This is a genomic window from Rathayibacter sp. VKM Ac-2801 (assembly GCF_009834245.1).
Classification (GTDB): domain Bacteria; phylum Actinomycetota; class Actinomycetes; order Actinomycetales; family Microbacteriaceae; genus Rathayibacter.
In genome coordinates, this window is the sequence record NZ_CP047183.1 from 2,934,932 (window position 1) to 3,159,776 (window position 224,845).

A 224,845-nucleotide genomic window follows, 5' to 3' on the forward strand; every position below is an offset into this window, starting at 1 on the left:
GGCATGGGCTACGTCGGCGGCATCGTCCTGCTGCTGATCGTGTACTTCGGCTTCATCTCGCCCGAGGTCGGGCTCTTCGGGGTGACGGGGGACGACGGCCTCGACGTGCGCGTCTCGATCCTGGTCGCCGGCGTGTGGTTCGCCGTCTTCGCCCTGCCGGTGCTGGTCGCGGTGCCGGAGACGCCGGCGCAGGCGAGCCGGGCGGAGCGGGTGGGAGTGATCGCCTCCTACCGCGCGCTCTTCGCGCAGGTCGCCGCCCTCTGGCGCGAGAGCCGCAGCACCGTGGCCTTCCTCATCGCCAGCGCGGTGTTCCGCGACGGGCTCACCGGGGTCTTCACCTTCGGCGGCGTGCTGGCGCAGGGCACCTTCGGCTTCGACGCCGGCGAGGTGATCCTGTTCGCCATCGCCGCGAACGTCGTGGCCGGAGTGGCGACCATCTCGGTCGGCGCTCTCGACGACCGCATCGGCCCCAAGGCCGTGATCGTCGCCTCGCTCATCGGACTGGTCGTCTGCGGCACGGCCGTCTTCGTCCTGCACGACGGGGGGAGCACGGTGTTCTGGATCTTCGGCCTGCTGCTGTGCCTGTTCGTCGGCCCGGCGCAGTCGGCGAGCCGCAGCTACCTCGCACGCCTCATCCCGGAGGGACGCGAGGGCGAGATCTTCGGCCTCTACGCGACGACCGGGCGGGCCGCCTCGTTCCTCGCTCCCGCCGCCTTCGCGGCCGCCGTCTCGATCGCCGCGGCCGTCTCGGGCAGCGGCGAGGCGAACGTGCAGTACTGGGGCATCCTCGGCCTCGTCCTCGTCCTCGCCGTCGGGCTGGTGCTGCTCCTGCCGGTGCGCCGCCCGCCGGCGACCGCCCCCGTCGACGCCTGAGCGCCCGCCCCTGCGACGGCCTTCGCCCCTCCCGCGAGATGCCACCTCTGACGCTCGCGCGCGGCGTGTCGCCCTCGTCAGTGGCGTCTCGCGAGCCGACCGGGCCTCGCAGGGCGGCGCGACTTCGCGAGATGCCACTTGGGTACGCGACACGCCGTCGAAGGCGTACCGAAGTGGCATCTCGCGGCGGAGAGGCCGCGGATCAGGCCGTGGCGATCCAGAACACGATCAGCAGGAGCGTGACGAGGAAGCCGGTCAGGAAGTTCACCGCGAGGAAGCGCTTCCAGCCCGCGTTCGCCCGCTCCGCCTCGGCGTCCTCCAGCGACCGGTACGGCCAGATGCTCACCGCGTACGGCACCGCCAGGATCGCCGCGAGGGTCCCCGGCCAGGGCAGCAGGAGCAGGAGCAGGCCGCTCGCGACGTAGGCGGCGATGGCGAAGCGCGTGGTCGCCTTCGCCCCGATCACGGTCGCGATCGAGCCGATGCCGCCCGCCCGGTCGGCGAGGATGTCCTGCACGGCGCCGAAGGCGTGGCTCGCGATCCCCCAGAGGAAGAACGCCACGAGCAGCGCCACCAGCGGGCCGGTGACCACGGTGCCCGCGAGGGCGATCCCGTAGACGGCGGGGCTGACGAAGTGGGTGGCCGAGGTCAGCGAGTCGACGAACGGACGCTCCTTGAAGCGGAGCCCCGGCGCGCTGTAGGCGATCACGGCGAAGACGCTGATCGCGAGGACCAGCCACGAGACCGGGGACCCGAGCAGCACGAGCGCCACCAGGAACGGCACGTTCGTGGCCACCGCCGCGATCAGAGTGGCGCGGTGCTCGCTGCGGTCGAGCACGGCCCCCTCGACGCCGCCCTTGCGGGGGTTCCGCAGGTCGGACTCGTAGTCGAAGACGTCGTTGATCCCGTACATCGCGAGGTTGTACGGGATGAGGAAGTAGATCGTGCCGAGCACGAAGGCGAGGTCGATCTCGCGGGTGGTCAGCAGGTACGCCGCCGCGAACGGGTAGGCGGTGTTGACCCAGCTCAGCGGGCGGCTCGAGACGAACAGCGCGCGCAGCCGGTTCACGGCTCGCTCCGACGTCGCGCGGGCAGGAGCACCCAGAGCGCCGGGAGGGCGAGGGCCGCGGCGATCGCGTAGGCGAAGTCCTCGATCGGAGCGACGCCGATCCGGATCCCCGAGATCAGGTCGTCGTCGTAGGCGACCAGCAGGCCCACTCCGATCATGATGTTGTCGAAGACGGCGGTCGTCACGAGCAGCACGGCGAGCGTCCCGAGGACGGCGGGCAGACGCAGGACGCGCCGGCGCAGCGCGAGCAGCAGCAGCACCAGCACCACCGCGAGGAACACGGCGTTGAGGAGGAGGTAGGTCACGCGCGCGCCTCCCCCCGCCGGGCGACCCGCTGCGAGAGGAAGCCGTGCACGTCCATCGTCAGGTAGCAGAGCAGGGTGAGGAAGAGGACCTCCTCGACCGGCAGCTCCGGCGCGAGCTGCAGACCGGTCATGTAAGAGGTCTCGCCGCGGAAGAAGACGCCCAGGCCGATCCCCACGAGGTCCCAGATCAGGAAGAACGCGACTCCCACGGGCAGCACGATCGAGGCGCGGCGCGCGTCCGCCCAGAAGAACAGCCGGAAGCGGCGATCGAGCACGACCATCCCGGTGATCGAGACGAGGAGCGCGAGCAGGTAGAGGATCCCCACGCCTACTCCCCCACGGCGACGGGCGCGACCGGGGCCGACGGTGCCTCCCGCACGGGCAGAGGCTCGGTCGACACGTCGCCGCGCACGCGCTTGAGCATGACCTCGGCGCTGATGATGCACATGGGGAGGCCGATGCCGGGGATCGTGGAGCTGCCGGCGAAGAGCAGTCCGTCGACGTGCCTGCTGACGTTCCCGGCGCGGAAGAAGGCGCTCTGCGAGAGGACGTGGGCCGGTCCGAGCATCGAGCCGCGCCAGGCGCCGAGATCGCTCTCGAAGTCGGCCGGGCCGATGGTGCGGCGGACGACGATGCGCTCGGCCAGGTCGGTCGCGCCGGTCCAGGTCGCGATCTGCGCGATGGCCTGGTCGGCGATGGCCTCGACCCGCGCGTCGCCTGCGCCGTCCACTCCCCCGTGGCCGATCGAGGTGTCGGCCGGGATCGGCACGAGCACGAACAGGTTCTCGTGCCCCTCCGGTGCCACGCTCGCGTCGGTCGCGCTCGGGCGGCAGACGTAGATCGACGCGGGATCGGGGACGGTGGGGTGCTCGCCGAAGATCTTGTCGAAGTTGTCGCGCCAGTCCTTCGTGAAGAGCAGGGTGTGGTGCTCGAGCTCGGGCAGCTCCCCGCGGACGCCCAGGAGGACGAGGACGGCGCTCGGGCCGGGCTCCCGCTTCTCCCAGTAGGCGGGCGGGTAGGTCCGCAGCTCCTCGGGGAGGAGCGACTGCTCGGTGGTGTAGAGGTCGGAGGCGTTGACGACCAGGTCGGCGGGGATCCGCTCCGTGCCGTCGGGGCCCGTGAACTCGACTCCGACGACCTCGGCGCCGCGGCGCCCGCCGCGGGGCGAGCGCGAGGTGAGGATCCGCGTCGCGGGCGAGGACGTGCGGACGGTGACGCCCGCCTCCTCGGCGACGTCCGCGACCGCCTCGATCAGCTTCGTGAATCCGCCCATCGGGTACAGCACGCCGTCGGCGAGGTCGAGGTGGCTCATCAGGTGGTACATGCTCGGCGCGGCGAACGGCGAGGAGCCGAGGAAGACGGCCGGGTAGCCGAGGATCTGGCGCAGCCGGTTGTCGGTGACCGCCGTCGCCGCGAACGTGTCGAGCGGCGTGAGCAGCAGGCGGCCGAGCCTCCCGGTGCGGCTGAGCACGTCGCGGCGCAGCAGCGGGAGGAAGGAGGAGAAGCTCGTGTAGAGGAAGCGGCGCTTGGCCATCTCGTAGGTGTCGCGCGCGGAGTCGAGGTACGCGCGCATCCGCTCGCCCGCTCCGGGCTCGATGCTCTCGAAGAGCGCGAGGTTGGACTCGAGGTCGGCGAGCACGTCGATCGGCTCGTCGACGCCCTCGCTGTAGACCCGGTAGCCGGGGTCGAGCGTGACGAGGTCCAGACGCTCCTCGGCGCTGGTGCCCATCAGGCGGAAGAAGTGGTCGAACACCTCGGGCATCAGGTACCAGGAGGGACCGGTGTCGAAGCGGAAGCCCTCGTGCTCCCACGAGCCGGCGCGGCCACCGACGGCCTCGCGCGCCTCCAGGAGGGTCACGTCGTAGCCGTCGCGCGCGAGCAGCGCGGCGGAGGCGAGCCCGCCGATCCCGCCGCCGATGACGACGGCGCGGTGCGGGCCGGTCCTCGAGCGGGTCGCGCGGACGGGGCCGGGGCCCAGGCGCGGGCCGAGCGTCGAGACGGCCGCCTTCGCGGCGAGAGCCGCCTTGGTGGCCGTGGGCACGCTGACGCGGGCGCGGAGGAGCTCCTCGGCGGGCGTCGCGCGGATCCGGTCGGCCAGGGCGGCGAAGAGGGAGTGGGCGAGCACGACCGCGCGCCGGCTCGAGCGCGGGAGCTCGGGCACGATGGTGGCGGCCTGGGCGAGGTCGTCGTCGAGGTCGGCGAGCAGCGAGGCCTTGTCGCCTTCGGAGAACGCGCGCGGGTCGACTCCGGGGAAGTAGCTGCGGCCGAGTCCGTCGACGTCGGCGGCGAGATCGCGGAGGAAGTTGACCTTCTGGAACGCGGCGCCCAGGCGGCGGGCCCCGGCTACGAGGCGCTCGCGGGCGGCCTCGGAGACGAGCCCCGCGTCCGGCGCCGCGAGGAACACGTGCAGGCACATCAGCCCGACGACCTCGGCCGAGCCGTAGACGTAGGCCTCGAAGGACTCGGGGGTGTGCTCGGTCTCGCGGAGGTCGGCGCGCATCGACGCGAAGAACGGCCGTGTGAGCTCGGTGCCGAATCCCGTCGCCCGCGCAGTCCGGGCGAAGGCGTGGATCACGAGGTTGGAGCTGTAGCCGGAGGCGAGCGCGCGCTCGGTCTCGGCCTCGAAGGCCTCGAGGGACTCCTCCACCGCGGCCCGGTCGAGACGGGCCTCCTCGGCGACGCCGTCGACGATCTCGTCCGCGACGCGCACGAGGGCGTAGACGTCCTCCACCCGCTCGCGGACGCCCGGGGCGAGCAGGCGCGTGGCCAGCCCGAAGGAGGTGGAGTAGCGGCGGATCACCTGCGCGGACGACTCGTGCGCGACGCGGTCGTACAGTTCGCTCTGGCGGCTCATCGTGCCACCGTACGGGGGCTCGGCCGGGCGGAGCGCATCGTCGCGCGCATCCGCGCGTGGCGGACGGCGCTCATCGGGTGCGGCCGACCACGCTGGCCACGAGCGGGCGGACCTCGTTGCGGAACGCCTCCGACACCGCAGGGGTCTCCAGAGCCGCCCAGGCGCGGTCGGCGAACTGGTTCGCGAGCCCCTCGGCGTAGCTGCGGGCGCCGCACTCCTCGAGGATGCCGCGCACCTTCTCCGCGGTCTCGGGCGCGAGGTGCTCGTCGCCGATCAGCGCCTCGATGTCGGGCCAGCAGTCCGTGCCGGCCGCGTGGGCGATGAGGACGGTGCGCTTGCCTTCGCGGAGGTCGCCCAGCGTGGTCTTGCCGGTCTGCCCCTCCGAGCCGAAGACGCCGAGCAGGTCGTCGACGATCTGGTAGGCGATGCCGATCCAGCGGCCGAACTCGCCGAGCGCGTCCACCGCGGCGTCCGAGGCCCCGGCGAGGATCGCTCCGGCCTGCAGCGGCGCCTCGAACGAGTAGACGGCCGTCTTGAGGCGCTCCATCTCGAGCACCTCGTCGACCGAGGGCATGCCCGGCATGAGCGAGAAGTCCACATCGGCCAGCTCGCCGGCGGCGGAGGCGAAGACGGCCTCGTCGAGCAGGGTGAGCAGGCGGGCCCGCACGCCGTCGGAGGCGCCGACGCCCTCGACGAGGCGGTGGGCGCCGGTGAGGGCGAGGTCTCCGGCGATCACGGCCACCGAGGTGCCGCGGTGCTCGGCGATCGGGATGGAGAGGCCCGCGGTCGTGGCCTCGTCGCGGTAGCTGCCCGAGACGTTCGGGCCGCCGCGGCGCACGAAGTCGCGGTCGATCACGTCGTCGTGCACGATCAGCGCGGTGTGCAGCAGCTCGAACGCCGCACCGAGATGGGCGGCGGCCTCCGGATCCTGGCCGCCGTGGGCCTCGTACGCCGAGATCACCATCAGCGGGCGGAAGCGCTTGCCGCCGCGGGTGTTGGCCTCCAGCGTCTGCCAGAGGGTCAGGTAGCGGGGTCCGAGACGCACCGCCCGGGACCTCGCCAACGAGAAGAACCTGTCCAGGACGGCATCGACGTGCTCCTGCCTCAACCGGGACAGAACCACGGGGTCGCGCGTATCCACGGGGGAAGGCTAACAAAGGGGAGAACCAGGACGATAAGCCGGCTGATGTGTTGCGGCATGCTTGACTTGCCGGTATGACTTCGCCAGGCGCCGCCGTGCAGACGGACCAGATCGAGCAGGTGGTCCTCCTCGACGAGGCCGGTAACGCCGTGGGGGTCGCCGACAAGGCGACCGTGCACGACACGGACACTCCCCTGCACCTCGCGTTCTCCTGCCACGTCTTCTCCCCGGACGGCGCGCTGCTGGTGACCCGCCGAGCGCTGGAGAAGCGCACGTGGCCGGGCGTCTGGACCAACTCCTTCTGCGGGCACCCCGCACCGGGCGAGCGGATCGAGGACGCCGTCGTCCGCCGGGCCGAGCGCGAGCTCGGCGCCCGGCTGGCCACGCTGGAAGTCGCCCTGCCGGACTTCCGCTACCGCGCGGTCGACGCGTCCGGCGTCGTCGAGAACGAGATCTGCCCCGTCTACACGGCGACGCTCATCAGCCGCGACGCCCTCGATCCGCGCCTCGACGAGGTCATGGACTACGAGTGGGTCGACGCCGAGGCGACCCTCGCCGCCGTCCGCTCGACCCCGTGGGCGTTCTCCCCCTGGCTCGTGCTCCAGCTCCCCCGCCTGCTGGGCTGAGCGCCTGATCCCTCGCCGCGAGATGCCGCTTCGGTACGCGTTCTCCGGCGTGTCGCGTACCCGAGTGGTATCTCGCGGAGGGCGTCAGTCGGTGTAGACGTCCGTGCGGTGGAAGTTGAGCGCCGAGCGCGACGCGGTCGGACCGCGCTGGCCCTGGTACCGCGAGCTGTACTCCGCCGAGCCGTAGGGCTTCTCGGCGGGCGAGCTGAGGCGGAAGAAGCACATCTGGCCGATCTTCATCCCCGGCCAGAGCGTGATGGGCAGCGTCGCGACGTTGCTGAGCTCGAGGGTGACGTGGCCGGTGAAGCCCGGATCGATGAACCCGGCGGTCGAGTGGGTCAGCAGCCCGAGCCGTCCGAGCGAGCTCTTGCCCTCGAGGCGCGCGGCGATGTCGTCCGGCAGGGACACCTCCTCGTAGGTCGAGCCGAGCACGAACTCGCCCGGGTGGAGGATGAACGGCTCGCCCTGCGGCGTCTCGACCAGGCGCGTCAGCTCGGGCTGGTCCTCGGCCGGATCGATGTACGGGTAGCGGTGGTTGTCGAACAGCCGGAAGAAGCGGTCGAGGCGCACATCGACCGACGACGGCTGCAGCATCGACGGGTCGTGCGGCGAGAGCCCCACGCGGCCGGAGGCGAGTTCGAGCGAGATGTCGCGGTCGGAGAGGAGCACGCTGCGATCCTAGGGCGTGGCGCGAGCCCGGGGCGTGGGCCGGTCGCGGGCCTTGCTACGATGTCCTGGTGCGCCCGAGCGGCGCCGCGCGAGTGTAGTTCAATGGTAGAACTTCTGCTTCCCAAGCAGATGGCGCGGGTTCGATTCCCGTCACTCGCTCTCCTCCCCCCACTCGACGGGGCCCTCCGCCCGGCGCGAGCGGCTCCTCCTCCGGCGCTGCAGCGACGTCCGTCAGCCCAGCAGCGGCAGCCGCCCGACGATCCTGTCGATCCGGTTCCTCGGCCCCACCAGGCTGACCGCGAGGTACTGCAGCTCGTCGGAGCGACTGGCCAGCACGGCCTCCCGGTACTCGTCGTACACGCGGGTGGCCTGCGCCGAGGCGGGCATGTCGGCGACGAACGTCCCCTCGTGCGCCTCGGCCTTCGCCCGGATCGCGAGCAGGGTCGCCGCGTCGGCGGCGAGGACCGTGCATCCGGCCCACGGCAGACCGGGATGCAGCGATCCGGAGGCGTCGGCGGGGCTCGGTCCGAGCAGTCCCGCGACGTGCGCGGCCGTCGCGGCGCCCACGCAGATCGCGGCGTTCACGGCGCGGCCTGCCGGGAGGGACTCGTCGACGACGACCACCCACTTGAGGCGGGCGGAGCGGGTGGGGGCGGCGGTGTCGATCTCGTCGAGGTGGAACCCGACGGCGTCGGGGGCGGGGATGGTCATACTGCTCCTCGGTTCGTGCGAAGTGACGTCACGAACAGTAGGCAGCAGGAGCAGCCTCCGGCAGGATCTCCGTATGAACGACCAGCAGAACGGCCCAGGAGCGGCACTCGACGAACTCGACATCCGGATCCTGCAGGTCCTGCAGTCGGAGGCACGGATCACGAACCGGGACCTCGCAGCCGCGGTGCACGTCTCACCGACCACCGCTCTCGACCGCACGAGGAGCCTCCGGCGCCGCGGCGTCATCACCGGCGCGACGCTCACCCTCGACTTCGCGGCCCTCGGGCGCGGCGTGCAGGCGGTGATCGCGGTCCGCATCCGCCCGCCCTCGCGCGAGATCATCGAGGCGTTCCGCGACTGGGTCGCCGGCCTCGACGAGACGGTCGGCGTGTTCGTCACCTCCGGCTCCGAGGACTTCATCATCCACGTCGCCGTCCGCGACAACCAGGACCTCTACGCCTTCGTCATCGACGAGCTGACCCAGCGGCGCGAGGTCGCGGACGTGCGCACCTCGGTGGTCTACGAGCACCTGCGCGAGCAGGTGGTCCTGCCGCTGGAGCCGCACGGCCGCGCGGAGCGGTGAGGCGCCCGAGCGGCGGATCCGACGCGACACGCCGGGCGGATCCGCGGCAGCGCGCGGGATCGGTGGATGCAGAGGGCAGGGTGGAGGGGTGACAGAGCTCGTCCAGATCCCGTCGCCGGGCGTCGCCCTCGAGTACGGGCACCCCGGCCGGCCCGTGGTGGTCGTGCTGCACGACGTGTTCGGGCGCCTGCCGTGGCTCGAGCCGTTCGCCGAGGCCGTGGCGAAGCACGGCTACCACGTGCTCGTGCCGGACCTCTACGACGGCTGGGCCACGCTCGCCCCGGAGGACGCGCGGGACCTCGCCGCGATGGCCGCGCAGGACCGCACCCTCGCCGCCGTCGCCGAGGCGGTCGGCACCGGAGTCGCGGCCGGGGCCCCGCACAGCGCCGTCATCGGGTTCGGCTTCGGCGGCCGCCTCGGGCTGCTCGCCGCGGGCACCGGGCTCGTGGACGCGAGGGTCGCGTACTACGCCACCCTCGGTGCGGAGGAGCACGTGCTGGTCCCGTGCCCCACCCTCCTGCACTACGCGCAGAGCGACGAGTGGCCCGCGGGCGACGACCCGGAGTCGTTCGTCGGACGGCTGAAGGAGTCGGGGACGCCGGTCACGGCGCACACCTACCCGCACACGCAGCGGCACTTCGCGAACGGCAACCTGCGCGACGCGGTCAGCCCCGCCTCCGCGGCGCTCGCCTACGCGCGGACGCTCTCGTTCCTCAATCCGCAGCTCATCGACACCTGAGCACTCAGCCCTGCACGTCGTGCAGGTGGTGCTGGACGTCGTGCAGGTAGTAGCGGGCGATCGTGTCGACCGTGAACGCCGCGCCGTCGCTGCGGCGGCCTCGGCGCTGCCACTGGGCGCCGGCGACGGAGTCGAACACCTCGGCGATGCGCTCGGCCGCCTCGACCAGCTCTCGGCCGACCTGCACGGGGTCCTGCTGGTCGTAGCGCTCCTCCACGGCGGTGACGTCCTGGTCCCAGTTGGGGTAGAGCGGGTCGTCGCCGGCGAGCATCAGCTGCACGCGGGTGCGGTAGATCCGGTGCACGTCGCGCACGTGCGCGGCGTACTCGAGCGGCGACCAGGTCTCGTCGTCGGGCCGGCCCGCCGCGTCGTCGCGGTCGAGCACGTAGGGCCAGGCGGCGGCGTTCTCGCGGATGAGCTCGGCGACCTCGTCGGCGTCGACGAGCGAGGCGTCGAAACCGCACTCGAGGCAGGGGCGCTCGAGGACCCAGGTCCAGTCCTTGGTGTCGGGAGTGATCGGCATGGCACCAGAGTAGGGCGCCGCCGGATCAGCAGCGCGTCGGGGTCCCCTGCACGGCGCCGCGCTCGCCGTCGGCCGTCCACGGGAGCTGGGGCAGGCCCTCCGCTCCCGCCGCGGCGCCCTGCTCGACCGCGATCGCGGCCAGGGTGCGGGCGACGGTCGCGGCGAAGTCCCCGCCGGGCGTCGAGCTGTTGATCGAGACGGCCACGGTCAGGCCCGAGACCGGGTCGGAGTAGGCCGCGGTGACGAAGCCGGGCGCGAGGCCCGAGAAGCCGCGGAGGGGTCCCGCCTCGTGCCCGCCGAGGCCGGCGCGGAGGTAGTCGGCGCGGCCCTGGCCCTGGACGACCGGGTCCTGCCACATCGCGTCGCCTGCGGGATCGGCCGCGAGGCCCGTCGCCAGCCGCCGGAGGTCCTCCAGATCGGTGAGCGCTCCGCCCGCGGCGCCGAGGGCGGACGGGGACGCGGCGGTGACGTCGAGCCGCACGTCGCAGCGCTTCTCCCCGGTCGCCGGGTCCAGCGCGACCGCGTAGCCGCGGGGGGACGGAGCGGGCAGGTCGACCTCGGAGGCGCCGGGCAGCTCCGTGCTGCGCAGCCCGTACCGCGGCACCACGTACTGGTCGTAGAGCTCCCCGATGCTCCGACCGGTCACCTGCGCGGCGACGATGCCGGCGAGCAGCGGACCGGTCGCGGAGTCGGACCACGCCGCTCCGGGCTCGGCCGAGGCGCCGCGCACCTGGGCCGCGGCGAGCAGCTCGAGCGTCGGCCACTGCCGCGGGGGGTTCTGGAGCACGGTCGGCCAGAGGGCCGAGCGGAAGTCGGCCAGGCCGGAGGTGTGCGCGCAGAGCTCCCGCAGGGTGAGACCGTCGATGCCGGGCAGCGAGCGCAGCGTCTCGCCGACGTCGGCGTCGAGGTCGACCCGGCCGGAGTCGGCGAGGGCGAGGACCACGTCGCAGGTCATCGCCTCGGTGCCGCCGGTGCCGAGCCGCAGGTGCGCGTCGGTGGTGAGGGCGGTGGTGCGCTCGTCCGACTCCCAGCCGACCGCGCCCTCCCAGCTGCCTCCCCAGGGAGACCAGACTCCGGCGACCGCTCCTGTCGCGCCTGCGACGCCGACCGTCTCGTCGAGGAACCCCGACAGAGCGGAGGCGAGCTCCTCCGATGCGGCCTGCGCGGGCGCCTCTGCCACGCGCGAGGCGGTGGCGGGCGTGCAGCCGGCCAGTGCGAGCACGAGGACCGGGACGGCGAGCAGTCCCGTCCGCGTCGGTCTGCGAGATCCCATGCCGTGCGACTCCCCCGTCGTCTGCGAACGGCACCACTGTACGGGGGCGTCGTCGGGCCCGAGAGGGCCGCTGTCGGCCCGATCGCGATTCGTGTCCTGACCGTGACCGGCGGAGTCCACCGGGTTCCCAAACCGGCAGGCGCCGGGTTACGAAGAGAGGGAGTACAGCGCAGAGGCGCTGCTCGAAGGAGGTAGGAGACCATGCGCAGATCCCCCAATCGACTGCTGGCGACTCTCTTCGGAGCCGTCTACGTCGTCGTCGGGCTCCTCGGCTTCGTCGTCACCGGCGGCGTGCAGTTCCTCTCGACCGACGGCGGTCTCCTGCTCGGGATCTTCGAGGTGAACCCGCTGCACAACATCGCCCACCTGCTCATCGGAGGCGCGCTGCTGATCGCGGGCCTCTCGACCGCGGCCGCGGCGAAGACCGTCAACACGACCGTCGGAGCGGTGTACCTGCTGCTCGGCATCGTGGGCTTCTTCCTTGTCGACACCGCCCTGAACGTGCTGGCGCTGAACACCGCCGACCACTTCCTGCACCTCGCCAGCGCGCTGGTGCTGCTGGGAGTCGGACTCGGTACCGAGAAGACGGCGAGGACGCGCACCGCCGCGACCGCCTGACCCGGGCGGCACCCGCCGCCCCCCTCTACTCCGTCCGCCGTGGGCCCGCCGTTTTCCGCGGCGGACGGACTGAACGGCCCCGGACGACACGATGCGGTGTGTCGATCCGGGGCCTCCTTCTTCCCCGATCCAGCGAAGGAGCCGCCATGACCACCGTGGCCCGCTGCAACGCCGCTTTCGCCGGACTCGGCGCCGGACTCGTCCACGTCTCGCTCGCCGCCGGCGGTGAGGGCGTGCAGGCCCCGGTGGTCGGGGTCCTCGGCGCCGTCGAGATCCTCTGGGCGGTCCTCGTCCTGGCGCGTGGCCGGATCGTCGTGCCGCGCACCGCGCTGGTCGTCGCGGTCGCCTCTCTGGCGGCTTTCGCGCTCGCTCTGGCCCTCGGCGCACTCGCCGAACCCCTTCCCGCGCTGGCCGCCGCGGTCCTCCAGCTGATCGCGGTCGCCGTGGTGGCCGTCTCGCTCCGCTCTCCGCGCGCCGAGGAGAAGGCCGTCTCGCCGTCGCGAGCTCTCGTCGGACTCCTGGCCGGCGCCCTCACCGTCTCGGCCCTCGCCACCCCCGCCCTGGCCGCCTCCTCGGGCGGGTCGGGCGACATGGGCGGGATGATGCACTCGGTCGTCGACGGCGGACACGGGCACTGACGCCCTCTGGTCCCGGCGACTCCGCTCGGCTAAGGTAAGGCAGACCTAAGTAGCGAGGGAGGCCACCGTGTCGAACGTGATCCCGTTCTCCGAGGCCCTGCGCCTGCGCATCGGGCAGTCCGGCGCGGACGACGAGGGCGCCGCGTTCATGACCTCGCTGATGACCGGCTCCGGGAGCCGCGACGACTACATCGCCCTCATCTCGCAGCACTACTTCGTCTACGAGGCCCTCGAGGCCGTGGCGGAGGACATGGCCGGCGATCCGGTCGCGGAGCCCTTCCTCTCGGCCAAGCTCACCCGGCTCCCCGCGATCGCGGAGGACCTGCGCTTCCTCGTCGGCGAGGACTGGCGCGAGCGCATCGACCCGCTGCCCTCGACCATCGCCTACGTCGACCGGATCCGCACCGTGGCCGCGGGCTGGAGCGGCGGCTTCGTCGCCCACCACTACACGCGCTACCTAGGGGACCTCTCCGGCTGCGCGATCGTCCGCACGCTGCTGCAGCGGCGGTTCGGCTTCGAGACCAACGGTGTCGGCTTCTTCCTCTTCGGCGAGATCGCCGCTCCCTCGGCCTTCCGCGCCACCTATCGCGAGCAGCTCGACGCCGCGGGCTGGGACGAGGAGGAGCGCGAGCGGGTCATCGCGGAGGTCGCGGAGGCGTACCGGCTGACGACGGAGCTGTTCCGCGATCTCGCCCGGACGTGCGCGGCGGCCTGAGGCCCCTGCTCCGACGTCCTCTGCGGGGCGTCAGTCCGCCGACGCCTCCGCGACGGCGGCCGGCTCCGCCCGCCGCTCGGACATGAACCGCAGCACGTCCTTGTCGACGATGATGTCGCTCGGCCGGAGCGGACGCGTCAGGTAGAGCCCCTCGAGGCTCGTGATGCGGCTGAGCGCCACGTAGGTCTGCCCGGGCGCGAACGCGCGCTGGCCGAGGTCGACCACGGCCGAGTCGTAGGTCTTGCCCTGCGACTTGTGGATCGTGACCGCCCACGCCAGCCGCAGCGGGAACTGCGCGAACTCGGCGACGATCTCGCGGGTCAGCTTCTTCGTCGCGGCGGAGTAGGAGTAGCGGTAGCGCTCCCAGGTCGCGGGCTCGACCTCGTGGACCTCGCCGTCGACCTCGACCCACACCGTCCCCGCGACCTTCGTCACCCGGCCGATCGTGCCGTTGACCCAGCGCTGCTCCGAGTCGTTGCGCAGGAACATCACGTGCGCGCCGATCTTGAGCTCGAGGTTCTGGTCCGCCGGGTAGGCGCGCCCGCCGAAGTCGCCGCTGATCTCGGCCGAGGCGGTCTTCAGCGGGCCCTTCAGCCGCGCCAGCGCCGCCTGGTTGATCCGGTTGACGGTGTCGTTGCGGGTCGCGAGCGTGATCGCGTCGTCGGCCGGAGGCGTCCGCGCGCCCGCCGCGTTCAGCACGTCGGCGATCTCCTTCGTGACCATGCCGAAGCGGACCGCGTTGAGCATCCACTTGAAGCGCTCGTCGCTCTGCCGGTGGATCCGGCCGAGCTCGACGATCCGCAGCGGCGCCTCCTGCCAGACGAGGGCGTCGAAGAACCACAGCGAGCGGTAGCGGTCGGCGAAGTAGGCGCGCTCCTCCGGATCGCCGGGGACGGGTGCGAGCTGGAACGGGTCGCCGAAGAGGACGACCTGCACGCCCCCGAACGGCTCGGAGCGCCGCTGCCGCGCCTGCCGGAGGCTGCGGTCGATCCCGTCGAGCAGGTCGGCGTTGACCATCGAGATCTCGTCGATGACGAGGGTGTCGATGGTGTTGAGGAGCTTTCGCAGCTCGGGCGGCTGGTCGAGGTCCGAATCGGCGATGACGCCGATCGGCAGCCGGAACAGCGAGTGGATGGTCTGGCCGCCGACGTTCAGCGCCGCGACACCGGTGGGGGCGCAGATGACGATCTGCTTGTCGGTGTTCCAGCTGAGGTGGTTGAGCAGAGTGGACTTGCCCGTGCCCGCGCGACCCGTGACGAACAGGTGCTCGCGGGTGTTCTCGATGAGGTCGAAGACCCGCTGCTGCTCGTCGGAGAGGGTCGGCTGAGTCACCGCTCCACTGTACCCAGCGGAGACCGGCGCCCCGCCTCCTCGCCCGTCTCGGCCGGCGGGAGCGGCGGGGACGGCAGCCTGGGGAGGAGGCGGGCGGCCGGCTTACACGTCGCGGACGCGGGTGACCAGGAGGGCGGGGACGAGGGCCGCGGCGGCCCAGGCCAGCGAGGCCAGGACGGCGGTGCCGACGCCGACGCCGGTGCCGGACTCGTCCGGCAGGCGGGAGAGCGTCGTCCCCAGGCTCGAGAGCAGGTAGCGGGACGCGTCGGTGATCCACTGCGCATCGAGGAGGGCTCCGGCCAGCGAGACGACGATCGGGAGTACGAAGAGGACTCCGACGGCCGTGCCGATCGCCGCGGCGGAGCTGCGCAGCAGCGCACCCAGCCCGACGGAGAAGGCTCCGAGGACCGCGAGGTGGAACGCGCCGCCCACCAGCGCGCCGAGGACCTCGCCGTCGACCACCGGTGCCGCTCCCTTGCCCGCCAGCTGCACGGCGATCAGGGCGAACGACCCACCGGTGGTGATCAGGCCGAGCACGAAGGCGGCGAGGGCCACCGTCCCCGTGCGGGCGAGCAGCGAGGGGAGGCGCCGCGGGACGGCGGTGTAGGTCGACCGGATCATCCCGGTCGTGTACTCCCCTCCGATCGAGAGGGCTCCGAGGACGGCGACGACGAGTCCGACCAGCTGCAGATGGACCGTGGCGGCGGTTGCCGCGAGCTGGGTCGCCCCCTCGACGGACTCGACACCGTCGAGGGTCCCTCCGAGGATCGCGGCGAGACCGAGGGCGAGGAGGACCGAGACCCAGAGGGACCACCAGGTGGACCGGACGGTCGCCAGCTTGAGCGCCTCCGAGGCGACGACTCCCCCGGCTCGGAGCCGGGCGCCGTCGAGAGCGGAGGGACGGGGGGCGGTGCTCTGAGCGGTCATCGGACGGCTCCTTCCGTGGCGGGGGCCGTCGCGGTGGCGTACTCGACGGCGTCCGCCGTCATCGCCGTGTAGGCGTCCTCGAGCGATCGGGTCAGCGGGGTGAGGGCGTGCAGGACGATGCCGCCGCGCAGCGACAGCTCGCCGATCGCGGGGGCGTCGAGGCCCTCCACGTCGAGGCCGCCCTCGGTGCGGGTCACTCGGGCGCCGCCTCCGACGAGCAGCTCGGCCAGGCGGTCGGCCTCGGGGCTCGCGACGCGCACCCTGGGGCGCGCCTCCGCGAGGAAGTCGGCGAGAGGGGCGTCGGCGAGGACGCGGCCCCGGCCGAGGACGATGATGTGGTCGGCCGTCTGCGCCATCTCGCTCATCAGGTGCGACGACAGCAGGACGCACCGGCCGTCAGCGGCCCGGCTCCGGACGAAGTCGCGCACCCAGCGCACGCCCTCGGGGTCGAGCCCGTTCACCGGCTCGTCGAGCAGCAGCGTCTGCGGGTCGCCCAGCAGTGCGGTCGCGATGCCGACACGCTGGCCCATCCCGAGCGAGAAGCCGCCGACGCGCTTGCGGGCGACGCTCTGGAGCCCGACGAGCTCGATCACCTCCTCGACACGGGCCCGCGGGATGCGGTGAGTGGCGGCGATGACGCGGAGGTGGTCGCGCACGGATCTCCCCCGGTGCGCCGCCTTCGCGTCGAGCAGCGCCCCCACCTCTCGCAGCGGCGCGGCGTGCTCGGCGTAGGGCCTGCCGTTCACGCGGACGGAGCCCGACGTCGGCCGGTCCAGCCCGACGATCATCCGCATGGTCGTCGACTTGCCGGCGCCGTTCGGACCAAGGAAGCCCGTCACCCGGCCCGGTTCGACGGTGAAGTCGATCCCGTCGACGGCGGTCTTCGCGCCGAACCTCTTGGTCAGTCCTCGTGCCTCGATCATGAGGCCCCCTCTCTCGTCCGAGCCGCCCGGCACGGCCTCGGAGGAGGGCCCGGCCGAGCGGCGCGGCCAGTCTAGGAACGGGAGCGTCGTCGCCGTCGGCCGTGGCGCGAGATGCGGGGGTGCGCCCACCCGTATCGGGGGGATGACCCCCGTCGCACGGGCGCGGAGCGGTCAGCCGCGCTTCTGGAGGGCGGCCAGGCGATCGTTGTAGGCGGTGAGCTCGGCCTCGCCGGTGCGGTCGGCCTGGCGGTCGCGGCGCTTGGTCTCGCGGGCGTCGGAGCGGCTCCACATCATCGCGACCACGATCGCGAGCGCGAGGGTGGGGATCTCGCCGATGCTCCACGCGATGCCGCCGGCCGCCTGCTGATCGGCGAGCGCGGAGGTGCCCCAGCCCATCGCCCCGTACCAGTCGGCGAGGAGCAGCCCCTCCCCCGTCATCAGCGCGAGCCCGAAGAAGGCGTGGAACGCCATCGTGCCCAGCAGCAGCAGGAGGCGCATCGCGTAGGGCACGCGGTGCACGCTCGGGTCCACTCCGATCAGGACGCTGACGAAGAGGTACCCGGTGATGAGGAAGTGGACGATCATCCACTCGTGACCGATGTGGTCCGTGGTGGCCCAGCGGAACAGCGGGGAGTAGTAGAAGCCCCAGAGCGACCCGACGAACAGCAGCGCGGCGACGATCGGGTGCGAGATCGCGGTGGCGAAGCGGGAGTGCACGGCGAGCAGCACCCACTCGCGGGCACCGCGGGAGCCGTCGGTGCGGCGGGTGGCGGCGCGGGCGATCAGCGTGACCGGTGCCGCCGGGACGAGCAGCAGCGGCACCGCCATGGTGAGGACCATGTGCGAGAGCATGTGGGCGCTGAACAGGTACTTCTCGTACGCGTTCACCCCGCCGTTCGTTATGTAGGCCAGGAGGAGCATGCCCGCGATCCAGAGGATCGTCCGGTGCAGGGGCCAGCGGTCGCCGCGGCGGTGCAGTCGCACCACTCCGGCGATGTAGAACGCGATGGCGAAGGAGCAGACCAGGAGCCAGACCAGGTCGATGTTCCACAGCGTGAAGAAGTTCATCGCGCTCGCGGGCGGCGGCAGGGGCTCGCCCGTCAGCAGCTGGGCCGGAGTCGGATCCGTGAGCTGGCTCGCGGCGATCTGGTCGACCGGGGTCGCGGTGCGCGCGAGCGCCGCGGCGACTCCGGAGGCGATCCCCATGAAGGCGATCTCGGCACCGACGAGCCACCAGAAGCTGCGGCCGCCGACGCCGCCCGCCTTCCGCATCCGCTCGATGAGGTAGCGGCGTTGGAGCACGCCGAACAGGCCCAGCGCGACCAGCGCCGCGACCTTGACCAGCACGAGGATCCCGTAGCCGGTGAGCAGGTTGTCGAGGGTGGCGAGCCGGAGCTCGGCGCTGACGTAGCCGGAGGCCGCGACTACGACGAAGCTCACGAGCGCGAGGCTGGAGTAGCGCTCGATCACGGGCAGCAGACGGGAGCCGCCGAGCAGCGGCCGCAGGGCGATGACGGTGATGAGGCCGCCCAGCCAGATCGCCGCGAAGACGAGGTGCAGGCCCAGCGCCGTGACGGCGGCGTCGTGGCCGCTCGCTCCCGCCGCGTGCCCCTGCTGCGCCATCGGGAGCAGTGTGAGGAGGGCCAGGCCCGTGACGAAGACGAGCGCGGTCTGGTTGCGGACGGCGAAGCAGAGGACCGTGACGACGGCCGCGAGCAGGGTCGTGATGAGCCAGGCCTGGCCGACCTCGATGCTGCCGATGAAGTAGCTGAGCTTCGTGCCGAAGTCGCGGTCGAGGCTCAGGGGCGTCTGCGTGACGTTGAGGAAGGTGAGGAAGCCGGTCACCGCGCTGGCCGCGGCGAAGAAGGCGGCGCTGGCGGCGGCGACGTCGAGGGCGATCGAGAACTCGGTGCGCGGCTCGGGCACGGCCTCGGAGGGCGCGGTGCGCGCGGGGGCGACCGCGGTGCGCGTCGATCCGGCGCGGGACGAGGACTGGCCGGCGCGGGAGGAGGACTGGGCGCCACGCGAGGAGGCGTGCGCGGTCGAGGCGCGGGAGGATGACCGGGCGTCGCGGGCGGCGGCGGCGCGGGGGCTCAGTGCGAACAGCGTCAGCACGAGGGAGCCGATCATGCCCGCGGCGCCGAGATTGACGGCGAGCTTGGCGATCGGGAGGCCGTAGCGGACCACGGGGCCCGGGTCGTTCAGCAGCGGAGCCGCAGCTCCCCCGCCGAAGGCCAGGGCCGCGAGGAGGGCGACGAGCGCGGCGGCGACGAGCACGAGCGCAGGGCCGACGATCCGGACGGTTCGATTCACTGCTCCAGCCTACGTTCCGCGGCTGATCGGCAGCCGCGTCCGCGGACGACGACGGCCCCGGCGCAGTGCCGGGGCCGTGTCGGAGGGCGCGACTACTTCGCGGCGGCCTTGAGCTTGGTGCCCGCGGAGACCTTGACCGAGTGGCCGGCGGCGATCTGGATGGTCTCGCCGGTCTGCGGGTTGCGGCCGGTGCGCGCGGCGCGGGAGGTGCGCTCGACGGCGATCCAGCCGGGGATGGTGACCTTCACGTCGTTCGACACGGAGTCGGCGAGGGTGGTGAAGAGCGAGTCGAGGACGCCGTTGACGGCGGCCTGGCTCTGGCCGGAGTCGGCGGCGATCTTCGCGACGAGCTCGGTGCGGTTGAGCGACTTGTCAGCCATGGAGTGTCCTCCCAGGACGTTCTCGCTGTCGGAACAGCTGGTTTCAATGGATCGTCCTCGGCCGGGGACGGACGTCCTCAACCGGTCGGACCGTCGGTAACCTACCAGCCCTGCCCCGGATCTCCGGCGATTCCGGCCCCGAGACGCCCGGAACGACGCCGATCGCGCCCGTCGGTCCTCCACAGGAGGTGCTCGGCGCCCTTCGTCCACCGATCCGCCGATCGCCTCTCCGCGGGGTCCGCCGCCTGACGAGGATCGGCTCATGACGACGACGGCACTCCTCCCTCCGCCCGCTCCGGCCGACCCGGCCCACCCCTGGCCGTCCCGGCGGCACCCTCCCGCCCGCCGGCCGCGCGAGCCCGGGCTCGCGGCGCTGGCGCTGGGCCTGCTCGCGCTCGCGTCCTCCGTGCATCCGCTCTGGGCCCTCCCCGCGGTCGCCGTGGCGGCCTCTGCGGTGATCGCGTCCGTGCGGGCGCTGAGGTGGACGGGCGAGCGGAGGAGCGCGGTGGTCGGGCTCGCCTGCGCGGCTCTCGCGCTGCTCGTCTGCTCCGTCACGGCACCCGCCGCCGTGCGGGCGGGCCTCGCCGCGCTGGCCTGGATCGCCGCCCTGCGGCCCGGCCCATGAGCGGGCGCGGCTCCGCCCCAGCCCGCCTCGCTACAGTGACGGCGGCCCGCGCCCGAGCGGGCCGGGAGGGCGGCCACGATGGCTCAGACGGACGGTTGGATCTCGACGGCGATCTGGTGGCACGTCTACCCGCTCGGCTTCACGGGCGCCGAGGCGAGCGCCTCGGAGGGTCCGGGTCCCGACGACGAGCCGCGCCACCGCCTCCGTGCCCTGCTGCCCTGGCTGGACGACCTGCTGGCACTGGGCTGCAACGGGCTGCTGCTCGGGCCGGTCTTCGCCTCCTCCACGCACGGCTACGACACGGTCGACCACTTCCGGGTCGATCCCCGCCTCGGCGACGAGGCCGACCTCGACGCGCTGATCGCCGCGTGCCGCGAGCGCGGGATCCGGGTGCTGCTCGACGGTGTCTTCAACCACGTGGGACGCGAGCACCCCTGGTGGCGTGCCGCGGTCGCGGCCGGCGAGGGCTCCCCCGAGGCGGCGCGCTTCTCCCGCAGCGAGCGGTCGCAGGAGGTCGACGGCCTCCGCGTCGACGTGTTCGAGGGGCACGACGCCCTGGTCGAGCTCGACAACGGGAACCCCGAGGTCGCGGAGCACGTGTCCTCCGTGCTCGCGCACTGGCTCGAGCGGGGCATCGACGGCTGGCGGCTCGACGCGGCGTACGCGGTCGCGCCGGCAGCCTGGCACGCGGCGATCGACCCGGTGCGGCAGCGCTTCCCCGACGCGTGGTTCGTCGGAGAGGTCATCCACGGCGACTACTCCGGCTACGTGCGGGAGTCGGGGCTCGACTCGGTCACGCAGTACGAGCTCTGGAAGGCCGTCCGCAACTCCCTCGAGGAGGCGAACCTCTTCGAGCTGGCCTGGTCCCTGAAGCGCCACGACGACTTCGTCCGCGAGTTCCTGCCCCTGACCTTCGTCGGCAACCACGACGTGACCCGGGTCGCCAGCGCCATCAGCGACGAGCGCCACCACGGCCACGCCACGGCGATCCTCGGCTTCGTCGCCGGCGTGCCGAGCATCTACTCCGGCGACGAGCGGGGTCTGCGCGGCGTCAAGGAGGAGCGGATCGGCGGAGACGACGCGATCCGCCCCGAGTTCCCGGCCGATCCCGCCGAGTGGCCGGGCGGGGAGGCCTACCGGGCCCACCAGGAGGTCATCGCGTTCCGCCGCCGGAACCCGTGGCTTGTCGGTGCGAGCACCCGCACCGTCGACCTCTCCAACACCGCCGTGCTGCTCGTGGCGGAGGGTCCGGAGGGACGCACCGCGCGGCTCGCACTGAACCTCGGCGACGAGACGGCGACCGTCGGCGGCGTCCAGATCGCTCCCCACTCCTGGTCGCTGCACGACTGACCCGGCGCGCAGGCGGCCCGGCAGTGCGCGACGGGGCGTCGACCTCCCGGGGCCGGTCCTCTACGCTCGGGCGCATGCCCAGACCAGCACGGGGACCCTCCGACGGGCGAGCCGACCCGATCGACGGCGGCGGGATGCCGGCGTCCGGCCTCGAGCAGGCGTTCGCCGCCCCCGTCGACCCGGAGAGCGACCCCGGACCGGGCGAGAGGAGCGGCCTCTCGAGCCGCATCGCCCAGGAGCTGCTCGAGGACGGCTTCGGCCTCGACGCGAGCGCCGAGGAGCCCCCGTCCCGCGCCGTCGAGATCGACGATCCCGCCCGCGCCGTCGGCGACGATCCCGCCCATCCCGTGCACGGCTCGATGTCCGGGGAGTTCGAGCGGCGCTGAGCCCGGTCGGCCGCCGTCGGCCGGCCGACGTCACCCCTGCGGCACCGTGCCGCCCGCCGCCGGAGCCGGGTCCGGACCGCCCGCCTGCAGCTCAGCGAGGAATCCGGGCCGCAGCACGCGCGCCTCGATCGACGCGGCTCCCGAGGTCCAGCCGTCGCCGAGCGGACGCTCGGGCGTGAGCAGCACGTGGCCCGGAGTCCCCGCTCGACCGAGGACGGCGGCGACACGGCCCTCCGGATCGTAGAGGGCGTGGTCGACGAGCGGCCCGTAGACGGCGTGCACCGCGAAGTCCTCGCGGCGGCCGAGGAGGACGGGCAGCAGCTCCTCACCGGGGCGGAGGCCGTGGGGCCACCAGCGGAAGCGCTCGACGAGCTCGTGGCAGGAGGCGCACGAGGGCGAGAAGAAGACGAGGTGCGTCGCCGGGCGGGACAGCTCCTCGAGCGTCAGGAGCTCGCCGGCCACCGTGACGAACGCGAGGTCGGCGGCCGGGACCTCGCCCTCGGGCGCGGGCCCCGGCGCGGGCCCCCGGTCGGCCCCGGAGAGGCGGGCTGCCGCCCGGACGCGAGCGGCCGTCGACGCCGCACGGTGGTCGCGCACCAGCACGAGCGAGACCGCGGCGAGAGCGGCGGCGAGGACGGACGCCGCCGCCGAGGCCCCGCCGCCGCCGAGCAGCGCGGCCGGAGCGAGCCCGCCGAGCGCCCCGGCGACCGCCAGTGCGAGCAGCACCGCGTTCCTCGCGACGGTGCGTCCGGTCATCCGCGCCGAGCCCAGGCCGCCGAAGCACTCGCAGTCGACGTCCTCCGTCGCGCGGACCGCGCGGACGGCGACGACGAGGAACACGGCGTCGAGGAGCGCCACCGGCACGAGGGCGGCACGGTGCAGCGGAGCCGGCGCCAGCACCACCGCGGCGCCCAGCGCGATCTCGACGACGGGGAAGGCGGCCGCGAACCAGCCGCGGCGCCGGAGGAGGAGCGGGACCCCGAGAGCCTCGAGGCTCGTCCGGAACCGCTCCGTGCGGCCCAGCTTGAGGGCACCGCTGACGACGAGCACCGCGCCCGCGCACCACGCGGCGATCGCAAGAAGCGCCTCCACCATCCGTCGCCTCCTCGCTCGGCATCGACCCGCGCGACGCTACCGGCGCGGACGGGCCTCCCGCGGCCGAGGCGGGGAACGGGGCGGAGACGGCGCGATCGGGCGCGTTCCGCCCGCCCGACGAGCCGCTGCGGACGCATCCGGCGCCCCGATCCGTCCGGGCGCGGCGCGCACGAGCTCCCTCCCGGTCCCGGACACCCGCTCCGCCGTACACTGCGAGAGGATCGGAGGGGTCATGCGGGGACGGCGAGCGCGCGACGAGCGGAACGGCACGGCCGCGACCCCGCCTGCGGACGCCGCTCCCCCGTCGGCGGTCCCGGCTCCGGCCCCCTCCGACTCGCCGGACGACGCCTCGGGCGACGTCTCGACCTCGATGCGGATCGCCGCCGCCTGGTCGTGGCGCTTCCTCGCCGTCGCCGGGCTCCTCTACCTCCTCGTGCGCCTCGTCTCGCTGCTGCCCGTGATCGTCGTGCCGGTGCTGATCGCGCTGCTGCTCACCGCGCTCCTCACCCCGCTGAGGAACCGGCTCGAGCGCCTGCGGCTGCCCCGCCCGCTCGCCGTCCTGGTCTCGATCGTCCTGCTGCTCCTCCTGCTGACCGGCCTGGTCGGGCTGGTGGTCGTGCAGTCCCGCTCCGGCTTCAGCGGAGTGGGGCAGCGCGCCCTCGACGCGGTCGACAGCGTCGAGGGGTGGCTGCGCAGCCCGCCGCTGTCGTTCTCGGACGTGCAGCTCTCGGACTGGGCGCAGCGCGCGGTCGACTGGGCCGACGCGCAGGCGTCGACCCTCGCGTCGGGGGCCCTCGCCGTCGGCTCCCAGGTCGCCGAGGTCTTCGCCGGGACCCTGCTCACGCTGTTCTCGCTGATCTTCCTGCTCCTCGACGGCCGCCGGATCTGGCGCTGGTTCCTCCGTCTCCTCCCCCGCCGCGCCCGCCCCGCGATGGAGCGCGGCGGCGCCGCCGGCTGGCGGACCCTCAGCCAGTTCGTGATCGCGCAGCTCGGCGTCGCCGGGATCAACGCCGTCGGCATCGGCATCGGCGCGCTCGCGCTGCAGCTGCCGCTCGTCGTGCCGATCGCGATCGTGGTGTTCCTCGGCTCGTTCGTCCCGATGCTCGGCGCGATCGTGACGGGCGCGCTCGCTGCGGTGGTGGCGCTGCTGTTCAGCGGGCCGGTCGCCGCGCTGGTGATGGTCGGCGTCGTGATCCTGGTGCACCTGCTCGAGGGGCACGTGCTGCAGCCGCTCATCCTCGGGACCGCGGTGAAGGTGCATCCGCTCGCCGTGGTCCTCGGGGTCGCGACCGGGCTCGAGGTGGCCGGGCTCGCCGGAGCGCTGTTCGCGGTGCCGACCATCGCGACGCTGAACGCGGCGGTCACCGCCATGCGGGCGCGCGCGCCCGGCGCGGAGTGAGCGCGTTCGATCCGGCCGCCCGACCCGGATCGACGGTGCTGCCCGCCCTCGCCTGCCCGGTCTGCGGCGGCGCGCTCGCCCCCGACCAGCTCCCCCGCCCCTCCTCGCTGCGCTGCCCTCTCGGGCACAGTGCCGACCTCGCGCGCCAGGGCTACGCCTCGCTGCTGCGCGGCAGGCACGCGACCTCGGGCGACACCGCGGCGATGGTGCAGGCCCGCGCCGACCTGCTCGGCTCCGGCCACTACCGGGTGATCCAGGAGGCGGTCGCCGCGGCCGTCCCCGACGGCGCGCGGCTCGTGGTCGACCTGGGCTGCGGCACCGGGGCGTACCTCGCGGCCGTGCTCGAGGCGCATCCGGCGGCGGACGGGCTGGGGCTGGACCTCTCCGCGCCGGCCGCCCGCCGCGCCGCCCGCGCGCATCCCCGGGCGGCGATCGCGACCGCCGACCTCTGGCAGCCCCTCCCGCTGGCCGACTCCTCCGCCGACGCGCTGCTCACCGTCTTCGCGCCGCGGAACGCCCCGGAGATGCGGCGGGTGCTCCGTCCGGGCGGCGTCGCCGTCGTCGTCACTCCCCGCGAGAGGCACCTGCACGAGATCCGCGAGCGGTTCGGGATGCTGGGCATCGACGCCGGCAAGGCGGAGCGGCTCGACGAGCAGCTGGCGGAGTTCGCGCTCCAGGGGCGCACCGAGCTGGACACGACGGTGCTGATGAGCGTCGACGAGCTCCGCGCCGAGGTGCTGATGGGGCCGAGCGCGCATCACGTGGATCCCGAGGCGCTGGACGCGCGGCTCGCGGCGGTGGAGGGGACGACCGCGGTGACGGTCGCCGTCACCGTGTCGCGCTTCGTGCGCGCGGAGTAGCGGCGGGCGCGCTGCCGGAAGCGCGTCAGTACGTCTCGCGCAGGCGCTCCTGGTCGACCACCGCTTCGCGGTCCGCGAGGCGGCGCAGGCCCGCGAGGGGCTGGGCCATCCGGTGGTTGCCGCGGAGGACGGGCTCGGCCCGGTCGAGGAAGGCCCAGTACCCGGCCGTCACCGGGCAGGCGTTCTCGCCGAGGCGCACCTTCGGGTCGAAGCGGCAGCCGCCGCAGTAGTCGGACATCCGGTTGATGTAGGCGCCACCCGAGGCGTACGGCTTCGTCGCGACGACGCCGCCGTCGGCGTGCTGGGACATCCCGATCACGTTCGCCGGCATCACCCACTCCGTGCCGTCGACGAAGACGTCCACGAACCAGTCGTTGAGCTCGGCCGGGTCCCACCCCCGCTGCAGTCCCCAGTTGCCGAGAACCATCAGGCGCTGGATGTGGTGGGCCCAGCCGTGCCGGTGCACGTCGTCGAGCGTCTCGTGCAGGCAGTTCGCCTCGATGCCGCTCGGGTCGAGGGCCAGCAGCTCGGCGGGCAGCGGAGTGGAGGCGCCGAGCGCACGGCTGCGGTTCCGGTACTCCGGGCCGAGGTGCCAGAACAGGTTCCACACGTAGTCGCGCCAGCCGAGGATCTGGCGGACGAAGCCCTCCGTCGCCGCGATCGGCGCGCCCCCGGCGGCGTACTCGGCCTCGGCCGCCTCGACGACCGTCCGCGGATCGAGAACGCCGAGGTTCATCGGGGCGCTGAGCAGCGAGTGCGCCATCGTCCAGTCGCCCGAGAGCATCGCGTCCTCGTAGGTCCCGAAGTCGCCCAGGCGCGACGACACGAAGTCGGCGAGCGCCGCCTCGGCCTCGGCGGGCGTCGCGGCGAAGCGGCGCGGACCGTCGGCGCCGACCAGGCGGACCGCTCCCTCGGCCTCCCAGCGCGCGAGGTCGGCGCGCACCTCCTCGTCGATGTCGTCCTCCTCCGGCCACCACGGGTCGGGGAGGCCGAGCCGGGAGGCGCCCTTGGGCGGCGGCTGGCGGTTGTCGTGGTCGTAGTTCCAGCGGCCGCCCTCGGGCTGGTCGCCGCGCATCAGCACGCCCGTGCGCTCGCGGCTCCACCGGTAGAAGTCCTCCAGCAGCAGGCGCTTGCCGGAGCGGGAGAGCGCCCACTCGCGGAAGTCCTCCTCGGCCGTGATGAAGCCGCGGCTGGGCAGGACGCTCATGCCGAGCCTGCGGGCGAGGCGGCGGCCGCCGCGGGACGGCGGGTCGATCACCTCGAGGTCGTCGCGCCCGGCGAGGGCCTCGCCGAAGGTCTCGGAGCGGACGTACTCGGCGCGGTCTCCGAGCTCGCGGGCGCGATGACGGAGCGCCGACAGCAGCAGCTGGGCCTTGGCGCGATGCATCGGGCGGCGCCCGAACGCCGATCGGGCCTCGACCAGCAGCATCGGACCGCCGTCGTCGAAGGCCGGGCCGAGCTGGCCGATGACGCTCCAGCGGGTGCGAGGGGGTCTGCTCATCCTCGGAGGCTAGGCGGAAGGATCCGGCGCCGGTAGGAGTTGCGCGGCACGGATGTGCAGCCGCCACGTCTTGCACCACCGCCCCCGATGCAGAAGTCTCGGAGCGAGCGCGGCCGATCCGACCGCGCACCGACGCGACGAAGCGAGGAGGCCGCCATGGCCCACCACGACCACGACAACGAGCACCACGAGGGTCACGAGCACCACGACCACCACGAGGGTCACGACGAGCACACCGCCGGCCACGGCCGCCACGTCGCCGAGGGCACGAGCACCGAGGACACCGAGGGCGGCGAGTACACCTCGACCGAGGGTGTCTCGCACACCTCCGGCGAGGCCGAGGGCAGCTACGTCGACACCTCGGTCAACGAGCAGGCCACCGCCGACAAGGGCAGCTACGTCGACACCAGCGCCGCGGGCACCTCCGCCGAGGGCGAGGGCGAGTACACCGACCGCGACGAGTGACCAGCGCTTGCGCGGGGACGCCGCGCGTTCCGCCGGGACACCGCGCTCCAGCCGGTGTCCCGGCGGGGAGCCGGCGCCTCGGCGCGACGCGGCGGTCCGGCAGCGCTTCAGGCGGGCTTCAGCGGGGCCGCGGCTAGCCTGGGCTCGCGCGGGCCCCCGCGCGCCGAGCCCGGGGAGACCGCCATCCGCATCCTGGTCGTCGACGACGAGATCAACCTGCTCCGCGCCCTCGAGACGGGCCTGGAGGCCGAGGGCTTCGCCGTGGACACCGCCACCACCGGCACCGACGCCCTCTGGTACGCGCAGGAGGCCGACTACGCCGCCATCGTCCTCGACCTGATGCTCCCGGACGTCAGCGGCTTCCGCGTCTGCGAGCGCCTGCGCGCCGCCGAGGACTGGACCCCGATCCTGATGCTCACCGCGAAGGACGGCGACCTCGACCAGGTCGAGGCCCTCGACACCGGAGCCGACGACTACCTCACCAAGCCGTTCTCGTTCCCGGTGCTCGTCGCGCGGCTGCGCGCCCTCATCCGCCGCGGAGCCGCCGAGCGGCCGACGGTGCGCGTCGTCGGCGACCTCGTGCTCGATCCGGCCTCTCGGAGGGTCGAGCGGGGCGGCGTCGCGGTCCCGCTGACCGCGCGCGAGTTCAGCGTCCTCGAGTACTTCGTCTCGCGGGCGGGCGAGGTCGTCTCCAAGCGGGACGTCCTCGGAGCCGTCTGGGACTTCGACTACGACGGCGACCCGAACATCGTCGAGGTCTACGTCCGCACCCTGCGCAACAAGATCGACCGGCCCTTCGGCCGGGACACCCTCCGCACGCAGCGCGGGGCGGGCTACACGCTGGTGGCCGGGTGAGCCGCTGGAGCCTGCGAACCCGCATCACCGCGGCCGCGACCGCCGTGGTGGCCGCCGCCGCGCTCCTCGGGAGCGTGCTGTTCGTGCTGGTGCTCTCCTCCGTGCTCGCCGCGAGCGCCGCTTCGGCGGCCGACGCCGAGGCGGAGCAGGTCGCGGCGCTGGTCGAGCAGGGCGGCCCGGAGGCGGTACGCGGCTCGGAGGGACTGGTCCAGCTCGTGGTGGGCGGGCGGGTCGCCGCTGCGGGCGAGGACGCGGAGGACCTTCCTCCGCTCGCGCTGGCCGAGAGCGACGACCCGGTCACGGTCGCTGTGGACGACGAGGGTCCGGTGATGGTCGCCGCCCGCGAGCTCGACGACGACTCCCTCGTGGTGGTGGGCGTGCCCGACGAGGGCCGCGAGGAGGCGGTGTCCACGACGGTCGGGCTGCTCGCGGTCGCCGTCCCGCTGCTCATCGCGCTGGTGGCGGTGGTGTGCGCCCTCGTCGTCGGCCGGGCGCTGCGCCCCGTGGAGCGGATGCGCGCGGAGGCCGAGGCGGTCACCTCCTCCGCCCTGGACCGCCGGATCGCCGCCCCCGGCTCCGGCGACGAGGTCGACCGGCTGGCGCGCACCCTCAACCGGATGCTCGATCGGCTGCAGAGCGGCCAGGAGCGGCAGCGGCGCTTCGTCTCGGACGCCTCGCACGAGCTGCGCTCCCCGGTCGCAGCGCTGCGCCAGACCGCGGAGGTGGCGCTCGCGCATCCGGACCGGCTCGACTCCGCCCGCCTGGCGAGGACCGTCGCGGAGGAGTCGGTGCGGCTCGGCGGCCTGATCGAGGGGCTGCTGCTGCTCGCCAGGGCGGACGAGGCGCGCCTGACCCTGGCGGCGGCCCCGGTGGACCTCGACGACCTCGCCCTCGGCGAGGTGCGGCGCCTGCGCGACTCCGGAGCCCGGGTCGACGCGAGCGGGATCTCGCCCGTGCAGGCGGTGGCCGACGAGGCCCTGCTCTCGCGGGCGCTGCGGAACCTGGTCGACAACGCGATGCGGCACCGCTCCTCGCAGCTGGCGCTCTCGACCCGGATCGACGGCGCGGAGGCGGTGCTCGCGGTGGACGACGACGGGCCGGGGATCCCGGCGGCGGAGCGCGAGCGGGTGCTCGAGCGCTTCGTCCGCCTCGACGAGGGCCGGGCGCGCGACGCCGGGGGATCGGGGCTCGGCCTGGCGATCGTCGCCGGGATCGCCCGGGCGCACGGCGGACGGGTCGTCGTCGGCGACTCGGCGCTGGGCGGCGCCCGGGTCGAGGTGCGGGTGCCGCTCGTCCGCTGAGCGCGCTTCAGGCTGGCTTCAGCGCCCGACCGCGAGAGTGCTGGAGGCGTCGACGAGCGGCGCCGGGACGGAGGCCATCGTGCAGAAGAAGACGAGGATCATCGCCGGGATCGCCGGAGCGGTCGTGCTGATCGGAGCCGGGACGGGCATCGCCTACGCCGCGACCGACGGCTTCGAGGGATCCGACTCCCTCACCGGCAGCGACCTGGACCGCGCGAGCGAGGCCGCCCTCGCCGAGATCGGCGGCGGGAGCGTCACCTCGGCCGAGCGCGACGACGACGGCGCGACCGGCTACGAGCTGGATCTGACCGACCGCGACGGCCTCGAGTACGAGGTGCGCCTCGACGACTCCTTCGCCGTCGTGTCCGTGGACCCCGACGACCGCGCTCTCCGGGCCGGCTCCGGCGACGACGGCGCCCCCGCTGGCGACCCGACCGCAGCCGCCGTGGACCCCGACGACCTCACCGGCGACGACCTCGCCCGCGCGAGCGAGGCCGCGCTGGGCGCGGTCGGCTCGGGGACCGTCACCGAGGCCGAGCGCAGCGACGACGCCGACCACGCCTTCGAGGTGGAGGTCACCCGCGAGGACGGCACGGACGTGGACGTCGAGCTCGACGCCGCGTTCGCCGTGCTCTCGACGCAGGAGTAGCGCTCTAGCGGCCGCCGGGGCCCTTCGCGGCGCCGGGTACGGCACCGCTGCCCGCGGGGGCGCCGACTCCGGTCGCCGCACCGCGAGCGCCGGGACCGCTGCCGCCCGCGTTCCCGTTGCCGTTGCCGTTGCCGTTGCCGTTGCCGTTGCCGTTGCCGTTGCCGTTGCCGTTGCCGTTGCCGGGAGCGTTCCCGCTGTTTCCGGGCGCGTCGCCGCTGTTCCCTGGAGCGTTCCCGCTGTTCCCCGGAGCGTCGTCGCCGGGAGCGGCCGGGGTCTCCTCCGCGGGCTCCTCCGGCTCGGTCGGCGTCTCCTCCGGCTCCGACTCCTCGGGCGAGGGGGCGGGGTCGTCCTCGGTCTCGACCGGGCCGGGAGTGTCCTCCGGCTCCTCCTCGACCGGGGTCGTCTCCTCGGGGGCCGGGGCGGTCGTCTCGGCAGGCTCCGGCTCCGAGGCTCCCGCGATCAGGGCCTCGAGGTCGCCGCGGACGACGTCGACCTGCGCCTGCACCGTCGCCGCGCGGTCGGAGCTGACGGAGCCCTCGGCGAGCGCGGCGTCGAGCGCCGACTGCAGCGAGGCGAGCTCGGTGAGGGCGCCCTGGTAGTCGTCGGCCGAGGCCTTCTCGGCGACGGCCACCACCGCGTCGTCGAGGGTCTGGGCCGTGCCGTCGTCGATGCCCTGCGGCGCGGAGGAGCATCCGCTCAGCAGCAGGACCGAGGCGAGCACGGCGCCGGCGGCGCGCAGTCGGAGGCCCCTCACGAGCGGATGCTCTCGCGCAGCTGCCGGAGGTGGTCGCCCAGCTCGCCGTCCACCTGCGGCAGAGGCGACTGCGGACCGTCGATCAGGATGATCGCGAGCCCGACGGCGACCGCGACCAGCGCCAGCACCAGCACGATGAGCCACGGGCTCGGGCCGCGGCGCTGCGGAGCGGCGGCCGCGGGGCGGAGCGGAGCCGTGCGCGGAGCCGGAGCGGTCTGCGGCGCCGGAGCCCTCTGCGGCGCCGGTGCGATCCGCTCGGTCGCGGTGAAGCGCTGCGTCGGAGCGAGCGCCTCCGTGGCCGGGTACGCGTCGGCCGCGAGCCGACGGGTCGGATCGAGCGCCTCCGTCCGGGTGATCGGCTCGGTCTCGGCGAGAGGCTCCGGCGACATCACCCGGGTGGCGGGGACGTCGGGGACGACGATGGCCGCCGGCGGGGAGTCGCGCCGCGGATCGATCAGGCGGCGCGCCGACTCCGCCACCTGCAGGGCGGCGGGGCGCTCTCCGGGCTCCCGTCGCGTCATCGCGGTCAGGAGCGAGGTCCAGCCGCTGCCGAGCGACTCCGAGACCTCGGGATCGCGGAGGAGGCGGGCGAGCGTGACCTCGATCGCCGAGCCCGTGAACGGGCGGCGGCCGGTCAGCGACTCCAGGAGCACCAGGCCGAGGGAGTAGATGTCGCTCGCCGAGGTGACGGGGTCGCCGTGCGCCTGCTCGGGGCTGAGGTAGGCCGCGGTGCCGATGAGGGTGCCGGGCGCGGTGATCCGCGTCGCGTCGATGAGGGAGGCGATGCCGAAGTCGGCCAGCTTCGGGCGGAACTCGCGGCTGGTCAGCGGGCTCGGGACGAGCAGCACGTTCGACGGCTTCACATCGCGGTGCACGACTCCGGCCGCGTGGACCGTGTGCAGCGCCTCGCCGAGGTCGCCCGCCATCGAGGCGACGTCGTTCGGCGCGACCGGGCCCTCGGCGAGCCGCTCGGACAGGCTCGGGCCCTCGGCGAGCTCCATCACCATGTAGGCCTGGCCGTTGGTGTCGTCGCCGCCGTCGTGCGCGTCGTAGAGGGTGACGAGGGCGGGGTGGTTGAGGGCCGCGAGCAGCCGGATCTCGGACGCCTTGCGCTGCAGGTCCTGCGCGTCGTCGATGCCGGGGGCGAACATCTTCAGCGCGACGGAGCGGCCGAGGACGCCGTCGCGCGCCCGGTAGACCGTGGCCATGCCGCCCCGGCCGATGAGCTCCTCGATCGTGTACCGGCCGTCGACCGTCGTCCCGACGATGCGGGTGTCGCCTGTCCGGTGGGATGCCACGGGTCCTCCTCGCGGTCGGCGGCGGGTGTGCCGCGCCCCCCGGTGCGACCGTCGACCCAGGGTAGTACGTCGACCCTGCACGCCGCCCTCCCCCGGCCGGGCTGTCAAGCGGGTGCCCCCGCGCGCGCCCCGACGTAGCGTCGGAGGTCCCGACGAAAGGCGACGACATGGACCAGGACCGCACGGAGCAGGACGACCAGGGCTCGACCATCGGCAAGCCGGACGGGGCGGCGCCCGCCACCTCCTCCGAGAGCGAGACCATCGAGAAGGACATCTCGGAGTCGCCGGGCAGCGAGCGCGAGACCGAGGCCAAGCAGGACTCGGACCCGGCGGAGAGCCGCACCGAGGTCTCCGGCTCGGCCGAGGTGAAGGCCGTGCCCGGCACGGGCGGCCCGGACGACGTGGGCGACGTCGAGGTCGACCCCGACGAGGTCTCGCTGAACGGCAAGCCGTTCCCGGGTCACGCCGGTACGAAGTAGGACGCCGGGAGGGGCGGGGCCGCGGCTCCGCCCCTCCCGTGCTCCCACCCGGAGGACGGAGCGGACGTGCTGCGGATCGCCGTGCGCCCGGCCGGCAGGAGACGTCAGCCGACGAGTGGCGCCAGCAGGCCCGGGTCGCGGCGGTCGACGGTGCGGGAGTTGTTGACGCGGCGGTCGACCGGGTGGGCCGTGACGGTCGAGGCCATCGCGACGGACGCCCGGTCGAGAGTGGCGAGCATCTCCTCGGCGGAGGCGAGCGGGGCCGGGTCGAGCCAGGCGTCGCGCACGTCGGGGGTGAGGAACACCGGCATCCGGTCGTGCACCTCGCCGGAGGCGTCGCGCGCCTCGCGGGTGATGATCGTGAAGGAGACGCGCCAGTCGTCGCCCTCCTTGCGGGCCGTGTAGAGGCCGGCCGCGGCGAGGATCGGCTCCTCGCCCTGCAGGAACCAGGGCTGCTTGCCGTCGGCGCGGGTCTCCCACTCGTAGTACCCGCGCATCGGGACGATCGCGCGCTGCTTGGCGAACGCCCCGCGGAACAGGCCGTTCGTCGCGACCGACTCGAGGCGCGCATTGATCGGCGAGGGTCCCTTCCCCTTCGCCCAGGACGGGGTGAAGCCCCAGGACGCGAGCTCCAGCTCGCGCTCCCGCTCGCTGGCGTGGAGCCGCTCGCGGACGATCGGCGCGATGTCGGTCGGAGCGACGCTGTAGTCGGGCGCCCAGTCCTCGGCGCGTCCGCCCGCGGCGACGAACTCGCGGATCAGCTCATCGGTCTCGGAGTCCATCGCGAAGCGGCCGCACATGCGGGACAGGCTACGCCGCACCTCCGACGCCGCGCGAGGCGCCCGGTCGGACCACCCGGGACTTCGCGGACCAGAAGCGCATCAGCGCGCCGGCGAGGATCGAGCCCAGAGCGCCCGCGGCGAGGTCGCCGAGCGTGTCCTCGTAGCCGACGAAGATCGAGGAGTCGATGAAGCGGTGCCCCGCCCACTCGCCCCACTCCCACAGCACGCCCGCGGTCGTCCCGAAGCAGGCGCAGAGCACGACCGCCGGGAGCAGCGGCCCGCGATCGCCCGCGACGGTCGGCACGACTCCGGCCCGCGCGGCGACGATGTAGGCCACCACGGCGATCAGCCCGTTGAGCACGCAGTGCACGACCAGGTCCCACTGCGGCCAGGCCTCGTAGAGACCGAGGACGCTGCTCCAGGACGCCACGAGCAGCGCGAGCCCGAAGAGGGCGTCGAGCGCCGGCCGGATGCCGAGGAAGCGCGGCAGCACCAGGCCGATCGCCGCGAGCGCGAGCACCGCCACGTCGACCAGGTCCCAGCCGATCGCGGCCGCCACGATGCTCGCGGCCCCGATCGCGCGGATGCCGTCGGCCGTCCACTCTCCGCGGGTGCGCGGGGGCTCGAGGAAGGTCTCGACGAGGGCGGAGCCGCTCACGGGTTCGTGAAGCGCAGCACGGCCTGGACCGGCTCGTGGTCGGAGGGCGCCGCTCCCCCGTAGCGGACGGCGTTGATCCCCGCGGCGACGACCTCGAACGCGCCCTCGCTGACGAGCAGCCAGTCGATCCGCTTGCCCGGCGCGGGCGGGCGGTAGTTCGAGAAGGTGCTCCAGGAGCGGGTGAGGTGCTTCCCGGCGGTCTCCCACGCGTCGACGAGGCACCCGTCGTCGAGGATCGTCCGGTAGGGGACGGTGTCGACGTCGGTGTTGGTGTCGCCCATCACGATCGCGGGGCGTCCGAGCTCGAGCACACGGCGGGCGATCAGCTCGGCGGAGCGCTGGCGCGAGCGCCGCGAGATGTGGTCGAAGTGGGTCGAGATCACGGTGAGCTCGCGGCTGGTCGCGTGATCGGTCAGCTCCGCGATCACGGCGGTGCGCGGGATGCGGTTGCCCCAGCTGCGAGAGCCGGCGACATCCGGGGTGTCCGACAGGGCGATCTGAGTCCAGTGCCGGACGGCGTAGCGGCTGCGGTCGACGAAGAGCATCACGCGCTCGCCGCCTCGGTCCGCGTCCCGGCCGAAGCCCATCGCCTCGAAGGAGGAGCCCAGCGCCTCGTGCACGGCGGCCGACTGGTCCGGCAGCGCCTCCTGCACGGCGAGGATCGAGGGGCGCTCCTGCTCCAGCACCCGCTGGACGAGCGGGCGTCGGCGCTCCCACTGGTCGACGGCGCGGGAGGTGAGGCGCGGCATCCGGCGGCGGATGTTGTAGGTCATCGCGTGGAGCTCGGGCGCCTCGGTCGGGCCGATCAGAGGCGTCGCGTCGGTCATCACTCCACCCTACGGGGGCGGATCGAGGTGACACGGAGGCTTGCGGTGACCGCTCCCGGCCGCTCTACTTCGGACATGCCCCTCTCCCAGGACCTCGCCGCTCTCGCCGACGAGCGCTTCGTCTCGCTCACCACGTTCCGGAAGTCCGGGGAGGCCGTCTCGACCCCGGTCTGGATCGCCCGCGACGGCGACGAGCTGATCGTCACCACTCCCCGCCGCAGCGGCAAGGTGAAGCGCCTCCGCAACGACGCGCGGGTGACCCTCGTCCCGTGCGACCGCCGCGGCCGCGTCTCCGACTACGCGGTGCCGATCGAGGCCGCGGCCCGGATCGACGCCGACACCGGGGAGGTCGAGCGCCTGGGGCGCGTGTTCCTGGCGAAGTACCGGCTCGAGTACCGGCTGTTCCTCCTGATCGAGGGCCTGGCGACCCGCGCCGACCGCACCCGCGTGATGCTCCGCGTCACCGACCGCTGACCCCGCAGCGCCCTACACCCCCGGAGGCCGCCGCCGGAAGGCCTGGGGTCCGCCCGACCCCGGGTCTACCGTGGGGCGATCGCCGGTGCCCCTGCGCGCTTCCCGCGCGCGCTCCGGCGGCAGTCAGAAGGAGCACGCAATGAGCATCGGAGCAGGGATCTTCCTCCTCGTCGTCGGCGCGGTCCTCGCCTTCGCCGTGGACGTGCAGGTGTCCGGGATCGACCTGAAGCTGGTCGGCTACATCCTCATGGCGGCCGGAGCGGTCGGCCTGATCCTCGGGCTGGTCCTGCTGACGCGCCGCCGCCAGGCCGTCTCGACCACGCGCTCGGCCGTCGATCCGGCCAGCGGCGAGCAGGTCACCCGCCGCTCGAGCGAGAGCGACGGCCCGCTGATCTGATCGGCGGAACGACGAAGGGCGGGACCTCGCGGTCCCGCCCTTCGTCGTTCGCGGCCCTACTTCGCGGGCTCGTCCGGCTCCCCGCCGGAGACGGTGTCGGTGTCGCCGCCGCCGGAGGAGGTGTCCGTCCCGGTGCCGTCCGGGAGGTCCTCGGTCTTCTCGAAGTCGTCACCCGTGGTGCTGTCGGTGCTCATGGCGCTCTCCCTTCGCGTCGGCGACCTGCCGACCCTCCCACTCTGCTCCGCCCGCGCCTCGCGGGGCAGGGGGTAGCGGAGGCGGAGGCCGGCGTGGAAGGCGCCTACTCCTCGACGACGATCGTGGTGATGACCGGGTTGCGGCGGTGGCGGCGGGTCAGCCAGCGGCCGAGGGTGCGCGTGATCAGCGCCTCCATGGCCTCGAGCTCGACCGGCTTGCCCGCGGCCTGCAGGACCGCGTCGTCGATCGCCTTGCTCGCGTTTGCCTTCCAGCCCGGCTCCTCGACGAAGCCGCGGGTGAAGAACTCGACAGGCTCGCCGAGCGTGCCGCGGTCGAGGTCGGCGATGGCGAGGACCGTGATGGCCCCCTCCTCGGCGAGGACGATGCGGTCGTTCATCGCGTCCTCGGTGGCGACGCCCATCGTGGTGCCGTCGACCAGGATCTGGTCGGCCGGGATGCGCCCGCTGATGCGGGAGCGGCCCTTCACCAGGTCGATCGAGACGCCGTCCTCGATGACGAAGACGTCCTTCTCGTCGATCCCGGTGCGGGTCGCTATGGCCGCGTTCGCGGTGAGGTGGCGCCACTCGCCGTGCACGGGGAGCACCGCGGTGGGGCGGAGGATGTTGTAGCAGTAGGCGAGCTCGCCCGCGCTGGCGTGGCCCGAGACGTGCACCTTGGCGTTGCCCTTGTGCACGACCGTCGCACCCCAGCGGGTGAAGGCGTTGATGATCCGGTAGATCGCGTTCTCGTTGCCGGGGATCAGCGAGCTGGCCAGCAGCACGGTGTCGCCGGGTCCGATGTCGATGATGTGGTCCTTGTTGGCCATGCGCGAGAGCGCGGCCATCGGCTCGCCCTGCGAGCCGGTGCAGATCATCACGATCTCGGTCGCGGGGAGCTTCTCGAGCACCTTCATGTCGACGACGAGGCCGGCCGGGATCTTGAGGTAGCCCAGATCGGCGGCGATGCCCATGTTGCGGACCATCGAGCGGCCGACGAAGGCGACCTTGCGGCCGTGGCGCTGCGCGGCGTCGAGGACCTGCTGGATGCGGTGCACGTGGCTCGCGAAGCTGGACACGACGATGCGGCGCGGCGCGGTGCGGAACACCTGGTCGATCGCGGGGGCGAGGTCGCCCTCCGAGATCGCGAAGCCGGGGACGTCGGCGTTGGTGGAGTCGACCAGGAACAGGTCGACGCCCTCGTCGCCGAGGCGCGCGAAACCGGGGAGGTCGGTGGTGCGCCCGTCGAGCGGGAACTGGTCCATCTTGAAGTCGCCCGTGTGCAGCACGAGGCCGGCCTCGGTGCGGATCGCGACGGCGAGCCCGTCCGGGATGGAGTGGTTCACGGCGAGGAACTCGAGGTCGAAGACGCCGGCGTCGATGCGGTCGCCCTCCTTCACCGGGCGCGTGCGCGGGGTGATGCGGTGCTCCTGCAGCTTCGCGCTGATCAGCGCGAGGGTGAAGGTCGAGGCGATGATCGGGATGTCGCCGCGCTCCTTGAGGAGGTAGGGCACACCGCCGATGTGGTCCTCGTGGCCGTGGGTCAGGACGATGGCCTCGATGTCCTTCAGGCGCGAGCGGATCGCGGCGAAGTCGGGGAGGATCACGTCGATGCCGGGCTGGTTCTCCTCGGGGAAGAGGACGCCGCAGTCGACGATGAGCAGCTTGCCCTTGTGCTCGAAGACGGTCATGTTGCGGCCGATCTCGCCGAGGCCGCCGAGCGGGGTGATCCGCATGCCGCCCTTCTCGAGGGGCTTGGGCTTGGGGAGCTCGAGGTGGTGGCGGGCGGGCTTGGCGGTTCTGGCGTTTCTCATGCGGTTCTTCCGGGAGGGAGTGGCTGGACGCGGGCGCGCGGCGCAGGGTCCGACCGCGCGCCCGGTCGGGCCGCGGTGATGTGTCGCTCCGGCGCTGTGAGCGCTGTCGGGAGCGGGTGGAGGTGTGCGGGACGGGGCCGGGCGGGGCCGCTCTCAGCGGGCGGAGCCGTCCGTGCGGCGCGCTCTCGCGCACCGACCGTCCCGTCCATTCTGCCAGCGTTCCCCGGGTCGCGGGTCCAGGAGGCGGGATCCGGCCCTCGCAGGCGCTCAGGCGCGCGCGTCCTCCGGGGCCCAGGCAGCCTCCTCCGCCGCGCGGAGCACGCGCAGGGTGTTGCGTCCGGCCAGGTCGAGCACCTCCGCGTCGCTCCAGCCGCGGTCGGCCAGCTCGGCGAGCAGGCGCGGGTAGCCCGAGACGTCGCCGAGCCCCTCGGGCAGGTCCGCGACGCCGTCGAAGTCGCTGCCGAGGCCGACGTGCCGGGATCCGACGGCCTCGCGGGCGGCGTCGACGTGGTCGGCGACCTGCGCGACGGTGACGAGCGGCGCCGGGTGCGCGCGGCGCCACTGCTCGAAGGCGGCGAGCGCGAGGGGCTCGGCCACCGGGAACGCGGCCCGGTTGGCGCGGGCGGCGTCCTCGGGCGCCTCGGCGGGGCGGGGGGCGCGGGGCCAGGGCATCGACGTGGTGATCCCGAGCTCGGCGCGGGCGGCGTCGGCCTCGGCCGACCAGTCGGCGAAGGCGCGCGAGACGAACTGCGCGACGAAGGCGATCTGCAGCACTCCTCCGTTCGCGGCGAGCGCCGCGAGAGCCCGGGCGGAGACGTTGCGCGGGTGCGCGGCGACGTCCGCGACTCCGGAGTGGGAATAGAGGACGGGAGCGGAGGAGGCGGCCAGCGCGGCGAGCTGGGTGCGCTCGGAGGTGTGCGAGAGGTCGACGACCACGCCGAGCCGGTTCAGCTCGCGGACGACGGCCACCCCGTCGGCCGTCAGCCCGCCCTCGACCGGGGTGCCGGTGGCGGCCTCCGCCCAGTCGAGCGAGCTGTTGTGCGTGAGCGTCATCATCCGGACGCCCAGCCGGGCGAGCATCCGGAGCACGCCGAGGGAGGAGGCGACGGAGTGGCCGCCCTCGATCCCGAGGAAGGAGGCGATCCGGCCGGAGGCGACCGCCTGCTCCGCCTCCCGCACGGTGGTCACGATGCGGAGGTCGCCCGGGTGGGCGGCGGCGAACCGGTACGCGGCGTCGATCTGCTCCAGCGTCGCGGCGACCGCGTCGCCCTCGCTCTGCAGCGCCGAGACGAAGACCGACCAGACCTGCGCCGAGACGCCTCCCGCGCGCAGCCGCGGCAAGTCGGTGTGGAACTCCGGGCGGGGCCGGTCGAAGCCCTCGACGCGGTACCCCTCGTAGCGCCGCAGCCCGCAGAGCAGGTCGTTGTGCGTGTCGAGCAGCACCTCTCCCTCGAGGAGCCGGCGGAGGCGCTCGGCGCTCACGCGTCGCCGTCGGTCGGGATCGGCCCGACGCCGCGCCAGCGGGAGAACACCAGGGTCGTGTAGGTGTCGGCGACCACCGGGTCGGAGGTGACGCAGTCGAGGACGAAGTCGCTCAGCTCGTCGGGGCTCGCGGCGACCACCTCGATCAGGTAGTCGTCCTCGCCCGCCACCAGCCACAGGTTCACCACCTGGGGCAACTTCGACATCGCCTCGGCGAAGCGGGCGTTCTCGGCACGCGAGTGCTCGCGCAGCTGCACGCGGAGGATCGCGCGGATGCCCTTGCCGAGCAGGCGGGCGTCGACCTCGGCGTGGAAGCCCGAGATGACTCCGCTCTCGATCAGCGCCCGCACCCGGGCCAGGGAGGAGGAGGGTGCGAGGCCGATCCGGTCGGCCAGCTCCTTGTTCGGGATGCGCCCGTCCTGCACCAGGACGTTGATGATCGCGCGGTCGACCTCGTCGAGCCGGACCGGCCTAATTATGTTCGGCAACGGAGACGCCTTTCGCCGGTGTGAGCCGCTTCTGTGCGGCGAGGGTGGGAATCGCTGTACAGAATACAGACCATTTGCCTCAAAGGGCATCGACGTGCAGACTTTCTGCGAGATCACCGAATGTCTGCGCCAGTCCCCTCGATGACGCCGCACCCTCCCGACTCCCCCGAGTCTCCCGATGCACCACACACGAAGGGGTACCTCCTCCCATGAAACGGCTCCCGAAGCTCCTGATGGCGGCGGTCGCGATGACCGCGGCCGTCGGCCTGCTGTCCGCCTGCGGCACCGACTCGACGTCGTCGAGCCAGGCCGGCACGTCCTCCCACGTCCTCACCGTCGGCAAGCTGCTCCCCCTGCAGGCCGTCGATCCTCACAAGGTGAACGACGGCATGTCGAACGAGGTGCTCACCGCCGTCTTCGACGGCCTCTACACGCTCGACGCCGACGGCCAGATCGATCCGCTGATGGCGGAGAGCGTCGAGAAGTCCGACGACGGCCTGACCTACACCTTCACGATCCGCGACGCGTCGTGGAGCAACGGCACGCCGGTCACCGCGCAGGACTTCGAGTACTCGTGGAAGCGCCTGGTGAACCCGGCCACCGCGGCTCCGAACAGCAACGAGGCGGTCGCCGCCGGCATCAAGAACGCGAACGAGATCGTCAACGAGGGGATGGACTACACCCAGCTCGGCGTCACGGCGCTGGACGACAAGACCCTGCAGGTGCAGCTCGCCGCGGACGTGCCCTACTTCCAGGCGCTGCTGGTGCGGCCCGCGTTCCTCCCGGTGAACCAGGCCTACCTCGAGAGCGTGGGCGACACCTACGGCCAGACCCCCGAGACGACGATCTACAACGGTCCCTTCGTCTGGGACTCGTGGGACTTCGCGAACAACTTCTCGGTCGCCAAGAACGCCGACTACTGGAACGCCTCCGGCATCGACCTGGACGCGATCAAGTGGCAGGTGGTCAAGGACTCGCAGACCGCGGCGCTCCTCCAGGAGAGCGGCGACCTCGACTTCACCGAGATCTCGGGAAGCCTGATCGACCGCTACACCGACTCCCCCGAGCTGACCACGGCGCTCGAGGTGCACATGTGGTACTTCTACCCCAACCTCCAGAACCCGGCGCTCGCGAACGAGGACGTCCGGACCGCGCTCGCCACCTCCTTCGACAAGGAGGCGCTCGCCGACGAGGTCCTGAAGAACGGCGCGCAGCCGGCCGACTACTTCGTCGGGCAGAACCTCGCGGTCGGACCCGACGGGAAGCAGTTCCGCGACACCGGCGGCAGCTACCTCGCCTACGACCTCGACGCGGCGCAGGCCGCCTGGACGAAGGGCCTCGCCGCCCTGGGCACGGACTCCGTGAGCCTCAAGCTCTCGTACTGGGACGACGAGGCCTCGATCGCGCAGGCCGAGTACGTCGCCTCGCAGTGGGAGGCCAACCTGCCCGGCCTGAGCATCGAGCTCACCAGCCAGCCCAAGGCGACGGCGAACGAGCAGGCCACGGCCGGCGACTTCGACCTCTACCTCTTCCGCTGGGGTCCCGACTACAAGGACCCGATGGCGTTCCTGGAGCTGCTGTCCTCCACCTCCGCCCGCGACTTCGGAGGCTATGCGAACCCGGAGTACGACTCGATCATCGCCGCGGCCCGGACCGCCGACATGCTCTCCCAGCCGGAGGCGCGCTGGCAGAGCCTGCACGACGCCGAGGACATCCTGATGGGCGACGTGGCGGTGATCCCGACCGTGCAGAACGGCATCGCGATGCTGATCAACCCGGCCGTGCAGGGCATGGAGGTCCGCAACGTGAGCCTGACCTGGAACTACCGCCTCGTCACGAAGGACGACTGATGCGGACCACCCCCCGAGAGGAGACGGCACGATGACCGCGACGAGGACCCTGCGCGAGCTGATGGAGTCCGGGAGCGTCCTGGCCCCCTGCGTCTTCGACTGCTCCTCCGCCCGTGCGGTCGAGCTGGCCGGCTTCGAGGCGATGCTGCTGAGCGGATCGGAGGTGTCGATGTCGATGAAGGGCATCCCCGACCTCGGGCTGCTCTCCCTGGAGGAGCTCCTCTGGGCGGTGGAGCGGATCGTCGACATGTCGCCGCTGCCGCTCGCCGTCGACATCGAGGACGGCTTCGGAGCCAGCCCCCTGCAGGTCTACGAGACCTGCAGGCGGGTGGCCAAGGCCGGCGCGATGGCGGTGCTGATGGAGGACGAGTTCGAGCCCGGCTACGCCCGGGACGTCTCGGCCGACAACATGATCCCCCGCGAGGAGTACTACGCGAAGGTGCGGGCCGCCGTCCGCGCCGTCGAGGGCACCGACTGCATGGTCATCGCGCGCAGCAACTACGGCAGCGCGGACCTGGAGGAGGGCATCCAGCGGATGATCGACTGCGTCGCCCTCGGAGCGCACGCGACGGTCGTGGTCAACGTCACGACCCTCGCGGACGCCGCCGAGGTGGCCCGCCGGGTGCCGGGGCTGAAGATGTTCGCCGACATCAACGCCAAGCGCGGCCTCGAGCAGATGTCGTTCGCGCAGCTGGCGGAGCTGGGCTTCCAGCTGGTCACGATGCACTTCACGATGAAGGCGTCCATGGCCGGGATGATCGAGGCCGGCCGGGCGAACCTCGCCGAGATGGGCAACACCTACTCGAACGAGCTGATGCCGGAGGAGTACCCGGGCCACAGCGGCATGGCGTTCTTCGCCGCGCAGGAGCTGCTCGACCTCGAGTCGGAGTTCTCGGGCCGCGTCCAGTCGTTCAACGACCCGCGGACCGTGCACGCGGCCCCGGCCGCCTGAGCGACCGCACCACCGGAGGGCCGTCCGCCCGCGCCTCGAGCGCGGCGGGCGGCCCTCGCGTCGTGCGCGGGGCGCGGGGAGCGCGGCGCCGAACATCGTTCGGCCGAGAGCACCCTGTGCCGCACGCCGCCGAATCCGCTTCGGCAGCAGCGGCGCTTAGGCGTCTCTGTTCGGTCGACTTGCCGCTCGTCCGCGTTCTATGCAGACTTGAGCCACTACCACCGAACGACCGAGGCTCCGAAGCCGGATCAACGAAAGAGACTCACTCCCATGACTGAACTGGCACAGACGAGCGGAACCGCCACGATCGGCTCCTCTCAGCCCGACTTCGTCGAGATCGACGGCTTCACGCTCACGATCGAGGACATCGCCCTCGTCGCCCGCGGGCTCTCGGACGGCACGTTCCCCGAGGTCGTCCTCAGCGACGAGGCCCGTCGGGTCACGAACGAGGCGCGCGCCTACGTCGACGAGCACTTCCTCGCCCCCGACGCCCCCGCCATCTACGGCATCAACACCGGGCTCGGCCGGCTGATGGACGTCCGCGTCCCCGCCGAGGACCAGGCCCGCTTCCAGCGCCTGGTCATCAACTCCCACTCGGCCGGAGTCGGCGAGCCGCTCCCCCTCGACGAGACCCGCGCGCTCCTGCTGCTGCGCACCAACGCGATCGCCAAGGGCATGTCGGGCGTGCGGATCGAGTGCATCGACCGCCTCATCGCGATGCTCAACGCCGACGTCCTCCCGGTCATCCCGGGCCAGGGCTCGGTCGGCGCCTCGGGCGACCTCGCCCCGCTCGCGCACATGGTCAGCGTGATGGTCGGCCACGAGAAGGCCGAGGCCTACCACCGCGGCGTGCGGATGCCCGCCGTCGAGGCCCTCACGGCGGCCGGGCTCGCCACGGAGTTCGAGCTCAAGCCCAAGGACGTCCTCGCCCTGATCAACGGCTCGACCATCTCGCTCGCCACCGCCTGCCTCGCCCTCCACGACGCGTGGAGCCTCACCCGCCAGGCGGACGTGGCCCTCTCGCTCTCGCTCGAGGCGATCCGCGGCGAGCTCGACGCGTTCGACGAGCGCATCCACCTCGCCCGCAACGCCCCCGGCCAGGTCGACGTCGCCGCGAACGTCCGCGCCCTCACCGCGGGCAGCGAGCGCACCGTCGAGGAGGCGCGCCGCCTCCGCCTCCCGGACGAGCAGCGCGTCGGCGGCGTCTACAAGCCGCGCGTGCAGGACGCCTACTCGCTCCGCTGCGCGCCGCAGGTGCACGGCACGACCCGCGAGTCGCTCTTGTTCGCGCAGACCCTGCTGGTGCGCGAGGCCAACGCCGCGACCGACAACCCCCTCGTACTCTCCGATGGGAAGGGCGGCTACGACGTCCTCTCCGGCGGCAACTTCCACGGCGAGCCGATCGGAGTCGCGGCCGACCTCATCGCGATCGCGGTCGCCGAGATCGGCGCCATCTCGGAGCGCCGCTCGTTCCGCCTCACCGACCCCAACCTCAGCTACGGCCTGCCGCTCAACCTCGTCGGCGGCCAGCTCGGCCTCAACACCGGCTTCTCGATCGTGCACTGCGCGGCGGCGGCCATCGCCTCCGAGAACAAGGTTCTCTGCTTCCCCTCCGTCGTCGACTCGATCCCGACCAAGGCGAACCAGGAGGACCACGTCTCGATGTGCACCTTCTCCTCGCGGAAGGCGCGCAGCATCATCCACAACACGCAGGTGATCCTCGGAGTGGAGTTCATCCTCGCCACCCAGGGCATCGACCTCGCGTCGCCGCACCTGGAGGACCGGGCTCTCGGCGAGGGCAGCACGGCCGCCTACGAGGCGGTCCGCTCGATCGTCCCGATGACCCGCGAGGACATCTACCAGTCGGAGCAGATGATCAACGCGCAGGCGATGGTCGTGCTCGGCACCGTCCTCACCGCCGTCGAGGCGCGCATCGGAGCCGTGCGGTGACCGCGGGCGGGACGGTCGTCCACGGCCGCGTCGTCACGCCGGGCGCCGTGATCGAGGACGGGGCGGTGGTCGTCGAGGACGGCCGCATCGCCGCCGTGCTCGACGGACGCGAGGCGGCCCGGGCCCTCGCGGAGGCCTCGGTCGTGATCGGCGGCGCGGGGATGCTCGTCCTGCCCGGCGCGGTCGACGCGCACGTCCACGCCTTCTCGGAGCCGGCCGAGACGTTCACCGGCGCGACCTCGGCCGCCGCGGCGGGCGGGGTGACCACGATCCTCGACATGCCCTACGACGCGGGCAGCCCGGTGAACACGGCCGCCGCTGTCGTCGCCAAGCGCGAGCGCCTCGAGCGCGAGGCCGTCGTCGACGTCGCCCTGCACGGCACGGTCCGCCCCGGGGACGGCGCGCGGGACGTGGCCGGGATGATCGACGAGGGCGTCTGCGGCTTCAAGGTCTCGCTGTTCGAGACCGACCCGATCCGCTTCCCCCGCATCCCCTCCGACCAGCTGCTCGAGGCCTTCGCGATCATGGCCGAGCGCGGCGTCCGCGTCGGCGTGCACGCGGAGGACGGCGAGATCATCGGCGCGCTCGTCGCGGCGGCGAGGGCCGCGGGCCGCACCGCCCCCCTCGACCACGTCCGCAGCCGCCCGCCCGTGTCCGAGACCTCCTCGGTGGCGCTCGGACTCGAGCTCGCCTCGGCGGCCGGCGTGCCGTTCCACATCTTCCACGCGAGCCTCCCCGGCACCGTCGAGCTCGTGACGGCGAGCGCCGCCCGCGGCCTCGACACGACGCTGGAGACCTGCCCGCACTACCTCGTCCTCACGGAGGACGACATGGAGCGCCTCGGCGCCCTCGGCAAGATCAATCCGCCGTTGCGCACAGCCGAGCACGCCCGCGGGATGTGGGAGGCGCTCGCCGACGGCCGCATCGGCCTGGTGACCTCCGACCACGCGCCATGGCCGCTGGCGAAGAAGAGCGCCGACGTGATCTTCGACAACGCTTCGGGTGCGCCCGGCGTGCAGACCCTGCTGCCGATCGTGATCGGCGCCGGCTACCTCGGCGGCCGCCTCTCGCTGCTGCGCGCCGCCGAGGTCCTCGCGACGAACCCCGCCCGCGCGTTCGGCCTCGGGCACCGCAAGGGCGCGATCGAGGCGGGCCTGGACGCGGACTTCGCCGTCGTCGACCCGTCCGGCACCACCGTGATCGACGACACCCCGATGCTCTCGACCGCCACCTGGAGCCCCTACGCGGGGATGTCCTTCCCCGGCCGCCTCGAGACCACCGTCGTCCGCGGCACCCCCGTCTTCAGCCGGGCCGAGGGCCTGCTCGCGGAACCGGGCGACGGACGCTTCGTCGCGAGGGCCGCCTGATGGGCGAGCAGTCCCTCCGCGCCTTCGTCGACGCGCTGCCCGCCGAGGAGCTCGTCACCGTCGAGCGCACCGTCGACGCCCGCTTCGAGCTGGCCGGCGTGCTCGCGCTCCTGGACCGCGGCCCGGCCGTGCGCCTGACCGCGGTCGCCGGCTCGGCCCACCCGGTCGTCGGCAACGTGCTCTCCAGCCGCGAGCGGATCGCCCGCGCCGTCGGCTGCCGGGTCGACGAGCTGCTCGACCGGCTCACCGCCGCGGTCGCCGACCGCACCCCGGTGCGCGTGGTCGAGGACGCTCCGGTGCAGGCCGTGCGCCTGCCCGCCGCGTCCGTGTGGGAGGAGGTCGTCGCTCCGGTCTGGTTCGAGAAGGACTCCGGCGGCTACCTCACCGCCGGGCTCATCGTGGCGTTCGACCCGGTGACCGGGCACCGCAACGCCTCCTACGCGCGGATCAAGCCGCTCGACGCGACCACCGGCTTCGTCGGGATCGCACCGAACCACCACCTCACCGCGCTCTCGCGCTCGGCCGCGGCCGTCGGCGGCCTCCCGGTCGCCGTGGTCCTCGGCGCGCACCCGGCCGTGCAGCTCGCCGCCTGCTGCTACCTCGCCCTGGGCGACGACGAGCTGGAGCACGCCGCCCACCTGCTCGGCGAGGAGGTGCGGGTCGCGCGGGCCACGACGAGCGACGTGCTCGTCCCCGCGGACGCCGAGATCGTGATCGAGGGGATCCTCCACGCCGACCGGCCGGTGCACGAGGGCCTCGTGAACGAGTACCACGGCATGTACGAGGACTACGGCGACGGGATCACCCTCGAGGTCACCGCCGTGACCCGCCGCGAGTCCCCCGAGGTCCAGGTGATCCTGCCCGGCCTCTCCTCGGAGCACAGCTACATCGCGGCGCTGCCCATCGCCGCCGGCATCAGGCACGCGCTGCGGAACGTCGGCTGCGACATCGTCGACGTGGCTGTCACGCACTCCGGCGGCGGTCGGGTCGACGTGGTGGTCTCGATCGCGAACGGCCGCCCGGGCACCGCCAAGCGCGTGATGTTCGGCGCGTTCGCGGCCGTCAGCATGGTCAAGCAGGTCACCGTCGTCGACTCCGACGTGGACGCCTGGGACCCGGAGCACGTGCACTGGGCCCGGACGAGCCGGATGCGCTGGGACCGCGACCTGATGCTGGTCGACGGGGTCGCCACCGACCGCAACGTGCCGATGCAGGTCGGCGGCACCGTGACGAAGGTCGGGATGGACGCGACCCGCAAGGAGGGCGACCGCGCCCTCGGCGCCGAGCTGGCCGTCCCGCCCGCCGACGTCCTCCGCCGCGTGCGCGACGCCCTCGTCGCCGACGGGATCGCCCTCCGCCCCGCCGTCGTCGTGCACGGCTCCCTGGCCGACGACCGGGAGGACCCGCGATGACCCCCGACGTGCGCTTCCCCGACACCGACCGGCTGGCCCTCGACCTCGACGAGATCGCCGGCCTCGTCGACTCCTCGCGCCCCGGCTGGAGCCGCGTGGCGATGACGGAGGTCGACACCGACTCCCGCCATTGGGTCGCCGAGCGGATGCGCTCCGCGGGCCTGGAGGTCCGGATCGACGGGATCGGCAACGTGATCGGCACCCTCGCCGGCACGGGAGCCGCCCGCCGCGCGATCGTGATCGGCTCGCACACCGACACGGTGGACGGCGGCGGGCGCTACGACGGCATCGTCGGCGTGCTGGGCGCGATCGAGGTGGCGCGCCTGCTGCAGGAGTCGGGGATCCGGCTCCACCACGACCTGCGCGTCGTCGACTTCTACAACGAGGAGGCCAACCGCTTCGAGCTCTCCTGCCTGGGCAGCCGCGCGCTGGCCGGCTCCCTCACGGGCGAGCACCTCTCGGCGACCGACGACACCGGGCGCACCCTCGGCGCCGCCCTCGAGGCCGCCGGCTGGTCCGACCCGCTCTCGGGCACCCGCTGGAGCCCCGACGAGGTGCTCGGCTTCCTCGAGCTGCACATCGAGCAGGGACCGGTCCTCGAGCGCGAGGGGCTGCCGCTGGGAGTCGTCACCTCGATCGCGGGCATCTCGCGGTTCCGCACCCTCTTCTCGGGCCGCCGCGACCACGCGGGCACCATGCCGATGGCGCTGCGGCACGACGCCGGCTGCGCCGCGGCCGGAGTGGTCCTCGCGGTCGAGCGCATCGCCTCCCGGGCCGCGGAGGCGGTCGGCACCGTCGGCTCCGTCACCTTCACCCCGGAGGCGACCAGCGTCGTCACCGAGAGCGCCCTGGTCACCGCGGAGTTCCGCAGCCCCGACCCCGGCTGGTTCACCCTCGCCCGCGAGCAGATCGCCGAGGCGGCGGCCTCCGAGGCGGCGGCGCGCGGCCTCGGCCACGAGGTGACCTGGCTGCCCTGGGAGCGCCCGACGGCCATCGACCCCCGCCTCGCGGACGGCATCGGCCGCTCCATCGAGCGCCTCGGCCACCCCGCCGCCCGCCTCTACAGCGGAGCCGGGCACGACGGGGTGCAGATGGCGAGACTGGGACCCATCGGCATGATCTTCATCCCCTCGCAGGACGGCCGCAGCCACTGCCCGGAGGAGTACACCGGGATCACGGACATCGCGGTGGGCGTGCACGCGCTCGCGCAGTCCGTCCTCACCCTCGACAAGGAAGGCCTCGCATGAACCGCACCCGCCAGGAGCCCCCCGGCCGCGTGATCGTCGCCATCACCGGCGCCTCCGGAGTCGGCATCGGGGTCCGCATCCTCGAGCTGCTGCGGATGGATCCGGGGCTGCGCAGCGACGTCATCGTCTCGAAGGCGGGCGCGATGACGCTCGACCAGGAGTGCGGCCTCACCCAGAAGCAGGTGGAGGCGCTCGCCGACACGGCGCACCGGCCCGCGCACATCGGCGCCTCCATCGCGTCGGGGTCCACGCCCGCCACGGCGATGGTGATCGCTCCCTGCACGATCAAGACCCTGAGCGGCATCGCGTACGGCCTCGCCGACAACCTGATCACGCGGGCGGCCGACGTCTGCCTCAAGGAGGGCGTGCCGACGCTCCTGATGGTGCGGGAGTCGCCGCTGCACCGCGGCCACCTCGCCGCGATGGACGCGGTGGCCCGCTCGGGCGGCATCATCGCCCCGCCGGTCCCCGCCTTCTACACGCGGCCCGCCTCGGTGGAGGAGATCATCGACTCCCTCGCCCGCCGCGCCCTGGTGCGCGTGGGGCTGACCCAGTTCCACGCCCGCTCCTGGGCCGGCATCCCCGAGGACGGCGAGCGCGCCGTGCTCGCCGAGGGGTCGAGCCGGTGACGAAGTACGTCGCCACCCGGCTGCTCACCTCGGTCTTCACGATCGTCGCGATCGCGATCGTGATGTTCGCGCTGCTGCAGCTGCTCCCGGGCTCGCCCTTCAACAGCGAGAAGCTCGACGCGGTGCAGAAGGCGCTCCTCACGCAGAAGTACGGGCTCGACGAGCCGGTGCTCCTGCGGCTGGGCACCTACCTGGTGAACCTCGCCCGCGGCGACTTCGGCATCTCGTACAACCTCATCCCGGACTTCCCCGTCTCGGAGATGCTCGGCAGCCGCCTGCCCGTCACGATCCGCATCGGCCTCCAGGCCCTCGTCCTCGGCGTGGTGCTGGGCCTGCTGATCGGCATCGTCTCGGCGATCCGGCCGCGCGGCTGGTTCGACAACCTCTCGACGTTCGTCTCGGTGATCGCGTTCAGCGTCCCCTCGTTCGTGATCGCGCTGCTGCTGGTCTACTTCGTCGGCTTCGAGTGGAAGCTGCTGCCGATCCGGTACTCCGAGTCGGACCCCTTCACCTCGAGCGTCCTGCCGACGATCTCGCTCGCCGCCTACGTGATGGCGGTGACCGCCCGCTACGCCCGCTCCGAGATGCTCGACTGCCTCGAGAGCGACTACATCCTCCTGGCGAAGGCGAAGGGCATCGGCCCGTCCAAGGTGATCGGCCGCCACGCGCTGCGCAACACCCTGGTCTCGATCATCACGGTGCTCTCGCCGCTGCTGATCGGGCTGATCACCGGCTCCGTCGTCATCGAGCAGATCTTCGGAGCGCCGGGCCTGGGCCAGCTGCTGCTCACGGCGATCCAGAACGTCGACTACAACATCGTCATCGCGATCAGCCTCGTCTACAGCATCATCTACATCCTCGTGATGCTGCTCGTCGACGTGCTCTACGGACTGATCGACCCCCGCATCCGACTGGCAGGACAGGCAGCATGAGCGACCGCGTCTCCCCCACGGCCGGCCTCGACGCCGGCGTCCCGCCCGAGGGGCTGCGCCTGGTCTCGCCGGGCAACCGGCCCGCCGACCCGCCGACCACCTCGACCCGCATCATCCGCGGCGGCGGCCGCGACATCGCCCGGCGCTTCCGCGGCAACTGGCCGGCGATGGTCGGCCTGGTGCTGCTGGTGGTCATCGTCGTGCTGAGCCTGGTGGTCCCCTTCTTCCCCGCGGCCGGAGGAGGAGCGGACGTCGGCTCGCGCTTCCTCCCGCCGCGCGTGCCGCTGCTCGAGGGCCTCGGGATCCTCGACGGCACCCGCGACGGCCGGGACGCGTACGCCGCGGCGGGCCTGCCGCCCGGCACCTACTTCCTCTTCGGCACCGACGAGCTGGGCCGCGACGTGTGGTCGCGGGTCTGGAGCGGCACCCGCGTCTCGCTCCTGATCGCCGTGATCGCCTTCGCGATCGACGTGGTCATCGGCATGACCTACGGCCTGGTCTCGGGCTACTTCGGCGGTCGCACCGACTCGGCGATGCAGCGCGTGGTCGAGGTGCTCTCCGGCATCCCGCAGCTGGTGATCGTGACGCTCTTCGTGGTCGCCGTCGGGCCGGGCATCGGCGCGATCGTCTTCGGCCTGCTGCTGAGCAACTGGCTCGCGATGAGCCGCGTCAGCCGCGCGCAGGCGCTGCGCCAGAAGACCGAGGAGTACGTGCTCGCCTCGCGCACCCTCGGAGCGCGGGACAGCCGGATCGTGTTCGTCGAGATCCTCCCGAACATCATCGGCCCGATCGTGACGATGAGCATGTTCTCGATCCCGTCGGCGATCTTCACCGAGTCGTACCTGTCGTTCGTGGGTCTGGGCGTCCAGGCGCCGATGGCCTCGCTCGGCTCGCTCGTCAGCGTCGGCTACAAGTCGTTCCTCTCCTACCCGTTCCTCGTGATCGTCCCCGTGGTCGTCCTGGGCCTGCTCATGGTGGCGTTCACGCTCGTCGCCGACGGGCTGAAAGAGGCCACCGATCCGCGACTGTCCCACTCGAGAGGCCACTGACATGACCGAGAGCAGCACGGGCACGACCCGTCAGGACACCGCCGGACCGGCGCGCGGCAGGGTCCTCCTGTCGGTGCGCGATCTGGCGATCTCGTTCGACAACGAGGGCGGCAGCGTCGAGGCGATCCGCGGACTGGGCTTCGACCTGCACGAGGGCGAGGTGGTCGCGATCGTCGGCGAGTCCGGCAGCGGCAAGTCGGTCACGGCGCGGGCGGTCCTCGGCCTGATGGCCCGCAACCAGCGGATCACCGCGGGCAGCATCGAGTTCTCGCACCGGAGCGACGACGGCACGGTGACCACGAAGGACATCGCGGCGATGCCCGAGTCGGCGATCCGCCGCGAGATCTGCGGGCGCCGCATCGCGATGGTGTTCCAGGACGCCCTGACCTGCCTCGACCCGACGATGTCGGTCGGCAAGCAGGTGATGGAGGGCATCCAGGAGCACTTCGGGCTCGGCCGCCGCGAGGCGCGCGCCCGGGCCGTCGAGCTGCTCGGCGAGGTCGGCATCGACGATCCGGAGCGGCGGTTCAAGCAGTACCCCCACCAGCTCTCCGGAGGCATGTGCCAGCGGGTGAACATCGCCATCGCGCTGTCCTGCAACCCGGACGTGCTGATCTGCGACGAGCCGACGACCGCGCTCGACGTGACGATCCAGCTGCGGATCCTCGAGCTGCTGAAGCGCCTGCAGGCGGACCGCGGGCTCTCGGTGATCTTCATCACCCACGACCTCGGCGTCGTCGCGACCGTCGCCGACCACGTCAGCGTGATGTACGCCGGGCGGATCATCGAGCAGGGCACCGCCGAGCAGGTCTTCTACGACCCGCGGCACCCCTACACCTGGGGCCTGCTCTCGGCGATGCCGGACCTGACCACCGACTCCCCCGAGCTGTTCGCCATCCCCGGCAGCCCGGCGAGCCTGGTGAACCGCGCCCCGGGCGACCCCTTCGCTCCGCGGAACCCCTTCGCGCTCGAGATCGACTTCGTCGAGGAGCCGCCGCTCTTCGACGTCGGCGGCGGGCACCGCGTCGCCTCGTGGCTCTGCCACCCCTCCGCTCCCCCGGTCGAGATGCCGGCGCCGCTGCGCTCGAAGATCGACGCCATGCTCGCCCCCAGTGAAGGACCGACCCCGTGACCGCACTCGCTCCGACGCCCGACTCCGCCCCCGCCCTGCTCTCGGTGCGCGGCCTCACCCAGGTGTTCCGGCTGGGCCGGCGGCACCACGTGACCGCGATCGGCGGCGTCGACTTCGAGATCCGGCGCGGCGAGACCTTCGGGCTGGTCGGCGAGTCCGGCAGCGGCAAGTCCACGATCGGCCGCTCGATCATCCGGCTGATCGACCCGACCGACGGCCAGGTCGTGCTCGCGGGCCGCACGATCAGCGGCCGGCTCGACGCCGCTCAGCGCGACCACCTGCGCTCCAGCATCCAGATGATCTTCCAGAACCCGATGTCGAGCCTCAATCCGCGCAAGACCGTCTTCGACATCGTCGCGCAGGGACTCACCACCCAGCGCCGGTACTCCTCGGCGGCCGAGCGCGACGAGAAGGTCCACTCGATCCTCGAGAAGGTCGGCCTCGACCGCTCCCACGCCGACCGCTACCCGCACCAGTTCTCGGGCGGCCAGCGGCAGCGCATCGGCATCGCCCGCGCGCTCGTGATGCAGCCCGACCTCGTGATCGCGGACGAGTGCGTCTCGGCGCTCGACGTCTCGATCCAGGCGCAGGTCGTGAACCTGATGCGCGCGCTCCAGGAGGAGCTCGGCACCGCCTACCTCTTCATCGCCCACGACCTCGCGATGGTCAAGTACATCTCGGACCGGATCGGCGTCATGCACAAGGGCCACCTGGTCGAGACGGGCACGACCGCCGAGATCTTCTCCGGACCGGTGCACCCGTACACCCGCTCGCTGCTGCGCGCCGTGCTCTCGGCCGATCCGCGCGCAATGCGCCGCCGCGCCCCCTCCGAGCCGTACGACCCGGTCGCGCTCGGGATCGACTACTCGGCCGGGAGCGTCCACGAGCTCTCGCCGACCCACCGCGTCCTGGCGACCCCGGAGGAGCTGGCGGCCTGGCGCGCGTGACGCGGGCCGTTGATGGCTTCACCGCGCTTCATCCGATCTGGATGAAGTGCAGTGAGACTCCTCACGAGCTCTGAACCGGGGCGCCCGCGATCAGGGGCGCCCGGTGTCAGGACTCGTCGGCCTCGAAGCGCAGGGGCCGGTCGGCCACCGGCAGCCCGGAGGCGCGCACGGCGGCCTCGATCGCTGCGCGCCCGCCGCCGGGCGCGGTGATCCGCAGGCCGTCCTCGGTCGCCCAGTAGGCGGTGATGCCGTGCTGCTCGACGAGGGTCGCGAGCAGCGCACCGGTCCGCTCCTGCTCGCCGGGGCCGACGGTGATCGCCGCCCACGGGCCGGAGATCTCGACCGGAGCAGCCCGGTCCGCGCCGGCAGCGTCCCGCAGGTCCTCCGCCGCCCGGACGATCGGGAGCAGCGCGGGCAGCCCGCCGGAGACGTCCTCGAAGGAGTCGAGGGCGAAGGCTCCCTCGCGGAGCGACGCGTGCAGCTCCAGGCCGCGGCCGAGGCCGTCGATCCGCTCGAGCAGAGCCGACGCGTCGACAGCGGGAGCGGGGCACGCGCCGGTCGGCTTCTCCGCGCCCCCGAAGGAGAGGGCGTTCCCGCCTGCGGACGTCGCCCGGAACGACCACAGCACCGGATCCGCGTACCCGGTCGCGCAGGCGGTGGCGAGGGCGTCGGCGAGCGCCGGCTCCTCGACCGCGACGCCGACCCACGAGGTCGGCGGGCCGAACGCCGGCGCCTCGACCCAGCGCTCGGCGCCGTCGAGGGAGACTCCGGGCACCGCGGCGACCTCGCTCGTCAGGCGGTCGAACTCGGCGTCGGGCCGCGCGAACTGCGTCTCGTCGATCGTCCAGACGAGGAGCATCAGCCCGCCGGCGGCGAGAGCCGCGGCGAGGACACCGGCGACGGGGAGGAGGAGGCGTCGGGACACGCCTCCATCCTCGCTCCCCTCCTCCGCCCCGTCAGGTGGACATCGGGCGAACGGACGGTGCGACGCCGACGCTCGTCGGACCGCCCGCACCCCGCGAGACGCGTCCGGCTGCTCCCCCTCCGGCACAAGGCCCAGCGCGCGGGCCGCCGTCTCCGCTTGACTGGGGGCGACGCGCCGACCCTCGGCGCACCCGGGAGGCGACATGGCGAACCACCGTTTCGAGCTGCGGTCCGGCCGCGGGATGGGCGTCTCGGCGGCGGGCGATCCCGTCGCCGACCGGCTGGTGGTGTTCTGCCACCCCACTCCCGGAGCGGGCGGCTTCGACCCGGATCCGATCGTGACCGGTCCGTGGGGCCTGCACCTGCTGATCCTCGACCGCCCCGGCTACGGCGCCTCGGACCCGGTCGACGCCGCTCACAGCCGCGTCGAGGACCGCGCGGACGACCTCGCCGAGTACCTGCGCCGCTCCGAGCGCACCGCCCGCATGGTCGAGGGCGCCCGCTTCGGCAGCGTCGGCGTGGTCGGCTGGGGCTCCGGCGGCGTCTTCGCGCTCTCGCTCGCGGCCCGGCACCCCGACCTCGTCGACCGCCTCGCTCTGGTCGGCACGCCCGCACCCCCGCAGGCCGGAGTGATCGTGCACCCCACCGGCGCCTGGGAGCGGCGCGAGACCCTCCGCGGAGAGGACGCCGGCACGATCGCGGCCGCCCTCCCGCAGACGCAGCCCGGCCTGGACGCGCTCGGGATCGACTCGGACGATCCGGTGCTGGCCACCCACGGCGGACTGCGCAACCGGCTGGAGCGGATGCTCGCCGAGGGCTGGCGGCAGGGCCCGAGCGGCGCTGCGACCGATCTCGCGGCGCTCCGAGACGGCTCCTGGGCCGACGACCTCGACCGGGTGACGGCCGAGACGCTCCTGGTCCACGGCGACGCGGATCCGGTGGCGAGCGCCGAGGACGGCCGCTGGTACCGCAGCCGCCTCGCCCAGGCGCGCACCGTCGCCGTCGACGGCGCCGGCCGACTGGCGCTAGTGCGCGAGTGGCGCCGGATCCTCGACCACGTCGCTCCTCTCGAGCGCGGCGCCGAGGGCCGATGAGCCGCCTCGGCGCCGGCCCGCTCGTGCTCGTGTCGGCGATGGCGGTCTCGGGAGTCGTCCACCTGGTGCATCCGCGGACCTTCGACGCGGTGGTCCCGCGCGGGATGCCCGGCTCGGCGCGGGGCTGGGTGCTGGTCTCGGGAGTGGCGGAGCTGGCCTGCGCCGCCGCGACGCTGCATCCGCGGACCCGCGCAGCCGGCGGTCTCGCCTCCGCCGCCCTGATGGCCGCCGTCCTCCCCGGCAACGTGCAGATGGCGCGCGACGCCCGTCGACCGCGGACCCGGGCGATCACGCTGCTGCGCCTCCCGCTCCAGATCCCGCTCGTGCTCTGGGGGGTCCAGGCGGCGCGCGGCCGCTGACGCAACCCCGCGCAGGCGCGGATCGCCCGCTGCTACCGTCCAGGCATGACCGACCAGAGCGCGGACGACCGCCACGACCAGCTGACCAGCGCCCCGAAGGCGACGGAGGCCGACGCGGCCCCCCGCATCGACGTCTCGACCACCGAGGCGGGCGACACCCGCATCGACATCCGCGAGGACGCCGCCGTGCGACCGGGTCGGGTCGACGAGAACGGCGACGAGCTCGACGAGAGCCGTGACGATGCCTGAGCGCCGCCGTGCCGCCCTCGTCTACAACCCCGTCAAGGTCGACCTGGAGTCCGTGAAGGCCGCCGTGAAGCGCGCCGAGGAGGCCGCCGGCTGGGAGGAGACGCTCTGGTACGAGACCTCCGTCGAGGACCCCGGGGCGGGCCAGACGAAGAAGGCCCTCGAGGAGGGCGCCGACATGGTGATCGCCGCCGGTGGCGACGGAACGGTCCGCGTCGTGGCGGAGGCCCTCCGCGGCTCCGACGCGTCGCTCGCGCTGCTGCCCTCCGGCACCGGCAACCTGCTCGCCCGGAACCTGAACCTCACGCTCGACGACATCGACAACTCCCTGACCGTCGCGTTCTCCGGACAGGACCGCGCGATCGATGTCGGGATGATCGACATCGAGACCTCGACGGGCCGCGACCGCCACGCCTACGTCGTGATGGCGGGCCTCGGGATCGACGCGAAGATGCTCGCCAACACCGACGACGACCTCAAGAAGCGCGCCGGCTGGCTCGCCTACGTGGACGCGCTGCGGAAGGCCCTGCTCGACAAGAACCAGCTCGAGTTCCGCTACCGCCTCGACGGCTCGAAGACCCGCAAGGTGCGCGCGCACACGATCATCGTGGGCAACTGCGGCGCCCTGCCGGCGAACATCCTCCTGCTGCCGGACGCGGCCGTCGACGACGGCGAGTTCGACATCGTGCTGCTGCGCCCCGAGGGCTTCTTCGGCTGGGTGCAGATCATCTTCAAGGTGGTGTGGGAGAACGGCGTGCTCCGCCGCAGCGGCGCCGTCGGCAAGAAGCTGATGGGCCTGACCAAGGAGGTGTCGGCCCTGCGGTACGTGAAGGGCCGCGACCTCACGGTCCGCCTCGAGCACGCGCAGGAGATCGAGCTCGACGGCGACCCCTTCGGCTCGACCTCGGCGTTCCGCACGTGGATCGAGCCCGGCGGGCTGACGGTCCGCGTCCCGGCCTAGCGCGGCGGCGACCGGGCGGATCCGCCCGGTCCGCCTCCCGCCGGGAGAGAGGATCGTCGTCCCTCCCGGCGGAGGCGTCTGCTCCGAGCAGGGCGGTGCAGTGCGGCTTCGGGTACCGCACCCCATGCGCCTGCATGAACACGGCGACTGTAGTGCGGAATCCGTCGCCGTCGCAACGATCCGCGCGGCTTCGGCCGCTCGAGTGGGTAGTTCCACCGTGCGATGCTCCGTGGTCACGACGGATTCCGCAGGTCGTCCGCACCGACGGGACGGAATCGCTCGTCCGTCGGCCGACGGTGCTTCTGCTCGGCACGGCGCTGACACGCGCACGAAACGCCCGCCCGCTACCGTGCGGACATGACATTCCGTGCGTCAGCCGCGCTCTGCGCGCTCGTGGCCTCCTCCCTCCTCCTCGCACCCGCCGCCGTCGCCTCCCCCGCCGCCCGCGCGGGCGCGGTCGACGGGGGCACCAGCGCCGGTGATCCGTACTTCCCCGGTCTCGGCAGCAGCGGCTTCGACGCCCTCACCTACAGCCTCGTGCTGAAGTACGACCCGGCGACCCGGGCCCTCGGCGGCCGGGCCGTGGTGACGCTCGCGCCCCGGCAGGACCTGCGCTCGCTCTCCTTCGACCTGACCGGCCTCACCGTGTCGAAGGTCACCGTCAACGCCGGGGGCGCCCGGTTCTCGCAGTCGGGTGACGAGCTGACCGTCACGCCCGCCCGGACCCTCCGGAAGGGCCTGCCCGCGCTGGTGAGCATCGACTACGCCGGGACCACCGGGAACCCCGTCGACGGCACCGGGGCCCCCTTCGGCTGGTGGTCGACGGACGACGGCGCGCTGGTCGCCAGCGAGCCGGACGGCGCCTCGACCTGGTACCCCGTCAACGACTCGCCCGCCGACAAAGCCCGCTACACCTTCAGCATCACGGTCCCGGAGGGTCGGACGGTGGTCGCGAACGGCCTGCCGGTCGGCTCCCCCACCACGTCGAAGGGGTGGACGACCTCGCGCTGGGTCGAGACCAGCCCGATGGCGAGCTACCTCGCCATGGTGAACATCGGCGACTACGACCTGGTCCGCTCCACCCAGGGCGGAGTGACGACGATCGACGCGATCGACCGCGACATCACCGGCGACACCCGCGTCCGCACCGAGGCGGCCCTCGCGCAGCAGGGCGCGATCATCGACTACTTCTCCTCGGTCTTCGGGCCGTACCCGTTCCGCTCGGCCGGAGCCGTGGTCGACGACGAGCGGATCGGCTACGCCCTCGAGACCCAGGGACGCTCGTTCTACTCCGGCGGCGCGGACGAGTCGACCGTCGCGCACGAGACCGCGCACCAGTGGTACGGCGACAGCGTCACTCCGGAGACCTGGTCCGACATCTGGCTGAACGAGGGCTTCGCGACCTACGCCGAGTGGCTCTGGGAGGAGCACACCGGCGGTGCGAGCGTCACCGAGTCCGCCGCCCGGGTCGCCGCCGCTCCCGCCGACGACCCGTTCTGGTCGACCGCCGTCGCCGACCCCGGAGCCGCGGGCCTCTTCGACGCGCCCGTCTACGACCGCGGCGGCCTGACGCTCGTCGCTCTCCGCGACCGGATCGGCGCGGACGCGTTCGGCGTGCTGCTGAAGCGCTGGGCCTCGGAGAACCGGTACTCGAACGCGACGACGGCGGACTTCCAGGCCCTCGCCGAGAAGGTCTCCGGCACAGACCTCGCCGACTTCTTCGACACCTGGCTGCGCACGCCGGAGAAGCCCGCCGGTCTCTGACCCCCGGATCGCCGCGGCGCGGCCGGGGTGTCAAGGAGGGACGGGAGGCCCGCCCGAGCCGATACCGTCCCTGCATGGGCTTCTTCGACCGCAACGACTCCTCGACCAGCGCCGCCGCGCCGCAGCCGAGCGCACCCGATCCGCAGCGGCGGGTCTGGAGCGACGGCCTCGGCCGGTTCGCCACCCGCTGCCTCCAGGTGGTCATCGTCCTCCTGCTGGCCTCGGTGCTCGTCTTCGCGATGACGCAGCTCACGCTGGTGCTCATCCCCGTGATGATCGCGCTCATCCTCGCCGCGGCGATCCATCCGGTGCTGGCGTGGATGCGGCGCAAGGGCGTGCCGTCGATCCTCGCGACCTGGCTGGCTCTGATCGGGCTGCTGGCGATCCTGGGCGCGGTCGCCTGGCTGATCACGGTCGCCGTGCGCAACCAGTGGGACGAGCTGGTGAGCAGCGCCTCCGACGGCATCACCTCGCTCCAGGACTACGTGCAGCACCTGCCGTTCCAGATCACCGACCAGCAGATCGAGGACGCCCGCCAGTCGGTCGTCGACTTCCTCACCTCCAGCTCGTTCGGCAGCGGCGCGCTTGCGGGCGTGTCCGCGGCGGCGAACTTCATCACCGGCCTCGTGCTGATGATCGTCGTGCTCTTCTTCTTCATGAAGGACGGCCCGAAGATCTGGGAGTTCCTCCTGCGCCCGTTCACCGGCTCGGGTTACGAGCGCGCCAAGCGCGTCGGGCACAAGACGGTGGACGTGCTGGGCGGCTACGTCCGCGGCACAGCGACCATCGCGGCTGTCGACGCGATCGGCATCGGAGTCGCCCTGGCGATCATCCAGGTGCCGCTGGCGATCCCGCTGGCCGTCATCGTCTTCCTCACCGCCTTCATCCCGATCGTCGGAGCGACGGCCGCCGGCATCCTCGCCGCGCTCGTCGCCCTGGTCGCCAACGGCCCGGTCGCCGCGCTGGTCGTGATCCTGGTCGTCATCGGGGTCAACCAGCTCGAGGGCAACTTCCTCCAGCCGGTCGTGATGGCGCGCTCGCTGAAGCTGCACCCGCTGATCGTCCTCATCGCCCTGACCGTGGGCACCGTCCTCGCCGGCATCGTCGGCGCCGTGCTGGCCGTGCCGATCGCGGCGGTCGTCTGGGGCATCGTCTCGATCTGGAACGGGCCCTCCGACCCCGCCGAGCCCGCGCGGCAGAAGCGCGCCGAGACCGTCTAGGCCGTCCGGGATCGTCGAGTGCGCGCCTAGCGCTCGACGATCCCATCGCGCAGCGCCTGGCGGCGGAGCGAGATCTTCGTGCCGACGGCCAGCCCCTCCGCCCGGTACTTGCCCCGGGCGCTGCGCAGCGAGCTCCTCGCGGCGTCCTGGGTGATGCCGAGGAGCGTGGCGACCTGCTTCAGCGGCATCCCGTCGACGAAGAGGCGGACGATCTCCCGCTCCCGGTGCGTCAGGGTGCCCGGGCGGTCGGCCCCCAGCAGCTCGCGGGTCTGCGCCGTCAGGAAGCGCTCGTCGCGCGCCGCCGCGCGGATCGCCGCGAGGATCGTCTCGGTCCGCTCGCTCTTGACCACGTAGCCGCGCGCCCCGGCCTCGAGCGCACGGGTGATCGTGCCCGGCTCGGAGTGGGTGCTGATGACGACCGTGGCGGCGCCGGCGGCCGCGATGATCCGGATCTTCATCACCAGGTCGAGCTCGTCGCCGAGGTCGATGTCCAGCAGCACCACGTCGGTCGGGAAGGCCGGGTGCGCCAGCAGGTCCGTCCAGGTGCCGGCGGTCGCCGCCACGCGGATGTCCGGGCCCGAGCGGCGGATCCACTCGGCCAGCGCCGCCAGCAGGATCGGGTGGTCGTCGAGGATGGCCAGCGTGATCGCCGGCTCGTCGCTCATGTCGTCGTCCTCCTCCGGGGCCGGTGCGCGACGAGGATCCTCGTCGCGCCGTGATCGGTCGTCGTGCGGTGCTCGCCGAGCTCGCTTAGGATGCCCCAGACCGAGCGGTCGAGGTCGCGCGCGCGGATGCCCGCGGCGACCAGGGTGAGCTCCACCCCGCCGCCGGAGCCCGGCTCCAGGCGGACCGCGAGCGGCGTCCGCCCCGCGGGGGCGGTGATCAGCCAGAGCACCGAGAGCAGCCGTGAGCGGTCGAGCGGGAGCAGCAGCGCCGCGGCTCCGCTCGGATCGTCGACCGCGACGGCGGAGGACAGCGGTGCCGACTCCTCCACCGCGATCCTCAGCCAGGTGCGGTCGTGGCTGCGGGCGAGCGCCTCGCGGAGCTCGTCCCCGAGCACCCGCGCCCGCTCGCCCAGCTCCTCGTCCAGCGGCGCCGGCGTCCGGACCCGCTCGAGGAGCTCCTCGATGCGGGCGTCCACCTGCGTGAACTCGTCGTCCGCGGCAGGGACGGTGCTGTCGGCCAGGCTGCGGTCGAGCGTGCGCCGGACGTACTGGTCGAGCGAGGTGAGCACGACGACGCACACGGCGGCCGGTGCGGTGGCGAGGAGGACGTTGCTGACCGCGAGGGCAGCGCCTCCGTCGCCGAGGAGCGCCTGGCCGACGAGGCCGAGCGCCGTGAGCCCGACCAGGACCACCAGGGCGAGGAACGAGCGCGAGAGCGGCTGGAAGGTGATCAGCGCGATCACGCCCGCGCCCACTCCCACGCAGACCGACGGGTAGTACATCGGTGCGGGCGTCGGCAGGGCGTGGTCGGCGAACTCGAGCAGCAGCGCGGCCACGTCCACGGCGAGGACGCCCGCGAAGGCCCGGCGCGGCAGCTCGCCGTGGCGGCGGAGGGCGATCGCGACCCCCACCGCGCTCGCGGCGATCACGAGCAGCCAGGAGAGTCCGCTCAGCCAGGTCGCGGACCGCGCGTCGAGGGACCAGAGGTACGAGATCACCCCGCGGATGCCGAGCAGCACCGCCATGGTGAGGAAGCCCCGTCCGAGGTAGCTCCCGCTCAGGCGGTTCGGCCGGGTGAGGCGCTCGCGGATGCTCCACAGCGCCCCCGGGCTCCGATCGGCCGCACGGACCAGCTCGAGGAGCGTCCCCTCCTCCTGCTGCCGCGACCCGCTCACAGCGGCACGCTCAGCAGCACGGTCGCGCCGGATCCGGGAGCCGAGAAGACCCGGACCGCGCCGCCCACCGCCTCGACCCGGCCGACGACCGACTCCGCGAGGCCGAGGCGGCCGGCCGGCACCGCGGCCGGGTCGAAGCCGCGCCCCTCGTCCGAGACGACGACGCGGAGCGAGCCCGCCTTTTCCGCCACGCTCACGTGTGCCAGCGCCGCTCCGGAGTGGCGCCGCACGTTCTCGAGGCACTCCCCGGTCGCGCGCACCAGGGCGTCGAGCACCTCCGCGCGGATCCGAGGCTGCGCTCCGCCGTGCCAGCGCACCTCCACGCCGACCGTCGCCGAGCGCCGCCCGAGCGCGAGGAGCGGCTCCGGCACCCCGACATCCTCGTACGGCTCCGGCCCCGGCTCCTCCCCCGTCTCCAGGCCGCGCAGGAGCGCCAGATCGGCGGCCGCCCGGTCGCGCAGCACGCGAGCGGGCACTCCCTCCCCCCGGTGCGCCACCAGCGTCAGCGTCGCCAGGATCGTGTCGTGCATCAGCCGCGCGTCGGCGCGGTGCCGGGACTCGCTCTCGCTCGAGCGGCGCTCGGCGTCGTGGGCCCTCCGGAGGCGGGCGGTGCCGACGTGCGCACGCGCGACGCTGCCCGCGAGCCAGCGGGCGGCGGTCAGCAGCAGCGCCCAGCAGACGAGGACCGAGATCAGGACGAAGGGAGCGCGCCCGGACGCGCCCGTCGCCGTCGCGCCGAGGGCGAGGACCGGGAGCAGGGCGAGGACCGCGGCCCACGGCAGGCCCCGCCAGGAGCCGACGGCGAGCATCGCGCACGGCAGCGCCATCGAGGCGAGCATCGTGATCCCGCCCAGGACCGCACGGAGAGAGGCGTCGACGGCCGGCGAGAGGAACGCGACCAGCGCCGCGACGTCGAGCGCGGACCCCAGGATCACGGCCCTCGTCCCGGTCGCGACCGATCGGCCGGGCGCGAGCTGCACGAGCGTCGAGACGACCAGCAGCGCGAGGCTCGGCAGCACCGTCGTCAGCTGCGCGGGCGGCAGGGCGAGCAGGTGCAGCGCGGAGGCGGCGGTCAGCACTCCGCCCGCCCGCCGGGCGCAGAGCACGCCGACCTCGCGCTGCTCGCGCAGCAGCACCGCGGCGTCGGCGGGCCGGGGAGGCAGGGGCACGATGACCTCGGGAGGACGGGCTCCGGTCTCGTTCCGGGGCGACGGTGGCGGGCGGCGGTGGCGGGGATCGGCGCGTTCCGAGTCGTATCGTGGCACACCGCGACCCGCCCGGACAGCGGTTCCGGCCGCCCCGCGCATGCGGATCGGCACGCCGCGTGACGCGGGCGGTCGCGCTCGGGGCCCGTGATCCCGTAGAGTCGAGACATCTCCTGGGCGATCGCCCGAATTCCACGGCTGAGAAGTCGCACGACGACGAAGAGACTCAGCCCCTGATAGAGACCGCACCGACCGAGAGCATCGTCCTCGGTCGTCCGGTTCGAACGCCCGCCTCGCACGCGGGTACCGCCCTTCACAGGACGCCGCGGAAGCCGCGCCGTTCCTCGTTCGACCCCCGCTCCACCGGCTCGCCCGGTGCGCGGGACGTTCTCCCCCGCAGAGCCGCCCTCCCCCGGAGGCGCGAGCTCAGCCCCTAGACGACCCGGACGACTCCGGCAGACGCGTGTTTCACCCGCGGAGGCCGAGTCGAGCGGGTACCGCACACTCGTGCGGACTCTGACGACGCCGGCCCCGGTCGGCGTCATTAACACATAAGGAAAAGAAATGCCTACTGGCACCGTTAAGTGGTTCAACTCCGAAAAGGGCTTCGGCTTCATCGCTCCCGACGACGGAGGCGCCGACGTGTTCGCGCACTTCTCCGCCATCGCGAAGCAGGGCTACCGCGAGCTCGTCGAGAACCAGCACGTCGAGTACGACGTCGAGCAGGGCCGCAAGGGCCCGCAGGCCGCGAACATCCGCGGCGTCGGCGAGTAATCTCCGACTTCCGACGCCCCGTCGACCAGGATCCCCGGATCCGGTCGGCGGGGCGTCCGTCGTTGTCGGGGCGCTCCCGCTGTCGGTCGTCGGGGGCGGACGCCGTGTCGCCCCTCCGGCTCGCAGGATCGGTATCCTCTCCCTGGCGGCTCCCGAGCTCACGGAGCCCGCGACGCCACCCGGGACTCCGGCGCGTCGGCACGACTTCACGGCGGAGACAATGGGACGACTGATCTACGGACCGCAATCACTCGAGATCGACTTCGAGGACCGGCTCCTCGCGCACCTCAAGGTCGCGATGTTCACCAAGATGCGGCGGAACGAGTCGTTCAGCCTCTCCTGGAGCGAGCCGGAGTCGTCCGGCTACGGCCGCAGCTCCGTCTGGGTGCATCCGGCGACCCCGCTGCACTTCCGGTTCCACGGCGGCAAGCGTCCGTCGTTGAACCGGCTGTGGATCGAGCAGTTCATCGCGAGCGCGAACAACACCGGCGAGATGACCGTCGCGCCGGAGCCGGCCGGGGGCTCCTGAGCCGCGACGCCGCTCAGACCACGAGCGGCCGGGCCGTGTGCACGAGCTCCTCGTGCGGCAGAGCTCGGAGGCGCTCGGCGATCTCGGCGCGGGAGTCCGCGTCGACCGAGGCCCGGGCGTGCTCCTGCGGCCGCAGCGGGGTGAGGGTGACCAGGTCGGCGTGACCGGTCGCCAGGTCGAGCCGCTCGGGCAGGCCCGGGCTGCGCAGGCCCAGGAGGACGCCGACGGTGCCCTGCTCGTCGGTCCAGGCGGACGGCGCCGCGACGTTCGCGAGCCGCGCCGTGTCGAGGGAGCTGCGGCAGCACACGCCCTGGAGGGCGGCCCGTCGGGCGGCCTCGTACAGCAGGCGGAAGTGCCAGTGGTTCCAGAGCTCGGCGGTGGGGACGCCGCGGACGGCGGACGTCTCGAGGCACAGCTCGAGACCGAGACCGGTGCCGGGATGCGCGAGCCGGTCGAAGGGATCGCTCAACCCGTCGGTCGCGAGCACCACGGAGGCGCCGCGGTCGACGCGGAGGAACGCCCGGTGGTCGGTGGGCCAGCGCGCGCCGCCGCGGACCCCGGGGTCCTCGGTCGAGACGACGACGGTGCGGTCGAGCGCGCCGATGCCGCGCCAGGCGTCGGCCCGGTCCTCCGCCACCGCCTCGGCCAGTGCCCGTCTCTCGTCCTCGGTCCACTGGACCTCACGAGTGCGATTCAGGAACAACGACATGGGACTCCCCGTCCGCGCGACCGGCGTGCCGCGCTCCCGGAACGCTACGGCGCCCACCCCGGCTCCTCCTCCGAGCGACCGGAGTACTAGCTGTACGTGTTTCCGCGGCGGTCCCCGCCCGCCGCGGCGCGGTCGGCTTTCGCAGACGGCCGAACAGATGGAGCGTGTCGCGAACGGCTACGACGGAACGCTCGCACGCGTTCCGCCGATTCGCCTCGTGGACGAACGCGGCACAGGACGTCCGGTCGCCGGGGCCATCGACGGCGGCGTGCCGGGTCGAGGCGAACCGTCGAAACGCGTTCCAGCGTTTCGGCGTAGCTGGACGCGACACGCTCCACCCACCCCGCCACCTCCCGGAGCCGACTGCGCCGCGGCGGGCGGGGACCGCCGCGGAAGGGGACTCAGCCCAGCGGGTTGATGCCGTTGGTGCGCCAGCGCTCGTCGGCGAGCTGGCCGGGGGTGCCGGCGCTCGCGTTCTCACCCAGGGGCTCGCCGCCCTCGACGGGGGCGGCGCCGAGCGCGGTACCGGCTCCCTCGGCGGTGCTGCCGGGGGGCAGCAGGCCCTCCTCGTCCTCGCGGGGACCGACCTCGTCCTCGGGGGCGTTCTCGGAGCCGCTCTCGCTCATCGGGTCGTAGCCGTGGTCCGGGTCGCGGCTCTCGTCGGCCGTCGTGTTCTCCTCGACCTCGGCGTCGGCGGGGCGGACGTCGTCGGCCTTCTCCGCATCGGTGGAGGGGGTGGCCTCGAAGCCTGCGAACTCGGGGCTGTCGTCTGCGCTCATGGCCGCCACGGTAGCACCGGGCCTGCGGGCGCCGGAGGGGGTTCCGCCGGGCGGCCGCGACGCCACCGACCAGCGGCCACGCCCTAGGCTCGGGGGGCTGGCACGGACGACGGGAGCGACATGCGACGACTCGGGTACGACAGGTTCGGCGGGCCCGATCTGCTCTCGTGGCGGGAGGCGCCGGTGCCGATGCCGGGTCGCGGCGAGGTCCTGGTGCGCACGCGCGCGGCGAGCATCAACGCGACGGACGAGAAGATCCTGTCCGGCTCCGCGCGGATCATGGCCGTCGGCCGCTCCCGCCCCTACGGGTTCGGACTCGACATCGCCGGCACCGTCGAGGCGCTCGGCCCCGGGTCGCACTCCGTCGCGATCGGCGACCGCGTCGTGGGGATGACCCGCGACGGCGACGCCTTCGCCGACGCGTCCCTCGCGCGCAGCCGCTCGCTCGTCCCGCTCCCCGACTCGCTCGGCTTCGTCGAGGCCGTCACGCTCGCGATGTCGGGCGGCACCGCAGTGGGCCTGGTCGACGCGCTGCACGTGCGCGCCGGCGAGCGCGTCCTCGTCAGCGGCGGCTCGGGAGCGATCGGCGATCCGACGATCCAGCTGCTGGTGCGCGCCGGCTGCACCGTCGCGGCCACCGGCTCGGCCGCCTCCGCCGACCTCCTGCGCGAGATCGGCGCCGAGCCGCACGACTACCGCGCGCTCGACCTCGGCGTGCTGGGCGGCCGCTTCGACGTGGTCGTCGACGTCTCCGGCCACCTGCCGGTCGACGACGCGGCGATCCTCCTGGCCGAGGGCGGGCGCATCGCGACGCTGGTGCCGAGCGGTCCGGCGCTGGTCTCGCAGGCGGCGGGCCTCGCCCGCCGCGACCGCCCGCGGGTGCGCAACCTGATCGTGGTGGCGACGGCGGAGCGGATCGGGCGCGCGGTCTCGCTGGCCACCTCCGGCGAGCTGCGGCCCCGGCCGGGCGCCGTGCATCCGCTGGGCGACGTCGTCGACGTCCTGTCGCGCCGTGCGACGGGCGCCGACCGCACGATCGGCAAGATCGTCTTCACCGCCGACGACTCGGCTCCGCTGAGCTGACCTCCGCCTCCGCCTCCGCCGGGCGGCCGAGCGAGAGCGTGGCCAGGAAGCCGACGGCGAGGAATCCGGCGGCCGCGAAGGCCGCGTACCGGGTGCCGTCCGAGAACGCCTCCCCCGCCGCCCGGGCCGCGTCGGCGGTGGCCGGCGAGGCGGCCAGCCCCGCGATCGCGGCGCCGGAGGAGTCGACCACCGCGTCGACGGTGCTCGCCACCTGCTCCGAGGGGAGGCCCTGCTGCTCGAGCGAGGATGTGAGGACCCCCGCGGTCGAGGTGTAGAGGATCGTCCCGAGCACGGCGATGCCGAGGGCCGAGCCGATCTGCCGGGCGGTCGACTGCGTGCCCGAGCCCTGGCCGCTGAGCTCGACGGGCACGTCCCGGAGCACGACCCCGGTCAGCTGCGCCGTCGCGAGACCGACGCCGAAGCCGTAGACGGCGAGGAACGGCACGAGGGCCCACCACGGAGTGGAGTCGGAGACGACCAGGCCGATGCCCGCGACTCCGACGATCTCGGCCGCGAGGCCCACCCGCACGATCAGCACCGGCGCGACCCGGTTGCCGAAGGCGCCGGCGAAGCCCGAGGCGACGAAGGAGCCGAGCGCGAGCGCGAGGAGCACCAGGCCGGTCTGCACGGCTGTGTAGCCGAGGACGCTCTGGAGCCAGATCGGCAGCGCCAGGATGATCCCGAACTCGCCGAGCGAGACGATCATCGCGGCGAGGTTGCCGTTGCGGAACGAGGCGAGGCGGAAGAGCCCGATCGCGAGCATCGCCGAGCGCCCGGCGCGCTCGCGGGCCCGCGCCCACAGGACGAAGGCGACCCCGGCGAGCACCGCGACGGCGAACGCGATCGGGACCGGCGAGAGGCCGAGCGGCCAGCTCCAGCCGCCGACGCCCAGCCGCTCGTCGACGCCCCACCAGCCGAGCGTGCGCCCCTCGATCAGCGCGAACACCAGGGAGGCGGAGGCGATGATCGAGAGCCCGGCGCCGACGAGGTCGACCCGCCGCCCGTCGGGCTGCCGCGACTCGTCGACGAACAGCAGCGCTCCGACCACGATGACCACGCCGAGCGGGATGTTGATGCCGAACGCCCAGCGCCAGGAGAAGTCGGTGGTGAGCCAGCCGCCGAGCAGCGGGCCGACCGCGGTCATGCCGCCGATGGTCGAGCCCCAGACGGCGAAGGCGATGGCGCGCTCGCGCCCGCGGAAGGTGGCGTTGATCAGCGAGAGGGTCGTCGGCAGCACCATCGCGCCTCCGACGCCCTGGACGACCCGGGAGAGGATCAGCAGGTCGCCGGTCGGAGCGAGCGCCGCCGCGACGGAGGAGAGCGCGAAGAGCGAGACGCCGACGATCAGCATCCGGCGCCGGCCCCAGCGGTCGGCGAGGGTCCCGAAGACCAGCAGGAGCGCGGCGAACACGAGCGTGTACGACTCCTGCACCCACTGCACCTGGGTCGAGGTGATCCCGAGATCGGCGACGATCGACGGGATGGCGACGTTGACGATGGTCGAGTCGACGATGATCGTCGCCACTCCGAGGCTGATGACGACCAGCCCGATCCACTTGCGGTTGCGCACGACGCTCTCCTCCGACGATTTAGTAAGCCAGCTGACTATATGCCCGCGGAGGCCGCCGTGTCGAAGGGAGGGCCTGGAAGATTAGCGGGAGGCGGGCGCGGCGACAAGGGCGCGAAGCTCCCGGAGCCGCCCGGTCAGGATGGACGCATGCCCGCTTCCCCCCGTTCCTTCCCGTATCCCCTCGGCGTCTCCCTCCGCGGCGACGCCGGCGCCGACGTCGCCGTCTACTCCGAGACCGCGGACAGCGTCGAGGTCTGCCTCTTCGACGAGTCCGGAGCAGAGACCCGCGTCGCGCTCACCGAGCGGACCGGCCACGTCTTCCACGGCATCGTCCCCGGCATGCGCGTCGGCACCCGCTACGGCCTCCGCGTCGACGGCCCCTGGGACCCCGCCAACGGCCTCCGCCACAACGCCGCCAAGCTGCTGCTCGACCCGCACGCCACCGCGATCGAGGGCTCCTACACGTGGAGCGAGGACGTCTTCGGCCAGTTCTACGAGGACGCCGACACCCGCAACGACGCCGACTCCGCTCACGCGGTCCCCCGCTGCGTGGTCACCGACCCCGACTCCTTCGACTGGAGCGGCGACACCGCGCCGCGCATCCCGCTCGAGGAGACCGTCGTCTACGAGGTGCACGTGAAGGGCTTCACGAAGCTGCACCCCGACGTGCCCGAGGACATCCGCGGCACCTACCGCGGCCTGGCGCACCCCGCCGCGATCAAGCACTTCACCGACCTGGGCGTGACCTCGGTCGAGCTGCTCCCCGTGCACCAGTTCGTGCAGGACTCGCACCTCGAGGAGAAGGGCCTGCGCAACTACTGGGGCTACAACTCCCTCGGCTTCTTCGCCCCGCACAACGAGTACTCGCACGCCGGCGACGACGGCTCGCAGGTCGACGAGTTCAAGGCCATGGTGAAGGCGTTCCACGAGGCCGGCCTCGAGGTCATCCTCGACGTGGTCTACAACCACACCGCCGAGGGCAACGACAAGGGCCCGACCCTCTCGTTCAAGGGCATCGACAACGGCTCCTACTACCGCCTGGTGGAGGAGGACCGCGCGAACTACTTCGACACGACCGGCACCGGCAACAGCCTCAACGTCGCGCACCCCGCCGCGCTCGGCCTGATCATGGACTCGCTGCGCTACTGGGTGACCGAGATGCACATCGACGGCTTCCGCTTCGACCTCGCCACCACCCTCACCCGCCAGACCGGCGAGGCCGAGGTGCACAGCGCCTTCCTCGACCTGATCGCGCAGGACCCGGTGCTCGCGCCCGTCAAGATGATCGCCGAGCCGTGGGACACCGCCGGCTACCAGGTCGGCGGCTTCCCGGCCGACTGGTCCGAGTGGAACGGCAAGTTCCGCGACGACGTCCGCGACTTCTGGCACGGCGCCGACTCCGTGCTCGGCACCACCGCGCAGCGGATCCTGGGCTCGCCCGACGTGTACGAGGCCGACAAGCGCTCCCCCGTCTCGAGCGTCAACTTCGTCACCGCGCACGACGGCTTCACCCTCGCCGACCTCACCGCCTACTCGCGCAAGCACAACGCGGCCAATGGCGAGGACAACAACGACGGCGAGAGCGACAACCGCTCCTCCAACAACGGAGCCGAGGGCCCCACCGACAACGAGGCGGTCAACGAGCGCCGCGACCGGATGCGCCGCAACTTCCTCGCGACGCTGCTGCTCTCGGCGGGCGTGCCGATGATCCTGGGCGGCGACGAGATCGCCCGCACCCAGGGCGGCAACAACAACGCCTACTGCCAGGACGACGAGATCTCGTGGTTCGACTGGGAGAACGCGGACCGCGAGCTGCTCGCCTTCACCCGCGAGCTGATCGCGCTGCGCGCCTCCTCGCCGGCGCTGCGCCCGAAGTGGTTCCGACGCGCACCGGGTGAGGGCCCCGAGACGGTCGACATCCTCCGCTCCGACGCCGAGGGCTTCGCGGACGAGGACTGGGACAACCCGGACGCCCGCTCGATCACGTTCGTCTTCGCGAAGGAGGGCGCGGACTCCTTCGCTCTGCTGCTGAACTCGGCCGAGAACGGCGTCGAGTTCACGGTGCCGAAGGCCCCGGGAGCGGAGTGGACGCTCGCGGCCTCCAGCGACGCGGACCAGGTCGTCGAGGGCGAGGTCACCACGCTGATCGTGCGCGACGCCTCCTTCACGCTGCTCCGGTCGGCCTCCTGATGACCGGCCGGACCCCGCGGCGCCTGCGCTTCAGCGGACGCATCGCGGGGTTCGGCACGGCCTCGGGCACGCGGGTCGTGCTGGGCCTGTGGGAGCGGACGCCCTTCGGGGCCTTCGCCGACGCGATGATCGAGGACGGCGACGGGCGCCGCCTCCTGCTCGCACCGACCCGGGAGGTGGCGGACTTCATCGGGTCGACGTACGCGTTCGACGAGGTGCGGGTCGCACCGGTGTCGTGGCGGAGGATCGCGGGCGGCCTGTCCGTCTCGGCGGGCCCGCTCGCGGTGCGCCTGGAGCTCGGCGGTCTCACTCCGCTCGGACGGCTGCTGCGGATCGTGCCGCGGCCCATTGCCGAGCACCCCGCCTGGCTCACCGCGATCTCGCCGGTCGCCTCCCTGCTCGTCCGCGGGGTGAGCACGGCCGGGTCGGCCGGCCACGGCCGCCGCGAGTACTACGGCGTGCGGGCGATCCGCCGCGTCGAGGGCGTCCACGCCAGGCTGGCGGAGGAGGACCTCGGCCCGCTGCGCCCGCTCTCGCCGCCCGTGCGGTTCGGCTTCTCGTCGGCGCCCGCCGCTCCGGCGATCGTCGACGTCACCACCACCATCGCGCTCCCGCGCGAGGGGACCACCGCGCTCCGGCGCGACCGAGAGAGAGGAGCCGCCTCGTGAAGAAGGGCGACAAGATCAGCTGGAACACCTCGCAGGGCGAGACCCACGGCGAGCTGGTCGAGAAGAAGACGAAGGAGTTCCAGTTCGAGGGGCAGAAGTTCAACGCCTCGGACGACGAGCCCTACTGGATCGTGCAGAGCGACAAGACCGACGCGAGGGCCGCGCACAAGGAGTCCTCGCTGACGAAGAAGTGAGCGCGGGGGTCGTCGGAGCGCCGGTCGGACCGGCGCTCCGACGATTCACGCGATGCGGATGAGCTTCTTGTTCACGAACTCCTCGAGGGCGGGGCGGCCCATCTCGCGGCCGGTGCCCGAGCGCTTCACGCCGCCGAAGGGCAGCTCGGCCGCGTCGCCGAGGACGAGGTTGATCCAGACCATCCCCGCGTCGATCCGGTCCGCGAGGCGCAGGGCCTGCTCCCGATCCGTCGTGTAGAGGTAGGAGCCGAGGCCGTACGGGGTGTCGTTCGCGAGGGCGATCGCCTCGTCCTCGTCCTGGACGCGGTAGAGCGCGGCGACGGGGCCGAAGAACTCCTCGCGGTAGGCGTCCATCTCGGGGGTCACGCCCTCGAGCACGGCCGGCGGGAAGAAGTTGCCGGTCACCTCGCCGCTGGCGCGGACGGTCGCCCCCTGCTCGCGCGCTGCGGCCAGCTGCCCCTCGAGGCGCTCGGTCGCGGCGGAGGAGGAGAGCGGGCCGAGGAGAGTGCCCTCCGCGAACGGGTCGGCCGGCTGGGCGCGGGTGAACGCCTCCGTGAACTTCTCGGCGAACGCGTCGTACAGCTCGTCGATCACGATGAAGCGCTTCGCGGCGTTGCAGGACTGGCCGTTGTTGTCCAGGCGCGCGGCGACCGCGTCCTCGACCGCCTTGTCGAGGTCGTCGGTCGACAGGAGCACGAACGGGTCGGACCCGCCGAGCTCGAGCACGACCTTCTTGAGGTGGCGGCCCGCGAGCTCCGCGACGGCCGCGCCGGCCCGCTCGGAGCCGGTGACGGAGACGCCCTGGACCCGCGGGTCGGCGATGACGGTCGCGGCCTGCTCGTTCGTGGCGTAGAGGTTGACGTAGACGCCGGCGGGTGCGCCCAGCTCCTCGGCCGCGGTGCGGAAGATGTCCGCGATGGCGGCGGCCGACTCCGGGCACTGCGGCGCGTGCTTGAGCAGGATCGTGTTCCCCGCGACCACGTTCGGACCAGCGAAGCGGGCCACCTGGTAGTAGGGGAAGTTCCACGGCATGATGCCCAGCAGCACGCCCAGCCCGGCACGCCGGATCAGCGCGGAGCCGGTGCCCTCGGCGAGCTCGATCGGCTCGTCGGCGAGGAAGGCCTCGCCGTTCTCGGCGTAGTAGCGGTAGATGTCGGCCGCGAAGCCGACCTCGCCCTGCGCCTGGTCGAGCGGCTTGCCCATCTCTCGGACGATGATCGCCGCGAGCTCGTCCGCGCGCTCGACGTGCAGGTCGGCCACGCGGGCGATCAGCGCCGCGCGGGTCGCGACGGGCACGGTCCGCGACCAGGAGGAGTACGCGTCCTGCGCCGAGCCGATCGCCGCGGTCAGCTCGGTGTCGCCGAGGGTCGGGTACTCGCGGAGGGTCTCCCCCGTGGCCGGGTCGATCACGGCGTAGTGGGTGCTCATGCGGGCTGTGCTCCTTCGCGGTGGGGGGCCGGTGCGGTCGCGCCGTCCTCGTCGATGATCTCCTGTGCCAGGCGCCTGCCGACGCGGATGGCGCCGTCGACGTGCTGGTAGCCCTCGGCGGCGAGGTCGCTCGTGCCGAAGCGGAGCGGACCCACCGGCTCCAGCTGCAGCGCGCCGTACCGGGTCAGCCCGCCGAGATCGAAGCTCGCGGCGTAGGCGCCCTGCGTCCACTCCTCGGACGCCCAGTCGCTCTCGTAGTAGACGACCGGATCGAGCGCGGCCGGACCGAAGTAGGCCGCGAGCGAGTCGAGGATCGCGGCCTTCCGCTCGCCCTCGTCGAGCGCGAGCACGCGGTCGGCCTTCTCGTCCGAGACGAAGCCGACCAGGGTGCCGCGCTCCTCTCCGTGGTTCGAGTTGTCGTAGGCCTCGTGCACGAGCGAGTGCGGGCTGAACGCGGTGCCGGAGAGGCCGTCGGCACGCCAGAAGGGCGTGGCGTAGGTGGCGTGCACCTTGATCACGAGGCCGAGCGACTGGTGCTGGAGGGCCTGCTGCCGCAGGCGCGGGAGCGATGGATCGAACGAGATGCGGCCGACGAGGTTCGGCGGCACGGCGACGATCGCGCGGCGGGCGCGGAGGACGACGCCGTCGGCGCGCACCTCGACCCCGTCGTCGCCGTAGTGGACGGACCTGACCGGGTGCCCGAGCAGGACGCGCTCGGCGCCGAGGCGCTCGGCGAGCCGCTCCGGGACCTGCTGGAGGCCGCCGATCACGCGCTTGTCGAGGATGAAGTCGGCGTCGACCAGGTTGCTGAAGCTCCCCGCGCTCGCGGCCATCAGGAGCGCCTGGAGGAGGGAGAAGGCGTGCGCCGGCTTGGTGAGCATGGCGTCGGCGAGGAAGAGGGCGATGTTGGCCCGCGCCTCCTCGTCGTCGCTCTGCTGCTCCAGCCAGGCGGCGAAGGTGATGCGGTCGTAGTCGCGGGCGAGCGGATGCGTCCACGGCGCCGCCGGGTCCGTCTCGGCGGCGAGGCGGTCGAGCACCTCGATCAGGCGGGAGATCTCGGACTCGGTGCGCTCGCTCCCCGGGAAGATGTCGCCGGTGAAGCGGCGGGCGGCGCCGTCGGCGCCGATGTAGACGCTCTCGCCCTCGCGGTAGCGGGAGTAGGTGCCGAGGCCGAGCTCGTCGAGGGTCTCGAGGAGCGCGGTCTGGTCCGGCGAGACCCACTGGCCTCCGAGCTCGAGGAGCTGCCCGTCGACCACGCGGGTCTCGAGCCGCCCGCCCACGCGCTCGCGCGCCTCCACGACGACGACGTCGAGACCGTGCTGCTGCAGCCGGAGCGCCGCCGTGAGTCCGGTGGCGCCGGCCCCGATCACGACGACGTCGTGCTCGCTGGAGGACATGACTTCTCTTTCCGTCGGTGATCGCGGGAATGGACGCGCGGATACGGACGATCCTGTCACAGGAGCAGAGGAGAACGTCAGTGGGTGCGCCCGATGGAGGGCGGACGCCGAACCCCTTTCCACACAACTACATAGGCGTGCTATATTAATCCTCGTGCCCGATTCCAGTGCCCCCGTGCGCCTCGCCTCCGCCGCCACCGCCCTCGCGCGGTTCGCGGGCCGGTCGAGCGGCGCGACCGGGCTCGGCGCGCAGTCCGGCGCCGTCTGGTCGACGCTCGCGGAGCTGCGCACCGCCTCCCCCTCCCGCCTCGGCGAGCTGGCCGAGCGGGTGCGCGTCACCCAGCCGACGATGACCGGCATCATCGCCCGGCTCGACGAGGCCGGCTGGATCCGCCGCGTCCACGACGCCGGCGACGGCCGCGCCTGGCTGATCGAGGGCACTCCCGCCGGCTTCGACGCCCTCGCCGGGCACCGGCTCCGCCTCGAGGCCGCCCTGGCCCCGCTGTTCGAGGACCTCGACGAGGACGACCGCCTCGCCCTCGAGCGCGCCGCGGCCGTCGTCGAGGCCCGCGTCGCCCGGATCGCCGGCACCCCCGTCCCCTCCTCCCCCGAGAAAGGCTCCACGCCGTGACCACCTCCCCCCACTCGCCCTCGCAGGGCTCGATCCTGAAGCAGCCGCTGGCCGTCTGGGCCGTCGCCTTCGCCGCGGTGATCGCCTTCATGGGGATCGGCCTGGTCGACCCGATCCTCCCGGCCATCGCCGAGAGCCTGCAGGCGACTCCGACCGAGACCTCGCTGCTCTTCACGAGCTACCTCGTCATCACCGGCGTCGTGATGTTCTTCACCAGCTGGCTCTCCAGCCGCATCGGCGCCAAGAAGACCCTGATGATCGGCCTGGTGCTGATCGTGGTGTTCGCCGCGCTCGCCGGCACGGCGGGCAGCGTCGAGGGCGTCATCGGCTTCCGCGCCGGCTGGGGCTTCGGCAACGCGCTGTTCATCTCGACCGCGCTCTCGACCATCGTCGGCGCGGCGAGCGGAGGCTCCTCCGCGGCGATCGTGCTCTACGAGGCCGCGCTGGGCATCGGTATCGCCATCGGCCCGCTGCTCGGCGGGCTCCTCGGCAGCGTCTCGTGGCGCGGTCCGTTCTTCGGCACCGCCGTGCTGATGGCCGTCGGCTTCATCGCCATCGCGACGCTCCTGCGCGAGGACGGCCCCAAGCCCGCTCCGACTCCGCTCTCGGCGCCGTTCGCGGCCCTCAAGGTCCCGGCCATCCGCACGCTGGCGGGCGCCGCCCTGTTCTACAACATCGGCTTCTTCGTGCTGCTCGCCTACACGCCCTACCCGCTGGGACTGGACGAGATGGGCCTCGGCTTCACGTTCTTCGGCTGGGGGCTGGGCGTGGCGATCACCTCCGTGTTCGTCGCTCCGCTGCTCACCCGGCGCCTCCCGCGCACCGTCGTGCTGCGCTCGGTGCTGGTGCTGCTCGCGCTCGACCTGATCGCCGGCGGCCTCGTGATCTCGTCGCGCGTCGGCCTGATCGTCTGCATCATCGTCGGCGGCCTGCTGCTCGGCGTCGTCAACACGGTGCTCACCGAGTGCGTGATGGAGGCGACCGACCTGCCCCGCTCCGTGGCCTCGTCCGCCTACTCCGGCGTCCGATTCCTCGGCGGCGCGATCGCTCCGCCCGCCGCCTCCGCCCTGGCCGCCGCGATCTCGCCGGCCTTTCCGATGTACGCCGCGGCCGGAGCCGTCGCCGTCGCCGCGCTGATCGTGCTGCTCGGTCGCCGCACCCTGGCCCGCGCCGACGCCCACGAGCCCGAGCCGGAGCTCGTCGAGGCGCAGGCGATCACGCTCGGCGAATGACGCCCCCCGCGGCCCGCCGATGCGACGCGAACGGTCGTCATTCAGGCAGGGTGACGACCTTTCGTGACGCATGGGCGCGGTCGAGCGGGGTGGGCGCCGGATCCGACCTGTGGAGAACCGGTTCACGAGGATCGGCAGGCGGGACAGTGGCGGGATGCACGATCCCTCGCAGCTTCCCGTCGGACTCCATGGCCGCGCCTTCACCGTCACCGACGCGCGCGCGAGCGGACTGAGTCGCGGGCGGCTCCGCAGCTCCGACCTCCACCGCCCCTTCCACGGGGTCCGCACCGCCGACCCCGACCCGAGCCTGCACCTGCGCGCGGAGGCGCTCCTCGCGCTGGTCGGTCCGGAAGCGCTCCTGAGCCATCTGACGGCGGCCGGCTCTGGCCGCTCGACCTCCCTCCCGCCGCCGCGGACGAGCCGCTGCACGTCAGCGTCCGCCGGCCGACCCGCGCTCCCCGGCACCGGAACGTCGTCGGCCACTCCCTCGCCGATCCCGACGTCCGCCGCTTCCTGCGCCGCGGGCTCCCCCTGACCGATCCGGCCTCGCTCTTCTGCCATCTCTCCGCGCTCCTCGAGCCGGACGACCTCGTCGCGGTGGGCGACGCGCTGGTGCGCACGCCGATCGTCGGCGATCGGGCCGACCGGCGGCCCTGGGTGCCGCTGCCCGACCTGCGGGCGCGTGTGTCGGCCTTCCGCGGGCGGGGCTCGGTGCGGCTCCGCGCGGCGCTCGCTCTGGTCCGCGACGGGGCGGAGTCGCGGCAGGAGTCGCGGTTCCGGCTCGCCTCGGTGCGGGCGGGACTGCCGGAGCCGGTGCTGCAGGAGCCGCTGTTCGACTCCGCGGGGGTCTTCGTCGGACGGCCGGACGGCTGGTATCCCGCGGAGCGCGTCGCGTGGGAGTACGAGGGCGACGAGCACCGCACCAGCACCAGGCGCTTCGCCCGCGACCTCGGCCGCTACGACGACCTCGCCTCGATCGGCGTCCGCGTCGTCCGCATCGTCGGCGCAGAGTTCGTCCCCCACCCCGAGCGCTCCGTCGAGCGCCTGCGCCGAGCGCTCGCCGAGCGGACTCCGCATGAATGGCCGCCGATGCGTCGCGAACGGTCGTCATCCGAGCGGAGTGACGACCGTTCGTGACCCATCGCGGGAGGTCGCGCGCTCAGGGCTCAGGGCGCGACCTCGAAGAGGCGCGGGCGCAGCGCGGAGGTGCGCGGGTCGGCGGCGCAGGCGGCGAGCGCCGCCGCGAGGACGCCGCGGGCCGGGTGCGGCTCGCGGACGTACACGTCGACGCCGGCGGGCGTGAACGGCGTGCGGGCGAAGCGGGTGAGGGCCCAGCCCGCCTCCTCGTCGGCGGCGACGAACGACCAGCGGCTGCGGGCGAGGAGGGTCAGCGGCTCGACGCCCCGCCAGCGGAAGCCGGACGGATCGCCCGCATCGGGGGTGTCGATCCCGACCACGTAGTGCGAGCGGGTGCGGCCGCGCCAGCTCACGACGTCGCCGATCTCGCCGGTCGGGAGCGGCGCGTACGTGATCGCCACCCCCGACCGCGAGCGCCAGAGCGGCAGCGACGAGCCCCGGACGAACCAGGTGCCGCTCGCGAGCGCCCGGGCGTCGATCATCGGAGGGCGTGCTTGATGTTGGTGCGGGCCAGCGCGACGGCCTCGCCCGCTCCTCCGTTCATCACGATCTTCGAGACCGCCAGCGCGAAGCCCTTCACCTGCGCGCCCGTGATCGTGGGCGGCAGCGAGAGGGCGAGCGGATCCGTCACCACGTCAACGAGGACCGGGCCGCCGTCGGCGAGCGCCGAGCGGAGGGCCTCCTCCACGTCGCGCGGGTCCTCGACGCGGATGCCGCGGATGCCGATCGCCTCCGCCACTTTCGCGTAGTCGACCATCGGCACGTCGACGGCGAAGTCCGGGAAGCCGTCGACCAGCATCTCGACCTTGACCAGCCCGAGCGTGGAGTTGTTGAACACGACGATCGTCACGGGCAGCCGGTAGGCGGCGACCGTGACCAGCTCGCCCATCAGCATCGAGAGCCCGCCGTCGCCGCTCAGCGAGACGACCTGGCGCCCGGGGTGCGAGAGCTGCGCGCCGACCGCCTGCGGGAGCGCGTTCGCCATCGAGCCGTGCATGTAGGAGCCGAGCAGGCGCCGCTTCCCGTTGGGCGTGATGTAGCGGGCCTGCCAGACATTGCCCATGCCGGTGTCGGCGGTGACGATCGCGTCCTCGGAGAGCAGGCCGTCGAGCGTGGAGGCGACGAGCTCGGGATGGATCGGACTGCGCGTGCCGACCTCGGTGTACTTCCCGACGACTCCGGTGACCAGCTTCTCGTGCTTCTTCAGCGTCTTGTCGAGGAAGCGGTGGTCCTTCCGCTTCACGAGCGGGGTCAGCGCGGTGAGGGTCGCCGCCACGTCGCCGTGGACGGGGTGCGCGACGCTCACGCGGCGTCCGAGCTTCGAGGCGTCGCTGTCGACCTGCGCGATCACCACCTTCGAGGCGTCGGGGAGGAACTGCTCGTAGGGGAAGTCGGTGCCGAGGAGCAGGAGCAGGTCGGCGTCGTGCATGCCGGCGTGCGCCGCCCCGTAGCCGAGGAGGCCCGTCATGCCGACGTCGTAGGGGTTGTCGTACTGGATCCACTCCTTGCCGCGCAGGCTGTGCCCGACGGGTGCGCCCACCAGCTCGGCGAAGGCGACGACCTCGTCGTGCGCGTTCTGCACTCCGGCGCCCGCGAAGATCGCGACGGTCCGCGCCTGGTCGATGGCGGCCGCGAGAGCGCGGACGTCGGCGTCGGCGGGGACCAGGACGGGCGTCGACGGCAGCACGAACGCGGGGAAGCCGTCCACCGCCTCCAGCTCGGCGATGTCACCGGGGAGGGTGACCACGGCGACTCCGCGGAGGGCCACTGCGCTGCGCATCGCGGCGTTCACGACGCGCGGGGCCTGGGCGGCGGTCGAGATCAGCTCGCGGTAGTTCGAGCACTCGACGAAGAGGCGGTCGGGGTGCGTCTCCTGGAAGTAGGACGAGCCGATCTCGTTGCTCGGGATGTGGCTCGCGATGGCGAGCACCGGGGCGGAGGAGCGGTGCGCGTCGTAGAGGCCGTTGATGAGGTGCAGGTTGCCGGGGCCGCAGCTGCCGGCGCAGACGGCGAGGCGCCCGGTCAGCTGGGCCTCCGCGCCGGCGGCGAAGGCGGCCGCCTCCTCGTTGCGCACGTGGATCCAGTCGATGCCTCCCTTCTCGGAGCCGCCGCTGCGGCGCACCGCGTCGACGATCGGATTCAGCGAGTCGCCGACGATCCCATAGATGCGGGAGACGCCGGCGTCGATGAGCTGGGCGATGAGCTGGTCTGCGACCGTCTTCTGAGCCATGACCCCATTCGACCGGACCGGGCTGAGCGTCCGCTACTCCGGAAAGTGGAGATCCGGATCGAGTGCATCCCCCTCGGGACGGAGGCCCTGCACCCCTAGCCTGGGAGTCGTCACAGGAACACCTCCGTGCCGCTGATCCCGGGAGTCGCCATGAACCGCCGCAGAACCGCCCTCGTCCTGGCCGCCGGAGCGGCCCTCGCCCTCGGCCTGACCGGCTGCTCGGGCCTGAACGGCCTGATGGGCGGCGAGACCCGCGACGACGAGACCGGGGAGATCACCGAGGGCGGGACGACCGACGTCTTCCAGCTGCGCGTGGGCGACTGCCTGAACGGCGAGCTCAGCGAGGAGGCGACCGAGGTCACCGACGTGCCGACCGTGCCCTGCACCGAGCCGCACGTGTACGAGGTGTTCCAGAACCTGACGATGGCCGACGCGGACGAGTACCCGGGCGAGTCCGTCGCGACGGAGCAGGCCGAGACCGACTGCGTCACGGCGTTCGAGTCGTTCACCGGGATCGGCTACCAGGACTCGGCGTACGACTTCAGCTACTACTACCCGACCGCCGAGAGCTGGGGCACGGGCGACCGGACGATCAACTGCATGATCACCGACCCGAACGGGCCGAGCACCGGCACGCTGGCGGGCGTCGCGGCCTGATCGGCGTTCCCCGCGCGCGGCGGTTCCGGTCCCGCCGAGCGCTCCGCGCGCGGCCGCTCAGTCCCGGTCGCGCGCGGGGAACAGGCGCAGCAGCAGGCCGGAGCCGATCCAGACCACGGCGATCCCCGCGACGAGCCAGGAGGCTCCGAGGCCGGACGCCGCTCCCGCCAGCACGGCGCCGACGGCCGCGGCGGCGGAGCGCAGCCCCGCGCCGATCGTGAACACCTGCGAGCGGACGGCGGCGGGGCTCTCCTGATCGCGCAGCAGCAGCATCGCGGCGTTCGAGGGGGCCGTGAAGACGCCGGCGACCGCGAAGGCGGCGATCGCCACGACGATGCCCAGGTCGGGGACGGCGACCAGGAGGACGGCGCCGGTCGCGATGTAGGCGGCGCCCATCGTCCACGCCGGCGGACGGCGGGTCCAGCGGCGTGCCGCCACCGCGAGGGCGCCGAGCAGGCCGCCCACGGCGAAGGCGGTCAGGATCCACGCGGCGGCGTCGGTGCTGCCCAGCCGCTCCACCGAGAGGCTGATCGCCGCGACTCCCGCCGCTCCGCCCGCGACCTGGCTGAGCGTGCCCGCCGAGGTGACCACCGCGATCGGACGGTGCCGCACGAGGTGGGTGACGCCCGCGACGACCGTCCGCAGCACGCCGACGGTCGGCGCCGGACGCGCCTCCATCGCCAGGCCGAGCGAGCCGACGACGCCGATGAGGGCGAGCACCGCCATCGCGAGCATCGCGGTGCGCGCTCCCCCGACTCCGACCGCGAGGCCCACGATCGCGGGCCCGCTGATCGAGGCGACCGTGTACGAGAGCGAGTCCTGCGCGTAGGCGCGGCGCGGCTCCGGGATGGCGCTCGTGACGAAGCTCGACATGCCGCCCATGTAGACGGGCGTCGCGAGCCCCGCGAGGAGCAGCAGCACCACGATGAGCGGAGTCGGCACCTCGCCGAGGAAGGCGGCGACCGCGAAGGCGACGGCGGTCGTGAGCGCGGAGCCGACCAGGAGCCGGCGGGGGCGGCGGACCCGGTCCAGCACTGTGCCGACGAGCGGCGCGGCGATCACGGCGGGGAAGAGCGCCGCGCCGGTCAGGGCACCGCCGAGCGCGACGTCGCCGAGACGCTCGACGGCGAGGACGGGAAGGGCGACGACCATGCCGGCGCTGGCCAGGCGGAGGGGGATCGACGCGGCCTGGTAGCTGACCGCGCTCATGCGGGACCGGGGATCGACATCACCTCCGATGGTGCCACGGCTGCGGGGCCGGGTCGGCCGGGGAGGCAGGCCACCGGCGTCCGGGCGGCCTGCGGCGCCGCGCCCGGGCGGGAGGCTCCGTGCAGTCGTGCAGGGCTCAGCGGCGCCGCCCGCGGAGGGCGAGCTGCACCGCCGCGAGCAGGAGGAGGACCGCGAAGAGGATCCCGGACACGCGCGCCGGCAGGAGGAAGGAGAGCGCGACTCCGGCGAAGGAGAACGCCGTGGCGGTGAGCCCGACCACCAGGCCCGCCCGCACGTCGAGCAGCCCGCGCCGCGCGTTCGCGATCGAGCCGGTGACCGCCGTGGGGATCATCGCGGCGAGCGAGGTGCCCTTGGCCAGGAGGTCCGCGAGCCCGAAGGCGCCGACCAGGACCGGCACGGCGATCGCTCCGCCGCCGATGCCGAAGAGGCCGGAGGCGACGCCCATCCCGATGCCGAGCCCCGCGAACCCGGGCCAGACGCCCCAGCCCTCGGCGACGTCGCCGGTGTCGTTCGAGCCGAACACGGCCATGCGGACCGCCGCGGCCACGAGCAGCGCCACGAACATCCAGCGCAGGACGCCCAGGGGCAGCCGCGCGAGCAGCCAGGATCCGGCCACCGCCCCGAGCATCGCCGCGGCCGCGATCACCGCCGCCGGGATCCAGGCGACCTGGCCGGCGAGGGCGTAGCCGAAGGCCCCGGCGACCGAGGTCGGGGCGATCGCGAGCAGCGAGGTGGCGGAGGCGCGGCGCTGGTCCATCCCGGCCCAGGCGATCAGCATCGGCACCATCACGATCCCGCCGCCGACGCCGAACGCACCCGACAGGGTCCCGCCGACCGCCCCGATCAGGGCCAGGACGAACAGGGTGCGCGGCCGCACGCGCGCGGCCGTCCGGTCGGGGAGGGGCGCCTGCGGGGCGGTCGCGTCGGTCACGGCTCCATGCCACCACAGCACCGGGCCGAGGGCGAATCGCGGTGAGTGGACCGCGTTCCTGAGAGGACCGGTCCGGCCCGGCCCGCCTCTCTGGCAGTTGCCTGGGCGGGCCGGATCCGACCGTGACGTTCGGCGTCGACGGAGCGTCCTACCTGCGTATCCCGCCTGATCGAGCGATCGGGCCCCGAGCGAAAGAGGAGACCGTGGCCGAGACCACCGCGACCACCACCCGTCAGACCAGCACCGGAACCGGACGCACCGTGATCGAGGACGGCGTCATCGCCAAGGTCGCCGGCATCGCCGCACGCGAGGTCCCAGGCGTCCACGCGCTCGGCGGAGGAGCGGCCCGCGCGATCGGCGCCATCCGCAACGCGATCGGCAACGACGACCGCGGCCAGGGCGTCAAGGTCGAGGTCGGCGAGCGCCAGGTCGCCGCCGACGTGACCATCGTCGCCGAGTACCCCGCGCCGCTGCAGAAGGTCGCCGAGGACGTGCGCTCCGCCGTCGCCGACGCGATCCAGCACATCGCCGGCATGGAGGTCGCCGAGATCAACGTGACCGTCCAGGACGTCCACATCCCCGAGGACGACACCCAGGAGTCCGACCCGCGCGTCGTCTGATCCGTTCCCCCGCACCGACGCCCCGGGCCGAACGGCACCGGGGCGTCGGCGTGTCGGCGACCCTGCGCCGACTCCCGAGGCGTCCCCCGGCGCCCCTCCCGAACCCGGGTCCCGCCCCCGAACCCCGACCCCCCTGACCCGAACAGGAGCGATGACATGGAGAAGTCCTGCGTCCGTCCCCTCGACCTGGACGACGCCGTCGCCCTCGTCGGCATCCTCGCCGCCCTCCAGGCCCTCCTCGACAGCGGCGGCCTCCCCGCTGAGGAGGTCGAGGCACTGCGCCACGGGCTCGAGCAGGGCGGCGCCCTCCTCCCCGGAAGCGACGAGAACGAGATCGCGAGCGCTCTGGGTGGGCTGAACGCCCGTCTGCGTGGGACCATCGAATGATCGCGCCGCGCTCGATGTTCCCGTAGCCTTCATCCGCGCTCGTGTCGGCCCCGGAGACGCGCTGCCCCGCCTGCGGGCGGCGTCCGGTCCGGTCCCGCACTCCCACGGGGTCGCTGAAGCCCGAGAGCCGGAGGAGATCCGATCGTGAACGGTGACCACTTCGTGCTCTCGACCGCGACGCCCTGGGACGACCGCACCGAGATCATCGGCGTCTACGCCTCGGAGGCGTGGGCCCGCGAGGCCGCGGCCGCGTGGCTCGACTCCCCCGACCGCGAGGCGTTCCCCCGGTGCGTCATCGAGGGCTGGAGCGGCGCCCACCTCCTCGGCCGCGAGGTGATCGAGGCGCTCGGTCTCGACGACGAGGGCGGCGACGAGTCGCTGGGCGGCCCCCGCAGCCTCTAGACCGCGCTCCCGGCTCAGGCGCCCCAGTGCGACGGCCGCTCGAAGTGCGACGGCAGCGTGGTCGCCGCATCCCCTCGGGCGCTGTTCACCTGCGCCTGGGTGAGGTAGACCGCCTCGGCGAGCCGGGCTCCGGACACGTCCGCGTCGCGCAGGTCCACTCCGAGCAGGTCGCACCGCTGCAGATCCGCACCCCGGAGGTCCGCGGCGAGGAGGAGCGCTCCACGCAGATCCGCTCCCCGGAGATCCGCGTCCCGGAGCGCCGCGCCCGCCAGGTCGGCGCCCGGAGCGAGCCGTCGCCCCCTCGACCGGCGGGCCGGTGGAGCCGTTCCTGCACGAGCGGCCGCGCTCGCCGCGATCAGGAGCGGCCGGGACGCTCCGTACTCCGCGTCGACGTCGACCGCGACCACCTGCTCCGGCTCGCCGAGGGTGTGCGCGTGCACCGCGTCGAACCGCACGCGCAGCTCCTCGAGGAGCGGCGCGCCGACCCCGGGCAGCGCCAGCGCGGAGTCGAGGTACCAGAGCAGCTCGTGCAGCCGGCGCATCAGCGGGAACACCGCGAACATCCGCTCGCGCACCGCCGGATCCGACCGCCAGGAGACGCCGCCGAACGTCTGCTGCGAGACCTTCTGGCCGGCGCCGAAGCAGTCGAAGACGGTGCAGCCGACGAAGCCCTGCGGCCGGAGCCGGCGGTGGATCGTGCAGGCGTCCTCGCCGTCGAGGTTGACGCACGGGTCCCCGGCGCGCTTGTCGAAGGGGAAGTCGGCGGAGCGGGCGAAGGCGAGGGCGACGCAGCACAGGCCGAAGCAGTTCGCGCAGTCGGCGCCGAGGTCCTCGCGGCGGCCGAGCTCGACCCTGGTGCGTGACGTCATCCGTCCGAGCCTACGCGCGGCGCGACTCCCGCTCAGTGCGCGAGGGCGAGCACGCCGACGACCAGCACGCCGAGACCCACGATCCCGAGCAGCGAGACGAGGCTCTCCTTCCAGGAGAGGCCCGCGCGCACGACGGCGATGAGGGCGATCCCGGCGAGCGTGGCGATGTAGACGCCCGCGCCGATCCGCAGCGCGACCGTCGCGTCGATCCAGCCCAGCGCCGCGGCCCCGAGAGCGAGGACCGGCAGTGACGCCGAGGCGAGCGCCCCGCCCGCGATCCGCAGCATCGTGCGCGCCTCGGCCCGCGAGGGCGTCGCGGCGTGCACGACCTGGTGCGCGATCACCTCGGCGACGAAGCCCGCTGCCGAGATCCCGACGATCGAGATCACGAGGCTCTGGAGGGCGTGGGCCGCGTCGGGGTGGTCGCCGACGAGGTAGATCATCACCACGGCCAGGCCCGTGAAGGTCGCGTAGACGCGCTCCTTGAGGGCCCGGGCGATCTCGTCGAGGGGGCGGCGGGTCCGCTCCGCCCACCGGCCGGCGCGGCCCGGGCGCAGGCGCACGGGCGTCATCCGGTCGGCCGGGGCGGTTCGGCCCTCGTCCGCCGCTCCGTCAGTAGGAGGCGGAGTCGACACGTGCCGCGGAGGAGTCGCCCGAGTGCCGCGCGGCGAGGTCGCCGAGGATGGTCGCGGAGCCGCTGGTGCCGAAGCGGGTGACGCCGAGGCCGCGGTAGGCGAGGAGCGTGTCGAGGTCGCGCACGCCGCCGGACGCCTTCACCTGGACGGCCTCGGAGACGGCGCCGCGCATGAGGCGGAGGTCGTGCTCGTTCGCTCCGCCGCCCGCGAAGCCCGTGGCGGTCTTGACGAAGTCCGCTCCGGCGCGCTCGGCCGCCCGGCTGCCCTCGACGACCTGCTCGTCGTCGAGGAGGCTCGTCTCGAGGATGACCTTGACGACGTGGCCGTCGGCGGCCTCGACCACGGCGCGGACGTCGTCCTCGACGTCCTGGAGCAGGCCGCTGCGGAGGCGCCCGATGTTGACGACCATGTCGAGCTCGGACGCACCGTCGGCGAGCGCCTGACGCGACTCCGCGACCTTCGCCGCAGTGGAGGTGGTGCCGTGGGGGAAGCCGATGACCGTGCCGACCAGGACGCCGGAGCCCTCGAGCCGGGCGACCGAGTGGGCGATGTCGGAGGGGCGGACGCAGACGCTGAACACGCCGGACGCGCGCGCCTCGTCGAGCTGGGCGTCGACGTCGGCGCGGGTGAGCTCGGGCTTCAGGATCGCGTGGTCGATGAGCGCCGCGATCTCGGCGACGGTGGGCAGGCTGGAGTCGGTCATCCGCACATTTTACGTCCGCCGGCGGGGCGGACGACGAAGGCCCGTGATCCTTCGATCACGGGCCTCCGGCGGTTCACGCTGCTAGCGGCGCTCGGTCACCAGCTGGACTTGGTGATGCCGGGCAGCTCGCCGCGGTGCGCCATGTCACGGAAGCGGACACGCGAGATGCCGAACTTCGTGAGGTTGCCGCGGGGGCGGCCGTCGACGGCGTCGCGCGAGCGGACGCGGACGGGCGAGGCGTTGCGGGGGAGCTTCTGGAGGCCGACGCGGGCGGCCTCACGGGTCTCGTCGGTCCCGGCCGGGTCGACGAGGGCCTTCTTCAGCTCGAGGCGCTTGGCGGCGTAGCGGTCGACGATCACCTTGCGCTGCTCGTTGCGGGCGATCTTGCTCTTCTTGGCCATACTTAGCGCTCCTCGCGGAAGTCGACGTGCTTGCGCACTACGGGGTCGTACTTCTTGAGCACGAGACGGTCGGGGTCGTTGCGGCGGTTCTTCTTGGTCACGTAGGTGTAACCGGTGCCGGCCGTCGAACGGAGCTTGATGATCGGACGGACGTCCTGCTGCTTGGCCATTAGATCTTCACCCCGCGAGCGAGAACATCCTTGACGACGGACTCGATGCCACGGGCGTCGATGACCTTGATGCCCTTGGCCGAGAGGGTCAGGGTGACGTTACGGCGAAGCGACGGCACGTAGTACGTCTTCTTCTGCACGTTCGGGTCGAAGCGGCGCTTGGTGCGCCGGTGCGAGTGCGAGATGGCGTGCCCGAAGCCGGGGACGGCTCCGGTCACCTGGCAGACTGCTGCCATGGTTTCCTCCATGTGTGGTTACCGTGGATCACGCGCGGCACGAGGCCCCGCCCGACCCACCCAAGGTCACTTGTCGGCGCACCGCCCGCCTGTCCGGCCGGAGCCGGGGCTCCTGCCCGGTGGGCAGCACGCAAGCGCGCGCAGATGCACGCAACTTCGCTAGGTTACGCGACCCGGGCGGCGGCCGCAACAGCCGGGGAGCGCCACGGGCGCCCGGGCGCCGGGCGCGGCATTGCCCCCCGCTCGCGGTGACCGCTACGGTCGCGAGAACGCTCCGGGGGTCGGAGCATGCGAGGGGGGCCCGTGGACCGGTTGAGGCGACGCGCGCTGCTGCTGGGGATCGCCTCCTCGGCGGTCGCGCTGACGGGCTGCGCGCCCGCCCGGCCCGCTCCCGCGGCGCTCCCGCCGAGCACGGCGCCGGCGCTGCTGCCGTCCGCCACTCCGACGGCCGTCCCGCCCCCTCCCCGCCCTGTGCCGACCACCACCGCCGCGGCGACTCCGGTGCGGGCGAAGGCGCCGCTGCCGACAGGCACGATCTCGGAGCTGCCCGGCGAGGGGAGCCTGCTCGCCTGGACCGTCGACGACGGCGCCGACTCGGACGTGGTCGCCGCCTACGCGCAGTTCGCCCGGGACACCGGCACCCGGCTGACCTTCTTCCTCAACGGGAAGTACGACTCGTGGACCGAGAACGCGCCGCTGCTGGCTCCGCTCGTCGCCTCGGGGCAGGTGCAGCTCGCGAACCACACCTGGTCGCACGCCGACCTGACGAGCCTCTCGAGCGACGGCGTGCAGGAGGAGCTGAGCCGCAACGGCGACTTCATCCGCTCGACCTACGGAGTGGAGGCGGCGCCCTTCTACCGTCCGCCGTTCGGCTACACGGACGAGCGGAGCCGAGCCGCCGCGGCGGAGATCGGCTACACGGCGACGGTGCTCTGGTACGGCTCGCTCTCGGACTCGGGGCGGATCACGCCGGAGCAGGTGGTCGGCTTCGCGGACCAGTGGTTCCTCCCCCAGCACATCGTGATCGGGCACGCGAACGTCGATCCGGTGACGCAGGTCTACGCGCGGCTCGTCGACATCCTCCGCGAGCGCTCGCTCGAGACGGTGACCCTCCGCGACGTCTTCGCCGTCTGAGCGCCTCCCCGCTGGCGCTGGTCAGCGGAGCGCGGCGCGCGCGGCGGCGGAGACGGCCGCGGCGACCGCGTCGAGGGCGGGCGTGTGCAGGGCCCACTGCTGCCAGTAGAGGGGAACGTCGACGGGGTCGCCGCCCAGCTCGACCAGCCCCTCGCCGCCGACCGGGGCCTGCAGCTCGGGCAGCATCCCCCACCCCATGCCCAGGCGCACGGCGCGCTCGAAGTCGGTCGACCCGGGGACGCGGTGCTGCGGCGGGCTGCCGTCGACGCCGGCGGCCCGGAGGAAGTCGTCCTGCAGGCGGTCCTTCTCGTCGAAGACGACCAGCGGAGCCGTGGCGAGGGCAGTGGCGAGGGCGGCGGTGCCGAGGCCGGCCGTGCCGCCGTCCGGGAACCAGCGCTCGGCGAACGCGGGCGCGGCCATCGCGCGGTATCGCATCACTCCGAGGGGCGCGACGGTGCAGCCGAGCACCGCCTCCGACTCGCCGGTGACGGCCGCCAGCACGGTGCCGTCGCGGAGGAACGCGGTGGTGTGCGCCTGGTCCTCGCGGTGCAGCTCCACCACGACGTCGGGGACGGAGGCGAGCGCGGGCAGCACCCAGGTGGCGAGGGAGTCGGCGTTGACGGCGAGCGGGAGGACGACCGGGCCCGCCCCCGCCGCGTCCTCGCCGCCGAGGGAGCGGACCGCGTCGTCGGCGAGCAGCTCGATCTGGCGGGCGAGGCGGAGGAGCCCGGCACCGGCCTCCGTCGCGACGACGGGGCGCGAGCGCACCAGCAGGACGCGGCCGGCGGCGGTCTCGAGCGCCTTGATCCGCTGACTGAGGGCGGAGGGGGTGATGTGCAGGGCGCGGGCGGCGGCGTCGAAGGAGCCGTGCCGGACGGAGGCGGCGAGCGCGCGCAGGCGGGAGAGGTCGAGATCATCGGTCAGCATCAGTGCCGCTTACGGTACTGAAGGAGCATGAGCTGGTCTACAGGAGCGCGCCGCCCTACCGTCGGAGCGTGTCCCCCCTCCTCGCCGCCCTCTCCGGCCTCGGCTTCGGCCTCTCGCTCATCATCGCGATCGGCGCGCAGAACGCCTTCGTGCTCCGCCAGGGCCTCCGCCGCGAGCACGTGCCCGCCGTCGTCGCGATCTGCGCTCTGTGCGACGCCGCACTGATCGTGCTCGGGATCGCGGGGATCGGGGCGGTCCTGGAGTCGGCGCCGTGGCTGCTGGTGGTGATCCGCTGGGGCGGCATCGTCTTCCTCCTCGCCTACGCGGTGATGGCGGCGAGGCGCGCACTGCGGCCGGGGACGCTCGACGGCGATCATGCCGGCGCCTCGACCTCGCTCCGCACGGCGATCGGCACGTGCCTGGCGCTCACGCTGCTCAACCCGCACGTCTACCTCGACACGGTCGTGCTGCTGGGGTCGGTCGCGAACACGCACGGCGACGAGCGCTGGTGGTTCGGGGCGGGGGCGGCGGCCGGGAGCGTTGTATGGTTCACCGCTCTCGGCTTCGGAGCGCGGGCGCTGCGGCCGCTGTTCCGGAGCCGCGGGGCCTGGCGCATCCTCGACGCGGCCGTGGCGGTCGTGATGGTGGTGCTCGCGGTGTCGCTGGCACTGCACTGAGGCGCCGCGCCTCTCCTTCTCCTGCCGGAGGGTGACCGCCGACCGCGCCGCCGGGCCGGGATCGGTGGTGCGCTCGCGTGCCTGAGGCGGGCGGCGGCCATCGGGAGACGCCGGTCCGCGAGAGGATGTGCGGCATGGTCCAGATCCCGCGGTTCCGGTCGATCCGCTTCACGCGGCCGGAGTGGGCCCTCATCGGCATCACCGCGATCTGGGGAGGGACCTTCCTCGCGGTGCACGTCGCGATGGAGCACAGCGGACCGCTGTTCTTCGTCGGGATGCGGTTCGCGACCGCGGGGCTGATCAGCGCCGCCGTGTTCCACCGGTCGCTCCGCGGGATGCGGCGGATCGACCTCGCCGCCGGCGTCGCGATCGGGGTGATGATCTTCGCGGGCTACGGCCTGCAGACCTTCGGACTGCAGACGATCACGAGCAGCACCTCCGCGTTCCTCACGGCGCTGTACGTGCCGCTGGTGCCGCTGCTGCAGTGGGTCGTGTTCCGGCGCCGCCCGGGCGCGCTGACGCTGGTGGGCGTCGCGCTGGCGTTCGTCGGGCTGCTCCTGATCGCGGGCCCGCAGCCGGGCGTCGCGCTCGGAGCGGGCGAGGTGGCGACGATCGTGAGCACGCTGCCGATCGCGGCGGAGATCATCCTGATCGGCCTCGTCGCCGGACGCGTGGACCTCGGCCGGGTGACCGTGGTGCAGCTGCTGGTCGCCGGCGCGCTCGGGTTCGCCTCGATGCCGCTCGCGGGCGAGGCGGTCCCGGCGTTCTCGTGGGTCTGGCTGATCGCCGCGCTCGCGCTCGGGGCGAGCAGCTGCCTGATCCAGCTGACGATGAACTGGGCTCAGCGCTCGGTCTCGCCGTCGCGCGCCACGATCATCTACTCCGCGGAACCGGTCTGGGCCGGCCTGATCGGCCGCCTCGCCGGCGACCGCCTCCCCGCGCTCGCCCTGCTCGGGGCGGGGTTCATCGTCGCGGGCACGCTCGTCAGCGAGCTGAAGCCGCGCCGGGAGCCCGGGCCGCCGGCTCTCAGGTGACGGCGGGGAGGGCGGCCATGGCGACGAGCGCTCCGCCGGCGTCGATGATCTCGACGGCGGCGACGGACTCGCGCAGGACGGCCGCGTTCATCTCGCAGTCGAGCTCCGCGGAGCTGCCGAGGAAGGAGCCGGACGGGAGCCGCTCACCGGAGCCGGTGATCAGCACGAGGTCGTAGCTCTCGCCGAGGGCGAAGCCGGTCCCGCGGAGGATCGTCTCGGTGCCCCAGGTGTGCGCGACCAGCGAGCCGTCGAGCGTCACGCCGGCCGTCCGCTCGTCGAAGGCGATCGCCTCGACGGCGCCGAGCGTCCCGGGCGGACCCGCGACGGGGCGCTCGTCGGCGGACCGCAGGGCCGCTCCGGCGACGCCGCCCACGACGAGGAGCGAGGCCGCCGCCGCGACGGCGAGCACGGCACGGAGGCGCAGGGCGCGGAGGCCCGGGGCGCGCTCGGGCCGCTCCCCGGCGAGCGCGGCGACGCGCGACCGCAGCTCGGGCGAAGGCTCCGCCTCCTCCCAGCGGCCCAGCGCGCCGAGCCGGTCGACCACCGCGCCGAACGACGCGAGCTCGCGGTCGATCGAGGGGTCGGCGGCGCGCAGGAGCTCGAACTCGCGCGCCTCCTCGGCGGAGAGGTCGCCGGCGAGGGCCGCGGCGAGGAGCTCCTCGCGGCGGCCGCCTGGCTGGTCTCGGTCGGTCACGGTCTCTCCTCATCGGTGGGTCCGGCGCCCGCGAGGTGACCGCGGAGCGCTCGGAGAGCGTAGAAGGCCCGGCTGCGCAGCGTCGCGACCGGCACGCTCGTGGCGGCCGACAGCTCGGCGTACGTCTCGCCGTGCAGGTGGACGGCGACGACGACCTGCCGGTGCTCGGCGGAGAGCCGCGCGAGCGCCTCGGCCATCGCGAGCGGCTCGAGGGGGTCGCGGTCCTCCGCGGGCACCTCCTCCAGCACCTCGGCCTCGACCAGGCGCGGAAGGCGCTGACGCGAGCGGTGCACGTCGATGACGACGTTGCGGGCGATGGCGAAGAGCCAGGTGCGGGTACTGGCGCGCTCAGCGGAGTAGCTCGCCCGCGAGCGCCAGGCGCGCAGGAACGTCTCCTGCACGCAGTCCTCGGCGAGGCCGCGGTCGCGCAGGGCGTTGAGCGCGAAGCCGAGCAGCGCGGACCCGTGCTCGTCGAAGGCGGCGGCCGGGTCGAACTCCGCCCTCCGGGGTTCGAGGCGCACCACGGGAGCCGGGACCTCCGAGTGCTCGCGCGGCATCGCGGGCCCTTCGTCTCGTCGTGCCGTCGCCGTCCGCGCCACACCGCCTCCTCGTCGGGACCGGTGGTCCGTCGGAAGGGGGTACGGCCGCGGCGGCAGCAGCGTTCATCGGAGGCGAGGACCGTCTCCGTGAAGATCTTCTCAGATGGAGTGAACGCAGCGCCGCTCCCGGCCGTACCCCCTGCATCGGGCCCGATCGGCGCTCGCGAACGAAAGGCTCCACCATGACGAAGACGTCCCCCGCGCGGAACCGCGCCGGCCGCCGCCTGCTCTCCCTCGGCGGCATCACCGCCGTCGCGGCCGCCTCCTTCTTCGCCGCCGCGCCGGCCCAGGCCGAGACCGAGGTCGCCGAGCCGTCCTCCTTCACCAGCGCCTTCACGGTGATGGCGACGCCCGACCAGGTCGTGAACGCCGACTCCGCTGCGACCCCGGGCCAGCCCGGCGCCGCGGGCGAGATGACCTTCCGGGTCAACAGCGACCTCGACGTGATCTGCTACGACATCACCCTCACCGGCGTGACCGGCGATTACCAGAGCCCCGCGAAGACCGCGACGCACATCCACCAGGCGGCGCTGGGCAAGGCGGGCCCGCCGCGCATCGCGTTCCCGAACCCCGCGCCGGTCGGCGACGGCCCCCGCACCAGCAGCGGCTGCCTGCAGGGCCCCTTCACCACGGGCATCCAGGCGAACGGGGCCGACACCGGCGCCGGATTCACGCTGAAGGCGCTCGAGGCCGATCCCGCCGCCTTCGCGGGCGACTCGCACACGGCCTCGTACGCGGCGGGCGTCGTCCGCGGCCAGCTCTCGCAGGTGCCGGTCGGCGGCCTCCAGACCGGTGGCGGCGCGACCGCCGCTGGGAGCGACGCCACGGGCTCGTCCGGTCTCGCCGCGGTGGCCGGCCTCGGAGCCGTCGCCGCCCTCGGCGCGGCCGGAGTCGTCATCGCCCGCCGGCGCACCGCCTCCTGATCGTGGGCACCCGGTCGAGGAGCGGCGCGGCGGCACTGTGCGCCGTGCTGCTCCTCGGGGGGTGCGCCGCCGCGGACCGGACGGCAGGGGCGGGGCCGCGGGCCGACGTCGCCACGGCTCCCTCCGGTGAGCTGCCCGCGAGCGCCGCCTCCGCCGCGCCTCCAGCCCCCGCCCCCGTGCCCGCCGCCGCCGCGCCCACGCCCACCGTCGGCGTCGAGCCCGCCCGGCTGAGCGTGCCCGCGATGGGCCTGGACGAGCCGCTGATCGCCCTGGGCATCCAGTCGGACGGCGCCATGGAGGTGCCGGTGGACTACGACGACGTCGGCTGGTTCTCGGAAGGCGGGCGCCCGGGCGGGAGCGGCCGCACCGTGATCGCCGCACACGTCGACTCACGGTCCGGTCCCGCCGTCTTCTTCCGCCTCGGCGAGCTCGCCCCGGGCGACGAGATCGCGGTGAGCGGAGTGGACGGCTCCGACCACCGCTACCGGGTGACGGCGGTCGAGTCCCACGCCAAGGCCGCGTTCCCCACCGCCCGCGTGTTCGGCGCGACCCTCGAGGAGGAGCTGATCCTCGTGACCTGCGGCGGCGAGTACGACACGGCGATCGGCCGCTACCGGGACAATCTCGTGGTGTTCGCCGCTCCGGTCTGACGGAGGGGTGGGGGCGGCTGCACGAGAGACGAGTTGCACGAGCGGGCCGTCGGCGCAAGGGGCCGGGCGCGCGGGCGCGGTGTGGTCGGATGAAGAGGGCCGGTCATCGCCGACTCCCCCCCCCTCCCCGCCGTCTCCCGCACCCCGCCGCCTTGGCGCGCCCGATCCGACAGGACGCCCGTGTCCACCAGCCCCCGCCCCACCCTCTTCGCCCTGCCCGGACTCGGGCTCGACGGCCGGGCCTTCGACGCGCTCGCCCGTGAGCTCGCCGACGTCGCCGACCTCGTCGCGCTCGACCTGCCCGGCGGATCCGGGACCTCTCTCGAGGAGATGACCGCCGCCACGATCCGCCGGATCCGCGAGCACGGCGCCTCCCGCTGGTTGCTCCTCGGGCACAGCATGGGCGGGAAGATCGCCTCGCTCGTGGCCTCGCGCACGGTCACCGGCCGCTCGGGCCTGTTCGGACTCGCCGGCGTCGTGCTCCTCGCCGGGTCGCCGCTCTCGCCCGAGCCGATGGAGGAGGAGCGCCGCTCGACCATGCTCGGCTGGGTCGACGACGGACACCTCGACGAGGCGCAGGCGCGCGAGTTCGTCGACCAGAACGTCGGGTCGCCGCTGCCCGCCGACGCCGACGCGGAGGTGCTGGCCGAGCTGCGCCGCTACTCCCCCGAGGGCTGGCGCGACTGGCTCGAGCACGGCAGCCGCGAGGACCGCAGCGGCGAGGCCGCCCTCGGCGCCGTGCCCGCGCTCCTGATCGCGGGCGGCGAGGACGGCGACCTCGGTGCCGACGCGCAGCGCCGCCTCAACGGCTCCCTCTACTCCCGCGCCCGGCTGCTCACGCTCGCCGGAGCGGGCCATCTCCTGCCGTTCGAGCGCCCGGCCGAGGTGGCCGCGGCGATCCGCCGGTTCTGGGAGGAGGAGGCGGGCACGGCGCCGTCGGTCCCGGCCGACGTCGGCGCGGCCATCGCCTCCGCCCGCACCTCCACGCGGGTGCGCGGGCTGCTGGCCGTCCGCGCGCTCGCCGACGACCCGGAGTACGCGCCGCGCGCCCTGACCGTCGCCCAGCTCGCGGAGCTGCGCGCGATCGCCGACCGGGTCGTCCCGCAGGAGGGCGGCCGGATCGACCTGGCCGCCCGCGTGGACGCGCAGCTCGCGAACGGCGAGGGCGACGGCTGGCGCAACGCCGACCTGCCGGCCGACCCGATCGCCTACGGTCTGGCGCTCGACACCCTCCGGGGCTTCGCCGACCTCGGCCCCGCCGAGCAGGACGCCCGCCTCACCGCGATCGCCGACGGCTCCGCGGAGCCCGGCGAGCCCTCGGCCGGCGGGCTCGGCGCCGAGCAGCTGACCGCCTGGTTCGAGGACTGCCGCGTCGACCTGGTGAAGCAGTGGCTGGCCCACCCCGCGTCGATGGCGCGGATCGGCTACGACGGCTACGCCAGCGGCGGCGACACGCTGCCGCTCGTGACGGGCTTCCGCCTGCTCGGCGCCGACGACCGCGAGACCTGGGAACCGACGACGAGGAGTCACCGATGAACACGACCGGCATGCGCCGCTTCCCGCTCGACGAGACGGTCGACGCCGTCGTGATCGGCACCGGGGCCGGCGGAGCGCCCCTGCTCTCGGTGCTCGCCGCTCGCGGGCTGCGCGTCGTCGCCCTCGAGGCCGGACCGCACTTCGATCCGCTGGGCCACACCTCCGACGAGACGGCGGCCGTCGAGATCAACTGGATGGAGGAGCGCCTCAGCGGAGGCGAGACCCCCACCGCCTTCGGGCAGAACAACAGCGGCCGCGGCGTCGGCGGCTCGACGCTGCACTGGGGCGCGTTCACGCCCCGCCCCGACCCGCGCGACCTGCGGCTCCGGAGCGACTCCGGTGTCGGCCGCGACTGGCCGATCGAGCACGCCGAGCTCACCGCGTACATCGAGAAGGTGGAGGCGACGATCGGAGTGGCGGGTCCGGCCGAGTACCCGTGGGACCCGTCGCGCCGCTACCTGCAGGGACCGCTGCCGCGGAACGCCTCGGCCGACATGATGCTGCGCGGCTGCGCGGCGATCGGGATGCGCGCGACCGACGCGCCCGCCGCCGTGCTCAGCACGGGTCGCGACGGCCGTCCGGCGTGCGTGAACTGCGGGCAGTGCCATCAGGGCTGCCGGACCGGCGCGAAGACGAGCATGGACGTGACCTACCTGCCGGAGGCGGTGCGGGCCGGAGCTGAGATCCGGGCCGACTCGTTCGTGCACGGGATCGAGCTGGACGCCGCGGGACGTGTGTGCGCCGTGGTCTACACGAGCGATGGAGTGGAGCACCGGCAGCGCTGCTCCGCCCTGTTCCTCTGCGCGGGCGGCGTCGAGACGCCCCGGCTCCTGCTGCACACGGGCATCGCGAACAGCAGCGGGCAGGTGGGCCGGAACTTCCTGGCGCACGGGGCGACCCAGGTCTGGGGCACCTTCGAGAGCGAGATGCGCGGCTACCGCGGCTACCCCTCCTCGGTGATCACCGAGGACACCGTCCGCCCGGCCGACGCGGACTTCGCGGGCGGCTACCTGATCCAGAGCCTCGGGGTGATGCCGCTGACCTACGCGACGACGCTCGCCCGCGGCGCGGGACTCTGGGGTCCCGATCTGATGGACGCCCTCGACGGCTACCGCTTCGCGGCGGGCGTCGGGATCAACGCGGAGTGCCTGCCCGCCGACGGCAACCGGCTGGAACTGACCGACGAGCTGGACGAGCACGGCGTGCCGAAGGCGCGGATCACGTTCTCGGCGGGCGCCAACGAGGAGGCGATCGACCGGCACGCGATCCGGACGATGACCGCGATCGTGGAGGCGGCCGGCGCGACGAGCACGCGGGTGATGGCGCGCACGGCGCACACCCTCGGCACCGTGCGGATGGGCACCGACGCGGGCGCCGCGGTCGTGGATGCGGACGGCCGCAGCTTCGACGTGCCGAACCTCTGGGTGTGCGACAACTCGGTGTTCCCGAGCGCACTGATCGCGAACCCGGCGCTCGCGACGATGGCGCTCTCGCTGCGGACGGCGGACCGCTTCCTGGCGGCGTAGCGGCGAGCGGCGGAGTCGCGGGACCGGACTTCCGGCGAGGGGCGCTGCACGGCAGGGCAGGGCAGGGCAGGGCAGGAGGGTTTCGGAGCCTCGCGCGATCGCGCCGCCCTCGGCGAGACCCGCTCCGGTGCTCGGCGCCATGTGCTCGTGCGTTCGTCGCCACGGCGTCTCGGGGGCGCGTCGATGCACGCGGTTCCTCGGATCCGCGGCAGCGTGCAGGGGTCAGAACGGCGGCGGGTCGTCGAACCTCGGAAGCGCACCCGATCCGGGCGGTCGTGCGGGGAGACCCGGCGGCCGCGTCGTGATGCGGCGCCCGGTGGGAGTGGTCCAGTCGGCGGTGCCGTCGGGATGGAGGAGGTAGGTCCAGCGATCGCCGTGGCGGACGTGGTGGTGGGCGACGCAGAGGCTGGCGAGGTTGCCCGGGTCGGTGCCGCCTCCGTTGCGCCACTCGACGACGTGGTCGGCCTCGGCGGTCGTGGCCGAGCGCGTGCAGCCGGGGAACCGGCAGGTCACGTCGCGGAGCTGGAGGAGGAGCCGCAGCTCGCGGTGCGGGAGGCGGCGGGTGCGGCCGACCGACAGGACAGCGCCCGTGACCGGCTCGGTCAGGACCCGCGTGACGGTCGCGGGGAGCAGGCTCCGAGCGGCCTCGGCCGGGACGGGCCCGTAGCCCTCGAGCTCGACCGGGTCGTCGTCGCGGCCGGAGGCGGTGCTCGCGGCCAGGCTGATGCGCACGTCGGCACGGATGCCGGGCACGACGGTCGGCGCGAGACGGTCGGCGCGGGCGTCCTCGGGGACGGTGCCGATGATGTCGCCGTCGCAGAGGATGTCGGCCAGAGCGTCGGCGCGCAGCTGGGAGAGGGTGCGCCCGTCGCCCTCGCCGACAGTCGGCACGGACGGGCCCGGACTGTCCGACTCCCTGCCCTCGGCGCCGTCGCGGAGGCTCCGGGCGATCCGGTCCAGGCGGCCGTACGCCCCCATCGCGACGTGCGCGGGCAGGAGGGCGCAGAGGGTCGCCATCCCGTCGACCTCGGGGCTCAACCAGACGGCGCGGTCCTCGCGAGCCCGCCGGTGGCGCTCGGCGAGGGGCTGCTCGTGGAGCTCCTCGCGCACTCGGGCCAGCGCCCGCCGCAGCTGCGTCGGCGTCGACCGGACGGCGAGCTCGGCCGCGCGCTCGTCGAAGGCGGCGCGGGAGCCCTCGGGCAGAGAGGCCGCGACCGCGCAGACCGCCTGCCCCGCCTCCCACCGCAGCCGCGCCTCGGCGAGCGCGGACCGGGTGCACGGCAGATCCTCGACCAGGAGGCGTGCGTGGTCGAGCTCGCGGGAGGCCACCCGCTCGGACACCCCGAGGGCTACCGCGAACTCCGCGCGGACCGACCGCTCGACGAGATCGCTCGACGCGTACGGCGCCGCACCTCGGGCGAACGACTCCGGGTGCTCCAGAGCCGCCCGGTGCCCGGCGTGCAGCTCCTCAGCGGCCGCCAGCAGCAGCGGGGACGCCGAGCGGGCGAGCTCGGCGGCGCGGTCGCCGCGCTCGCGCACCTCGCCGAGCACCGCCTCCGCCCCATCGGTCATCCCGTTCGATCTCATACGAGTATTGAATCAGGGACCACCGACACGCAGCGGCCGGACGGGCTCGATCGGGACGATCGGCCCTGATCCGCACCCTGTGGAGGAGCGTCGGCCGGTCGACCCTCCCGAGCCGAGCCGAACCGCGCCGCCCGCAGGCAGAGGACGACCCGCAGCCCGGGCGCCTCCGCACAGCCTCCGCCCGAGCAGCGAGCGCGCGCGCGAGCGCCGGCATCCCCTCGAACGCCCCGCCGCCCCTCGAGCCGCGCCCGCCCGGCATCGAGCACCGGCAGGCATCGCCCGACCAGAACGACAGGGCCGACCGGCCCCGATCCGCACCCTGTGGAGGAGCGTCGGCCGCTCGACTCTCCCGAACCGAACCGAACTGAACCGAACCGCGCCGCCCCGCGCGCAGAAGACGACCCGCAGCTCGGACGCCTCCGAACCGCCCCGCCCGCCCGAGCAGCGAGCTCCCAGCGCACCGCGGAGACCCGAGCGCAGCAGCGAGCGCGCGCACCAGCGCCGGTGTCCCCTCGAACGCCCCGCCTCCCCTCGAGCCGAGCCCGCCCGGCGGAAGCGCCGAACCGGGACCACCTCCCCCGCCGACACCTCGCAACCGCTCCCTACCGGCACCTCCGCGTGGCTCCGCAGCCGCGCCCGGCCGGCACCTCCCCGCTCGGGCCCCCGTCACCCGCCCCCGCGCTCCGCTAACAGCAGCCCCGCTACTCCCCGTCCGCGAAGTCGGTGCTGCGACTCAGCCCCTCCCACTCGTCGGCATCCGCGCGGAGGGCGTCGAGCGCCGAGCGGAAGGCGTCGGAGGAGTCGTTGCCGAGCAGGAGCAGCGACGGGGTCGTCTCCGACTCGACGACCCGGATCAGCGCGTCGGCCGCCCGGGCCGGGTCGCCCTTCTGCGTGCCGTGGGCCGTGTCGTTCTCCTTGCGGCGCCGGCCGGCGGTGTCGGCGTAGTCGGCGATCGGAGTCGCGGACTGGGTGAGCGAGCGGCCCGCGAAGTCGGTGCGGAACCCGCCCGGCTCGACCGAGAACGCTCGGATGCCCAGCGGCGCGACCTCCTTGCGCAGGGACTCGGTGAGCGCCTCGATCGCGGCCTTCACGGCGGCGTAGTAGCCGGAGCCCTCCGGCGAGATGCGCGCGCCGATCGAGGACAGGTTCACGATCGTGCCCGAGCGGCGCTCGCGCATACCGGGCAGCACGGCCTTGATCGTGCGGACCGTTCCGGAGAAGTGCGTGTCGAACAGGCGGTGGACGGCGGCCTCCTCGCCCTCCTCGACGGCGGCGCGGTAGCCGTAGCCGGCGTTGTTGACGAGGACGTCGACTCCGCCGAAGCGCTCCTGGGCGGCGTCGACCGCGGCGGCGACCTGCCCGTCGTCGGTGACGTCGAGGGCGAGGGCCAGGGCCGTCTCGGGGTGGGCCCCGGTGATGTCGCGGACCGAGTCGACGTCACGCGCGGTGACGACGGCCCGGTCACCGCGGGCGAGGACGGCGATCGCGAGGGCGCGACCGAGACCGGTCGAGCAGCCGGTGATGAGCCAGGTGGTCATGGTTCCTTCTTCCTCCGAGGTGACGCACCGCTCCTGAGGAGCGGCGCGCTCCAGTCCACCCCTCCACCCCGGCCGGCGGACAGGGGTGGACCGCTCACGCGAACCGACCCGCCACCTCCGCCAGGCACTCCCGGAACACCCGCACCGCCGGCGACGCCAGCTGCGCCTCGCGCTGGGCGGTGAAGATCGTGCGGCGGGGCGTGCCCGGCAGCTCGAGCAGGCGGCAGTCCGGCGCCTCGCCCGCCCAGACCAGGTCGGGCATCAGGGCGACGGCGTGGCCGGAGGCGGCGAGGCGGATCTGCGCCTGCAGGTCGGCGGTCTCGAAGCGGACGTCCGGCTCGAAGCCCGCGACCCGGCAGGTCTGCTCGGCGAAGTGGCGGCTCGCGGTGCCGCGCGGCTCCATCACCCAGGCGGAGTCGCGGGCCGAGGCGAGGTCGACGACGGCGGAGTCCCGGCTCACGGCGAGGCGGATCGCGTCGGTCGTCAGGTCGCTGCGGACCAGCCCGGGCAGCCACGAGGTCGAGTGGCCGGGGTACTGCTCGGCGACGACGAGGTCGAACTCCCGCGCCCACGACGTCTCGTGCAGCGCGCCCTCCGGCTCGCGCTGCACCATCTCGACCCGCACATCCGGGAAGCGGTCGGCGACGGCCCGGAGCGCACCCGGCATGAGCGCGAGGGCGGCCGACTGGAACACCGCGACGCGCACCCGCCCGGTCACCGACTCCCCCGAGGCCGCGAGCGCCGCCTCCGCCCGCTCGAGCAGGGCCATCACCTCGCCGGCCGCCTCGACCAGGATCTCGGCCTGGGGAGTCAGCTGCACGCGCCGGCCCGCCTTCCGCAGCAGCTCGACGCCGGCCTCACGCTCGAGCACGGCGAGCTGCTGCGAGACGGCGGAGGGACTGTAGGCGAGCGCCTCGGCCGCGGCGGCGAGAGTGCCGCGGATGGCCACCTCGCGGAGCAGGACCAGGCGGCGGACATCGAGCACGGCGTCTCTCCGATCGATCAGCTGAGCTGACCGGTACCGGTAAGGAACGGTCGCTTCTGCTCAACGGTAGTCGGTCGAATACTGAAGGCACCCCCCCTCAGAGCAGAAGGACCGCACCATGACGGATCTCGCCAGCCCCGCTCTCGCCACCGGCCCCGCCGCCGACGGCCCGTCCCCCGATTCGATCGACCCCCGCCTGGTCGACGAGAGCGTCGCCCTGGTGCGGCGCTGGCTGCGCGAGGCGTCCGCGATCCCGATCGACGCCTCCGGGGCGCAGCTGGCGGGCGTGCTGAAGGACCCGTCCGGCCTGGACTTCACGGTCGGCTTCGTCGACGGCGTCGTCCGCCCCGAGGACACCCGGGTCGCGGCGGCGGCGCTGAAGGCGATCGCGGGCGGCGTGCCGTCCTTCCTCCCGGCTCCGATGCGCGGCGCCGTCGCCCTCGGCGGCGTGATGGCGCCGCTCCTCCCGGACGTCGTGGTGCCGATCGCGCGCCGGGTGCTGCGGCGGATGGTCGGCCACCTGATCATCGACGCGACCGACTCGCGCCTGGGCCCGGCCATCGCCGCGATCCGCCGCGACGGCGTCCGGCTCAACATGAACCTGCTCGGCGAGGCCGTCCTCGGCCGCGAGGAGGCCCACCGCCGCCTGGAGGGGACGCACCGGCTCCTCGCCCGCGACGACGTCGACTACGTCTCGATCAAGGTCTCCTCGAGCACCGCCCCGCACAACCCGTGGGCCTTCGACGCCGCGGTCGACGACATCGTCGAGGAGCTGGCGCCGCTGTTCGCCCGGGCCGCCGCCTCCTCGCCGCACAAGTTCATCAACCTCGACATGGAGGAGTACAAGGACCTCGACCTCACCATCGCGGTCTTCACCCGCATCCTCGACCGGCCGGAGTTCGTCGGCCTCGAGGCCGGCATCGTGCTGCAGGCCTACCTGCCGGACGCGCTCTCGGCGATGATCCGCCTGCAGGAGTGGAGCGCCGCCCGCCGGGCCCGCGGCGGCGCCGGCATCAAGGTGCGCCTGGTCAAGGGCGCGAACCTGCCGATGGAGCAGGTCGAGGCCTCGGTCCACGGCTGGCCGCTGGCGACCTGGAGCAGCAAGCAGGACTCCGACACGAACTACAAGCGCGTCGTCGACTACGCGCTGCACCCGGAGCGGATCCGCAACGTGCGGGTCGGCGTCGCCGGGCACAACCTCTTCGACGTCGCGTACTCGTGGCTGCTCGCGGGCACCCGCGGCGTCCGCGAGGGCATCGAGTACGAGATGCTCCTCGGCATGGCCCAGGGCCAGGCGGAGGCGGTGCGCCGCACGGTCGGCTCGCTCCTGCTCTACACGCCGGTCGTCGCGCCGGCCGAGTTCGACGTGGCGATCGCCTACCTGATCCGCCGGCTGGAGGAGGGCGCGTCGAGCCAGAACTTCATGTCCGCCGTCTTCGAGCTCGAGGCCGACCCGGCGCTCTTCGCGCGGGAGGAGGAGCGCTTCCGCGCCTCCGTCGCCGCCCTCGACGGTGCCGTCCCCCCGGCGCACCGCGTGCCCGACCGGTTCGCCGCGAGCGGCCGTCCGGGACCCGGCGACTTCCGCAGCACCCCCGACACCGACCCGTCCGTCGCCGCGAACCGCGAGTGGGCGCAGGCGATCCTCGCGCGCGTCCCCTCCTCCCGGGCCGGCGCCGACGCCATCGAGGCCGCCACGATCGGCACCCTCGACGAGCTGGAGTCGGTGCTCTCCGGAGCCCGCGGCAGCGGCTGGAGCGACGTCCCGGCCGAGGAGCGCGCCCGCATCCTGCACCGCGCCGGCGACGAGCTGGAGGCGCGCCGCGCCGAGCTGCTCGAGGTCATGGCGGCCGAGGGCGGCAAGACCCTCGACCAGGGCGACCCCGAGGTCTCGGAGGCCGTGGACTTCGCCCACTACTACGCCGAGCGCGCCCTCGAGCTCGACGCGGTCGACGGCGCCCGCTTCCACCCGGCCGCGCTGACCCTGGTCGCTCCGCCGTGGAACTTCCCGGTCGCGATCCCGGCCGGCGGCGTCCTCGCCGCGCTCGCTGCCGGCTCCGCCGTGGTCCTCAAGCCCGCCGGGCCGACCGCGCGCTGCGGCGCCGTGGTGGCCGAGGCGCTGTGGGCGGCGGGCGTGCCCCGCGAGGCCCTGCGCCTGCTCCGCCTTCCGGAGGAGGAGCTGGGGCGCGACCTGATCGCCTCCCCGCAGGTCGACCGCGTGATCCTCACCGGCGCCTACGAGACGGCGGAGCTGTTCCGCTCCTTCCGGAACGACCTCCCGCTGCTCGCCGAGACGAGTGGCAAGAACGCGATCGTGGTCACCCCCTCGGCCGATCTCGACCTGGCGGTGAAGGACGTGGTGGCCAGCGCCTTCGGGCACGCGGGCCAGAAGTGCTCCGCCGCCTCGCTCGTGGTGCTGGTCGGCTCCGTCGCGCGCTCGAAGCGGTTCCGCGCGCAGCTGCTCGACGCGGTCTCCTCGCTCACGGTCGGCTACCCGACCGACCCCGCGACGCGGATGGGGCCGGTGATCGAGCCGGCCGAGGGCAAGCTGCTGCGCGGCCTGACCGGGCTCGGCGCCGGCGAGACCTGGCTGCTGCAGCCGCGGAGCCTGGACGACTCCGGACGCCTGTGGAGCCCCGGCGTCCGCGACGGCGTGCGCCGCGGGTCCGAGTTCCACCGCACCGAGTACTTCGGGCCGATCCTCGGGATCATGACGGCGGCGACCCTCGACGAGGCGATCGCCGTCGTCAACGAGGTCGACTACGGACTCACCTCGGGTCTGCACGCGCTCGACCCGGAGGAGATCGGCACCTGGCTCGACGGGATCGAGGCGGGCAACCTCTACGTGAACCGCGGCATCACCGGGGCGATCGTGCAGCGCCAGCCGTTCGGCGGCTGGAAGAAGTCGGCGGTCGGCCCGGGCACCAAGGCGGGCGGGCCGGACTACCTGCTCGGCCTGGGCTCCTGGACCGCGGCGCCGGCGGAGGCGACCGCTCCGGTCGTCGGGCCGGCCGCCCGCCTGCTGGCCGCGTCGCGCACGGAGCTCTCGGCGGAGGAGTACGCCGCAGTGGAGCGGACGGCGCGCAGCTGCGCGGCGGCGTGGGCCGCGGGCGCTCCTCGCGACGTGACAGGGCTGGAGGCGGAGCGCAACGTCTTCCGCCGCCTGCCCTACGACTCCGCCGTGCTGGTGCGCCTGGCCGCCGGGGAGCCGCTGGGCTCGCTCGTGCGGGTGGCCGTCGCGGCGGCGACCGCGCAGGCGCGCGTCGTCGTCTCGAGCGCCGTGGCGCTGCCTCCGCAGCTCGCCGCCGGGCTCGACGAGGCGGCGGGTGCCGTCGTGGTGGAGGACGACGCGGCGTGGGAGGCGCGGGTGCGCGCTCACGGCGCCGGACGGGTGCGCCTGCTGGGCGCCTCCGCCGCGACGGTGACGGCCGTGACGGGCGGACGCCCCGACCTCGCGGTCTACGCCGGCGCGGCGACCGAGGCGGGCCGGCTGGAGCTGCTGCCGTTCCTCCGCGAGCAGGCCGTGTCGATCACGGCCCACCGCTTCGGCACGCCGGACCACCTCACGGACGGCCTGCTCTGACGACCCTCCCGCGAGATGCCACTTGAGTACGCCCGCCGCGGCGTGTCGCGTACTCAAGTGGCATCTCGCGCAGGGGCACGCAGGAGAGCGGGCGCCGCGGAGGGATCAGAACAGGCCGCGCGGGGGCTCGATCGAGGCGAGGACGCCGGGGGCGGCGATCACGCTGAGGCGGCCGACCTCCTCCGGGGTCAGCTCGGGCAGGCGCTGAGCGAGGTCGAGGAAGCGCTCGATCTCGGACTCCTCGAGCACGTCGGCCGCGAGCGTGCGGAACTTCGACACGTACTGCTCGCGGCTGAACGGGTGCGCGCCCAGCGGGTGCGCGTCCGCCACCGCGATCTCGTCGACGATCGTCGTGCCGTCCGTCATCAGGATCTCGACACGCGCGCCGAAGGCCTTCTCGCCCGGATCAGTGGAGTGGTAGCGGCGCGTCCACTCCGCGTCCTCCTGCGTGGTGACCCGGTGCCAGAGCGCGATCGTGTCGGCGCGGGCGGCCCGCTCGGGGGCGTAGCTGTGCACGTGGTGCCAGGAGCCGTCCTGCAGCGCCACCGTGAAGATGTACGGCACGGAGTGGTCCAGCGTCTCGCGGGACGCGGAAGGGTCGTACTTCTGCGGGTCGTTCGCGCCCGAGCCGATCACGAAGTGGGTGTGGTGCGAGGTGTGCAGGACGATCCGCTCGACGCGCTCGGGATCGGCGGCCTCGGGGTGGGTGCGGTGCAGGCGGCGGGCGAGGTCGATCAGCGCCTGCGCCTGGTACTCGGCCGAGTGCTCCTTCGTGTACGTGTCGAGGATCGCGCGCTTGGCCTCGCCGCGGTCGGGCAGCGGGACGTCGTAGCTCGCGTCGGCGCCGTCGAGCATCCAGGCGATGACGCCGTCCTCGCCCTCGTAGATCGGCGACGGGCTGGTCTCGCCGCGCATCGCCCGGTCGACCGCCTCGATCGCCATCTTCCCCGCGAAGGCCGGCGCGTACGCCTTCCAGCTCGAGATCTCGCCCTTGCGCGACTGGCGCGTGGCGGTCGTCGTGTGCAGGGCCTGCGCGACGGCCTGCTCGATCGTCGCGACGTCGAGGCCGAGCAGCGTGCCGATCCCGGCGGCGGCCGAGGGGCCGAGGTGCGCCACGTGGTCGATCTTGTGCCGGTGGAGGCTGATCGCGCGCACCAGGTCGACCTGGACCTCGTAGCCGGTGACGATGCCGCGGACGAGCTGCGCCCCGCCGATGCCCGCGTGCTGGGCGACGGCGATCAGCGGAGGGATGTTGTCGCCCGGGTGCGAGTACTCGGCCGCCAGGAACGTGTCGTGGTAGTCCAGCTCGCGCACGGCGACCCCGTTGGCCCAGGCCGCCCACTCGGGCGAGACCCGGCGGGCCGGGTCGACGCCGAGGACGACCGAGCCCTGGCCGCCGATGGACGCGGGGTGCGCCAGCGCCTGCGCGCGGGCGGCGACCACGGGGCGGCGCAGGAGCGATGCGGTGGCGACGGCGGCGTTGTCGATGACGCGGTTGACCACCATCTCGGCGACCTCGTCGTCGATCTCGACCGGATCGGCGGCGACCTCGGCGAGCGCGTGGGCGAGCTGCCCGTGTCGCGGGAGCTCCTCGTCGCTGCGGTGGACGCGGACGTGGTGTTCGTGCACGGGCGGCTCCTCTGACTCCCCCCCAGGCTATCCCTCCCCCCGATCCCCCGATCTCGCGAAATTTCGCGAGATCCCACCGCACGGTCGAGATGGCCCGCCCTCCCACGGGATCTCGTCCGCGACCCGGCATCTCGGGAACCGCCTCCGAGGAGCGCGGGCAGAATGGCCCGATGAGCTCCCCCACTCGCGTCGCGGCGTTCGACTGCGGCACCAACTCCCTCCGCCTGCTGATCGCCGACGTGGAGGGCGGCCGCCTCCGGGACGTCCAGCGCCGGACCGAGCTCGTGCGGCTTGGCCGCGGGGTCGACCGCACCGGCCGCTTCGATCCGGCGGCGCTCGAGCGGACCCTCGCCGTCACCCGCGAGTACGCGGCCGCCGCGCAGGAGGCCGGCGCCGAGCGCCTCCGCTTCGTCGCCACCTCGGCCACCCGCGACGCCGCCGACCGCGAGGACTTCCTCGCCGCCGTCGAGCGGATCCTCGGCGTGGCACCGGAGACGATCTCCGGCGTGGAGGAGGCGCGGCTCTCGTTCCGCGGCGCGGTCTCGGCCGTCGACTCCGCCCGGCCCGTCCTGGTCGTCGACCTCGGCGGCGGCTCGACCGAGCTCGTGCTCGGCGGGGCGGAGCCGGAGCAGGCGCACTCGATGGACGTCGGCAGCGTCCGCCTGACCGAGCGCCACCGCCGGGCCGCCGCGCCGACCGAGGGCGAGCGCGCGGCGATCCGCGCGGACGTGCGCGCCGCCCTGGCCGCCTCCTCCGTCGACCTCTCGCAGGCTCGGGGCGTCGTCGGCGTCGCCGCGACCGTGCTCACGATCACCGCGCACGTCCTCCGCAGCACCGACCGCGCCGCGCTCGAGACGACCCTCCCCCTCTCCGACGTGCTCGCCGCCTGCGACGAGCTCGCCGCTCTCTCCCCCGCCGGGACGGCGGCCCTCCCCTGGGTCCGCCCGGGGCGCGAGGACGTGCTCGCGGCCGGGGCACTGGTCTGGGGCGAGGTCCTCCGCGCCGTCCGCACGGCCTCGCCGGGCGTCGACCGGGTCCGCTCGACCGCGCACGACATCCTCGACGGGATCGCGCTCGGCCTCGCCTGATGTCCGTGCCGGTCAGGCGGTGAGGGCGCTCCCGGCGTCCCGCGGGAGGCGGGCGGCGGCGACGAGCGGCACGAGGGTCAGCACCGCGAGGGCGAGGAAGGCGACGCGGTAGGGGACGAGTCCGGGCCCGATCGCGGTGCCGACGGCGAGCGCCACCGCGCCCACCGCGACTCCGAGGCCGGCCGCGATCTGCTGCGTGGTGGCGTTGAGGGTGTTCGCGCCCGACATCCCCTCCTGCGGGACCTCGGCGAACGTGACGGTGTTGTAGGCGGTGAAGCCCGCCGAGCGGGCCACTCCGCTCAGCACCAGCAGCGCGACCACGAGCGCCACCGGAGTCGCCGGCTCGAGGAACGCCATCGCCGCCATGCACGCCGCCCCGACCGCGCTCGCCGCGACCAGCACCCCGCGGAAGCCGAGGCGCCGCAGCAGCGGAGTCGTGGCCGGCTTGATCGCCAGGTTGCCGGCGAAGAGCGCCAGCACCACGGAGCCGGCCTGCACCGGGCTCCAGCCGAACGCGTCCTGGAACAGCAGCGGGAGCAGGAACGGCACCGCGTTCACGGTCGCCCGGTAGAGCGATCCGCTCGCGTTGGCGATCCGGAAGGTGCGGAAGCGGAAGGCGTCGAGCCGCACGAGCGGATTCTCGGCGCGGCGCAGGTGCCGCACGGCGAGCGCCGTCACGACCGCGCCGACGAGCATCGGCGCCACCGCTCGCCCGTCGAGCTCGGAACCGGTGAGGAGCCCCGCCGCTCCGACCAGCGCGCCGAGCCCGACCGCGACGAGCACCAGCCCGGTGACGTCGAGCGGGGGCGGCGCGCTCTCGGCGGTGGCGGGGACGATCCGGCGCGCGATCGCGAACGCGACGACCCCGAGGGGCAGGTTGATCAGGAAGATCCAGTGCCAGGAGGCGACGGTGGTGAGCAGGCCGCCGAGGAACGGTGCGATCACGGGCGCGACCAGTCCCGGCCAGACCAGGATCGCGATGGCGTGGATGATCCCCTCCCGCGGGGTCGCCCGTAGCACCGCGAGCCGGCCGACCGGGACCATCAGCGCTCCGCCGACGCCCTGCAGGACTCGGGCGCCGACCAGCAGCGGCAGCGTGGGGCTGAGGGCGCAGAGCAGGGAGGCGAGGGTGAAGACGGCGATCGCGGTGGTGAACACGCGGCGCACGCCGAAGCGCTCGCTGAGCCAGCCCGAGGCCGGGATGAGGACGGCGACGGTGAGGAGGAACGCGGTGACGGTGATCGAGACCGCGGCGGAGTCGACGCCCAGGTCGGCGGCGATCGCGGGCGCGGCCGTCGTCACGATCGTGGCGTCGAGGTTCTCCATGAAGAAGCAGCCGGCGACGAGCAGTGCGAGGGAGCGGTGGCGGGGGTCCGTGCTGTCCTCCTCGGCGTAGGGCTGTCGGCGGCGAGCGTAGCGCGGCGGCGGCGCGGCCGCCGGGCGGGTACCGTCGCAGCATGAGCGCTGCAGCCGAGACCAGGACGATCCAACTCCGACGCTACGAGCTGATGGACGGGGTGATGGACGACTTCCTCGCCTGGTTCCCCGAGCGGATCGTGCCGGCGCGCGAGGCCCACGGCTTCCGGGTCGAGTTCGCCTACGCCGACCGCGAGGTGAACGAGTTCGTCTGGGCGGTCAGCACGGCCGGCGACGCCGACGCGTTCGGCGAGGTCGAGCGGGCCTACCTGGCCTCGCCCGAGCGCGACGCCGCCTTCGCGGGCGAGCCGAAGCGCGTCGCGGTGCAGCACGTGCGGCTGGTCGAGCGGATCGTCTGACCCGAGCGGATCGTCTGACCCGGGCGCCGTCGGACCCGGGCGCCGTCCGACCCGGGCGCCGTCCGACCCGGGCGCCGTCGCCTCCGGTGCCGCCCGTCAGCTCCGCGCGCGCCGAACGGCCGCGAGGACGCCACGGACCACGAGCGTCCCGACCGCGATCGACCCGATCGCTCCGGTCAGGCGCGCCCAGACGTGCCTCGACCGGTCGATCCCGGCGCGATCGGCGGGCGAGGGCAGCGAGGCGGGCGCGAGCGTGCGGCCCGCGGCCCCCGCCTCGGCCATGTGCGCGAGCCGGCGCACGGCCTCGCGGTTGCGGATCCAGAGGAACGAGTGCATCAGCGGCTTCGGGACGAGCGTGCCCGGACCCTTCACGGGGGCCTCGTGCATCCGCACCTTCGCGCCGCGCGCGTGCGGCTCGACCTCGACGCGCACCCGGGCCTCGCCGAGCGGCCAGCCCGCGGCCTGGACGACCATCCGGCGCGGCGGGTCCCACTCGAGCACCGTGGTGCGGTCGTCGATCACCAGCGGCCAGAGCCCGAAGGAGTGGTGCAGCTGCGAGCCCACGTGCGGGAAGTCGGCGTCGACCTTCCGCATCCGAGACGCGCCGACGACCCAGCTCGGGAACAGCCAGCCGGAGGCCAGCACCGCGAAGACGGACTCGGGCGGGCAGTGGACGACGCGGGTGGTGCGGGACATCGTGGACTCCTTCGAGTGGTGGCGGGGCGGGCGACGGGCGCCGTCCCCCAGCCTGGCAGGCCGGGGACGGCGGCGGCCACCGCGCAGCGGCGGCGCGTCGGACCGGGACGCCCGAGGACGGGCGCACCCCGCATCGAGGGCGGCGGGTCGACGGCACCGGACCGACGGCGGCTCAGGCCGGGCGCGCCTCCGGCGACAGGTCGGGCGACTCGCGCACTCCGAACTCGTGCCGCAGCGCGCTCCGGGCGGCGTGCCAGCCGGCCATGCCGTGCACGCCCGGGCCGGGCGGGGTGGACGAGGAGCAGAGGTAGAGCCCCTTCGCGGGCGTCCGCCACGGGTCGGTCGTGGGGACCGGGCGCGAGAGCAGCTGCGCGACGCTCGCGGCTCCGGCGGCGATGTCCCCGCCCAGGTAGTTCGGGTTGTAGGCCTGCATGTCGCGGGCAGTCATCGAGGAGGCGCCGATCACGCGGTCGCGGAACCCGGGGGCGAAGCGCTCGATCTGGGCGGTGATCGCCTCCTGCTGGTCGGCGGGCGAGTACCGGGGGACGTGCGTGTACGCCCAGAGGACGTGCTTGCCCTCGGGCGCCCGGGTCGGGTCGGCGGTCGAGGGCTGCGCCACCAGCACGTAGGGGCTGCGGCTGTGCCCGCCGCGTTTGACGTCGCGCTCGGCGGCCGCGATCTCGGCGCGGCTCCCGCCCACGTGCAGCGTGCCCGCGCCGGCGAGCTCCGGGTTCGACCACGGCACCGGCCCGTCGAGGGCGAAGTCGACCTTGGCCACGCCGTTGCCGTAGCGGAAGCGCTGGAGGGCGGCGGCGTAGGCCGGGGGCAGCCGGTCCCCCGCCATCGCGAGCAGCGCCGTCGGAGTGCCGTCGACGAGCACGGCGCGGGCCGGGGGCAGCTCGGAGAGCGAGGTCACCTCGACGCCGGTCTCGATGGTGCCGCCGTGCGCCCGGAGGTCGTCGGCGAGCGCGTCGACGATCGACTGGCTGCCGCCGATCGGCACCGGCCAGCCGCGCGCGTGGGCGTAGGCGCCGAGTGCCAGGGCGGCCGCGGCCGTCGACGGGCTCGGCATCGGGCGGATGGAGTGCGCGGCGACCCCGGAGAACATCGCCGGGGCGACGTCCTCGCGGAAGCGCAGATTCCAGACCGGGGTGCCCTGCTCGAGCACCCGGAGCCCGAAGCGGATCAGCACGCTCGGATCCGTCGGGATCCGCAGCAGCGCGTCGTTGGTGAAGCCCGCGACGCGGTCGGCCCGCTCGGAGAGAGGGCCCATCAGCGCGCGCCACGCCGCTCCGTCGCGCCCCAGCGCCTCGACCGTGCGGTCGAGGTCGCGGTAGGCGATGCCGGCGCGGCCCCCGTCGAGCGGATGCGCGTACGAGATCTCGGGGACGACCAGCTCGATGCGCCGGTCGAGCCCGAAGGCGCGGAAGAACCCGGACGCGAGCGCCATCGGGTGCACCGCCGAGCAGACGTCGTGGTGGAACCCGGGCAGCGTCAGCTCCGCCGTGCGCGCGCCTCCGCCGATCGTCTCGTTGCGCTCGAGCACGGTCACCGAGAGCCCGGCCCGCGCGAGCGTGACCGCGGCGGCGAGGCCGTTGGGCCCCGCCCCGATGACGACGGCGTCGACCACGGTCACTTCCTCCGCAGGGCCGAGACGACGCCCACGGCGCCGGCGGCGAGGGCCGCGGCGGCCCCCGCGTAGCTCAGAGCGCGGTGGCGGATCATCCAGATCTGAGGCGTCATGGTGTGCGCGCGGTCGCTGAAGAGGCCCCGGGCGCCGTGATCGCCGGGGACCGGCTCGTAGACGTTGTTCGGGAGCATCGGCTCCGTCTTGTCGGGGGCCTGCTGCCCGTCGAAGGCGCTGCGGGCGAGGTACCAGTCCATGAAGCGCCCGGCGAAGCGGTCGCCGAGGATGGTGCCCGCGGTCGGCTCGCCGACCCAGGTGCGGCGGCGCGGCTTGTCGGCCACGTCGGCGATCGCGATCGCGCCCACCTCGGGCTCGTAGATCGGCGGCACGGGCTGAGGGTGGTGCGGCAGCTGGGACTTCACCCAGTTGAACTGGATGGTGTTGAGCGCCGGCATGTCGACCTCGGACAGGCGCACGCGGCTCTTCGCGTGCAGCAGCTCGGCGGTGACGGCCTCGGTGAAGCCACGGGCCCCGAACTTGGAGGCGCAGTAGGCCGCCTGCAGCGGGATGCCGCGGTGCGCGAGGGCGGAGCCGACCTGGATGACGTGCCCGCGGTCGCGCGGGGTCATCCGGGAGAGCGCCGCCCGGGTGCCGTTGACGAAGCCGAAGAAGTTGACGCCCACGGCGCGCTCGAAGTCGGCGGGCTCGGTCGAGAGGAACTCGCCGAAGACGCCGACCATCGCGTCGTTGACCCACAGCTCGATCGGGCCGAGCTCGGCCTCGACCCGGTCGGCCGCCGACTCGACGGCCTCGCGGTCGGCCACGTCGGTCGGGATGCCCAGCCCGCGCCGGCCCTTCTGCTCGATCTCGGCGACGGTGGCGGCCAGGCCGTCCTCGCCGCGCGCCAGCACGGCGACGTCCCAGCCGCGAGAGGCGAGCTCGCGCACGGTGGCGCGCCCCAGTCCGGCCGTGCCCCCGGTGACGACGGCGACTCCGCGGCTCATGCGCGGGCCTCGCGGACGGGGGTCTCGGTGCGGGGGTGCTGGGTCATGGTGCGAGCTCCTTCATGAGGGCGCGGGATACGTCGGGGATCCCACGCTAGGCGGGTGGACGGCGCGGCGCGCGGGGTTGCGCCTGATCGGTGGAGAGCTCGGTGGATCCGAGCCCGGGGAGGAGAATCGCTCCCGACAGCTCCCGGCTGTCCTCCAGAGACCGCCGCCAGACTGACGCCCGCCCGAGCACCCTCCGACCGGATCGACGCATGACCACTCTCCTCGACCTGAGCCTCGTCTCCGGCCCCCTCGTCGTCGCCGTCTACGTGCTCGCGGCCGCAGCGCTCCTCCTCCTGCTCGCCGCCCACGTCCGCGCCCCCCGCCGCGGGCGCTCCCGACGCGGCGGGATCGCCGTCGCGGTCCTCCTCCTGGGCCTGATCGGCGGCGCCGCCCTGGCCGCCCTCGTCGACGGGCCCGACGGCCCGTTCGGCGTCGACTTCACGCCGGTCACCCGCGTGGCGATCGGTCTCGGGATCGGCGGGGCGGGCGTCGCCCTGGTCGTCCTCGGCCACGCGATCGCCCGCCGGCGCGTGCGGGGGGTGCTCGCGTCGCTCGCGGCCGGAGTGCTCGTCGTCGCGGCGGCCGCGATGACCGTCAACATCGACTTCGGCCAGTACCCCACGGTGCGCAGCGCGCTCGGGATCAGCGCGTACTCCGACTCCTCCGTGCCGGTCGCCGCCGCGAACGGACCGCACTCGGACCTCGCGACCTGGACGGCCCCGGCCGGGATGCCCGCCGTCGGGTCGGTCTCGACGGTCGCCATCCCCGCCACCGCGTCGGGCTTCCCCGCCCGCGACGCCGTGGTCTACCTCCCGCCCGCGGCTCTCACGGCGACCCCGCCGCTGCTGCCGGTGATGATCATGTTCTCGGGGCAGCCCGGGTCGCCCTCCGATCCGCTCTCGACCGAGAAGTTCCAGCAGACCCTCGACGCCTACGCCGCCGCGCACGCCGGCCTCGCCCCGATCGTCGTGTCGCCCGACCAGCTGGGCGATCCGGACAAGAACCCGATGTGCGTCGACTCGCCGCTGGCGAAGTCGGCCACCTACCTCACCGTCGACGTCCCGAACTGGATCCGCGCGAACCTCCCGGTGCTCGGCGACGCGCAGCACTGGGCGATCGGCGGCCTCTCGCAGGGCGGGACCTGCTCGATCCAGCTCGGCGCCGGCTACCCGTCGCTCTTCGGCAACATCGTCGACGCCTCGGGCGAGCTCGCGCCGACCCTCGGCAGCGAGGCGGCGACCGTCGCGCAGGGGTTCGGCGGAGACCAGGCCGCCTACGAGGCCGCGAAGCCGGTGAGCATCCTCGCGAAGAACGCCCCCTACACCGGCACCGTCGCGATCTTCGGGGTCGGCGCCGAGGACACCTCGTTCCTCCCCGGAGCGAAGACCGTCTACGCCGCGGCCGTCGCCGCCGGCATGAGCGCCACCTACCTCGAGGTGCCGGACAGCGCCCACGACGTCACGGCGTGGTCGGCGACTTTCGACAAGGGCCTCGAGATCCTCGCCGACCGCTGGAAGCTCGTCCCCGCCTCCTGAGCGGCTCCGGTCCTCAGGCGCTCTCGACCAGCCGGACCGCCGCCTCGATCCCTCCGCTCCAGGGCGCCCCGTGGCCCGGGACCACCCAGCGCGCCCCGGTGGGCAGGAGCGCTCGGAGCGACGCGAGCGCCTGCTCCGGCTCGTCGGTGAAGGGCGCGGGCTGCGGACCCGTGCGGCCGGTGAGCACGTGGCGGGTGGTCAGCCCGTCGCCCACGAAGACCGCGTCGGCCAGTGGCACGTGCACGGCGATGCTCCCCGGGGAGTGGCCCGGGAGCGCGATCACGCGGGGAGCGCCCGGCAGATCGAGCGTCTGCCCGTCGTGGACCTCGACGACCTCGGTGAGCGGCGGGACCGTCGCGATGCCCTTCCGCAGCGCGTAAGCGGCGAAGCCGAGGAGCGGCAGGACGCGCAGCCGCGGTGTCGCGGTCTTCGGCTTCGCGCCGCCCTTCGCCCGCTCGGCGTCGGCGGCGTGCACGTGGACCGGCACGCCGTGGTCGCGGCGCAGGCGCTCGGCGAAGCCCACGTGGTCGGAGTCGCCGTGGGTGAGCACGACGCCACGCACGTCGTCGAGGGTGCGGCCCATCGCGCGCAGCTCGGCCAGGAGCTCCGGCCAGAGGCCGGGCAGGCCGGCGTCGATGAGGGTGACGCCCTCGTCGGTGTGGACGAGGTGGACGGCGACGATGTCGGTGCCGATGCGGCGCAGGTGGGGTCCGAGTTCCATGATGGCTACGCTAGTTAGCCATCATGGCTACTGTCAATAGCTATACTCGGCCCATGCCCACTCCCGACCGCACCTCCCTCGAGGCGATCGTGCGCGCCGCCGGCGAGCTGCTCGAGCGCGACGGGCTCGCCGGGGTCACGATGCAGGCCGTCGCGCAGACCGTCGGAGTCCGCGCACCCTCCCTCTACAAGCGCGTCGAGGGGCGCGAGACCCTGATCCGCCTCGTCGCCGAAGACGCCCTCACCGCGCTCGCCGACCGCCTCGCTGACGCCTCGGACGCCGCCGCGCTCGCCGACCGCCTCCGCGCCTTCGGCCACGAGCGGCCGGCCGCGTTCCTCCTCGTGATGGCTCCCGCCCCCGGCACGCCCGTCGCCGCCCAGGAGTTCCGCGACGCGGCGAGCACCCGCCTCCTGGACCTCACCGCGCAGCTGGCGGGCGAGGACGACGCCCTCGAGGCCGCCCGCACGCTGACCGCCTGGGCGACGGGGTTCATCGGCATGGAGATCACCGGCGCCTTCACCCTCGGCGGCGACGTGGAGCGCGCCTGGCGCTTCGGGCTGGGGCGGATCGTCTCCGCGCTCGCTCCAGCCGCGCCGCGCTGAGCGCCGCCGCTCAGGCCCGGCGGAGCGCCGCCTCGTCCTCGAGGAAGCGCGGGCGGCACGCGACGATCCCGCTGACCAGCAGCACCGCCACTCCGGCGAACAGCAGCGCGTACGCGCCGCTCCAGTCCCCCTGCGCCTCGTAGAGCACGCCGATCAGCAGCGGGCCGAGGCAGGCGAGCCCGTAGCCGAGCCCCTGCGTGGCGCCGGAGAGGGTCGAGGAGCCGGTGGTCGTCCGCGTCCGCGCGTTCACGAGCGTCAGCGTCATCGGGAAGGTGCTGACGCCGAGCCCGAGGCAGACCACCCACGCCACGGCACCCTCCAGCGGAGCGACGACGAGGCCCGCGTAGCCGACGGCGAGCAGCGCGCAGCACACCACCACGACCACGACCGGGTTGCGCATCCCCAGCGTCAGCGGCGGCACCACGAACGCGGCGGCGAGGCCGAACACCGAGAACAGCGCCAGCAGCGCCCCGCCCTGCGCCGGGTCCGCGCCCGCGTCGACGAGGATCGTCGGCAGCCAGGTGATGATCCCGTAGGTGTGCAGACCGGTCATCCCGAGCATCAGCACCATCGCCCAGAGCAGCGGCGTGCGCCACGCCCCGTCGACGCGGCCGCCGGCAGCGGCCGGGGCCGCCCCGCCTGCTCCGCGGGCCGCGAGCGCCGCCCAGAGCAGGCAGGCCGCGGCCGTCATCACGGCCCAGATCCCGATCGCCCAGCGCCAGCCGGCCGTCGAGGCCAGCGGCACCGCGACCAGCGGAGCGACGAACTGGCCCACCTGCAGCAGCGCCAGGTAGAGCGAGCTGACCGTCTTGATCCGCTCGGCGAAGTACCGCTTCACGATCGGCACGATGAGCACGTTCGTGGTGCCCACGCCCGCGAAGGCGACGACGGTCGAGAGCACGAGCGCGACCGGGCTCGGGCTCAGCGCGCGGAGGGCGATGCCCAGCGTGGACACCAGCGTCGCGATCGCGAGCGTGCGCTCCAGACCGATCCGGCGCGAGACGGCCGCGGCGACGAAGCCGAAGACGGCGAAGGAGGCGGTGACGATCGTGCCCAGCGCCCCGTAGAGCGAGGGCCCGAAGCCGAGGTCGGCGCCGATGGTGTCGAGCAGCGGGCTGAAGCCGGTGACGGCGGTGCGGAGGTTCAGCGCGGTGATCGCGATCGCGGCGAGGGCGAGGAGGGCGGTGGCGCGGAGCGTCGGTGCTGCGGTCATGGAGTCCCCAAGAGATAGGATGATGGGATGAATCTCGGCGAGTCTAGCCCTGCGGCGCCGTTCCAGCGCGAGAGCGTGATCGACCACGTCACCGCGCTGTTCCACGAGGAGATCCGCTCCGGCCGCTGGGCCGTCGGCCAGCGGATCCCGGTGGAGGCGGAGCTCGCCCGCTGGACCGGCGCGGGCCGCAACTCCGTCCGCGAGGCCGTTCAGGCACTCGTGCAGGCGGGCCTCGTACGGCGGGAGCAGGGCCGCGGCACGTTCGTCACCGCACGCTCGCAGCTCGCCGAGTCGCTGCGCCGCCGCATCCCGAGCGCCGCCCGCCGGGAGGGCCTGGAGCTGCGCTTCGCGATCGACGGGGCGACGGCCGCGCTCGCGGCCGAGCGCCGCACCGGGGAGGACGTCGCGTCGCTCCGCGCCCTGCTGGCCCGCCGGGCCCGGTCGTGGGAGGCGCCGGAGCTCGCGGAGCGGATCGCCGCGGACACCGCGCTGCACCGGGCCGTCGTCGTCGCGACCCACAACGACCTGTTCGTCGAGCTCTACGACGGCCTCACCGGCATGTTCGAGTCGGTGCTGGAGGAGGACGTCGTCGGCGAGGAGGACCTGCACGCCCGGCAGCACGCCGAGCTGGTCGAGGCGATCGCCGCGGGCGACGCCGAGGGGGCGCGGCGCCGGATCGAGGAGCTGCTCGCGCCGCTGCTGGCCGAGGCGCAGCACGACGGCGGCTGAGGGGACTCCCCCTCCGCGGCGGACGGCACGCGCTCGTCGCCGGTGCCGTGTCGTCCGCCGAGCCGGATCGTCCGAGCGGGATCAGCCCCGCGGACGCCGGGTCGACCAGAGCGCCCACGCCACCAGCAGCGGCTGGAACGCGAGGCGCACGGCGCGCTTGCGGTCGGTGTCGAGCCCGAAGGCGCTCGTCCGCGTCACCCACTGCGAGATGTTGCCCGGGAAGATCGCGGTGAAGAAGGCGGCGGCCGCGGCTCCGGCCAGCGGCGCCCGGCGGCGCGCGAGCACCAGCGAGGCGCCCAGCCCGATCTCGACCACGCCCGAGGCCAGCACGACCGCGTCCTTGTCCAGCGGCACCCACTCCGGCACCTGCGCCTGGAACTCCTCCCGCTTGCGGGTGAGGTGGCTCACCCCCGCGAAGAGGAGGGCGGAGCCGAGGAGCACCTTGGCGCCGGTGCGGAGGAGGGACGGGGAGGAGCGTGTCATGCGCTCCATCGTTCCGGATGCGGGCCGCCGCCGCCGGGTGGCGCGGCCACTGCGCACGAACGTGCCGGTGTCGGAGGCGGCGCCTAGTCTGATCGCGTGACTGACCGCATCCTCGTCCTCACCACCGGTGGCACCGTCGACAAGGAGTACTCGCTCGCGGGCGAGCTCGAGATCGGCTCCCCGATGGTGCCGCGCCTGCTCGCCCCGGTGCTCACCACGCTCGAGTTCCGCGTCGAGGAGGTCCTCGCCAAGGACAGCCTCGAGCTCGACGACGCCGATCGGGCCCTCATCCGCGAGCGGGTGCTCGCCGCCGAGGAGGACCGGATCGTCCTCACCCACGGCACCGACACGATGACCGCGACGGCCGAGGCCCTCGGCGTCGTCCGCGATCGGGTGGTCGTCCTCACCGGCGCGATGCAGCCCGCACGGATGCTCGACAGCGACGCCGCGTTCAACCTCGGCACCGCGGTCGCCGCCGTGCAGCTGCTGCCGCCGGGCGTCTACCTCGCGATGAGCGGGCGGGTGCTGCCGGCCGGCTCCGTGGTGAAGGACCGGTCGATCGGCGTGTTCCTCCCCGCCTGAGCCGCTCGCGGGTCGAGGGGCTCCGGCGAACGGGCCCCCGATCGGACCGGCCTCAGGCCTCGGCGAGCTCCGCCGTGCAGGCCGCGCAGAGCCCGAACACATCCACGACGTGGTGGGCGTCCGTGAAGCCGTTCTGCGACGCGACCGAGCGCGCCCACTCCTCGACCTCGTCGGCCGCGATCTCGACCGTCAGCCCGCAGCGGCGGCAGATCAGGTGGTGGTGGTGCGTCCCGGGCGTGCAGGCGCGGTAGAGGCTCTCGCCCTCGGGAGACTGCAGCGAGTCGGCCTCGCCCTCCACGGCCAGGTCCGAGAGCGCGCGGTAGACCGTCGCGAGCCCGATCGGCGAGCCGGAGGCGTGCAGCGCGCTGTGCAGGCCCTGGGCGCTGACGAAGTCCTCGCGACGCCCGAGAGCCTCGCGCACCGCCTCGCGCTGCCACGTGTTGCGCTTGACCACTGGACCACCTCCACTCCGCACGACCCGGGCCACGCTACCGCCCCCCGCCGACGGCGAGCCGGGAGCGCCGGACGCCCTTGCGGCCGATGATCCGGCAGACCGCGTAGATCGCGAACGAGATCGTCGTCACGTACGGGCTGATCGGGATCGACCCGCCCAGCGCGAGCAGGATGCCGCCCACCAGCGCGCCGACGGCGAAGAGCACGCTCAGCAGCGGCACGACGACCGGCGAGGCGGAGAGGCGCAGCGCCGCCGCCGCGGGCGTCACCAGGATCGCGAGCACGAGCAGCGAGCCGACGATCTGCACCGAGACGGCGACCGCCAGGCCGAGCAGGAGCATGAACGCGATCGAGAGCGCCCGGGTGGGGATGCCGCGCGCGGCCGCCACGTCGGCGTCGACGCTCGCGAAGGTGAGGGGCCGCCAGATCAGCGCGAGCCCGACGAGGACGACCACCGAGATGCCGATCAGCCACCCGAGCTGCGGGTCGTCGACGGCGACGATCTGCCCGGTGAGCAGGCCGAACTTGTTCGCGCTGCGCCCCGGGTACAGGGCCAGGCAGAGGATGCCGATGCCGAGTCCGAACGGCATCAGCACCGCGATGATCGAGTTGCGGTCGCGGGCGCGCGAGCCGAGCACGCCGATCAGGACCGCCGCGATCAGCGAGCCGACGATCGATCCCTCGACGACCCCGACGCCCAGCAGCAGACCGGCGGAGGCCCCGGCGAACGAGAGCTCGCTGATGCCGTGGACCGCGAACGCCATGTCGCGCGACATCACGAAGACGCCGATGAGCCCGCCGACCACTCCGAGGACCGCGCCGGCGATCACCGAGTTCATCAGCAGCGACAGCAGCGCTCCGTAGTCCGAGAAGTCGAAGATCTGCGACCAGACGTCCGTCACGACTGCCCCTCCTCGTGCTCGTGCACGTGCGAGTGATCGGGGGCGCCGACCACGATCACCCGGCCCCGGGCGCGGATCACGTCGACCGGTGCGTCGTAGAGCTCGCTGAGCACCTCCGAGCGCAGGACCTCGTCGGGGGTGCCGATCCGGAACCGGCCGCCGGCCAGGTAGAGCACGCGGTCCACCATGCCGAGCACGGGATTCACGTCGTGCGTGACGAAAAGGACGCCGAGGTTCCGCTCGCGTCGATGCCGGTCGATCAGCTCGCTGACCGCCCGCTGGTGGGCGAGGTCGAGCGCGATCAGCGGCTCGTCGCAGAGCAGGAGCGCCGGGTCCCCCGCGAGCGCCTGGCCGACGCGGACGCGCTGCTGCTCGCCGCCGGACAGGCTGCCGATGGGCGCGTCGGCGAAGGCGGTGGCGCCGACGGCCTCGAGCAGCGCGTCGACGGCCGCGCGCCGGGAGCGGGAGGGCAGGGGCAGGCCGAACCGGTGGCCGTCGATCCCGAGCCCGAGCAGATCGCGGGCGCGCAGCGGCGTGCCCTCGTCGGCGAGCTTCTGCTGCGGGATGTAGCCGATGCGCCGGTTGCCGCGGTGCACGGGCTCGCCGAGCACCTGCAGTTCCCCCGCGCTCAGCTGCTGCTGGCCGAGCACCGCGCGCAGGAGGCTCGTCTTGCCGGAGCCGTTCGCGCCGAGCACCGCCACGAACTCGCCGGCGCGCACGTCGAGGTCGACGCCGCTCCACAGCTCGCGGTCGCCGAAGCGTAGCCCGGCGCCGCGCAGCCGCAGCACGGACGCCGAAGGGCCCGCCTCCGGGGAGACGGGCCTGGTCGGGGAGTCGTGCCTCACTGGGAGAGGGCTCCCTCGATCGCGTCGAGGTTGGCGGTCATCCAGCCGGTGTAGTCGTCGCCCTCGGGCAGCGTCTCGGTGACGGGGACGGCCGGGATCCCGGCGGCCTTCGCGGCGTCGAGCACCGCGTCCGTCTGCGCGCCCTCGGTCTGCTCGTTGTAGATCAGCGCGTCGACGGCTTCGCCGGAGAACAGCGCCAGCGTCTCCTGGAGCGTGGTCGCGGGGACGTCGGTGCCCTCCTCGACCGCCTCGCTGAAGGCCTCGGGAGTCGCGTCGGTCAGGCCGAGCGCGTCGGTCAGGTACAGCGGGACGGGCTCGGTGATCGCGATGGAGCGGCCGGAGAGCGTGCCCTTCAGCTCGCTCTCGCGGGCGATCAGGGCATCGAGCCCCTCGTCGAGGGTGGCGAGGCCGGCGGAGTAGGCGGAGGCGTTGTCGGGGTCGAGCGCGGCGAGCTCGTCGCCGATCCGCCCCGCGACCTCCTTCATCACCGAGAGGTCGTACCAGACGTGCTCGTTGAACTCCGCGTGCTCGTGCTCGCCCTCCGACTCCTCCTCCGCGTGGTCGTGGACGTCCTCCAGGCCGGCGATCACGGTGGCCGTGATGACGGGGGCCTCGGTGCCGGCCGCGCTGATCATGGTGTCGAGGAAGTGGTCGTAGCCTCCGCCGTTCTCGATCACGAGGGTCGCGCCGGACACGGCGAGCTGGTCGCGGGCGGTGGCCTCGTACTCGTGCGGGTCCTTGTCCGGGCTGTCGATGATGCTGGTCACCTCGACCAGGTCGCCGCCGATGCTCGAGACGAGATCGCCGTAGACGTTCGTCGAGGCGACGACCTTCACGGGCCCGCCCGCGGCGGCGTCGGAGGAGCTGTCGGAGGCGCTGCCCGCTCCGGAGCAGCCGCTCAGGGCGAGCGCGGTGCCGCCGAGGAGGGCGGTGAGGGCGAGGAGGCGGGTCTTCACGGTGAGCCGATCTGGGTCAGGGCCGGGCGGGTCCCTCCACGGTAACGACTATTGATAACGATTGTCAAAATCGCTCTGGCGCGCCCGGCTGAGATCCGCCGACGCAGGCGGAGCACGTCCCGTTGCAGCACCGCGCTCGCGCGCCCTTCCTGCGTCGATCCGCGACAGCCCGCAGCCGAGCCCCGGGGTAGCGTGAGGGCCGAGCGGAGGGAGGACCGTGGCCGTCACGCTGCACGACGTCGCCCGCGCCGCCGACGTCTCGATCAAGACCGTCTCGAACGTGATCAACGACTATCCGCACGTGCGCCCCGCCACCCGCTCCCGGGTGCAGGCGGCCATCGCGCAGCTGGGCTACCGCCCCAACCTCTCCGCGCGGAGCCTGCGCCGCGGACGCACCGGCGTGATCGGCCTCGCTCTGCCCGAGCTGAGCCTCCCCTACTTCGCCGAGCTCGCCGACAGCGTGATGCGCGCCGCCGACGAGCGGGGCCTGACGGTGCTGATCGAGCAGACCGGCGGCGACCCCGAGCGCGAGCGGAGCGTGCTGGCGAGCGAGCGCCGGCAGCTCACCGACGGCCTGCTCTTCAGCCCGCTGGGCCTCGCCGACGAGGACGCGCTCGCGGTCGGCTTCCCCCTGGTGCTGCTCGGCGAGCGGATCTTCACCGGGCTGGTCGACCACGTCACCATGCAGAACACCGCGGCGGCGCACGCGGCCACCGCGCACCTGCTCGCCACCGGCCGGCGCCGGATCGTGGCGCTCGGAACGCACCCCGACGCCGCGGTCAGCTCGGCGTCGCTCCGCCTCGAGGGCTACCGCGCCGCGCTCGCGGAGGCGGGCATCGCCTACGACGAGCGGATGATCGGCGTCTCGGGCCCGTGGCGGCGCTCGGGCGGCGCCGAGGCGATGCGGCGCGTGCTCGCCTCCGGACTCGACTTCGACGCCGTGTTCGCGCTCAACGACACCCTCGCGCTCGGCGCGGTCCGGGCGCTCCAGGAGGCGGGGGTCCGCGTGCCCGAGGAGGTGGCGGTGATCGGCTTCGACGACATCGACGAGGCGCGCTACTCCTCCCCCAGCCTCTCCAGCGTGGACTCGGGGCGCGACGAGATCGCGCGGACCGCGGTCGAGGTGCTGCAGGCCCGGATCGAGGGCACCCGCACCGGACCCGGGACCCTGCACGAGGCGGCCTTCACCGTTGTCGGCCGGGAGTCGACTGCGGGCCGTCCGATCGCGGAGACTCCAGTCGCCGGGCGGGAATCGGCCGGGGCCTAGGCGCAGGTCCCGCTGCTGCAGATCTCGCGACGGATCCACGCTCCCGCGTCCGCGACGGCCAGGTCTCCGCGACGAAGGAGCCTGCTCCACTCCACGGCCCGCGTCGTCAGCCGGTCGTCGGCCGAGCCGCGGACGTCGCCGCCGACGGTGCGGAGGAACAGGTGCGCGAGCGGGCCGCCGAGGTAGAGCGTGGCGCCCGCGACTCCGGCGAAGTGGCGGGCCTGGCCGCGGGTTCCGTCGTCGTAGGGGCGGCGGAAGCCCTTCCCCCGGACCCGGTTGCGGCCGCCGTTCGCCAGGTCGAGGGCGCCGAGCGGGGCGCTGCGGATGCCGGCGACGTCCTTCGCGACGGCCGCGAGGAACGCGCGCGGGCGGGGATGGGCGGCCGCGAGGGCGTCGGCGCGGTCGGCGAGCTCGGAGCAGGCGTCGATGACGGCATCGGAGGAGGGCACCCGCCCAGTCGAGCACAGGTGCGCTGAGCAGTGGCGGGGAGGCGCGACAGGTGAGGAGGTCTTCCGCCCTCGGCAGCGGCGAGCGGCCAGGCCGGCGGGGTCCGTGCCGCTCTTGACAGCGGCCGAGGCGGGGCGGACCATCGTGTACAACGTTAGAAAGACTGCTCGCCGCCGAGCCCGCTGCGGGAGCCCGAAGCCCGAAAGGCCCCTCATGACCGACGCCCCCGCCGCCACCGCGCGCATCAGCCTCGACCCCGCCGCGGTCGTCGCCCCCGTCACTCCGCGCCTCTTCGGCTCGTTCGTCGAGCACCTCGGCCGCTGCGTGTACGACGGCATCTACGAGCCCGGCCACCCCGCCTCGAACGAGGACGGCTTCCGCCTCGACGTGGTCGAGCTGGTCAAGGAGCTGGGCACCACGACGATCCGCTACCCCGGCGGCAACTTCGTCTCGGGCTACCGCTGGGAGGACGGCGTCGGGCCGCGCTCCGAGCGCCCCCGCCGCCGCGACCTGGCCTGGCACTCGCTCGAGACGAACGAGGTCGGGCTGGACGACTTCGCCAAGTGGGCGGAGCTCACCGGCAGCGAGATCATGTACGCCGTCAACCTCGGCACCCGGGGCGTCCTCGAGGCGCTCGACGTCCTCGAGTACGCCAACGGACCGGCCGGCACCGCTCTCGCCGATCAGCGCATCGCCAACGGCGGGACCGAGCCCTACGACATCCGCATGTGGTGCCTCGGCAACGAGATGGACGGCGACTGGCAGGTCGGCCACATGAGCGCCGACGACTACGGCAAGCTCGCCTCCCGCACCGCCAAGGCCCTCAAGATCGCCGACCCCTCGCTCGAGCTGGTCGTCTGCGGCTCGTCGAGCTCGTCCATGCCGACCTTCGGCGAGTGGGAGCGCGTCGTCCTCGAGCACGCGTACGACGACGTCGAGTACGTCTCGTGCCACGCCTACTACCAGGAGTACGACGGCGACCTCGGCTCCTTCCTCGCCTCCTCCCTCGACATGGAGTACTTCATCGCCACCGTCGCGGCGACCGTGGACCACGTGAAGTTCAAGCTCAAGAAGACGAAGGACATCAAGCTCTCCTTCGACGAGTGGAACGTCTGGTACCTCGAGGAGTGGCAGGCCAAGGAGAAGGCCGACGCCGAGGGCGACCAGAGCACCCGCGAGTGGGCCTACGCCCCGCGCCTGCTCGAGGACGTGTACTCCGTCGCCGACGCCGTCGTCCTCGGCAACCTGATGATCACGCTGCTGAAGAACTCCGACCGGGTCACCTCCGCCTCCCTCGCGCAGCTCGTCAACGTGATCGCGCCGATCATGACCGAGCCGGGCGGAGCCGCGTGGCGCCAGACCACCTTCTTCCCGTTCTCGACCACCGCGCGGCTGGCCTCCGGCTCGGTGCTGCGCCCCCGGATCGACGCGGGGACCTACTCGACCGCCCGCCACGGCGACGCGCCGCTCATCGACTCCGTCGCCACCGTCGACGAGGGCCGCGCGGCCGTCTTCCTGGTGAACCGGTCGCAGACGGAGCCGATCGAGGTCACGGTCGACGTCAGCGGCCTCGGCGTCTCGAGCATCGCGGAGGCGGTGGCCCTGTTCGACGAGGACCCCTACGCGAAGAACACCCGCGACGACCAGGACCGCGTGCGCCTGCGCGAAGCCCCGGCATCGCTCGAGGACGGGGTGCTGACGCTGACCCTCCCGCCCGTCTCGTGGACGGCGGTCGCGCTCACGGCATAGCCGCCTCCGGCCCGCGGGACCGCGTCCGGCTCCTCGGAGCCGCGCGGTCCTGCGGGCCCTGCCGGGAGCCGTCCCCGCTCAGTCCGCGGGCCACTGCACCGGCACCGGCAGGCGGCGGCGCTCGGGCGGGGCGTCGCGATGGGCGAGGCGCTCGATGAGCAGCTCCGCGGCCGCCCGGCCCAGCTGCTCGCCGTCCACGTCGACCGCCGGGACCCCCACCAGCCCGAGCGCGTCGACGATCGACCGCTCCGAGCTCACCACGAGCCGCTCCGGGAGACCGCCGGAGGCGAGCAGCGCGTACTGCACCCCGAGCCCGAGGGCGGTCGCGTAGGGCACGACCGCCGTCGCTCCGGACTCGCGCACCGCGGCGGCGGCCGAGACACCGGCCGCGAAGGTGGCCGGGAACGGCCCGAGCACCGTGAGCCGCGCTCCACCGCTCGCCGCCGCCTCGTGCACGGCCGCGGTGCGCTGCCTGTCCTGCCAGGAGCCCTCCGGCCCGCCGAGGTAGAGCACGCGCGCGTGGCCGTCGGCGGCGAAGCGCGCCACCAGCGACCCGAACGCGGCGGCCGTGTCGGCGACGACGGAGGCGAGACCGTCGACCTCGCGGTCCACGAGGACGGTCGGCTTCTGCGATCCGGCCGCCAGCAGCAGCTCGTCCCCGCCGCGGGGAGCGACGACGATGAAGCCGTCGACCTGCCGCGAGAGGCGGTCGAACGCGCCGAGCTCGCGCACCGCCTCGAGCGGGTGCACAGCGACAGTCAGCTGCAGGCCGTCCTCGTCGGCGCGGCGCTGCGCCCCTCCGATGATCGGGGTGAAGAAGGCGTTGTCGAGCGTGGGGACGACCAGGGCCACGACGCCGGTGCGGCCGCGGGCGAGCTGGCGCGCGGCGGAGTTCGGGATGAAGCCGAGCTTGGCCGCCGCGGTCAGCACCCGGGCGGCCGTCTCGGGCGAGACGACCTCCGGGCGCGAGAGCGTGCGCGAGGCGGTGGCCTTCGAGACGCCGGCGAGGGCGGCGACGTCGGCGAGCGTGGCCATCCGGCTCCTCCCTGCGGTCCTCCCGCGAGCATAGGGGCCCTTCTGCAACCGGTCGCACCGGCGGCGCGAAGCGGCCCCGGATTCCGAAACACGGAATTTACACGGGCGACGCAGACCGGGTACCGCCGCACCCGTAGGGTCGATGCAACCGGTTACATTCGCAGCCGGCGACCGCTCGCCTCGGAAGGAGCCGCCCGTGAGGACACGATCCGCTCCCCTCCTGCTCCTGCCGGGACTCGGGTTCCTGCTGCTGTTCTTCGTGGTCCCGTCGCTCGTGATGCTGTTCGCGCCGCCCGGCGCCACAGCCGCGGACGTGATCGCGAGGGTCGGCCAGATGCTGACCGACCCGTACGAGCTGCGGATCATCGGCCGCACCGTCGGCATCGGCCTCGTCGTCACGCTGATCTGCGTCGTCCTCGGCTTCCCGATCGCCTACCTGCTGGCCCGCTCCACCTCGCGCTGGGCGGGCGTGCTGCTGGCCCTCGCGATCTTCCCGCTGCTGCTCAGCAACGTGGTGCGCACCTTCGGCTGGCTCGTGGTCCTCGGCTCGAACGGCGCGATCGGGCAGCTCCTCGTCGCCACCGGCCTGGTCGACGAGGCGCCCCAGCTGCTCTACACCGAGCTGGCGATCGTGCTCGGCCTCACGCAGCTGTTCCTCCCGCTCGCGATCATCTCCTGCTACTCCGCCGTCTCGCAGGTGGACGCCGGGCTCGACGACGCCGCCCGCGGCCTCGGCGCGAGCCCCACCCGGACTTTCTGGGACGTCGTGGTGCCGCTCTCGCTCCCCGGGATCGTCGTCGCGGCGACCCTCGTCTTCGCCGGCTCCGTGACCGCCTACACGACCCCGTACCTGCTCGGCGGGTCCTCGCAGCGGATGCTGAGCACGCAGCTGTTCTCGTACTCCAGCGTGACGATCGACTGGGCGGGCGCGTCGGCCACGGCGATCGTGATGACGATCCTGGTCTTCCTCGTCTCCGGGCTCTCCTCGCTCGTCGCCCGCCGGGGGGCCGTCTCGTGAGGACCCGCCGCCCCGTCGCCGCGACCCTGGCCGTCGCCGGCTACGTGATCATGATCGTGCCGATCCTGTTCGTGGTCGCCACGGCGTTCACGGCCGGATCCACCCTGCGCTTCCCGCCGGAGGGCTTCTCGTTCCGCTGGTTCGGCGAGGCGCTCTCGTACGACCCGTTCCTCGAGTCGCTCGCCACCAGCGCTCAGCTCGCCGTCCTCTCGACGGCCATCGCGCTCCTGGTCGGGATCCCGGCGACCCTCGCCATCCACCGCGGACGCATCCCGGGGAAGGGGATCGTCGAGGGGCTCTTCCTCTCGCCGCTGATCGTGCCCGAGCTCGTCGTCGGGCTGGCCCTGTTCCAGCAGCTCGTCGTCACGCTCAAGGTCGACAACGCGGCCGTGCTCCTCATCGGCCACACCGCGCTCCTGCTCCCCTACGCGGTGCGCGTCACCGGCGCCTCGCTCGCCACCAGCGACCCGGCGCTGGAGGAGGCCGCCCGCGGACTCGGCGCCGGACCGCTGCGCACCTTCTTCACGATCACGCTGCCGATCCTGCGCCCCGGCGTCTTCTCGGCCGCCCTGCTCGGCTTCGTGACGTCCTTCAACAACGTCCCCCTGTCGCTCCTGCTGCAGAGCCGCGACGCCAGGACCCTGCCCGTCACGATGCTCGACTACGTGCAGCAGAGCTACGACCCGATGGTCGCGGCCACCTCCACCCTCATCCTCGCGGCGACCGTCGTCATCGCGTTCCTCGCCGAGCGCAGCGTCGGCTTCGCCCAGATCTTCGGAGGCATCAACCGATGAGCGCCGCAGCGGAATTCGTCAACGTCAGCCAGGTCTTCGGTGACTTCACCGCCGTCGACCGCATCGATCTCGCGATCCCCGCGGGGAGGCTGACCACCCTGCTCGGCCCCAGCGGCTGCGGCAAGACCACCTCGCTCCGGATGCTCGCGGGCTACTCGGCCCCCAGCTCCGGCCGCATACTCATCGACGGTCTGGACAGCACGAAGCTGCCCCCGGAGAAGCGCGGGCTCGGCATGGTCTTCCAGTCGTACGCGCTGTTCCCGCACCTCAGCGTCGCCGAGAACGTCGGCTACGGGCTGAAGCTGCGCGGAGTCGGGCGGGCGGAGCGGCAGGCGCGGGTCGTGGAGAGCCTGGAGATGGTGGGCCTGGCGCATCTCGCCGCCAGCCGGCCGCGGAAGCTCTCCGGCGGCCAGCAGCAGCGGGTCGCGCTCGCCCGGGCCATCGCGATCCGGCCGCGGCTGCTCCTGCTCGACGAGCCGCTGTCGAACCTCGACGCCCGGCTGCGCGTGCAGATGCGCTCCGAGATCCGGCGCATCCAGGCCGAGACCGGGCTGACCGTGGTGCTCGTCACCCACGACCAGGACGAGGCGCTCGAGATGAGCGACGAGATGGTCCTGATGCGCGCGGGGCGGATCATGCAGCAGGGCGCCCCGAGCGCCGTCTTCGGCTCCCCCGCGAACCGCTTCGTCGCCGACTTCCTCGGCTACGAGAACTTCCTCGTCCTCGCGGACGGGTCGCTCGCGACGGTCCGGCCCGAGCACCTCGCGGTCTCCGCGACGGCCCCCGCCTCGCCCGGGCTCGCGCTCGACGGCGTGATCGTCGACGTCGCCTACCGCGGCGTCGACGTGCTGGTCACCGTGGCCGCGACCGACCCCTCGGGCGCCCCGGTGCGCCTGGTGTCGGACGTCCGGGCCGACGGATCGGCGGCGCTCGCCCCCGGCGACGCCGTCGTGGTCTCGGCGCCGGCCGCGCGGCTGGTGCCGCTCGCCGCCGACGTCCCGGCCTGATCCGCCGCGGTCCTCCCGCCCCTCGCTCCTCCCGCACCGCACCGGCCGCTCCCTCCTGCACCGCACCGCCCCTCCCGCACCGCACCGCACCGCCCGCCCCTCCTGCACCGCACCGCCCCTCGAAAGGACCCGCCATGTCCCGCACCACCGCCCGGCGCACGCTCGCCCTCACCGCGGGGGCCGTCATCGGCACCCTCGCCCTGGCCGGCTGCTCCGGCTCCTCCGACGAGTCCGACGCGCAGTCGCTCGTGGTCAGCACCTTCCCCTTCGGCGTGGAGGAGTTCCAGGAGGCCGTGATCGACCCGTTCACCGAGGCCACCGGCATCGAGGTCGAGGTCGAGACGGGCTCCAACTCCGACCGCCTCTCCCAGCTCCAGCTGGCCGGCGGGGACGACCCCGGCGTCGACGTGATGCTGATCAGCGACTACTACGCCGCGCTCGGCCAGAAGGACGACCTGTTCCAGCAGGTCGACGCGGCCTCGGTCCCCGCCCTCGCCGACGTCGCCGGCTTCGCCACCGAGGAGTCCTACCTCGGTCCCGCCTACAGCTACCAGCTCAACGGCACGCTCTACTCGACCGACGCCCTCACCGCCGAGCAGGCGGCGCGGTGGTCGGTCTACTCCGACCCCGCGAACGCCGGGAAGGTCGCGCTGCCCGACATCTCCGTCACCGCGGGCCAGCTGATGGTCAGCGGAGTCGCCGCGACCGAGGGCTCCGGCCCGTACGACATCGACTCGGCCCTCAGCACCCTCGCCGACTGGGCCCCCGGAGTGCTGCAGTTCTACAGCTCCTCCACCGAGGTCACCAACCTGCTCACGCAGGGCGAGATCGTCGCCGCCGACGCCCTCAGCGGTTTCGCCACCGACCTGGTCGCCTCCGGCGAGCCGATCGGATGGACCCCGCCCGCGACCGGCCGCTACATGGCCACCAACCGCGCGATGATCCCGACCGGAGCCGCGAACGTCGACGCCGCCGAGCAGTTCATCGACTACCTGCTCTCGGTCGAGGCGCAGACCTCCTCGGCCGCGATCGTCGGCGACCTGCCCGTGAACCTCTCGGCGGAGGTGCCCGACACCATCACGGCCGTCGTCGGCGACATCGCGGCCGACCCGACCGCCGCCGGCTACTCCACCCTCGACCCCGCCGAGCTCGTCCCCACCCGCTCGGAGTGGGTCGACCGCTTCGCCCGCGAGGTCACCGCCCAGTAGCGGCCCGCCCCGTGCGCTACGCCTGCGCACGGGGCCCCGACCGTCCGATCCCGCACCTCCGGAGACCGCCATGAGCACCACCCCCACCGCCGTCGTGCCCGACGAGTGGATCCGCCGGATCCCGAAGGCCGACCTGCACTGCCACCTCATCGGCACCGTGCGGCCCGCGACCTTCGCCGAGCTCGCCCGCCGCGAGGGCCTCGCCCTGCCTGCCGAGCCGGAGCGGATCTTCGCCGACATCAACTCGCTGCCCCCGGACCCGGCGCTCTACCGCGACACCGTGATCCCGGTGCCCCAGGGCCGCTCCGCCGACGAGCCCGCGGTCTCGTACTCGCTCTTCCAGGTCTCGAACTGGGTGGTGCAGCTGCTGCGCACCCCCGAGGACCTGACCCGGATCGTGCACGAGGCGTTCGAGGACGCCCACCGCACGAGCGGCACCCGCCACCTCGAGCTGTTCTTCGACGGCGTCCCGGGGCACCTCGCCGGGCTCGGCTACCGCGGCAGCGTCGAGGCGTACGCCGAGGGCATCCGGATGGCCGAGCGCGACTTCGGCATGACGGGGCGGATGATCGCCGGCATCGACCGCAGCCGCAGCGGGGAGGAGGCGCTCGAGCTGGTCCGCGAGGTCGTCCGCCACCCCCACGAGTACGTGGCGGGGATCGGGCTCGACAACCTCGAGACGGCCGGTCCGCCCGAGCGCTTCGCCGACGCCTACCGCCTCGCCGGGGAGGCCGGTCTGGGCCGGACCGCCCACTCCTCCGAGCACGCCCCGACCGCGGCCAACACGACGACCTGCCTCGACCTGCTGGGCTGCGACCGGATCGACCACGGCTACTTCGTCCTCGAGGACCCCGCCGTCGTCGAGCGCGTCCGCGAGCAGGGCGTGGTGTTCACCGTCGCCTCGACGACCTCGCGCCGCTCGTGGCGGCCCTGGCGGCGCGCGTCGATCCGGGCGATGCTCGACGCGGGACTGCGGGTCGTGCCGTGCTCCGACGATCCCGGGATGTTCCCGACCACGCTCGCCGACGAGTACCGCCTCGCCGCCGGCCCGATCGGCGCGACCGCCGCGCAGCTGCGCGAGATGGCGCTGACCGGAGTGGACGCCTCGTGGCTGCCCGCCGGCGAGAAGGAGCGTCTGCGCGCGTCGTTCGCGGTGGAGCTGGACGCGCTGGATGCGGAGTTCGGGCTCGCCTGAGGTCCGGGACGCGACGGGCTCCCCGCCCTGACAGAGTGGGCGGATGAGCCCGCTCCCCGATCCCCTGGCCTACGACCTCGAGGCGCTGCGCCGGGAGGTGCTGCCGGACGACGGGGGCGAGGTCGACGACAGCATTCCCGCGCTCGCGGACGCCGACCCGGGTCTGTGCGCGATCGCGCTCGTCCTGCCCGACGGGTCCGTCCGCGCGAGCGCCGACGCGGAGGGGCGGTTCAGCATCCAGTCGGCCGTGAAGCCGTTCCTGTTCGCGCTCGCGCTGCTCGACACCGGCGGCGACGCGCTCGACCGCGTCGGCATCGAGCCCACCGGCGAGGCCTTCGACGCCCTCAAGCTCGAGAGCGGCACCGGGCGCCCGCCGAACCCGATGGTCAACGCCGGAGCGCTGCTGACCGCCGCCCTGGTCGACGGGGGCGACGCCGACGGCCGGAGCGAGCGGATCCTCCGCGGCCTCTCCGCCTTCGCCGGCCGGCCGCTCTCCCTGGACCAGAGCGTCGCCGCCGACGAGCACCTGCTCGGCGACCGGAATCACGCCCTCGCGCATCTGATGCGCGCGGAGGGCACCCTGCACCGCAGCGCGGACGACGCCGTCTCCGCGTACGCCCGGGCGTGCGCCGTGCTGGTCGACGTCCGCGACCTGGCCGCGATGGGTGCGACCCTGGCGTTCGGCGGCGTGCACCCGGGGACCGGCGAGCGGGTCGTACCGGCGTCGGTCGCGCGCGACGTGGTCGCGGTCATGGCGACGTGCGGCGTCTACGACGGCTCGGGCCGCTGGATGCGCGCGGTCGGCGTCCCCGCCAAGTCGAGCGTCTCGGGCGCCCTCGTCCTCGCCGCTCCCGGCCGCCTCGGCGCCGCCGTCGTCAGCCCGCCGCTGGACCCCCAGGGCACCAGCGTCCGCGGCGCCCGCGTCGCCGCCCGCCTGAGCGACGATCTCGCCCTGCACTCCTTCGCCGTCCCTCCCCACTGACCGGACGCCACCCCGCTCCCCCGCGCTGTCTCATCCCGCGGCCCGCCGCAACCTGAGCCGAGACCCCACAGCCTCCCTCGACAGCGAAGGGCCGGCCGCCTCAGCTGACGTTCCGCCCGTCGCCCGGCCGCCCCGGCTCCCACCCGCTCGCCCTTTGGGCCGAGCCCCAGTCAGTGCACGCTCACCCGCAGGGCCGAGCTCACCGGCGAATCGCGTGCCAGCGATTCGACGTAGCGGTACGCAACCCGCTCCACAGAACGCACCACCTCGGAAAGCCGACCGCGGAGCGGACGACGACGAAGGAGGAGTCCGCTCGACCGAGCACCGCCGCTCACCCGCAGCGCCGAGCTCACCGGCGAATCGCGTGCCAGCGATTCGACGTAGCGGTACGCAACCCGCTCCACAGAACGCACCACCTCGGAAAGCCGACCGCGGAGCGGACGACGACGAAGGAGGAGTCCGCTCAATCCAAAAGCAGCGCCGGTTCCTCCAGCACGCTGGCGACGTCGGCGACGAAGCGGCTGACCACGTCGCCGTCGACGACGCGGTGGTCGAAGGAGCCGCCGACCGTGGTGACGAAGCGGGGGCGGACCTCGCCGTCGACGACCCAGGGCTTCTGCTTGATCGTGCCGAGGGCGATGATCGCGACTTCGCCGGGGTTGAGGATCGGGGTGCCCGTGTCCATCCCGAAGACGCCGATGTTGGTGATGGTGATGGTGCCGTTCTGCATGTCGGCGGCGGTGGTCTTGCCGTCGCGGGCGTCCAGCGTGAGCTTCTCGAGGGCCTGGGCCAGTTCGAGGAGGCTCATCGACTGGGCGTCCTTGACGTTGGGGACGAGCAGGCCGCGCGGGGTGGCCGCGGCGATGCCGAGGTTGACGTAGTGGCGGACGACGATCTCGGTGTCGGTCCAGGCGGAGTTCACCGTGGGGTTGCGGCGGACGGCCCAGATGATGGCCTTCGCCATGATGAGCAGCGGAGAGACCTTGACGCCGGCGAAGTCGGGCGAGTTCTTGAGGCGCTTGACGAACTCCATGGTGCGGGTCGCGTCGACGTCGACGAAGACGCTGACGTGGGGCGCGGTGAACGCGCTCGTCGACATCGCGGCGGCGATCGCCTTGCGGACGCCGCGCACGGGGATCCGCTCCTCGCGGTCGTCGCCCCAGGCGGGGGTCTGGATGTTGCGGAAGACGCTGGCCTGGGAGGCGTGACGGATGACGTCGTCGCGGGTGACCTCGCCGGCGAGGCCGGTGGCCTGCACCTCGAGGAGGTCGACGTCGAGGTCCTTCGCGAGCTTGCGGATCGGCGGCTTCGCGATGACGGGGAGCGCGGCGGCCGCCGGCACGGAGGCGGGCCGGGCGGGTGCCGTCGGGCGGGCGGCGGGCGCGGCGGCCGGGGCGGTGGCGCCCGGTCGGCGGCGGCGGGTCTGGACGTGTCCGCCGGCGGTGCCGTAGCCGACGAGCGCGGCTCCGGAGCCCTCGCCCGGCTCGGTGGTGGAGGGGGCGGGCGGAGCGGCGGCCTGCGCGGGGTGGGCCGGGATCGCCGGCACCTCGGAGCCGATCGAGCCGGCTCCGGCCTGGACGGTGATGATCGCGGTGCCGACGTCGACCGTCTGGCCCTCGTCGACGAGCACGTCGACCACGGTGCCGCTGAACGGCGAGGGCAGCTCGACGAGCGACTTGGCGGTCTCGATCTCGACGAGGACCTGGTTGACGGCCACCTCGTCGCCGACCTTGACCTTCCAGGCCACGATCTCGGCCTCAGTGAGGCCCTCGCCGACGTCGGGGAGGAGGAACTGCTCTGTCATCGGGGGGACTCCTGTGGGCTCGTGAGGGCGGATGTCGCGCGCGTCAGTACGCGAGCGAGCGGTCGACGGCCTCGAGCACGCGGTCGACGTCGGGGAGGAAGAGCTTCTCGACCTTGGCGGGCGGGAAGGGGGTGTCGAAGCCGGCGACCCGGAGGACCGGCGCCTCCAGCGAGAAGAAGGCGCGCTCGGTGACGGTCGCCGCGATCTCGGAGCCGAGGCTCACGTTCGCGGACGCCTCCTGCGCGACGACGAGCCGGCCGGTCTTGCGGACCGACGCGAGCAGCGGCTCCCAGTCGATCGGGGAGAGCGAGCGCAGGTCGACGACCTCCACGCTCGTGCCCTCCTCGCCCGCGAGCTCGGCGGCCTGCAGGAGGACGGCGACCATCGGGCCCCAGCCGACCAGCGTGACCTCGGTGCCCTGGCGGACGACGCGGCTGGCGTGCAGCGGCGCGGCGGATCCGCTGAGGTCGACGTCGCCCTTGGGCCAGTAGCGGCTCTTGGGCTCGAAGAACATGACGGGGTCGTCCGAGGCGATGGCCTCCTGGATCATCCAGTAGGCGTCGTTCGGGGTCGACGGGCTGACCGCGCGCAGGCCCGCGGTGTGCGCGAAGTACGCCTCGTTGCTCTCCTGGTGGTGCTCGACCGCTCCGATGTGCCCGCCGTAGGGCACGCGGATGACGACGGGCATGGTGATCGCGCCCTCGTGGCGGTTGGTCATCTTGGCCAGCTGCGAGGTGATCTGGTCGAACGCCGGGTAGATGAACCCGTCGAACTGGATCTCGCACACCGGGCGGAACCCGCGCATCGCGAGACCGATCGCGGTGCCGACGATGCCGGACTCGGCGAGCGGCGTGTCGAGCACGCGCTTCGCCCCGAACTCGGCGTGCAGGCCCTCGGTGATGCGGAAGACGCCGCCCAGGGGGCCGATGTCCTCGCCCATCAGGAGGACGCGGTCGTCCTGCGTCATCGCGCGGCGGAGGCCGGCGTTGAGCGCCTTGGCCATGGACATCGACTCGAGCTGCGACCCGGTGAGGGGCGGCTGCGCGGCCGTCGTGCTGGTGTCGATCGTCATCACTCGCCTCCGAACGATTCTTCGTAGCGCTGCAGCCACGCCTTCTGCTCCTCGACGAGCACGTGCGGCTCCGAGTAGACGTGGTCGAACATGACGCCCGTGGGCGGGACCTCGAGGGCGAGGAGCCTGCGGCGGATGTCGGACGCGAAGTCCTTCGCCTCCTCGTCGACCTCGTCGAAGAAGGACTGCTCCACGCCCTCGCTCCGCAGGAACGCGGCGAAGCGGGTGATCGGATCCTTCGCGACCCACGAGGCGAGCTCGTCGTCGGTGCGGTACTTCGTCGGGTCGTCGCTCGAGGTGTGCGCGCCGATCCGGTAGGTCAGCGCCTCGATGAACTGAGGGCCGCCGCCGGAGCGGGCGTCCTGCAGGTGCTTCGCGGTGACGGCGTAGCTCGCGAGCACGTCGTTGCCGTCGATCTGCACGCCGGGGATGCCGAAGCCGGAGGAGCGGAGGTAGAGCGGGCTGCGTGACTGCGTGGCCACGGGGACCGAGATCGCGTAGTGGTTGTTCTGGAGGAAGAAGACCTCGGGAGCCTGGTAGCTCGCGGCGAAGACCATCGCCTCGCTGACGTCGCCCTGGCTGGAGGCGCCGTCGCCGAAGTAGACGACGACGGCCGCGTCCTTCTCGGGGTCTCCCGTGCCGGTCGCTCCGTCGAGGGTGAGGCCCATCGCGTAGCCGGTCGCGTGCAGGGCCTGCGAGCCGAGCACGAGCGTGTAGAGGTGGAAGTTCCCGTTGGTCGGGTCGGTCGGGTCCCAGCCGCCGTGCGTCGTGCCGCGCAGGAGGGCGAGGACGCCGAGCAGGTCGATGCCGCGGATCTTGCCGACGACGTGCTCGCGGTAGGAGGGGAACACGTGGTCCTGCGGGCGCATCGCGAACGCGGAGCCGACCTGCGCCGCCTCCTGGCCGTGGCTCGGGACCCACAGTCCGAGCTGGCCCTGGCGCTGCAGGTTCGCGGCCTCGGTGTCGAAGCGGCGGACCACCGCCATCTCGCGGTAGAAGGAGCGGTGCTGCGCCTCGTCCACCCCGTCGAGGTAGGAGGCGTACTGCTCGGCCGCGGGGGTCGGCGAGAACCGCCCGTCCGCGGAGAGGAACTGGACAGTCGGCGACTCCGTGCTGGTGGCTACCACCCGACTAACCTATCCGTCTCGCGGGGTGGCCCTCGGGGAGGGAAGCCACAATCTCGGCCGCCGCGCTGAGGAGCTTGTCGACAGAGCTCGCCTCGCCGACGGAGACGCGGATCCCCTCCGGCGGGAACGCGCGCACCACGACTCCCGCGCGCTCGAAGACCTCGGCGGCCCGCGCCGTGTCCTCGCGGGTGTCGAACCAGAGGAAGTTCGCCTGCGACTCCGGGATGGTCCAGCCCTGGTCGAGCAGTGCCCGCCAGAGGTCGTCGCGGAGGCGGGTGATGCGGTGGACGCGCTCGAGGAGCTCCTCGCGGTGCTCGAGGGAGGCGACCGCCGCGGTCTCGGCGAACCGGGTGACCGAGAGCGGGATGGCGGTGGAGCGGGCGGCGTCGAGGATCCGCGCGTGGCCGATCGCGTAGCCGACGCGGAGGCCGGCGAGACCGTACGCCTTGGAGAAGGTGCGGGCGATCACGAGGTTCGGGTAGCGGCCGAGCAGGCGGGTGCCGTCCACGGCCCGCTCGTCGTCGACGAACTCGGCGTACGCCTCGTCGAGGAGCACGAGGACGTCTCCCGGGACGCGCTCGAGGAGCGCCTCGACGTCGTCGGCGGTGGCGACGGTGCCGGTGGGGTTGTTGGGGCTGCACACGATCAGCAGGCGGGTGCGCTCGGTGACGGCCTGCGCCATGGCGTCGAGGTCGTGGGTGTCGTCGGCGCGCAGCGGCACGCGCACGCTGGTGGCGCCCGCGGTCGTGACGAGCGAGGGGTAGGCCTCGAACGAGCGCCAGGCGTAGACGACCTCGTCGCCCGGGCCCGCCGCCGCGGTGATGAGCTGGGCGATGACCGCGACGGAGCCGGCTCCGATGATCACCTCCTCGATCGGGACGCCGTAGTCCGCGGCGAGCGCCGTGCGCAGGGCGGTCGCCGCCGCGTCCGGGTACCGGTTGAAGTCGTCCACCTCGCGGACCCGCTCGAGCACGGAGGGCAGCGGGTCGAACGGGTTCTCGTTGGAGGAGAGCTTGAAGGCGTCGGCGGCGGCCGCGCGGCCCTGCTTGTAGGCGGGGAGCGCCAGGATCTCGGGGCGGAGGCGGACGGGAGGCTCCTGCTGGTCGGTCACCCGCCCCATGCTAGGCGGCGCGGCGGCGCGCGCCCCGCCGTTCCGCGCGCGCCGTCGCCCGCCCTCGACGGGTACTCGGCGGGCCCCCTTCCCACCGCTCGCGCGCCGCGGGTGCGGACCGGAGGTGCAGCCGACCCGAGTCTCGGATGCGCGAACCGCCCCGCTGTCCGACGCCCACGGCGGCCGTCCCCCGATTAGGGTGCAGTGATGCGGAGTCGAGGGCGAGCCGAGCGGCGCGGGGGTGCGCGCCCGCTCCTCCGGGGCGCCGCGGCCGCAGTCGCGCTGCTCGTCGCCGCCGGCGTGCTCACCGGATGCACGCCCGCCGCGGAGGGCACACAGGCGACCCCGACGCTCCGGGAGACGTCCATCGACGTCGCCGCGCCTCCGGCCTACACCGCCGCTCGCGAGGCCGGCCTCGCGCTGCGGGACGATTCGCTGGCGCTCCTCACCGCGACCGACGGCACCGTCGCGGGCGCGGCCCGCACCGATCTGCTGGTGGCTGTCGGAGCGCTGAACGCCGCGCTCGAGGGGGTCTCGGCCGACGCCATCACCACTGCGACGACCGCCGCCGGGGAGCAGCGGACGGCGCTGGCCGAGCGCGTGCTCGGCCTCGCGACGTCGACGCTCGCCTCCGGTCGCGGATCGACGTCCCGGCGGGCGGTGCTGACCGACGCGGTCGAGCATCTCCGAAGCGCTCTCGCCTCGGGAGGCGCGGTCGCTCCGCCGGCCGTCGCCGTGATCGAGGCGCGCGAGCCGCTCATCCCGGAGCCGGGCAGCAATTTCGCTCCTCCCCCGCGCCCCGCGCCTCCCGCCGCTCCCCAGCCGACCACGGCGCCCGCGCCCACCCAGGAGCCGACGCCCGAGCCGCCGGCTCCGGAGCCGGCTCCCGCCCCCGCTCCCGAGCCGACCGAGGCCCCGCAGCCGACGACGGAGCCCCAGCCGCAGCCCGAGCCCACCGCGGTGCTCCCTCCGCGGACCTGCGCCGACGACCCCCGGCTCTGCACTCCTGCCCCGGAGCCGACCATCGGCGGGCCCCTCACCTGAGCCCCGGCTCGCGGCCCGCCCCGCCTGCGGGGATAGTGGAGGAATGAGCAGACTCCTCCTCGGCCTCCTGACCAACGCCGTCGCGATCTGGCTCACGACCCTGGTCGTGGCGGGCGTGCGCGTCGACCCGTTCGAGGAGGGCCCCGCCGCGGCGGTCCTCACGTACCTGCTGGTGGCGGTGATCTTCGGCGTCGTCAACGCCGTCGTCGGCGGAGTGGTGCGGGTGGTCGCGTTCCCCCTGTACCTGCTGACGCTCGGCCTGGTCTCGTTCCTCGTCAACGGCCTCCTGCTGCTCCTGACCGCCTGGATCAGCGGCCTCTTCGGCTTCGGGCTCGTCGTGGACGGCTTCTGGTGGGGCGTGCTCGGCGCCCTCGTGCTCGCCCTGGTGAACTGGTTCATCGGCCTCCTCCTGCGCCCCTTCCTCCGCCGCCGTCAGGACTGACACCGCGGCCTCGGCACCGAGCATCGGCCGCGCCGCCGCCACCCGGGAGGCGTCGCGCGCCATCAGTGGACGGCGACCGGGTCCGGCCTGCTGTGGAGGAGCCGTGGTGCGCCATGATGGGCGGGTGACCCCCGACTCCCCTGCGCCCTCGGCCTTCGCCGTGTGCTTCGTCTGCACCGGCAACATCTGCCGGTCGCCGATGGCCGAGGTGGTGCTGCGCTCCCTGGCGGAGCAGGCGGGGCTCGGCTCCGCGATCGAGATCAGCTCGGCCGGCACCGGCGAGTGGCACCTCGGCGAGCACGCCGACCGCCGCGCCCTCGCGGCGCTGGAGCGGCACGGCTTCGACGGGGGCCGCCATCGCGCCCAGCTCTTCGACCCGTCCCGGTTCGCCGAGTTCGACCTGGTCGTCGCGCTCGACCACGGGCACGAGCGGGCGCTGCGCTCCTGGGCGCGCACCGAGGTCGACCGGCAGAAGATCCGCCGGCTGCTCGACTTCGAGCCCGGCCTCTCCCCGCAGGGCGACGTCCCCGACCCCTACTATTCCGATGCGGCGGCGTTCGACTCGGTGCTCGCGCTCATCGAGCGCGCCTGCCGGGCCCTCTTCGCCCAGATCGAACCAGGACTGCGCGGCAACCGCTCGGTCCGCCCCGACTCCACCGACGCGCGCGCCGCCCTCGCGCAGGACACCTGAGAACCGGAAGGCACCACCGCATGACCTCGCTCCCCCTCCAGCCGCTGAGCCCCCTCGACGGCCGCTACAGCGGTGCCGTCTCGTCGCTCGGCGAGTACCTCTCGGAAGCGGGGCTGAACCGTGCGCGGGTGCACGTCGAGGTCGAGTGGCTGCTGGCGCTGACCGACCGCCGCCTCTTCGGCTCCGAGCCCGTGGACGCGGCGACCGCCGAGGAGCTGCGCCGCCGCGCCCGCGACTTCGGCCAGCCCGAGATCGACGAGCTGGCGGCCCTCGAGGCCCGCACCCGCCACGACGTGAAGGCCGTTGAGTACCTCGTCCGCCAGTGGCTCGAGGAGCTGGGCCTGCAGCGGATCGCGGAGCTCACCCACTTCGCCGCCACCAGCGAGGACATCAACAACCTCTCCTACGCGATCGTGGTCCGTCAGGCCGTCGGCGAGATCTGGCTGCCGAAGCTGCGCTCGGTCGTCGCGTCGCTCCGGGAGCTGGCCGTCCGCTACCGCGACGAGCCGATGCTCAGCCGCACCCACGGCCAGCCCGCGACCCCGACCACGATGGGCAAGGAGTTCGCCGTCTACGCGTACCGGCTCGAGCGGGTCGTCGCGCAGATCGAGGCGACGGAGTACCTGGGCAAGTTCAGCGGAGCGACGGGCACGTTCGCCGCGCACCTCGCCGCCGACCCCGGCACCGACTGGCCCGCCCTCGCGGAGGAGTTCGTCACCTCCCTCGGCCTCGTCTTCAACCCGCTGACCACCCAGATCGAGTCGCACGACTGGCAGGCCGAGCTCTACGGCAGGGCCGCGCACGCGAACCGCATCCTGCACAACATCTGCACCGACGTCTGGACCTACATCTCGCTCGGCTACTTCCGGCAGATCCCGCAGGCCGGGGCGACCGGGTCGTCCACGATGCCGCACAAGATCAACCCGATCCGCTTCGAGAACGCCGAGGCGAACCTCGAGCTCTCCAGCGCCCTGCTCGACTCGCTCGCGCAGACCCTGGTCACCTCGCGCCTCCAGCGCGACCTCACCGACTCGACCACGCAGCGCAACATCGGCGTCGCGTTCGGCCACTCCCTGCTCGCCCTCGACAACATCGCGCGCGGCCTGCTCGAGATCGACCTCGACCCGTCCGCTCTCGCCGCCGACCTCGACGGCAACTGGGAGGTGCTCGCGGAGGCGATCCAGACGGTGATCCGTGCGGAGGTGGCGGCCGGCCGGTCCTCGATCACCGACCCGTATGCGCTGCTGAAGGACCTGACCCGCGGCAAGCGCCTGGGCGCCGACGACCTCGCGGTCTTCGTGCAGGGCCTCGACATCGGCGACGCGGCGAAGGAGCGCCTGCTGGCGCTGACGCCGGGCGGCTACACGGGCCTCGCCTCGGCGCTGGTCGACCGTCTGAGCTGATCCACCGCGCCGCGAGCACGCGGACGCCGCCGTCCTCGAGCGCGAGCACTCCGTCCTGCGCGCCCGCGGCCGGGCGGTCGACGACGGAGCGATGTCGGGGGTCGCGCCTAGCGTCGGCGGCATGGGAGCGTGCGCGATCGGAGGGTGCGACTCCTCAGCCGAGACGGGCGCGCCGCTCGCGCTGTGCGCGGCGCACCTCGGGCTCGCGCACGACTGGGTCGCCCGGGAGGACGGCGTGATCGACGCCCTGCCCTCCCCGTGCGCGGCGTGCGGGTCGCGCCTGGGCGTCCGCCTCCCCTCCGCCTGGCTCTGCGCCGCCTGCGAGTGGCGGCTCGGCGACGCTCCCGACGGCGAGCTGCCGCCGCCCCGGGTCGACGTCGTCTACTACATCCGCTTCGGCGAGCGGATCAAGATCGGCACCAGCGGCAATCCCCGGCAGCGCCTCCACCGGCTCCGGCACGAGGAGCTCCTCGCGTTCGAGCGCGGCGGTCGGGCGCTCGAGCAGCACCGGCACGCCCAATTCGCCGACGAGCGCCTGGAGCGCACGGAGTGGTTCGCCCGCAGCCCCGCGCTCGACGCCCACATCGAGACCGTGCGCGCCGGGGAGCCCGACCCCTGGGCTCTGCACCGCCGCTGGCGCAGCGAGGCGCTGGCCCTGCGGCTCTGACGCGCCGCTCCGACGCTCCGGCACCGAGCCGCCGGCACGGGCCCGCCGGCACGGACGTGTCAGCTCGACATGCGCGGGCCCCGCTCCGCCGAGCCGGACCCGGGACGGAGCGACGGACGGATCCCGGAGGACCGCCCCGCAGGTCAGCGTCCCCAGGCGTCGACGAGCAGCGGACCGCGGACATCCCGGAGCCGGTCGACCAGGCGGTCCGCCAGCGCGGCCGTGACCCCCGTGGCGACCAGGTCGTGGGGGCCGAGCGGCAGCAGCTTCCCCGTGCGGATGCGCACCACCTCCCACCCGGCGGAGCGGAGCGCGCGGTCCTTCCGCCGGTCGGCCTCCTCGCGATGCCCGACGTGCTCGAGACCGTGACGGCCGGTGGAGTCGTACTCGATCGCGATGCGCAGCTCGCCGAGCACCAGGTCGGGCCACGCCTCGCAGTGCTCGAAGAACGGCCGCGCGAGACGGACCGCCGTGTGCGCCGGATCGAAGACGAGCCGCTCGGCGAGGAGCGCCCGGAGCCGAGCCTCGACGGCGGAGGCGGGAGGAGGCGCGCACCGGCTCGCGAAGGGCTCGCCGACGGGGAGGTCCGGCGTCTTCGGGCAGACGCGGGCGGGCCGGGGTCGGGAGCGCGCCGGGCGGGCGGCGGGCCGCGCGGGCGGGACCGCGGCCGGAGCGGCGAGAGCGGCGGACGAAGCGGCGGAGGCGGCGGACGGAGCGGTGGGAGGGGCGGATGGAGCGGCGGAGGCGGCGGGAGGGACGGGCGGAGGAGTCGACGAAGCGGCGGGCGACGAGGACACGCGGCCGCTGGGCGACGCGGACGTCGCGAGCCCTCGCGTGATCACGGCGGGCGGCGCCAGGAGGACGAAGGAGCCCTCGTCGGGGGCGGACGTCGGCGCGAGCACCTCGGCGAGCCGACCGCCGATCATCGGCGCGGCCCGGGGCAGGCGCGGCGAGGCGAGCTCGGCGCAGTCGGGGCACCAGGAGGAGCGGCGCCGCTCCCGGCCGGGACGGTGGCGCTGCTCCTCGGGAGTGGCGACGAAGACGTGCCCGGCGTCGCAGAGCCAGCACAGGTACACGTCGGCCGCGGGCGGGATCTGGCTGAGCACGATGCCCTCGTTGTACTCGGGCCGGTACTGCCGCACCAGGACGGGGTAGGACGCCCACGCCTGCCGGTAGGTGCCGACCGGGTAGGGGACGTCGGCGCCGCGCGAGAACCGCCGCCGCTGCCACCACCGCCCGATCGCCTCCGCCACTCTCCGCACGCTACGCGCGACCACCGACGCGGAGCCGCGGCGCCCACGCCCCCAGGACGGATCCCGATACGCCCTCCGGCCTGCTCGATCAGCACAGGTCGCGCGGCAGCGACCTGCGCTCAGGCCGACCGCTCCCTGTCGTCCCGCACCGCACGAGCGCCTCGCGGAATCGAGAGCCGCACGGCGCGAGCGCATCGCGGAATCGCGTGCCGAGCGATTCCGCGCAGCGGAAGCGGGACGCTCCACCCGCGCAGCCACCCTCCTGGCCGACCGCTGCACGGGGCGGCGAGGACCCCCCGTGCGAAGAACTATGCGCCGTGCGCATCCTGTTCGTCGATGTCCGCGATCTCGGCCTCGTCCGGCTTGAAGGTCAGCGAGAACATGGCGATCGCGACGAGCACGACGATGAAGGCGACGCCGAACGAGATGAGCGCGACGACCGGCTCGCGGGTCGAGAGCATGACGACGAGGCCGACGAAGGCCGCCATCACCGCGGAGAAGCCGATGAGCTCGAGCGGGCGCAGGCGGTCCTTGCGGGTCGGCTGGAACGTGCGGGGCGTGAACTCGCCCGGGTCGCGCGGCGGGGCGGCGTCGGCCGCCGGGGCGCGGTCGGCGGGAGAGGCGGGGTCGGGCTGCTGGCCTTCGGCGGTCATCGGTCTCCTCCGGAGGTCGGTGTCGTGGGGGCGACGGGATCGTGTCCGGTGGCTGCGTCGGCGCCGGCGGCCCATTTGAGCGAGAACGCCGCGATGGCGAGGAAGACGGCGACCATCACGGCGTAGGCGCCGAGCAGGCCGACGGTGACGACGGGGTGGGGCGGGAGGAGTCCGAAGGCGGCGCCGAGGAGCATCGTGCCGATGCCGACGATCACGGAGTCGCGCGCGGCGAGGCCCTGACCGCGGCGGCCGCTGGAGAACTCGAGGAAGCCGGAGAGGAGCGCCCAGCCGGCGACGAGGGCGACGAAGGAGAGCAGGTTGGCGACGGGGAGCGCGACGAGCGCCGCGACGCCGGCGACCAGGGTGAGCACCGCGGAGCCGAGGGCGAGCGGGCGGGCCCGGCCGCTCCAGCCGCGGAGCCCGAGGGCGAGCGAGACGGCGCCGGTCGCGATCGCGAAGCCGCCGAAGACGGCGAGGCCGAAGGCGGGCCCGTGGTCGGGCGAGAAGGTGACGACGCAGCCGGCGACCGCCGCGATCACGGCGCGCGCGAGGGGCAGGGTCCACAGGCGGCGGTCGGAGTCGGCGGCGATGGCCACGGTCGAGCCTCTCTGGGATGGAGGGAGAAGGCGTCCGGGAGCGGACGGCTGGGCGCGCGACGGCACGGCGACGCGGACTCCAGCGATTTTACGCTCCCGCGGCTCCGCCCAGGCCCGGAGCGGGGCCCGGGGCGCGATCCGGGGCGAAGTCGCAGGCGGCTCAGCCGAGCCAGACCTCCTCGACCCGCGGGAACACGGCGTCGGCGGAGAAGCGCTCGCGGAAGCGCGCGCCGGCCTTCTCGACGACCTCGGCACGGGCGCCCTCGTCGGTGATCAGCTCGGTCAGCGCGGCGGCGAGGCCGTCCACGTCTCCGGGCGCGACCACCCGGCCGCAGCCGTCGCCGAGGACCTCGGGGATGCCGCCGACCGCGGTCGAGACGACGGCCGCGTCGCGGGCGAGGGCCTCGAGGATGAAGATCGGCATCGCCTCGTCGCGCGAGGGCAGGACGGCGATGGACGCCTCGTCGAGCAGGGCGAGCAGGCGGGCGTTCTCGAGCGAGCCGAGGAACTCGATCCCCGGGACGCCGCGGTCGACGACCTCCGGCTCGCGGATCGGGCCGGCGACCAGCAGGCGCCAGCCCTCCTTGCCCTGCACCTCCGCCCACGCCTTCTGCAGCACGTCGACGCCCTTGCGGTGGCTGACGACGCCGCCGAAGACGACGGTGCGGGTCTTCTCGCGCGGGGTGCCCTGCTCGAGCGCGTTCGGCACGAGGTGCACGCGGTCGGCGGGGACGTAGCGGCGGCAGATCGCCGAGGTCTCCTCCGAGAGCGAGATGATCTCGTCCGCGCTGCGCAGCACGTCCTTCACCAGGCGCGGGTGCGCGGCGGTGAAGGCGGCGAACTCGCTGCCGTGCAGGTGGGCGACCGTGCGCAGGCCCAGGCGGTGCGCGAGGCGCAGGAGGGATCCCTCGCGGAGGAACGAGCCGCGCTCCGAGAGGTGGACGACGATCACGCTGCCCGGCTCGCGGCGCGCGATCGCGACGATGCGGGCGGCGGCGCCGGCGGCCAGGCGGGCCGCGGCGACGTGCTCGCCCGGAGCGGTGCGGGAGGAGATCACTCGGACGTCGGAGCGCTCGAACGGCCAGCGCAGGTACCCGTTGACGACCTGCGTCATTCCTCCGGGGACCTCTCCGCTGCGCCCGACGTGGTACACCCGCGTCTTCGGGCCGGCAGCGGCGGCAGCGGCGGCCGGCCCGCTGCGGGGCGGCACGGCGAGCAGCGCCTGGATGTCGTCGCGGACGCCGCGGAGGCGTCCCCGGGCGACGAGCAGCTTCTCGAGCAGCTCGCTCCGGCGCGCGACCACGGCGGAGAAGGTCTCGACGCCGGCGGCGGGGGTCGTCCGGGACATGTCGACCGTGACGTCGTGGATCCCGATGGTCTCGAAGTGGCGCGAGGCCTTCGTCGACCCGTCCATCTGCAGGCTCACCGGGGCCGCGCCCTCGGTGAACGCCATGATGATCACGTGCAGCCGGTCGCTCATGGCGACGCGGGCCGTGCGGTAGAGCTCGCGCAGCAGGATCTCGTGCTCGTCGTGGGTGTGCGCCGGGTCCCAGTCGAGGATGTCCGCGTCCAGGTCGGCGGCGAGACGGCGGGAGCGCTCGGCGTCGACGGCGACCTGCGTGACGACGACGATGTCGAGGTCCTCGCGCTCGGCGAAGCCCTTGATCGCGGCCAGCCACTCCTGCTCGGGGTACGGGCGCGCGTCCACCTCGTGGTCCTCGCGGAGGGAGAGGACGAGCACGCGCCGCTCCTCGTCGGGCTGCGCGGCGAACGCCGTCAGCTCCGCGTCGCTCGAGCCCTCGCCGTAGCCGAGGTCGGGCATGGCGGCGCCGACGCGCATGTAGCCGGCCGTCTTGTCGTCGCGCCAGCGGGTGTAGCTCGAGAGCGCCATCGAGGGCCACATGATCGCGCGGGGCAGCGGAGCGAAGTTGCGGGTGCCGACGCCCGCGCGGATCACGCGGCCGCCGCCGAGGCGCACGAGGGCGATGCCCGGGAGCATCACGAGGTGCTCCTTCATCCCGATCAGGGTCAGCTGGATCTCGCCCGGCTTGAACACCGAGTTCGCCCGCCCGGCTAGGGCCTCGCGGGCGAGCGCCGCGTACCAGCGCAGGAGCGAGCGGTACACCGTGTCGTCCGGGCCCAGGCGCAGGCCGTCGTCGTAGCCCCACGGCGAGTGGCCCACGTAGACGTGGAGCGGACCCGACTCGCGGAGCCAGTCGAGGAGCTGGCGGCGCAGGATGATGTCGCCGATGTTCTCGTACTGGCCGCGGCCGACGGCGAAGATCGATCGGGCAGGTGTCACGGGCGGGCCTTTCGGAGGGGTTCGCATGGGGGTGACCGGTGCGGAGCGGGGAGCGTCGCGGGTCTCCCCGGTCGATCCTCCTGCCGCGCTGCCGTCGTGGGCCGGGCCGGCCGGGCTCCGCAGGAGCGGGCTCGGAGCCGATGGCGCCCCGGGCAGACTAGCGCAGGCCGGCTCGGCGGCTCGAGGAGGAGGGCGCGCGTCAACAGCCGGTGGTGACCAGGAAGGCCTTGAGGAACGCGCCCGTCTGGTAGACGTACTGGTTCACCAGGTAGTCCAGGCCCATCGGCTCCCCCGACGGCACCATCGAGAGCTCGCCGGAGTAGCAGCGCTCGATGATCATCTCGGCGCGGACGAGATGGGCGGCGTTGGTGATCACGATGACGTGGTCCCAGCCGTACTGCTCGGCCATGTCGCGCAGCTGCCGGGCCTCCCCCTGCGTGGTGAGGGGATCGGCTGAGTAGCAGAGGACGTCGCCGCCGGGCTCGTTGCACTTCTTGTACTTCTTGTCGTCGTAGGGCGCGTTCATCTCGCCGGGTCCGACCGAGAGCACCATCGTGTCCGTCGCTCCGGAGGTGATGATCCGGCGGGCGAACTCGACGCGCGCCCTCGTGGACGGGCCGAGCACGAAGACCGCGTCCGCCTGCTCCGGGATCGGGTCGATCGGAGGCGTGACGTAGAGCGGGATCCCGGCGCCGAACAGGGCGAGCACGACGAGGGGGACGAGCAGGAGTCGTCCGATCACGGTGCGCGCGCGGATCCGGCGGCGTCGCGGGCGCACCGGGGCGGGCGGGGTCGACGGGCGGTCGCCGGTCGCGGTCGTGGCCGTGTCCATCGCGTCCTCCCTCTCGTCGGGACCGCCGCTCGCCCGCGGCGGGTGATCCGCGACGCGGGTGCGACGACGATCACCAGTGGACAGACCATCATCGCAGTGTTTCGGCGCGGGGTCGGCCCGGTGAACGCCCGGTCAATTCTCTCGCCCAGCGGCCCGGCTGGGGGCCGTGTCCAGAGTCGCCGGATAGGGTCGCCGTTCCTCGACCGAGCAGCACTCCCCCTCGTCCGTACCGCGGACGGGCATTCCCGGAGTCCCTTCCCGATCCGACCTCCGCCCTCCGATCCGTCGTCGACCGCGCGTGTGACCGTCCCGCGTACACGCCGCCACGGCGGTTCGCCCGTCCTTCAGCGGAATCGCTGGTATAAGCCCGATCGCCACGCCCGAACGGGGCACTACAACCTGAATCCGTCTCATCCAGCCGCCAGTCGCGAGGCCCGTCTATAGCGTCGGGAGGACCAGCACCACCCCCTTGAGCAGCCCCCTCGAACCGCCCCCGACGCCCCCTCGAAGACCCGGAGCCGATCGTGAATCCTCAGACGACACCAGACCCGACCCGCCCTCGCCGACGACGCGCACGCCTCTCCCTCACCACGGCTCTGATCGCCGCTCTCGGCATCCTGGTCGCCCCTCTCACGGCCCCCGCCGCCTCCGCGGCCACCCTCGACCCGGGCGCCGGCCAGAGCACGCGGATCCAGGAGACGAACTCCTCGCTGACCTACAGCGGCTCGTGGCGCACGATGACGGGCGGCGACAGCGGCGGCGGGATCAAGTTCCTCAACAGCACCGGCTCCGTCTCGTTCAGCTTCCGCGGCACCGGCTTCAGCTGGATCAGCCGCACCACCGCCTCCGCCGGCATCGCCACCGTCACCGTCGACGGCGCGAGCACCTCGGTCGACCGGTACACGAAGACCACCGCGTACCAGGTCCCGGTGTTCACGAAGAAGGACCTCGCCGACACCGTCCACACGGTCAAGATCGCGTGGAGCGGACGGGCCAACAGCTCCGCGAGCGACAAGAACCTCGTCATCGACGCGTTCGACATCACCCGCGCGACCCCCGCCACCGAGGAGCCGACCGACGAGACCGGCGGCGACGACGGCCCCGTGCTCGACCCCTCCGGAGCGACCAGCCTCCTCGTGCAGGAGACCGACCCCGCGCTGCAGTACACCGGCTCGTGGAGGTCGATGGCGGGCGGCGACAGCGGCGGCGGGATGAAGTACCTGACCTCCGCCGGATCGGTGGAGTTCACCTTCGTCGGCACGTCGTGGCGTTGGATCAGCCGGAAGACCTCCTCCTCCGGCATCGCCGCGGTCTCGGTCGACGGCGGGCCCGTCACCAAGGTCGACCGCTACAGCTCGACCGCGCAGTACCAGGTGCCGGTCTACGAGACGACCGACCTCGCCGAGGGCACGCACACCGTGACCATCTCCTACACGGGGACGAAGAACTCCAAGTCGACCGACAAGAACCTGATCATCGACGCGTTCGTGCTCGCCGAGGACGGCCTCGCGACCGACGCCGTGGAGCTCTCCCCCCTGACCGACGGCTACACCGTGGCCTGGGACGCGCCGTTCAGCTCGCGGGTCGTCTCGTACGACGTGCGCCGCTCGAACGAGGACGGCTCCGGCGACACGGTCGTCGGCACGGTCGCCGATCCGGTCCGCCAGTACCGCGACGAGACCGCCGAGGCGGGACGCGCCTACACCTACACCGTGTCGGCCACCGACGACGCGGGGCGCGACTCGCGGCTGAAGGAGTCGGCGACCACCTCGGCCGACCTCCTCGACTCCCGCGACTCGCTGCTGGCGGCGTTCGACTGCCCCGCCGCCACCAAGACGGTGACGAACTCGGCGCAGCTCGTCACCGCTCTGGCCAACCCGCGCTCCGGCGACGTCATCCGCCTCGCCGACGGCGTGTACACCGGCAAGTTCGCCCTCCGCGGCACCGCCGCCCAGCCCGGCTCGATCTGGATCTGCGGCTCGCCCAACGCGGTCCTCACCTCCGGATCCACCTCGAGCGGCACCGCGCTCATCCTGAACACGGTGAGCGACGTGCACCTCGTGGGCTTCTCGGTCCGCAGCTCCTTCCAGGGCATCCAGGTGCTCGCCAGCAAGGGCGTCCAGATGGCCGGCCTGACGGTGAGCGAGATCGGCTACGAGGCGGTCCACTTCCGCAACCAGACCACCGACTCGCTGATCGTCGGCAGCACCATCCGCCGCACCGGCCTCGTCGCCGCCAAGTTCGGCGAGGGCGTCTACGTCGGCACCTCCGACCGCAACTGGTGCGAGTACAACAGCTGCAATCCCGACCGCACGGCCCGCATCGCGGTCGTGGACAACTCGATCAGCGACACCGGCGCCGAGCCGATCGAGGCCAAGGAGGGCACCCTCGACGGCGACATCCTCGGGAACACGGTCCTCGGCGGATCGCGGCTCGACTCGGACGTCGTCTCGCTGATCCTCGTCTCGGGCAACGGCTGGCTGGCCGCGGGCAACTCCGCCGCGGGCACCACCACCTACGGCTTCCAGGTGATCACCCGCGCCGACGGCTCGGGCAACGACAACACGATCAGCGGCAACCTCGCGCTGAAGACCCGGGACGCCGTGGTCTACCTCCACCAGCCGTCCAACTGGTCCACCAGCGGCAACTCGCTGAGCTGCTCCAACTCCGGGAAGGACCTGATCGGGAACGTGGCCTGCACGCCGTGACCTGATCCGCTCCCGCGTGGAACCGCCGCCGTCGTCCCCTCGACGGCGGCGGTTCTGCGTGTGCCCGCCTCCCGCCGACCACGCGCGAGCCGGTGGAGTCGCGCGCGACTGCCGCGACTCCTGCGCAGTCGCGGTGGCGTGAGCGGGCGTGGGGCCTCTGGAGCTCCGGAGGGACCGCGGACGGGACGGGGGCCGGCCGGAGCGCCCGCTCCCGTCGAGTACGCGGACATCGGCGGAGTCACGCGCGAGTACTGCGACTTCTGCGGACTCGCACCGCCGGGAGGGGCGAACACCACTCCGGAGCCGCGCGGGGACGGGGACCGGGGACGGGGATCTGGACCAGGACTCCGGACGGGGACGCCGCCTCCTCCCTAGTCCGCGGAAGTCGGCGTGCTCGTGGGAGTACCGCGACCTCTGCGGACTCGCGGGGTGAGCGGGCTCGCGGGCGCCGGAGAGGGGCCGAAGGCGCCGGCCAGGGGACGGAGAGGGGCCGGAGGCGCCGGCCAGGGGACGGAGAGGGGCCGGAGGCGCCGTCCATCCCCCGGCGGGCGCCGCACGGGCCCCGGACGCGGAAGAGCGCACCGCGGCCGGGGCCGGGGTGCGCTCGTCGCAGCGTGCGAGGACGCGATCAGACGATCGCGGGGGCCTTCTGCAGCTTGTGGCGGGCCAGGACGACCGCGCCGACCACGGGGGTGCCGGCGGTCTCGATCCAGTGGACGTCGGCGGCGGCCTGGGGCGAGTCGACCTTGCCCTCGATCAGGACGAGGACGGCTCCGTCGGCCACGCCGCGGAAGGTCGGCGACTGCTCGGTCGCGCCGAGGGTGCCGGTGACGATCAGGACGATGTCGTAGACCTTCTCGAGCTCCTCGACCAGCGCGCGGAGCGCGTCGGTCGGCATCGGAGTGCCGGCCTGGGCGCTGCCCGCGGGGAGCAGGTCGACGCGGTCGGTCGAGCGCTTGATGATCGCGTCGTCGAGCGAGGCGGCTCCGGCGAGCACCTCGCGCAGACCCGGGCGTCCGCCCGAGGCCGAAGCGAGAGCCGAGCCCTCAGCGGTGCCGTCCACGATCACGACGGACGAGCCGAGCACGGCCAGCGCCTTGGCGAGCAGCACCGCGCTGGCGGTGTGCGGGGTCTTCTCGGACGCCGGAGCGATCGCGAAGGAGGAGTACGAGCGGGTGCGCGCGATGGCGGAGAGCTCGAACGCCACGGCCGAGTAGCGGGCCGGGATCTCGGTCGAGTTCAGCATCTCGTCGAGCTTGGTGGCCTTGACCGGGACGATGCCCAGCAGCGGCCGGTCGATCGCGGAGCGGACGTCGTCGCCGCTGCGGAGGCGGCGGTCGAGGGCGGTCATCACGATCGCCACTCCCACGCCGACCACGGCACCGCCGAGGATGCCGAGCGCGAGCAGGACGAGGATGCCACCGGTGACCGGCAGCTCCGGCGGGAGCGCCTGGCTGAGCACCTGGAGCTGGATCTGCGGGACGGCGACGCCGTTCGTGGTGGTCGCCGGGTCGGCCCCCTTCACGGCCGCGTCGAGCTGGGCGGCGACCGCGTTGGCGATGACCGCGGCCTGCTCGGGCGAGGGGTCGGTGGCCGAGATCGTGATGACCACGGACTCCGGCTCGGAGAGGACGGTCACGCGCTTGGCGAAGTCCTCGATGGGCTCGTCGATGCCGAGGCCGTCGATGACGCCCTGCAGGACGGTGTCCGAGGTGCCGAGGGCGACGGAGGTGACCGTGGCCTGCGCGGCGGCGCTGTTGGCCGCGACCCGGTCCGCGGTCGAGAGGACCCCGGTGGAGGAGACCGCGACGTACACGCGTGCGTCCGCCTTGTACTGCGGGAGGAGGACGGCGTTGAGTACCAGGGCCGCCACGGCGCCGAGCAGAGCGAAGGCGACGATGTAGACCCACCTCCGGCCGATGCCGGCGAACAGTCCGTTCAAGGTCATGGTGTGTGGTGTCCCTTTCGTCGACTGCACCGGAGTGCAGGGGGTCTGACTGTAGCGTCGTGATGTGTCGTCCGCGTTGCGCGGAACCGGCCGCGAGGTTTCGCGCGGAAGCGGTGGATCAGAGGTGGGCCTGCAGGAAGGCGAGGATCGCCTTCTTGTTGTTCGGAGTGTTGTTCTGGAGCCCGTGGTGGCCGGAGCCGTCCACGCCGACCTCGGACGCCACTCCGGCGTCCTGCAGGGCGACCTGCATCGCGTCGGCCTGCTCGACCGGGACGAGCTCGTCCTCGGAGGTCAGCCAGATCTGCGGGGCGTCCGTGGAGTCGACCGAGCTGATCGGCGACGCGGGGACGCTCTGCGGGCAGGTCGTCGAGTCGATCTCGTCGCAGTCCAGGTAGGCGAGGATCTGCTCCTTCGCCTCGGGCACCGGCGTGCCCAGCGACATCCCGGCCTCGGTCATGTCGGCGACCGCCGAGAAGGCGACGACCGTCTTGACCCGCGAGCCCTCGGTGAGGGAGCCCTCGCCGAGCGTGCCCATGGTCGCTCCGATGATCGCTCCGGCGGAGCTGCCCATCACGCCGATGCGGGCGGGGTCGAGGCCGAAGCGCGTGACCTGCGCGGGCTCGCGCAGCCACTCGACGGCGGCCTGCGCGTCCTCGATCTGGCCCGGGTACCGGCTGTCCTGGAGGAGGCGGTAGTCGACGGAGACCGAGACGAAGCCGCGCTCGGCGTAGTACTCGCAGAGCTCGGTCATCCCGCCCTCGTCGCGGGCGCCGTCGACGAACCCTCCGCCGTGCAGCATCAGCAGCGCGGGGCGGTCGGTGCCGCCCTCGGTGGGGAGGCAGGCGTCGGCCTTCAGCGAGACGCCGTCGACCGAGCGGTACTCGATCGCCTTCTCCGTCGTGAAGCCGTCGGGCGTGCGGGCGGGCTCGGGCTGCGAGGAGCAGCCGGCGAGCCCGAGGGCGACGGCCACGACGGCCGCCAGGACTCCGGCTCTGCGTGCTCGTGTCGTCTTCACTCGTGGGACTCCGCTCTCTTCTGCTGGTAACTGGGTGAGGTGGCCGGCTCGTCGGCCGGGACCGCGGCGGGATCGGACATGACTCCGGGCCCGCGCGCCGGGACGGCCACGGGCTTGCGCCGCTTGCCGGGGCCGCCGAGAGCGGCCGGGGGGACGTAGATCCACTTGACCTTCGAGAGGTAGCGGGTGATGACGAGCGAGAGGACGACCGCCAGCACCATCACGACCAGCAGCAGCGGCACCTCGAAGCCGGCGATCTCGGAGCGGTCCTCGGGGAGGATCACCCGCAGGATCGTGATGCAGAGCACGATGATGTAGAGGTGCAGCAGGTAGATGTGCAGGCTGCGCTCGCCGCAGATCGTGAAGAAGTTCAGGAAGCGCACCCGGGAGAGGGCCCGCGCCACGAGGATGCCCATCGCGACGGCGGCCATCTGGCCGGCGAGGGCGAGGAACGGCACCCAGCGGATCGGGAAGAGGAAGAGCACCGCGCTAAGCACGACGAAGACCGGAGTGACGTAGAGGAACGCGCGGCTCCCCTTCTGCTCGACGAAGTCGATGATCCTCTTCGAGTAGAGCGTGCCCACCAGGAAGAAGACGAACAGGGCGCCGATGCGGTTCCAGCCCACGTTGGTCGTGTTGAGGAGACCGGTGGTGAACATCGTCCCCATCACCGCGGCGAGAGCGACCTGAACGCGGTGGTCGACGTTCCGCAGGAGCCACGCGCCGAGCGTGAAGAGGAAGAGTCCGTAGATGAACCAGTAGCTGCTGCTGGGCCAGAAGAACAGCAGGAGCAGGTTGAGGGGGTCGGTCGCGGGGAGCTCGCCGAGTCCGCCGTTCGCGAGCGGCACGATCAGGTAGAAGACCATGCGGATCACGGACCAGACCACGTAGAGCCAGAGCAGCGGGTACAGCCTGCGGCGCCAGAGGTCGCGGAAGCTCCAGGTGCGGATGCGTGAGCCGAAGAGGCCGGACACCAGGAAGAACAGGGGCATCGGGAACAGCTCGAACACGACCTTGATGCGGCCGAGAGTGTTCTCGACCCCGATGTCGCCGAGGTACAACGACGTGTGGTAGTACACGACCATCAGGATGGCGGCGCCCTTGGCGAAATCCACCCATTCGCGTCGGGCCCCGCCCGCAGGCTTCAGCAGCTTCATTCTCTCCCCCTTGTGCCCGGCCGCACCGCTCGTGAATTCCACCCGAGGTGAACAAGGCTCAGAGAAGCGCGCAGGCTCGGACGCGGATCGCGACCGAGGATCAAGACTAAGGGTGTATCGTCCGCGCCGCACATTCGACGGAATAGTGACGAGGACTCGATTGCCGAAGAGAGGACTCCGCCCTTTCCGCTCATCGTGGAGACGACGGTCACCGGCGTCCGTTCCCGGCGCTCATCGCCGCACGGTAGAGCGCGGGCGCCGCGGCGGCGAGCCCGAAGAGGACCGAGCGCTTGAGGTCGCGGCGGCGCACGAGCGCGACCAGGTGCCGGAGTCCCGCCTCGTCGTGCGCGGCCCGCCAGAGCCGGTCGGCCTCCTCGGGGCTGTGCGCGCCCGAGGTGGCGTCCTTGAAGCGGGAGAGCAGGGAGAAGCGCGCGCGGTAGTAGGAGTAGTCCTGCGAGTCGAGGATGCGCGGGTCGAGCCCGCGGGCCGTCCGCTCGATCACGGCGGCGAGCCCGGCGAGCGAGTCGGCGCGCTTCGCGCCCGAGCGGATGATCGAGCCGGAGCGGAGGCGGTACTCGTAGACGGAGTCGGGGACGACGACGACCTCGTCGGCCGCGGCGAGCAGCTGCGCGACCTGCGCCTGGTCCGAGTGCTGGCGGATCCGCGTGAAGTCGATGCCGTCGAACAGCTCGCGACGGAACAGCTTGTTCCAGAGGTGCCCGGTCAGCTCGCCGACCAGGAGCGCGGTGAAGGCGCCCCGGCCCGAGAGCGCGAGCGGGCCGCGCAGGGCGCCGACGCGCGTGGATCCGGTGGCGTCGACCGTGACCGCCTGAGCGACCACCACATCGGCGCGGCCCGCCTCCCCCGCGGCGAGCATGGCCGCGACCGCGGTCTCCGGCCACTCGTCGTCGGCGTCGACCAGCCAGACCCATTCGCCGGCGGCCTCGCCGACGGCGCGCTCGCGAGCGGCGGCGACGCCCTGGTTCTCGTCCTGGCGGAGGTAGCGGATCCGCTCGTGCTCCTCGGCGAACGCGCGGCCGATCGCCTCGGTCCCGTCGGTCGAGGCGTCGTCCACCACCAGGATCTCGAGCTCGGCGTGGGTCTGCCGCAGCAGGCGCTCCAGGGCGGAGGCGAGGTGCGCCTCCTCCTGGTGCGCCGGGACCACCACCGAGACGAGGGTCACTTCTGCCCCACGACCCGGCGGAGCACCGTCTCGAGGTCGCGGCCGCTCGACTCCAGCGAGAAGCGGTCGAGCCAGCGGTCGATGCCGGTGATCTCGAGCTCGCTCGCGCGGATCAGCGCGTCGGCGAGGTCGGAGGCGGAGGGGGTGAGCGCGAGCTCGCCGGTCAGGCCGGGGACGATCGCGTCCGCGACTCCGAGCGCCCCGGACACGGCGACCGAGGGCACGCCGGCGGCGGCCGCCTCGACCAGCACGTTGCCGAAGCCCTCGCGCAGCGACGGGAGCAGCACGACGGCGTTCTCGTCGAAGTGGTGGAACCAGTCCTCGACCCAGCCCATGTCCTGGAAGTCCACGCCGCGCGCGGCCGCCTCCGCCTTCATGCTGCCGAGCAGCGGGCCCCCGCCGAAGGAGACGACCTTCGCGGGGATGCCGCGGCGCTCCAGCTCCTCGGCCGCGAGGATCGCGAGCTCGGGCCGCTTCTGGACGACGAGGCGGCAGGGCAGCACGATCTGCAGGCCCGCCGCGGTGCCGGGGGTGCGCGAGACCTGGCGCGAGCGGTCGACCTTGGCGGTCGCCGGGTTCGGCACCACGGTGCAGCGCTCGCCCGAGACGCCGAAGCCGGCGACGAGCTCGCCCGCGACGGGGTGCGAGATCGCGATGACGTGGTCGGCGCGGCGGTAGAGCGTCTTGGCGAGCCCGAGCTGCACCTTCTGGGTCTTCGAGAAGCCCGGGATGCCGAGCGAGACGAGGTTGCGCTCGCTCACGATGGTCTTCGGGCGGTCCGCCTTCGCGGTCATCTCGGCCGAGGCCAGGAGCACGATGTTCGGGTAGCCCTGCAGGGCGACCGCGACGTCGGGGGTGCGGCGGCGGAACAGCTCCTTGAGCATCCGCGCCTTGCCGACGTGGCCCGTGCCCTCGCCGATGCGGTGCAGCACCGCGCCCTCGGGGAGGTACTCGTCGGTGCCCTTCACCGAGGTGGTGACGACGTCGACGTGGTGGCCCTGCTCGAGGAGCCAGCCCATCCAGGTGCGGGCGACGAACTCGGCCCCGCCGCCGTGCAGCGACGTGACGACGAACATGATCCGCATGCGCGGTCCCTTCTCCTGCGCCGCGCTCATCGCACGACCTCCGCGCCGAGGCCGCGGGTGTTGAGCGCCGAGAGGCGGCGCACCTCGGGCATGGCAGCGTCGATGGTGGCGCGCACGCCGCCGTCGCCCGGCTCCGCGAGGATGCGGTCGATCACCGGGAGGACGCGGTCGGCGAAGCCGGGGACCGGCTCGACGCACAGCTGCGGCAGGCCGATGAGGCGCATGATGCCCTCGACCTTGCCCTGCGTGGCGAGGGTGATCGCGGGGACGCCGAGCGAGAGCGACATGATCGCGAGGTGCATGCGGCCGGTGACGGTCAGCAGGGCGTCCTCGGCGAGGCCGCGGATCTCGGCGGGCATCAGCACGCGGTCGACGACGGTGACGCCCTCGGAGCCCACGCGCTCGGCGACCGCGCGGACGGCCACCTTGTCGTCGCCGATGGGGCGGGAGACGTGCGGGAGGAGCACGACGTGCACGCCGGCGGCGCGGAGACGGTCGACGATGCGCTCGTACTCCGGCACCTGGTCGACCATGCCGGCGACGAGGGCGCTCGCGTTGACGAGCGCGAAGGGGACGCCCTCGGGCAGTCCCAGCCCCTCGCGGAAGCTGCGGTCGCGGGTGCGCGCCGAGAAGACGATGTCCGTGACCTCCTCGACGCGCTGCACGCCGATGCTCCGGGCGCGCTCCGCCGAGAGCGGGTCGCGGAGCATCGGGACGACGCCGGCGCGGGAGGCGGCGATCAGGGAGCGGCGGGCGGCGAGGCGGGCCGCAGCGTTCCAGGAGAAGCCGAGGATGCGGGTGGGCACTCCGGCCTCGGCGGCGGCCTGCGCGAGCAGGGAGCGGCGGACCGAGCCGCGGAGGCTGTACTTGCCGTCCATCATGTCGGCGCCGACGACCGAGACCGAGCGGGCGCGGCGGATCAGCGCGGCGTAGGCGCGGAGGTCGGCGGCGTGCGCGTCGCCCACGCCGTAGACCAGGTGCGGGAGCTCGACGACCTCGACCCGGTCGGCCTGCTCCTCGGGGATCACGACGTCGCCGGCGTAGCGCTGGATCACCACGACGGGGCCGGTGGTGTTCTCGAGGAACGCCTCCAGCATCGCCTGGTCGCCGATGTTGCCGCTGCCGGGAGCGGCGATCACGAGGTGCGACTCGGGCTCGGGGCGGAGGTCCGCGAGGGCGGCGCGGAGCACCGCCGCGTCGCGGCGGGCGGGGAGGCGGGTCGTCGTGACGAAGTCCTTCTTCCAGGACTTGACGACGCCGAGCTTGAGTTTCATCGATCTCTTTCGGTGGGGGGAACGGCGGCGGGAGGCCGCTCGGAGTCGGGGGTGCCGGCCGTGACGGCTCCGTCGACCAGGGCGCTGTCACCGGTGGGGCTGGTGGCGTCGACCGTGGCCGGGGCGGGAGCGGCGGCCGGGCGGCTGCGGCGGAAGTGGCGGCGCAGGTCGGCGAGGCCGAGGATCTGGCGGCGGAACGCGGGGAGGATCAGCATCCAGAGCCCGACCCCGACCAGGACGGCGGCGCCGCCCACGAGGAGGCGGAGGACGGGCTGGTCGGCGGCGATCCAGACGGTGGAGAAGAAGGAGCCGACCGTGATCGATCCGAACGCGATGCCGCTGCGGAGGCCGTTGGTGAACATCTCGCGCGCGGGAGCGTCGGAGGTGCGGCCGATCCAGATCAGCGCGATCGGCCAGGTGAGGGCGAGCGAGCCGGCGTACGCGATCGCGACGCCCGTCACTCCCCAGTTGGAGCCGAGCAGGATCAGGACGACCATCAGCGGGCGGGTCGCCAGGCTGTACCAGACGCTCTGGCGCACCAGGCCCTTCGAGAGGAACACCCACCAGGAGCAGTACGCCGTGGCCTGGAAGAACCCGGCGACGAGCAGGATCTGGAAGATCGGGACCGAGGCGAGCCAGCGCTCCCCCAGCAGGATCCGGATGACCGAGTCGGACTGGGAGCCGAGGACGGCGAGCACGAGGCCCATCACCGTCAGCATCGCCGACTGGCCGAAGAGGATGAACGTGCGGAACCGCTCGCGCTCGTCCTGCAGCTTGGAGAGCACGGGCAGGGCCACGCGCTGCGCCGGGGCGTTGAGCTGCTGCAGCGGCAGCATCATCAGCTGGAACGCGCGGTTGTAGAGGCCGAGGTCGACCGGGCCGAAGCGCGCGCCGATGATGACGGAGTCGACGTTCTTGCTCGCGTAGGTCAGCGCCTGGGTCGCGAAGACCCCGCCGCCGTAGCGGAGGAAGTGGCCCATCGCCTCGCCGCGGCGGTAGCGGCCGGGACGCCAGCCGGTGATGAAGACCAGCATCAGCACGCCGATGAGCGGCTGCACGACCTGGCTCGCGGCCAGCGCCCAGTAGCCCGCGCCGCCGAGCGCCATCAGCACGCCGACCACGAGGCCCAGCACCTGGCCGACGATGTCCACCAGGGTGAGCTTCACGAAGCGGAGGTGCCGGGCGAGGTCGGCGCGGAACTGCGTCGAGATCCCGTTGAGGAGGAACGTCGAGGAGAGCACGACGGTCAGCAGCTGGAGCCGGTCGTCGCCGTAGAGAGCGGCGATCGGCCACGAGGCCGCGATGACCAGCAGGGTGAGGGTGAGGCCGATGCCCGCGTTCATCCAGAACAGGTTGCTCTTCTGGCCCGGGGTGATCTCCTTCGCCTGGATGGCGGCGGAGGAGAGGCCGAAGTCGCGGAAGATCTCGCCGATGCCGATGATCGCCGTGACCATCGCGAGCAGGCCGTAGTCGGCCGGCGCGAGCAGGCGCGCGAGGACGACGATGCTGCCCAGCTGGACGGCGATGCGGATCGCCTGTCCGCCGATGGTGACGGCGGCGCCGCGGCTCGCGGAGCGGCCGAGGCTCGGGGACGGCTTCTGCGTGGTCGCGCTCATCGGGTCGTGCCCTTCTTGGTGGCGATCGCGCCCTCGTAGGCCGTCTTGAGCTGGAGCCCGAGCACGTCCCAGTCGCGACCGGAGAGGGCGGGGAGCCCCTCCGGCGGGCGGGTGCGCGTGCGCTCGAGCGCGGAGGTGATCAGCTCGGGGGTGAGATCCCCGTCGTACTCGATCACCCAGTCGCTGCCGACCTCCTCGGCCAGGGCCGTGTTGGTGGGCGTGCGGGGCACCAGGATCGACCGGCCGAGCGACAGGGCGACCAGGATCGAGCCGGAGTTGTGCATCTCGCGGTACGGCAGGACGATCAGCTCGGCCCGGCCGATCTCGTCGACCATCTCGGCGTCGTCGACCCGGCGGAGCGTGGTGCGCACGCGCGGATCGCGGGCGGCCCGCTCCTCGACCAGCTCGCGCTGGCCCGTGCTGGGGCTGCCGACCACGTGCAGGGAGAGGGAGTCGTCCTCCACGCCGCGGAACACGTCCATCAGCTCGACGACGCCCTTGTACGGGCGGATGATGCCGAAGTAGAGGACGCGGCCGTGCTCGCGCTCGGGCAGCGGGTGCAGCGCGAACTGGTCGCGGTAGTGGCCGTGCAGCACGGTCACGGCGGGCGCCCGGCCGGGGGTGACGGTCGTGGGGTTCAGGCGGACGAACAGGTCGGTCGCGCGGTCGATCCGGGCCAGCGAGCGGCGCTCGGCGGCGGGACCGAGCTCGTGCGGGTGCAGGTTGTGCACCGTGCGCACGAGCGGGATGCGCTGGAGCGCGAGGCGCACCAGCAGCACGTCGAGGGCGCGGCGGCGGAGGAAGCGGTGCAGCGGGCTGCGGCCGCGGATCATCAGCTCGGGCCAGTGCACGTGCAGCACGTCGTAGTCGGCGAGCAGGGCGCTGCGCCAGGAGAAGAAGAGCAGCTCGACACCGGGCGCGAGGCCGTCGACGATCGAGTCGACGTACTGCGTGGTCGAGTCCGGCGGCGCGAGCGACTGCTGGACGACGAGCGCGGCCGGCGACGAGTCGTTCGCGCGGGAGCGGCGGCTCACCTCTCGCCCCGCATTCCGACGGCCATCGGCGCGTCGAAGATCCGCGCCCCGAGGGGCTGGCGCATCCGGATGCCCTTGGAGAAGTCGGGGACGTGCACCGGGTTCAGGCAGATGATGACGAGGAAGCCCAGGAGCAGGTGGCTCGGGCGGACCGCGTCGATGGCGTTGTAGCCGGCGAGGCAGACCATGAAGCCGAGCAGGCCCGCCGCCGGGCCGACGTCGCGACGGCTGAGCGTGGCGCCGAACATCGCGGCCACCATGATCACGAAGAACAGCAGGCCGGGGATGCCGACGCTGATCAGCAGCTGGAGGAACGAGTTCTCGATGACCACGTCCGAGAACCGTCTGCCGCTGATGCCGGACGTCGCCGCTCCCGAGCCGAGCCAGTGCGTGAGCTCCGCCGCCTTGAGCGACACGGTCACCGCGAGGTCGCGGGCGCCCGCCGAGATGGAGGCGTCGAGGTTGTTGTTGCGGGCCGTGACGGGCTCGAAGTTCAGGACTCCGACGCCCGCGACGAGGCCGGCGATCAGGATCGAGCCGGGCCGCAGCAGCGAGCGGTCGGGGTTGAGGAAGCCGACGGCGACGAGCGCGACGACGACCGCGACGGCGATGGCCGCCATCGGTCCGCGCGAGACGGTCGCGACGACGCCGCCCGAGGCCAGGATGCCCAGCAGCAGGTCCGACTTGCGGGAGCCCTGGAGCCAGGAGCCGAAGGCGAGACCGGCGCCGACGGTGAGGAAGGTGCCGGCGAGCAGCGGGTGGCCGAAGGTGATCTCGGCCCGGTAGAGCGACCAGTGCTGGTCCTGCTCGTAGCCGAGGGCGCCGTAGACGGCTCCGAGGATCGGCGAGCTCTGCGCGACCAGCTCGAGGGCGGCGTAGAGGGCGAGCAGCCCCGAGAGGATCACCCAGGTCTTGCGCAGCAGCACGGCCTCGCGCTGGGCGTCGAAGACGAGCATCGGGACGCCCACGCAGATCGCGAAGCTGAACAGCCACGAGACGCCCTCGCTCGCGAAGGAGCCGCGCACCGTCGCCACGGCCGACCAGAGCATGAGGGCGATGAACGCGAGGATCACCACGGCCCGCCACGGGGAGAGCACGAGCTCGCGGGTCCACGCCTTGACCGGGGCGCGCCACAGCTCGGGAGCGAGCCCGCGCCGGATCGCCCAGATCACGAGGATGACCGCCCACAGCGTCATGCGGAACGTCAGGGTCGAGGGGGTCAGCGGCGTGGGGACGAGCGCGAAGAACGCGAGCGCCATCGCCGGCAGCCAGTGCGCGGGGACCCGCAGCAGCACGTAGGCGCCGACGATCCCGCCGACTCCGGCGGCGACCACCAGGAGGCCGGTGGCCGGCTCCCGGGTCGAGAAGATGTACCCCATCCCGAGGACGATCACCAGGGCGACCGAGAAGAGCGCGCCGACGAGGAGTCGTCGCGGGAGGATGTCGATCACGTCAGGGAGTCCTTCTGGCGTCGGAGCGGAGTGGTGGAGGAGGGGGCGGGCGGTGCGGCGCTCACGGGAGTGGTCCCGTCGGCCTCGATGAGGATCGCGATGCCCTCGCGAGCCGCCTCTCGGCGGCTGGGACGCCTGCGATGCCGTGCCCTCCTCCTCCACTGCTCGACCCTGGCGCCGACCCCCGGGGAGGAGGGGTCGCGTCGGCCCTGCCGCGGATCAGGCGGGGCCCTCCTGGAGCCAGCGGCGGAAGGTCTCGACCGAGTCCCTGTTGGTGGAGGTCGGGACGATGTGGCCGCCCTGGTAGCCGTCGCTGCTGTGGTACGCGATCGTCGCCTCCCTGGCGACAGGGAGCGCCAGGCGGCGCAGGCGTCCGCCGTGGAGCTCGGCGGGTGCGAGCTGGTCGGCCGTGCCGGCGCTGACGCGCAGGCGCACGCCCTTCCAGGCGTCCTGCGGCAGACGGGCGGGGTTGGTCGCACGCAGGAGCGCCCGGTCTCCGCCGTACACGGCGAGGACGCGGTTCGGCTGGGTGTCGTCGCGCGCCGCGATGTCCTCGACGTCGAAGACGCTGCTGGCGTGGTACGCCCCGTAGATGTTCGGCACCATCTTCTTCGCGTAGGCCCAGCACATCATCGCTCCGCCGCCGGAGTTCGAGCGGAGGAAGCTCCCGCGGACGTTCCAGAGGTTCTGCACCCAGGCCGTGGCGGCCGTCTGCACAGCGAGCGCGGTGGGGTTGGTGTAGTTGCTCGGGCCGCCGAAGTCGGGGCTGATGCTGACGAAGCCCAGGTCGACGAGCGGATCGGCCGAGTAGCTGTACGCGTTGTCGAGGGCTTTGTAGCTGCTGCCGCTGGCGTGGTAGAACCAGGCCACCGGCACCGGGGAGCCGGATCCCGGCTTCGCCGAGTGCGGGACGAAGAGACGCGTGGAGTCGTTGCCGATCTTCACGTCGATGATCTCGTAGGGCTTCTTGCCGTTCCTCGAGATCGCAGTGTCGGCCCGCGAGACCTCGCCCGGGAGCTTCGGGATCACGCTGTAGTTCGGCGCGGCGAGCGCCGGGGTCGCCACGAGAGCGGAGGCGGTCGCGGCGGCTCCGACAGCGGAGGCGGCGAGCAGGAGGCGGCGCGAGAGGCCGCGCGGGGTGTCAGTCATATCGAGAATCCTTCGGAGCTTTCGCCATCAGTGTCGAGTCGGCCGACCATTCCGAATTCGACGCACGTGAAGTGACGTCCGGCCCCCCAACCCATTCGAGAGTGTACGGGCCGCGGATGACGCGTGGATGTCGTTCTCATCACGTCTGGTCGCTCGGGCGGGGATCAGCGGGAGGAGGGGAAGAGGCGGCGGGAGAGGCCCGAGGACTTCTCGGCCGCCTGGTGCACCGCGAAGGGCACGGCGGATTCGGCGGAGAGGACCCGTCTCGCCGCGGCGAGCTCGAGCGTCTCGCGGGAGAGGCCCTCGATGTCGACGGTGACCGCGAGGCCGGAATCGGCCAGGCGCGTGGCGATCTGCACCTGGTGGTCGTCGACGTGCTCGCCGAAGGAGGCGCGGCGCGGGACCAGGATCGGCACCCGGCCCTGCTCGATGGCGCTGAGCGCGGTGCCCACTCCCCCGTGCGCGATGACGACGTCGGCCGCCTTCATCGCCGCATTGAGCTCGTCGTGCGGCACGGAGTGGCGGCCGTCGATCCCGAGCCCGGAGACGTCGTTCGCTCCGGTCTGCCAGAGCACTTCCACGCCCTCGAGCAGCGGCGCGAGCGCGGCGAAGAAGCGGGGGAACGGGTATCCGTCCTGCGTGCCGACCGACACGACCGCGCGGCGGATCGGCTGCGGGGCGACGTCCTCGACGCGGTAGGTGTCGAAGATCGAGCCGCCGAAGCTCCAGCGGTCGTCGGCCCAGGAGCGGTACTGCGTGTAGGTCGAGACGGCAGGGACCCGGGCCAGGATCCGGCCGGTCATCGACGGTCCGAGCACGCGGGCGGCGCTCTCGATGTAGTGCGCGGGGATGCCGCGCGAGGCCGCCAGCGGGAGGAAGGAGAGGGCGGGGCTGGCGCCGGTGCTGAAGACGGCGTCGAAGGAGCCGCGGGCCAGCAGGGAGCGGCCGATCAGCGCGTTGCGGAGGACCGGCACGACGGCGCGGGGCGGCGGATCGGCGAGATGGGTCACGCGACGGTCGGCGAGGAGGGTACGGCTGAGAGCACTGTCGACGGTCGCCCAGTGCTGCTCCTCGGGGTCGACTCCGAGGAGGCCCGAGAGGGCGAACATCTCCTTGAGATGCCCGCCTCCGGAGCAGACGAAGAGATACGAAGCCATACGCGCCTTCACTGGTGATGATCGAGATAACAGGCGTGTGGATGATCGATCGTCCGCCGAGAACGACCCCCGGTCCCTGGTGCAGAAGTCGCCCGATCATAGCAGGGAGGTTCGTCGGGGGGTCCTTGTCTGAGAGAACAGTTCATCTCGGCCGGAAAGCGATAGGGGCTCATTCGACAGGCGATATCCGCTCAGTTATCGCGCGCGAAGAGAGCGCAGTCCGCTCGTTCCGGATACCGCCCGGGAGCATCGATCCGGCACAGCGATAGCGGAGTGGCCGATTCCCGTCGATCACCTGCACCGCACGGGTCGCGCGCGTAGCGTCGGACCACCGGCGCAGAGGCCGGTCGACCCAGGAGGAGCGCCATGAGCGACAACGAGCAGAACAGCCCCGTGATGGACGGAGCCGAGGACGCGAGCAACGACGAGAAGCTCGGCGGCCTGATCGACCAGGTCGAGCACGACCACGGAGCCGAGGGCGCCGGCGCGATGGCGGACGCGCTCCGCGACCGCGCCGACGAGACCGACACCGAGATCGCCGAGGAGTCGGACGCGTCCGGCCCGGTCGAGGACAGCGGCACCGCCCAGGTGTGAGCGACGGGGCCCGGGAGACGACCCCGGGCCCCGCTGCCGGATCGCTCGTCCGCGGCCGGAGGCGCTCTAGCGCGTCACCGGAGGCGCGGGTGCGCGGTCGACCGGTCGGACGTGCCGGAGGATCGCGGCCGCGACCGCCCCGGGGGCCTCGCGCTGCACGAAGTGGCCGACGCCGTCGAGCTCGATCAGCTCCCGGCCCGCGGAGAAGTACCGTCCGTTCGCCCGCGCGAGGGCGGGCGTCTCGCAGCCGTCGGCCGTCCCGAGGAGGAAGGTCGTCGGCGCGTCGATGCGCGGCCAGGCGTCGAGCGCCTCCTGCGCGGCGCGGTACACGGCCCGGCCGGGTGCCTCCCGGGCGCCGTGCCGGTAGTAGTCGACGACCGTGTCGGCGAAGCCGTCGGTCGCCGTCGCCGCGAGGACCTCCTCCAGGGCCTCGGGCGGGAGCGAGCCCGGAGGCGACCACTCCCGCCAGGCCCAGCGGACGAGCTGCGCCGGGTCGCTCCGGAACGCCTCCACCCCGGCGGCCGTGCAGAGCCAGTAGCGGTACCAGGCCGCGGCGGCCTCGTCGAGGACCTCGCCGCCGCTCAGCTCGCTCGACGGTCCGTACGCGGTCGCGAGGGTGATCAGTGCGCCGACCCGCTCGGGCGCGAGCGCCGCGACGGCGTGAGCGGTCCGCGCTCCCCAGTCGTGGCCGACGAGCACGACCGGCCCGAGGTCGAGCGCCTCGAGGAGGTCGAGCAGGTCGCCGGCCAGCGCGGCCACCTGCCCGGACCGCGCCTCTAGGTCGACGACGCGGGTCCGCCCGACCCCTCGCAGGAAGGGGCGCACCACCCGGAGTCCGGGGGGAAGCAGCTCCAGGACGTCGTCCCAGGTGGCGGGGACGTCGGGGAAGCCGTGCACGAGCACGAGCGGAGTCCCGTCCGCCGGTCCCTCGTCGAGGTACTGGATGTCGGTGAAGCGCGTGGACAGGATGCGCGCGCCCGCCCCCTCCTGCTCCGGCCCGTCCGAGCGGGAGTGCCGCGGCCCGCTCACGGGCGGTAGAGGGAGTCGACGGGGACCTCGCTGCTCGAGCCGTCCCGGGTGGTGATCGTGACCGTGCCGGCAGGCCCGGCGGCGAGGCCGTTTGACGAGGGCCACCAGGCGGTCCAGGAGCCGCCCTCGAGGGTCGCGACGACCGGCTCGACGCCCGCCTCGTGCAGCACCACCGATTCCACGTCCGCGCCCGCGAAGCCGACCGCGTAGATCAGAGCGGCGTCCCCCTCTCCGAAGGTGCCGGCCGAGCTGACCTGGACGGCGTCCGCGGCGAGAGGGCCGACTGGTGCGGCGTCCGCCACCTCCCACATCCCCGCGCCGTTCCCGGCGCTGAGGCAGTAGTAGAGGGAGTCGTCGAAGCGGTAGATCATCGAGGCGGCGTCGCCGCGCGCGTCGAGGTGCGAGACCTCCGGCGGCCCGGCCTCGCCGTTGGGGCTCTGCAGGTTCGTCGCGCACCACTGCGTCGCCGACTGCCCGAGCTCGGAGGTCGGCAGGATGCGCTCCGGGATCGCGGTCCAGGAGGCGAGCACCGCGCGGTTCAGCCCGACGGAGCCGGTGCCGGGGAGGAGACCCGGGACCACGACGATCACCGCGGCTGCGGCGGCGGCGGCCAGGAGCACGGTCGCCGCGCCGGCGATCGCCCAGTCGCGGGGGCGGAAGAGACGGGGAGCGGCCGCCTCCTCGCTGATCCAGATCTCGCCGAGGAGCGCGTCCCGACGAGCGGCCTCGGCAGCGGTGAGGGGGGTGCGGGGCTCGGCGTCGTGCGCGCGGAGCAGGTCGAGGAGCTGGTCGGTCATGAGAGGGTCCGTTCTGCCGTGCCGGAGAGGAGGGTGGAGTCGAGGGGGGCGAGCAGCGCCGCCAGGCGCCGCTTCGCGCGGGTGAGCCGCATCGCGTAGGCGGCCCGGGAGCAGCCGAGCACCTGGGCGGCGTCGGCCTGCGGGAGGTCCTCCCAGACGTGGAGGGCCAGAGCCTCCTGCTCGGCGAGGGGGAGCCGCTTCCACGCGCTCTCCAGGTCGAGGCGGTCGCCGACCGACGGGTCCGCCTGCTCCTCCGGGGCGAGGGTCCCGATCCGCACGGCGAGCGCCTGCCGGCGGTTCTCGCCGCGGGCGGCGTTGAGGATCGCCTTGCGGGCGGTGCCGAACAGCCACGGCCGCACGTTCTCCGGCAGGTCCTGCCGGCGGCGCCAGGCGGCGAGGAAGGTCTCGCCGACGATGTCGTCGACCGTCGCGGCGGGAGCGCGGCGACGGACGAAGCGGAGCAGGTCGTCGTAGTGGGCGCGGTACAGCTCGGAGAAGTCGTCTCGGGAGCGGATGCTCATGGTTCCCCTTTCGCGGAGTCACAGGTACATGTCCGGCTGCGGCGGCGATGCAACATCCGTGTCGGCGGGAGTCCCGCAGGGCGGTCGTCCGGCGGTGGCCGCTGCGTCCTGCGCGGCGCTCCGCGTCCGGGCAGGATCCACCGCGCGGGGGACGCCCTGCAAGCGGCGGGCGGCGATCCGCGCCGACCGCACGCCGGAGGGGAGGGACCCTCGGCGGGTGGCGGGCAGCAGGAGGGGAACAGCGGACGCGCGGTCATCCCCGAGGCGCATCGGACGCGACTCCCGGACGACGCACCGGACTCCTCCGGCCCGGGACGCTGGCAGAACGCCGCCGCACCTCTGCTCCCGGCTCCCGTCCCGCCAAGGAGACCCTCGTGAACCGCGCCCTCGCCCTCGCCGCCGCCTCAGCCCTCGTCGTCGCCTCCGGAGGACTCTTCGCGACGGGAGCCGCCGCGGTCGGCAGTTCCGAGCCGGCCGGCACGGCGCAGGGGACGCTGCTCGCGCAGCGCGCCGACCGCTACGAGGGCCGGTGGGATCTCGACGGCGACGCCCTCACCGAGGCGTTCCTCGAGGACGGGCAGCTGCTCTCCACCGGACGCGAGACCCTCCGTCACGGGCTGGGCGCCGCCGACGTCCTCAGCTTCGGCACCGTCGGCGGCTACGGCGACCCCGAGACCGGCGAGGACTACGCGCAGCTCGTCGGGCAGGCCGGGCCGGAGGTCACGGAAGTCCTCGTGCACAGCACGACTGGGATCACGACACGGGCCGAGCTGGTCGACGGCGTCTGGGCCGCCGTGTGGCGGACCGTCGACGAGGACCAGGACTACGGGGCGGCCGTGCTCACGGTCAGGACCGCGCGGGGCACCACGCGGGTGTCGACCGACGACGTCGACGTCGTCGCCGCCGACCAGCGCGCCGCCGACGCCCGATGACCGTCTCCGGGAAGCCCGTCGGCGACCGGGCCGCTCCGCTCCGCCTCACGCTCGTGCTCGTCGACTTCTGGTCGGCCGTGAAGCTCTCGTTCCTGCTCGGCCTCGCGCTCGCGCTGCTCGGCCTCGCCGCCGTCCTGGTCGCCCATCCGCTGCTCGTGCACTCGGAGCTCTTCACCCAGGCCGACACGCTCCTGGGGCAGGTCGTCGGCGATCGGGTCGACCTCGACGCGATCCTCTCGCTGCCGAACGTGCTGGGCTTCGCGCTCGTCGGAGCCGTGCTGAACACCGTCGTCGCCACCGCCCTCGGCGGGGTGGGGGCGCTGCTCTTCGAATCCGCCGCGACCCTCGCGGGCGGGCTCCCGGTCGGCCTCGCCCGGCGCTGAGGGGCCTGCGCGGGACGGTGCCGCCGCGGGCGGAACGAGCGCGTCCGCCCGGCCGCCGGTGGTCGACCGCGTCCGGTCGTGGACTGCTCGGCGCGGCACGTCGGCCGGGCGTCCGGCTGCACGAGGACCGCGGAGGTGCGGACGTGCGGCGGACCGCGCTCCCGCGTCAGTCGGCGAAGATCGCGCCGACCGGCTCGCGCTTCTCGGCCTGGAAGCGGTCCTCGGCGCGGCCGAGAGCCCAGTAGGCCGAGAGCGAGAGCGCCCGGCGCTCCACGCCCCACTCGTCCTGCAGGAGCGCGCGCAGCTGCTTCATCGCGGTGCGCTCGCCGTGCGCGAAGACCTCGAGCACGCCCGCGGGCCTCGACTCGGCCCGCACGGCCGCGACCAGCGCACGGCCGGCCTCGAGACCGCCGCGGTGCAGCCAGCGCACCTCCACTCCGGCCGGAGCGGGAAGCGAGAGCTCGTCGGCGGCCGAGTCCACCTCGATCAGGACCAGGCCGCGGGCGTGCGCGGGCATCCCCTCGAGGGCCGAGGCGATCGCCGGCAGAGCGGAGTCGTCGCCGAGCAGCAGGTGCACGGCCTCGGGGTCGGCGCTCGGCGACCAGGCGCCGCCGGGCGCGGAGAGGGCGATCCGGTCGCCGGGAGCCGCGGCGAGCGCCCACGGCCCCGCCACTCCCTCGTCGCCGTGCACGACGAAGTCGACGGCGACCGAGCGCTGCTCGAGGTCGACCGAGCGGACGGTGTACGTGCGGCGCACGGGCAGCTGCTCGGGGGCGACGCTCGCCCGGAGCGCATCGAGGTCGAAGGGCGGCCGGAGGTCGGAGCCGCGCGGCGGGAGCAGCAGCTTCACGTAGCGGTCGGTCGCGGCGAGGCGCTCGGGGTCGGATCCGGCGAGGAACTCGTCGAGCCCGTCCCCGCCGAGGTGCACGCGGACGAGGTGGCCGGTGAGGCGCTCGGTCCGGAGCACGGTGAGCACGTGCTGGCTGCGGGCGCGGCGCGGGCGGTCGGGGGACGGGGCGGCGTCGGTCATCCGTCCAGCATGCCCGGTCGGGCTCGGTGCGGGCCGAGTGCGGGGCGATCGCGGGCGGGCGGGCGTCGAGGGGTCGCGAACGGTCCCTTCGGGAGGGCGGAACGAACCGTTCGTGACGCATCGAAGCGGGCCGGGCTGCGCGCCGGACCGAGCGCGAGGCGGCGGCGCGTGCGTGCGCCGATCCGTCGCTGAGGGCCCGTGGAGGAGCGCGTGACGGGCCGTTCCCGACGGATCGGAGCGGTGCGGCCCGAGGCCCTGGCCGGCGGAGCGGAGCGGACAGCAGCGCACGTCGGCGCCGCGGGCGGCGGGGCGGCGGGACGGCGGGACGGCGGGTGGCGCGAGGTGCGCCCGCGCGGGGCGCGGCGGCGGGGGCGCGCCTACTCTCGCGGGATGACTGCGACGGCTCCGCGACTCCGGAACGACCGCCTGGTCGCCCCTGACGTGCTGCGCGGAGTGGCGGTGGCGGCCATGCTCGTCGCGCACGCGATGCCGCTCGTGCCGAGCGCGCGCACGGGGGCCGTCGGGTTGCTGGCGTGGAACGTCAACGATCTCGCGTCGCCCCTGTTCGCGCTGGTCATGGGGATGTCGGCGGCCCTGGTGCTCGCACGGCCCGGAGCGTCGCCGGACCGGGTGCTGCTGCGGAACGCGATCCGCGGCGCCGTGCTCGTGGCGCTCGGCGTCTGGCTCGAGAGCTGGGGCAGCTGGATCGCGATCGTGCTGCAGTACCTCGGCGTCGTGCTGGTGCTCGGCACGCCGCTGCTCCTGCTCCGCTCACGGGTGATCGCCGCGCTGGCCGCCGTCCTCGCGCTCGTCGCCGGGCCCGTGAACGCCGCGGTGGCCGCCACCGCGCCCGGCTCTCCGCTCGCCCTCTGGCTCTTCACCGGGCCGAGCTACCGTGCGACCAACCTGCTCCCCTTCTTCCTCCTCGGGGCCCTGCTGCTGCGGCACGGCGCGCAGCGCGACCGGCTGCTGCCGGTGCTGGCGGCGGTCGCGGTCGTCGCGTACCCGGTGCGGCCGCTGGTCGCGCTCCTGCTCGGCGCGGAGTCGCCCTCCGGCAGCCTCCCGGACACCCTGCACGACCTCGGGCTCGTGCTCCTGGCGTACGTCGCAGTGGTGCTGCTGACCACCTCGCGCTCCACCGCGGTCCAGCGCCTGCTGGTGCCGCTCCGGGCGATCGGCACGCTCGCGCTCTCGGTCTACGTGCTGCAGGTGGCGCTCGTCGCGGCGCTCGCCCGCGCGGGCCTCGGCTACTCCGCCGACACTCCGCTCGCCGCTCTCGGCCTGGTGGTCGGGCTCTGCGCCGCCGCCGTGCTGTGGTGGCGGTTCCTCGGCGCCGGCCCCGTCGAGCGGCTGACGGCACGGCTCACCGGGCTCGTGCCGCGATGAGCCGCCGGTCGGCCCGCGGCGGACCCGGAGGAGCCCGCGACGCCCGGCAGCCCGCGCACGAGCGCAGGCCGCCGGGCGTCCCCTCCCTCAGCGGGCGAGCGCCGACGCCTCCTTCGCGAGGGCGGGGCCGTGCGCCGCGAGCACCAGGTCGCGCACCGCGGTGGCCGGGAGCGACGCGGCTCCGGCCGGCAGCAGGTCCGCGTCCGAGGCCAGCACGAGCGGAGTGTCGGCCGACGAGGACGGCAGCCTCCCGTGCGTGCCGCGCACGAGCGACGCGTCCAGCGGCACCAGGTTCATCGCGTAGCGCAGCCCGAGTGCCTTCTTGGCCAGGTTGCCCGCCGCCTTCGCCTTCACCAGCGGGTCGGCCGGATCGAAGAAGAGCTCGGCCGGGTCGTAGCCGGGCTTGCGGTGGATGTCGACGCCGCGGGCGAAGTCGGGCGCGCGATCGTCGTCGAGCCAGTAGTAGTAGGTGAACCACGCCCCCGGCCGGGCGACCACGACGAACTCGCCCGAGCGCTCGTGGTCGAGGCCGTAGCGGGCCTGCGCCTCCCGGTCGAGCACCTCGTCGACGCCGTCGAGCCCCTCGAGGATCGAGCGCACCCGCGGCAGGTCCGCCGGGTCCTGCACGTAGACGTGAGCGACCTGGTGGTCGGCGACGGCGAACGCGCGCGACGTCCACGGGTCCAGCTGCTCGCGGCCGTCCTGCACGTAGACCTCGAGCAGGCCCTCGCGGCGGAGCGCCCGGTTCACGTCGACGGGGGTGTCCGCGTCGGCGATCCCGTACTCGGCGACCACGATCACCGAGGCGCCCAGCGCCTCCGCGTCGTCGAGCAGCGGAGCGAGCACCACGTCGAGCTCCGACGCGGCCCGGCGCGCCTCGGGAGAGTCCGGTCCGAAGCGCTGGAGGTCGTAGTCGAGGTGCGGCAGGTACGCCGTGGTCAGCTCGGGCGGTCCGGAGCCGTCGCCCGCGAGCACGTGCCGGGTCGCGTCGACCATCCACTGAGTCGAGCGGAGCGACGCGGTCGGCCCCCAGTACTGGAACAGCGGGAACGCGCCGAAGCGCGAGACCAGCTCGTCGTGCAGCGCCGGCGGGCGCACGTACGCGTCCGGCGACTTGCGGCCGTCGGCGTGGTAGATCGGGCGCGGAGTGACGGTGACGTCGGTCGTCGCCCCCATCGCGTACCACCAGCCGATGTTGGCCGCGCGGTACGGCTCCCCGCTCAGCCGGCGCGCGGTCTCCCAGACCTTCTCCCCCGTGACCAGGCGGTTGTGCTGGCGCCACAGGTGCACCTCGCCGAGGTCGCGGAAGTACCAGCCGTTGCCGACGATCCCGTGCTGCGCGGGCATCGAGCCGGTGAGCATGGTCGACTGCACGCTGCAGGTGACCGCGGGCAGGACCGTGTCCAGCGGCAGGCGCCCGCCCCCGCGCGCCAGCCGCGAGAGGCGGGGCATGTCGGCGAGCGCCGTCGCGGTCAGCCCGACCACGTCCAGCAGCAGCACGGGCCTCACAGCGCCGCCGCCTGCGGGAGGAGGGGCGCCAGCAGCGCCTCTCGGGAGGCGGGCGTGAGCAGGTGCGCGGCCGCCCAGGCGAGCTCGGCGCCGATGCCCGTCGAGAGGTCGCTCGGGGCGTCGGCGAGCACCGACCAGGTGTAGGTCTCGACGTCGAGGTGGATCTCGTCGTACGGCCACGCGGCGTCGACCGCCGAGACCGCCTCCGCCAGGACGGCCGTGGTCGCCGAGAGCGGCGCCTGGGGCCGGTGGTGCAGCGGCACGTGGAAGTGCACGCGCCAGGGGCCGGTGCCGGGGAGCGTGTCCAGAGCCTCGGGCAGGTCGTCGACGCGGAGCACTCCGTCGATGCCGTTCTCGCGGGTCTGGTGCAGGTAGCGCTTCTCGACGAACGGGGTGAGCGCGGCGCGGCCCGAGGGGTCCTCCAGGTGGAGCGCGGCCGAGGCCTGCACCTTGACCACGCGCAGGCCCGCGTCGCGGATGCGGCGGACGGCCGAGGCCGGGTCGGCGAAGGACACGGCGAGGTGGCAGGTGTCCAGGCACACGCCTACGTACGCCGGGTCGACCACTCCGATGCGCGGGTGCAGCCAGTCGACGACGTCGTCCACGGTGTCGAGGATGCAGCCGGGCTCGGGCTCGATCGCCAGGCGGATCGCGTGGCCCGTGGAGCGGCGCAGGTCGCGCAGCTCCTCGACGAGCCGGGCGAGGTTGCGGCAGGCCGCCTCGTCCTGCTCCCGCCCCCAGCCCTCGCGCCAGCCGAGCGGCAGCGTCGAGATGCTGCCGTCGGCGCCCGCGGGCAGGAGGTCGGCCAGGATCCGCGCGCAGTCGATCGTGTACTGCAGGCGCTCCGGCGTGGTCCAATCCGGGCGGTAGACGTCGAGCTTCACGACCTCGGCGTGGAACGCGGCGTACGGGAAGGCGTTGAGCGTGCGCACCTCCAGGCCGTTGCGCTGCAGGGCCGCGCGGAGGACGGCGCGGTCCTCGGCGCTGGCGACCAGGCGGGCCGCGAGGTCGCGCGGGATCCACAGGCCGACTCCGACCAGGGCGAGCCCGGCGGCCACGCGCGCGGGTCCGGCGTACACGTCGAGCTGACGGACGACTCCGGCCAGGTCCTCGGCGGGATGGACGTTGGTGCAGTAGGAGAGGTGCATCACACGACCTCCGCCACGCGCGGCGCGCCCCGGAGGACGGAGTTGCCCTCGAAGGTGCGGCCGGCCGACTCCTGCACGTCGAAGCCCGCGACGGGCGAGAGGTCCAGGCGTCCGCTCTGCCCGTAGAACTCGACCGGGTTCTGCCAGAGCAGCCGGTCCACGTCGCCCGCGCTGAAGCCGGCGACGAGGAGGAGGCGGCCGGTCTTCGCGGTGGTGAGCGGATCGGAGCGGCCCCAGTCGGCGGCGGAGTTGACCAGCACGCGGTCCAGCCCGATCCGCTCGACCAGCGTCACCAGGCGGGTCTCGTCCATCTTCGTGTCGGGGTAGATGGAGAAGCCCATCCAGCAGCCGGAGTCGCGGACCGCGTCGACGGTGACCTCGTTGAGGTGGTCGACGAGGACCTGCCCGGGCTCGAGCCCCGAGTCGGCGACGACCTCGAGGGTCCGGCGGGTGCCCGACTCCTTGTCGCGGTGCGGGGTGTGCACCATCGCGGGGAGGCCGTGCTCGCCGGCGAGCTCGAGCTGCTGGCGGAAGACCTGGTCCTCCTCCGGGGTCAGCGAGTCGTAGCCGGTCTCGCCGACCGCGACGACGCCGTCCTTGGCGAGGTAGCGGTCGAGCTCGGGCAGGACGGCCCGGCAGCGCGGGTCGTTCGCCTCCTTCGGGTTGAGCCCGATGGTGCAGTGGTGGCGGATGCCGAACTGCGCGGCGCGGAAGCGCTCCCAGCCGATCAGGGCGTCGAAGTAGTCGGTGAACGAGCCGACGTTCGTGCGCGGCTGACCGAGCCAGAAGGAGGGTTCGACGACCGCGCGGACGCCGGCGTCGAACATCGCCTGGTAGTCGTCGGTGGTGCGGGAGGTCATGTGGATGTGCGGGTCGAAGATGCGCATCGTCGCGCCTTTCTCATCGGTGGTGGTGGCCCCGCGGTCGGGGCGGCGTTCGGGGGCGGTCAGCTCGGCAGGAGCACCGCCAGATCGTCCGGGAGCGGGCGCCCGGCCGCGCGGCGCTCGTCGGCGAAGCGGCCGGCCATCGCGCGCAGCTCGGCGTCGCTGCGCTCCTCCAGCCCGGCGACCGCCGCGAGCGGGATGCCGAGGAAGACGAGCTTGAGCACCCCGTGCCGCCAGGCGTGCGCGTCGAGGTGGCGGCGGGCGAAGGAGCCCATCGCCGCGGCGACGAGCCGGGTGTCGTTGGCGCGCAGGGCGTCGGCGGTCAGCTCGAGGCCGGCGAGGGCCGTGGCCGGTCCCGGGTCGCCGAGGGCGTTCAGCCCGGCCAGGACTCCGCGGCGCTCGGCGCCGTCCCCGCCCCGGTAGAGGCGGAGGAGGAGAGCGGCCAGGTCGTCGTCGCCGAGCGCCTGCGCGGCGGCCTGCACCAGGGCGGCGCGGGCCGCGTCGTCGTGCGTGCCGTGGACGAGGCCGTGCGGATCCTCGGCGGGCCGGAGCGGCTCGCGTCCGGCCTCGCGGCCCGCCGCGGGGAAGAAGCGCTCGATGCGCGACGGGCGCTCGAGGACCGCCGTGCGGGCGGCCGCGGTCCAGGGGTGCTCCGCGTGCGTCGAGGCGCCGCCGAGCGCCTCCTCCATCGCCGCGAGGCTCGCCACGGCCAGGCGGGGCGCGTCGTGCGAGTGCCGGGGCAGCTCGACGGCGGCGATCCCGCGGTAGCCGATCTCGGCGAGGGTCGCGAAGGCGGCCGCGAGGTCGACCGATCCGGTGCCGAGCTCGAGGTGCTCGTGCCGCTCCGGGAGCATGTCGTCGACCTGCACGTTCAGCAGCAGGTCCCCGGCGCTGCGGAGGGCGCCGACCACGCCGTCCGGCTCCACCACGACGCAGTGGCCGAGGTCGACCGTCAGCCCGACCGACTCCGGGTCGCCGAGCTCGCGGCGCAGCAGCAGCGCGTCGGCGACGGTCTCCACCAGCATCCCCGGCTCGGGCTCGACGGCCAGCCGCACGCCGTGGCGCTCGGCCGTCGCGACGACGCCGCGCATCCGCTCGACGAGCAGCCGCCAGGCCGAGGCCGCATCGGCGCCCGCCGGCACGACCCCCGACCAGAGGGAGACGGCGTCGGCGCCCAGCAGCGCGGCGATCTCGATCGCGCGCTCGAGGAAGCGGACCCGGGGGCCGGCCTCCTCGTCGACCAGCGTGGGGCGGTGCTTCGCGAACGGGTCGAGCAGGTAGCGCGCCCCCGTCTCGACCACCACGCGCAGGCCCAGCTCGTCGAGCCGCGACCGCAGCGCCAGCGTCCGCTCGCGCCAGTCGGCCGCGAAGGGATCGAGGTGCGGGTGCCCGAGGGTGAGCGCGACCGCGCGGTAGCCCGCGGCGTGGATCACCGTGAGCGCGTCGTCGAGGGTGTGGTCGGCGAAGCCGTTGGTGCCGTAGCCGAGGACGGGTCCGGCGGCGCTCATGTGATGTCCGCCGTCCGCGGGCGGCGGAGCAGGAGGGAGCCGAGCGCGTCCAGCGCGAGCAGCGCCGCCCCCAGCTCGGGACGCTTCAGACCGGCGAGCGCGGCCTGCAGCGGGATCATCCCCGTGATGCCCGCGCGGGTGGCCGTCCGCGCGGCGGCGGCCGTCGGCGTCCGCACGGCCTGCAGCTGCGCGGTGAGCACGAGCAGGAGCCAGCGCCCGAGGCCCGCGGCGACGACCAGGGCGGGGGCGGCCCGGCGCTCGGCCAGGGCGCCCGCCGCGGTGGACAGCGCGATCCCCGTGGTGCCGGCCGAGACCGCTCCCGCCGCGACCGGAGTGGTGCCGTGCACCTCGCCGCGGGAGAGCACGGTGACGCCGAGCGTGTGCGCGGCCACGGCGGCGGAGGCGGGGGCCGCCGCGCGCACGCCGTCGACGCCCGCGCCGAGCAGCACGTCGAGACCGCGGCAGGCCGCCATCACGACCGGGCCCAGCGGAGTCGGCTTCGCGAGCAGGTCGTAGGACCAGATCCCGGCGGCGAGCGGCAGCGAGAGCGCGAGCGAGCGCCGCCCGTCCACCACGGCCGCGACGGCGATCCCCGCCGCGGTCAGCGCGGCCGCCGTGCCCAGCGCCGCCGAGCGCCGGATGCGCCCCGAGGGGATCGGCCGCTCGGGCCGCTCCCGGGCGTCCAGCTCGGCGTCCGCGTAGTCGTTCAGCGCCATGCCCGCCGAGTAGAGCAGCGCCGAAGACAGCGGGAGCGCGACCGTGCGCGCCCCCGCTCCGCGGCCCGCCCACGCTCCGCCCGCGACGGTGTCGCCGATCACGGTCAGCGCGGCCTTCGCGCGGACGAGCTCGAGGTAGTCGCGCAGCTCAGCCATCGCTCCGCGTCCCGCTCGTCACCGGGGTGCGGCGCTCGGCGACGAGCGCGCCGGTGCGGGCGGACCAGGCCACCAGCTCCGCGGTCTGCTCGGCGAAGCCGTGCACGTCGCTGCCCCACGGGTCCTTGAAGAAGAAGCCGAGCTCGCCGACCGGGCCCGAGACGCCGGCCTCGTCCGCGAGCGCCAGCAGGCGGGCGAGGTCGAGGATCAGCGGCGCCGCGAGGGCCGAGTCGTACGCCGACCAGATCGTCTGCACCGTGATCCGCGAGCCGAGGAAGCCCTCGGCGTGCACGTGGTCCCAGGCGGTCTTGACGTCGCCGAGGTCCGGGACGTTGTCGATGTGCAGCGGAGTGACGACGTCGTCGCCGAGGAGGCTGCGGAGTCCGCGGTTCTTCGAGACGAGCTTCGAGCGCACCGCCTCCGGGTCGGCGAGGGTCTGCCCGTCGCCGCCGCCGAGGAGGTTCGCACCCGCCCACGAGAGCACGCGCATCCCGCGCGCCGTGAACATCGGCGCGAGCACGCTGCGGAGCAGGGTCTCCCCGGTCTTGCCGTCCTGGCCGGCGATCGGGATCCCGGCCTCAGCCGCCCACTCCTCCAGAGCCGGCAGGGCCAGCGCGGTCGAGGGAGTGAAGCAGGCGTAGGCCGCGCCCGCGACGACGGCCGAGAGGGCGGCGATCGAGCTCGGCGGCAGGAGGCGCTCGCCGGGACGCGCCAGGGCGGCGCGCAGAGCGGCGAGGTCGTGGAACTCGGGGCGGTCGGCCGGCAGCACCTCGGTCGAGGCGACGTCGATCACGACGACCCGGGCGAGGCCGTGGCGCTCGCGGAAGGCGACGATGTCGGCGGCCCGGCGGTCGATCTCCTCCTGCTGCGACGCGGCGTCGGCGGGGGCGAGGCGGATGTCGTCGTCGGTCGCGTCGATCCGGTCGGCCACCTCGGCGACGACCGAGGTCGGGAACATGCCGCCGGCCGCGAGGCCCGTGGCCTTCTCGAGCAGCGGGGTCGGCGAGACGTCGTGGCCGCCGATGACGATGTCCGCGAAGCCGGCGAGCGGGACGTCCTCGAAGGCGGGGGTCGCGGTGGCGCAGCCCGAGCTGGGGGCGGCTCCGGCGGCGATGGCGTGCAGGCCCACGGCGGCCGTGGTGGCGACGCTGCCCCGGGCCCCGATCAGCCAGAGGCCGATGCGCCCGCTCGATCGGGGGGCGCCTGTGGTGGTGGTGTCGGACGAGGTCATCGTTCTCTCCTGTCTGGAAGGGCTGGCTGAGCGGCGATCGTCGGGGCGCACCCGGGCGATCGGAGTAGGGAGGGGCCTCGGACGGGAGCGCGACGCGCCTCCGCCTGGCCGTGTTGCGCACGACCCGCACGGGGGGCCCGCCGAGATTGCGCGACCGTGCGACGCCTGGTTTCCTCAGGTGTGCTGTCCCCCGAACCCGTCTTCCGGGCCGAGAGAAGGAGCTGAGCGTGGCCGAGCGCGCGGGTACCGCGACCGGCGACATGCTGAGGCTGTTCGCCGACGGTCGACCGCGCACCCGCGCCGAGCTGGTCGAGGAGACGGGCCTCGCGCGGACCGCGGTGATGACGCGCCTGGAGCAGTTCTTCGAGCTGGGCCTGATCGCGCACCTCGACCGCGCTCCGTCGACCGGCGGCCGCCCGTCCGCGCGCCTCGTCTTCGACCCGGCCGTCCGCTCGCTCCTGGCCATCGACCTGGGCGCGGCGCACTCGACCATCGCGCTGACCGACTTCGACGGCCGCATCATCGCCGAGCGCCGCGAGGAGCTCGACATCGCGCAGGGCCCCGTGGCGGTGCTCGGCCACGCGCTCGACGTCTGCGACGGGATCCTCGCCGCGGCCGGGGTCGACCGCTCCGCCCTCGCGGGCATCGGGGTCGGCGTGCCCGGCCCGGTGGAGCACGCGAGCGGCCGCCCGGTGCGCCCGCCGATCATGCCCGGCTGGGACGGCTTCGACATCCCCGCCTTCGTGCGCCGGCGCTACGACACCACGGTGCTCGTCGACAACGACGTGAACCTGCTGGCGCTCGGCGAGCGGGCCTCGCGCTTCCCGCACGCCCTCGACCTGATGTTCGTGAAGGTCGGCACCGGCATCGGCGCGGGCATCGTCTCGTCCGGGCTGCTCCAGCGCGGAGCCCTCGGCTCCGCCGGCGATCTCGGCCACGTCCAGGTGCCGCGCACGGCCCCGGCCGCGGCGGGCGGTCAGGAGGGGGACCTCGAGGCGGTCGCGGGCGGGTCCGCTCTGGCCGCCGGGCTCACCCGGGCGGGACGCGACGTGCAGTCGGTGCGCGAGCTGATCGACCTGCTGAAGGCGCGCGACCCCGAGGCCGTCGAGGCGGCGCGGATCGCGGGCCTCCAGCTCGGCGAGGTGCTGGCCACCTGCGTGAGCCTGCTGAACCCGTCCGTCATCGTGCTGGGCGGCGCGGTCGCCCTCGCCAGCCCGGAGATCCTGACGGCCGTGCGCTCGGTGATCGACGAGCGCTCCCTTCCCCTCGCGACGCAGCGGCTCGACGTGGTGACCGCCGAGCTGGGCGGCAGCGGGGGCGTGCGCGGTGCGGCGCTGATGCTGCGCGGGCACCTGCTCAGCCCCGCCGTGGTGGACGGCTTCCTCGAGCAGCTGCGCGCCGAGGGGCGAGCGGTCCGCTAGAGCGGCGGCCGCGCGCCCGGAGGCGGCGGGCCGCGCCGGCGCGATCCCCCGTGGACCGCGTCGGCCGCACCCGGTCAGGAGCGGACCTCCGCGCGGTCGGCGTCCTCCGGCTGGGCGCCGAGAGCGGCGGCGACGGCGGCGTCGATGCGCGCCTGCTCCCCCGCGGCCCGGCGGCGGCGGCGGACGACGGTCAGCACGATGAGCCCGATGAGCAGGGCGAGGAGGAGCACGGCGCTCCACGGCACGGCCGCGGCCGAGGTCTCGGCTGTGGCGACCGGCACGTCGGGGACGACGACGGCGGAGTCGGCCTGGGCGGCCTGGTCGGCGGTGACGACGGTGCCCGAGAGCGCGGCGCGGGCGGTCGCGACGAAGAGCGGCCAGACGCCGGCGACGGTCACGGTGCGCGAGACGGAGGTGCCGGGCAGGAGCTCCGGCAGCGGCTCCGGGTCGGTCGCGGACACCGGCGCGAGGCCGAAGAGGCCGGCGACGCTGATCTCGGCGCCCGGCGCGATGCGCGTGTTGCCCGCGTTGGTCACGGTGTAGTCGACGGTCGCGGAGCCGGGAGCGAAGGGGTTCCAGCCGCCGTCGTACGAGACGGCGAGGCCGTCGATCGACAGGCGCGGGGCGAGCTCGCCGCCGACGCGGAGGTACATGCGCGAGCCCAGGCGCCGGTCGACCGAGACCCCGGTCTCGCCCTGCACCAGGATCGAGGAGACGACGCCCGCGGCGTAGTCGCCCGGGGTCACGTCATCGGGGACGACGACCTCGAACGGGACCTGCACGCTCTCGCCGGCGGGCACGGTGATCTCGGGCTCGGGGAACGCGATCCAACTGCCGAGCTGCGTCGAGGGCTCCGCGGCGGGGAGCAGGTCGAGCTGGCCGGCCTCGGTGATGAAGCCGTCGGAGCCGTAGACGCGGAAGGTCTGCTCCTCGTCGTCGTAGTTGGAGACGATCAGGGCGTCGCTGAGGCGTCCGCCGGGATCGAGGGCGTACGCGTAGTTCGGCCGATCGCTGCCCTGCTCGGTGTCGGCGGGGCGCACCCCCCAGGTGACCGGCGTGGAGGCGGGGTCCGCCTCCTGGGCACCCGCCTGAGCCGAGAGGCCGCCGGCTGCGAGGAGCGTCATCAGCAGCAGGGCGGCGGTGGTGCGGGAGGTGCGTGGCATGAGCGACATCGATCAGGCTTCCGTTGCAAGGGGGGATGCCTCCCCGCGAGATGCCACTCCGGTACGCGACACGCCGAGCGGGGCGTACCGGAGTGGCATCTCGCGGGGAGACGGGGGAAGGGTGGGGCGGCCCGGAGGCCGCCCCACCGGTGCTAGCCGAGCGCGGTGAGCGTCAGCGTCGCGGTGTAGGTGCCGGTTCCGACCGAGAGCGGGAGCTTCAGGTCGAGGTCGGCGCCCAGGACCGAGGATCCGGTCGGGTGCTGCGCCGCGGCGGAGCCGAGGACGCGGGGGGTGGCGAGGCCGTTGCCCGAGTCGAAGCCGGAGGGGACGGGCGCGCCGGCGACGGCACCGCCCGAGTTCTCCAGGACCTCGGGGGTCCAGCCGAGGTGCTTGCCCGAGAACGTCTTCTCGCCGGAGCGGAAGTCGCTCAGCTGGCCGGTGACCGACCAGGCCGGGCCGTTGAGGCGGGTGTCGGTCACGCGGACCGGCACGAGCTCTCCGGAGGCCTCGAAGTGGTCGCCGACCTCTTCGGCGACACCGAGGTTCACCAGGTTGCTGGTGCCCTCGAGCGTCCAGGTCAGCTCGCCCTTGCCGGGCTCGGGGACGATGACGGCCACGGCCTGGTCGCCGGCCGCCGCAGCGCCCGCCGCCGTGCCCGTGAAGGTGCCGTCGACTCCGGCGGCGGTGTTGCCCGCGCCGAAGTTGACCGCCGGTGCGTTGTCGGTGAGCGCGATGCGTCCGCCGACCGTCGAGCCCGCGAGCTGGACGTTGCCGGAGTTGCCCGAGAGCGTGATGTTCCCGCCGACCGTGTTGCCGAGAGCGGCGGCCGAGCCGTCCTCGTTGGCGCCCAGGAGGACGCCGCGCGAGGAGCCGGTGACGGCGAGCGAGCCGCCGACGATCGCGCCCTGCACGTTCACGCCGAAGTCGCTGTCGGCGAAGGTGGCGTCGCCGCCGACGCTGGTGCGGTCGACGTCGACGTAGTTCGCCGCGTCCGTGCTGACCGAGCCCTCGACCGAGAGGTCGCTGAACTCGACGTCGATGCCGCCGGCCTCGACCATGCCGCCGACCGTGAGGTCGCGGAGGTAGAGGAAGCCGGCCCGGCTGCCCTCGGAGAACGACACGACGTCTCCGCCGACGCTGGTGCCGTCGATCGAGATGCCGTAGGCGTCGGTGCCGATGACGTCGCCCTGGATGGTCGCCGAGGTGGCGTCCAGCCAGGCGTCGTCGCCGACGATGACGTTGCCGGTGACGGTCACGTTGCCGAGCACGCAGGTCTGACCAGCGGCGACGTTGAGGTCTCCGGTGATGGTCTGGTTGCCGAGCTCGGTGGTGCAGTCGGTCGTCGCTGCGAAGGCGGCCGGCGCGGCGACCATCGCGAGGGAGGCGGCCGCGAGGACCGCCGTGGGCGTCTTCCACTTCATGGGGGTTCTCCTCGGTGCGCTCGTGCGCGTCGTGCTGGTGATGGTGCTGTCGGTGCGGCGCGCGCGGCGCGGGCTGCGCTCAGCCACGGAGCGCAGCGATCGCGGAGTAGCTGCGGTTGGCGGCCTCGAGGGAGTTGCCCGTGCTCGGCGGGGTCGCCAGCGTGGGAGCGGTGTCCTGCTCGTACACGCCGTAGCGCTGGCCGCGGTCGCGGAGCTCCGAGAGGAACGCCTGGTAGGGCAGGTTGCCGGCGCCGAACTCGACGATGTCGTAGCCGTTGGTGTTGGCGTTGTTCGTCTTGCCGTCCTTGAGGTGCAGGATCGGGTAGCGGCGCGGGTTGCGCTTGATGTAGTCGAGCGGCTCGAAGCCCGGGTAGAGCTTCTTGCCGACGTACGCCCAGTAGACGTCCATCTCGAGGTACACGTGGCGCGGGTCGGTGTTGTCGTAGAACAGGTCGTACAGGCGGGTCTTGGGGTCGTCCGAGGCGAACGCGAACTCGCCCGCGTGGTTGTGCTGGTAGAGCTTCATGCCCGCGGCCGAGACCTGCTGGCCCCACTTGTTCCACTCCTCCGCCGCGGCGAGGTAGCCCGCCTTGGTGTTGACGTTGGTGGGGGCGTTCCCGGTGCCGAGGTGGGGGGTGCCGAGGACCTGGGCGATCTCGATCTGCTTGCCCAGCTCCGAGCGGAGCAGGTTGGTGCCGACGTGCGAGCCGACGGCGCGCAGGCCGTTGTCGTCGAGCAGCTGGCGGATCTGCTGCGGGGTGATCGCTCCGACGTTGCCCTGGGTGTACCCGGCGAACTCGATCTCGCTGTAGCCGATGCGGCCCAGCTCCTCGAAGACGGCGCGGAAGCCGAGCGACGAGACCTTGTCGCGGACCGTGTACAGCTGGATGCCGATGCGGTTCAGCGGGACCAGGCGCGTGGATCCGGACGAGGGCGCGGGGGCGGCCACAGCGGGGGCCGCGAGGGCTCCCGCTCCGACGCCGACCGCGACCGTCGATGCGGCCAGGGCCGTCATCAGGGAGCGGCGGCTCATCGGCTTGGCCGTGATGGATGCGTGGTGGTGGTGCATCATTTCTCCTTCGAAATGGCAGGTGGTGCAGGGGGTGGGGGGCCGGCCGGCCCGGTCGGACCGGCCGGCCCCTGCGCAAGGGCTACTGCTGGACGGTGAGGTTCAGCAGCGCCGAAGCGGCATTGGTGTCCGCCGTGGCGGTGTGGGTGACGGTCAGCTTGTAGCTGCCCGCCGCGAGCTTCGGGAGCGTCACCACGACGTGCCCGTTCTCGTCGAGGGTCCCGGTGAGCATCGCGACGGTGGAGAGGTTCCTCTTCACCATCACGCTCACCTGACCGGTGCCGGCGACACCCGTCGAGGACTTCGCGTCGACCGTGACCTGCGCGCTGGCGCCCGGCTTGACCGGGTTGGGCGAAACGGTCGCGGTGAGCTCCGAGGCGGCCTTCGAGACGATCAGGCGGGCGGTGCCCTCCGAGGCCTTGAAGGTGGCGTCCGAGCCGTACGCCGCACGGAAGGTGTGGGTGCCGGCGCCGAGGGTCTTCGGCAGGGCGAAGGTCGCCTTGCCGTCCTTCAGCGTCGCGCGGCCCAGCTCGGTGGTGCCCTCGTAGAGGACGACCTCTCCGCCGGGGTTCCCACCCTGACCGGTGACCGTGACGGTCGCCTCGCCCGGCGCCCCGAAGGTCACGCGGGGAGCCGAGAGCGCCACGGTGGTGGTCGACGCGGCGGTCGGGGCGTTCGCCGCGGCCAGGTCGATCGTGAACTTCACGGTGCCGACCGCCGAGACGTTGCCGCCGGTGTCGGTGGCGCGGTACTGGATCGTCCGGGCGCCGTTCGTGGTGAACGGGACCGAGTACGCGCCGTTGACGGCGCGGACGGTGGTCCACGTGGCTCCGTTGTCGGCGGAGTACTGCACGGTCGACAGTGCTCCGTTGTCCGTGGCGGTGAGGCCGAGGGTCACGGGCTTGTTGTAGACGCCGCCGACGCCCGCGGGCGCTGCCGGGTCGAGAGTCGCCGCGACGGTCGGAGCCGTCTTGTCACCGGCACCCGCACCCTGGAAGGTGAGGGAGTCGAGCGACAGGCCGTTGGGCGAGGTCACGTAGAGCGAGCCGGTGCCGCGGGGGACGTTGGTGCCGAAGGGGACGAGGACGTCCTTCCAGCCGGCTCCCGCGGGGATGGTCGCCGTTCCGAAGGGCGCTGCGTCGGCAGCGTTCCAGCGGAGGTCGACGGTGCCCTCACCGGTGGCGCGGACCACGACGCCGGTCAGGTTGGCGAAGTTCACCGGGTCCCAGCGCAGGAAGGATCCCGCACCGAGTCCGCTGACGGCGTTGCCGCCGCTGGCGGTGGTGTCCGCGTAGGGCAGGACGCCCTCACGGGCGGCGTGCTCCGCCTCCTGCGTCTTCGGGTTCAGCCGCAGCGTCGCCTCGGCCGCAGCCGGGGGCAGGCCGTTGAAGCCGCCGTCCGTGTAGGTCACGACGACGGTGCCGTACAGCAGCGCGCCGGGGCCGTGCTCGGGCGAGTCCTTGGACGTCGGGAACGCTCCCTTGGCACCGGTGCCGGTGACCTCGGGGTGGGCGTGCTCGTCGTGGCCGAGGCCGTAGGTCCAGCCCACGCGGCTGCTGACGATCTGGTCGCCGTCCTCAGCGTCCTTGCCGGTCACCTGGTAGGGGATCGCGTCGCCCCAGCTGAAGAACGAGCCGTTGCCGGGCGTCTGGATCTGGATCTGCGGCGCCTGGTTGCCGACCGAGATGACCCGCGAGGTCAGGCTGAACTTGCCCTTCGCGTCGGTGACGCGCAGACGAGCCGTGAACTGTCCGAGCTCGGTGTAGGTCTTCTTGACGGTGACTCCGGTGGCGTCGAAGGTGCCGTTGCCGTCGAAGTCCCAGTCGTAGGTCAGCGCGTCGCCCTCGGGATCGGTCGATCCCTTGGCGTCGAACGTGACCTCGAGCGGGGTCTGCGAGGCGGACAGGGGGGTCGCGGTGAAGCGGGCCTGCGGCGCCTTGTTGCCCTCGGCGTAGTCGATCCGGTACAGGCCCGCGTCGGGGTTCGCGCGGAAGAATCCGTCGCCGTACTCGATCACGTACATCGACCCGTCGGGACCGAACTCCATGTCCATCGGGTTGTCGTGGATCGGCTGTGCGGCCTGGCTGAGCGCCGCGTTGGGGAGGAAGTCCTCGATGTGCGTGACCGCGCGCTGCTCATCGAGCGTGAACGCTGCGATGTAGTCCTGCGAGAACTCGCCGAAGAAGGTCTTCTTGTCCCAGTACTCCGGGAACTTCGACGTGGAGGTGTTCTCCGCGTCGTAGTGGTAGACCGGTCCGCCCATGGGGCCCTGGCCGGTGCTGGTGCCGAAGTTGACGAGCTCGTCGAACGGCTGGTCGCCCGGGTTGTCACCGTAGTAGAGCGTCGCCGGCTTGGCGTCCGGGATGTCGACGAGGCCGGTGTTCCAGCGCGAGTTGTTCTTCAGGTTCTCCGGGTCGAAGAAGCCGCGAGGCGTCGACGTCTCGAAGTTCCACTCGTTGTAGGCCGCGTTGGGGCCGTGGACGTAGGGCCAGCCGGAGTTGTGCGGCTGGTCGAGTCCGGTCGCGTTCCACTCGACGAGGCCCATCGGGCCGCGGACGCCGTCGGCCGCAGCGGCCTTCGTGGCGTCGGGGCCGTAGTCGCCCCAGGAGAGGGTGTTCGTCTCGGCGTCCACGTCGATCTTGAACGGGTTCCGGACTCCCATCACGAAGATCTCGGGGCGGGTCTTCTCGGTTCCCACCGGGAAGAGGTTGCCGTCGGGGATCGTGTAGGTGCCGTCCGGCTGCACGGTGATCCGGAGGATCTTGCCGCGGAGGTCGTTCGTGTTACCGGCGCCGCGACGCGAGTCGAAGCCCGGGTTCATGCGGGGCGCGTCGTTGTTCGGCGCGAAGCCCGCGGCACCCGGAGCGCTCGCCGGCGTGTTGTCACCGGTGGAGAGGTACAGGTTGCCGTCGGCGTCCCAGTCGAAGTCGGCGCCCACGTGGCAGCACTGCCCGCGCTGGGTCTCGATGTCGATGATCTTCTGCTCGCTCGCCAGATCGAGGCCCGAGCCGGTCCACTTGAAGCGGGAGAGGCGGTTGATGCCCTTCCACTGGTCCCAGTAGCTGTCGGTCGCGCCCTCGGGCAGCATGTTCGGAGCCGCGCCGGTGGGGGTGTTCCCAGGGGGCGCGTAGACGAGGTAGACCCACCTGTTCTCGGCGAAGTCGGGGTCGATGCCGACGGACTGCAGCCCGTCCTCCGAGTTCTGGTACACGGGGATCGTGTTCACGACACGGGTGGTGCCGGTCTTGGGGTCGGTGTGGCGGATCTCGCCGTTCCGAGCGGTGTGGAGCACCGACTTGTCCGGGAGGACGGCCAGGTCGAGGGGCTCGCCGACGTTCTTCGTCAGCAGGACCTTCTCGTAGTTGGTCCAGTCGAGTGCGGCGGCGCCGCCCTCGGAACCGTGGTCCACTCCATCGTGGGCCGAGGCGGGCAGGCCGAGGGCGGTGAGTCCGGAGACCGTCACCATCCCGGCGATGCCGAGTGCGAGAAGACGCCTGATGCTTCTTCTCGAGGATCGCTTACCATTCATGCGTGATGTGATTCCTTCAATGAGGTGTTCATCGCAGAGGCCGGGTCCGTCGCTGTCCGCACGACTGAGCGGATCCGGTCTCCTCCTGTCCGGCCCTGGGGCCGGTGTCTTGCAGTCCTCCTCCTCTCGCGGATGCCGGTGGCGCTGCGCTGCGGGTCGTCAGTGATCCCGGAGCGGCGCCGAGGCGGGGGTCGGCGCGGGATGGTTCCCGTGCCGACCCGGGCTGGTGGGGTCGATCAGGACTCGAAGGCCGAGGGGAGGTACTCGGAGACGTTGTCCTTGGTCACGACCGGCGCGAAGAGCTGGATCTGGCGCGGGACGCCGAGCGAGCTGGTGTCGGCCATCGACTTGTTCTGCTCGACGAGGCGGGCGAGCTTGATGCCGTCCGCGGCCTGCGTCGAGGGGTAGACGACCGTGGCCTTGACGACGGAGTCGTCGGCCTCGATCGCGCGCATCACGTTGGCCGAGCCGGCGCCGCCGACGAAGAGGAACTCGTCGCGTCCGGCGGTGTCGATCGCCGCGAGGACGCCGACGCCCTGGTCGTCGTCGTGGTTCCAGATGGCGTCGATCTTCGGCGCGGCCTGCAGGAGGTTGGCCGCGGCCTGCTCTCCGCCCTGGACGGTGAAGTCGGCGGCGACGCGGTTGTCCACGTCGAGTCCGCAGCCCTCGAGCGCGTCCGAGAAGCCCTGGCTGCGCTCCTGGGTCAGCGGGAGGGAGTCGATGCCGGCGATCTCGGCGACGACGGCGTCGGGGTTGTCGCCGAGCTCCTCGCAGATGTAGGTGCCGGCGCTGACGCCCATGCCGTAGTTGTCGCCGAGGATGGTCGACCGGGCGGCGAAGGGGCTGGAGAACTCGCGGTCCACGTTGATGACGGTGATGCCCGCCTCCATCGCCTGGGTGGCGACCTGGGTGAGCGCGGCTCCGTCGATCGGCAGCAGCACGATCGCGTCGACGCCGTCGTTGATGAAGGTCTCGACCTGGCTGATCTGGAGGTTGACGTCGTTGGTGCCCTCCGCGGTGCGGAGCTCCACGTCGTCGTACTTCTCGGCCTCGGCGATGGCGGCGCGGCTGACCGCGCCCATCCAGCCGTGGTCGGCGGCGGGAGCGGTGAAGCCGATGACGACGTTGTCGCCGGAGGCGTCGTTGTCCGAGGCGGCCACGGCGGCGGCGGTCCCGCCGGAGGCGGCGTTGCCGGTCTCGACCGGGGCGTTCGAGATGCAGCCGGTGAGCATCAGCGCGACGGCGCCGAAGGCGACGCCGGCCGAGCCGAGTCGAGCGGTGCGGGAGAGGCGGCTGCGGGTGAAGGGGCGTGCGGGCATGGAAGTGATCTCCTTCGATCGATCCGAGGGGTCCGAGGGCACACGTGTCCTCGGGGAGGTGACCTGAGTGGTCGGGTGGGTTGCTGTGTGTGGAGGAGCGGGGCCGGAGCCCCGGGGTCAGGACTTCCTGCCGCGGGCGGCGAACCGCTGCTGCAGCAGGACGGCGGCGACGATGATCGCGCCCTTCGCGACGGCCTGAGTCGAGGTCGACATGTTGTTCTGCGTGAACACGTTGGTCAGGGTCGTGAAGATGAGGACGCCGAACACGGTGCCGACGATGGTGCCGCGGCCGCCGGCCAGCAGCGTGCCTCCGACCACGACCGCCGCGATGGCGTCGAGCTCGTAGAGGAGGCCGTTGGTCGAGCTGCCGGCGGTGGTGCGGGCGAGCATCATGACGGCGGCGATGCCGGCGGTGAGGCCGGCGAGGCCGTAGACGTACATGGTGTGGCGGCGGACCTTGATGCCGGCGAGGCGGGCCGCCTCCGGGTTGCCGCCGACCGCGATGGTGCGGCGGCCGAAGGTGGTGCGGTTGAGCAGGATCCAGCCGGCGACGGCGACGACCACGAAGATCAGCACGAGCACCGGGATGCCGAGCACGTCGGCGCGGAAGAAGTCGAGGAACGGCGTGACCGTGACGACCTGCGTCTGGCGGTTCGAGATCAGCTCGGCGAAGCCGCGGGCGGCGACGAGCATCGCCAGGGTCGCCATGAAGGCGACGACCCGGCCGTAGGCGATCAGCGCGCCGTTGATCAGGCCGCAGACCAGGCCGACGACGACCGCGGTGAGCACGATCACCAGCCAGGAGGTGTTGGCCGCGTAGTACTGGGTCGAGACCGTGCTCGCCCAGACCGTCGCGAGCCCCATCACGGAGCCGACCGAGAGGTCGATCCCGCCGGAGGTGATGACGAAGGTCATGCCGATGCTCAGCACGCCGATGACCGCGGCGAGGCGGAGGATCGTGAGCACGTTGTCGACGCTGGCGAAGCGCTCCCCCGCGGTCGCGAATCCGACGATGCAGAGGATCACCAGCGCGAGCAGCAGCCCGACGTTGCGGCCGAGGGAGCCCTGCATGAGGCGGGCCACCCCGGAGCGGGAGTCCTTGGACGGCACGCCCCCGGAGGAGCCTCCCGTCGCGGCCGACGCGTGACGGGCGGCGTCCTCCTGCGGACCGCCGATCGACGGCGACGCGGTGTCGAGCTGTCCGCTCACGCTGCACTTCCTTCCATGACGAGATCGAGCACGCGGTGCTCGTCGATCGAATCGGCCGGGCCCTCGTGGACCACGGCGCCGTCGGAGATCACGAGCACTCGGTCCGAGAGTCCGAGGACCTCGCCGATCTCGCTGGAGACCACGAGCACGGCGGCGCCGTTGGACGCGAGGTCCCTGATCAGGGTGTAGATCTCGGCCCGTGCGCCGACGTCGACCCCGCGGGTCGGCTCGTCGAGCAGCAGGACGCGGCAGCCGCGCACGAGCCAGCGGGCGAGGAGCGCCTTCTGCTGGTTGCCTCCGGAGAGGGTGCGGGCGTCCCGGTCGACCCCGGAGGGCCGCAGGTCGAGGGAGACCGCCTGCTCGGCCGCCGCCGCGCGCTCGGAGCGCTCGTCGAGGAAGCCGCGCTTGGCGAAGCGGTCGAAGGTCGAGAGGGTGATGTTGCGGTAGACCGGCTCGTCCAGGAGCAGGCCCTGGCTCTTGCGCTCCTCCGGGCAGAGGCCGATGCCGGCGTCGACCGCCGAGGTGACGGAGCCGGCGCGCAGGCGCTTGCCCGCCACGCTGACCGTCCCGGTGCTGGCGCGGCGCGCCCCGTAGATGGTCTCGAGGATCTCGGAGCGGCCGGAGCCGACCAGCCCCGCGAGGCCGACGACCTCGCCGGCGCGGATCTCGAGGGAGACGTCCGAGAAGGAGCCCTGCAGGCCCAGCTTCTCGACCTTCAGCAGCGTCTCGGCCTCGACGTCGAGCTCCTGGCGGTTTGGGAAGACGTACTCGACGGCGCGGCCGGTCATCAGGGTGATGAGCTTCGAGGTGGGGGTGTCGGCGACCGCGAGGTTCTGCGCGACGGTGGCGCCGTCCTTGATCACGGTGATCCGGTCGCCGATGGCGCGGATCTCGTCGAGGCGGTGCGAGATGTAGACGATGGCGACGCCGGAGGCGGTGAGCTGGCGCACCACGTGGAAGAGGTTCTCCACCTCCTCGGAGTCGAGCACTGCGGAGGGCTCGTCCATGATGATGACCCGTGCGTCGTGCGACAGGGCGCGGGCCATCTGCACGATCTGCTTGCCGGCGGCGGAGAGCGTGCCGACCTCGCGGTTCGGCGAGATCTCGGAGTGGCCGAGGCGCTCCATCAGCTCGCGAGTGATCCTCGTGGCCTTCGCCCGGGCGGTGAAGCCGCCGCGGGAGAGCTCGTGGCCGAGGAAGATGTTCTCGGCGACGGAGAGGCCGTCGACGACGTCGAGCTCCTGGTACATCGTCGCGATGCCCAGGGCGAGGGCCGCCGTCGGGGACGGGATCGTGACGACGTTCCCGTCGACGAGGATCTCGCCCTCCGTGGGCTGGTGGGCCCCGGCGAGGGTCTTGATGAGGGTGGACTTGCCGGCGCCGTTCTGGCCGAGGAGGCAGTGCACCTCACCGGGTCGGACATCGAGGTCGACGCCGTCGAGAGCACGGGCGCCGGGGAAGACCTTCACGATGCCGCGCATCTGCAGAAGCAGCTGCTGAGACTCGTCGGAGGTGCGGGGAAGAGGCTGTGCAGCAGTGCTGCGGGGGTCTGCGGTGACCATGCGGATGAAGCTACTTCCACTTACGTCGCGGGTCAAGCAAAAGTTCTGAACCGATTCGAAGGCGGTTCGAGTGATCGCCCAGTCGCACGGAGAGCTTCCTGCCACCGCGTCAGGGCAGGGATCCGCGGGATTACGCGACATCTGACGGCGGTGGTTGAGACATTCCGTCCGTGATAGAGCGCTCTCCGAACCCTATGAACACGCACATGTCCGTGCAGCCCGGGCGCGTCGCGGTGAAGGCGGCCTCGCGGAGCCCGGTAGCGCCCGCGCCCCGACCCGTGGCAGGGTCGTACGGCCGACGAAAGGACGACGATGTCGAACGACCGAGCCCTGCGCGTCGCGATGGTGGGGACCGCCTTCATGGGCCGCACCCACTCGCACGCCTGGCGCACCGCCTCCCGCTTCTTCCCCCTCCCCCTCCGCCCCGAGCTCGCCGTGCTCGTGGGGAGCAACCCCGACTCGACCGCGGAGCGCGCCGAGCGGCTGGGCTGGAGCGAGGCCTCCACCGACTGGCGGGCCGTCATCGCCCGCGACGACATCGACCTCGTCGACATCTGCACCCCGGGCGACACCCACGCCGAGATCGCCATCGCGGCCCTCGAGGCGGGCAAGCACGTGCTGTGCGAGAAGCCCCTCGCCAACTCCGTCGAGGAGGCGGAGCGGATGGTCGCCGCAGCCGCCGCCTCCGGGAAGGTCGCGATGTGCGGCTTCAGCTACCGCCGCACTCCTGCCCTCGCCCTCGCCAAGCGCTTCATCGAGGAGGGCCGCCTCGGCGACATCCGCCACGTGCGCGCCCAGTACCTGCAGGACTGGCTGTCCGACTCCGAGGCGCCGCTGACCTGGCGCCTGCAGAAGGAGCGCGCCGGCTCGGGCGCCCTCGGCGACATCGGCGCGCACAGCATCGACACCGCCCAGTGGCTGACCGGCCGCGGCATCACCTCCGTCTCGGCGACGCTGCGCACCTTCACCACCGAGCGCCCCGTGCTCAGCGAGCAGGTCGGCCTCGGCGGGCGCGCCGGTGCCGACGCCCCGCGCGGCGCCGTGACGGTCGACGACGCCGCCGCCTTCACCGCCTCCTTCGAGGGCGGCGCCCTGGGCGTCTTCGAGGCCACCCGCGTCGCGACCGGCCGCCGCAACGCCAACCGCATCGAGGTGAACGGCGAGCTCGGCTCGATCGCGTTCGACTTCGAGCGGATGAACGAGCTCGAGTACTACGACGCCCGCGACCCCGAGGAGGCGCAGGGCTTCCGGCGCATCCAGGTCACCGAGCCGGCGCACCCGTACATGTCGGCCTGGTGGCCGACCGGGCACGGCATCGGCTACGAGCACCTCTTCACGCACCAGGTCGTCGACCTCGTCGAGGCGATCGCCGGCGGCACCGCCGTCACGCCCACGTTCGCCGACGCTCTCGACGTGCAGCGGGTGCTCGACGCGGTCGCCACCAGCGCGGGCGCGTCGTCGGTCTCCACGCTGGTCGCGCGCTGACCCGTCCGTCCTCTCCCCGCGAGATGCCACCTGTGACGCCCCGTAACGGCGTGTCGTCGTCGCAGGTGGCATCTCGCGGCGGGGGACGGCGGGCGAGTGCGGGAGTGCGTTCGGCGCCGTGCGCCGACCCTGCGTCATAATGCGCCTATGAGCAAGAAGATTGACGCTGCGCATCGCGCGCTGGTAGAGGCCCTCGACAAGCACGCCCGACTCGTCTCGGACAAGTCGTCGAAGCCGCGGAAGGTCGAGCGGGCCGGAGCCGAGCTCCGCGCCGCGACGAAGGCGTACGCCGCGCTCGTGTCGGCCCGTACCGGCACCGCGAGCCCCTTCGCCGACCTGGCCGACCCTCGCCTGGACAAGCCGACCATCGCGTCGCTCCGGGCCGAGCGCGACGCGATCGCGACGCGGATCGCCAAGCACGAGGCGTCGGCGGGCGAGGACGGCGCGCTCGCGAGTTGAGCGTGCGGTGCGGCGCGGTCACGCGCTGAGCGGCTGCAGCGGCGCGCTCGCGAGCTCGGCCGCGCGGCACGGTGCGACCCCGCGCTGAGCGGCCCCCACGGCGCGCTCCTGCGGTGAGCGGGCACCTCCGCGGCCTCCGAGTCGCCGTGTTACGCGCGGGTTTCGCGCGGGTCCGACCACCTTCGTAAGGTGATCCCCGGGATCCGCGCAGTCGCGGCGCCGAGCGACCGGACGCCGGTCGCAGCGCCGGCGGTGACCAGCACCGCCCGGTCGGCGCCGAGTGCCCGGATCCTCTCCACGGAAGGATCCCCACAGCCATGACCCTGCGCACCCGACTCCTCGCGACCTCCGCGATCGCCGCCTCCGCCGCCCTCCTCCTCGCCGGCTGCTCCGGCGCGGGCGGCGGCGACGACACCGTCCGCATCGGCGTCGTCGGCGCGAGCGACCCCTACTGGGCCACCTACGAGAAGGCCGCCGCCGACGCCGGGATCGACGTCGAGATCGTCGACTTCAGCGACTACAACCAGCCGAACCCGGCGCTCACCGAGGGCGAGATCGACCTCAACCAGTTCCAGCACATCGCCTACCTGGCCCAGTACAACACCTCGGCCGACGCCGACCTCGTGCCGATCGGCGCGACCGCGATCTACCCGCTGGGCCTCTACTCCTCGCAGTACGACGACGTCGCGGACATCCCCGCCGGCTCCACCATCGCGATCCCGAACGACGAGACCAACCAGGCGCGTGCGCTGCTGGTGCTGCAGTCGGCCGGGCTCGTCGAGCTGAAGGACGGCGGCGGAGTGCTCTCGAACGTCGACGACGTGGAGCCCTCCTCCAAGGTAGAGGTCACCGCGCTGGAGGCCTCGCTCACCCCGACGTCGCTCCCGGACGTGGCCGCCGCGGTCATCAACAACGACTTCATCGAGAACGCGGGCCTGAAGGCCGCGGACGCGATCGCCCAGGACGACCCCAGCGACCCCGCCTCCCTGCTCTACACGAACATCTTCGCCGCCCGGGCCGACGACGCCGAGAACGAGACCTACACGAAGCTCGTCTCGATCTACCAGGACAGCCAGGACGTGCTCGACGGCGTCTCGGAGCAGTCCGGCGGCACCGCGGTCTTCCTGAAGACCCCCGCCTCCGAGCTGGAGACCTCGCTCGAGTCCGCCGAGACGGACATCTCCGCCGCCTCCTGACCGCTTCCCCCTCCCCCTCCTCTCCCGCGAGATCGCACCGCGCGGTCGAGATCCCCTGCTGCGGCGGGGCATCTCGACCGTTGCGGCCGATCTCGCGAAATTTCGCGAGATGACGGCGGGACCGACTGAAAGGGTTGCTCGTGCCGCTGATACGGATGAAGGACGTGCGCAAGGTGTATCCCGGCGCGGGGCGCGGGGGTGCTCCGACCGCGGCCGTCGACGGGGTGAGCCTCGAGATCGAGGCGGGCGACGTCTACGGGGTGATCGGCTACTCCGGCGCGGGCAAGAGCACGCTGGCCCGGCTGATCAACGCCCTCGAGCCCGCGACCAGCGGCAGCATCGAGATCGACGGCCGCGAGACCGTGGGCCTGCCCGAGCGCGAGCTGCGCCGCCTGCGCCTGGGCATCGGGATGATCTTCCAGCAGTTCAACCTGTTCGGCTCGAAGACCGTGAGCCAGAACGTCGCCTACCCGCTGCAGGTCGCGGGCGTCCCGCGGGCGGAGCAGCGCACCCGCGTCGACGAGATGCTCCGCTTCGTCGGCCTGAGCGACAAGGCGCGCAGCCACCCGGAGCAGCTCTCGGGCGGGCAGAAGCAGCGCGTCGGCATCGCCCGCGCCCTCGCCGCCTCCCCGCGCATCCTGCTGGCCGACGAGGCCACCAGCGCGCTCGACCCGGACACCACCGGCGAGGTGCTCGCCCTCCTCCGCCGCATCAACGAGGAGCTGGGCGTCACCATCGTCGTGATCACCCACGAGATGGACGTGGTCCAGCAGCTCGCGACGAAGGTCGCGGTGATGGAGTCGGGCCGCATCGTGGAGCGCGGGCCCGTCTTCGACGTGTTCTCGGCCCCGCGCGAGCCGGTCACCCGCCGCTTCGTCTCCACCGTCGTCCGCTCGGTGCCCTCGCCCGCGGAGGCGGCGGTGCTGCGAGCGCGCCACCGCGGCCGGCTGGTCACGCTCTCGTTCTCGGACGACTCCGCCTCGCAGGGCGACGTCTTCGCCGAGGTGGCGGCGGCCGGCGTGCCGCTCGAGCTCGTCTACGGCGGCATCACCGACGTCCGCGGGCGGGCCTTCGGCCACCTCACGGTCGCCCTCGACGCGCCGGACGACGTCGTCGACCCCCTCCTCGCCCGCCTCGGCGGACGAGTCGCCCTCACGGAGGTGCCCCGATGAACGAGCTGATCCCGCTCCTGCCCAAGCTCGTCCAGGCGACCGGCGAGACGCTGTACATCGTCGCCCTGAGCCTCCTCTTCGGCGGGCTCGGCGGACTGCTGATCGGACTGGGCCTCGCGCTCACCCGCGGCGGCGCCCTCTACGCGAACCGGGTGGTCTACGGACTGCTCAACGTGATCGTGAACGTGTTCCGGCCGATCCCGTTCATCATCTTCATCGCCGCGGCCCAGCCGCTGGCCCGGCTGGTGGTCGGCTCCGGCATCGGCACGGACGCGATCGTCTTCACCCTCTCGCTCGGCGCCGCCTTCGGCATCGGGCGGATCGTGGAGCAGAACCTGCTGACCGTGCAGCCCGGCGTCATCGAGGCGGCGCGGTCGGTCGGAGCGAGCAGGTTCCGGATCGTCCGCACGGTGCTGCTGCCGGAGGCGCTCGGTCCGCTGATCCTCGGCTACACGTTCGTGTTCGTCGCCGTCATCGACATGTCGGCGGTGGCCGGCTACATCGGCGCCGGCGGGCTCGGCAACTTCGCGATCCAGTACGGCTACCGGCAGTTCGAGCCGGTCGTCACCTGGGCCGCGGTGCTGGTGATCATCGTGATCGTGCAGCTGGTGCAGCTGCTCGGCAACGTGCTGGCCCGGCGGGTCCTGCGCCGCTGAGCCCCCACCCGCACCCGCACCTCCGCGAGATGCCACTTGAGTACGCGACACGCCGCTGTCGGCGTACCGAAGTGGCATCTCGCGAAGCGCCGGTCGTCCCGGGGGCGGCCGCTGCGACCGCACCCCGCACGAACGCGAGATGCCACTTCGGTACGCGACACGCGGGTGTCGCTGTACCGGAGTGGCATCTCGCGGAGGGCCGTCCGCCGGGGCGGGAGGCGTCAGTAGCGCGGCTTGCGCTCCGGGCGCTCGCTCGAGCGGCTCGGGCCGCTGGGGCGTCCGCCACGGTCGGCGCCGGCGCGGCTCGGACGGCGGTCCGGCTTCAGCTCGATCAGCTGGCCGCTGATGCGGGTGTCGGCGAGGCGGTCGAGCACGTCCTGGGGCAGGTCGGCCGGCAGCTCCACGATCGAGAAGTCCGGGCGGATGTCGATGTGCCCGAAGTCGCCGCGGTTGAGGCCGCCCTCGTTCGCGAGCGCGCCCACGATCTGGCGGGGCTCGACGCGCTGGCGGCGGCCGACCTCGATCCGGTACGAGGCGAGATTGCTGTTCGCCGGGCGCTGACGGCGCTCGGGGCGGTCGCCTCGGTCGCCGCCGCGGTCGAAGCGGTCGCCGCGCTCGGGGCGGTCGCCGCGGTCGGGCCGGGAGTCGCGGTCCTCGCGCTCGCGACGGGCGAAGCGGGGGTCGTCGGGCGAGAGCAGCAGCGGCTCCTCGCCCTGCGCGACGATGGCCAGCGCGGCGGCGACGTCCGACTCGACCACGTCGTGGTGCTCGACGTAGTGGCCGATGATGTCGCGGAAGCGCTGCAGGCGCTCGGTGTCGGCGAGCGCGGCGGTGATCGCGTCGTCGAAGCGCGAGAGGCGGGTGACGTTGACGTCCTCGACGCTCGGCATCCGCATCTCGGTCAGCGGCTGGCGGGTGGCCTTCTCGATGGCGGCGAGGAGGCGGCGCTCGCGCGGCGTGACGAAGCTGATCGCTGCTCCGCTGCGCCCCGCGCGACCGGTGCGGCCGATGCGGTGCACGTACGACTCGGTGTCGATCGGGATGTCGTAGTTGACGACGTGGCTGATGCGCTCGACGTCGAGGCCGCGGGCGGCGACGTCGGTGGCGACGAGGATGTCGAGCCTGCCCGACTTCAGCTGCTCGACAGTGCGCTCGCGCTGGGCCTGGGCCACGTCTCCGCTGATCGCCGCCGCGGTGTAGCCGCGGGCGCGCAGCTTCTCGGCCAGCGTCTCCGTCTCGCTCTTCGTGCGGACGAACACGATCATGCCCTCGAAGTTCTCGACCTCGAGGATGCGGGTGAGGGCGTCGACCTTCTGCGGGTACGACACCATCAGGTAGCGCTGGGTGGTGTTGACGGAGGTCGTGGTCTTGTTCTTGACCGTGATCTCCTCCGGCTCCTTCAGGTACTTGCCGGAGATGCGGCGGATCTGCGCGGGCATCGTCGCCGAGAACAGCGCGATCTGCTTCTCGACGGGGGTGTCGGCGAGGATCGTCTCGACGTCCTCCGCGAAGCCCATCTTGAGCATCTCGTCGGCCTCGTCGAGCACGAGGAACTTCAGCTGCGAGAGGTCGAGGGTGCCCTTCTCGAGGTGGTCCATGATGCGGCCGGGAGTGCCGACGACGACGTGGACGCCGCGGCGGAGCGCGGAGAGCTGGGTGCCGTAGCCCTGGCCGCCGTAGACGGGGAGGACGTGGACGCCGCGGAGGCCGGACGCGTAGCGCTCGAACGCCTCGCAGACCTGCAGGGCGAGCTCGCGGGTCGGGGCCAGCACGAGAGCCTGCGGGGTCTTCTGCGAGACGTCGAGGCGCGAGAGGATCGGCAGCGCGAACGCCGCGGTCTTGCCGGTGCCGGTCTGGGCGACGCCGAGGACGTCGCGGCCGGAGAGGAGGGACGGGATCGTCGCGGCCTGGATGGCCGAGGGCGTCTCGTAGCCGACCTCCTTGAGGGCCTTGAGGACCGGGTCGGAGAGACCGAGGTCGGAGAAGGTGAGCGTGGGGGCGCTCTCGGAAGCGGTGTCGGCTTCGGGGGCGGAATCGGGGGTATCGGTGGACGCCATGGTGCAACGGTAGTGCTCCGGCGACGCCGCCGTCCGAGGGAACCCCGAACGCTCGGGCGATCCCGACCCTCCGGAGACGCCTCGAGCGCCCGTCACGGGGTGAAGTCGAGCAGCACCTTGCTCGAGCGGGAGGCGTCGCGGGCGAGCTCGAAGGCCTCGAGCGCGCGCTCCAGCGGCAGCACCTGCGTGACCACCGGCGCCACCGCGAGGCTGCCGTCGGCGAGCGCCGCCAGCACCTCGTCGAGCTCGTCGACGAAGCGGAAGGAGCCGATCAGGCGCAGCTCCCGCGTGATCGCGAGCGAGATCAGGGCCGGCTGCTCGCCCGAGGGGAGGAGTCCCACCATCACGACGGTGCCGCCGCGGGCCGCGCCGCGGACGGCCGAGGCGAGGCCGCGCGGGCTGCCCGAGGACTCGAAGACGACGTCGGCGGCGACCTCGGCGATCGCGTCGGCGTCGGTCGCGCGGATCGTCCGGGTCGCGCCGACAGCACGGGCGATCGCGAGCGGTTCCTCGGCCAGGTCGACCGCGACGATCTCGGCCGCCCCCGCCCGCTTCAGCACCGCGACGATCAGCGCTCCGATCGGGCCGCTGCCGATCACCAGCGCGCGCCGTCCCGCCACCTCTCCCGCGCGCGACACCGCGTGCCAGGCGACGCTCGCCGGCTCCGCGAGCGCCGCCCCGCGGAGCCCGAGGCCGGCGGGCAGCTCGCGGAGCATGCGCGCCGGCAGCACCGCGTGGCGGGCGAACGCGCCCTGGGTGTGCGGCATCCGCGCGGCGCTGCCGAGGTAGGTGCCCTCGGTCGCGAGGTTGGGGCGCCCGTCCGGCCACTCGCCGCGGGCGGTCGCGGGGTGCACGGCGACGGCCGCGCCGACCGGGGGTCCGGAGCCGTCCGCCGCGGCCTCGACGACCGTACCGACCACCTCGTGGCCGAGCGTCAGCGGCTCGCGGAGGATCGACTCGCCCGCGGCGCCGTGCGTCCAGTAGTGCAGATCGGAGCCGCAGATCCCGCCGTACGCGACGGCGACGAGGGCGTCGCCGGGGCCGCGCGGCGCGAGCGGCGCCTCCTCGACGCGGAGGTCGCCGGCGGCGTGGACGACGACGCGGATGGTGGAGTCGGGGACAAGCGCGGTCATGCGGGTTCCGTTCGGTGGGTCGAGGGGTGGCTCAGACGACGACGGTCATGCCGCCGTCGATGAAGACGACCTGCCCGTTGACGTAGTCCGAGCCGTCGGAGGCGAGCCAGACGGCGGGGCCGATCAGATCCTCGACGCGGCCCCAGCGCGCGGCGGGCGTGCGGCCGAGGATCCAGGCGTTGAACTCCTCGTCGTCGACGAGCTTCTGCGTCATCTCGGTGTGGATGTAGCCCGGCGCGATCGCGTTCACCTGGATGCCGTGCTGCGCCCACTCCGCCGTCATCGCGCGGGTGAGGTTGCGGATCCCGCCCTTCGAGGCGGTGTAGGGGGCGATCGTCGGCCGCGCGAGATCGGCCTGCACCGAGGCGACATTGACGATCTTCCCGGCGCCGCGCGGGATCATCCGCTTCGCCGCCGCCCGGCCGACTACGAAGGCGCTGGTGAGGTTCGTGCGCAGCACCCGCTCCCAGTCGGCGACCTCGAGCTCGAGCAGGGGCACGCGGTGCTGGACGCCGGCGTTGTTGACCAGGATGCGCAGCGGGCCCACCGCCTCCTCGATCCAGGCGACGCCCGCCTCGGCGGCCGCGTCGTCCGTGACGTCGAAGGCGCGGGCGTGGATCCTCGGGCGGCCGTCGGAGCCGGGGAACCGCTCCGAGAGCTCGGCGCGGGCGGCCTCGAGGCGCTCGGGGTCGAGGCCGTTCAGGACCACGGTGGCGCCCGCCTCGGCGAGGCCGGTCGCGACGGCGCGGCCGATGCCGCGGCTGGATCCGGTGACGAGCGCCACGCGGTCGGTCAGGTCGAAGAGCACGGTTCCTCCAGAGGGTCGGAGCGGATGTCACGGCTGCGGAGGCGCCGCGCGCGGAGGGCCCGCGACGGTGCGGCTCCCGAGCGCGCCGATCCCGTCGAGGGCGATCAGCACCTCCTGGCCGGGCTCGACCTCGACGGCCGTGCCGGGCGAGCCGGTGAGGACTACGTCTCCCGGGTGGAGCGTGAGGTGGGAGGTGAGGTGCACCAGGATCTCGGCGGCGCGCCAGCCGAGGCGCGCAGTGGAGGAGACGGCCCGCACGTCCCCGTCGACGCTCACCGTGATGCCGACCGCGTCGACGTCGACCCCGGTCTCGATCCACGGTCCGAGCGGCGTCCAGCCGTCGCCGTTCTTGCCCTGGAGGAAGAGGCCGTCGGCGGCGATCATCCCGGGAGCGGTGACGTCGTTCGCGACGGTCGCCCCGAGCACGTGCGCGAGCGCGTCCTCGGGGGTGAGGTGCCGCGCGGTGCGGCCGATGACCAGGGCGAGCTCGCCCTCGACGACCACCGGGCCGATGCCCTCGTCGAGGACGATCGGATCGCCGGGCCCGGCCAGGGTGTGGGCGGTCTTGTGGAAGGCCTGCGGGGGCAGCAGCCGGTCGGCCGCGGAGCCGTTGTGCGCCATGCCGAGGATGACGCGGGGCTCCACCGGCGCCAGCAGGTGCGCGCCCTCGACGGGCCATCGGCGGCCCGTCTCGACCGGCTCCGCGGCGAAGGCGTCCTCGATCTCGCGCCACTCCCCCGCGACCTGGAGGACGACGGCCGGTCCGTCATCGGCCCGGATCCGAGCGAGGCGCATCAGCGGCCGCCTCTCGGCTCGACGCCGCCGGTGCTGCTGCTGCTGCTGGTGCTGGTGCTGGTCGCCACGGTGCCTCGCTCACTCCGGCCCGCGGAGGCGGGACGGACCGAGCGTAACAGCCCAGTGAACGGCATTCAACAGAATGGACGAGGAGGCCTCAGGCGGGTGCTCCGGCCACGAGGGGCGGGCGGCCGAGCGCCGCGGCGGCCTCGCGGAGCGCCGCGACGACCTCCTCCTGATCGTCGGCGACCGGCCGGACCAGCGAAACGCCGACCGCGACCGAGAGATCGGAGCGGGTCGCGGCCGGGACCGCGACGGCGACGCCCAGGACGCTGGGGTGCAGCTCGCCGTCGTCGATCGCGTAGCCGCGCAGGCGCGCCGCCGCGACCTTGCGGAGCAGCTCGCGGGTCGAGGACGTGGACCGGTCGGTGAAGACGACGATGTCGCGGTCGTCGGCGAAGCGCTCGGCGATCTCGGCGTCGTCGAGCTCGGCCAGCAGCGCGGTTCCGACGGCCGTCGCGGAGGCGGGGTACCGGTCGCCGACGCTCGCGGAGAGCGCGAACCGCTCCCGCCCCTCGTGCACCGCCAGGTAGAGGACGCGGGTGCCGTCGAGCAGCGCGATCTGCACCAGCTGGCGCGAGAGCACCGGCGACTCCTCGCAGAGCCGGTAGAACTCGCGCACCGGGTCGAAGCCGGCGAGGTAGTGGCTGCCGAGCTCGACGGTGCGCCGACCGAGGAGGAAGCCGGAGCCGACGCGGCGGATCAGCCGCCCCTCCTCGAGCGCGGCGCAGAGGTTCGAGGTCGACGACTTGGCGATCCCGAGCTCACGGGCGATGTCGGTCAGCGTGCGCGGGCCGCCCGCGTCGGCGAGGAGGTCGAGGATCCGCATGGCGCGCGACACGGCCGGGGCGCCCGAGCCCCTGTCGGAGTCGACCGTCGTCGGGGGCGCATCGGGGCGGGCCATGTCGTCCTCTCGCGGGGGCGGTGTCAGTAGAACTCCACCGTATCGACTCGGTTGATCAGGGGCTCCCCGTCGAGGAAGCGGGTGGCGTTGCGCGCGAAGAGCTCGGCGATCAGCCGGTCCTCCGCGACGTTCAGCGCCGCGGTGTGGGGGCTGATCAGGACGCTCGGGTGGCTCCAGAGCGGGCTGCCCTGCTCGAGCGGCTCCTCGGCCACCACGTCGAGCGCGGCGAAGCCGACGCGGCCGTCGTCGAGCGCGGCGAGCAGCGCCTCCTCGTCGACGACCGTCCCGCGGCCGACGCTCACGAACGAGGCGCCGGGGCGCAGCGCGGCGAAGAACTCGGAGCCCACCAGCTTCTCGGTGGCGGCGGTGCCGGGGAGGGTGACGACGACCCCGTCGATCCGGCCCGCCACCTCCGCGATCGCGTCGGGGGCGACGATCTCGTCGACGTGCTCGACCTCGGTCTCGTGGCGGCTCGTGCCGATCACGCGGGCGCCGAGCTGCTGGAGCTTGCGCGCCGTCGCGCGCCCGATCGTGCCGAGCCCGACGATCAGGACCGTCTGCTCCGAGATCAGCCCCATCGTCCACCGGCCGCCCCAGACACGCTCGCGCTGGAGGGACTGGAGGCGCGGGAGGGACTTGGCGCCGGCCAGGAGCCCGAAGACCCCGAACTCGGCCAGCGGCTCGGAGTGGACTCCCGCCGAGGTCGAGAAGGCGATGCGCTCGAGCTGCGCGTCGTCGAGCCCCGCGGCCCGCACCTGCGCGCCTCCGCCGGCGGGCATCGTCTGCACCCAGCGGAGGCGCGGATTCGCGGCGGCCGTGCGCGCGAGGGCGGCGGGGGTCTCGTCCGGCACGCCGTAGAGCACGTCGGCGGAGTCGACCAGTTCGTCGAAGGCGCGCTGCTGCTGCGGGGTGCGCCGGAAGGAGGGGTCTCCGCCGTGATCGCCGGGGTGGCGCATCGGAGGGAGGAGGCTCTGGTCGGCGACGACGTCGAGGCGCGGCTCGAGCTCGACGATGCGGGCGATCAGCTCGGGGCTGAGCGGCGAGGCGATGACGACGCGGAGGCGATCGGTCACGGGTGTCCCTTCGCGGGACGGTGCGGGAGGCTCTCCCCCGGATCGGCCCGCGCCCATGCTACTTCACTCCTGTGAACCCTGTTCGATATGCTGGGCGCATGCCGGACACCACGACCGTCGCCCTCCCGCCCGCGCGCACCGGCTTCGTCGGGCTCGGGAGCATGGGCGCCCCGATGGCCCGCCGCCTCGTCGCCGCCGGCGTCCCGCTCGGGATCACCGCGCGCCCCGCCTCCGCCGACCGCGCCCGACGCGCCGTCCCCGAGGCGCAGTGGCACGACTCCGCCCGCTCGCTCGCCGCCGCCTCGGACGTGCTGATCGTGATGGTGCCGGACCTGCCGCAGCTCGAGGAGGTGCTCGAGGGAGAGGAGGGCGTGCTCGCGGCCGGGGCGGACCTCGTGCTCGTCGTCTGCTCCAGCGTGTCCGCCTCCGGCCTGCGCGAGCTGGCGGGACGCCACCCGCGGCTCCGCCTCGTCGACGCCCCCGTCAGCGGCGGCACCGAGGGCGCCGAGGCGGGGACCCTCTCGATCATGGTCGGCGGGGCGGAGGAGGACGTCGCCCGGGTGCTGCCCGTCCTGTCCGCCTGCGGGACCGCCGTCCGCCTCGGACCGCTCGGCGCCGGCGAGGTGGCCAAGGCCTGCAATCAGCTCGTCGTCGCCGCGACCATGACCGCGATCGCGGAGGCCGCCGTGATCGCCGAGCGCTCCGGCCTCGACCTCGACACGCTGCTCGCCCTGCTGCAGGGCGGCTACGCGGGCAGCCGCGTGCTCGAGACCAAGCGGGCCGCCCTGGTCGCCCGCGACTACACGCCGACCGGTGTCGCCTCCTTCATGGACAAGGACCTGCGGGCCGCGGCCGACGAGGCGGAGGCGACGGGCACCTCCGCTCCGCTGCTCGGCACGCTCCGAACCGTGTTCCGCGACCTGGTCGACGCCGGCCTCGGCGACGAGGACCTCGCGGTGGTGCACCGCTTCGTCGCCGAGCGCTGAGGCGGTGGCGGGCGCGGGGCGTTCGCGCGCGGGAGCTGCGCCGAGACGTCCCGCTGTGCGCCGAGACGCCGGCGTGCGGGCGGTGTCTCGGCGAGGGGGCGGTGCCTCGGCGCCGACGGGCGGCGGCAGCCGGTGCCTCATCGCCGCCGGTCGAGAGCACGGCGTCGCGGCGGAGAGGCGCTCTGCGAGAGCAGCCTCCGCGCGTCGGCGCAAGGGCCCCCGCTCCGGGCGTCCCCGACCTAGCGTCGGAGGAACGGCATCATCGAGCGAAGGAGCACGACATGGCATCAGGAGTCGCAACGGTCTGGGTCCCCGTCACGGACATGGAGCGGGCGGTCGCGTTCTACCGCGACACGCTCGGCCTCGAGGTCAAGGACACGTCGGACGACTGGTCGGAGCTGGACGCCGGCGGGCTGATGATCGGCCTGAACGCCCGCGAGTCGGCCACGGTCGCCGAGCAGGGCGGGGCGGTCATCTCGTTCCAGCCCGACGGCTCGATCGAGGACGAGCTGGAGCGCCTGAAGGCGCGCGGTGCGTCGATCGAGGGCGAGATCAGCGACCACGAGTGGGGCCGCATCCTCCCCTTCAAGGACTCGGAGGGCAACGACCTCCAGTTCTACTCGCCGCCCCAGAGCTGAGCGGAGGGCCGCCGTCGAGGCGGCCTCGACGAGCGGCGGGCGTGCCGGAGCCGGAGGGCTGCGGTCCGCCCGCCGCTGTGCGCCGCCCGGCCGGTCGGTCCGCGTGAGCCGGTCGCCCAGCTGGTCCGGTCCCGGCAGGTGCGGCGCCCGGCTGGTCCGGTCCGCGCAGGTGCGGCGCCCGGCCGGTCCGGTCCGCGCAGGTGCGGCGCCCGGCCGGTCCGGTCCGCGCAGGTGCGGCGCCCGGCCGGTCCGGTCCGCGTGAGTGCGGCGCCCGGCTGGTCCGGTCCGCGTGAGTGCGGCGCCCGACCGAACCGGTCCGCGTGAGTACGTCGCCCGGCCGGTCGGTTCGCGAGTGCGTCGCTCGGCCGGTCCGGTTCCCGCAGGTCTAGAGCCGTCCGGGACGAGGCGCACAGGAGCGGCGCGGCCGACGCCGGGCGGAGCGAAGGTCGGCTACGGGACTGCGAGGGAGTTCGTCCGCGGATGTCTCGGCACTCACTCCGCCTGCGGTTCCAGGCGCGGCTGTCCGCCGCATGTAGGACCCTCCTTCCAGCCATCTGCCGCATATGAGGATCTACTATTGGCTGTCCGCCGCACCTGCGGACTCGTGATCCGGAGGTCCCCGTGCGTCGTCGCCTGCTCCCCCTCTTCCCTGCCGCCGCGGCGCTCCTCCTGCTCGCGGGCTGCTCCGCCCCAGCAGCTCCTGCCGGCGATACGGCCACAGGCGACACGACGTCCTCGGCGGGCGGCTCCCTCACTGTCTTCGCCGCCGCCTCGCTGAAGGCCGCGTTCACCGAGCTCGCCACGGGGTTCGAGGCCGCCGAGCCCGGCGCGCGGGTCGAGCTCTCCTTCGCCGGCTCCTCGGACCTCGCGACGCAGATCGTCAACGGCGCCCCGGCCGACGTCTTCGCCTCCGCCGACGAGCGCACGATGTCCACCGTCGCCGACGCGGGGCTCGTCGACGGGGACCCGGTCGACATCGCCACGAACACGCTCGAGATCGCCGTGCCTCCCGGCAACCCGGCGCAGGTCACCTCTCTCGCCGACCTCGCCCGGCCCGGGACCGCCACCGTCGTCTGCGCGCCGCAGGTGCCGTGCGGAGCAGCGGCCGCCGCGGTCGAGCAGGCCGGCGGGATCGACATCTCCCCCGTGAGCGAGGAGTCGTCGGTCACCGACGTGCTCGGCAAGGTGTCCTCGGGCGAGGCGGACGCCGGGCTCGTCTACGCGACCGACGTGCGCGGGGCCGCGGGCTCGGTCACCGGCATCTCCTTCGCCGAGGCCTCGGAGGCGGTGAACACCTACCCGATCGCGGCGCTGACCGGAGCGGCCGACCCGGCGACGGCGGCGGCCTTCGTCGCGTACGTCGCCTCCGACGCCGGGCGCGCGGTGCTCGCGGCGGCCGGCTTCGGAGCGCCGTGAGGCGGTCCCACGGTCGGCTCCGGAGCGCCCTGAGAGGGGTCGCGGCGGTCGGCTCCGGAGCGCCGTGAGGGCGTCGCGGCTTCGGAGGAGGATCGCGGGACGGTCGGCAGGCCGGTCAGAGGAGGTTCGTAGGACGGTCATCGGAGGCGCAGAGCAGTAGCCGCCAGGGTTGCTCGCGACGGACACCACGATCGACGAGGAGCACGACCATGACCCGCATCCCGGAGCCCCGCAGCACGCCCGACGGACCGGCCTACGAGGGCCGCCGACTCGACCGCCCCGAGGAGGAGGTGGTCGACCAGGGCCTCCCGTTCGACGTGGGGACCCTCTTCTCGCGGCGCGGCGTGCTGACGCTGGTCGGCGCGGGGGCGGCGACCCTCGGGCTCGCGGCGTGCGCCACCGGAGGCTCGGGCTCCGCCTCCTCCGCCGCGGCGACCGCCACCGCGCCTCCCACCGCGACCGCCACCGCCGGGGCCGCCGCCGCGGCCGGCGAGATCCCCGACGAGACGGCCGGCCCCTACCCGGGCGACGGCTCGAACGGGGTCGACGTCCTCGAGCGCTCCGGGATCGTCCGCAGCGACCTGCGCACCAGCATCGGCGGCGGCGCGACGGCCGACGGGGTCCCCCTGGCCCTCACTCTGACGATCCTCGACGCGGCGGACGGGGGCGTGCCGTTCGCCGGAGCCGCCGTCTACGTCTGGCACTGCGACGCGAACGGGGACTACTCGATGTACTCCAGCGGCGTCGAGGACGAGACGTACCTCCGCGGCGTGCAGGTCGCCGACGCGTCGGGCGTCGTCTCCTTCGCCTCGATCGTCCCGGCCTGCTACTCCGGCCGCTGGCCGCACATCCACTTCGAGGTGTACCCGGGAGTCGACTCGATCACCGACGCGGCGAACGCGATCGCGATTTCGCAGGTCGCCCTGCAGGAGGAGGCGTGCACAGCGGTCTACGCCCTCGACGCCTACGCGGGCTCGGCCGCGAACCTCGCCCGGGTCGGCCTGGACACCGACTCCGTCTTCGGCGACGACGGCGGCGCTCTGCAGCTCGCGACGATGTCCGGCAGCCCGGCGTCCGGCTACTCCGCGGCGCTCACCGCGAGTGTCGACACCCGCACCGCGCCGACGGCCGGCGCCGCCCCCCGCAGCCGCTGACCCCCCGTCCCCCTCCGCGAGATGCCACTTGGGTACGAGACACGCCGTGCGAGGCGTACCGAACTGGCATCTCGCGGAGAGGGGACGAGCGGGACCGGGCGTGCGCGAGGGCGAGATGCCACTTGGGTACGCGACACGCCGCGCGAGGCGTACCGAACTGGCATCTCGCGGGGAGGGGATGGGCGGGGAGCGACGCAGGCGCGGACGTAGGATCGACGGCATGCCGCAGATACGGATCAAGGACGCCGCCGCAGCGCTGGGCGTGAGCGACGACACGCTGCGGCGCTGGATCGAGAACGGGACGCTCGAGAGCGCGAAGGACGCCTCCGGGCGGCGGGTCGTCGACGGCCTCGAGGTCGCCCGGCTCGCCCGCGCGAACGCCGTGCTGCCGGAGGATCCGTCCCCGGTCGCGCGCTCGGCCCGCAACCGCTTCGTCGGGATCGTCACCGGCATCGTGATGGACACCGTGATGGCGCAGGTCGAGCTGCAGTGCGGTCCGCACCGCGTGGTCTCGCTGATGAGCAGCGAGGCGGTCCGCGAGCTCGGGCTCGAGCCCGGATCGCCCGCGGTGGCGGTGGTCAAGGCGACCACGGTCATCGTCGAGACGCCGCTCGCCCGCGGCTGATGCGCACCGGGTCCGGCCTGCCGCGCTGGGTCGTGGCGGTCGCCGCGCTCGGCGCCCTGCTGGTGCTGCTCCCGCTCGTCGCGATCCTCGCCCGCGTCGACTGGCCGCAGTTCCTGCCGCTGATCACCTCCGACTCCTCCGTCGCCGCGCTCCTGCTGAGCCTGCGCACCTCCGCCGTCGCGACCCTGCTGTGCCTGCTGCTCGGGACCCCGATGGCCCTGGTGCTCGCCCGCACGGCCTTCCCCGGCCAGCGCCTGCTCCGCTCGCTGGTGCTGCTGCCGCTGGTGCTGCCGCCGGTGGTCGGCGGGCTGGCGCTGCTCTTCACCTTCGGGCGGATGGGCCTGCTCGGCGGCGCGCTGGAGGCTCTCGGCGTCCGCATCGCGTTCTCGACCACCGCCGTCGTGATCGCGCAGACCTTCGTGGCCCTGCCGTTCCTGGTCCTGACGCTCGAAGGGGCGCTGCGCAGCGCCGGGGCGCGCTACGAGTCGGTCGCCGCGACCCTGGGCGCCTCGCCCGGGACGGTGCTCCGGCGGATCACGCTGCCGCTGATCCTGCCGGGCCTCGCCTCGGGCGCGATCCTCTCGTTCGCGCGGGCGCTCGGCGAGTTCGGAGCGACGCTGACCTTCGCCGGGAGCCTCGAGGGCACGACCCGCACCCTCCCGCTCGAGATCTACCTGCAGCGGGAGAGCGATCCGGACGCGGCGGTCGCCCTCGCGCTGGTGCTCGTGGTGGTCGCGATGCTCGTGATCGGGCTCGCGCACGGCCGCTCCGCCCGGGGGGTGCCGCGGTGAGCCTGCTGCTGGAGGCGCGGCTCGCGGTGCGCGGGATCGACGTGCGGATCGACGTGGCCGAGGGCGAGACGATCGCGCTGCTCGGGCCCAACGGCGCGGGCAAGTCGACCGTCCTCGAGCTGATCGCAGGCCTCGTCCGCGCCGACTCCGGGCGGGCGACCGCCGGCGGCGAGCTGCTCTTCGACGACCGTCGCTGGACTCCTCTGCACCGCCGCCCCGTCGCCCTGCTGGCGCAGGACCCGCTGCTGTTCCCGCACCTGAGCGTGCGCGAGAACGCGGCGTTCGGTCCGCGCAGCGCCGGCGCCGGGCGGGCGCGGGCCCGCGAACGGGCCGAGCGCGAGCTGGCGGCCGCGGGCGTGGCCGACCTGGCCGACCGGCGCCCGGGGAGCCTCTCCGGCGGGCAGGCCCAGCGGGTCGCCCTCGCCCGGGCCCTCGCGACCGACCCGCGCCTCCTGCTCCTCGACGAACCGCTGGCCGCGGTCGACGCCCGGACCGCCCCGGTCCTCCGCCGGATGCTCCGCGAGGTGCTCGCCGACCGCTCGGCGATCGTGGTCACCCACGACGTGCTCGACGCCTGGACCCTCGCCGACCGGGTGCTGGTGCTGCACAGCGGCCGGGTGGTCGAGGAGGGGCCGACCGCCCGGGTCCTCACGCGCCCGCGCACCGCGTTCACCGCCGAGCTCGCCGGGCTCGAGCTGCTCGAGGGCGTCCGCACCGCGACGGGTCTGCGCACCGCCGAGGGGCACGAGCTGTCCGGAGTCGCGGCCGAGCCGGTCGCGGTCGGCGCCGCGGTGCTCGCCGCGGTCCGCCCCTCCGCCGTCTCCGTCGGCGAGGGCGGCCTCCGGGCCGTGATCACCGACGTGGAGCAGCGGGGAGACGCGGTGCGGGTGCGCAGCGCACTCCTGACCGCCGACGTCCCGGCGGCCGACGCGGCCCGGCTCGACCTCGCACCCGGCCGCGAGACCGGCTTCACCGTCGCTCCGGAGGACCTGCTGGTCTACCCGGCGTGAGGGGGCGGGTCGGCGGAGAGGGCTCGCTGCCCGACGTGAGTCCGTCCCGCGGAGACCGCCCGCTACCCGACGTGAGGGACGGCGCCGGCGCCCGCCCCGCTACTCCGCCCGGCCGCCGTCCCCGCCGCGCTCCGCGCCGACAGCGGAAGCCGCGCCCGCAGCCGCGCCCCCGCCAGCACCGGCGACTCCGAGAGTTCCAGCGAGCCGCCGTAGACCGCGAGCTGCCGCTCCAGCCGCGCCAGGCCCGAGCGCGTCGACCCCTCGGCGAGTCCGCGGCCGTCGTCGTCGAGGGTGAGCACCACGACGCCCGACTCCTCGTCGCCGCGCACCCGCAGCGAGGAGGCGCCGCCGTGCTTCAGCGCATTGGTGACCGCCTCCTCCAGGAACCGGACCAGGAGCATCCGCTGGTCGAGTGGCGGCTCGGCGCCCTCGGCGGCGAGCGCCGGGATGCGGCCGAGGTCGAGGTCGACCGCGATCTCGGGAGGGAGGCGCGCGACGAGGTCGCGGACGGCGGGCACCAGGCCGTGGTCGATCTCGACCGGGTAGAGGGCGTGGCCGACCGCGCGCACCTCGTCCTCGCGGAGCCGGTCGAGCCGGGCGGCGATGGCGAGCAGCCGCTGCGAGGCCGCCTCGTCCGCCGTGCTCGCGACCGCGTGCAGCTCGGCGGTCAGCACGACGAGGCCGTTCTGGAGGCCGCCGTGCAGGCTCTGAGCGACGTCGCGCCGCACCCGCAGCTCCTCCTGCTGCAGGGCCTGCACCGCCTCGAGCGCCTGCACGGAGGCTCGGGCGTGCTCCCTCTCCTTCTCGCGCACCCGCCGCGCCGCGCGCACGAGCAGGTAGCCGTAGGCGGTGATCAGCGCGATCACCGTGGATCCCACGACCAGCTCGACCGCGAGCGCGGGGAGGGCCGAGAGCGGGTAGACGCCGGTCAGGACCTGGAGGCAGCAGCGGACGAGCCCCATGCCCACCGCGATGACCGCCGTCCGGGCCGCGCGGCCGCCGCCCGACGAGCGCTCGGGGCGCAGCACCGCCACCAGGGCGATCGCGAGCCCGATCGTCGACGCGTTGACCAGCACGCGCGTCGTGACGTCGAGCAGCGGACCCGGATCGACGCCCCGCAGCGTCCGCGACAGCATCCCGAGCGCGAAGACCGCCTGGAGCGCGGCCAGCAGCGAGAGGACGCCGCCGAGGAGTGCCATCGCTCCGAGGACGATGCGGTTGTCCTCGCGCGCGTCGCCCGGGCCGGCGCTCATCCGGTGTGCTCGAGGAAGAGGAGCGTCGCGTCGACCCGCGGGTTGCGCTCGCCGTCCGAGCGGACGCCGAGGGCCGAGTAGACGGCGTTGACGTGGTTGTCGACCGAGCGGACCGCGATGCCCAGGCGCTCGCCGATCGCGGCGTTGGTCAGCCCCGACGCGAGACCGGAGAGCACCTCGTACTGGCGCGGGCTCAGCGCGGCGACCGGGGAGTCGCGGCGGGCCGCGCGGGCGGCGACCAGCGCCGGGTCGAGCACGGTGCGGCCGTCGGCCGTCGCGCGGACGGAGGCGAGCAGCGCGGGGGCGGAGAGGGAGGAGCTCTTCGAGAGGTAGCTCCAGCCGCGGGCCTCGACGCGGTCGAGGCGGAGGAAGCGGTGCATCGCGTCGACGGCCGAGAGCAGGACGACGCCCAGCCCGGGCGCGGTGGACCGCAGCCGGCGCCCGAGCTCGATGCCGTCGCCGTCGCCCAGTTCGATGTCGAGGATCGCCACGTCGAGCTCCGCGGGCCGCAGCACCGACCGCGCCTCCGCGGCGGATCCGGCCTCCGCGACGCTCCGCACGCCCGGCACCGTGCGCAGCAGCGACGACAGCATGTGCCGGTAGAGGGGCTGGTCATCGACGACGGCCAGCCTGAGCTCCGGAACGGCCCCTGCGGATGTCATCCGCCCATCTTGACCCATGCGCCGGACGTCGAGACGTCCCGCGACCGGGGGTCGGCGCGCGGAGATCCGCGTCAGCGCGCGGGCAGCGGCGGGCGCCTGCCCCGTGAGCGGGGGGATCAGGAGCGACGGGGCGGGGTCGACGAGGCCGGGTGCGGAGGGGCGAGGGGCGGGCTCCGGCGGCGCGGCGAGGAGCGGAGCCGCACTGCCGGGAGGGGCGAGCAGGGGTGCATCCGACAGGCAGGCGACGAGCCGACCGGCCGGGAGGGGCCGAGCGGAACCGCGGACCGGGGCGGATCCGACTCGCCTGCACCACTCGAGGCGACCGGCCGGACAGGCACGGAGTAGGCCGACCGCGGGCGTCTGGAGGCGGCCCCGATGACAGGACCGGAGCCGCGTGCAGGAACCCGCGGGGCACCTCCGCCACGCGGCTCAGGACAGCCGGACGCCCGTCAGCGCGAGGCCCGCGGCCGCCGCCGCGACGGCGAGCGCCGCCGTGCCGAGGCCGTATCCCAGGCCCGCCGCCCAGCGCCGGTCGAGCAGCAGCCGCGCGGTCTCGACGCTCGCCGTGCTGAAGGTGGTGAAGCCGCCGAGCACGCCCGTGCCGAGCACGGCCCGCCACACGGGGTCGAGGACGCCGGCCAGCACGAGCCCGGTGACGACTCCGAGCAGCAGCGACCCGCTCACGTTGATCAGCGCGGTGCCGACCGGCCAGCGCGCGGGCACGAGCGACCGCGCGACCCCGTCGACGACGAGCCGTGCCGCCGCTCCGACCCCTCCGGCCAGCGCGACCGCGAGCAGCAGGGCGGGCGTCACGCCGCCGCCCTCCGCCGCCCCGCGACCGCGATGCCCAGCGCCGCGGCGAGCACGCCCAGCACGAGCGTGCCGCCGGTGTAGAGCAGGTACTCCGCGATGTGGCCGCCCTCGAGCAGCGCGACCGTGTCGAGCGAGAAGGTGCTGTAGGTCGTGAATCCGCCCAGCACGCCGGTGCCGAGCAGGAGGCGCAGCGTGCGGCGCCCGCCCTCGTCCGGCCCGCGCCGCGCCAGCGCCTCGAGCAGGAGGCCCAGGAGGAACGCGCCCGGCAGGTTCACCGCGAGCGTCGCGACCGGCACGACGCCCAGCGGAGGCAGTGCGGCGCCGATCGCGGCGCGGGCCGCGGTGCCGACGGCTCCGCCCGCCGCGACCAGGAGGATCGCGGCGGGGCGCAGGTGGAGGGGCCGCGTCACTCCGCGAGGTCCCAGGGCGCCGGGCGCGAGGGGTCGCGGTCGGCGCGCGGGACGACGAGCACAGGGCGGTGCTGGCGGTGCGCGAGGTGGGCGGCGACGCTCCCGCTGAGGAACTCGGCGATGCTCGCGAGCACGCCGGCGTCGCGGGTGCCGACCACGATCATCCGCGCGTCGACCTCCTCCGCGACCTCGGCGAGCGCCAGGGCGGGCTCGCCCCGCGCCGGGCGCAGCGACCACTGCACGGTGCTGCCGTCCAGCTCGTGCTCGATCGTCTCGCGGAGCCCGGGCGGGAGGGACGGGCCCTCGCCGCGGTCGGCCGCGGCGCCGACGAAGCCGAGCGGGATCCCGCCGGTCATCGGATCGACGTACTCGCCGACGAGGTACGGATCGGCCGAGACCGACACGAGCAGAAGAGCGGCTCCGGCGTCGGCGGCGACGCGGGCGGCGGTGCGCAGGACCTCGGGTCGCTGGCCGTCGACGACGCCGACGAGGACGGGTCCGGTGGGGGTGGGTGCGGTCATGAGGAGCTCCTTCCCGGTTGCGCCCCATCCTGGCACCGCGCGGACGCGAGCGGTCGGAGCATCCGTGCCGGATCCGTCGTGATCGTTCCGTTATGCGCGGGCCTCGGGCTAGAGTGGCTCGTCGCCGGATCCCCCGCCGGCCCCCGACCCCCGTCACCACCGTCACCCGAGGAGAACGCACGCGTGTCGAAGCCAGGCATTCCCACCCCTGAGGAGAGTGCCGGCACCCCGACCACTGCACCCCTGACCCGGCGCGAGGCCCGCGAGGCCGAGCGCCGTGCGGCCCGGGCCGAGGCGGAGACGGGCGCGGCGGCCGCCGGCGTCGCCGCCGTCGAGGGCAGCGAATCGGACGAGATCGCCGCATCGGCAAGCGTCGACGACGCCGCCGTGGTGGGCAGCGGATCGCACGACACCGCCCCTTCCGCAGGCGCTGACGACTCCGCCGCTTCCGACGACTCCGCCGGCACCGCGCCCCGCGCCGTGGACGCCGCAGGCGCCGTCGCGACTGCTCCGACCGTCTCGGTCGAGGTCCCCGCCGTCGCCTCGCCCTCCTCCCGGTCGCTCCCGGCCTCACCTCGCCGTGCGTCCGCCTCCCGCCCCGTCGCTCCCCGCGTCGCCGAGCCCGCCCGGGCCCGCGGCCTCAGCCGCCGCGCCCTGGCCTTCGGCACCTTCTCGGTGGTCGGCGGCCTCTTCGCCACCGCCGCGATCCCCGCCTACGGCGCCCGCAGCTCCTCCGCCACCGCGACCGGCCGCGCCGCCGCGAACCGCGTCGGCCTGCAGAACCTCACCGTCTCCTCCGACGCCGCCGGCCAGACCGCTGTCCGCGACGCCTTCGCCGCGCCGACCCAGGCCCAGCTCGACGAGGCCAGCCGCCAGGCGGCCGTGCTCTCCGGCTCGAACGGCGGCGAATTCTCGACCGTGCAGACCCGCGCGGTCGGCGACGACTACCCGTGGCCCTACGAGACCATCGACGACGACGGCGGCGGACTCTCGCCGCTCGGCTACTACTACCGCGAGTGCGTCGATTTCGTGGCCTGGCGCCTCAACCGCGACGCCGGCCGCACCTCCGCGCCGTGGAAGTACACCTGGGGCAACATCACCCCGCTCGGCGGCAGCGCCTACGAGTGGCCGGACAACTGGGCCGCGAAGGGCTGGGCGACCAGCAGCGTCCCGATCGTCGGCTGCGTCGCGTGGTGGACCTACAACCACGTCTCGTACGTGCAGAAGGTCAACGACGACGGCACCGTGCTCCTCGAGGAGTACAACTACGGCGGCAAGCACAGCTACGTGACCCGCACCTTCCCCACCGCGCAGGTCCCGCTCTTCCTGTACCCGCCGGTCCTCTGACGCGCGGGCCCCGGCCCCTTCCCTCCCCTCCGCGAGATGCCACCTGTGACGGCCCCGCGCGGCGTGTCGCCGTCACAGGTGGCATCTCGCGAGCGGTGAGCGCTCGGGGAGTCACGCGAGGGCGGCGAGGAGCGCGGTGAAGGCGGGGCCGGTCGGGTCGACGAGGTCGAGGTGGCCGGCATCGGCGAGCTCGTGCAGGTTCACCGAGCGGTGCCGGGCAGAGTAGCGGCGGCTGTACTCGACGGGGACGGTGTCGTCGAGGGCGCCGTGGATCAGCGTCGTCGGCTGCGGCGGCGGGGGCAGGCGGGCGGGATCCGCCTCTGCGAGCAGCGTGTGGTCGCCGCCGAGCAGCTCCCCGACGGCGTCGTCGCTGAGGCGGGCGGCGGAAGCGGCGGTCAGGTCGAGCACTCCCGCGAGCACCACGACCGCCCGCACGCCCGGCGAGGGGTGCGCGGACTGGGACCAGACGGCGAGGTGCCCGCCGGCCGAGTGGCCGACGAGGGTCGCCGGTCCGGAGCCGGGGAGCAGGGCGGGGAGCGCCTCCACGACCGCGAGGACGTCCTCACCGGTGCCCGGCCAGCCTCCGCCCTCGTCGCCGACCCGGCGGTACTCGGGGAGGAGGACGTCGTGCCCGCGGTCGGCGAGCGCCGCCGCGAGCGGACGGGCGTGCATCCGGTCCCACCGCGCGCGCCAGAATCCGCCGTGCACGAGCACGACCGGCCCGCGCGCAGCATCGCCTGCACGGGCCGCTGCCCGGAACACCTCCACGATCTGCTCGGGTGCCTCCCCGTACCGCCGCACCTCGTCCGGCTCGCGCGCCTCCGCCTCCTGCATGCCCCCCAGTACCTCCCGCAAGATGCCACTCGGGTACGCATCGCGCGGCGTGTCGCGTACCGAAGCGGCATCTCGCAGACGGGGCGGCACGGCGAGGCGAGCGGACGCGTCCGCGTCGCCCTCGCGAGATACCACTTGGGTACGCATCGCGCGGCGTGTCGCGTACTCAACTGGCATCTCGCGGGGAGAGAGGGCGGGGCGAGTCAGGACTTCGGCGTCTCTCCGCGAGATGCCACTTGGGTACGCCCAGCACGGCGTGTCGCGTACCCGAGTGGCATCTCGCGGAGACGAGGCCGGCGCGCGGGGCGCGAGGGTCAGGACTCGAACCAGCCCCGGGGGTGGTGGTCGGCCGTGAGGGGCGTGCGCGGGCGGGTCGGGCGGGCCCAGCGGACGGCGTTCGCCAGCACGCGCCGGATGTCCGGGTGGTGGTAGACGGGGTAGTCCTGGTCGCCGGGCGAGAAGTAGAAGACCTTCCCGAGGCCGCGGGTGTAGGTCACTCCGGAGCGGAACACCTCGCCGCCCGTGAACGTCGACAGGAACACCGTCTCCTCCGGCACCGGGATGTCGAAGTACTCGCCGTACATCTCCTGCTCGGGGATGATCAGCGGGCTGGGCACGCCCTCGGCGATCGGATGCGTGGGCGCGATCGTCCAGACCAGCTCGCGGTCGCGGTCGTTGCGCCACCTCAGCGAGCAGGTCGTGCCCATCAGCGCCTTGAAGATCGACGAGTAGTGGCCCGAGTGCAGGACCAGGATCCCCATCCCCTCCTGCACGTGCCGCAGCACGCGCTGGACGACCTCGTCCGACACCTCCTCGTGCGCGATGTGCCCCCACCACAGCAGAACGTCGGTCTTCGCGAGCGCCTCCTCGGTGAGACCGTGCTCGGGCTCGTGGAGCGTCGCGGTGCGGACCGAGACGGCGTCGCCGAGCGACTCCGCCAGCCCGTCCGCGATCACGCGGTGGATGCCGTCCGGGTAGTGGCGCAGCACGGTCTCGTCGCCGCGGGTCTCGTGGCGGAACTCGTTCCAGACGAGGACCTCGATCGGGGCGCTCATGCGACCGCCACCTCCTTCTTCTCGGCGGCGGAGCGGTAGATCGCGTCGACCACCCGGCTGCGGTGCAGCGCGTACTCGCCGTAGTGGCCGGAGTAGCGGGGTCCGCCCGCGGGCGCGTCGGCTCCCGAGGCGATCGCCTCCAGGAACTCGGCGATGACCGAGCGGTGGTGCCCGGCAGGGACCTTCACGTCGGGGCGCGAGACCGTCGGCGCTCCAGCGACCTCCGAGTAGAGGGTGAGCGTCCCCTCCGTGGCGTAGTCGGCGATGTGGAGGCGCGCACCCCCGGCCGAGCCGAGCAGCTCGACCTCGATGTCCTCGTAGACCTTCGAGTAACTGGCCCAGGACGCGTCGAGCTGGAGGGAGCGGCCGTTGTCGAGGCGCAGCAGGGCGCTCGAGAAGTCCTCCACCTCGAACGCGTGCGTGCCGGTGGCGGCGACGCCGTGCGGACGCCCGCCGCGGCCGGAGCGGCCGATCTCGCCGTAGGCGACCGCCGAGACGCTGGTCACGCGCGGCTCGTCGAGCAGGTGCAGCGCGATGTCGAGCACGTGGGAGCCGAGGTCGATGAGCGGGCCGCCGCCGGCGAGCTCCTTGCTGGTGAACCAGGAGCCGATGCCGGGGATGCCGGTGCGCCGCTGCCAGCTCGCGCGGGCGTGGTAGACGTCGCCGAGCGGCGCGTCGTCGAGGTAGTCGCGGAGGAAGGCGACGTCGGCGCGGCGGCGGTGGTTGTAGGCGATCTCGAGCACGCGGTCGTTCGCGCGGGCGGCCTCGACCATCTCGGCCGCCAGCTCGGCCGTGGTGGCGAGCGGCTTCTCGCAGAAGACGTGCTTGCCGCTCGCGAGTGCGGCCACGGCGATCGGGTGGTGCAGGTGGTTCGGGACTCCGATGGAGACGACGTCGAGGTCGTCGCGGGCGACCAGGTCCTCCCAGTCGGCGTAGAGGTCGGGGACGCCGCGGGTCGCGCCGAGTTCGTGCAGGCGCGCCTCCTCCTGGCCGGCGAGCGCGACGACGCGGGCGCCGGGCAGGGACTGGAAGGCGTCGAGGTGGGTGGTGCCGGCGAAGCCGAGGCCGACGACCCCCACGCGCAGCTCAGTGGTGTTCTCTGTCATGCGCCGAGCCTACTCGAATCGATTCGAGCACTCCATGGCAGTCGCCGCCTCCGCTGAGGCACCGCTCCGTCGCCGAGGCACCGCTCTCCCGGCGGCGCTTCGGCGCGCACCGCGGCGTCTCACCGCCGCCCGAGCCGCCTCGCCGACACGCCGCGTCTCCGCCGAAACACCACTCCCCTGGCGCCGGCTCGGCGCACAGCACGGCGTCTCGCCACGCATCACGGCGCCTCCGCACACCGCTCGCGCCGTCTCCGCCGAGACACCACTCCCTCACCGACGCACCGCTCGCCTGGCGGCGCCTGGGCGTACAGGGCGGCGGGTCGGCGCTCAGCGCGGTGTCGCACCCGAGGGCACGGCCGCGCGGCCGGGGCGTCAGGCCGCCAGGCGCGCCTCGAGCGCGGCGAGCGACGCGCGCAGGGCCGGCGCCTCGAGGGCGTCGCCGTCGGCGGCGGCGTGCGTGGCGGCGAACGCCTGGACCTGGCGGTGCAGCTCGACGCGGGTCCCGCCGCGGGCGACGACCGCGAGCCGCTCCGCGAGGCGCACGCCGGCGCGGACGACGAGCGGCTGCTCCATCCCGTAGGAGCGCAGAGCGAGGAACACGTCGGCCAGCAGCTCGCCCGCGCGGGGCCACGGGACGACCAGGCGGACGACTCCGTCGGCGTCGGAGTAGCGGCCGCGCGCCTCCGGGCGGCCGCAGAGGTCGACGAGCGCGCTGGTCAGGGCCTCGACGGCGCCGACCGCGGTGTACGGGTCGTTCGTGCCGGTGGCGAGCCCGCGGACTCCGATCTCGACCACCTGCTGGACGGCGTAGCGGAGGTCCTGGTGCGGGGTGCGCGCGTCGGCGACGACGACCGCGGCGACCGCCTCCTCCTGGGCGACCGACCCCTCGAGGACCTCGAGCACCGGGTCGCTGACGAGGACGTGGTCGCCGGGCAGCGCGAGCACCCGGAGCCGCGCGTCGCCGCGGCGGGCGAGCGCGACCAGCCGCTCGATCTCGAGCTGCTCGACGTAGCCGCCCCGCACCGCCCGCAGCACGACCGGCTCCCGCCCCGCCGGCGGCAGAGCCTCCTCCGCGTCCGCCGGCTCCTCCCCGTCCTCCGGGTGCAGCCGCTCGATGACGCCGACGAGCTCGCCGAGCACCCGCTGCTGCAGCGTCGTCACCTGCACCGACAGCGCGATGTGGTGGATGAAGTAGACGAGCACCGCGACGTCGCCCACCGCGAGCAGCACCGAGAACGAGACGGCCACCACCGGCACGAACGTCAGCGACGCGTCCTCCTCGGTGTGCACCGCGCGCAGCACGATCAGGGAGTAGAGGAACGTGGAGGTGAGCACCGCCAGGACGACCTGGTTGCCGCGGTCGGCCATGAAGTTGCGGACCAGCCGGGGCCCGTAGGCGGAGGACGTGGTCGCCAGCACCGAGATCGTGATCGAGAACGAGGTCGCGGCGACGCCGAGCATCGTCCCGCCGATCGCCGAGAGGATCGCCCGGCCGCCGGTGGGCGACAGGTCCTCGATCAGCGGGATGTCGCTGACGCCGGCGCGGACCAGCAAGTGGTCGACCTCGACCAGACCCAGCGCCAGCCCGACGGCGAGGACGCCGAACAGGGCCGGGAGGAACCAGAAGGATTCGCGGAGGTGGAGGAGCCGGGAGCGCATCCTCGAAGGCTAGAGCGGCGCCTCCTCAGGGGCCGCGCCGCCGCGGAGGCTTGCGGACAGAGCCGGGAAGTGCCGCTGTGGCCGGTGCGGAGGGGCCACGCGTCCAGGACACGACGGCATCGGAGGCGGAGCCCCGGTGCGGAGGCGTCGTCTCATCGGAGGCGAGGCCCGGTGCGGAGGCGTCGTCTCATCGGAGTCGCCCGCCCGCCGAGGTCCGTCCTCCCGCCGGACGCACCGGAGGCGCCGACCCGGCGGGATCGGCGCCTCCACCGGGCGTCAGGTGACGTTGATGAGCGTGCGCTGCCAGCCGGAGGATCCGTCGGGCGCGACCGGCGCGCGGTCCTCGATCTGGACCATGCCGTTCTTGTCGACCGCGCGGACAGCGACGTAGTGCGAGCCGGGCTGGGCGTCCCAGTCGACGAACCACTGCACCCAGGTGTCGAGGTTGACCGGGGTCGAGAGCGTCGCCTCCTGCCAGTCGCCGTTGTCGATGCTCACCTCGACCTTCTCGATGCCGATGCTCTGCGCCCAGGCGACGCCGGCGATCTTGAGGGCGCCCGAGGTGACGGGGACGCCGATCCGCGGGGTGTCGATCCGCGAGGACATCTTGATGGGGGCCTCGGCGGAGTAGCCGCGCGGGGTCCAGTAGGCCTGGTCGGCCTCGAAGGTGGTGACCTTGAGCTCGGTGAGCCACTTGGTCGCCGAGACGTAGCCGTAGAGGCCGGGCACGATCATCCGCACCGGGAAGCCGTGCTCGAACGGGAGGGGCTCGCCGTTCATGCCGACGGCGAGGATCGCGTCGAGGTTCTCGTCGGTGACCGCGGTGATCGGGGTGGACGCCGTGTAGCCGTCGCTGCTGGTGGAGAGGAGCATGTCGGCTCCGCTCTGCACGCCGGCCATCTTCAGCACGTCGCGCAGGGGGACGCCGAGCCACTTGGCGTTGCCGACGAGGTTGCCGCCGACCTGGTTCGAGACGCAGGTGAGGGTGATGCCGTACTCGTCGAGGCCCATGTCGAAGATCTGCTGGAGGTTCAGCGTCACCTCGCGGTCGACCATGCCCGTGATCTTCAGAGACCAGGCCGACGGGTCCAGATTGGGCACGGTGAGGGCGGTGTCGACGCGGTAGAAGTCGGCGTTCGGCGTGTAGAGCGGGGTGATGCCGTCGATGTCGAGCTCGGCACCGGCGGGCACCGAGACGGTGCTGCGCGGGGACGGCAGGCGCAGGGCGTCGCGGACGCCGGCGAGGGAGGAGGTCGCGGCGTTGACCAGGCGGGCTCCGGTGCCGACCACGGCCGCGCCGACGGCGGAGATCAGCGCGATGCGGAAGAATCCGCGGCGCTCGAGGGCGCCCGGACGGGCCTCGGAGGACGTTCCCCTGGCCTCCGAGGCCCGGGCCGCACGCCAGCCGCGCAGGCGCGTGAAGAGGAGGTGCATGACGACGACGGCGACGACGAGTCCGACCAGCGTGGGCACAGCTGCGAGCGGTGACGCTCCGGTGCGGGTCACGATGGCGGCGATCGAGAGGCCGCCGGCGATCACGAGGAGCACCTGGCCGAGCGGCGGGCGGACCAGCTGGAGCACTCCGGCGATCGCGGCGGCGACGACGACCGCGGCGCCCACGCTGCCGAGCAGGAAGCTCTTGTCGTTCTCACCGAACGTCTCGATCGCGAACTCCTTGAGCGGGCGCGGGACGATGTCGACGATGAAGGCGCCGAGGGCGAGCACGGGGCTCGCGGTGCGGGCGACCGCGAGGGCGACGAGCTCGGCGACGGCGAGGAGGACTCCGCCCGTGACGATCCCCGCGAGGGCGGCGAGCAGGAAGTAGAGAGCTCGATGCTCGCGCACGGGTGCCGCTGTCTGGTTCATGGAGGAGAGTTTTCTCCGGTGACCTGCCGATTCCCAGGGTGTCCCTGGTTTGGTCGTGTAGGCGCCTTTTTCATAACGAACAGGTAACGCACAGCGGCAGGGCCTCACCGCGCGCGACGACCCCGCCGGAGGACGGCCGCGTTCGCGGTGACGATAAGGGCGATGCCGATCCACCCGGCCGCGCCGACGTCCTGTCCGAGGACGACCGCTCCGATGAGGGCGGCCAGGACGGGATTGACGCTCATGAGCATCCCGAACACGCTCGTCGGGAGCCTCCGGAGCGCGATCACGTCCGCCACGAACGGGACGGCCGTCGCCAGGACGCCGGCGCCGACCGCCAGGAGCACCGTGGCCGCGTCGGGGCGCGTCGTCGCGAGCGTCCCGACGGCGACGGGCAGGAAGACGGCGGCGGAGAACCCGGTCGCCGTGGCGGTCCCCTGCGCTCCGGGCAGACGGAGGCCGATGATCCGGTTGAGCAGGATGTAGGCGGCCCAGCAGCACGCGGCTGCGAGACCGAGCGAGATGCCCAGCTGGTCGGACGAGGGCCTCGGCCCGGCGATCGCGACGACGCCCGCTCCTGCGACGAGGGCGCAGAGCGCGCTGGTCCTGCTCCGGGAGCCGAGGAGCGCCACCGCCAGCGGCCCGCAGAACTCCAGCGTCACCGCCAGCCCCAGCCCGATGCGGTCGATGGCCGCGTAGAGCGCGAGGTTCATCGCTCCGAACACCACGGCGAGCAGCAGGACGGGCCACCACTGCGCGCGGGTCAGATCGCGGATCCGCGGTCGCACGACCGGCAGGAGGATCAGCGCGGCGACGATCTGCCGGACGGCGACCACCCCGACGGAGCCCAGGGCCGGGAAGGCCAGCGTCCCGGAGGCCGCCCCGAGCTGGTTCGAGAGGGCGCTCGCGAGGGCGGTCGCGACGCCGACGGTCCGGCCGTCGCCGGGGAGCTGCTTCGTCATGCCCGAAGTCTGCGAGCGGTCCGGTCCCGGCTCACAATGCGCCATCGGCCTGATCGATGCGCGATCTGCATGAATAGGATGCGGTCATGGATCTGGAACTGCGCCACCTCCGGTCGTTCGTCGGCGTCGTGGAGGCCGGGACCTTCACCGACGCGGGGATCGAGCTCGGCATCTCCCAGACCGCGGTCTCGCGCAACGTCGCGGCGCTCGAGACCGTCCTCGGCCGGAGGCTCCTCCACCGGACGACCCGCAGCGTCGAGCTCGCGCCGGCGGGTGAGCGGGTGCTGCGGCACGCCCGCCGCGTCCTGGCCGTCGTCGACGACCTGCGCGAGGAGGCGGCGGCCGGGACGGACACGATCCGGATCGGCTACGCCTGGTCGGCTCTCGGCGAGCACACGCCGGAGTTCCAGCGCCGGTGGGCGGCCGCGCTCCCCCACCACGAGCTGCGGCTGATCCGCTCCAACACGCCCACCGCGGGGCTCGCGGAGGGCCTCAGCGATCTGGCGATCCTGCGGCGGGCACCCGCGGCACCGGACGTCGAGTCGACCCTGATCGGCACCGAGAAGCGCTACTGCGCCCTGTCCGTCGACGACCCGCTCGCCGCGAAGCGGACGGTCACTCTCGCCCAGGTGGCGACCGCTCCTCTGGCGCTCGACGACCGGACCGGGAGCACCCGGCTCGACCTCTGGCCCGAGCACGACCGGCCGCGGAGCACCGTCCCGACGACCGATGTCGACGACTGGCTCACGGTCATCAGCAGCGGCACGGCCCGCGGAGTGACCGCGGAGTCGACGGTGAGCCAGTACCGGCGGCAGGGCCTCGCCTACCGGGTCGTCCGCGACGCCCCGCCGGTCCCCGTGCACGCCGCGTGGATCCGGAGCGACCCGCCGCCCGTCCTCCGCGACGTCATCGGGCTCCTCGAGGGCCTCTACCGCGCCGCCGACTGACGACGACGGCCGCCGGGAGCGAGCCCCGGCGGCCGTCGTCGTCACGTCACTTGCAGGTCAGGGCGGAGTAGGCGGCCTGCTTCTCGGTCGTGACCGGCGTGCCGTCGAGGGTCGCCGTCGCGGTCACCGTCGCCGAGCCCGCGGCCACCGAGTCGGCGCGGGTGGTGAAGGCGTGCGAGGCGCTGGAGCCGGGCGCGACGCCGGTGAACGACTTCGACCCCCAGGCGGAGGTGAGGGTGATCACCGCCGGAGCCTTCGACAGGTTCTTCGCCGTCACCGTCACCACGGCCTTGCCCGCCACGCAGCGGGTCGCGGCGCTCACCGCCGTCTCGACCGAGGCCGCGGAGGCGCGGACGATCGAGAGGCGGTAGGTCGCCGTGGTCGTGTGGTCCTGCGCCGAGGTCTCGACGACCACGCTCGTCGCTCCCGTCGCCGCGAGCGGGACGGTGCGGGCGACAGTGTCGTCGATCAGGACGCCGTCGACCTTCACCAGGCCGCTGGCGACGGCCGGGTCGAGGTCCAGCGCGACGCTGGTCGTCGCGGCCGGCACGGTCAGCGTGTAGTCGCGTACCCCTGCAGCGAGCGCCGGGGAGAGGTTCCCGACGTCCGCGGCCAGCTTCGTCAGCTGCGCGTCCGTCGCGTACCCGGTCGAGCCCGTCGTGTAGACGCCGAAGACGCCGCCGACGTAGCTCGATCCCGTGCCCTGGAAGCGGACGGTGACCACGGGCACCTTCCGGCCCTGCGCGTCGAGGACGTACTTCCCGCTCTGGTCGCGCTTGTAGCTGTCCTTCGCCGCGATGCCGTCGAGGACGGCCTTCGGGATCTCGTCGTACTGGATGTACCAGTTCGTCGAGCCCGCCGCTCCCGAGATCACCTCGGTCTTCAGCTTCACGCCGTTGACCAGGACGTCGAAGGTGCGGCCCGCGTCGCCGGCGTAGTACCGGACGCCGAGGAGGTTCTTCGGCAGGGTCGGGTCGACGATCATGTCGTACTGGAACCAGGCGTCGGCCGAGCGCTCGCCGTCGCGGTAGCCCTCGCCCCGCCAGATGCCGACGGAGGACCGGTTGGACGTGTAGTTCTTGTCGGCCTCGCTGTTGTTGTTGTCGAAGGAGGTGAGGGAGTCGATGGTCGTCTCGTCGACGCGCAGCTGCTCCTTCTCCTTCCGGATCAGCGCCTGGGCGGCGGCCGAGTCGGGCTCGACCAGCGTCATGTAGGTCGCGTACCGGGCGTTGTAGAGGCTGTAGTACGGGGCGAAGACCCGGGCCTGGGAGGCGCTGTCGACGTTCTTCATGCCGAAGCGCATCGTCGTGCGCCCGTTGGCGTCGGGGCCGTCGGACAGTCGCACCAGGTTCTCCCGGATGCCCGCCTTCCAGGCGGAGGAGGACGCCACGACGACGCTCGAGTCCACGGTCTTGTCGGCCGTGCCCATCCGGACGAGGACGCCGGCCACGTAGGAGGCCTCGACGTTCGTGCGGTTGAGCTCGGTCGCGAGCAGCACCGGTCCGTAGCGGAACGCGGCCCAGTCCGGGTTCTCCGTCTCCGCGTCCACCGACACCGTCGCCGGCAGCTTCCACGTGAGCACGTCGCCCGCGGCGACCGCGACGGAGACGTAGCCGCCCTGCGCCGCGACGTCGCGCACGGCGCCGTTCACCGTGAGGGTCGGCTTCCCGTCCACCCACGCGGGGACGCGCAGCTTCAGGGTCGTCCCCTCCGCGACGGCGCCGGCGCCGAGCGCCTCGACCCGGAAGGTCGCCGTGTCGGTCTCGGGGATGCTCGCCGTCTGGGTCAGCTGCAGGTTGCTCGCGGAGGAGCGCAGCACCGACGAGCGGAACTGGTTCACGAAGACGGTCTTCGGCTTCTCGAAGTAGATCGAGTCGCCGAGCTTGGTGAAGCTCTCGATCCCGGTGCCGTGGTCGCACCAGAACTCGTCGTGCTCGTGGCCGAAGACCTTGGCGTAGCCCGCGGTCTGCGGCTGGAAGTAGGTCACCATGCCGGTATCGGGGTTCTGCACCGAGAGGACGCCGTTGATGAACGCCTCCTCGTAGAAGTCGGCGTACTTCACGTCCTCCGTCACCTGGAACAGCGCCCGGGTGAGCTTGAGCATGTTGTAGATGTTGCAGCCCTCGGAGGTGGAGTTCTCCCCGTACCCGGTGGTCTGGCCGGTCGTCGCGTACTGGTGCAGCGTGCCCGGTGCGTGGAAGTGCTCGGACTGGCTGTTGCCGCCGTTGGCGTAGGTGTGGGTCTCGTCGACCATGCGCCAGAAGTTCTCGGCCGCGCGGCGGTACATGTCGAGATCGGCCTTCTCGGTGGCCGTGAGCGTCGCGTAGAGCGCCGGGTCGTCCGTGAAGAGCGTGTAGCGCTTGAGCGCGCCGACGAGCTTCGGGATGGTCGTGTTCGCGTGCAGGCCGTTGAGGACGTCCTCGTTGTTCGCGAGCTTGCGGAACAGCACGGTCTCGTCGAAGTACTCGGCCGCGCGCTTGTGCGCCGGCTTCTGCGTGGTCTCGTAGAGGCGGTACAGCGCCTCGTTCATCCCGCCGTACTCCGTGTTCAGGAGTCGCGTCGGGTCGGCCTGGCGGCCTGCCCAGTCCGTGATCCAGGAGCCGAACCCGTCGGCGACGACGAGCGCCTTCTGGGACACCGCATCGGGCGCGTAGGCGTGCGCGTCGAGGAGGCCGGCGAGGACCTTGTGCAGGTTGTAGAAGGGCACGAGGAGGCCGTCGGACCCCGAGGGGAGGTAGCTCACCGGGAACGGCGAGACGTAGCCGGCGTTCGCCGGGTCCTTCAGGGCGTAGGCGTCCTGCACCCTCTTCAGCCCGTCGACGGAGGCGGTCAGCTTCGCGAGCAGCGCGGCCTTCACGGCCGGGTCCTCCGCGGCGGCGTAGGCCTGCGACAGCGCCGAGACGTAGTGGCCGAAGAAGTGGCCCTGGAACCGGGTCCCGTTCTCGCGCTCCCAGCCGCCGTAGCCGCCGGTCGTGGTCGGGGCGAGCCCGGCCTGGCGGTAGAAGGAGTAGAGGAACATCTCGGGGTCGAGGCCGAGAAGGTACTCGACGGTCTGCTTCTCGCCGTTCTCGAGGTACGGGTCCTGCACCGAGACGTCGGCCAGGCCCGCCTCGAGGAGGTAGCCCGAGGTCTTCACGCCGCGGGGCTGCACCTGGAGGGTGAAGGTCTTCGTGACGGCGGTGCCGCCTCCGTAGACGGCCGAGGCGGTCAGCACGACCTGCTTCGCCTCGCCGGCCGGAGGCGTGACGGTCGCGGTTCCGCCGCTGATCGCCACGGTGGCCGGGTCGGAGGAGGTCCAGCTGAGCTCGGAGCCCTTGGCACCGCGGACGGGCAGGGAGAAGCCGGTGCTCGCGGCGGCGGGCGGGGTGACGGACTCGAGGTCGGCGCGGGCGACGGAGGCGGGGTCGAAGGAGGGATTGTGCACCTGCGTCAGCGTAACGACGTCGGCGGTGGTGGCCACGCCGTTGTAGAGCGCGTAGTCGTCGAGCAGGCCGCGCAGGTGCGCGC

Annotated in this window: 215 protein-coding genes and 1 tRNA gene (2 of these 216 cut by a window edge); 97 read left to right on the forward strand and 119 right to left on the reverse strand. The window is 73.5% G+C overall.

The features are described from left to right. Window positions 1-873: the 3' portion of an MFS transporter gene (locus GSU45_RS13695; protein WP_159915679.1), read on the forward strand. The gene continues 450 nt to the left of window position 1, outside the view; 873 of the gene's 1,323 nt are visible here — the last part of the coding sequence; the start codon falls outside the window, past its left edge; its stop codon occupies window positions 871-873. A 202-nt stretch (window positions 874-1,075) separates the two neighbouring features. Here GSU45_RS13695 and GSU45_RS13700 read toward each other — a convergent pair whose 3' ends face one another. The 5 genes from GSU45_RS13700 to GSU45_RS13720 all read right to left on the reverse strand — a co-directional run bounded on the left by GSU45_RS13700 (window position 1,076) and on the right by GSU45_RS13720 (window position 6,146). Continuing rightward, window positions 1,076-1,942: a prenyltransferase gene (locus GSU45_RS13700; RefSeq protein WP_159915681.1), complete on the reverse strand. Its 867-nt coding sequence runs from the start codon at window positions 1,940-1,942 to the stop codon at window positions 1,076-1,078. Next, entirely contained in the window at window positions 1,939-2,247 is a 309-nt protein-coding gene (locus tag GSU45_RS13705) for a lycopene cyclase domain-containing protein (protein ID WP_159915683.1), read from the reverse strand. The genes GSU45_RS13700 and GSU45_RS13705 overlap by 4 nt, the downstream gene beginning before the upstream one ends. After that, the gene (locus GSU45_RS13710; RefSeq protein WP_159915685.1) at window positions 2,244-2,573 is read right to left on the reverse strand and encodes a lycopene cyclase domain-containing protein; all 330 of its coding nucleotides are present in this window, start codon (window positions 2,571-2,573) and stop codon (window positions 2,244-2,246) included. Before GSU45_RS13710 ends, GSU45_RS13705 begins: the two co-directional genes overlap by 4 nt. A gap of 2 nt (window positions 2,574-2,575) precedes the next feature. Next, window positions 2,576-5,101: a phytoene desaturase family protein gene (gene crtI / locus GSU45_RS13715; protein ID WP_159915687.1), complete on the reverse strand. Its 2,526-nt coding sequence runs from the start codon at window positions 5,099-5,101 to the stop codon at window positions 2,576-2,578. A gap of 70 nt (window positions 5,102-5,171) precedes the next feature. Next, window positions 5,172-6,146 carry a polyprenyl synthetase family protein gene (locus GSU45_RS13720; RefSeq protein WP_244229492.1) on the reverse strand — a complete coding sequence of 325 codons (975 nt, stop codon included), beginning with the start codon at window positions 6,144-6,146 and terminating at the stop codon, window positions 5,172-5,174. 170 nt (window positions 6,147-6,316) lie between these two features. Here GSU45_RS13720 and idi point away from each other — a divergent pair, with 170 nt between their 5' ends. Continuing rightward, window positions 6,317-6,868 (forward strand): isopentenyl-diphosphate Delta-isomerase, encoded by a 552-nt coding sequence (gene idi, locus GSU45_RS13725; protein WP_159915689.1) that lies wholly within the window; start codon window positions 6,317-6,319, stop codon window positions 6,866-6,868. 84 nt (window positions 6,869-6,952) lie between these two features. On the opposite strand, the gene dcd is transcribed toward idi, so the two are convergent. Continuing rightward, the gene (gene dcd, locus GSU45_RS13730) at window positions 6,953-7,537 is read right to left on the reverse strand and encodes a dCTP deaminase (protein ID WP_159915691.1); all 585 of its coding nucleotides are present in this window, start codon (window positions 7,535-7,537) and stop codon (window positions 6,953-6,955) included. Window positions 7,538-7,625: 88 nt separating this feature from the next. Between dcd and GSU45_RS13735 the strand changes: the two genes are divergently transcribed. Then, window positions 7,626-7,696, forward strand: a tRNA-Gly gene (locus tag GSU45_RS13735). A 72-nt stretch (window positions 7,697-7,768) separates the two neighbouring features. On the opposite strand, the gene GSU45_RS13740 is transcribed toward GSU45_RS13735, so the two are convergent. Continuing rightward, window positions 7,769-8,248, reverse strand: coding sequence for a DUF2000 domain-containing protein (locus tag GSU45_RS13740; RefSeq protein WP_159915693.1), 480 nt, complete (start codon window positions 8,246-8,248; stop codon window positions 7,769-7,771). Between the two features lie 73 nt (window positions 8,249-8,321). Between GSU45_RS13740 and GSU45_RS13745 the strand changes: the two genes are divergently transcribed. Both GSU45_RS13745 and GSU45_RS13750 read left to right on the forward strand, forming a co-directional pair. Then, window positions 8,322-8,831, forward strand: coding sequence for an Lrp/AsnC family transcriptional regulator (locus tag GSU45_RS13745; protein WP_159915695.1), 510 nt, complete (start codon window positions 8,322-8,324; stop codon window positions 8,829-8,831). A gap of 88 nt (window positions 8,832-8,919) precedes the next feature. Continuing rightward, complete coding sequence (locus GSU45_RS13750) at window positions 8,920-9,570, forward strand: dienelactone hydrolase family protein (RefSeq protein ID WP_159915697.1); 651 nt, start codon at window positions 8,920-8,922, stop codon at window positions 9,568-9,570. Window positions 9,571-9,574: 4 nt separating this feature from the next. On the opposite strand, the gene GSU45_RS13755 is transcribed toward GSU45_RS13750, so the two are convergent. Further along, the gene (locus tag GSU45_RS13755) at window positions 9,575-10,093 is read right to left on the reverse strand and encodes a DinB family protein (protein ID WP_159915699.1); all 519 of its coding nucleotides are present in this window, start codon (window positions 10,091-10,093) and stop codon (window positions 9,575-9,577) included. 25 nt (window positions 10,094-10,118) lie between these two features. Beyond that, window positions 10,119-11,366: a serine hydrolase domain-containing protein gene (locus GSU45_RS13760; protein WP_159915701.1), complete on the reverse strand. Its 1,248-nt coding sequence runs from the start codon at window positions 11,364-11,366 to the stop codon at window positions 10,119-10,121. A gap of 201 nt (window positions 11,367-11,567) precedes the next feature. Here GSU45_RS13760 and GSU45_RS13765 point away from each other — a divergent pair, with 201 nt between their 5' ends. From GSU45_RS13765 to GSU45_RS13775, 3 genes are all read left to right on the forward strand, one after another. Beyond that, the gene (locus GSU45_RS13765; protein WP_159915703.1) at window positions 11,568-11,984 is read left to right on the forward strand and encodes a DUF4383 domain-containing protein; all 417 of its coding nucleotides are present in this window, start codon (window positions 11,568-11,570) and stop codon (window positions 11,982-11,984) included. 146 nt (window positions 11,985-12,130) lie between these two features. After that, window positions 12,131-12,622, forward strand: a complete 492-nt coding sequence (locus GSU45_RS13770; protein ID WP_159915705.1) for a hypothetical protein — start codon at window positions 12,131-12,133, stop codon at window positions 12,620-12,622. Window positions 12,623-12,689: 67 nt separating this feature from the next. Then, on the forward strand, window positions 12,690-13,337 hold the full coding sequence (locus tag GSU45_RS13775) for a biliverdin-producing heme oxygenase (protein WP_159915707.1): 648 nt from the start codon (window positions 12,690-12,692) through the stop codon (window positions 13,335-13,337). Between the two features lie 30 nt (window positions 13,338-13,367). Here the strand turns inward: GSU45_RS13775 and GSU45_RS13780 are convergent, their stop codons facing one another. The 5 genes from GSU45_RS13780 to GSU45_RS13800 form a co-directional block, all read right to left on the reverse strand. Beyond that, window positions 13,368-14,669: a DEAD/DEAH box helicase gene (locus GSU45_RS13780; protein WP_104222908.1), complete on the reverse strand. Its 1,302-nt coding sequence runs from the start codon at window positions 14,667-14,669 to the stop codon at window positions 13,368-13,370. A 102-nt stretch (window positions 14,670-14,771) separates the two neighbouring features. Then, window positions 14,772-15,596 (reverse strand): hypothetical protein, encoded by an 825-nt coding sequence (locus GSU45_RS13785; RefSeq protein ID WP_159915709.1) that lies wholly within the window; start codon window positions 15,594-15,596, stop codon window positions 14,772-14,774. Then, on the reverse strand, window positions 15,593-16,519 hold the full coding sequence (locus tag GSU45_RS13790; protein ID WP_159915711.1) for an ATP-binding cassette domain-containing protein: 927 nt from the start codon (window positions 16,517-16,519) through the stop codon (window positions 15,593-15,595). The genes GSU45_RS13785 and GSU45_RS13790 overlap by 4 nt, the downstream gene beginning before the upstream one ends. A 171-nt stretch (window positions 16,520-16,690) precedes the next feature. Next, on the reverse strand, window positions 16,691-18,832 hold the full coding sequence (locus GSU45_RS13795; RefSeq protein WP_244248126.1) for a cytochrome c oxidase assembly protein: 2,142 nt from the start codon (window positions 18,830-18,832) through the stop codon (window positions 16,691-16,693). A gap of 92 nt (window positions 18,833-18,924) precedes the next feature. Continuing rightward, on the reverse strand, window positions 18,925-19,212 hold the full coding sequence (locus tag GSU45_RS13800) for an HU family DNA-binding protein (protein ID WP_056037903.1): 288 nt from the start codon (window positions 19,210-19,212) through the stop codon (window positions 18,925-18,927). Window positions 19,213-19,474: 262 nt separating this feature from the next. Here GSU45_RS13800 and GSU45_RS13805 point away from each other — a divergent pair, with 262 nt between their 5' ends. The 3 genes from GSU45_RS13805 to GSU45_RS13815 all read left to right on the forward strand — a co-directional run bounded on the left by GSU45_RS13805 (window position 19,475) and on the right by GSU45_RS13815 (window position 21,573). Beyond that, window positions 19,475-19,837, forward strand: a complete 363-nt coding sequence (locus GSU45_RS13805) for a hypothetical protein (RefSeq protein ID WP_159915713.1) — start codon at window positions 19,475-19,477, stop codon at window positions 19,835-19,837. A gap of 78 nt (window positions 19,838-19,915) precedes the next feature. Continuing rightward, window positions 19,916-21,187 (forward strand): alpha-amylase family glycosyl hydrolase, encoded by a 1,272-nt coding sequence (locus GSU45_RS13810; RefSeq protein ID WP_159915715.1) that lies wholly within the window; start codon window positions 19,916-19,918, stop codon window positions 21,185-21,187. A 74-nt stretch (window positions 21,188-21,261) separates the two neighbouring features. Continuing rightward, complete coding sequence (locus tag GSU45_RS13815; RefSeq protein ID WP_159915717.1) at window positions 21,262-21,573, forward strand: hypothetical protein; 312 nt, start codon at window positions 21,262-21,264, stop codon at window positions 21,571-21,573. Between the two features lie 30 nt (window positions 21,574-21,603). Here GSU45_RS13815 and GSU45_RS13820 read toward each other — a convergent pair whose 3' ends face one another. Further along, window positions 21,604-22,668, reverse strand: coding sequence for a MauE/DoxX family redox-associated membrane protein (locus tag GSU45_RS13820; RefSeq protein WP_159915719.1), 1,065 nt, complete (start codon window positions 22,666-22,668; stop codon window positions 21,604-21,606). Between the two features lie 232 nt (window positions 22,669-22,900). Here GSU45_RS13820 and GSU45_RS13825 point away from each other — a divergent pair, with 232 nt between their 5' ends. Together GSU45_RS13825 and GSU45_RS13830 are read left to right on the forward strand one after the other, a co-directional pair. Then, window positions 22,901-24,067 (forward strand): AI-2E family transporter, encoded by a 1,167-nt coding sequence (locus tag GSU45_RS13825; protein WP_159915721.1) that lies wholly within the window; start codon window positions 22,901-22,903, stop codon window positions 24,065-24,067. Next, entirely contained in the window at window positions 24,064-24,927 is an 864-nt protein-coding gene (locus tag GSU45_RS13830; protein WP_159915723.1) for a methyltransferase domain-containing protein, read from the forward strand. The genes GSU45_RS13825 and GSU45_RS13830 overlap by 4 nt, the downstream gene beginning before the upstream one ends. A gap of 25 nt (window positions 24,928-24,952) precedes the next feature. Here the strand turns inward: GSU45_RS13830 and GSU45_RS13835 are convergent, their stop codons facing one another. Further along, entirely contained in the window at window positions 24,953-26,428 is a 1,476-nt protein-coding gene (locus GSU45_RS13835) for a cryptochrome/photolyase family protein (RefSeq protein WP_159915725.1), read from the reverse strand. A gap of 156 nt (window positions 26,429-26,584) precedes the next feature. On the opposite strand from GSU45_RS13835, the gene GSU45_RS17075 reads away from it, so the two are divergent. The 4 genes from GSU45_RS17075 (at window position 26,585) to GSU45_RS13855 (ending at window position 29,698) form a co-directional block, all read left to right on the forward strand. Continuing rightward, a complete protein-coding gene (locus GSU45_RS17075) occupies window positions 26,585-26,893 on the forward strand; it encodes a hypothetical protein (protein WP_167302056.1) in 309 nt (102 codons plus the stop codon). A 183-nt stretch (window positions 26,894-27,076) separates the two neighbouring features. Continuing rightward, entirely contained in the window at window positions 27,077-27,748 is a 672-nt protein-coding gene (locus tag GSU45_RS13845) for a response regulator transcription factor (RefSeq protein WP_159917142.1), read from the forward strand. Further along, window positions 27,745-29,049 carry an ATP-binding protein gene (locus GSU45_RS13850; protein WP_159915727.1) on the forward strand — a complete coding sequence of 435 codons (1,305 nt, stop codon included), beginning with the start codon at window positions 27,745-27,747 and terminating at the stop codon, window positions 29,047-29,049. Before GSU45_RS13845 ends, GSU45_RS13850 begins: the two co-directional genes overlap by 4 nt. Before the next feature lie 79 nt (window positions 29,050-29,128). Beyond that, entirely contained in the window at window positions 29,129-29,698 is a 570-nt protein-coding gene (locus tag GSU45_RS13855; RefSeq protein WP_159915729.1) for a PepSY domain-containing protein, read from the forward strand. A 4-nt stretch (window positions 29,699-29,702) separates the two neighbouring features. Here GSU45_RS13855 and GSU45_RS13860 read toward each other — a convergent pair whose 3' ends face one another. Both GSU45_RS13860 and GSU45_RS13865 read right to left on the reverse strand, forming a co-directional pair. Next, window positions 29,703-30,452 (reverse strand): hypothetical protein, encoded by a 750-nt coding sequence (locus tag GSU45_RS13860; RefSeq protein ID WP_159915731.1) that lies wholly within the window; start codon window positions 30,450-30,452, stop codon window positions 29,703-29,705. Next, window positions 30,449-31,750: a serine/threonine-protein kinase gene (locus GSU45_RS13865; protein WP_159915733.1), complete on the reverse strand. Its 1,302-nt coding sequence runs from the start codon at window positions 31,748-31,750 to the stop codon at window positions 30,449-30,451. Before GSU45_RS13865 ends, GSU45_RS13860 begins: the two co-directional genes overlap by 4 nt. A 167-nt stretch (window positions 31,751-31,917) precedes the next feature. Here GSU45_RS13865 and GSU45_RS13870 point away from each other — a divergent pair, with 167 nt between their 5' ends. Beyond that, on the forward strand, window positions 31,918-32,229 hold the full coding sequence (locus GSU45_RS13870) for a hypothetical protein (RefSeq protein ID WP_104222919.1): 312 nt from the start codon (window positions 31,918-31,920) through the stop codon (window positions 32,227-32,229). Between the two features lie 104 nt (window positions 32,230-32,333). On the opposite strand, the gene GSU45_RS13875 is transcribed toward GSU45_RS13870, so the two are convergent. The 3 genes from GSU45_RS13875 to GSU45_RS13885 are packed head-to-tail and all read right to left on the reverse strand — an operon-like array spanning window position 32,334 to window position 34,496. Then, window positions 32,334-33,029, reverse strand: coding sequence for an SOS response-associated peptidase (locus GSU45_RS13875; RefSeq protein WP_159915735.1), 696 nt, complete (start codon window positions 33,027-33,029; stop codon window positions 32,334-32,336). 10 nt (window positions 33,030-33,039) lie between these two features. Further along, window positions 33,040-33,669 (reverse strand): hypothetical protein, encoded by a 630-nt coding sequence (locus GSU45_RS13880; RefSeq protein WP_159915737.1) that lies wholly within the window; start codon window positions 33,667-33,669, stop codon window positions 33,040-33,042. Further along, window positions 33,666-34,496 carry an endonuclease/exonuclease/phosphatase family protein gene (locus GSU45_RS13885; protein WP_159915739.1) on the reverse strand — a complete coding sequence of 277 codons (831 nt, stop codon included), beginning with the start codon at window positions 34,494-34,496 and terminating at the stop codon, window positions 33,666-33,668. Before GSU45_RS13885 ends, GSU45_RS13880 begins: the two co-directional genes overlap by 4 nt. A 75-nt stretch (window positions 34,497-34,571) precedes the next feature. Here GSU45_RS13885 and GSU45_RS13890 point away from each other — a divergent pair, with 75 nt between their 5' ends. After that, a complete protein-coding gene (locus tag GSU45_RS13890; protein ID WP_159915741.1) occupies window positions 34,572-34,970 on the forward strand; it encodes a PPOX class F420-dependent oxidoreductase in 399 nt (132 codons plus the stop codon). Between the two features lie 139 nt (window positions 34,971-35,109). After that, window positions 35,110-35,367: a DUF6458 family protein gene (locus GSU45_RS13895; RefSeq protein ID WP_104222924.1), complete on the forward strand. Its 258-nt coding sequence runs from the start codon at window positions 35,110-35,112 to the stop codon at window positions 35,365-35,367. A 56-nt stretch (window positions 35,368-35,423) separates the two neighbouring features. Here GSU45_RS13895 and GSU45_RS13900 read toward each other — a convergent pair whose 3' ends face one another. From GSU45_RS13900 to GSU45_RS13915, 4 genes are all read right to left on the reverse strand, one after another. Next, window positions 35,424-35,561, reverse strand: a complete 138-nt coding sequence (locus GSU45_RS13900) for a hypothetical protein (protein WP_159915743.1) — start codon at window positions 35,559-35,561, stop codon at window positions 35,424-35,426. Window positions 35,562-35,665: 104 nt separating this feature from the next. Then, window positions 35,666-37,294, reverse strand: a complete 1,629-nt coding sequence (locus tag GSU45_RS13905; protein WP_208543406.1) for a ribonuclease J — start codon at window positions 37,292-37,294, stop codon at window positions 35,666-35,668. 345 nt (window positions 37,295-37,639) lie between these two features. Continuing rightward, window positions 37,640-38,854 carry a dipeptidase gene (locus GSU45_RS13910; protein WP_159915747.1) on the reverse strand — a complete coding sequence of 405 codons (1,215 nt, stop codon included), beginning with the start codon at window positions 38,852-38,854 and terminating at the stop codon, window positions 37,640-37,642. After that, on the reverse strand, window positions 38,851-39,342 hold the full coding sequence (locus tag GSU45_RS13915) for an Lrp/AsnC family transcriptional regulator (RefSeq protein ID WP_208543437.1): 492 nt from the start codon (window positions 39,340-39,342) through the stop codon (window positions 38,851-38,853). Before GSU45_RS13915 ends, GSU45_RS13910 begins: the two co-directional genes overlap by 4 nt. A gap of 209 nt (window positions 39,343-39,551) precedes the next feature. Here GSU45_RS13915 and GSU45_RS13920 point away from each other — a divergent pair, with 209 nt between their 5' ends. From GSU45_RS13920 to GSU45_RS13970, 11 genes are all read left to right on the forward strand, one after another. Then, a complete protein-coding gene (locus GSU45_RS13920) occupies window positions 39,552-41,192 on the forward strand; it encodes a peptide ABC transporter substrate-binding protein (protein WP_159915749.1) in 1,641 nt (546 codons plus the stop codon). Window positions 41,193-41,223: 31 nt separating this feature from the next. Beyond that, window positions 41,224-42,144, forward strand: a complete 921-nt coding sequence (locus GSU45_RS13925) for an isocitrate lyase/PEP mutase family protein (protein ID WP_159915751.1) — start codon at window positions 41,224-41,226, stop codon at window positions 42,142-42,144. Window positions 42,145-42,414: 270 nt separating this feature from the next. Next, entirely contained in the window at window positions 42,415-44,094 is a 1,680-nt protein-coding gene (locus GSU45_RS13930; protein WP_159915753.1) for a histidine ammonia-lyase, read from the forward strand. After that, a complete protein-coding gene (locus tag GSU45_RS13935; protein WP_159915755.1) occupies window positions 44,091-45,461 on the forward strand; it encodes a dihydroorotase family protein in 1,371 nt (456 codons plus the stop codon). Before GSU45_RS13930 ends, GSU45_RS13935 begins: the two co-directional genes overlap by 4 nt. Further along, window positions 45,461-46,873, forward strand: coding sequence for a UbiD family decarboxylase (locus tag GSU45_RS13940; protein ID WP_159915757.1), 1,413 nt, complete (start codon window positions 45,461-45,463; stop codon window positions 46,871-46,873). The genes GSU45_RS13935 and GSU45_RS13940 overlap by 1 nt, the downstream gene beginning before the upstream one ends. Next, a complete protein-coding gene (locus GSU45_RS13945; protein WP_159915759.1) occupies window positions 46,870-48,120 on the forward strand; it encodes a M20 family metallo-hydrolase in 1,251 nt (416 codons plus the stop codon). The genes GSU45_RS13940 and GSU45_RS13945 overlap by 4 nt, the downstream gene beginning before the upstream one ends. Beyond that, entirely contained in the window at window positions 48,117-48,749 is a 633-nt protein-coding gene (locus GSU45_RS13950; protein WP_104238809.1) for a UbiX family flavin prenyltransferase, read from the forward strand. Before GSU45_RS13945 ends, GSU45_RS13950 begins: the two co-directional genes overlap by 4 nt. Beyond that, entirely contained in the window at window positions 48,746-49,681 is a 936-nt protein-coding gene (locus tag GSU45_RS13955; protein ID WP_104238808.1) for an ABC transporter permease, read from the forward strand. The genes GSU45_RS13950 and GSU45_RS13955 overlap by 4 nt, the downstream gene beginning before the upstream one ends. Next, the gene (locus GSU45_RS13960; protein WP_159915761.1) at window positions 49,678-50,730 is read left to right on the forward strand and encodes an ABC transporter permease; all 1,053 of its coding nucleotides are present in this window, start codon (window positions 49,678-49,680) and stop codon (window positions 50,728-50,730) included. Before GSU45_RS13955 ends, GSU45_RS13960 begins: the two co-directional genes overlap by 4 nt. 1 nt (window position 50,731) lies before the next feature. Further along, window positions 50,732-51,862 carry an ABC transporter ATP-binding protein gene (locus GSU45_RS13965; RefSeq protein ID WP_159915763.1) on the forward strand — a complete coding sequence of 377 codons (1,131 nt, stop codon included), beginning with the start codon at window positions 50,732-50,734 and terminating at the stop codon, window positions 51,860-51,862. Further along, on the forward strand, window positions 51,859-52,809 hold the full coding sequence (locus GSU45_RS13970) for an ABC transporter ATP-binding protein (protein WP_159915765.1): 951 nt from the start codon (window positions 51,859-51,861) through the stop codon (window positions 52,807-52,809). Before GSU45_RS13965 ends, GSU45_RS13970 begins: the two co-directional genes overlap by 4 nt. Window positions 52,810-52,915: 106 nt before the next feature. Here GSU45_RS13970 and GSU45_RS13975 read toward each other — a convergent pair whose 3' ends face one another. Further along, window positions 52,916-53,734, reverse strand: a complete 819-nt coding sequence (locus GSU45_RS13975; RefSeq protein WP_159915767.1) for a hypothetical protein — start codon at window positions 53,732-53,734, stop codon at window positions 52,916-52,918. A gap of 202 nt (window positions 53,735-53,936) precedes the next feature. Between GSU45_RS13975 and GSU45_RS13980 the strand changes: the two genes are divergently transcribed. From GSU45_RS13980 to GSU45_RS14005, 6 genes are all read left to right on the forward strand, one after another. Continuing rightward, entirely contained in the window at window positions 53,937-54,827 is an 891-nt protein-coding gene (locus GSU45_RS13980; protein WP_159915769.1) for an alpha/beta hydrolase, read from the forward strand. Further along, window positions 54,824-55,186 carry a hypothetical protein gene (locus GSU45_RS13985; RefSeq protein ID WP_159915771.1) on the forward strand — a complete coding sequence of 121 codons (363 nt, stop codon included), beginning with the start codon at window positions 54,824-54,826 and terminating at the stop codon, window positions 55,184-55,186. The genes GSU45_RS13980 and GSU45_RS13985 overlap by 4 nt, the downstream gene beginning before the upstream one ends. Before the next feature lie 45 nt (window positions 55,187-55,231). Continuing rightward, window positions 55,232-55,435: a multidrug transporter gene (locus GSU45_RS13990; RefSeq protein WP_159915773.1), complete on the forward strand. Its 204-nt coding sequence runs from the start codon at window positions 55,232-55,234 to the stop codon at window positions 55,433-55,435. Next, complete coding sequence (locus tag GSU45_RS13995; RefSeq protein ID WP_159917148.1) at window positions 55,428-56,393, forward strand: diacylglycerol kinase family protein; 966 nt, start codon at window positions 55,428-55,430, stop codon at window positions 56,391-56,393. Before GSU45_RS13990 ends, GSU45_RS13995 begins: the two co-directional genes overlap by 8 nt. Before the next feature lie 357 nt (window positions 56,394-56,750). Next, window positions 56,751-58,157: a M1 family metallopeptidase gene (locus GSU45_RS14000; protein WP_159915775.1), complete on the forward strand. Its 1,407-nt coding sequence runs from the start codon at window positions 56,751-56,753 to the stop codon at window positions 58,155-58,157. 74 nt (window positions 58,158-58,231) lie between these two features. Continuing rightward, complete coding sequence (locus tag GSU45_RS14005) at window positions 58,232-59,377, forward strand: AI-2E family transporter (protein ID WP_159915777.1); 1,146 nt, start codon at window positions 58,232-58,234, stop codon at window positions 59,375-59,377. Between the two features lie 26 nt (window positions 59,378-59,403). Here the strand turns inward: GSU45_RS14005 and GSU45_RS14010 are convergent, their stop codons facing one another. The 3 genes from GSU45_RS14010 to GSU45_RS14020 are packed head-to-tail and all read right to left on the reverse strand — an operon-like array spanning window position 59,404 to window position 62,386. Beyond that, window positions 59,404-60,042, reverse strand: coding sequence for a response regulator (locus GSU45_RS14010; RefSeq protein ID WP_159915780.1), 639 nt, complete (start codon window positions 60,040-60,042; stop codon window positions 59,404-59,406). Then, the gene (locus GSU45_RS14015) at window positions 60,039-61,217 is read right to left on the reverse strand and encodes a hypothetical protein (RefSeq protein ID WP_159915782.1); all 1,179 of its coding nucleotides are present in this window, start codon (window positions 61,215-61,217) and stop codon (window positions 60,039-60,041) included. Before GSU45_RS14015 ends, GSU45_RS14010 begins: the two co-directional genes overlap by 4 nt. Then, complete coding sequence (locus tag GSU45_RS14020) at window positions 61,214-62,386, reverse strand: ATP-binding protein (protein WP_159915784.1); 1,173 nt, start codon at window positions 62,384-62,386, stop codon at window positions 61,214-61,216. Before GSU45_RS14020 ends, GSU45_RS14015 begins: the two co-directional genes overlap by 4 nt. Before the next feature lie 600 nt (window positions 62,387-62,986). On the opposite strand from GSU45_RS14020, the gene GSU45_RS14025 reads away from it, so the two are divergent. Both GSU45_RS14025 and GSU45_RS14030 read left to right on the forward strand, forming a co-directional pair. Continuing rightward, window positions 62,987-63,196: a cold-shock protein gene (locus GSU45_RS14025; RefSeq protein WP_055786246.1), complete on the forward strand. Its 210-nt coding sequence runs from the start codon at window positions 62,987-62,989 to the stop codon at window positions 63,194-63,196. 220 nt (window positions 63,197-63,416) lie between these two features. Next, window positions 63,417-63,725 (forward strand): hypothetical protein, encoded by a 309-nt coding sequence (locus tag GSU45_RS14030; protein ID WP_159915786.1) that lies wholly within the window; start codon window positions 63,417-63,419, stop codon window positions 63,723-63,725. A gap of 13 nt (window positions 63,726-63,738) precedes the next feature. Here the strand turns inward: GSU45_RS14030 and GSU45_RS14035 are convergent, their stop codons facing one another. Beyond that, complete coding sequence (locus GSU45_RS14035) at window positions 63,739-64,434, reverse strand: hypothetical protein (protein ID WP_159915788.1); 696 nt, start codon at window positions 64,432-64,434, stop codon at window positions 63,739-63,741. Between the two features lie 401 nt (window positions 64,435-64,835). After that, window positions 64,836-65,213 (reverse strand): hypothetical protein, encoded by a 378-nt coding sequence (locus tag GSU45_RS14040; RefSeq protein ID WP_159915790.1) that lies wholly within the window; start codon window positions 65,211-65,213, stop codon window positions 64,836-64,838. Between the two features lie 120 nt (window positions 65,214-65,333). On the opposite strand from GSU45_RS14040, the gene GSU45_RS14045 reads away from it, so the two are divergent. Beyond that, window positions 65,334-66,296: an NADP-dependent oxidoreductase gene (locus GSU45_RS14045; RefSeq protein WP_159915792.1), complete on the forward strand. Its 963-nt coding sequence runs from the start codon at window positions 65,334-65,336 to the stop codon at window positions 66,294-66,296. Here GSU45_RS14045 and GSU45_RS14050 read toward each other — a convergent pair. Continuing rightward, a complete protein-coding gene (locus GSU45_RS14050) occupies window positions 66,265-67,866 on the reverse strand; it encodes a DHA2 family efflux MFS transporter permease subunit (protein WP_159915794.1) in 1,602 nt (533 codons plus the stop codon). The genes GSU45_RS14045 and GSU45_RS14050 overlap by 32 nt on opposite strands. A gap of 147 nt (window positions 67,867-68,013) precedes the next feature. On the opposite strand from GSU45_RS14050, the gene glgX reads away from it, so the two are divergent. From glgX to GSU45_RS14065, 3 genes are read left to right on the forward strand one after another with little or no spacing between them, the layout of a single operon-like run. Beyond that, on the forward strand, window positions 68,014-70,056 hold the full coding sequence (gene glgX / locus GSU45_RS14055) for a glycogen debranching protein GlgX (protein ID WP_159915796.1): 2,043 nt from the start codon (window positions 68,014-68,016) through the stop codon (window positions 70,054-70,056). After that, a complete protein-coding gene (locus tag GSU45_RS14060) occupies window positions 70,056-70,724 on the forward strand; it encodes a hypothetical protein (protein WP_159915798.1) in 669 nt (222 codons plus the stop codon). The genes glgX and GSU45_RS14060 overlap by 1 nt, the downstream gene beginning before the upstream one ends. Further along, window positions 70,721-70,918, forward strand: coding sequence for a DUF2945 domain-containing protein (locus GSU45_RS14065; protein ID WP_159915800.1), 198 nt, complete (start codon window positions 70,721-70,723; stop codon window positions 70,916-70,918). Before GSU45_RS14060 ends, GSU45_RS14065 begins: the two co-directional genes overlap by 4 nt. Before the next feature lie 45 nt (window positions 70,919-70,963). On the opposite strand, the gene GSU45_RS14070 is transcribed toward GSU45_RS14065, so the two are convergent. Continuing rightward, window positions 70,964-72,346, reverse strand: coding sequence for an NAD-dependent succinate-semialdehyde dehydrogenase (locus GSU45_RS14070; protein WP_159915802.1), 1,383 nt, complete (start codon window positions 72,344-72,346; stop codon window positions 70,964-70,966). Continuing rightward, window positions 72,343-73,743 (reverse strand): NAD(P)/FAD-dependent oxidoreductase, encoded by a 1,401-nt coding sequence (locus tag GSU45_RS14075; RefSeq protein ID WP_159915804.1) that lies wholly within the window; start codon window positions 73,741-73,743, stop codon window positions 72,343-72,345. Before GSU45_RS14075 ends, GSU45_RS14070 begins: the two co-directional genes overlap by 4 nt. Window positions 73,744-73,897: 154 nt before the next feature. Between GSU45_RS14075 and GSU45_RS14080 the strand changes: the two genes are divergently transcribed. The 3 genes from GSU45_RS14080 (at window position 73,898) to GSU45_RS14090 (ending at window position 76,743) form a co-directional block, all read left to right on the forward strand. Beyond that, window positions 73,898-74,374: a MarR family transcriptional regulator gene (locus GSU45_RS14080; RefSeq protein ID WP_159915806.1), complete on the forward strand. Its 477-nt coding sequence runs from the start codon at window positions 73,898-73,900 to the stop codon at window positions 74,372-74,374. Then, complete coding sequence (locus tag GSU45_RS14085; RefSeq protein ID WP_159915808.1) at window positions 74,371-75,606, forward strand: MFS transporter; 1,236 nt, start codon at window positions 74,371-74,373, stop codon at window positions 75,604-75,606. Before GSU45_RS14080 ends, GSU45_RS14085 begins: the two co-directional genes overlap by 4 nt. Window positions 75,607-76,203: 597 nt before the next feature. After that, window positions 76,204-76,743 carry a hypothetical protein gene (locus GSU45_RS14090; RefSeq protein ID WP_159915810.1) on the forward strand — a complete coding sequence of 180 codons (540 nt, stop codon included), beginning with the start codon at window positions 76,204-76,206 and terminating at the stop codon, window positions 76,741-76,743. Window positions 76,744-76,772: 29 nt separating this feature from the next. Here the strand turns inward: GSU45_RS14090 and GSU45_RS14095 are convergent, their stop codons facing one another. Both GSU45_RS14095 and GSU45_RS14100 read right to left on the reverse strand, forming a co-directional pair. Next, entirely contained in the window at window positions 76,773-77,225 is a 453-nt protein-coding gene (locus GSU45_RS14095) for a hypothetical protein (protein ID WP_159915812.1), read from the reverse strand. Next, window positions 77,222-78,973 (reverse strand): pyruvate dehydrogenase, encoded by a 1,752-nt coding sequence (locus GSU45_RS14100; protein ID WP_159915814.1) that lies wholly within the window; start codon window positions 78,971-78,973, stop codon window positions 77,222-77,224. The genes GSU45_RS14095 and GSU45_RS14100 overlap by 4 nt, the downstream gene beginning before the upstream one ends. A gap of 126 nt (window positions 78,974-79,099) precedes the next feature. Between GSU45_RS14100 and GSU45_RS14105 the strand changes: the two genes are divergently transcribed. Further along, complete coding sequence (locus tag GSU45_RS14105; RefSeq protein ID WP_104276304.1) at window positions 79,100-79,630, forward strand: septum formation family protein; 531 nt, start codon at window positions 79,100-79,102, stop codon at window positions 79,628-79,630. Between the two features lie 57 nt (window positions 79,631-79,687). Here the strand turns inward: GSU45_RS14105 and GSU45_RS14110 are convergent, their stop codons facing one another. Then, entirely contained in the window at window positions 79,688-80,839 is a 1,152-nt protein-coding gene (locus tag GSU45_RS14110) for an MFS transporter (protein ID WP_159915816.1), read from the reverse strand. A gap of 136 nt (window positions 80,840-80,975) precedes the next feature. Then, window positions 80,976-81,791: a sulfite exporter TauE/SafE family protein gene (locus GSU45_RS14115; RefSeq protein ID WP_159915818.1), complete on the reverse strand. Its 816-nt coding sequence runs from the start codon at window positions 81,789-81,791 to the stop codon at window positions 80,976-80,978. A 203-nt stretch (window positions 81,792-81,994) separates the two neighbouring features. On the opposite strand from GSU45_RS14115, the gene GSU45_RS14120 reads away from it, so the two are divergent. From GSU45_RS14120 to GSU45_RS14130, 3 genes are all read left to right on the forward strand, one after another. Continuing rightward, window positions 81,995-82,411 (forward strand): Asp23/Gls24 family envelope stress response protein, encoded by a 417-nt coding sequence (locus GSU45_RS14120; protein WP_159915820.1) that lies wholly within the window; start codon window positions 81,995-81,997, stop codon window positions 82,409-82,411. A gap of 156 nt (window positions 82,412-82,567) precedes the next feature. Further along, window positions 82,568-82,798, forward strand: coding sequence for a hypothetical protein (locus GSU45_RS14125; RefSeq protein WP_159915822.1), 231 nt, complete (start codon window positions 82,568-82,570; stop codon window positions 82,796-82,798). Window positions 82,799-82,942: 144 nt separating this feature from the next. Next, complete coding sequence (locus GSU45_RS14130) at window positions 82,943-83,200, forward strand: hypothetical protein (protein ID WP_159915824.1); 258 nt, start codon at window positions 82,943-82,945, stop codon at window positions 83,198-83,200. 14 nt (window positions 83,201-83,214) lie between these two features. Here the strand turns inward: GSU45_RS14130 and GSU45_RS14135 are convergent, their stop codons facing one another. The 6 genes from GSU45_RS14135 to rpmB all read right to left on the reverse strand — a co-directional run bounded on the left by GSU45_RS14135 (window position 83,215) and on the right by rpmB (window position 86,214). Next, on the reverse strand, window positions 83,215-84,069 hold the full coding sequence (locus GSU45_RS14135) for a pentapeptide repeat-containing protein (protein WP_159915826.1): 855 nt from the start codon (window positions 84,067-84,069) through the stop codon (window positions 83,215-83,217). 32 nt (window positions 84,070-84,101) lie between these two features. Next, complete coding sequence (locus GSU45_RS14140; RefSeq protein WP_159915828.1) at window positions 84,102-84,632, reverse strand: hypothetical protein; 531 nt, start codon at window positions 84,630-84,632, stop codon at window positions 84,102-84,104. 49 nt (window positions 84,633-84,681) lie between these two features. Further along, window positions 84,682-85,407 carry a deoxyribose-phosphate aldolase gene (deoC, locus tag GSU45_RS14145; RefSeq protein ID WP_208543438.1) on the reverse strand — a complete coding sequence of 242 codons (726 nt, stop codon included), beginning with the start codon at window positions 85,405-85,407 and terminating at the stop codon, window positions 84,682-84,684. Between the two features lie 95 nt (window positions 85,408-85,502). Then, window positions 85,503-85,808, reverse strand: coding sequence for a 30S ribosomal protein S14 (gene rpsN, locus GSU45_RS14150; RefSeq protein ID WP_104225107.1), 306 nt, complete (start codon window positions 85,806-85,808; stop codon window positions 85,503-85,505). 2 nt (window positions 85,809-85,810) lie between these two features. After that, on the reverse strand, window positions 85,811-85,978 hold the full coding sequence (rpmG, locus tag GSU45_RS14155; RefSeq protein WP_027692168.1) for a 50S ribosomal protein L33: 168 nt from the start codon (window positions 85,976-85,978) through the stop codon (window positions 85,811-85,813). Further along, complete coding sequence (rpmB, locus tag GSU45_RS14160; RefSeq protein ID WP_056038148.1) at window positions 85,978-86,214, reverse strand: 50S ribosomal protein L28; 237 nt, start codon at window positions 86,212-86,214, stop codon at window positions 85,978-85,980. The genes rpmG and rpmB overlap by 1 nt, the downstream gene beginning before the upstream one ends. Window positions 86,215-86,517: 303 nt before the next feature. On the opposite strand from rpmB, the gene GSU45_RS17410 reads away from it, so the two are divergent. After that, entirely contained in the window at window positions 86,518-87,348 is an 831-nt protein-coding gene (locus GSU45_RS17410) for a polysaccharide deacetylase family protein (protein WP_208543439.1), read from the forward strand. Between the two features lie 21 nt (window positions 87,349-87,369). Here GSU45_RS17410 and GSU45_RS14170 read toward each other — a convergent pair whose 3' ends face one another. Beyond that, a complete protein-coding gene (locus GSU45_RS14170; protein ID WP_159915830.1) occupies window positions 87,370-88,275 on the reverse strand; it encodes an ArgP/LysG family DNA-binding transcriptional regulator in 906 nt (301 codons plus the stop codon). Between the two features lie 68 nt (window positions 88,276-88,343). Here GSU45_RS14170 and GSU45_RS14175 point away from each other — a divergent pair, with 68 nt between their 5' ends. Continuing rightward, a complete protein-coding gene (locus tag GSU45_RS14175; protein WP_159915832.1) occupies window positions 88,344-88,952 on the forward strand; it encodes a LysE/ArgO family amino acid transporter in 609 nt (202 codons plus the stop codon). A gap of 134 nt (window positions 88,953-89,086) precedes the next feature. Then, window positions 89,087-89,986: a DMT family transporter gene (locus tag GSU45_RS14180; protein WP_208543440.1), complete on the forward strand. Its 900-nt coding sequence runs from the start codon at window positions 89,087-89,089 to the stop codon at window positions 89,984-89,986. Here GSU45_RS14180 and GSU45_RS14185 read toward each other — a convergent pair. Beyond that, window positions 89,979-90,680 carry a hypothetical protein gene (locus tag GSU45_RS14185; RefSeq protein ID WP_159915834.1) on the reverse strand — a complete coding sequence of 234 codons (702 nt, stop codon included), beginning with the start codon at window positions 90,678-90,680 and terminating at the stop codon, window positions 89,979-89,981. The genes GSU45_RS14180 and GSU45_RS14185 overlap by 8 nt on opposite strands. Continuing rightward, window positions 90,677-91,237: a sigma-70 family RNA polymerase sigma factor gene (locus GSU45_RS14190; protein ID WP_159915836.1), complete on the reverse strand. Its 561-nt coding sequence runs from the start codon at window positions 91,235-91,237 to the stop codon at window positions 90,677-90,679. Before GSU45_RS14190 ends, GSU45_RS14185 begins: the two co-directional genes overlap by 4 nt. Window positions 91,238-91,461: 224 nt before the next feature. On the opposite strand from GSU45_RS14190, the gene GSU45_RS14195 reads away from it, so the two are divergent. The 4 genes from GSU45_RS14195 (at window position 91,462) to GSU45_RS14210 (ending at window position 95,914) form a co-directional block, all read left to right on the forward strand. Beyond that, window positions 91,462-92,202 carry a CHRD domain-containing protein gene (locus GSU45_RS14195; RefSeq protein ID WP_159915838.1) on the forward strand — a complete coding sequence of 247 codons (741 nt, stop codon included), beginning with the start codon at window positions 91,462-91,464 and terminating at the stop codon, window positions 92,200-92,202. A 176-nt stretch (window positions 92,203-92,378) separates the two neighbouring features. Continuing rightward, on the forward strand, window positions 92,379-92,852 hold the full coding sequence (locus GSU45_RS14200) for a class F sortase (protein WP_244248127.1): 474 nt from the start codon (window positions 92,379-92,381) through the stop codon (window positions 92,850-92,852). Between the two features lie 180 nt (window positions 92,853-93,032). Then, window positions 93,033-94,388 (forward strand): alpha/beta hydrolase, encoded by a 1,356-nt coding sequence (locus tag GSU45_RS14205; protein ID WP_159915842.1) that lies wholly within the window; start codon window positions 93,033-93,035, stop codon window positions 94,386-94,388. After that, window positions 94,385-95,914: a GMC family oxidoreductase gene (locus tag GSU45_RS14210; protein WP_159915844.1), complete on the forward strand. Its 1,530-nt coding sequence runs from the start codon at window positions 94,385-94,387 to the stop codon at window positions 95,912-95,914. Before GSU45_RS14205 ends, GSU45_RS14210 begins: the two co-directional genes overlap by 4 nt. Before the next feature lie 222 nt (window positions 95,915-96,136). On the opposite strand, the gene GSU45_RS14215 is transcribed toward GSU45_RS14210, so the two are convergent. The 3 genes from GSU45_RS14215 to GSU45_RS14225 all read right to left on the reverse strand — a co-directional run bounded on the left by GSU45_RS14215 (window position 96,137) and on the right by GSU45_RS14225 (window position 100,024). Continuing rightward, the gene (locus GSU45_RS14215) at window positions 96,137-97,501 is read right to left on the reverse strand and encodes an HNH endonuclease signature motif containing protein (RefSeq protein ID WP_159915846.1); all 1,365 of its coding nucleotides are present in this window, start codon (window positions 97,499-97,501) and stop codon (window positions 96,137-96,139) included. A 701-nt stretch (window positions 97,502-98,202) separates the two neighbouring features. Then, on the reverse strand, window positions 98,203-99,039 hold the full coding sequence (locus GSU45_RS14220) for an oxidoreductase (RefSeq protein ID WP_159915848.1): 837 nt from the start codon (window positions 99,037-99,039) through the stop codon (window positions 98,203-98,205). A 94-nt stretch (window positions 99,040-99,133) separates the two neighbouring features. After that, complete coding sequence (locus GSU45_RS14225; RefSeq protein ID WP_159915850.1) at window positions 99,134-100,024, reverse strand: LysR family transcriptional regulator; 891 nt, start codon at window positions 100,022-100,024, stop codon at window positions 99,134-99,136. A gap of 118 nt (window positions 100,025-100,142) precedes the next feature. On the opposite strand from GSU45_RS14225, the gene GSU45_RS14230 reads away from it, so the two are divergent. Continuing rightward, the gene (locus GSU45_RS14230) at window positions 100,143-103,604 is read left to right on the forward strand and encodes a bifunctional proline dehydrogenase/L-glutamate gamma-semialdehyde dehydrogenase (RefSeq protein WP_159915869.1); all 3,462 of its coding nucleotides are present in this window, start codon (window positions 100,143-100,145) and stop codon (window positions 103,602-103,604) included. A gap of 105 nt (window positions 103,605-103,709) precedes the next feature. On the opposite strand, the gene GSU45_RS14235 is transcribed toward GSU45_RS14230, so the two are convergent. After that, complete coding sequence (locus GSU45_RS14235; protein ID WP_159915871.1) at window positions 103,710-105,233, reverse strand: MmgE/PrpD family protein; 1,524 nt, start codon at window positions 105,231-105,233, stop codon at window positions 103,710-103,712. A gap of 170 nt (window positions 105,234-105,403) precedes the next feature. Here GSU45_RS14235 and GSU45_RS14240 point away from each other — a divergent pair, with 170 nt between their 5' ends. Then, window positions 105,404-106,321, forward strand: coding sequence for an exopolyphosphatase (locus GSU45_RS14240; protein ID WP_159915873.1), 918 nt, complete (start codon window positions 105,404-105,406; stop codon window positions 106,319-106,321). Between the two features lie 12 nt (window positions 106,322-106,333). Here GSU45_RS14240 and GSU45_RS14245 read toward each other — a convergent pair whose 3' ends face one another. Continuing rightward, window positions 106,334-107,671 (reverse strand): MFS transporter, encoded by a 1,338-nt coding sequence (locus GSU45_RS14245; protein WP_279631119.1) that lies wholly within the window; start codon window positions 107,669-107,671, stop codon window positions 106,334-106,336. Window positions 107,672-107,778: 107 nt separating this feature from the next. Here GSU45_RS14245 and GSU45_RS14250 point away from each other — a divergent pair, with 107 nt between their 5' ends. Next, window positions 107,779-108,096 carry an NIPSNAP family protein gene (locus GSU45_RS14250; protein ID WP_159915877.1) on the forward strand — a complete coding sequence of 106 codons (318 nt, stop codon included), beginning with the start codon at window positions 107,779-107,781 and terminating at the stop codon, window positions 108,094-108,096. 96 nt (window positions 108,097-108,192) lie between these two features. Here the strand turns inward: GSU45_RS14250 and GSU45_RS14255 are convergent, their stop codons facing one another. From GSU45_RS14255 to GSU45_RS14265, 3 genes are all read right to left on the reverse strand, one after another. Continuing rightward, complete coding sequence (locus GSU45_RS14255) at window positions 108,193-108,792, reverse strand: SRPBCC domain-containing protein (protein ID WP_159915879.1); 600 nt, start codon at window positions 108,790-108,792, stop codon at window positions 108,193-108,195. Between the two features lie 172 nt (window positions 108,793-108,964). Continuing rightward, complete coding sequence (locus GSU45_RS14260; protein WP_159915881.1) at window positions 108,965-110,428, reverse strand: NAD(P)/FAD-dependent oxidoreductase; 1,464 nt, start codon at window positions 110,426-110,428, stop codon at window positions 108,965-108,967. After that, window positions 110,425-111,423 carry an SDR family oxidoreductase gene (locus GSU45_RS14265; RefSeq protein ID WP_159915883.1) on the reverse strand — a complete coding sequence of 333 codons (999 nt, stop codon included), beginning with the start codon at window positions 111,421-111,423 and terminating at the stop codon, window positions 110,425-110,427. Before GSU45_RS14265 ends, GSU45_RS14260 begins: the two co-directional genes overlap by 4 nt. Before the next feature lie 257 nt (window positions 111,424-111,680). Here GSU45_RS14265 and GSU45_RS14270 point away from each other — a divergent pair, with 257 nt between their 5' ends. Next, window positions 111,681-113,006 (forward strand): alpha/beta hydrolase-fold protein, encoded by a 1,326-nt coding sequence (locus GSU45_RS14270; RefSeq protein WP_159915885.1) that lies wholly within the window; start codon window positions 111,681-111,683, stop codon window positions 113,004-113,006. A gap of 13 nt (window positions 113,007-113,019) precedes the next feature. Here GSU45_RS14270 and GSU45_RS14275 read toward each other — a convergent pair whose 3' ends face one another. After that, window positions 113,020-113,727 carry an MBL fold metallo-hydrolase gene (locus tag GSU45_RS14275; RefSeq protein WP_159915887.1) on the reverse strand — a complete coding sequence of 236 codons (708 nt, stop codon included), beginning with the start codon at window positions 113,725-113,727 and terminating at the stop codon, window positions 113,020-113,022. A gap of 53 nt (window positions 113,728-113,780) precedes the next feature. Here GSU45_RS14275 and GSU45_RS14280 point away from each other — a divergent pair, with 53 nt between their 5' ends. Beyond that, complete coding sequence (locus GSU45_RS14280; protein WP_159915889.1) at window positions 113,781-114,329, forward strand: TetR/AcrR family transcriptional regulator; 549 nt, start codon at window positions 113,781-113,783, stop codon at window positions 114,327-114,329. Between the two features lie 10 nt (window positions 114,330-114,339). Here GSU45_RS14280 and GSU45_RS14285 read toward each other — a convergent pair whose 3' ends face one another. Further along, window positions 114,340-115,542: an MFS transporter gene (locus GSU45_RS14285; RefSeq protein WP_159915891.1), complete on the reverse strand. Its 1,203-nt coding sequence runs from the start codon at window positions 115,540-115,542 to the stop codon at window positions 114,340-114,342. Between the two features lie 27 nt (window positions 115,543-115,569). On the opposite strand from GSU45_RS14285, the gene GSU45_RS14290 reads away from it, so the two are divergent. Then, entirely contained in the window at window positions 115,570-116,271 is a 702-nt protein-coding gene (locus GSU45_RS14290; RefSeq protein WP_159915893.1) for an FCD domain-containing protein, read from the forward strand. An 81-nt stretch (window positions 116,272-116,352) separates the two neighbouring features. Here GSU45_RS14290 and GSU45_RS14295 read toward each other — a convergent pair whose 3' ends face one another. Further along, window positions 116,353-116,754, reverse strand: a complete 402-nt coding sequence (locus tag GSU45_RS14295; RefSeq protein WP_159915895.1) for a hypothetical protein — start codon at window positions 116,752-116,754, stop codon at window positions 116,353-116,355. A gap of 96 nt (window positions 116,755-116,850) precedes the next feature. On the opposite strand from GSU45_RS14295, the gene GSU45_RS14300 reads away from it, so the two are divergent. After that, a complete protein-coding gene (locus GSU45_RS14300) occupies window positions 116,851-117,336 on the forward strand; it encodes an asparaginase domain-containing protein (protein WP_159915897.1) in 486 nt (161 codons plus the stop codon). 52 nt (window positions 117,337-117,388) lie between these two features. Here the strand turns inward: GSU45_RS14300 and GSU45_RS14305 are convergent, their stop codons facing one another. Genes GSU45_RS14305 through GSU45_RS14320 form a run of 4 tightly spaced genes read right to left on the reverse strand, consistent with a single transcriptional unit; the run spans window position 117,389 to window position 120,492 of the window. Further along, window positions 117,389-117,790 carry a transcriptional repressor gene (locus GSU45_RS14305; RefSeq protein WP_104238381.1) on the reverse strand — a complete coding sequence of 134 codons (402 nt, stop codon included), beginning with the start codon at window positions 117,788-117,790 and terminating at the stop codon, window positions 117,389-117,391. A gap of 34 nt (window positions 117,791-117,824) precedes the next feature. Beyond that, entirely contained in the window at window positions 117,825-118,628 is an 804-nt protein-coding gene (locus tag GSU45_RS14310; protein ID WP_104224551.1) for a metal ABC transporter permease, read from the reverse strand. A gap of 59 nt (window positions 118,629-118,687) precedes the next feature. Further along, window positions 118,688-119,536 carry an ABC transporter ATP-binding protein gene (locus tag GSU45_RS14315; protein WP_104247996.1) on the reverse strand — a complete coding sequence of 283 codons (849 nt, stop codon included), beginning with the start codon at window positions 119,534-119,536 and terminating at the stop codon, window positions 118,688-118,690. Then, window positions 119,533-120,492, reverse strand: a complete 960-nt coding sequence (locus GSU45_RS14320) for a zinc ABC transporter substrate-binding protein (RefSeq protein ID WP_159915899.1) — start codon at window positions 120,490-120,492, stop codon at window positions 119,533-119,535. Before GSU45_RS14320 ends, GSU45_RS14315 begins: the two co-directional genes overlap by 4 nt. 217 nt (window positions 120,493-120,709) lie before the next feature. Here GSU45_RS14320 and GSU45_RS14325 point away from each other — a divergent pair, with 217 nt between their 5' ends. Further along, the gene (locus GSU45_RS14325; protein WP_159915901.1) at window positions 120,710-121,759 is read left to right on the forward strand and encodes a LacI family DNA-binding transcriptional regulator; all 1,050 of its coding nucleotides are present in this window, start codon (window positions 120,710-120,712) and stop codon (window positions 121,757-121,759) included. On the opposite strand, the gene GSU45_RS14330 is transcribed toward GSU45_RS14325, so the two are convergent. Next, window positions 121,756-122,208, reverse strand: coding sequence for a hypothetical protein (locus GSU45_RS14330; protein WP_159915903.1), 453 nt, complete (start codon window positions 122,206-122,208; stop codon window positions 121,756-121,758). The two genes, GSU45_RS14325 and GSU45_RS14330, sit on opposite strands and share 4 nt — an antisense overlap. A gap of 211 nt (window positions 122,209-122,419) precedes the next feature. On the opposite strand from GSU45_RS14330, the gene GSU45_RS14335 reads away from it, so the two are divergent. Beyond that, window positions 122,420-123,955, forward strand: coding sequence for an alpha-N-arabinofuranosidase (locus GSU45_RS14335; RefSeq protein WP_159915905.1), 1,536 nt, complete (start codon window positions 122,420-122,422; stop codon window positions 123,953-123,955). A gap of 78 nt (window positions 123,956-124,033) precedes the next feature. On the opposite strand, the gene GSU45_RS14340 is transcribed toward GSU45_RS14335, so the two are convergent. Next, window positions 124,034-124,990, reverse strand: coding sequence for a LacI family DNA-binding transcriptional regulator (locus GSU45_RS14340; protein ID WP_159915907.1), 957 nt, complete (start codon window positions 124,988-124,990; stop codon window positions 124,034-124,036). A gap of 196 nt (window positions 124,991-125,186) precedes the next feature. Here GSU45_RS14340 and GSU45_RS14345 point away from each other — a divergent pair, with 196 nt between their 5' ends. The 6 genes from GSU45_RS14345 (at window position 125,187) to glsA (ending at window position 131,194) form a co-directional block, all read left to right on the forward strand. Next, entirely contained in the window at window positions 125,187-126,008 is an 822-nt protein-coding gene (locus GSU45_RS14345; protein ID WP_159915909.1) for an ABC transporter permease, read from the forward strand. Next, complete coding sequence (locus tag GSU45_RS14350; RefSeq protein ID WP_159915911.1) at window positions 126,005-126,802, forward strand: ABC transporter permease; 798 nt, start codon at window positions 126,005-126,007, stop codon at window positions 126,800-126,802. Before GSU45_RS14345 ends, GSU45_RS14350 begins: the two co-directional genes overlap by 4 nt. Beyond that, window positions 126,799-127,809 carry an ABC transporter ATP-binding protein gene (locus tag GSU45_RS14355; protein ID WP_159915913.1) on the forward strand — a complete coding sequence of 337 codons (1,011 nt, stop codon included), beginning with the start codon at window positions 126,799-126,801 and terminating at the stop codon, window positions 127,807-127,809. Before GSU45_RS14350 ends, GSU45_RS14355 begins: the two co-directional genes overlap by 4 nt. A 134-nt stretch (window positions 127,810-127,943) precedes the next feature. Further along, window positions 127,944-129,017: an extracellular solute-binding protein gene (locus GSU45_RS14360; protein ID WP_159915915.1), complete on the forward strand. Its 1,074-nt coding sequence runs from the start codon at window positions 127,944-127,946 to the stop codon at window positions 129,015-129,017. A gap of 70 nt (window positions 129,018-129,087) precedes the next feature. Further along, on the forward strand, window positions 129,088-130,212 hold the full coding sequence (locus tag GSU45_RS14365) for a hypothetical protein (protein ID WP_244248128.1): 1,125 nt from the start codon (window positions 129,088-129,090) through the stop codon (window positions 130,210-130,212). Between the two features lie 43 nt (window positions 130,213-130,255). Next, window positions 130,256-131,194, forward strand: coding sequence for a glutaminase A (gene glsA, locus GSU45_RS14370; RefSeq protein WP_159915917.1), 939 nt, complete (start codon window positions 130,256-130,258; stop codon window positions 131,192-131,194). Between the two features lie 463 nt (window positions 131,195-131,657). On the opposite strand, the gene GSU45_RS14375 is transcribed toward glsA, so the two are convergent. From GSU45_RS14375 to hisC, 4 genes are read right to left on the reverse strand one after another with little or no spacing between them, the layout of a single operon-like run. Next, window positions 131,658-132,998, reverse strand: a complete 1,341-nt coding sequence (locus GSU45_RS14375) for a dihydrolipoamide acetyltransferase family protein (protein ID WP_104233554.1) — start codon at window positions 132,996-132,998, stop codon at window positions 131,658-131,660. Between the two features lie 43 nt (window positions 132,999-133,041). Then, window positions 133,042-134,070, reverse strand: a complete 1,029-nt coding sequence (locus GSU45_RS14380) for an alpha-ketoacid dehydrogenase subunit beta (protein ID WP_159915919.1) — start codon at window positions 134,068-134,070, stop codon at window positions 133,042-133,044. After that, window positions 134,070-135,197, reverse strand: coding sequence for a thiamine pyrophosphate-dependent dehydrogenase E1 component subunit alpha (locus tag GSU45_RS14385; RefSeq protein WP_104226633.1), 1,128 nt, complete (start codon window positions 135,195-135,197; stop codon window positions 134,070-134,072). The genes GSU45_RS14380 and GSU45_RS14385 overlap by 1 nt, the downstream gene beginning before the upstream one ends. Before the next feature lie 4 nt (window positions 135,198-135,201). Continuing rightward, window positions 135,202-136,308, reverse strand: coding sequence for a histidinol-phosphate transaminase (gene hisC, locus GSU45_RS14390; RefSeq protein ID WP_244248129.1), 1,107 nt, complete (start codon window positions 136,306-136,308; stop codon window positions 135,202-135,204). 207 nt (window positions 136,309-136,515) lie between these two features. Here hisC and GSU45_RS14395 point away from each other — a divergent pair, with 207 nt between their 5' ends. From GSU45_RS14395 to GSU45_RS14415, 5 genes are all read left to right on the forward strand, one after another. Next, complete coding sequence (locus GSU45_RS14395) at window positions 136,516-137,352, forward strand: hypothetical protein (protein WP_159915923.1); 837 nt, start codon at window positions 136,516-136,518, stop codon at window positions 137,350-137,352. Between the two features lie 43 nt (window positions 137,353-137,395). After that, on the forward strand, window positions 137,396-137,794 hold the full coding sequence (locus tag GSU45_RS14400; protein ID WP_159915925.1) for a phage holin family protein: 399 nt from the start codon (window positions 137,396-137,398) through the stop codon (window positions 137,792-137,794). A gap of 124 nt (window positions 137,795-137,918) precedes the next feature. Beyond that, window positions 137,919-138,485, forward strand: coding sequence for a low molecular weight protein-tyrosine-phosphatase (locus tag GSU45_RS14405; protein ID WP_208543442.1), 567 nt, complete (start codon window positions 137,919-137,921; stop codon window positions 138,483-138,485). 20 nt (window positions 138,486-138,505) lie between these two features. Continuing rightward, a complete protein-coding gene (gene purB / locus GSU45_RS14410; protein WP_159915927.1) occupies window positions 138,506-139,888 on the forward strand; it encodes an adenylosuccinate lyase in 1,383 nt (460 codons plus the stop codon). A gap of 121 nt (window positions 139,889-140,009) precedes the next feature. Beyond that, the gene (locus GSU45_RS14415; protein ID WP_159915929.1) at window positions 140,010-140,555 is read left to right on the forward strand and encodes a GIY-YIG nuclease family protein; all 546 of its coding nucleotides are present in this window, start codon (window positions 140,010-140,012) and stop codon (window positions 140,553-140,555) included. A 143-nt stretch (window positions 140,556-140,698) separates the two neighbouring features. Here GSU45_RS14415 and GSU45_RS14420 read toward each other — a convergent pair whose 3' ends face one another. The 5 genes from GSU45_RS14420 to GSU45_RS14440 all read right to left on the reverse strand — a co-directional run bounded on the left by GSU45_RS14420 (window position 140,699) and on the right by GSU45_RS14440 (window position 146,191). Beyond that, a complete protein-coding gene (locus GSU45_RS14420) occupies window positions 140,699-141,808 on the reverse strand; it encodes a hypothetical protein (protein ID WP_159915931.1) in 1,110 nt (369 codons plus the stop codon). 308 nt (window positions 141,809-142,116) lie between these two features. Further along, window positions 142,117-142,461, reverse strand: coding sequence for a hypothetical protein (locus tag GSU45_RS17305; protein WP_244248130.1), 345 nt, complete (start codon window positions 142,459-142,461; stop codon window positions 142,117-142,119). Next, window positions 142,458-143,057: a DUF308 domain-containing protein gene (locus GSU45_RS14430; protein ID WP_159915933.1), complete on the reverse strand. Its 600-nt coding sequence runs from the start codon at window positions 143,055-143,057 to the stop codon at window positions 142,458-142,460. Before GSU45_RS14430 ends, GSU45_RS17305 begins: the two co-directional genes overlap by 4 nt. 160 nt (window positions 143,058-143,217) lie before the next feature. Next, complete coding sequence (locus GSU45_RS14435) at window positions 143,218-145,359, reverse strand: glycosyltransferase family 4 protein (RefSeq protein ID WP_159915935.1); 2,142 nt, start codon at window positions 145,357-145,359, stop codon at window positions 143,218-143,220. A 199-nt stretch (window positions 145,360-145,558) separates the two neighbouring features. Next, window positions 145,559-146,191 (reverse strand): ElyC/SanA/YdcF family protein, encoded by a 633-nt coding sequence (locus tag GSU45_RS14440; protein ID WP_159915937.1) that lies wholly within the window; start codon window positions 146,189-146,191, stop codon window positions 145,559-145,561. Window positions 146,192-146,715: 524 nt separating this feature from the next. Between GSU45_RS14440 and GSU45_RS14445 the strand changes: the two genes are divergently transcribed. After that, a complete protein-coding gene (locus tag GSU45_RS14445) occupies window positions 146,716-148,899 on the forward strand; it encodes a hypothetical protein (protein WP_159915939.1) in 2,184 nt (727 codons plus the stop codon). Window positions 148,900-149,527: 628 nt separating this feature from the next. Here the strand turns inward: GSU45_RS14445 and GSU45_RS14450 are convergent. The 11 genes from GSU45_RS14450 to GSU45_RS14500 all read right to left on the reverse strand — a co-directional run bounded on the left by GSU45_RS14450 (window position 149,528) and on the right by GSU45_RS14500 (window position 162,968). Further along, window positions 149,528-150,847 (reverse strand): Wzz/FepE/Etk N-terminal domain-containing protein, encoded by a 1,320-nt coding sequence (locus GSU45_RS14450; protein ID WP_159915941.1) that lies wholly within the window; start codon window positions 150,845-150,847, stop codon window positions 149,528-149,530. Between the two features lie 118 nt (window positions 150,848-150,965). Next, window positions 150,966-151,862 (reverse strand): alpha/beta hydrolase, encoded by an 897-nt coding sequence (locus GSU45_RS14455; RefSeq protein ID WP_159915943.1) that lies wholly within the window; start codon window positions 151,860-151,862, stop codon window positions 150,966-150,968. Further along, a complete protein-coding gene (locus tag GSU45_RS14460; RefSeq protein ID WP_159915945.1) occupies window positions 151,859-153,019 on the reverse strand; it encodes an acyltransferase in 1,161 nt (386 codons plus the stop codon). The genes GSU45_RS14455 and GSU45_RS14460 overlap by 4 nt, the downstream gene beginning before the upstream one ends. Before the next feature lie 208 nt (window positions 153,020-153,227). Beyond that, window positions 153,228-154,202, reverse strand: a complete 975-nt coding sequence (locus GSU45_RS14465) for a glycosyltransferase family 2 protein (RefSeq protein WP_159915947.1) — start codon at window positions 154,200-154,202, stop codon at window positions 153,228-153,230. Further along, entirely contained in the window at window positions 154,199-155,317 is a 1,119-nt protein-coding gene (locus tag GSU45_RS14470) for a glycosyltransferase (protein ID WP_159915949.1), read from the reverse strand. The genes GSU45_RS14465 and GSU45_RS14470 overlap by 4 nt, the downstream gene beginning before the upstream one ends. Beyond that, window positions 155,314-156,561, reverse strand: a complete 1,248-nt coding sequence (locus tag GSU45_RS14475; RefSeq protein ID WP_104275865.1) for a polysaccharide pyruvyl transferase family protein — start codon at window positions 156,559-156,561, stop codon at window positions 155,314-155,316. The genes GSU45_RS14470 and GSU45_RS14475 overlap by 4 nt, the downstream gene beginning before the upstream one ends. Then, a complete protein-coding gene (locus tag GSU45_RS17415) occupies window positions 156,558-158,177 on the reverse strand; it encodes a lipopolysaccharide biosynthesis protein (protein ID WP_159915951.1) in 1,620 nt (539 codons plus the stop codon). The genes GSU45_RS14475 and GSU45_RS17415 overlap by 4 nt, the downstream gene beginning before the upstream one ends. After that, window positions 158,174-159,211 carry a hypothetical protein gene (locus GSU45_RS14485; RefSeq protein ID WP_159915953.1) on the reverse strand — a complete coding sequence of 346 codons (1,038 nt, stop codon included), beginning with the start codon at window positions 159,209-159,211 and terminating at the stop codon, window positions 158,174-158,176. The genes GSU45_RS17415 and GSU45_RS14485 overlap by 4 nt, the downstream gene beginning before the upstream one ends. Then, complete coding sequence (locus GSU45_RS14490) at window positions 159,208-160,662, reverse strand: hypothetical protein (RefSeq protein WP_159915955.1); 1,455 nt, start codon at window positions 160,660-160,662, stop codon at window positions 159,208-159,210. The genes GSU45_RS14485 and GSU45_RS14490 overlap by 4 nt, the downstream gene beginning before the upstream one ends. A 219-nt stretch (window positions 160,663-160,881) precedes the next feature. After that, window positions 160,882-161,811, reverse strand: a complete 930-nt coding sequence (locus GSU45_RS14495) for a hypothetical protein (RefSeq protein WP_159915957.1) — start codon at window positions 161,809-161,811, stop codon at window positions 160,882-160,884. Between the two features lie 164 nt (window positions 161,812-161,975). Beyond that, the gene (locus GSU45_RS14500; protein WP_159915959.1) at window positions 161,976-162,968 is read right to left on the reverse strand and encodes a glycosyltransferase; all 993 of its coding nucleotides are present in this window, start codon (window positions 162,966-162,968) and stop codon (window positions 161,976-161,978) included. A gap of 366 nt (window positions 162,969-163,334) precedes the next feature. Between GSU45_RS14500 and GSU45_RS14505 the strand changes: the two genes are divergently transcribed. Then, window positions 163,335-163,562 carry a hypothetical protein gene (locus GSU45_RS14505; RefSeq protein ID WP_104226612.1) on the forward strand — a complete coding sequence of 76 codons (228 nt, stop codon included), beginning with the start codon at window positions 163,335-163,337 and terminating at the stop codon, window positions 163,560-163,562. Between the two features lie 66 nt (window positions 163,563-163,628). Here the strand turns inward: GSU45_RS14505 and GSU45_RS14510 are convergent, their stop codons facing one another. The 3 genes from GSU45_RS14510 to GSU45_RS14520 are packed head-to-tail and all read right to left on the reverse strand — an operon-like array spanning window position 163,629 to window position 165,909. Continuing rightward, window positions 163,629-164,591 carry an alpha/beta hydrolase gene (locus GSU45_RS14510; RefSeq protein ID WP_159915961.1) on the reverse strand — a complete coding sequence of 321 codons (963 nt, stop codon included), beginning with the start codon at window positions 164,589-164,591 and terminating at the stop codon, window positions 163,629-163,631. Further along, the gene (locus tag GSU45_RS14515) at window positions 164,588-165,388 is read right to left on the reverse strand and encodes a hypothetical protein (protein ID WP_159915963.1); all 801 of its coding nucleotides are present in this window, start codon (window positions 165,386-165,388) and stop codon (window positions 164,588-164,590) included. The genes GSU45_RS14510 and GSU45_RS14515 overlap by 4 nt, the downstream gene beginning before the upstream one ends. Next, complete coding sequence (locus tag GSU45_RS14520; protein ID WP_159915965.1) at window positions 165,385-165,909, reverse strand: RNA polymerase sigma factor; 525 nt, start codon at window positions 165,907-165,909, stop codon at window positions 165,385-165,387. Before GSU45_RS14520 ends, GSU45_RS14515 begins: the two co-directional genes overlap by 4 nt. A 374-nt stretch (window positions 165,910-166,283) precedes the next feature. Here GSU45_RS14520 and GSU45_RS14525 point away from each other — a divergent pair, with 374 nt between their 5' ends. Together GSU45_RS14525 and GSU45_RS14530 are read left to right on the forward strand one after the other, a co-directional pair. Further along, window positions 166,284-166,841 carry a hypothetical protein gene (locus GSU45_RS14525; RefSeq protein ID WP_159915967.1) on the forward strand — a complete coding sequence of 186 codons (558 nt, stop codon included), beginning with the start codon at window positions 166,284-166,286 and terminating at the stop codon, window positions 166,839-166,841. Then, entirely contained in the window at window positions 166,838-167,224 is a 387-nt protein-coding gene (locus GSU45_RS14530; RefSeq protein WP_159915969.1) for a DUF3566 domain-containing protein, read from the forward strand. The genes GSU45_RS14525 and GSU45_RS14530 overlap by 4 nt, the downstream gene beginning before the upstream one ends. A gap of 166 nt (window positions 167,225-167,390) precedes the next feature. Here the strand turns inward: GSU45_RS14530 and GSU45_RS14535 are convergent, their stop codons facing one another. Next, complete coding sequence (locus GSU45_RS14535; RefSeq protein WP_159915971.1) at window positions 167,391-168,254, reverse strand: siderophore-interacting protein; 864 nt, start codon at window positions 168,252-168,254, stop codon at window positions 167,391-167,393. A gap of 390 nt (window positions 168,255-168,644) precedes the next feature. On the opposite strand from GSU45_RS14535, the gene GSU45_RS14540 reads away from it, so the two are divergent. Continuing rightward, entirely contained in the window at window positions 168,645-169,640 is a 996-nt protein-coding gene (locus tag GSU45_RS14540) for a DUF418 domain-containing protein (RefSeq protein ID WP_159915973.1), read from the forward strand. Window positions 169,641-169,727: 87 nt separating this feature from the next. Here the strand turns inward: GSU45_RS14540 and GSU45_RS14545 are convergent, their stop codons facing one another. The 6 genes from GSU45_RS14545 to GSU45_RS14570 are packed head-to-tail and all read right to left on the reverse strand — an operon-like array spanning window position 169,728 to window position 176,792. Continuing rightward, complete coding sequence (locus GSU45_RS14545) at window positions 169,728-171,149, reverse strand: nucleotide pyrophosphatase/phosphodiesterase family protein (RefSeq protein ID WP_159915975.1); 1,422 nt, start codon at window positions 171,147-171,149, stop codon at window positions 169,728-169,730. Beyond that, a complete protein-coding gene (eboE, locus tag GSU45_RS14550; RefSeq protein ID WP_159915977.1) occupies window positions 171,146-172,297 on the reverse strand; it encodes a metabolite traffic protein EboE in 1,152 nt (383 codons plus the stop codon). Before eboE ends, GSU45_RS14545 begins: the two co-directional genes overlap by 4 nt. After that, complete coding sequence (locus GSU45_RS14555) at window positions 172,297-173,184, reverse strand: TatD family hydrolase (protein ID WP_104304184.1); 888 nt, start codon at window positions 173,182-173,184, stop codon at window positions 172,297-172,299. The genes eboE and GSU45_RS14555 overlap by 1 nt, the downstream gene beginning before the upstream one ends. A gap of 59 nt (window positions 173,185-173,243) precedes the next feature. Then, on the reverse strand, window positions 173,244-174,689 hold the full coding sequence (locus GSU45_RS17315) for an EboA domain-containing protein (protein WP_159915979.1): 1,446 nt from the start codon (window positions 174,687-174,689) through the stop codon (window positions 173,244-173,246). Further along, the gene (locus tag GSU45_RS14565; RefSeq protein ID WP_208543443.1) at window positions 174,686-175,561 is read right to left on the reverse strand and encodes an SCO3242 family prenyltransferase; all 876 of its coding nucleotides are present in this window, start codon (window positions 175,559-175,561) and stop codon (window positions 174,686-174,688) included. The genes GSU45_RS17315 and GSU45_RS14565 overlap by 4 nt, the downstream gene beginning before the upstream one ends. After that, on the reverse strand, window positions 175,554-176,792 hold the full coding sequence (locus GSU45_RS14570; protein WP_159915981.1) for an inositol-3-phosphate synthase: 1,239 nt from the start codon (window positions 176,790-176,792) through the stop codon (window positions 175,554-175,556). Before GSU45_RS14570 ends, GSU45_RS14565 begins: the two co-directional genes overlap by 8 nt. A gap of 227 nt (window positions 176,793-177,019) precedes the next feature. Here GSU45_RS14570 and GSU45_RS14575 point away from each other — a divergent pair, with 227 nt between their 5' ends. Beyond that, window positions 177,020-178,213, forward strand: coding sequence for an ROK family protein (locus GSU45_RS14575; RefSeq protein WP_244248131.1), 1,194 nt, complete (start codon window positions 177,020-177,022; stop codon window positions 178,211-178,213). Between the two features lie 74 nt (window positions 178,214-178,287). On the opposite strand, the gene GSU45_RS14580 is transcribed toward GSU45_RS14575, so the two are convergent. The 7 genes from GSU45_RS14580 to GSU45_RS14610 form a co-directional block, all read right to left on the reverse strand. Then, window positions 178,288-179,376, reverse strand: a complete 1,089-nt coding sequence (locus GSU45_RS14580; RefSeq protein ID WP_159915983.1) for a hypothetical protein — start codon at window positions 179,374-179,376, stop codon at window positions 178,288-178,290. Between the two features lie 152 nt (window positions 179,377-179,528). Further along, window positions 179,529-180,797: a hypothetical protein gene (locus GSU45_RS14585; protein ID WP_159915985.1), complete on the reverse strand. Its 1,269-nt coding sequence runs from the start codon at window positions 180,795-180,797 to the stop codon at window positions 179,529-179,531. A gap of 79 nt (window positions 180,798-180,876) precedes the next feature. Further along, window positions 180,877-181,866 (reverse strand): sugar phosphate isomerase/epimerase, encoded by a 990-nt coding sequence (locus tag GSU45_RS14590; RefSeq protein ID WP_244248132.1) that lies wholly within the window; start codon window positions 181,864-181,866, stop codon window positions 180,877-180,879. An 82-nt stretch (window positions 181,867-181,948) separates the two neighbouring features. Then, the gene (locus tag GSU45_RS14595) at window positions 181,949-185,395 is read right to left on the reverse strand and encodes a PQQ-dependent sugar dehydrogenase (protein WP_159915987.1); all 3,447 of its coding nucleotides are present in this window, start codon (window positions 185,393-185,395) and stop codon (window positions 181,949-181,951) included. A 236-nt stretch (window positions 185,396-185,631) separates the two neighbouring features. After that, window positions 185,632-186,714, reverse strand: a complete 1,083-nt coding sequence (locus GSU45_RS14600) for a substrate-binding domain-containing protein (RefSeq protein WP_104222461.1) — start codon at window positions 186,712-186,714, stop codon at window positions 185,632-185,634. A 117-nt stretch (window positions 186,715-186,831) separates the two neighbouring features. Next, a complete protein-coding gene (locus GSU45_RS14605) occupies window positions 186,832-187,785 on the reverse strand; it encodes an ABC transporter permease (RefSeq protein ID WP_068256795.1) in 954 nt (317 codons plus the stop codon). Between the two features lie 134 nt (window positions 187,786-187,919). Continuing rightward, entirely contained in the window at window positions 187,920-189,404 is a 1,485-nt protein-coding gene (locus GSU45_RS14610; RefSeq protein WP_208543558.1) for a sugar ABC transporter ATP-binding protein, read from the reverse strand. 393 nt (window positions 189,405-189,797) lie between these two features. On the opposite strand from GSU45_RS14610, the gene GSU45_RS14615 reads away from it, so the two are divergent. The 5 genes from GSU45_RS14615 to GSU45_RS14635 all read left to right on the forward strand — a co-directional run bounded on the left by GSU45_RS14615 (window position 189,798) and on the right by GSU45_RS14635 (window position 194,453). Beyond that, a complete protein-coding gene (locus tag GSU45_RS14615; protein WP_159915990.1) occupies window positions 189,798-190,970 on the forward strand; it encodes a Gfo/Idh/MocA family oxidoreductase in 1,173 nt (390 codons plus the stop codon). Between the two features lie 147 nt (window positions 190,971-191,117). Further along, complete coding sequence (locus tag GSU45_RS14620; protein ID WP_159915991.1) at window positions 191,118-191,429, forward strand: hypothetical protein; 312 nt, start codon at window positions 191,118-191,120, stop codon at window positions 191,427-191,429. A gap of 317 nt (window positions 191,430-191,746) precedes the next feature. Next, window positions 191,747-192,625, forward strand: coding sequence for a MetQ/NlpA family ABC transporter substrate-binding protein (locus GSU45_RS14625; protein WP_159915992.1), 879 nt, complete (start codon window positions 191,747-191,749; stop codon window positions 192,623-192,625). A 155-nt stretch (window positions 192,626-192,780) separates the two neighbouring features. Then, on the forward strand, window positions 192,781-193,797 hold the full coding sequence (locus tag GSU45_RS14630; protein WP_159917165.1) for a methionine ABC transporter ATP-binding protein: 1,017 nt from the start codon (window positions 192,781-192,783) through the stop codon (window positions 193,795-193,797). After that, window positions 193,794-194,453, forward strand: coding sequence for a methionine ABC transporter permease (locus GSU45_RS14635; protein WP_104237942.1), 660 nt, complete (start codon window positions 193,794-193,796; stop codon window positions 194,451-194,453). The genes GSU45_RS14630 and GSU45_RS14635 overlap by 4 nt, the downstream gene beginning before the upstream one ends. A gap of 221 nt (window positions 194,454-194,674) precedes the next feature. Here the strand turns inward: GSU45_RS14635 and GSU45_RS14640 are convergent, their stop codons facing one another. From GSU45_RS14640 to GSU45_RS14665, 6 genes are all read right to left on the reverse strand, one after another. Beyond that, window positions 194,675-196,510, reverse strand: a complete 1,836-nt coding sequence (locus GSU45_RS14640) for a DEAD/DEAH box helicase (RefSeq protein ID WP_159915993.1) — start codon at window positions 196,508-196,510, stop codon at window positions 194,675-194,677. Window positions 196,511-196,602: 92 nt separating this feature from the next. Further along, a complete protein-coding gene (locus tag GSU45_RS14645; protein WP_159915994.1) occupies window positions 196,603-197,643 on the reverse strand; it encodes an L-idonate 5-dehydrogenase in 1,041 nt (346 codons plus the stop codon). Window positions 197,644-197,674: 31 nt separating this feature from the next. Then, window positions 197,675-198,451 (reverse strand): SDR family oxidoreductase, encoded by a 777-nt coding sequence (locus GSU45_RS14650; protein WP_159915995.1) that lies wholly within the window; start codon window positions 198,449-198,451, stop codon window positions 197,675-197,677. A gap of 27 nt (window positions 198,452-198,478) precedes the next feature. Further along, on the reverse strand, window positions 198,479-199,246 hold the full coding sequence (locus GSU45_RS14655) for a fumarylacetoacetate hydrolase family protein (RefSeq protein ID WP_159915996.1): 768 nt from the start codon (window positions 199,244-199,246) through the stop codon (window positions 198,479-198,481). Window positions 199,247-199,403: 157 nt separating this feature from the next. Then, entirely contained in the window at window positions 199,404-200,210 is an 807-nt protein-coding gene (locus GSU45_RS14660; RefSeq protein WP_159915997.1) for an IclR family transcriptional regulator, read from the reverse strand. A gap of 23 nt (window positions 200,211-200,233) precedes the next feature. Continuing rightward, a complete protein-coding gene (locus GSU45_RS14665; RefSeq protein WP_244248133.1) occupies window positions 200,234-201,283 on the reverse strand; it encodes a D-2-hydroxyacid dehydrogenase in 1,050 nt (349 codons plus the stop codon). 98 nt (window positions 201,284-201,381) lie between these two features. Between GSU45_RS14665 and GSU45_RS14670 the strand changes: the two genes are divergently transcribed. The 7 genes from GSU45_RS14670 (at window position 201,382) to GSU45_RS14700 (ending at window position 207,903) form a co-directional block, all read left to right on the forward strand. Next, entirely contained in the window at window positions 201,382-202,269 is an 888-nt protein-coding gene (locus GSU45_RS14670) for an NAD(P)-dependent oxidoreductase (RefSeq protein ID WP_159916000.1), read from the forward strand. 281 nt (window positions 202,270-202,550) lie between these two features. After that, window positions 202,551-202,907 carry a VOC family protein gene (locus GSU45_RS14675; RefSeq protein WP_159916002.1) on the forward strand — a complete coding sequence of 119 codons (357 nt, stop codon included), beginning with the start codon at window positions 202,551-202,553 and terminating at the stop codon, window positions 202,905-202,907. 621 nt (window positions 202,908-203,528) lie between these two features. After that, the gene (gene modA / locus GSU45_RS14680) at window positions 203,529-204,323 is read left to right on the forward strand and encodes a molybdate ABC transporter substrate-binding protein (RefSeq protein ID WP_159916004.1); all 795 of its coding nucleotides are present in this window, start codon (window positions 203,529-203,531) and stop codon (window positions 204,321-204,323) included. 209 nt (window positions 204,324-204,532) lie between these two features. After that, window positions 204,533-205,477, forward strand: a complete 945-nt coding sequence (locus GSU45_RS14685) for an intradiol ring-cleavage dioxygenase (protein WP_159916006.1) — start codon at window positions 204,533-204,535, stop codon at window positions 205,475-205,477. A 220-nt stretch (window positions 205,478-205,697) separates the two neighbouring features. Continuing rightward, window positions 205,698-206,102 (forward strand): TOBE domain-containing protein, encoded by a 405-nt coding sequence (locus tag GSU45_RS14690; RefSeq protein ID WP_159916008.1) that lies wholly within the window; start codon window positions 205,698-205,700, stop codon window positions 206,100-206,102. Then, on the forward strand, window positions 206,102-206,893 hold the full coding sequence (locus GSU45_RS14695) for an ABC transporter permease (RefSeq protein ID WP_159916010.1): 792 nt from the start codon (window positions 206,102-206,104) through the stop codon (window positions 206,891-206,893). Before GSU45_RS14690 ends, GSU45_RS14695 begins: the two co-directional genes overlap by 1 nt. Continuing rightward, window positions 206,890-207,903, forward strand: a complete 1,014-nt coding sequence (locus tag GSU45_RS14700) for an ABC transporter ATP-binding protein (protein ID WP_159916012.1) — start codon at window positions 206,890-206,892, stop codon at window positions 207,901-207,903. The genes GSU45_RS14695 and GSU45_RS14700 overlap by 4 nt, the downstream gene beginning before the upstream one ends. Before the next feature lie 62 nt (window positions 207,904-207,965). Here GSU45_RS14700 and GSU45_RS14705 read toward each other — a convergent pair whose 3' ends face one another. The 5 genes from GSU45_RS14705 to GSU45_RS17160 form a co-directional block, all read right to left on the reverse strand. Then, a complete protein-coding gene (locus GSU45_RS14705; RefSeq protein WP_159916014.1) occupies window positions 207,966-209,156 on the reverse strand; it encodes an ATP-binding protein in 1,191 nt (396 codons plus the stop codon). Further along, window positions 209,153-209,818: a response regulator transcription factor gene (locus GSU45_RS14710; RefSeq protein ID WP_159916016.1), complete on the reverse strand. Its 666-nt coding sequence runs from the start codon at window positions 209,816-209,818 to the stop codon at window positions 209,153-209,155. The genes GSU45_RS14705 and GSU45_RS14710 overlap by 4 nt, the downstream gene beginning before the upstream one ends. A 429-nt stretch (window positions 209,819-210,247) precedes the next feature. Beyond that, the gene (locus GSU45_RS14715; protein ID WP_159916019.1) at window positions 210,248-210,631 is read right to left on the reverse strand and encodes a CrcB family protein; all 384 of its coding nucleotides are present in this window, start codon (window positions 210,629-210,631) and stop codon (window positions 210,248-210,250) included. Then, the gene (locus GSU45_RS17155; protein WP_208543444.1) at window positions 210,628-211,041 is read right to left on the reverse strand and encodes a CrcB family protein; all 414 of its coding nucleotides are present in this window, start codon (window positions 211,039-211,041) and stop codon (window positions 210,628-210,630) included. Before GSU45_RS17155 ends, GSU45_RS14715 begins: the two co-directional genes overlap by 4 nt. Then, on the reverse strand, window positions 211,038-211,562 hold the full coding sequence (locus GSU45_RS17160) for a universal stress protein (protein ID WP_208543445.1): 525 nt from the start codon (window positions 211,560-211,562) through the stop codon (window positions 211,038-211,040). The genes GSU45_RS17155 and GSU45_RS17160 overlap by 4 nt, the downstream gene beginning before the upstream one ends. Before the next feature lie 183 nt (window positions 211,563-211,745). Between GSU45_RS17160 and GSU45_RS14725 the strand changes: the two genes are divergently transcribed. Further along, window positions 211,746-212,909, forward strand: a complete 1,164-nt coding sequence (locus tag GSU45_RS14725) for a CHAP domain-containing protein (protein WP_159916021.1) — start codon at window positions 211,746-211,748, stop codon at window positions 212,907-212,909. A 111-nt stretch (window positions 212,910-213,020) separates the two neighbouring features. Here GSU45_RS14725 and GSU45_RS14730 read toward each other — a convergent pair whose 3' ends face one another. The 6 genes from GSU45_RS14730 to GSU45_RS14755 all read right to left on the reverse strand — a co-directional run bounded on the left by GSU45_RS14730 (window position 213,021) and on the right by GSU45_RS14755 (window position 220,391). Then, window positions 213,021-213,743 (reverse strand): alpha/beta fold hydrolase, encoded by a 723-nt coding sequence (locus GSU45_RS14730; RefSeq protein WP_159916023.1) that lies wholly within the window; start codon window positions 213,741-213,743, stop codon window positions 213,021-213,023. Between the two features lie 314 nt (window positions 213,744-214,057). Continuing rightward, window positions 214,058-214,798 (reverse strand): ThuA domain-containing protein, encoded by a 741-nt coding sequence (locus tag GSU45_RS14735; RefSeq protein ID WP_208543446.1) that lies wholly within the window; start codon window positions 214,796-214,798, stop codon window positions 214,058-214,060. Continuing rightward, window positions 214,795-215,904 (reverse strand): Gfo/Idh/MocA family oxidoreductase, encoded by a 1,110-nt coding sequence (locus tag GSU45_RS14740; RefSeq protein ID WP_159916025.1) that lies wholly within the window; start codon window positions 215,902-215,904, stop codon window positions 214,795-214,797. Before GSU45_RS14740 ends, GSU45_RS14735 begins: the two co-directional genes overlap by 4 nt. Before the next feature lie 372 nt (window positions 215,905-216,276). Continuing rightward, window positions 216,277-217,563 (reverse strand): DUF2254 domain-containing protein, encoded by a 1,287-nt coding sequence (locus tag GSU45_RS14745; protein ID WP_159916027.1) that lies wholly within the window; start codon window positions 217,561-217,563, stop codon window positions 216,277-216,279. A gap of 276 nt (window positions 217,564-217,839) precedes the next feature. Continuing rightward, window positions 217,840-219,429, reverse strand: a complete 1,590-nt coding sequence (locus GSU45_RS14750) for a molybdopterin-dependent oxidoreductase (protein WP_159916029.1) — start codon at window positions 219,427-219,429, stop codon at window positions 217,840-217,842. Window positions 219,430-219,533: 104 nt separating this feature from the next. Continuing rightward, window positions 219,534-220,391, reverse strand: coding sequence for an EamA family transporter (locus GSU45_RS14755; RefSeq protein ID WP_159916031.1), 858 nt, complete (start codon window positions 220,389-220,391; stop codon window positions 219,534-219,536). Window positions 220,392-220,477: 86 nt separating this feature from the next. Between GSU45_RS14755 and GSU45_RS14760 the strand changes: the two genes are divergently transcribed. Then, entirely contained in the window at window positions 220,478-221,338 is an 861-nt protein-coding gene (locus GSU45_RS14760; protein WP_159916033.1) for a LysR family transcriptional regulator, read from the forward strand. Between the two features lie 46 nt (window positions 221,339-221,384). On the opposite strand, the gene GSU45_RS14765 is transcribed toward GSU45_RS14760, so the two are convergent. Next, window positions 221,385-224,845 carry the 3' portion of a beta-L-arabinofuranosidase domain-containing protein gene (locus GSU45_RS14765; protein WP_159916035.1) on the reverse strand. It continues 673 nt past the right edge of the window, so only the last 3,461 of its 4,134 coding nucleotides appear in the window; its start codon lies beyond the right edge, outside the window — the gene reads right to left on this strand; it ends in the stop codon at window positions 221,385-221,387.

Bases quoted from the DNA above. Each gene is read 5' to 3' on its own strand.
- GSU45_RS14695 (WP_159916010.1), top strand. From the start codon at position 206,102: ATGCGCACCGGGTCCGGCCTGCCGCGCTGGGTCGTGGCGGTCGCCGCG.
- GSU45_RS14760 (WP_159916033.1), top strand. From the start codon at position 220,478: ATGGATCTGGAACTGCGCCACCTCCGGTCGTTCGTCGGCGTCGTGGAG.
- GSU45_RS14530 (WP_159915969.1), top strand. From the start codon at position 166,838: ATGACCGTCTCCGGGAAGCCCGTCGGCGACCGGGCCGCTCCGCTCCGC.
- GSU45_RS14380 (WP_159915919.1), bottom strand. From the start codon at position 134,070: ATGACGATCGACACCAGCACGACGGCCGCGCAGCCGCCCCTCACCGGG.
- GSU45_RS13960 (WP_159915761.1), top strand. From the start codon at position 49,678: ATGAGCGACCGCGTCTCCCCCACGGCCGGCCTCGACGCCGGCGTCCCG.
- GSU45_RS14620 (WP_159915991.1), top strand. From the start codon at position 191,118: ATGAGCAAGAAGATTGACGCTGCGCATCGCGCGCTGGTAGAGGCCCTC.
- GSU45_RS14750 (WP_159916029.1), bottom strand. From the start codon at position 219,429: ATGAACCAGACAGCGGCACCCGTGCGCGAGCATCGAGCTCTCTACTTC.
- GSU45_RS14605 (WP_068256795.1), bottom strand. From the start codon at position 187,785: ATGCAGGGCTCCCTCGGCCGCAACGTCGGGCTGCTGCTCGCGCTGGTG.
- GSU45_RS13940 (WP_159915757.1), top strand. From the start codon at position 45,461: ATGGGCGAGCAGTCCCTCCGCGCCTTCGTCGACGCGCTGCCCGCCGAG.
- GSU45_RS17160 (WP_208543445.1), bottom strand. From the start codon at position 211,562: ATGACCGCACCCACCCCCACCGGACCCGTCCTCGTCGGCGTCGTCGAC.
- GSU45_RS17075 (WP_167302056.1), top strand. From the start codon at position 26,585: ATGGCCCACCACGACCACGACAACGAGCACCACGAGGGTCACGAGCAC.
- GSU45_RS17305 (WP_244248130.1), bottom strand. From the start codon at position 142,461: ATGACCGCCGAAGGCCAGCAGCCCGACCCCGCCTCTCCCGCCGACCGC.
- GSU45_RS14470 (WP_159915949.1), bottom strand. From the start codon at position 155,317: ATGAGCGCGGCGCAGGAGAAGGGACCGCGCATGCGGATCATGTTCGTC.
- GSU45_RS14000 (WP_159915775.1), top strand. From the start codon at position 56,751: ATGACATTCCGTGCGTCAGCCGCGCTCTGCGCGCTCGTGGCCTCCTCC.
- GSU45_RS14265 (WP_159915883.1), bottom strand. From the start codon at position 111,423: ATGAGCCGCGGAGTCGCCGTCGTCACCGGGGGCACGGCCGGACTGGGG.
- GSU45_RS13990 (WP_159915773.1), top strand. From the start codon at position 55,232: ATGACCGACCAGAGCGCGGACGACCGCCACGACCAGCTGACCAGCGCC.
- GSU45_RS14110 (WP_159915816.1), bottom strand. From the start codon at position 80,839: ATGAGCGCGGTCAGCTACCAGGCCGCGTCGATCCCCCTCCGCCTGGCC.
- GSU45_RS14580 (WP_159915983.1), bottom strand. From the start codon at position 179,376: ATGCCACGCACCTCCCGCACCACCGCCGCCCTGCTGCTGATGACGCTC.
- GSU45_RS14450 (WP_159915941.1), bottom strand. From the start codon at position 150,847: ATGACCTTGAACGGACTGTTCGCCGGCATCGGCCGGAGGTGGGTCTAC.
- GSU45_RS14615 (WP_159915990.1), top strand. From the start codon at position 189,798: ATGTCGAACGACCGAGCCCTGCGCGTCGCGATGGTGGGGACCGCCTTC.
- GSU45_RS14230 (WP_159915869.1), top strand. From the start codon at position 100,143: ATGACGGATCTCGCCAGCCCCGCTCTCGCCACCGGCCCCGCCGCCGAC.
- GSU45_RS14360 (WP_159915915.1), top strand. From the start codon at position 127,944: ATGTCCCGCACCACCGCCCGGCGCACGCTCGCCCTCACCGCGGGGGCC.
- GSU45_RS14195 (WP_159915838.1), top strand. From the start codon at position 91,462: ATGACGAAGACGTCCCCCGCGCGGAACCGCGCCGGCCGCCGCCTGCTC.
- GSU45_RS13995 (WP_159917148.1), top strand. From the start codon at position 55,428: ATGCCTGAGCGCCGCCGTGCCGCCCTCGTCTACAACCCCGTCAAGGTC.
- GSU45_RS14495 (WP_159915957.1), bottom strand. From the start codon at position 161,811: ATGACTGACACCCCGCGCGGCCTCTCGCGCCGCCTCCTGCTCGCCGCC.
- GSU45_RS14690 (WP_159916008.1), top strand. From the start codon at position 205,698: ATGCCGCAGATACGGATCAAGGACGCCGCCGCAGCGCTGGGCGTGAGC.
- purB (WP_159915927.1), top strand. From the start codon at position 138,506: ATGACCTCGCTCCCCCTCCAGCCGCTGAGCCCCCTCGACGGCCGCTAC.
- GSU45_RS14070 (WP_159915802.1), bottom strand. From the start codon at position 72,346: ATGAGCACCCACTACGCCGTGATCGACCCGGCCACGGGGGAGACCCTC.
- GSU45_RS14590 (WP_244248132.1), bottom strand. From the start codon at position 181,866: ATGCACCACCACCACGCATCCATCACGGCCAAGCCGATGAGCCGCCGC.
- GSU45_RS14645 (WP_159915994.1), bottom strand. From the start codon at position 197,643: ATGACCGCGCTTGTCCCCGACTCCACCATCCGCGTCGTCGTCCACGCC.
- GSU45_RS13755 (WP_159915699.1), bottom strand. From the start codon at position 10,093: ATGCCGATCACTCCCGACACCAAGGACTGGACCTGGGTCCTCGAGCGC.
- rpmG (WP_027692168.1), bottom strand. From the start codon at position 85,978: ATGGCCAAGCAGCAGGACGTCCGTCCGATCATCAAGCTCCGTTCGACG.
- GSU45_RS14355 (WP_159915913.1), top strand. From the start codon at position 126,799: ATGAGCGCCGCAGCGGAATTCGTCAACGTCAGCCAGGTCTTCGGTGAC.
- GSU45_RS14220 (WP_159915848.1), bottom strand. From the start codon at position 99,039: ATGACCACCTGGCTCATCACCGGCTGCTCGACCGGTCTCGGTCGCGCC.
- GSU45_RS14375 (WP_104233554.1), bottom strand. From the start codon at position 132,998: ATGACAGAGCAGTTCCTCCTCCCCGACGTCGGCGAGGGCCTCACTGAG.
- GSU45_RS14135 (WP_159915826.1), bottom strand. From the start codon at position 84,069: ATGACGTCACGCACCAGGGTCGAGCTCGGCCGCCGCGAGGACCTCGGC.
- GSU45_RS14270 (WP_159915885.1), top strand. From the start codon at position 111,681: ATGACCACTCTCCTCGACCTGAGCCTCGTCTCCGGCCCCCTCGTCGTC.
- GSU45_RS14285 (WP_159915891.1), bottom strand. From the start codon at position 115,542: ATGACCGCAGCACCGACGCTCCGCGCCACCGCCCTCCTCGCCCTCGCC.
- GSU45_RS14005 (WP_159915777.1), top strand. From the start codon at position 58,232: ATGGGCTTCTTCGACCGCAACGACTCCTCGACCAGCGCCGCCGCGCCG.
- eboE (WP_159915977.1), bottom strand. From the start codon at position 172,297: ATGCACCTCTCCTACTGCACCAACGTCCATCCCGCCGAGGACCTGGCC.
- GSU45_RS17315 (WP_159915979.1), bottom strand. From the start codon at position 174,689: ATGAGCGCCGCCGGACCCGTCCTCGGCTACGGCACCAACGGCTTCGCC.
- GSU45_RS14440 (WP_159915937.1), bottom strand. From the start codon at position 146,191: ATGGACACGGCCACGACCGCGACCGGCGACCGCCCGTCGACCCCGCCC.
- GSU45_RS14755 (WP_159916031.1), bottom strand. From the start codon at position 220,391: ATGACGAAGCAGCTCCCCGGCGACGGCCGGACCGTCGGCGTCGCGACC.
- GSU45_RS14340 (WP_159915907.1), bottom strand. From the start codon at position 124,990: ATGGCCACGCTCGCCGACGTCGCCGCCCTCGCCGGCGTCTCGAAGGCC.
- GSU45_RS14275 (WP_159915887.1), bottom strand. From the start codon at position 113,727: ATGGAACTCGGACCCCACCTGCGCCGCATCGGCACCGACATCGTCGCC.
- GSU45_RS14660 (WP_159915997.1), bottom strand. From the start codon at position 200,210: ATGGCCCGCCCCGATGCGCCCCCGACGACGGTCGACTCCGACAGGGGC.
- GSU45_RS14705 (WP_159916014.1), bottom strand. From the start codon at position 209,156: ATGAGCGCCGGCCCGGGCGACGCGCGCGAGGACAACCGCATCGTCCTC.
- GSU45_RS14675 (WP_159916002.1), top strand. From the start codon at position 202,551: ATGGCATCAGGAGTCGCAACGGTCTGGGTCCCCGTCACGGACATGGAG.
- GSU45_RS14030 (WP_159915786.1), top strand. From the start codon at position 63,417: ATGGGACGACTGATCTACGGACCGCAATCACTCGAGATCGACTTCGAG.
- GSU45_RS14640 (WP_159915993.1), bottom strand. From the start codon at position 196,510: ATGGCGTCCACCGATACCCCCGATTCCGCCCCCGAAGCCGACACCGCT.
- GSU45_RS14210 (WP_159915844.1), top strand. From the start codon at position 94,385: ATGAACACGACCGGCATGCGCCGCTTCCCGCTCGACGAGACGGTCGAC.
- GSU45_RS14060 (WP_159915798.1), top strand. From the start codon at position 70,056: ATGACCGGCCGGACCCCGCGGCGCCTGCGCTTCAGCGGACGCATCGCG.
- GSU45_RS13885 (WP_159915739.1), bottom strand. From the start codon at position 34,496: ATGACCGACGCGACGCCTCTGATCGGCCCGACCGAGGCGCCCGAGCTC.
- GSU45_RS13890 (WP_159915741.1), top strand. From the start codon at position 34,572: ATGCCCCTCTCCCAGGACCTCGCCGCTCTCGCCGACGAGCGCTTCGTC.
- GSU45_RS14045 (WP_159915792.1), top strand. From the start codon at position 65,334: ATGCGACGACTCGGGTACGACAGGTTCGGCGGGCCCGATCTGCTCTCG.
- GSU45_RS13820 (WP_159915719.1), bottom strand. From the start codon at position 22,668: ATGGTGGAGGCGCTTCTTGCGATCGCCGCGTGGTGCGCGGGCGCGGTG.
- GSU45_RS14365 (WP_244248128.1), top strand. From the start codon at position 129,088: ATGAGCACCACCCCCACCGCCGTCGTGCCCGACGAGTGGATCCGCCGG.
- GSU45_RS14710 (WP_159916016.1), bottom strand. From the start codon at position 209,818: ATGACATCCGCAGGGGCCGTTCCGGAGCTCAGGCTGGCCGTCGTCGAT.
- GSU45_RS14555 (WP_104304184.1), bottom strand. From the start codon at position 173,184: ATGCGCATCTTCGACCCGCACATCCACATGACCTCCCGCACCACCGAC.
- GSU45_RS14075 (WP_159915804.1), bottom strand. From the start codon at position 73,743: ATGTCCTCCAGCGAGCACGACGTCGTCGTGATCGGGGCCGGCGCCACC.
- GSU45_RS13760 (WP_159915701.1), bottom strand. From the start codon at position 11,366: ATGGGATCTCGCAGACCGACGCGGACGGGACTGCTCGCCGTCCCGGTC.
- GSU45_RS14180 (WP_208543440.1), top strand. From the start codon at position 89,087: ATGGTCCAGATCCCGCGGTTCCGGTCGATCCGCTTCACGCGGCCGGAG.
- GSU45_RS13790 (WP_159915711.1), bottom strand. From the start codon at position 16,519: ATGATCGAGGCACGAGGACTGACCAAGAGGTTCGGCGCGAAGACCGCC.
- rpsN (WP_104225107.1), bottom strand. From the start codon at position 85,808: ATGGCCAAGAAGAGCAAGATCGCCCGCAACGAGCAGCGCAAGGTGATC.
- GSU45_RS14625 (WP_159915992.1), top strand. From the start codon at position 191,747: ATGACCCTGCGCACCCGACTCCTCGCGACCTCCGCGATCGCCGCCTCC.
- GSU45_RS14730 (WP_159916023.1), bottom strand. From the start codon at position 213,743: ATGCAGGAGGCGGAGGCGCGCGAGCCGGACGAGGTGCGGCGGTACGGG.
- GSU45_RS14400 (WP_159915925.1), top strand. From the start codon at position 137,396: ATGAGCAGACTCCTCCTCGGCCTCCTGACCAACGCCGTCGCGATCTGG.
- GSU45_RS13965 (WP_159915763.1), top strand. From the start codon at position 50,732: ATGACCGAGAGCAGCACGGGCACGACCCGTCAGGACACCGCCGGACCG.
- GSU45_RS14600 (WP_104222461.1), bottom strand. From the start codon at position 186,714: ATGCCCGCACGCCCCTTCACCCGCAGCCGCCTCTCCCGCACCGCTCGA.
- GSU45_RS13985 (WP_159915771.1), top strand. From the start codon at position 54,824: ATGAGCCGCCTCGGCGCCGGCCCGCTCGTGCTCGTGTCGGCGATGGCG.
- GSU45_RS14630 (WP_159917165.1), top strand. From the start codon at position 192,781: ATGAAGGACGTGCGCAAGGTGTATCCCGGCGCGGGGCGCGGGGGTGCT.
- GSU45_RS14570 (WP_159915981.1), bottom strand. From the start codon at position 176,792: ATGACCTCGTCCGACACCACCACCACAGGCGCCCCCCGATCGAGCGGG.
- GSU45_RS14040 (WP_159915790.1), bottom strand. From the start codon at position 65,213: ATGAGCGCAGACGACAGCCCCGAGTTCGCAGGCTTCGAGGCCACCCCC.
- crtI (WP_159915687.1), bottom strand. From the start codon at position 5,101: ATGAGCCGCCAGAGCGAACTGTACGACCGCGTCGCGCACGAGTCGTCC.
- GSU45_RS13900 (WP_159915743.1), bottom strand. From the start codon at position 35,561: ATGAGCACCGACAGCACCACGGGTGACGACTTCGAGAAGACCGAGGAC.
- GSU45_RS14025 (WP_055786246.1), top strand. From the start codon at position 62,987: ATGCCTACTGGCACCGTTAAGTGGTTCAACTCCGAAAAGGGCTTCGGC.
- deoC (WP_208543438.1), bottom strand. From the start codon at position 85,407: ATGACCGACTCCAGCCTGCCCACCGTCGCCGAGATCGCGGCGCTCATC.
- GSU45_RS13950 (WP_104238809.1), top strand. From the start codon at position 48,117: ATGAACCGCACCCGCCAGGAGCCCCCCGGCCGCGTGATCGTCGCCATC.
- GSU45_RS13740 (WP_159915693.1), bottom strand. From the start codon at position 8,248: ATGACCATCCCCGCCCCCGACGCCGTCGGGTTCCACCTCGACGAGATC.
- glgX (WP_159915796.1), top strand. From the start codon at position 68,014: ATGCCCGCTTCCCCCCGTTCCTTCCCGTATCCCCTCGGCGTCTCCCTC.
- GSU45_RS14535 (WP_159915971.1), bottom strand. From the start codon at position 168,254: ATGACCGACGCCGCCCCGTCCCCCGACCGCCCGCGCCGCGCCCGCAGC.
- GSU45_RS14610 (WP_208543558.1), bottom strand. From the start codon at position 189,404: ATGCGCGGCATCGTGAAGGTCTTCCCCGGCGCCCGTGCTCTCGACGGC.
- GSU45_RS14585 (WP_159915985.1), bottom strand. From the start codon at position 180,797: ATGAAGTGGAAGACGCCCACGGCGGTCCTCGCGGCCGCCTCCCTCGCG.
- GSU45_RS14595 (WP_159915987.1), bottom strand. From the start codon at position 185,395: ATGAATGGTAAGCGATCCTCGAGAAGAAGCATCAGGCGTCTTCTCGCA.
- GSU45_RS14095 (WP_159915812.1), bottom strand. From the start codon at position 77,225: ATGATCGACGCCCGGGCGCTCGCGAGCGGCACCTGGTTCGTCCGGGGC.
- GSU45_RS14520 (WP_159915965.1), bottom strand. From the start codon at position 165,909: ATGAGCATCCGCTCCCGAGACGACTTCTCCGAGCTGTACCGCGCCCAC.
- GSU45_RS14415 (WP_159915929.1), top strand. From the start codon at position 140,010: ATGGGAGCGTGCGCGATCGGAGGGTGCGACTCCTCAGCCGAGACGGGC.
- GSU45_RS14290 (WP_159915893.1), top strand. From the start codon at position 115,570: ATGAATCTCGGCGAGTCTAGCCCTGCGGCGCCGTTCCAGCGCGAGAGC.
- GSU45_RS14735 (WP_208543446.1), bottom strand. From the start codon at position 214,798: ATGAGCGCCCCGATCGAGGTCCTCGTCTGGAACGAGTTCCGCCACGAG.
- GSU45_RS14565 (WP_208543443.1), bottom strand. From the start codon at position 175,561: ATGGCTGAGCTGCGCGACTACCTCGAGCTCGTCCGCGCGAAGGCCGCG.
- GSU45_RS13980 (WP_159915769.1), top strand. From the start codon at position 53,937: ATGGCGAACCACCGTTTCGAGCTGCGGTCCGGCCGCGGGATGGGCGTC.
- GSU45_RS17415 (WP_159915951.1), bottom strand. From the start codon at position 158,177: ATGAGCGCGACCACGCAGAAGCCGTCCCCGAGCCTCGGCCGCTCCGCG.
- GSU45_RS13765 (WP_159915703.1), top strand. From the start codon at position 11,568: ATGCGCAGATCCCCCAATCGACTGCTGGCGACTCTCTTCGGAGCCGTC.
- GSU45_RS13925 (WP_159915751.1), top strand. From the start codon at position 41,224: ATGACCGCGACGAGGACCCTGCGCGAGCTGATGGAGTCCGGGAGCGTC.
- GSU45_RS14745 (WP_159916027.1), bottom strand. From the start codon at position 217,563: ATGCGCTCCCGGCTCCTCCACCTCCGCGAATCCTTCTGGTTCCTCCCG.
- GSU45_RS14505 (WP_104226612.1), top strand. From the start codon at position 163,335: ATGAGCGACAACGAGCAGAACAGCCCCGTGATGGACGGAGCCGAGGAC.
- GSU45_RS14500 (WP_159915959.1), bottom strand. From the start codon at position 162,968: ATGGCTTCGTATCTCTTCGTCTGCTCCGGAGGCGGGCATCTCAAGGAG.
- GSU45_RS13835 (WP_159915725.1), bottom strand. From the start codon at position 26,428: ATGAGCAGACCCCCTCGCACCCGCTGGAGCGTCATCGGCCAGCTCGGC.
- GSU45_RS14670 (WP_159916000.1), top strand. From the start codon at position 201,382: ATGCCGGACACCACGACCGTCGCCCTCCCGCCCGCGCGCACCGGCTTC.
- GSU45_RS13800 (WP_056037903.1), bottom strand. From the start codon at position 19,212: ATGGCTGACAAGTCGCTCAACCGCACCGAGCTCGTCGCGAAGATCGCC.
- GSU45_RS13785 (WP_159915709.1), bottom strand. From the start codon at position 15,596: ATGACCGCTCAGAGCACCGCCCCCCGTCCCTCCGCTCTCGACGGCGCC.
- GSU45_RS13945 (WP_159915759.1), top strand. From the start codon at position 46,870: ATGACCCCCGACGTGCGCTTCCCCGACACCGACCGGCTGGCCCTCGAC.
- GSU45_RS14515 (WP_159915963.1), bottom strand. From the start codon at position 165,388: ATGACCGACCAGCTCCTCGACCTGCTCCGCGCGCACGACGCCGAGCCC.
- GSU45_RS14685 (WP_159916006.1), top strand. From the start codon at position 204,533: ATGACCCGCATCCCGGAGCCCCGCAGCACGCCCGACGGACCGGCCTAC.
- GSU45_RS13745 (WP_159915695.1), top strand. From the start codon at position 8,322: ATGAACGACCAGCAGAACGGCCCAGGAGCGGCACTCGACGAACTCGAC.
- GSU45_RS13825 (WP_159915721.1), top strand. From the start codon at position 22,901: ATGCGGGGACGGCGAGCGCGCGACGAGCGGAACGGCACGGCCGCGACC.
- GSU45_RS14475 (WP_104275865.1), bottom strand. From the start codon at position 156,561: ATGAAACTCAAGCTCGGCGTCGTCAAGTCCTGGAAGAAGGACTTCGTC.
- GSU45_RS14190 (WP_159915836.1), bottom strand. From the start codon at position 91,237: ATGCCGCGCGAGCACTCGGAGGTCCCGGCTCCCGTGGTGCGCCTCGAA.
- idi (WP_159915689.1), top strand. From the start codon at position 6,317: ATGACTTCGCCAGGCGCCGCCGTGCAGACGGACCAGATCGAGCAGGTG.
- GSU45_RS13920 (WP_159915749.1), top strand. From the start codon at position 39,552: ATGAAACGGCTCCCGAAGCTCCTGATGGCGGCGGTCGCGATGACCGCG.
- GSU45_RS13805 (WP_159915713.1), top strand. From the start codon at position 19,475: ATGACGACGACGGCACTCCTCCCTCCGCCCGCTCCGGCCGACCCGGCC.
- GSU45_RS14295 (WP_159915895.1), bottom strand. From the start codon at position 116,754: ATGACACGCTCCTCCCCGTCCCTCCTCCGCACCGGCGCCAAGGTGCTC.
- GSU45_RS13870 (WP_104222919.1), top strand. From the start codon at position 31,918: ATGGACCAGGACCGCACGGAGCAGGACGACCAGGGCTCGACCATCGGC.
- GSU45_RS14395 (WP_159915923.1), top strand. From the start codon at position 136,516: ATGCGGAGTCGAGGGCGAGCCGAGCGGCGCGGGGGTGCGCGCCCGCTC.
- GSU45_RS14035 (WP_159915788.1), bottom strand. From the start codon at position 64,434: ATGTCGTTGTTCCTGAATCGCACTCGTGAGGTCCAGTGGACCGAGGAC.
- GSU45_RS14215 (WP_159915846.1), bottom strand. From the start codon at position 97,501: ATGAGATCGAACGGGATGACCGATGGGGCGGAGGCGGTGCTCGGCGAG.
- GSU45_RS14250 (WP_159915877.1), top strand. From the start codon at position 107,779: ATGAGCGCTGCAGCCGAGACCAGGACGATCCAACTCCGACGCTACGAG.
- GSU45_RS14240 (WP_159915873.1), top strand. From the start codon at position 105,404: ATGAGCTCCCCCACTCGCGTCGCGGCGTTCGACTGCGGCACCAACTCC.
- GSU45_RS14010 (WP_159915780.1), bottom strand. From the start codon at position 60,042: ATGAGCGACGAGCCGGCGATCACGCTGGCCATCCTCGACGACCACCCG.
- GSU45_RS14280 (WP_159915889.1), top strand. From the start codon at position 113,781: ATGCCCACTCCCGACCGCACCTCCCTCGAGGCGATCGTGCGCGCCGCC.
- GSU45_RS14655 (WP_159915996.1), bottom strand. From the start codon at position 199,246: ATGCGCCTCGCTCGGATCCGGGCCGATGACGGACCGGCCGTCGTCCTC.
- GSU45_RS13905 (WP_208543406.1), bottom strand. From the start codon at position 37,294: ATGCGGATCACCCCGCTCGGCGGCCTCGGCGAGATCGGCCGCAACATG.
- GSU45_RS13930 (WP_159915753.1), top strand. From the start codon at position 42,415: ATGACTGAACTGGCACAGACGAGCGGAACCGCCACGATCGGCTCCTCT.
- GSU45_RS14335 (WP_159915905.1), top strand. From the start codon at position 122,420: ATGACCGACGCCCCCGCCGCCACCGCGCGCATCAGCCTCGACCCCGCC.
- GSU45_RS14540 (WP_159915973.1), top strand. From the start codon at position 168,645: ATGACTGCGACGGCTCCGCGACTCCGGAACGACCGCCTGGTCGCCCCT.
- GSU45_RS13875 (WP_159915735.1), bottom strand. From the start codon at position 33,029: ATGTGCGGCCGCTTCGCGATGGACTCCGAGACCGATGAGCTGATCCGC.
- GSU45_RS13810 (WP_159915715.1), top strand. From the start codon at position 19,916: ATGGCTCAGACGGACGGTTGGATCTCGACGGCGATCTGGTGGCACGTC.
- GSU45_RS14310 (WP_104224551.1), bottom strand. From the start codon at position 118,628: ATGAACTCGGTGATCGCCGGCGCGGTCCTCGGAGTGGTCGGCGGGCTC.
- GSU45_RS13770 (WP_159915705.1), top strand. From the start codon at position 12,131: ATGACCACCGTGGCCCGCTGCAACGCCGCTTTCGCCGGACTCGGCGCC.
- GSU45_RS13815 (WP_159915717.1), top strand. From the start codon at position 21,262: ATGCCCAGACCAGCACGGGGACCCTCCGACGGGCGAGCCGACCCGATC.
- GSU45_RS13895 (WP_104222924.1), top strand. From the start codon at position 35,110: ATGAGCATCGGAGCAGGGATCTTCCTCCTCGTCGTCGGCGCGGTCCTC.
- GSU45_RS14635 (WP_104237942.1), top strand. From the start codon at position 193,794: ATGAACGAGCTGATCCCGCTCCTGCCCAAGCTCGTCCAGGCGACCGGC.
- GSU45_RS14255 (WP_159915879.1), bottom strand. From the start codon at position 108,792: ATGTCCCGCACCACCCGCGTCGTCCACTGCCCGCCCGAGTCCGTCTTC.
- GSU45_RS14170 (WP_159915830.1), bottom strand. From the start codon at position 88,275: ATGCTGACCGATGATCTCGACCTCTCCCGCCTGCGCGCGCTCGCCGCC.
- GSU45_RS14100 (WP_159915814.1), bottom strand. From the start codon at position 78,973: ATGGCTCAGAAGACGGTCGCAGACCAGCTCATCGCCCAGCTCATCGAC.
- GSU45_RS14460 (WP_159915945.1), bottom strand. From the start codon at position 153,019: ATGAAGCTGCTGAAGCCTGCGGGCGGGGCCCGACGCGAATGGGTGGAT.
- GSU45_RS14125 (WP_159915822.1), top strand. From the start codon at position 82,568: ATGGAGAAGTCCTGCGTCCGTCCCCTCGACCTGGACGACGCCGTCGCC.
- rpmB (WP_056038148.1), bottom strand. From the start codon at position 86,214: ATGGCAGCAGTCTGCCAGGTGACCGGAGCCGTCCCCGGCTTCGGGCAC.
- GSU45_RS14740 (WP_159916025.1), bottom strand. From the start codon at position 215,904: ATGACAGAGAACACCACTGAGCTGCGCGTGGGGGTCGTCGGCCTCGGC.
- glsA (WP_159915917.1), top strand. From the start codon at position 130,256: ATGAGCCCGCTCCCCGATCCCCTGGCCTACGACCTCGAGGCGCTGCGC.